This window comes from Paraburkholderia suaedae (assembly GCF_040812055.1).
Lineage (GTDB): Bacteria > Pseudomonadota > Gammaproteobacteria > Burkholderiales > Burkholderiaceae > Paraburkholderia.
Map to the genome: position 1 here is coordinate 169951 of NZ_JBFOAH010000003.1, position 228475 is coordinate 398425.

Annotated in this window: 203 protein-coding genes, 3 tRNA genes and 3 pseudogenes (2 of these 209 running past the window's edge); 96 read left to right on the forward strand and 113 right to left on the reverse strand. The window is 63.1% G+C overall.

The window, feature by feature from the left end; translation table 11 throughout:
• From ABQJ48_RS06260 to hemE, 4 genes are all read right to left on the reverse strand, one after another.
• Window positions 1-468: the 5' portion of a branched-chain amino acid ABC transporter substrate-binding protein gene (locus tag ABQJ48_RS06260; RefSeq protein ID WP_367836737.1), read on the reverse strand. Its footprint begins 681 nt before the window's first position; only the first 468 of its 1149 coding nucleotides appear in the window; its start codon is at window positions 466-468; its stop codon lies beyond the left edge, outside the window.
• A 191-nt stretch (window positions 469-659) separates the two neighbouring features.
• Window positions 660-4589 carry a trifunctional transcriptional regulator/proline dehydrogenase/L-glutamate gamma-semialdehyde dehydrogenase gene (putA, locus tag ABQJ48_RS06265; protein WP_367836738.1) on the reverse strand — a complete coding sequence of 1310 codons (3930 nt, stop codon included), beginning with the start codon at window positions 4587-4589 and terminating at the stop codon, window positions 660-662.
• A gap of 842 nt (window positions 4590-5431) precedes the next feature.
• Window positions 5432-7678: a primosomal protein N' gene (locus ABQJ48_RS06270; RefSeq protein WP_367836740.1), complete on the reverse strand. Its 2247-nt coding sequence runs from the start codon at window positions 7676-7678 to the stop codon at window positions 5432-5434.
• 466 nt (window positions 7679-8144) lie between these two features.
• Complete coding sequence (gene hemE, locus ABQJ48_RS06275) at window positions 8145-9245, reverse strand: uroporphyrinogen decarboxylase (RefSeq protein WP_367836742.1); 1101 nt, start codon at window positions 9243-9245, stop codon at window positions 8145-8147.
• A gap of 218 nt (window positions 9246-9463) precedes the next feature.
• Here hemE and ABQJ48_RS06280 point away from each other — a divergent pair, with 218 nt between their 5' ends.
• A complete protein-coding gene (locus ABQJ48_RS06280; protein WP_367836743.1) occupies window positions 9464-10255 on the forward strand; it encodes a transporter substrate-binding domain-containing protein in 792 nt (263 codons plus the stop codon).
• A 734-nt stretch (window positions 10256-10989) separates the two neighbouring features.
• Here ABQJ48_RS06280 and ABQJ48_RS06285 read toward each other — a convergent pair.
• The 26 genes from ABQJ48_RS06285 to ABQJ48_RS06410 form a co-directional block, all read right to left on the reverse strand.
• Window positions 10990-12720 (reverse strand): AMP-binding protein, encoded by a 1731-nt coding sequence (locus tag ABQJ48_RS06285; protein WP_367836745.1) that lies wholly within the window; start codon window positions 12718-12720, stop codon window positions 10990-10992.
• 234 nt (window positions 12721-12954) lie between these two features.
• The gene (locus tag ABQJ48_RS06290) at window positions 12955-13380 is read right to left on the reverse strand and encodes a F0F1 ATP synthase subunit epsilon (protein WP_367836746.1); all 426 of its coding nucleotides are present in this window, start codon (window positions 13378-13380) and stop codon (window positions 12955-12957) included.
• A gap of 160 nt (window positions 13381-13540) precedes the next feature.
• Window positions 13541-14935 (reverse strand): F0F1 ATP synthase subunit beta, encoded by a 1395-nt coding sequence (gene atpD, locus ABQJ48_RS06295; RefSeq protein ID WP_367836748.1) that lies wholly within the window; start codon window positions 14933-14935, stop codon window positions 13541-13543.
• 114 nt (window positions 14936-15049) lie between these two features.
• The gene (gene atpG, locus ABQJ48_RS06300; RefSeq protein ID WP_367836750.1) at window positions 15050-15934 is read right to left on the reverse strand and encodes a F0F1 ATP synthase subunit gamma; all 885 of its coding nucleotides are present in this window, start codon (window positions 15932-15934) and stop codon (window positions 15050-15052) included.
• Between the two features lie 139 nt (window positions 15935-16073).
• On the reverse strand, window positions 16074-17615 hold the full coding sequence (gene atpA, locus ABQJ48_RS06305; RefSeq protein WP_367836751.1) for a F0F1 ATP synthase subunit alpha: 1542 nt from the start codon (window positions 17613-17615) through the stop codon (window positions 16074-16076).
• Window positions 17616-17672: 57 nt separating this feature from the next.
• A complete protein-coding gene (locus ABQJ48_RS06310; RefSeq protein WP_367836752.1) occupies window positions 17673-18212 on the reverse strand; it encodes a F0F1 ATP synthase subunit delta in 540 nt (179 codons plus the stop codon).
• A 2-nt stretch (window positions 18213-18214) separates the two neighbouring features.
• Window positions 18215-18685 carry a F0F1 ATP synthase subunit B gene (locus tag ABQJ48_RS06315; RefSeq protein WP_367836753.1) on the reverse strand — a complete coding sequence of 157 codons (471 nt, stop codon included), beginning with the start codon at window positions 18683-18685 and terminating at the stop codon, window positions 18215-18217.
• Window positions 18686-18823: 138 nt separating this feature from the next.
• Window positions 18824-19093 carry a F0F1 ATP synthase subunit C gene (atpE, locus tag ABQJ48_RS06320; protein ID WP_007180033.1) on the reverse strand — a complete coding sequence of 90 codons (270 nt, stop codon included), beginning with the start codon at window positions 19091-19093 and terminating at the stop codon, window positions 18824-18826.
• An 82-nt stretch (window positions 19094-19175) separates the two neighbouring features.
• On the reverse strand, window positions 19176-20027 hold the full coding sequence (gene atpB, locus ABQJ48_RS06325; protein ID WP_367836756.1) for a F0F1 ATP synthase subunit A: 852 nt from the start codon (window positions 20025-20027) through the stop codon (window positions 19176-19178).
• Window positions 20028-20189: 162 nt separating this feature from the next.
• Window positions 20190-20732, reverse strand: coding sequence for an ATP synthase subunit I (locus ABQJ48_RS06330; protein ID WP_367836757.1), 543 nt, complete (start codon window positions 20730-20732; stop codon window positions 20190-20192).
• Between the two features lie 709 nt (window positions 20733-21441).
• Window positions 21442-22329, reverse strand: a complete 888-nt coding sequence (locus tag ABQJ48_RS06335) for a ParB/RepB/Spo0J family partition protein (RefSeq protein WP_367836758.1) — start codon at window positions 22327-22329, stop codon at window positions 21442-21444.
• A gap of 18 nt (window positions 22330-22347) precedes the next feature.
• Window positions 22348-23139: a ParA family protein gene (locus ABQJ48_RS06340; RefSeq protein ID WP_367836759.1), complete on the reverse strand. Its 792-nt coding sequence runs from the start codon at window positions 23137-23139 to the stop codon at window positions 22348-22350.
• Window positions 23140-23223: 84 nt separating this feature from the next.
• A complete protein-coding gene (rsmG, locus tag ABQJ48_RS06345) occupies window positions 23224-23907 on the reverse strand; it encodes a 16S rRNA (guanine(527)-N(7))-methyltransferase RsmG (protein ID WP_367836761.1) in 684 nt (227 codons plus the stop codon).
• Window positions 23904-25862, reverse strand: a complete 1959-nt coding sequence (gene mnmG / locus ABQJ48_RS06350) for a tRNA uridine-5-carboxymethylaminomethyl(34) synthesis enzyme MnmG (protein WP_367836763.1) — start codon at window positions 25860-25862, stop codon at window positions 23904-23906. The genes rsmG and mnmG overlap by 4 nt, the downstream gene beginning before the upstream one ends.
• Before the next feature lie 171 nt (window positions 25863-26033).
• On the reverse strand, window positions 26034-26786 hold the full coding sequence (locus ABQJ48_RS06355; protein ID WP_367836765.1) for an ABC transporter ATP-binding protein: 753 nt from the start codon (window positions 26784-26786) through the stop codon (window positions 26034-26036).
• 11 nt (window positions 26787-26797) lie between these two features.
• Window positions 26798-28582, reverse strand: a complete 1785-nt coding sequence (locus tag ABQJ48_RS06360; protein WP_367836766.1) for a branched-chain amino acid ABC transporter ATP-binding protein/permease — start codon at window positions 28580-28582, stop codon at window positions 26798-26800.
• 4 nt (window positions 28583-28586) lie between these two features.
• Window positions 28587-29642, reverse strand: coding sequence for a branched-chain amino acid ABC transporter permease (locus ABQJ48_RS06365; protein WP_367836768.1), 1056 nt, complete (start codon window positions 29640-29642; stop codon window positions 28587-28589).
• Between the two features lie 208 nt (window positions 29643-29850).
• Window positions 29851-31011 carry an ABC transporter substrate-binding protein gene (locus ABQJ48_RS06370; protein WP_367836769.1) on the reverse strand — a complete coding sequence of 387 codons (1161 nt, stop codon included), beginning with the start codon at window positions 31009-31011 and terminating at the stop codon, window positions 29851-29853.
• A 400-nt stretch (window positions 31012-31411) separates the two neighbouring features.
• Window positions 31412-32578 (reverse strand): ABC transporter substrate-binding protein, encoded by a 1167-nt coding sequence (locus ABQJ48_RS06375; RefSeq protein ID WP_367836770.1) that lies wholly within the window; start codon window positions 32576-32578, stop codon window positions 31412-31414.
• Window positions 32579-33099: 521 nt separating this feature from the next.
• Entirely contained in the window at window positions 33100-34071 is a 972-nt protein-coding gene (locus ABQJ48_RS06380) for a branched-chain amino acid ABC transporter permease (RefSeq protein WP_367836771.1), read from the reverse strand.
• Window positions 34071-34955 (reverse strand): branched-chain amino acid ABC transporter permease, encoded by an 885-nt coding sequence (locus ABQJ48_RS06385; RefSeq protein WP_367837009.1) that lies wholly within the window; start codon window positions 34953-34955, stop codon window positions 34071-34073. Before ABQJ48_RS06385 ends, ABQJ48_RS06380 begins: the two co-directional genes overlap by 1 nt.
• A 221-nt stretch (window positions 34956-35176) precedes the next feature.
• Window positions 35177-36391 carry an ABC transporter substrate-binding protein gene (locus ABQJ48_RS06390; protein WP_367836772.1) on the reverse strand — a complete coding sequence of 405 codons (1215 nt, stop codon included), beginning with the start codon at window positions 36389-36391 and terminating at the stop codon, window positions 35177-35179.
• 52 nt (window positions 36392-36443) lie between these two features.
• Window positions 36444-37202, reverse strand: a complete 759-nt coding sequence (locus ABQJ48_RS06395; RefSeq protein ID WP_367836774.1) for an ABC transporter ATP-binding protein — start codon at window positions 37200-37202, stop codon at window positions 36444-36446.
• Complete coding sequence (locus ABQJ48_RS06400; RefSeq protein ID WP_367836775.1) at window positions 37199-37978, reverse strand: ABC transporter ATP-binding protein; 780 nt, start codon at window positions 37976-37978, stop codon at window positions 37199-37201. Before ABQJ48_RS06400 ends, ABQJ48_RS06395 begins: the two co-directional genes overlap by 4 nt.
• Before the next feature lie 286 nt (window positions 37979-38264).
• Entirely contained in the window at window positions 38265-39980 is a 1716-nt protein-coding gene (locus ABQJ48_RS06405) for a GMC family oxidoreductase (RefSeq protein WP_367836777.1), read from the reverse strand.
• 99 nt (window positions 39981-40079) lie between these two features.
• Window positions 40080-41618, reverse strand: a complete 1539-nt coding sequence (locus ABQJ48_RS06410) for a CoA-acylating methylmalonate-semialdehyde dehydrogenase (RefSeq protein ID WP_367836778.1) — start codon at window positions 41616-41618, stop codon at window positions 40080-40082.
• A 141-nt stretch (window positions 41619-41759) separates the two neighbouring features.
• Between ABQJ48_RS06410 and ABQJ48_RS06415 the strand changes: the two genes are divergently transcribed.
• Window positions 41760-42659 carry a LysR family transcriptional regulator gene (locus tag ABQJ48_RS06415; protein WP_367836780.1) on the forward strand — a complete coding sequence of 300 codons (900 nt, stop codon included), beginning with the start codon at window positions 41760-41762 and terminating at the stop codon, window positions 42657-42659.
• Window positions 42660-42952: 293 nt separating this feature from the next.
• On the opposite strand, the gene ABQJ48_RS06420 is transcribed toward ABQJ48_RS06415, so the two are convergent.
• Window positions 42953-43444 carry an Lrp/AsnC family transcriptional regulator gene (locus ABQJ48_RS06420; protein ID WP_367837011.1) on the reverse strand — a complete coding sequence of 164 codons (492 nt, stop codon included), beginning with the start codon at window positions 43442-43444 and terminating at the stop codon, window positions 42953-42955.
• A gap of 281 nt (window positions 43445-43725) precedes the next feature.
• On the opposite strand from ABQJ48_RS06420, the gene ABQJ48_RS06425 reads away from it, so the two are divergent.
• A complete protein-coding gene (locus tag ABQJ48_RS06425) occupies window positions 43726-44016 on the forward strand; it encodes a 4a-hydroxytetrahydrobiopterin dehydratase (RefSeq protein ID WP_367836781.1) in 291 nt (96 codons plus the stop codon).
• 104 nt (window positions 44017-44120) lie between these two features.
• Here the strand turns inward: ABQJ48_RS06425 and ABQJ48_RS06430 are convergent, their stop codons facing one another.
• A complete protein-coding gene (locus tag ABQJ48_RS06430; protein WP_367836783.1) occupies window positions 44121-44345 on the reverse strand; it encodes a DUF3717 domain-containing protein in 225 nt (74 codons plus the stop codon).
• Window positions 44346-44507: 162 nt separating this feature from the next.
• Between ABQJ48_RS06430 and ABQJ48_RS06435 the strand changes: the two genes are divergently transcribed.
• Window positions 44508-45194, forward strand: coding sequence for a response regulator (locus ABQJ48_RS06435; RefSeq protein ID WP_367836784.1), 687 nt, complete (start codon window positions 44508-44510; stop codon window positions 45192-45194).
• A gap of 135 nt (window positions 45195-45329) precedes the next feature.
• Entirely contained in the window at window positions 45330-46835 is a 1506-nt protein-coding gene (locus ABQJ48_RS06440; RefSeq protein ID WP_367836785.1) for a sensor histidine kinase, read from the forward strand.
• A gap of 64 nt (window positions 46836-46899) precedes the next feature.
• Here ABQJ48_RS06440 and ABQJ48_RS06445 read toward each other — a convergent pair whose 3' ends face one another.
• The 7 genes from ABQJ48_RS06445 to mnmC all read right to left on the reverse strand — a co-directional run bounded on the left by ABQJ48_RS06445 (window position 46900) and on the right by mnmC (window position 56068).
• Window positions 46900-47403, reverse strand: a complete 504-nt coding sequence (locus ABQJ48_RS06445; RefSeq protein WP_367836786.1) for an SET domain-containing protein — start codon at window positions 47401-47403, stop codon at window positions 46900-46902.
• A gap of 219 nt (window positions 47404-47622) precedes the next feature.
• Window positions 47623-48735, reverse strand: coding sequence for an NADH:flavin oxidoreductase/NADH oxidase (locus ABQJ48_RS06450; protein ID WP_367836788.1), 1113 nt, complete (start codon window positions 48733-48735; stop codon window positions 47623-47625).
• A gap of 73 nt (window positions 48736-48808) precedes the next feature.
• Window positions 48809-49522, reverse strand: a complete 714-nt coding sequence (locus ABQJ48_RS06455; protein ID WP_367836789.1) for a glutamine amidotransferase — start codon at window positions 49520-49522, stop codon at window positions 48809-48811.
• Window positions 49523-49651: 129 nt separating this feature from the next.
• Entirely contained in the window at window positions 49652-50290 is a 639-nt protein-coding gene (locus ABQJ48_RS06460) for a MarR family winged helix-turn-helix transcriptional regulator (RefSeq protein ID WP_367836790.1), read from the reverse strand.
• Between the two features lie 536 nt (window positions 50291-50826).
• Window positions 50827-51942, reverse strand: coding sequence for a YbdK family carboxylate-amine ligase (locus tag ABQJ48_RS06465; RefSeq protein WP_367836791.1), 1116 nt, complete (start codon window positions 51940-51942; stop codon window positions 50827-50829).
• 112 nt (window positions 51943-52054) lie between these two features.
• Window positions 52055-53260 (reverse strand): cation:proton antiporter, encoded by a 1206-nt coding sequence (locus ABQJ48_RS06470; RefSeq protein ID WP_367836792.1) that lies wholly within the window; start codon window positions 53258-53260, stop codon window positions 52055-52057.
• An 828-nt stretch (window positions 53261-54088) separates the two neighbouring features.
• Entirely contained in the window at window positions 54089-56068 is a 1980-nt protein-coding gene (mnmC, locus tag ABQJ48_RS06475; protein WP_367836793.1) for a bifunctional tRNA (5-methylaminomethyl-2-thiouridine)(34)-methyltransferase MnmC2/FAD-dependent 5-carboxymethylaminomethyl-2-thiouridine(34) oxidoreductase MnmC1, read from the reverse strand.
• 415 nt (window positions 56069-56483) lie between these two features.
• Between mnmC and ABQJ48_RS06480 the strand changes: the two genes are divergently transcribed.
• Window positions 56484-56762 (forward strand): HU family DNA-binding protein, encoded by a 279-nt coding sequence (locus tag ABQJ48_RS06480; RefSeq protein ID WP_006050811.1) that lies wholly within the window; start codon window positions 56484-56486, stop codon window positions 56760-56762.
• Between the two features lie 111 nt (window positions 56763-56873).
• On the opposite strand, the gene ABQJ48_RS06485 is transcribed toward ABQJ48_RS06480, so the two are convergent.
• A complete protein-coding gene (locus tag ABQJ48_RS06485) occupies window positions 56874-58193 on the reverse strand; it encodes a GTP-binding protein (protein WP_367836795.1) in 1320 nt (439 codons plus the stop codon).
• 352 nt (window positions 58194-58545) lie between these two features.
• Complete coding sequence (locus ABQJ48_RS06490) at window positions 58546-58992, reverse strand: lytic transglycosylase domain-containing protein (protein ID WP_367836796.1); 447 nt, start codon at window positions 58990-58992, stop codon at window positions 58546-58548.
• Window positions 58993-59506: 514 nt separating this feature from the next.
• On the opposite strand from ABQJ48_RS06490, the gene gspD reads away from it, so the two are divergent.
• Genes gspD through gspF form a run of 3 tightly spaced genes read left to right on the forward strand, consistent with a single transcriptional unit; the run spans window position 59507 to window position 64633 of the window.
• The gene (gspD, locus tag ABQJ48_RS06495; RefSeq protein WP_367836798.1) at window positions 59507-61897 is read left to right on the forward strand and encodes a type II secretion system secretin GspD; all 2391 of its coding nucleotides are present in this window, start codon (window positions 59507-59509) and stop codon (window positions 61895-61897) included.
• Entirely contained in the window at window positions 61894-63411 is a 1518-nt protein-coding gene (gspE, locus tag ABQJ48_RS06500; RefSeq protein ID WP_367836799.1) for a type II secretion system ATPase GspE, read from the forward strand. The genes gspD and gspE overlap by 4 nt, the downstream gene beginning before the upstream one ends.
• A 4-nt stretch (window positions 63412-63415) precedes the next feature.
• Window positions 63416-64633, forward strand: a complete 1218-nt coding sequence (gene gspF, locus ABQJ48_RS06505) for a type II secretion system inner membrane protein GspF (RefSeq protein ID WP_367836801.1) — start codon at window positions 63416-63418, stop codon at window positions 64631-64633.
• A gap of 125 nt (window positions 64634-64758) precedes the next feature.
• On the opposite strand, the gene ABQJ48_RS06510 is transcribed toward gspF, so the two are convergent.
• The gene (locus ABQJ48_RS06510; RefSeq protein WP_367836802.1) at window positions 64759-65172 is read right to left on the reverse strand and encodes a hypothetical protein; all 414 of its coding nucleotides are present in this window, start codon (window positions 65170-65172) and stop codon (window positions 64759-64761) included.
• Window positions 65173-65329: 157 nt separating this feature from the next.
• Between ABQJ48_RS06510 and gspG the strand changes: the two genes are divergently transcribed.
• The 8 genes from gspG (at window position 65330) to ABQJ48_RS06550 (ending at window position 71588) form a co-directional block, all read left to right on the forward strand.
• Window positions 65330-65794 (forward strand): type II secretion system major pseudopilin GspG, encoded by a 465-nt coding sequence (gene gspG, locus ABQJ48_RS06515; protein WP_367836803.1) that lies wholly within the window; start codon window positions 65330-65332, stop codon window positions 65792-65794.
• 147 nt (window positions 65795-65941) lie between these two features.
• Complete coding sequence (locus tag ABQJ48_RS06520) at window positions 65942-66508, forward strand: GspH/FimT family pseudopilin (RefSeq protein WP_367836804.1); 567 nt, start codon at window positions 65942-65944, stop codon at window positions 66506-66508.
• 1 nt (window position 66509) lies between these two features.
• Complete coding sequence (gspI, locus tag ABQJ48_RS06525) at window positions 66510-66968, forward strand: type II secretion system minor pseudopilin GspI (protein WP_367836805.1); 459 nt, start codon at window positions 66510-66512, stop codon at window positions 66966-66968.
• Window positions 66946-67623: a PulJ/GspJ family protein gene (locus tag ABQJ48_RS06530; protein WP_367836806.1), complete on the forward strand. Its 678-nt coding sequence runs from the start codon at window positions 66946-66948 to the stop codon at window positions 67621-67623. The genes gspI and ABQJ48_RS06530 overlap by 23 nt, the downstream gene beginning before the upstream one ends.
• Window position 67624: 1 nt before the next feature.
• A complete protein-coding gene (gspK, locus tag ABQJ48_RS06535; RefSeq protein WP_473094102.1) occupies window positions 67625-68845 on the forward strand; it encodes a type II secretion system minor pseudopilin GspK in 1221 nt (406 codons plus the stop codon).
• A gap of 28 nt (window positions 68846-68873) precedes the next feature.
• A complete protein-coding gene (gene gspL, locus ABQJ48_RS06540) occupies window positions 68874-70286 on the forward strand; it encodes a type II secretion system protein GspL (RefSeq protein WP_367836808.1) in 1413 nt (470 codons plus the stop codon).
• Window positions 70283-70786: a type II secretion system protein M gene (locus tag ABQJ48_RS06545; protein ID WP_367836810.1), complete on the forward strand. Its 504-nt coding sequence runs from the start codon at window positions 70283-70285 to the stop codon at window positions 70784-70786. Before gspL ends, ABQJ48_RS06545 begins: the two co-directional genes overlap by 4 nt.
• Window positions 70787-70808: 22 nt before the next feature.
• Window positions 70809-71588 (forward strand): type II secretion system protein N, encoded by a 780-nt coding sequence (locus ABQJ48_RS06550; RefSeq protein WP_367836812.1) that lies wholly within the window; start codon window positions 70809-70811, stop codon window positions 71586-71588.
• Window positions 71589-71687: 99 nt separating this feature from the next.
• Here the strand turns inward: ABQJ48_RS06550 and ABQJ48_RS06555 are convergent, their stop codons facing one another.
• Complete coding sequence (locus ABQJ48_RS06555; protein ID WP_367836814.1) at window positions 71688-73262, reverse strand: efflux transporter outer membrane subunit; 1575 nt, start codon at window positions 73260-73262, stop codon at window positions 71688-71690.
• A 204-nt stretch (window positions 73263-73466) separates the two neighbouring features.
• The gene (locus ABQJ48_RS06560; RefSeq protein ID WP_367836815.1) at window positions 73467-73826 is read right to left on the reverse strand and encodes a hypothetical protein; all 360 of its coding nucleotides are present in this window, start codon (window positions 73824-73826) and stop codon (window positions 73467-73469) included.
• On the opposite strand from ABQJ48_RS06560, the gene ABQJ48_RS06565 reads away from it, so the two are divergent.
• Window positions 73825-74013: a hypothetical protein gene (locus ABQJ48_RS06565; RefSeq protein WP_367836816.1), complete on the forward strand. Its 189-nt coding sequence runs from the start codon at window positions 73825-73827 to the stop codon at window positions 74011-74013. The genes ABQJ48_RS06560 and ABQJ48_RS06565 overlap by 2 nt on opposite strands.
• A 493-nt stretch (window positions 74014-74506) precedes the next feature.
• The gene (locus ABQJ48_RS06570) at window positions 74507-76069 is read left to right on the forward strand and encodes a DHA2 family efflux MFS transporter permease subunit (RefSeq protein ID WP_367836817.1); all 1563 of its coding nucleotides are present in this window, start codon (window positions 74507-74509) and stop codon (window positions 76067-76069) included.
• A gap of 79 nt (window positions 76070-76148) precedes the next feature.
• On the opposite strand, the gene ABQJ48_RS06575 is transcribed toward ABQJ48_RS06570, so the two are convergent.
• From ABQJ48_RS06575 to ada, 4 genes are all read right to left on the reverse strand, one after another.
• A complete protein-coding gene (locus ABQJ48_RS06575; protein ID WP_367836818.1) occupies window positions 76149-76661 on the reverse strand; it encodes a hypothetical protein in 513 nt (170 codons plus the stop codon).
• Between the two features lie 201 nt (window positions 76662-76862).
• Window positions 76863-78479, reverse strand: coding sequence for a glutamate--cysteine ligase (gene gshA, locus ABQJ48_RS06580; RefSeq protein WP_367836819.1), 1617 nt, complete (start codon window positions 78477-78479; stop codon window positions 76863-76865).
• A 257-nt stretch (window positions 78480-78736) separates the two neighbouring features.
• Complete coding sequence (locus ABQJ48_RS06585) at window positions 78737-79657, reverse strand: DNA-3-methyladenine glycosylase family protein (protein ID WP_367836820.1); 921 nt, start codon at window positions 79655-79657, stop codon at window positions 78737-78739.
• Window positions 79654-80844: a bifunctional DNA-binding transcriptional regulator/O6-methylguanine-DNA methyltransferase Ada gene (ada, locus tag ABQJ48_RS06590; protein WP_367836822.1), complete on the reverse strand. Its 1191-nt coding sequence runs from the start codon at window positions 80842-80844 to the stop codon at window positions 79654-79656. Before ada ends, ABQJ48_RS06585 begins: the two co-directional genes overlap by 4 nt.
• Before the next feature lie 412 nt (window positions 80845-81256).
• On the opposite strand from ada, the gene ABQJ48_RS06595 reads away from it, so the two are divergent.
• A complete protein-coding gene (locus tag ABQJ48_RS06595; RefSeq protein ID WP_367836823.1) occupies window positions 81257-81682 on the forward strand; it encodes a VOC family protein in 426 nt (141 codons plus the stop codon).
• Between the two features lie 12 nt (window positions 81683-81694).
• Here ABQJ48_RS06595 and ABQJ48_RS06600 read toward each other — a convergent pair whose 3' ends face one another.
• Window positions 81695-82249 (reverse strand): YaeQ family protein, encoded by a 555-nt coding sequence (locus ABQJ48_RS06600; RefSeq protein ID WP_367836824.1) that lies wholly within the window; start codon window positions 82247-82249, stop codon window positions 81695-81697.
• A 141-nt stretch (window positions 82250-82390) separates the two neighbouring features.
• On the reverse strand, window positions 82391-83368 hold the full coding sequence (locus ABQJ48_RS06605; protein ID WP_367836825.1) for a LysR family transcriptional regulator: 978 nt from the start codon (window positions 83366-83368) through the stop codon (window positions 82391-82393).
• 446 nt (window positions 83369-83814) lie between these two features.
• Between ABQJ48_RS06605 and ABQJ48_RS06615 the strand changes: the two are divergent.
• The 3 genes and pseudogenes from ABQJ48_RS06615 (at window position 83815) to ABQJ48_RS06625 (ending at window position 87528) form a co-directional block, all read left to right on the forward strand.
• A pseudogene (locus ABQJ48_RS06615) lies at window positions 83815-84818 on the forward strand (arabinose ABC transporter substrate-binding protein).
• A 100-nt stretch (window positions 84819-84918) separates the two neighbouring features.
• Window positions 84919-86499: an L-arabinose ABC transporter ATP-binding protein AraG gene (araG, locus tag ABQJ48_RS06620; protein ID WP_367836826.1), complete on the forward strand. Its 1581-nt coding sequence runs from the start codon at window positions 84919-84921 to the stop codon at window positions 86497-86499.
• 83 nt (window positions 86500-86582) lie between these two features.
• Window positions 86583-87528: pseudogene (locus tag ABQJ48_RS06625) on the forward strand (ABC transporter permease subunit).
• Window positions 87529-87879: 351 nt separating this feature from the next.
• Here ABQJ48_RS06625 and sap1 read toward each other — a convergent pair.
• Window positions 87880-88218 carry a surface attachment protein Sap1 gene (sap1, locus tag ABQJ48_RS06630; protein WP_367837012.1) on the reverse strand — a complete coding sequence of 113 codons (339 nt, stop codon included), beginning with the start codon at window positions 88216-88218 and terminating at the stop codon, window positions 87880-87882.
• A gap of 583 nt (window positions 88219-88801) precedes the next feature.
• On the opposite strand from sap1, the gene ABQJ48_RS06635 reads away from it, so the two are divergent.
• On the forward strand, window positions 88802-88981 hold the full coding sequence (locus tag ABQJ48_RS06635) for a hypothetical protein (protein WP_367836828.1): 180 nt from the start codon (window positions 88802-88804) through the stop codon (window positions 88979-88981).
• Window positions 88982-89184: 203 nt separating this feature from the next.
• Here ABQJ48_RS06635 and ABQJ48_RS06640 read toward each other — a convergent pair whose 3' ends face one another.
• Window positions 89185-89610, reverse strand: a complete 426-nt coding sequence (locus tag ABQJ48_RS06640) for an HIT family protein (protein WP_367836829.1) — start codon at window positions 89608-89610, stop codon at window positions 89185-89187.
• A 206-nt stretch (window positions 89611-89816) separates the two neighbouring features.
• Between ABQJ48_RS06640 and ABQJ48_RS06645 the strand changes: the two genes are divergently transcribed.
• A complete protein-coding gene (locus ABQJ48_RS06645) occupies window positions 89817-90146 on the forward strand; it encodes an ecotin precursor (RefSeq protein WP_367836830.1) in 330 nt (109 codons plus the stop codon).
• 82 nt (window positions 90147-90228) lie between these two features.
• On the opposite strand, the gene ABQJ48_RS06650 is transcribed toward ABQJ48_RS06645, so the two are convergent.
• The 3 genes from ABQJ48_RS06650 to mnmE form a co-directional block, all read right to left on the reverse strand.
• Window positions 90229-90390 (reverse strand): hypothetical protein, encoded by a 162-nt coding sequence (locus tag ABQJ48_RS06650; protein ID WP_367836831.1) that lies wholly within the window; start codon window positions 90388-90390, stop codon window positions 90229-90231.
• A 245-nt stretch (window positions 90391-90635) separates the two neighbouring features.
• On the reverse strand, window positions 90636-91841 hold the full coding sequence (locus ABQJ48_RS06655) for a tyrosine-type recombinase/integrase (RefSeq protein ID WP_367836832.1): 1206 nt from the start codon (window positions 91839-91841) through the stop codon (window positions 90636-90638).
• Between the two features lie 164 nt (window positions 91842-92005).
• Window positions 92006-93400, reverse strand: a complete 1395-nt coding sequence (gene mnmE, locus ABQJ48_RS06660) for a tRNA uridine-5-carboxymethylaminomethyl(34) synthesis GTPase MnmE (protein WP_367836833.1) — start codon at window positions 93398-93400, stop codon at window positions 92006-92008.
• 367 nt (window positions 93401-93767) lie between these two features.
• Between mnmE and ABQJ48_RS06665 the strand changes: the two genes are divergently transcribed.
• Window positions 93768-94172 carry an XRE family transcriptional regulator gene (locus ABQJ48_RS06665; protein WP_367836834.1) on the forward strand — a complete coding sequence of 135 codons (405 nt, stop codon included), beginning with the start codon at window positions 93768-93770 and terminating at the stop codon, window positions 94170-94172.
• A 145-nt stretch (window positions 94173-94317) separates the two neighbouring features.
• On the opposite strand, the gene yidC is transcribed toward ABQJ48_RS06665, so the two are convergent.
• The 4 genes from yidC to rpmH all read right to left on the reverse strand — a co-directional run bounded on the left by yidC (window position 94318) and on the right by rpmH (window position 96986).
• Window positions 94318-95976: a membrane protein insertase YidC gene (yidC, locus tag ABQJ48_RS06670; RefSeq protein ID WP_367836835.1), complete on the reverse strand. Its 1659-nt coding sequence runs from the start codon at window positions 95974-95976 to the stop codon at window positions 94318-94320.
• A gap of 30 nt (window positions 95977-96006) precedes the next feature.
• Complete coding sequence (yidD, locus tag ABQJ48_RS06675; protein ID WP_367837013.1) at window positions 96007-96237, reverse strand: membrane protein insertion efficiency factor YidD; 231 nt, start codon at window positions 96235-96237, stop codon at window positions 96007-96009.
• 115 nt (window positions 96238-96352) lie between these two features.
• The gene (locus ABQJ48_RS06680; protein WP_473094103.1) at window positions 96353-96832 is read right to left on the reverse strand and encodes a ribonuclease P protein component; all 480 of its coding nucleotides are present in this window, start codon (window positions 96830-96832) and stop codon (window positions 96353-96355) included.
• Window positions 96833-96851: 19 nt separating this feature from the next.
• Window positions 96852-96986, reverse strand: coding sequence for a 50S ribosomal protein L34 (gene rpmH / locus ABQJ48_RS06685; RefSeq protein ID WP_004198824.1), 135 nt, complete (start codon window positions 96984-96986; stop codon window positions 96852-96854).
• 382 nt (window positions 96987-97368) lie between these two features.
• Here rpmH and dnaA point away from each other — a divergent pair, with 382 nt between their 5' ends.
• From dnaA to eutC, 6 genes are all read left to right on the forward strand, one after another.
• Window positions 97369-98946 (forward strand): chromosomal replication initiator protein DnaA, encoded by a 1578-nt coding sequence (gene dnaA, locus ABQJ48_RS06690; RefSeq protein WP_367837014.1) that lies wholly within the window; start codon window positions 97369-97371, stop codon window positions 98944-98946.
• Between the two features lie 220 nt (window positions 98947-99166).
• Window positions 99167-100270, forward strand: coding sequence for a DNA polymerase III subunit beta (gene dnaN / locus ABQJ48_RS06695; protein ID WP_367836850.1), 1104 nt, complete (start codon window positions 99167-99169; stop codon window positions 100268-100270).
• A 113-nt stretch (window positions 100271-100383) separates the two neighbouring features.
• The gene (gene gyrB / locus ABQJ48_RS06700; protein ID WP_367836852.1) at window positions 100384-102855 is read left to right on the forward strand and encodes a DNA topoisomerase (ATP-hydrolyzing) subunit B; all 2472 of its coding nucleotides are present in this window, start codon (window positions 100384-100386) and stop codon (window positions 102853-102855) included.
• A 538-nt stretch (window positions 102856-103393) separates the two neighbouring features.
• Window positions 103394-104797 carry an ethanolamine permease gene (gene eat, locus ABQJ48_RS06705; protein WP_367836853.1) on the forward strand — a complete coding sequence of 468 codons (1404 nt, stop codon included), beginning with the start codon at window positions 103394-103396 and terminating at the stop codon, window positions 104795-104797.
• Window positions 104798-104840: 43 nt separating this feature from the next.
• Window positions 104841-106235, forward strand: coding sequence for an ethanolamine ammonia-lyase subunit EutB (locus tag ABQJ48_RS06710; protein ID WP_367836854.1), 1395 nt, complete (start codon window positions 104841-104843; stop codon window positions 106233-106235).
• On the forward strand, window positions 106232-107035 hold the full coding sequence (gene eutC, locus ABQJ48_RS06715; RefSeq protein ID WP_367836855.1) for an ethanolamine ammonia-lyase subunit EutC: 804 nt from the start codon (window positions 106232-106234) through the stop codon (window positions 107033-107035). The genes ABQJ48_RS06710 and eutC overlap by 4 nt, the downstream gene beginning before the upstream one ends.
• A gap of 30 nt (window positions 107036-107065) precedes the next feature.
• On the opposite strand, the gene ABQJ48_RS06720 is transcribed toward eutC, so the two are convergent.
• Entirely contained in the window at window positions 107066-107377 is a 312-nt protein-coding gene (locus ABQJ48_RS06720; RefSeq protein WP_367836856.1) for a DUF779 domain-containing protein, read from the reverse strand.
• 174 nt (window positions 107378-107551) lie between these two features.
• Here ABQJ48_RS06720 and ABQJ48_RS06725 point away from each other — a divergent pair.
• Window positions 107552-108603: pseudogene (locus ABQJ48_RS06725) on the forward strand (helix-turn-helix domain-containing protein).
• A 32-nt stretch (window positions 108604-108635) separates the two neighbouring features.
• Here ABQJ48_RS06725 and ABQJ48_RS06730 read toward each other — a convergent pair.
• Window positions 108636-111056, reverse strand: coding sequence for a heavy metal translocating P-type ATPase (locus ABQJ48_RS06730; protein WP_367836857.1), 2421 nt, complete (start codon window positions 111054-111056; stop codon window positions 108636-108638).
• A 91-nt stretch (window positions 111057-111147) separates the two neighbouring features.
• Between ABQJ48_RS06730 and cadR the strand changes: the two genes are divergently transcribed.
• The 7 genes from cadR to serC all read left to right on the forward strand — a co-directional run bounded on the left by cadR (window position 111148) and on the right by serC (window position 118397).
• Window positions 111148-111579, forward strand: a complete 432-nt coding sequence (gene cadR, locus ABQJ48_RS06735; protein ID WP_367836858.1) for a Cd(II)/Pb(II)-responsive transcriptional regulator — start codon at window positions 111148-111150, stop codon at window positions 111577-111579.
• A gap of 102 nt (window positions 111580-111681) precedes the next feature.
• Entirely contained in the window at window positions 111682-111882 is a 201-nt protein-coding gene (locus ABQJ48_RS06740; RefSeq protein ID WP_367836859.1) for a hypothetical protein, read from the forward strand.
• A gap of 36 nt (window positions 111883-111918) precedes the next feature.
• Complete coding sequence (gene dbpA / locus ABQJ48_RS06745; protein WP_367836860.1) at window positions 111919-113322, forward strand: ATP-dependent RNA helicase DbpA; 1404 nt, start codon at window positions 111919-111921, stop codon at window positions 113320-113322.
• 331 nt (window positions 113323-113653) lie between these two features.
• Window positions 113654-114808, forward strand: a complete 1155-nt coding sequence (locus ABQJ48_RS06750) for a pyridoxal phosphate-dependent aminotransferase (RefSeq protein WP_367836861.1) — start codon at window positions 113654-113656, stop codon at window positions 114806-114808.
• A gap of 125 nt (window positions 114809-114933) precedes the next feature.
• Window positions 114934-115728, forward strand: a complete 795-nt coding sequence (locus ABQJ48_RS06755; protein ID WP_367836862.1) for an ABC transporter substrate-binding protein — start codon at window positions 114934-114936, stop codon at window positions 115726-115728.
• A 306-nt stretch (window positions 115729-116034) separates the two neighbouring features.
• Window positions 116035-117273, forward strand: coding sequence for an ATP-grasp domain-containing protein (locus ABQJ48_RS06760; RefSeq protein WP_367836863.1), 1239 nt, complete (start codon window positions 116035-116037; stop codon window positions 117271-117273).
• A gap of 29 nt (window positions 117274-117302) precedes the next feature.
• A complete protein-coding gene (gene serC, locus ABQJ48_RS06765) occupies window positions 117303-118397 on the forward strand; it encodes a 3-phosphoserine/phosphohydroxythreonine transaminase (RefSeq protein ID WP_367836864.1) in 1095 nt (364 codons plus the stop codon).
• 332 nt (window positions 118398-118729) lie between these two features.
• Here serC and ABQJ48_RS06770 read toward each other — a convergent pair.
• Window positions 118730-118805 (reverse strand) — tRNA-Lys (locus tag ABQJ48_RS06770).
• Between the two features lie 199 nt (window positions 118806-119004).
• Between ABQJ48_RS06770 and ABQJ48_RS06775 the strand changes: the two genes are divergently transcribed.
• Both ABQJ48_RS06775 and ABQJ48_RS06780 read left to right on the forward strand, forming a co-directional pair.
• Window positions 119005-119409 (forward strand): PaaI family thioesterase, encoded by a 405-nt coding sequence (locus ABQJ48_RS06775; protein WP_367836865.1) that lies wholly within the window; start codon window positions 119005-119007, stop codon window positions 119407-119409.
• 35 nt (window positions 119410-119444) lie between these two features.
• The gene (locus ABQJ48_RS06780; RefSeq protein ID WP_367836866.1) at window positions 119445-120320 is read left to right on the forward strand and encodes a patatin-like phospholipase family protein; all 876 of its coding nucleotides are present in this window, start codon (window positions 119445-119447) and stop codon (window positions 120318-120320) included.
• A 148-nt stretch (window positions 120321-120468) separates the two neighbouring features.
• On the opposite strand, the gene ABQJ48_RS06785 is transcribed toward ABQJ48_RS06780, so the two are convergent.
• Window positions 120469-121482, reverse strand: a complete 1014-nt coding sequence (locus ABQJ48_RS06785) for a D-2-hydroxyacid dehydrogenase family protein (protein WP_367836868.1) — start codon at window positions 121480-121482, stop codon at window positions 120469-120471.
• Between the two features lie 374 nt (window positions 121483-121856).
• Between ABQJ48_RS06785 and ABQJ48_RS06790 the strand changes: the two genes are divergently transcribed.
• Entirely contained in the window at window positions 121857-123713 is a 1857-nt protein-coding gene (locus ABQJ48_RS06790; protein WP_367836869.1) for a phosphoenolpyruvate carboxykinase (GTP), read from the forward strand.
• 336 nt (window positions 123714-124049) lie between these two features.
• Window positions 124050-125153 (forward strand): LysR family transcriptional regulator, encoded by a 1104-nt coding sequence (locus ABQJ48_RS06795; RefSeq protein WP_367836870.1) that lies wholly within the window; start codon window positions 124050-124052, stop codon window positions 125151-125153.
• 150 nt (window positions 125154-125303) lie between these two features.
• On the opposite strand, the gene ABQJ48_RS06800 is transcribed toward ABQJ48_RS06795, so the two are convergent.
• The 3 genes from ABQJ48_RS06800 to dprA form a co-directional block, all read right to left on the reverse strand.
• Window positions 125304-127967: a DNA topoisomerase III gene (locus ABQJ48_RS06800; RefSeq protein ID WP_367836871.1), complete on the reverse strand. Its 2664-nt coding sequence runs from the start codon at window positions 127965-127967 to the stop codon at window positions 125304-125306.
• A 253-nt stretch (window positions 127968-128220) separates the two neighbouring features.
• Window positions 128221-128598 (reverse strand): thioredoxin family protein, encoded by a 378-nt coding sequence (locus ABQJ48_RS06805; RefSeq protein WP_367836872.1) that lies wholly within the window; start codon window positions 128596-128598, stop codon window positions 128221-128223.
• Window positions 128599-128668: 70 nt separating this feature from the next.
• The gene (gene dprA / locus ABQJ48_RS06810; protein WP_367836873.1) at window positions 128669-130066 is read right to left on the reverse strand and encodes a DNA-processing protein DprA; all 1398 of its coding nucleotides are present in this window, start codon (window positions 130064-130066) and stop codon (window positions 128669-128671) included.
• 241 nt (window positions 130067-130307) lie between these two features.
• On the opposite strand from dprA, the gene def reads away from it, so the two are divergent.
• From def to ABQJ48_RS06880, 14 genes are all read left to right on the forward strand, one after another.
• Window positions 130308-130811, forward strand: a complete 504-nt coding sequence (gene def / locus ABQJ48_RS06815; RefSeq protein ID WP_367836874.1) for a peptide deformylase — start codon at window positions 130308-130310, stop codon at window positions 130809-130811.
• 31 nt (window positions 130812-130842) lie between these two features.
• A complete protein-coding gene (gene fmt / locus ABQJ48_RS06820; RefSeq protein WP_367836875.1) occupies window positions 130843-131829 on the forward strand; it encodes a methionyl-tRNA formyltransferase in 987 nt (328 codons plus the stop codon).
• A gap of 110 nt (window positions 131830-131939) precedes the next feature.
• Complete coding sequence (locus ABQJ48_RS06825; RefSeq protein ID WP_367836876.1) at window positions 131940-132581, forward strand: LysE family translocator; 642 nt, start codon at window positions 131940-131942, stop codon at window positions 132579-132581.
• A 105-nt stretch (window positions 132582-132686) separates the two neighbouring features.
• On the forward strand, window positions 132687-133544 hold the full coding sequence (gene htpX, locus ABQJ48_RS06830; RefSeq protein ID WP_367836878.1) for a zinc metalloprotease HtpX: 858 nt from the start codon (window positions 132687-132689) through the stop codon (window positions 133542-133544).
• 345 nt (window positions 133545-133889) lie between these two features.
• Entirely contained in the window at window positions 133890-135329 is a 1440-nt protein-coding gene (gene rsmB, locus ABQJ48_RS06835) for a 16S rRNA (cytosine(967)-C(5))-methyltransferase RsmB (RefSeq protein WP_367836879.1), read from the forward strand.
• On the forward strand, window positions 135326-135925 hold the full coding sequence (locus ABQJ48_RS06840) for a DUF4390 domain-containing protein (RefSeq protein WP_367836880.1): 600 nt from the start codon (window positions 135326-135328) through the stop codon (window positions 135923-135925). The genes rsmB and ABQJ48_RS06840 overlap by 4 nt, the downstream gene beginning before the upstream one ends.
• Window positions 135915-138332: a sensor histidine kinase gene (locus ABQJ48_RS06845; RefSeq protein WP_367836881.1), complete on the forward strand. Its 2418-nt coding sequence runs from the start codon at window positions 135915-135917 to the stop codon at window positions 138330-138332. Before ABQJ48_RS06840 ends, ABQJ48_RS06845 begins: the two co-directional genes overlap by 11 nt.
• Window positions 138333-139022, forward strand: coding sequence for a response regulator transcription factor EsaR (gene esaR, locus ABQJ48_RS06850; protein ID WP_367836882.1), 690 nt, complete (start codon window positions 138333-138335; stop codon window positions 139020-139022).
• 117 nt (window positions 139023-139139) lie between these two features.
• Window positions 139140-139215, forward strand: a tRNA-Phe gene (locus ABQJ48_RS06855).
• 396 nt (window positions 139216-139611) lie between these two features.
• Window positions 139612-140343 carry a 7-cyano-7-deazaguanine synthase QueC gene (gene queC / locus ABQJ48_RS06860; RefSeq protein ID WP_367836883.1) on the forward strand — a complete coding sequence of 244 codons (732 nt, stop codon included), beginning with the start codon at window positions 139612-139614 and terminating at the stop codon, window positions 140341-140343.
• A gap of 74 nt (window positions 140344-140417) precedes the next feature.
• Window positions 140418-141050: a 7-carboxy-7-deazaguanine synthase gene (queE, locus tag ABQJ48_RS06865; RefSeq protein WP_367836884.1), complete on the forward strand. Its 633-nt coding sequence runs from the start codon at window positions 140418-140420 to the stop codon at window positions 141048-141050.
• A gap of 6 nt (window positions 141051-141056) precedes the next feature.
• Window positions 141057-141503, forward strand: coding sequence for a 6-carboxytetrahydropterin synthase QueD (gene queD / locus ABQJ48_RS06870; protein WP_367836885.1), 447 nt, complete (start codon window positions 141057-141059; stop codon window positions 141501-141503).
• Between the two features lie 259 nt (window positions 141504-141762).
• Window positions 141763-142545: an HpcH/HpaI aldolase family protein gene (locus tag ABQJ48_RS06875; protein WP_367836886.1), complete on the forward strand. Its 783-nt coding sequence runs from the start codon at window positions 141763-141765 to the stop codon at window positions 142543-142545.
• On the forward strand, window positions 142542-143255 hold the full coding sequence (locus ABQJ48_RS06880) for a tetratricopeptide repeat protein (protein ID WP_367836887.1): 714 nt from the start codon (window positions 142542-142544) through the stop codon (window positions 143253-143255). Before ABQJ48_RS06875 ends, ABQJ48_RS06880 begins: the two co-directional genes overlap by 4 nt.
• A gap of 105 nt (window positions 143256-143360) precedes the next feature.
• On the opposite strand, the gene rodA is transcribed toward ABQJ48_RS06880, so the two are convergent.
• The 5 genes from rodA to ABQJ48_RS06905 form a co-directional block, all read right to left on the reverse strand.
• Entirely contained in the window at window positions 143361-144509 is a 1149-nt protein-coding gene (gene rodA / locus ABQJ48_RS06885) for a rod shape-determining protein RodA (RefSeq protein ID WP_367836888.1), read from the reverse strand.
• A 10-nt stretch (window positions 144510-144519) separates the two neighbouring features.
• The gene (mrdA, locus tag ABQJ48_RS06890; RefSeq protein ID WP_367836889.1) at window positions 144520-146844 is read right to left on the reverse strand and encodes a penicillin-binding protein 2; all 2325 of its coding nucleotides are present in this window, start codon (window positions 146842-146844) and stop codon (window positions 144520-144522) included.
• 141 nt (window positions 146845-146985) lie between these two features.
• Window positions 146986-147498: a rod shape-determining protein MreD gene (mreD, locus tag ABQJ48_RS06895; RefSeq protein ID WP_367836890.1), complete on the reverse strand. Its 513-nt coding sequence runs from the start codon at window positions 147496-147498 to the stop codon at window positions 146986-146988.
• Window positions 147495-148625, reverse strand: coding sequence for a rod shape-determining protein MreC (gene mreC / locus ABQJ48_RS06900; RefSeq protein ID WP_367836891.1), 1131 nt, complete (start codon window positions 148623-148625; stop codon window positions 147495-147497). Before mreC ends, mreD begins: the two co-directional genes overlap by 4 nt.
• Before the next feature lie 153 nt (window positions 148626-148778).
• Entirely contained in the window at window positions 148779-149822 is a 1044-nt protein-coding gene (locus tag ABQJ48_RS06905) for a rod shape-determining protein (RefSeq protein WP_004189550.1), read from the reverse strand.
• A gap of 377 nt (window positions 149823-150199) precedes the next feature.
• Here ABQJ48_RS06905 and gatC point away from each other — a divergent pair, with 377 nt between their 5' ends.
• The 5 genes from gatC (at window position 150200) to ABQJ48_RS06930 (ending at window position 155427) form a co-directional block, all read left to right on the forward strand.
• Complete coding sequence (gene gatC / locus ABQJ48_RS06910; protein ID WP_367836898.1) at window positions 150200-150499, forward strand: Asp-tRNA(Asn)/Glu-tRNA(Gln) amidotransferase subunit GatC; 300 nt, start codon at window positions 150200-150202, stop codon at window positions 150497-150499.
• A gap of 165 nt (window positions 150500-150664) precedes the next feature.
• On the forward strand, window positions 150665-152152 hold the full coding sequence (gene gatA / locus ABQJ48_RS06915; RefSeq protein ID WP_367836899.1) for an Asp-tRNA(Asn)/Glu-tRNA(Gln) amidotransferase subunit GatA: 1488 nt from the start codon (window positions 150665-150667) through the stop codon (window positions 152150-152152).
• A 5-nt stretch (window positions 152153-152157) separates the two neighbouring features.
• On the forward strand, window positions 152158-153633 hold the full coding sequence (gatB, locus tag ABQJ48_RS06920) for an Asp-tRNA(Asn)/Glu-tRNA(Gln) amidotransferase subunit GatB (RefSeq protein ID WP_367836900.1): 1476 nt from the start codon (window positions 152158-152160) through the stop codon (window positions 153631-153633).
• A gap of 136 nt (window positions 153634-153769) precedes the next feature.
• A complete protein-coding gene (locus ABQJ48_RS06925; RefSeq protein WP_367836901.1) occupies window positions 153770-154609 on the forward strand; it encodes a PPK2 family polyphosphate kinase in 840 nt (279 codons plus the stop codon).
• Window positions 154610-154647: 38 nt separating this feature from the next.
• Entirely contained in the window at window positions 154648-155427 is a 780-nt protein-coding gene (locus ABQJ48_RS06930; RefSeq protein WP_367836902.1) for an exodeoxyribonuclease III, read from the forward strand.
• A 27-nt stretch (window positions 155428-155454) separates the two neighbouring features.
• On the opposite strand, the gene ABQJ48_RS06935 is transcribed toward ABQJ48_RS06930, so the two are convergent.
• The 7 genes from ABQJ48_RS06935 to argB all read right to left on the reverse strand — a co-directional run bounded on the left by ABQJ48_RS06935 (window position 155455) and on the right by argB (window position 162786).
• Entirely contained in the window at window positions 155455-156690 is a 1236-nt protein-coding gene (locus tag ABQJ48_RS06935) for a M48 family metallopeptidase (protein WP_367837015.1), read from the reverse strand.
• Window positions 156691-156713: 23 nt separating this feature from the next.
• Window positions 156714-158108, reverse strand: coding sequence for an AmpG family muropeptide MFS transporter (locus ABQJ48_RS06940; RefSeq protein WP_367836903.1), 1395 nt, complete (start codon window positions 158106-158108; stop codon window positions 156714-156716).
• 14 nt (window positions 158109-158122) lie between these two features.
• Window positions 158123-158731, reverse strand: a complete 609-nt coding sequence (gene metW / locus ABQJ48_RS06945; protein ID WP_367836904.1) for a methionine biosynthesis protein MetW — start codon at window positions 158729-158731, stop codon at window positions 158123-158125.
• The gene (metX, locus tag ABQJ48_RS06950; protein ID WP_367836905.1) at window positions 158728-159873 is read right to left on the reverse strand and encodes a homoserine O-succinyltransferase MetX; all 1146 of its coding nucleotides are present in this window, start codon (window positions 159871-159873) and stop codon (window positions 158728-158730) included. Before metX ends, metW begins: the two co-directional genes overlap by 4 nt.
• Before the next feature lie 289 nt (window positions 159874-160162).
• Complete coding sequence (slmA, locus tag ABQJ48_RS06955) at window positions 160163-160858, reverse strand: nucleoid occlusion factor SlmA (protein ID WP_367836907.1); 696 nt, start codon at window positions 160856-160858, stop codon at window positions 160163-160165.
• A complete protein-coding gene (locus ABQJ48_RS06960) occupies window positions 160825-161628 on the reverse strand; it encodes a pyrimidine 5'-nucleotidase (RefSeq protein ID WP_367836908.1) in 804 nt (267 codons plus the stop codon). Before ABQJ48_RS06960 ends, slmA begins: the two co-directional genes overlap by 34 nt.
• 258 nt (window positions 161629-161886) lie before the next feature.
• The gene (gene argB / locus ABQJ48_RS06965; protein ID WP_007179687.1) at window positions 161887-162786 is read right to left on the reverse strand and encodes an acetylglutamate kinase; all 900 of its coding nucleotides are present in this window, start codon (window positions 162784-162786) and stop codon (window positions 161887-161889) included.
• A 261-nt stretch (window positions 162787-163047) separates the two neighbouring features.
• Between argB and ABQJ48_RS06970 the strand changes: the two genes are divergently transcribed.
• The gene (locus ABQJ48_RS06970; RefSeq protein WP_367836909.1) at window positions 163048-163272 is read left to right on the forward strand and encodes a cysteine-rich CWC family protein; all 225 of its coding nucleotides are present in this window, start codon (window positions 163048-163050) and stop codon (window positions 163270-163272) included.
• 48 nt (window positions 163273-163320) lie between these two features.
• Here the strand turns inward: ABQJ48_RS06970 and ABQJ48_RS06975 are convergent, their stop codons facing one another.
• Entirely contained in the window at window positions 163321-164973 is a 1653-nt protein-coding gene (locus ABQJ48_RS06975) for a tetratricopeptide repeat protein (protein WP_367836910.1), read from the reverse strand.
• A gap of 124 nt (window positions 164974-165097) precedes the next feature.
• On the opposite strand from ABQJ48_RS06975, the gene ABQJ48_RS06980 reads away from it, so the two are divergent.
• Together ABQJ48_RS06980 and ABQJ48_RS06985 are read left to right on the forward strand one after the other, a co-directional pair.
• The gene (locus ABQJ48_RS06980) at window positions 165098-166408 is read left to right on the forward strand and encodes an ATP-binding protein (RefSeq protein WP_367837017.1); all 1311 of its coding nucleotides are present in this window, start codon (window positions 165098-165100) and stop codon (window positions 166406-166408) included.
• On the forward strand, window positions 166405-166947 hold the full coding sequence (locus ABQJ48_RS06985; RefSeq protein ID WP_367836911.1) for a response regulator transcription factor: 543 nt from the start codon (window positions 166405-166407) through the stop codon (window positions 166945-166947). The genes ABQJ48_RS06980 and ABQJ48_RS06985 overlap by 4 nt, the downstream gene beginning before the upstream one ends.
• A gap of 147 nt (window positions 166948-167094) precedes the next feature.
• Here ABQJ48_RS06985 and hslU read toward each other — a convergent pair whose 3' ends face one another.
• The 9 genes from hslU to ABQJ48_RS07030 form a co-directional block, all read right to left on the reverse strand.
• Entirely contained in the window at window positions 167095-168441 is a 1347-nt protein-coding gene (hslU, locus tag ABQJ48_RS06990) for an ATP-dependent protease ATPase subunit HslU (RefSeq protein WP_367836912.1), read from the reverse strand.
• 9 nt (window positions 168442-168450) lie between these two features.
• Window positions 168451-168987, reverse strand: coding sequence for an ATP-dependent protease subunit HslV (hslV, locus tag ABQJ48_RS06995; protein ID WP_367836913.1), 537 nt, complete (start codon window positions 168985-168987; stop codon window positions 168451-168453).
• A gap of 443 nt (window positions 168988-169430) precedes the next feature.
• On the reverse strand, window positions 169431-169850 hold the full coding sequence (gene dksA, locus ABQJ48_RS07000; RefSeq protein ID WP_367836914.1) for an RNA polymerase-binding protein DksA: 420 nt from the start codon (window positions 169848-169850) through the stop codon (window positions 169431-169433).
• A 644-nt stretch (window positions 169851-170494) separates the two neighbouring features.
• Complete coding sequence (locus ABQJ48_RS07005) at window positions 170495-171589, reverse strand: CobW family GTP-binding protein (RefSeq protein WP_367836916.1); 1095 nt, start codon at window positions 171587-171589, stop codon at window positions 170495-170497.
• Between the two features lie 188 nt (window positions 171590-171777).
• Window positions 171778-172980 carry a class I SAM-dependent rRNA methyltransferase gene (locus ABQJ48_RS07010; protein ID WP_367836917.1) on the reverse strand — a complete coding sequence of 401 codons (1203 nt, stop codon included), beginning with the start codon at window positions 172978-172980 and terminating at the stop codon, window positions 171778-171780.
• Between the two features lie 87 nt (window positions 172981-173067).
• Window positions 173068-173991, reverse strand: a complete 924-nt coding sequence (gene xerC, locus ABQJ48_RS07015) for a tyrosine recombinase XerC (RefSeq protein ID WP_367836919.1) — start codon at window positions 173989-173991, stop codon at window positions 173068-173070.
• 44 nt (window positions 173992-174035) lie between these two features.
• Window positions 174036-174758: a DUF484 family protein gene (locus ABQJ48_RS07020; RefSeq protein ID WP_367836921.1), complete on the reverse strand. Its 723-nt coding sequence runs from the start codon at window positions 174756-174758 to the stop codon at window positions 174036-174038.
• Between the two features lie 57 nt (window positions 174759-174815).
• Window positions 174816-175691: a diaminopimelate epimerase gene (dapF, locus tag ABQJ48_RS07025; RefSeq protein WP_367836922.1), complete on the reverse strand. Its 876-nt coding sequence runs from the start codon at window positions 175689-175691 to the stop codon at window positions 174816-174818.
• A gap of 107 nt (window positions 175692-175798) precedes the next feature.
• A complete protein-coding gene (locus ABQJ48_RS07030) occupies window positions 175799-176683 on the reverse strand; it encodes a lipid A biosynthesis lauroyl acyltransferase (RefSeq protein ID WP_367836923.1) in 885 nt (294 codons plus the stop codon).
• Window positions 176684-176960: 277 nt separating this feature from the next.
• Here ABQJ48_RS07030 and metK point away from each other — a divergent pair, with 277 nt between their 5' ends.
• Entirely contained in the window at window positions 176961-178151 is a 1191-nt protein-coding gene (metK, locus tag ABQJ48_RS07035) for a methionine adenosyltransferase (protein WP_367836924.1), read from the forward strand.
• Between the two features lie 198 nt (window positions 178152-178349).
• Here metK and ABQJ48_RS07040 read toward each other — a convergent pair whose 3' ends face one another.
• Window positions 178350-178727, reverse strand: coding sequence for a hypothetical protein (locus ABQJ48_RS07040; protein WP_367836926.1), 378 nt, complete (start codon window positions 178725-178727; stop codon window positions 178350-178352).
• Here ABQJ48_RS07040 and ABQJ48_RS07045 point away from each other — a divergent pair.
• Both ABQJ48_RS07045 and ABQJ48_RS07050 read left to right on the forward strand, forming a co-directional pair.
• Window positions 178726-179169, forward strand: coding sequence for a hypothetical protein (locus tag ABQJ48_RS07045; protein ID WP_367836928.1), 444 nt, complete (start codon window positions 178726-178728; stop codon window positions 179167-179169). The genes ABQJ48_RS07040 and ABQJ48_RS07045 overlap by 2 nt on opposite strands.
• A 19-nt stretch (window positions 179170-179188) precedes the next feature.
• Window positions 179189-179950 carry a phytanoyl-CoA dioxygenase family protein gene (locus tag ABQJ48_RS07050; protein WP_367836930.1) on the forward strand — a complete coding sequence of 254 codons (762 nt, stop codon included), beginning with the start codon at window positions 179189-179191 and terminating at the stop codon, window positions 179948-179950.
• A gap of 122 nt (window positions 179951-180072) precedes the next feature.
• On the opposite strand, the gene ABQJ48_RS07055 is transcribed toward ABQJ48_RS07050, so the two are convergent.
• A complete protein-coding gene (locus ABQJ48_RS07055) occupies window positions 180073-180279 on the reverse strand; it encodes a DUF3185 family protein (RefSeq protein ID WP_367836931.1) in 207 nt (68 codons plus the stop codon).
• A 214-nt stretch (window positions 180280-180493) separates the two neighbouring features.
• Between ABQJ48_RS07055 and mgrA the strand changes: the two genes are divergently transcribed.
• Window positions 180494-181537: an L-glyceraldehyde 3-phosphate reductase gene (mgrA, locus tag ABQJ48_RS07060; RefSeq protein ID WP_367836932.1), complete on the forward strand. Its 1044-nt coding sequence runs from the start codon at window positions 180494-180496 to the stop codon at window positions 181535-181537.
• Window positions 181538-181610: 73 nt separating this feature from the next.
• Here the strand turns inward: mgrA and ABQJ48_RS07065 are convergent, their stop codons facing one another.
• A complete protein-coding gene (locus tag ABQJ48_RS07065) occupies window positions 181611-181793 on the reverse strand; it encodes a hypothetical protein (RefSeq protein ID WP_367836933.1) in 183 nt (60 codons plus the stop codon).
• 280 nt (window positions 181794-182073) lie between these two features.
• Window positions 182074-183354, reverse strand: coding sequence for an MFS transporter (locus ABQJ48_RS07070; protein ID WP_473094104.1), 1281 nt, complete (start codon window positions 183352-183354; stop codon window positions 182074-182076).
• A 495-nt stretch (window positions 183355-183849) separates the two neighbouring features.
• Between ABQJ48_RS07070 and ABQJ48_RS07075 the strand changes: the two genes are divergently transcribed.
• Window positions 183850-184062: a hypothetical protein gene (locus ABQJ48_RS07075; RefSeq protein WP_149668694.1), complete on the forward strand. Its 213-nt coding sequence runs from the start codon at window positions 183850-183852 to the stop codon at window positions 184060-184062.
• A 93-nt stretch (window positions 184063-184155) separates the two neighbouring features.
• Entirely contained in the window at window positions 184156-185184 is a 1029-nt protein-coding gene (locus ABQJ48_RS07080) for a serine/threonine protein kinase (RefSeq protein ID WP_367836934.1), read from the forward strand.
• A gap of 193 nt (window positions 185185-185377) precedes the next feature.
• Here the strand turns inward: ABQJ48_RS07080 and ABQJ48_RS07085 are convergent, their stop codons facing one another.
• The 13 genes from ABQJ48_RS07085 to ABQJ48_RS07145 form a co-directional block, all read right to left on the reverse strand.
• Complete coding sequence (locus tag ABQJ48_RS07085; RefSeq protein WP_367836935.1) at window positions 185378-186400, reverse strand: XdhC family protein; 1023 nt, start codon at window positions 186398-186400, stop codon at window positions 185378-185380.
• A complete protein-coding gene (locus ABQJ48_RS07090; RefSeq protein ID WP_367836936.1) occupies window positions 186373-186993 on the reverse strand; it encodes an SRPBCC family protein in 621 nt (206 codons plus the stop codon). The genes ABQJ48_RS07085 and ABQJ48_RS07090 overlap by 28 nt, the downstream gene beginning before the upstream one ends.
• On the reverse strand, window positions 186984-188246 hold the full coding sequence (locus tag ABQJ48_RS07095) for a vWA domain-containing protein (protein WP_367836938.1): 1263 nt from the start codon (window positions 188244-188246) through the stop codon (window positions 186984-186986). The genes ABQJ48_RS07090 and ABQJ48_RS07095 overlap by 10 nt, the downstream gene beginning before the upstream one ends.
• Window positions 188247-188320: 74 nt before the next feature.
• A complete protein-coding gene (locus ABQJ48_RS07100; protein WP_367836939.1) occupies window positions 188321-189208 on the reverse strand; it encodes an AAA family ATPase in 888 nt (295 codons plus the stop codon).
• 156 nt (window positions 189209-189364) lie between these two features.
• Window positions 189365-190162, reverse strand: coding sequence for an FAD binding domain-containing protein (locus ABQJ48_RS07105; protein WP_367836940.1), 798 nt, complete (start codon window positions 190160-190162; stop codon window positions 189365-189367).
• A gap of 22 nt (window positions 190163-190184) precedes the next feature.
• Entirely contained in the window at window positions 190185-192566 is a 2382-nt protein-coding gene (locus ABQJ48_RS07110; RefSeq protein ID WP_367836941.1) for a xanthine dehydrogenase family protein molybdopterin-binding subunit, read from the reverse strand.
• 10 nt (window positions 192567-192576) lie between these two features.
• Window positions 192577-193101 carry a (2Fe-2S)-binding protein gene (locus ABQJ48_RS07115; RefSeq protein ID WP_367836942.1) on the reverse strand — a complete coding sequence of 175 codons (525 nt, stop codon included), beginning with the start codon at window positions 193099-193101 and terminating at the stop codon, window positions 192577-192579.
• A 561-nt stretch (window positions 193102-193662) separates the two neighbouring features.
• Window positions 193663-195054 (reverse strand): branched-chain amino acid transporter BcaP, encoded by a 1392-nt coding sequence (locus ABQJ48_RS07120; RefSeq protein WP_367836943.1) that lies wholly within the window; start codon window positions 195052-195054, stop codon window positions 193663-193665.
• 316 nt (window positions 195055-195370) lie between these two features.
• A complete protein-coding gene (gene rqpR / locus ABQJ48_RS07125) occupies window positions 195371-196027 on the reverse strand; it encodes a response regulator transcription factor RqpR (protein ID WP_367836944.1) in 657 nt (218 codons plus the stop codon).
• A 10-nt stretch (window positions 196028-196037) separates the two neighbouring features.
• On the reverse strand, window positions 196038-196880 hold the full coding sequence (locus tag ABQJ48_RS07130; protein ID WP_367836945.1) for a sensor histidine kinase: 843 nt from the start codon (window positions 196878-196880) through the stop codon (window positions 196038-196040).
• Between the two features lie 425 nt (window positions 196881-197305).
• Window positions 197306-198076 carry a ferredoxin--NADP reductase gene (locus ABQJ48_RS07135; protein ID WP_367836946.1) on the reverse strand — a complete coding sequence of 257 codons (771 nt, stop codon included), beginning with the start codon at window positions 198074-198076 and terminating at the stop codon, window positions 197306-197308.
• Between the two features lie 734 nt (window positions 198077-198810).
• The gene (locus tag ABQJ48_RS07140; protein ID WP_367836947.1) at window positions 198811-199608 is read right to left on the reverse strand and encodes an endonuclease/exonuclease/phosphatase family protein; all 798 of its coding nucleotides are present in this window, start codon (window positions 199606-199608) and stop codon (window positions 198811-198813) included.
• A 97-nt stretch (window positions 199609-199705) separates the two neighbouring features.
• Window positions 199706-200209: a hypothetical protein gene (locus tag ABQJ48_RS07145; protein ID WP_367836948.1), complete on the reverse strand. Its 504-nt coding sequence runs from the start codon at window positions 200207-200209 to the stop codon at window positions 199706-199708.
• Between the two features lie 265 nt (window positions 200210-200474).
• Between ABQJ48_RS07145 and ABQJ48_RS07150 the strand changes: the two genes are divergently transcribed.
• From ABQJ48_RS07150 to ABQJ48_RS07160, 3 genes are all read left to right on the forward strand, one after another.
• Window positions 200475-201452 (forward strand): AAA family ATPase, encoded by a 978-nt coding sequence (locus tag ABQJ48_RS07150; protein WP_367836949.1) that lies wholly within the window; start codon window positions 200475-200477, stop codon window positions 201450-201452.
• A gap of 449 nt (window positions 201453-201901) precedes the next feature.
• On the forward strand, window positions 201902-203008 hold the full coding sequence (locus ABQJ48_RS07155; protein WP_367836951.1) for an NAD(P)/FAD-dependent oxidoreductase: 1107 nt from the start codon (window positions 201902-201904) through the stop codon (window positions 203006-203008).
• 134 nt (window positions 203009-203142) lie between these two features.
• The gene (locus ABQJ48_RS07160) at window positions 203143-203454 is read left to right on the forward strand and encodes a high-potential iron-sulfur protein (RefSeq protein ID WP_367836952.1); all 312 of its coding nucleotides are present in this window, start codon (window positions 203143-203145) and stop codon (window positions 203452-203454) included.
• Window positions 203455-203515: 61 nt separating this feature from the next.
• On the opposite strand, the gene ABQJ48_RS07165 is transcribed toward ABQJ48_RS07160, so the two are convergent.
• Window positions 203516-205036, reverse strand: a complete 1521-nt coding sequence (locus tag ABQJ48_RS07165; protein WP_367836953.1) for an amidase — start codon at window positions 205034-205036, stop codon at window positions 203516-203518.
• A gap of 250 nt (window positions 205037-205286) precedes the next feature.
• Window positions 205287-205985 (reverse strand): dienelactone hydrolase family protein, encoded by a 699-nt coding sequence (locus tag ABQJ48_RS07170; RefSeq protein WP_367836954.1) that lies wholly within the window; start codon window positions 205983-205985, stop codon window positions 205287-205289.
• 275 nt (window positions 205986-206260) lie between these two features.
• On the opposite strand from ABQJ48_RS07170, the gene ABQJ48_RS07175 reads away from it, so the two are divergent.
• Window positions 206261-207364 (forward strand): NAD(P)H-dependent flavin oxidoreductase, encoded by a 1104-nt coding sequence (locus ABQJ48_RS07175; protein ID WP_367836955.1) that lies wholly within the window; start codon window positions 206261-206263, stop codon window positions 207362-207364.
• Between the two features lie 434 nt (window positions 207365-207798).
• A complete protein-coding gene (locus ABQJ48_RS07180; protein WP_367836956.1) occupies window positions 207799-208944 on the forward strand; it encodes a branched-chain amino acid ABC transporter substrate-binding protein in 1146 nt (381 codons plus the stop codon).
• A 174-nt stretch (window positions 208945-209118) separates the two neighbouring features.
• Here the strand turns inward: ABQJ48_RS07180 and ABQJ48_RS07185 are convergent, their stop codons facing one another.
• The gene (locus tag ABQJ48_RS07185; RefSeq protein WP_367836957.1) at window positions 209119-210333 is read right to left on the reverse strand and encodes an MFS transporter; all 1215 of its coding nucleotides are present in this window, start codon (window positions 210331-210333) and stop codon (window positions 209119-209121) included.
• A gap of 212 nt (window positions 210334-210545) precedes the next feature.
• On the opposite strand from ABQJ48_RS07185, the gene ABQJ48_RS07190 reads away from it, so the two are divergent.
• The 3 genes from ABQJ48_RS07190 to ABQJ48_RS07200 all read left to right on the forward strand — a co-directional run bounded on the left by ABQJ48_RS07190 (window position 210546) and on the right by ABQJ48_RS07200 (window position 213433).
• Window positions 210546-211208, forward strand: coding sequence for a HugZ family pyridoxamine 5'-phosphate oxidase (locus tag ABQJ48_RS07190; protein WP_367836958.1), 663 nt, complete (start codon window positions 210546-210548; stop codon window positions 211206-211208).
• A 383-nt stretch (window positions 211209-211591) separates the two neighbouring features.
• Window positions 211592-211894 carry an H-NS histone family protein gene (locus ABQJ48_RS07195; protein ID WP_367836959.1) on the forward strand — a complete coding sequence of 101 codons (303 nt, stop codon included), beginning with the start codon at window positions 211592-211594 and terminating at the stop codon, window positions 211892-211894.
• Between the two features lie 288 nt (window positions 211895-212182).
• Complete coding sequence (locus ABQJ48_RS07200) at window positions 212183-213433, forward strand: cation diffusion facilitator family transporter (protein ID WP_367836960.1); 1251 nt, start codon at window positions 212183-212185, stop codon at window positions 213431-213433.
• Between the two features lie 74 nt (window positions 213434-213507).
• Here the strand turns inward: ABQJ48_RS07200 and ABQJ48_RS07205 are convergent, their stop codons facing one another.
• The 3 genes from ABQJ48_RS07205 to ABQJ48_RS07215 form a co-directional block, all read right to left on the reverse strand.
• Window positions 213508-213966, reverse strand: a complete 459-nt coding sequence (locus ABQJ48_RS07205; RefSeq protein WP_012431468.1) for an Lrp/AsnC family transcriptional regulator — start codon at window positions 213964-213966, stop codon at window positions 213508-213510.
• Window positions 213967-214083: 117 nt separating this feature from the next.
• Window positions 214084-214686, reverse strand: coding sequence for a 3'-5' exonuclease family protein (locus ABQJ48_RS07210; RefSeq protein ID WP_367836961.1), 603 nt, complete (start codon window positions 214684-214686; stop codon window positions 214084-214086).
• Window positions 214683-215327, reverse strand: a complete 645-nt coding sequence (locus ABQJ48_RS07215) for an MBL fold metallo-hydrolase (protein WP_367836962.1) — start codon at window positions 215325-215327, stop codon at window positions 214683-214685. The genes ABQJ48_RS07210 and ABQJ48_RS07215 overlap by 4 nt, the downstream gene beginning before the upstream one ends.
• A 634-nt stretch (window positions 215328-215961) precedes the next feature.
• Here ABQJ48_RS07215 and ABQJ48_RS07220 point away from each other — a divergent pair.
• Complete coding sequence (locus tag ABQJ48_RS07220; protein ID WP_473094105.1) at window positions 215962-216555, forward strand: septal ring lytic transglycosylase RlpA family protein; 594 nt, start codon at window positions 215962-215964, stop codon at window positions 216553-216555.
• A 108-nt stretch (window positions 216556-216663) separates the two neighbouring features.
• Here ABQJ48_RS07220 and rsmI read toward each other — a convergent pair whose 3' ends face one another.
• Window positions 216664-217542: a 16S rRNA (cytidine(1402)-2'-O)-methyltransferase gene (gene rsmI / locus ABQJ48_RS07225; RefSeq protein WP_367836964.1), complete on the reverse strand. Its 879-nt coding sequence runs from the start codon at window positions 217540-217542 to the stop codon at window positions 216664-216666.
• Window positions 217543-217996: 454 nt separating this feature from the next.
• Between rsmI and ABQJ48_RS07235 the strand changes: the two genes are divergently transcribed.
• The 13 genes from ABQJ48_RS07235 (at window position 217997) to ABQJ48_RS07295 (ending at window position 226579) form a co-directional block, all read left to right on the forward strand.
• Window positions 217997-218443, forward strand: a complete 447-nt coding sequence (locus ABQJ48_RS07235) for a YraN family protein (RefSeq protein WP_473094106.1) — start codon at window positions 217997-217999, stop codon at window positions 218441-218443.
• A gap of 217 nt (window positions 218444-218660) precedes the next feature.
• Window positions 218661-219248, forward strand: coding sequence for a phosphoheptose isomerase (locus tag ABQJ48_RS07240; protein ID WP_367836968.1), 588 nt, complete (start codon window positions 218661-218663; stop codon window positions 219246-219248).
• Between the two features lie 26 nt (window positions 219249-219274).
• Window positions 219275-220066 (forward strand): BON domain-containing protein, encoded by a 792-nt coding sequence (locus tag ABQJ48_RS07245; protein ID WP_367836969.1) that lies wholly within the window; start codon window positions 219275-219277, stop codon window positions 220064-220066.
• Window positions 220063-220413: a c-type cytochrome gene (locus ABQJ48_RS07250; RefSeq protein WP_367836971.1), complete on the forward strand. Its 351-nt coding sequence runs from the start codon at window positions 220063-220065 to the stop codon at window positions 220411-220413. Before ABQJ48_RS07245 ends, ABQJ48_RS07250 begins: the two co-directional genes overlap by 4 nt.
• Window positions 220414-220477: 64 nt before the next feature.
• Window positions 220478-220553, forward strand: a tRNA-Ala gene (locus tag ABQJ48_RS07255).
• Between the two features lie 165 nt (window positions 220554-220718).
• Entirely contained in the window at window positions 220719-221177 is a 459-nt protein-coding gene (locus tag ABQJ48_RS07260; protein WP_367836973.1) for an Arm DNA-binding domain-containing protein, read from the forward strand.
• Between the two features lie 2 nt (window positions 221178-221179).
• Complete coding sequence (locus ABQJ48_RS07265) at window positions 221180-222400, forward strand: tyrosine-type recombinase/integrase (protein ID WP_367836975.1); 1221 nt, start codon at window positions 221180-221182, stop codon at window positions 222398-222400.
• Window positions 222401-222463: 63 nt separating this feature from the next.
• Window positions 222464-223327 carry a hypothetical protein gene (locus ABQJ48_RS07270; RefSeq protein ID WP_367836976.1) on the forward strand — a complete coding sequence of 288 codons (864 nt, stop codon included), beginning with the start codon at window positions 222464-222466 and terminating at the stop codon, window positions 223325-223327.
• Window positions 223328-223499: 172 nt separating this feature from the next.
• Window positions 223500-223757, forward strand: coding sequence for a transcriptional regulator (locus ABQJ48_RS07275; RefSeq protein WP_367836977.1), 258 nt, complete (start codon window positions 223500-223502; stop codon window positions 223755-223757).
• A 4-nt stretch (window positions 223758-223761) separates the two neighbouring features.
• The gene (locus ABQJ48_RS07280) at window positions 223762-224067 is read left to right on the forward strand and encodes a hypothetical protein (RefSeq protein WP_367836978.1); all 306 of its coding nucleotides are present in this window, start codon (window positions 223762-223764) and stop codon (window positions 224065-224067) included.
• A gap of 14 nt (window positions 224068-224081) precedes the next feature.
• A complete protein-coding gene (locus ABQJ48_RS07285) occupies window positions 224082-224990 on the forward strand; it encodes a Rha family transcriptional regulator (protein WP_367836979.1) in 909 nt (302 codons plus the stop codon).
• 160 nt (window positions 224991-225150) lie between these two features.
• Window positions 225151-225942, forward strand: coding sequence for a hypothetical protein (locus ABQJ48_RS07290; protein WP_367836980.1), 792 nt, complete (start codon window positions 225151-225153; stop codon window positions 225940-225942).
• The gene (locus ABQJ48_RS07295; RefSeq protein WP_367836981.1) at window positions 225929-226579 is read left to right on the forward strand and encodes a DUF6475 domain-containing protein; all 651 of its coding nucleotides are present in this window, start codon (window positions 225929-225931) and stop codon (window positions 226577-226579) included. The genes ABQJ48_RS07290 and ABQJ48_RS07295 overlap by 14 nt, the downstream gene beginning before the upstream one ends.
• Window positions 226580-226683: 104 nt before the next feature.
• Here ABQJ48_RS07295 and ABQJ48_RS07300 read toward each other — a convergent pair whose 3' ends face one another.
• Window positions 226684-227208: a hypothetical protein gene (locus tag ABQJ48_RS07300; RefSeq protein WP_367836982.1), complete on the reverse strand. Its 525-nt coding sequence runs from the start codon at window positions 227206-227208 to the stop codon at window positions 226684-226686.
• Between the two features lie 75 nt (window positions 227209-227283).
• Between ABQJ48_RS07300 and ABQJ48_RS07305 the strand changes: the two genes are divergently transcribed.
• Both ABQJ48_RS07305 and ABQJ48_RS07310 read left to right on the forward strand, forming a co-directional pair.
• On the forward strand, window positions 227284-228036 hold the full coding sequence (locus ABQJ48_RS07305; protein WP_367836983.1) for a GIY-YIG nuclease family protein: 753 nt from the start codon (window positions 227284-227286) through the stop codon (window positions 228034-228036).
• A gap of 359 nt (window positions 228037-228395) precedes the next feature.
• Window positions 228396-228475 carry the 5' end (the start) of a hypothetical protein gene (locus ABQJ48_RS07310; protein WP_367836984.1) on the forward strand. The gene runs 322 nt beyond the window's last position, so only the first 80 of its 402 coding nucleotides appear in the window; its start codon is at window positions 228396-228398; its stop codon lies off the right edge, out of view.

Here is a 228475-nt window from a genome sequence, read left to right on the forward strand (position 1 = left end):
CGAGCCTTGCTGCGTGTCGGACGTCATCATGCGGAAAGTGGTTTTGAAGCCCTGCTGCGTGTATTCCGGCGCCGTCGCCATCGCGATTTCCGGGATGCCCGCGTTCGCATAGATGCGCGAAGCAGGAATCGTGGTGCCCGAATTGAAGTGGCCGAGCATGCCCTTGATGCCGTCATCCACCAGCTTTTGCGCGACGGTCGTGCCGGTGCGCGGGTCAGCCTGGTCGTCGGCCGAATCCAACACGAAGCGAACCTGCTTGCCGCCGATCACCGGCTTGCTCGCGTTCATCTCTTCCACAGCCAGCGTGATGCCGTTCTGGAAGTCCTTGCCATAGTGAGCCTGCGCGCCCGTCATCGGACCGGCGAAACCCACCTTCACGTCTTCCGTCGATTGAGCATTGGCCGTCCCCGCCAGCGACATTGCCGCAACCAGTGCTGCGCCTGCCAGCTGTTTCATCTTGTGTTGCATAGCTTCTCCTTGGTACCAGTGTGGATGGAGCAATATCGGGGTCGCCGTATCGCTTCCGTTTTTGCCGCGCGCCCCCAAACCTGTCGCTTCGCGGCAGGCCCCCGATGGCGCAATCCGCATGGGACGTCCTTCGGATGAAAAACCTGGGAGCGGCCCGGCGTTTTCTTGAGAGCGGATCGTGTGAGGTTCGCTCAACCGATCGTCATCAAATTCGCATTGCCGCCTGCTGCTGCCGTATTCACGCTGACCGAGCGTTCCGTCAACAGACGCTCGAGCGCATAATCCTCTTCGCCGCTTTCCAGCGCGCCCGCCGCGACGCCCTGCACCGAGACGATCGGTCCCGGACGCTTCGCGACTTCCTTCACCAGCGCGAGCAGTTCGTCGCCGTCACCTTCGAACAGCACGGCGTCGAACGGCGCGTCGGCGCTCTTCTTCACGCTGGCGTACGACTTCAGCGACGCGGGCAACTGCGACACCAATTGCTCACCCGCCGGGCCTTCGAACAGCGCACGGTTTCCGGTCGCCAGCGCTGCGGCGAACTGCACGCGCGCGCCGCTAGCGGTCGACGCCACACACAGCACCGTGCCGCGCGCGGCCAGCGTGTAGGTATTGCGCTCGCCGGTCGGTCCCGACAACACCGCGGTCGCGCCCGCCGGTACGTGCGACAGATAACCATCGCAGCGCGCGGCCAGTTGCGGCTGACGCTCGGCGATGAGCCAGTCGCGCAGCGCAGTCAATGCGGCGGACGGATTGTCGCTGTTTTCAGCGGCTTGCGGTACATCCGCGATCAAAGCCTTCGCGAGCGACTGCGGCAAACCCGCCGGACGCTTGGCGAGCAAGCGCTGCAGATACAGCGCGCCGCCCGCTTTGGGGCCCGTGCCCGACAGGCCTTCGCCGCCGAACGGCTGCACGCCGACGACCGCGCCGATCACGTTGCGGTTCACGTAGATGTTGCCGACGTGCGCGCGGCTGATCACGTGCCCGATGGTTTCATCGATCCGCGTGTGGATGCCGAGCGTCAGGCCGTAGCCGGTCGCGCGGATCTGTTCGAGCAGCTTGTCGAGCTGGCTGCGGCGGTAACGCACAACGTGCAGCACCGGCCCGAACACCTCGCGCTTCAGTTCGTCGATGCTGTCGAGTTCGATCAGCGTCGGCGGCACGAAGGTGCCCTGCGCGGTGCCTTCCGGCGCCGCCAGTTGCTCGACGTTGCGGCCCTTGTCGCGCATTGCGGCGACGTGCGCGTCGATGCCGCGCTTGGCGTCGAGGTCGATCACCGGGCCGACGTCGATCGACAGGCGGTCCGGATTGCCGAGTGCCAGTTCGCGCATCGCGCCGCGCAGCATTTCGAGCGTGCGGTCCGCGACATCGTCCTGCAGGCAAAGAACGCGCAACGCCGAACAACGTTGACCGGCGGAGTCGAACGACGATTGCAGCACGTCCGCCACCACCTGTTCGGCGAGCGCCGACGAGTCGACGATCATCGCGTTCTGCCCGCCGGTTTCGGCGATCAGCGGAATCGGCTTGCCGTCCGGGTCGAGCCGGTTCGACAAGGTCTTGTTGATCATGCGCGCGACCTCGGTCGAGCCCGTGAACATCACCGCGCGGGTGCGCGGGTCGGCCACCAGTGCGGCGCCGACCGTTTCGCCGTCGCCCGGCAGCAGTTGCACCGCGCCCGCCGGCACGCCCGCTTCGCGCAGAATCCGCACGGCTTGCGCGGCGATGAGCGGGGTTTGTTCGGCGGGCTTCGCAAGCACGGTATTGCCGGCTGCCAGCGCTGCCGCCACCTGGCCCATGAAGATCGCCAGCGGGAAATTCCAGGGGCTGATGCAGACGACCGGCCCGAGCGGACGATGCGTATCGTTCGAGAACTCGTCGCGGATCTGCGTGGAGTAGTAGCGCAGGAAGTCGATCGCCTCGCGGATTTCGGAGACGGCGTTCGCCAGCGATTTACCCGCTTCGCGCACCACCAGTCCCATCAGCGTGTGCATCTGCGCTTCGAGCAGATCGGCTGCGCGGGCGAGGCAATCGGCGCGCGCGTCGACCGGCGTGGCTTGCCAGATCGGCGCGGCGGCCACTGCATGTGCAAGCGCTGCGCTCACATTGTCCGGCGTCGCTTCGACGACCGTGCCGACGAGGTCGCGGTGATCAGCCGGGTTGCGCACGTCGCGCGCATTGCCCGCGGCGACCTCGTTGTCCGCGAGCATCGGCGCAGCGCGCCACGGATGATGCGCGCTCGCCAGCAACGCCGACGACAGCGACGCGAGACGATGCTCGTTGGACAGATCGAGGCCCATGGAATTGAGGCGCTCTGCGCCGAACAGATTGCGCGGCAGCGGAATCTTCGCGTGCGGCGCGCCGAGCGGCACGATCTTCGAGGCTTCGTCGACCGGGTCGGCGATCAGGTCCTTGATCGCGACGTTTTCGTCGGCGATGCGATTCACGAACGACGTGTTCGCGCCGTTTTCCAGCAGACGGCGCACGAGGTAAGCGAGCAGCGTTTCATGCGTGCCGACCGGCGCATAGACGCGGCACGGACGGTTCAGCTTGTCGCGGCCGGTGACTTCCTCGTACAGCGGCTCGCCCATGCCGTGCAGGCACTGGAACTCGTACTGGCCTGGGTAGTAGTTGTTGCCCGCGAGGTGATAGATCGCCGACAGCGTATGCGCGTTGTGCGTGGCGAACTGCGGATAGACCGCGTCGGGCGCGCCGAGCAGTTTCTTCGCGCACGCGAGGTACGACACGTCCGTGTAGATCTTGCGCGTGTAGACCGGATAGCCTTCGAGTCCGTCCACTTGCGCGCGCTTGATTTCGGTGTCCCAGTACGCGCCCTTCACGAGCCGCACCATGATGCGGTGACGGCTGCGGCGCGCCAGATCGATCAGGTAGTCGATCACGAACGGGCAGCGCTTCTGATACGCCTGCACCACGAAGCCGATGCCGTTCCAGCCGGCCAGTTCGGGATCGAAGCACAGTGCTTCGAGCAGATCGAGCGAGATTTCGAGGCGATCTGCCTCTTCCGCGTCGATGTTCAGGCCGATGTCGTAGCGGCGCGCGAGGATCGCGAGCGAGCGCACGCGCGGCAGCAGTTCGCTCATCGTGCGCTCGTATTGCGAGCGCGAGTAGCGCGCATGCAAAGCCGAAAGCTTGATGGAAATGCCGGGGCCTTCGTAGATGCCACGGCCGCCGGCGGCCTTGCCGATCGCGTGGATCGCCTGTTCGTACGACGCGTAGTAGCGCTGCGCATCGGCTTCGGTGGTGGCCGCTTCGCCGAGCATGTCGTACGAGTAGCGGAAGCCGCGTGCTTCGTATTTGCGGCTGTTGGCAAGCGCTTCGGAAATGTTCTCGCCGGTGACGAACTGCTCGCCCATCAGGCGCATGGCCATGTCGACGCCCTTGCGGATCAGCGGTTCACCGCCCTTGCCGATCAGACGGGTGAGCGCCGACGAGAGACCCGTTTCGCTGTTGGTCGTCACCAGCTTGCCGGTGATCATCAAGCCCCACGTGGCGGCGTTGACGAACAGCGACGGCGCCTGGCCGACATGCGACTTCCAGTCGCCCTTGCTGATCTTGTCGCGGATCAGCGCGTCGCGGGTCGCGCGGTCGGGAATGCGCAGCAGCGCTTCGGCGAGGCACATCAGCGCGACGCCTTCCTGGCTCGACAGCGAAAATTCGTGGATCAGCCCTTCCACGCCGCCACCCTTGCTCTTCGAGCGCAGCGTCTCGACCAGCTTGCTGGCCATGGCTTCGACGTCGCCCGCGAGCGCCGCTGGCAAACGCGCCTGGCCGAGCAGGAACGGCACGCACTCCGGTTCGGGTCGGCGGTACGCAGCGGTGATCGCCGCACGCAGTACCGACTGCGGTTGCACATTTTGCGCGAATTCCAGGAACGGGTGCGACGCGCCCTCTTCCTCCTGCTCGAGCGCCGCGCCGTCGGCCAGATCGGCCGAGCCTGTCGCACCCGACAGTTCCGGCGGCAATTGGCCGTGCTCGATACGCTCCAGATACGCGAAGATAGCCTGCTTGATGAGCCAGTGCGGGGTGCGTTCGAGACGGGCGGCGGCATCTTTGAGCCGGGAACGCAGCAGGTCGTCGACCTTGACGCCAAGGGTGGTGCTAGCCATGTTTCCTTCTTCGGAGACCAGACGAATGCCTGGAGAAAGACTAAAAGTGGGCTGAATCGTACGCCTCCAAATTAAAAGGTGCAACCGTGGCGAAGTTACGGTTGCACCTCGCTGCGAGCCTTGTAGGGCGGGGGATTGCGGCTGGTGCGTCGAGGTGCGTAGGGCGGCGGTCGCGATCGGTATTTTCCCTGGCGTGATTCTTTTCGCTTTTGCTCTTATTAAATGAGCCGGCGCGCCGTTAAACAGGCGCAGTCATACGCGGCCTCACGGCACGCACAACAAAGCGATTCGGGGTTTGCGAGGACCGGTGCAATGGAAAAATGGCTCGTTGTATTGGGCATCTGGGGAATGTGCGCGGCCTGTGCGGTGCTGTTCATCCGCGGCGCGACAGGGGCATCGAACAGAACTCCGGCTGACAAGGAATGCGCATCCACGGCGTCGCGCGCATCGGCTGACGATTCGCGCGCTGCGGTGAACGACTGAACGGTTGAGCCTCTGACCGCTCGACTGAGCAGCGCAATTTGTAGCTCCTGCTGCAGCCAACATCGATGCGCGCCGTGCTCCGTTGAGCGTAGACGAGGCGTGCGTGTCGGCGTTCGGCCTGGCACGCGGTGAACGCGCGTGTCGGCGCAGCAGGCACAGCTCGAACTGCGCGGAGACATCGCCGCCCTTGATGCAGCCGGCACGCTCCGCTATCCGCGACGCCTGCACAGGCGGTGGGGGCTTTCTCCGCACCGGCGCCGATCCTGCTATTTAGGCGGGGCGCATCGCAGAACGAAGCGGCCATCCGGCCTATCGAACCGACACGAATGAGGCAGCGCCGCCAGCGCTGCGCACAGCCGTCAAATGTCGAGCGGATCGACTTCCAGGTTCCAGCGCAGCACGCCTTTCAGGCTCCGCAGCAGTGGCTGCCAGGCGCGCAAAGTAGCCTGCAACGCGGCTCGCGATGCACTTTCGATCAGCAACTGCGCCCGATGCACATGCATCACCTTGACGACCGTCAGCGGGACGGCGTCATAGACGCTCACGCGCTCGGCGGCCGGGATGCCGCTTAGCTGCGCACCGGCCTGCTGCAGGAAGGCGAGCGCGGCCTCCAGCGTCCGGCCCTCGGCGCGCAGCAATGCCTGATAGACGAACGGCGGCAGGTGGGCGTCGCGTCGCTCGGCAAGGGTGGAATTGGCGAAGCCGACGTAGTCGTGGCGACCGAGCGCGTGGTACAGCGCGTGGCGCGGATAACGCGTTTGCACGAGCACCTCGCCGGGCAGCCCTGCGCGGCCCGCCCGGCCGCTCACCTGCATCAGTTGCGCAAACAGGCGCTCGCTCGCACGGAAGTCGTGGGAGAACAGCGCCGTGTCGGCATTGAGCACGCCGACGAGCGACACGCGCTGGAAGTCGTGGCCTTTCGCGATCATTTGCGTGCCGACGAGGATATCGACCTCGCCCGCGTGGACATCGGAAAACAGCGCCTGTGCGCTGCCTTTGCGACGCGTGCTGTCGGCGTCGATGCGCAGCACGCGGGCGCCCGGCACCGCGGTCGCGAGCGTTTCTTCGACACGCTGCGTGCCGCGCCCCATTGGCGCAAGATCGACGTTCCCGCATTCGGGGCACGAGCGCGGAATGCGCGACTCCCACCCGCAATGGTGACAGCGCAGCGCGCGCTCCGGCTTGTGCAGCACGACGTAAGCGCTGCAGCGCGGACAACCGGCGACCCAGCCGCACGCATCGCACGCCAGTTGCGGCGCGTAGCCGCGGCGGTTCAGGAATACGAGGCTTTGCTCGCCGCGCTCGACGCGCGCTCTCAACGCGGCCAGCAACGGCCCCGATAGGCCTTCCACCGACGCCCGCCCGCGCCGGCGCTCGTCTTCCAGGTCGATCAGCTTCACGGTCGGCAAAACCGCCGCGGCGACCGCCCGGCGCGACAAGGTGAGCCGCTTGTAGCGCCCCTGATCCGCCTGCCACCAGCTTTCCAGCGACGGCGTCGCCGAGCCGAGCACCACAGGCAAGCCCAGTTGCTTCGCGCGATAGATCGCCAGGTCACGCGCAGAGTACCGCAAGCCTTCCTGCTGCTTGTAGGCCGGATCGTGCTCCTCGTCGACGACGATGATCGCCAGTTTCGGCAGCGACGCCAGCACCGCGAGACGTGTGCCGAGCAGGATGCGCGCGCGCCCGGCGTGCGCGGCAAACCAGTTGCGGGCCCGCTCGCCCTCGGCAAGACCGCTGTGCAGCGTGACGATCGACGTGCCGTCCAGCGCGGCGAAGCGCGCGCGGAAAGCGGCCTCGAATTGCGGCGTCAGATTGATCTCGGGCACGAGTACGAGCGCCTGCGCATCGGGCTTCGTCGAGAGAATTTCGGCGAGCGCGCGCAGATACACCTCCGTTTTGCCGCTGCCCGTCACGCCATGCAGCAGGAACGGCGCGAAACCGTCGGCGTCGCGGATTGCTTCGACGGCGCTCGCCTGTTCGTCGGTGAGCGTGGGCAACGCCGCGGCAGGCGCCGGCGGCGATGTCGGCGTGGCACGCGCCGCACCGGCTTCGATGACGTCGAGCTCCACCCAGCCTCGTTCGCGCCACGCTGCGAGGCTCACAAGCGCTTTGGGATGGAGCGCCCGGGCGTCGGCGGCCAGCAGGAAGTCGGTCCCGGCCAACGCATGCGCCAGACTGCGCAGAGCGCTGGCGCGGCCGGGCAGCGCGTCGGGCAACGCCAGGCGGCCCTCCGGCGTGAGACTGAAGCGCTCCTCGGGCGCGAACAGGCGCGGCCAGCGCGACGCATCGCGCAATGCTTGCGGCAATGCCGGCAGCGCGACTTCGCCCAGACCGCGCTGATAGTAATCCGCGGCGAACGCCGCTAGCTTCAACCATTCGCTCGACAGCGGCGGGCACGCGGCGCAAACGCTGCTCGCCGAGCGGAGCCGGTCGGCAGGCACGTCGCTGTGAGCGGTCACTTCGCAGACGAGTCCCACCACATGCCGCTTGCCGAACGGCACGCTGACAAGCATCCCTGGCGCGACCTCCGCAGGCGCGTCGTAACGATAGTCGAACAGCGTCGACAGCGGATGATCGAGCGCGACGCGGACAAATACTTCGCTCACGCGGGGGAGGTTGACGAACTAGCGGAGGCGAGATAACGCGAAACCGCGATCGACGCGGAGTCGTCGGCCAGCCGCCCGAAGTTAAAGTAAAACTTCAAGAACACCGCTAAGTTTTGGATTCTACTGAACAATTGCGCTGGACCCCGGTGCCCTGTGGATAACTTTGTTGAGAACTTTATTCCGATGGGCCGCAAATGGCGCGCCGGCGCCCTTGTGTGGGCTACCGCACAGTTGCCCTGGAAGCCGTCAAACCCTTGCCGGACAAGGCTTGGCTGCAGTGCGTCGGTCCGGTACAAGGGTCAGGACAGGGGTAAAAGCTCTACCGCGCCGCAGCGTGACAGATGTGCATAAGTCAAGTCTTGACATTTCCGGGACGCCCACTGGGCGCCCCTTGGCCCACAAATTTCTCCTGAGACGGAGAGCCCAGTTTGCCGCAGTGCAAAAGAAAGCTGTAGCAATTACGGCTTCATCGGGGCGCACCTCCGCCGCTGCGAATGGCGCGGCTGTGCCGATGCACTTCGTCGACGAGTTCCGCGACGTTCTCGGGTGGCGTGAACTGCGAAATGCCATGCCCGAGATTAAACACGTGCCCCGGGTGATGGCCGAAGCTGTCGAGCACCGCGCGCGCTTCCATGCGGATGGTAGCAGGCGACGCAAACAGCACCGACGGGTCGATATTGCCTTGGAGGGCGACCTTGCTGCCTACCCGCTCGCGTGCCTTGCGGAGATTCACGGTCCAGTCGAGCCCGACCGCATCGACGCCGCTCTCGGCGATCTCGTCGAGCCACATGCCGCCGCCCTTCGTGAACGTGATCACGGGGACCTTTTCGCCGTCGCGCTCGCGCTTTAGCTGGCTCACCACCTGCCGGATGTAGTGCAGCGAAAAGCGTTGATACACGCCGTCCGCCAGCGCCCCGCCCCACGTGTCGAAAATCATTACGGCTTGCGCGCCGGCTTCGATCTGCGCATTCAGGTAGGCCGCGACCGACCGGGCGTTGATATCCAGAATTCGGTGCATCAGATCCGGGCGCGCATACAGCATCGACTTGACGGTGCGAAAGTCCGCTGAACCGCTTCCTTCGACCATGTAGCAAGCCAGTGTCCAAGGGCTGCCCGAAAAACCGATCAGCGGCACGCGTTGACGCCCCTGCGAGTCCGTGAGCGCAGTGCGGATCTCGCGCACCGCGTCGGTCACGTAACGCAGCGTCGCGTCGATGTCGGGCACCGCGAGGCGCGCGACGTCCTCTTCTGTGCGCACTGGACGCGCGAACTTCGGCCCCTCCCCTGTGGCAAATTCGAGACCCAGGCCCATCGCGTCGGGCACGGTCAGGATGTCGGAGAACAGGATCGCGGCATCGAGCGGGTAGCGCTCAAGCGGCTGCAGGGTGACTTCCGTTGCAAACGCGGGGCTCTTTGCCAGGCCGAGGAAGCTGCCCGCACGACTCCGCGTGGCGTTGTATTCCGGCAAATATCGGCCAGCCTGCCGCATCAGCCAGACCGGCGTGTAGTCAGTCGGCTGGCGCAGGAGCGCGCGCAGGAAAGTGTCGTTCAGGAGTTGATGGGCCACGTTGCGTACGACCGAAGGCAAACTGGCATTTTACCGGAGCCGGCTCGATGTATCGCGCCGGATGCGGCCAATAGCTGTTGTGCCATCCGCTTGCGGATAGCGTTTGAGCAGCCCTGCCCCACGCCGACCTGGCTGAATGGCGGATGTTCAAGCCGGCTTGGGCGGGCTACTATCTCACGGTATTATCAGACAATTACATACAACAGCAAGGAGACTCGATGAACAAGGCAGCACTCGCAATCCTCGGCACGCTCGCCGGCGTTTTGATGCACGCAGGCTCGGCTCACGCGCAGACCACCGCCGCCGCGCCTTCCCGGCTGGACGAAATTATCAGCCGCGGCACGATACGCGCGTGCACGACCGGCGACTACAAACCCTATTCGTTCTATAAGGGCGACGGGCAATTCGAAGGCATCGATATAGACATGACTGAGTCGCTCGCCAAGTCGCTCGGTGTGAAAGCGGAGTTCGTCAAAACGTCGTGGCCCACCCTGATGAACGACTTCGTCGAGAAATGCGATGTCGGGGTGGGCGGTGTATCGCCTACGCTCGAGCGGCAAAAGCGCGCGTTTTTTACGCAGGCTTATATGGTCGACGGCAAAACGCCCATCGTTCGATGCGACGACGTCAGCAAGTATCAGACGGTTGCGCAGATCGACCAGCGGGCGACCCGCGTGATCGTTAATCCGGGCGGTACCAACGAGCGTTTCGCGAAGCAATACTTTCCGCATGCCACGGTCACGGTCTACCCGGACAACGCGACGATCTTCAAGCAGATTCTTGCCGGCAAGGCGGACGTCATGGTCACGGATGCATCGGAAACCTTGTTGCAACAAAAGCTGAATCCGGGTCTTTGCTCGGTGCATCCCGACAAACCGTTCCAGTACGGGGAGAAGGCTTGGCTACTCCCGCGCGGCGATGTCGTGTTCCAGGCGTACGTCGACCAGTGGCTGCATCTCGCGCGAGCCACCGGCGAATATCAGGGAATTTCGGATGAATGGCTTAAATGACGTAAGCCGCGCCGCCTGTTGGTGGGATGTCAGTAGACGCGGGCGGCTTTCGGACGAAATGGTTTGCGACGAATGCGGCGACGTAGAGCGGTTTCGCCCCAGCCGCTCACAAATGGCGAACATTGGAAAGCGAAAGGAAGCTCAGATTCGTCCTTAGAAAGATGCACCGGCAACGATTAGTGCCAGTGACAGAGCACGTTATTCCGGCGCGTACAGCATTCATCATGCACGGAAGAGTACGCGCCAACCATGGGTAAAAGTTACTTTTCAACATTTCCTTATAGCAAAAAATCCCGGCGCGCCTTATCCGACAGGCGTTACAACCTGAAACACTTTGTTACCGCGCGGTCAGATTAATTCGCCCACAATGCCTTCAACGGTTTCAACACGGATGTGGCCGGGTGCGTGGTGTGAGCGGATGCGATGCACTTGCCGATCGGCGTATGCCGAAGCCCTGCGAAGGGGCATCCCTGCTGGGGCCGTAGTCGGCGCAGGGTCGTCGTTTAGTCGGTTCCAACTTTGGTCTCCTCGCGCTAACCCCGTAGCGTGTGGTTTTTAGCGGGCTCCAGGCCCGCTTTTTTTTCGTCCGGTCAAACGTTTGCGTGGCTTGGTCGGGCCATCGACGTCGCCGCGTGTGACGGGCGAATTTGCCAGCGCGTCGGTCCGCACAGTGCATCGCCTCCCTTCTCTCGCGCCGGTCGGCCGGCTTTCGCCTACCCGGCGCTGCAAGGGCGTCACGCCGTCCGGTCTTCCCTCAGGCTCAATTCGGCCATCATTCGTTCGCGCATGACGAACTTCTGTACTTTGCCGGTGACCGTCATCGGTAGTTCATCGACGAAGCGGATGTATTTCGGCACCTTGTAGTGCGCGATCTGCCCTTGGCAGAATTGCTGGATCTCTTCGGCTGTCGCCTGCTCGCCGGCGCGTAGAACGACCCACGCACAGACCTCCTCGCCATACTTCGCGTCCGGCACGCCGAACACCTGCACAGTTTGAATCTTCGGGTGGCGGAACAAAAACTCTTCGATCTCGCGCGGATAGATGTTCTCGCCGCCCCGAATCAACATGTCCTTGAGCCGGCCGACAATATTGCAGTAACCCTCGGCATCCAGTGTCGCGAGATCGCCGGTATGCATCCAGCCATCGACGATGCTCTCACGCGTCTTGGCCTCATCGCCCCAATAACCCTGCATCACCGAGTAACCTCGGGTGCAGAGCTCGCCGGTCTCGCTCACCGGCACGATCGCGCCGAGCGGATCGACGATCTTCACCTCCAGATGTGGCTGGATGCGGCCCACTGTCGTAGTGCGCTTGTCGAGCGGATCGGTGGTCGAACTCTGGAACGACACCGGGCTGGTCTCCGTCATGCCGTAGGCAATGGTGATTTCGCTCAGGTGCATCTTCGAGACAACCTTCTTCATCGTCTCGATCGGGCACGGCGAGCCGGCCATGATACCGGTGCGCAGATTGGAAAAATCGTAGCGGGCAAAGTCGGGATGATCGAGCTCGGCGATGAACATCGTCGGCACCCCGTGCAATGCAGTGCACTTTTCCTCGGCTACCGCGGCAAGAGTCGCGCCCGGGTCGAAGCCCTCGCCGGGGAACACCATGTTCGCGCCGACCGACACGCACGCCAGCACAGACAACACCATTCCGAAACAGTGATACAGCGGGACGGGGATGCACAAGGCGTCCTGCTCCGTGAGCCGCATCGCCATCGCGATGTACCGTGCATTGTTCACGACGTTGCTGTGCGTCAACGTTGCGCCTTTCGGATTGCCGGTCGTGCCGCTGGTGAACTGAATATTGATCGGCTCATGGCAGCTCAGCGTGGCGCCGAGCGCATCGAGCTGCGCGGCGTCGCGGGTTGAACGCCCCCTTTCGATCAGCTCGGAGAAGCTCATCATGCCAGGCGTTTCGGTGTCGCACATGCGAATCACGTAGCGCAAATCCGGTAGCCTGGCGGAGCGCAGCTCGCCTGGGGCTTGGGTGGCAAGTTCCGGCGCGAGCTCCCGCAGCATGTCCATGTACATCGACGTCTTGAAACGCTCCGCGGCGATGATGGCCTTGCAGCCCACCTTGTTGAGCGCGTATTCGAGTTCCGCTAGCCGATACGCGGGATTGATATTGACAAGCACAGCGCCGATGCGCGCGGTTGCAAATTGAGTCAGCAGCCACTCCACGCGGTTCGGCGACCAGATGCCAACGCGCTCGCCCTTCGCAATGCCAAGTGTAAGGAGACCGGCGGCCAATACGTCGACTTCGTCCGCGAATTCCTTCCACGTCCAGCGAATGCGCTGCTCGCGAAATACCACGGCGGGACGATCCGGAAAGCGCTCGACGGTATCACGCAGAAACTGGCCGACCGTTGCTTCGCTCAACGGAATCTCAGTCGACCCGCGCACGTACGAAACGCCGTCTTTAGGTTCGAGGAGGGCACCTTCGCCTGACACTTGCGTTGCCATAGTGTTGTCTCCGTGAGCGGAAGCTCGCTCGATTGAAATAGTTTTGAAATCGATTGTGCCACCGGCACGGGTCCCCGCGGCATCAAGTCTTACCCGCAGCGCATCGCGCAATGCCCGCTGCCGGCCGCCGATCCCTTCGATCTTTCAGTCGCGCTGACGTTTCCGTAAACGTCAAGATGTTGTCAAAAAAAAGCAGCCGCGCGGGCTGCTTTTTCTCCGATACGTACTACCGCCTCATTTCTGACCGCGCAGCTTCCGCAGGCGCTGAATTGCCGCGAGCTGAGCCGTCGCATAGGCCAGTTCCGCTTGCGCGGTTGCGTATTCGAGGTTCGAGCCCGTGTTTTGCAGCGCTTCTTCTGCACGCTTGCGTGCATCGTCGGCCTTCGCTTCGTCGAGATCCTTGCCTCGAATCGCGGTGTCGGCGAGAACCGTCACAGCGCCTGGCTGGATTTCGAGAATGCCGCCCGCGACGAACACGAACTCTTCTTCGCCGTTTTCCGTTTCGATGCGCACGGCACCTGGACGGATCCGCGTGATGAGCGGCGTGTGGCCCGGCAAAATGCCGAGTTCACCCGCTTCGCCCGGCAGCGCAACGAACTTCGCCTGGCCCGAAAAGATCTGCTCTTCCGCGCTGACGACGTCTACTTTAATGGTTGCCATAAGTGTCGACTCCTGTCGACGAGAGTGAGCGCTTTAGCGCTTACTCTCGTCCCATGCAAGGCTGGGTTGAGCGTAGTAAGAGGCGCCGGCGTCGCGATCGGATGCTGTTAAAGCATCCGATAAGCGCGGATTCCGGCGCCCGCTTCGTGACACCCGACCTTTACTGGATCTTCTTGGCCTTTTCGAAGGCTTCGTCGATCGTGCCGACCATGTAAAACGCCTGTTCCGGCAGGTGGTCACACTCTCCTTCAACGATCATCTTGAAGCCACGGATCGTTTCCTTCAGCGGCACGTACTTGCCCGGCGAACCCGTGAACACTTCTGCGACGTGAAACGGCTGCGACAGGAAACGCTGGATCTTACGAGCACGCGCAACCGCCAGCTTGTCTTCTGGCGCCAGTTCGTCCATCCCCAGAATCGCGATAATGTCGCGCAGTTCCTTATAGCGCTGCAGCGTCTGCTGCACGCCGCGCGTGATCGAATAATGCTCTTCGCCGATCACGTTCGGGTCGATCTGACGCGAGGTCGAATCGAGCGGGTCGACCGCCGGGTAGATACCCAGCGAGGCGATGTCGCGCGACAACACGACCGTTGCATCCAGGTGGCCGAAGGTCGTAGCCGGCGACGGGTCGGTCAAGTCGTCCGCAGGGACGTACACGGCCTGAACGGACGTGATCGAGCCGGTCTTGGTCGACGTAATACGCTCTTGCAGCTTGCCCATTTCTTCAGCCAGCGTCGGCTGATAGCCCACCGCCGACGGCATACGGCCGAGCAGTGCCGAAACTTCCGTACCGGCCAGCGTGAAGCGGTAGATGTTGTCGACGAAGAACAGCACGTCGAGGCCTTCGTCACGGAAGTGCTCAGCCATCGTCAAACCGGTCAACGCGACGCGCAGACGGTTGCCCGGCGGCTCGTTCATCTGGCCGTACACCAGCGCGACCTTGTCGAGAACGTTCGAGTCCTTCATTTCGTGATAGAAGTCGTTCCCTTCCCGGGTACGCTCGCCAACACCGGCGAACACGGAGTAACCACCGTGTTCCTTGGCGATGTTGTTGATCAGTTCCATCATGTTCACGGTCTTGCCCACGCCGGCGCCGCCGAACAGACCCACCTTGCCGCCCTTCGCGAACGGGCAGATCAGGTCGATGACCTTGATGCCGGTTTCGAGCAGCTCGGTCGACGGCGACAGTTCGTCGAACGCCGGAGCCTTCTGGTGAATGCCGCGAACCACGTTCGAGTTGATCGGACCGGCTTCGTCGATCGGGCGACCCAGCACGTCCATGATCCGGCCCAGGGTCGGCTTGCCGACCGGCACGCTGATCGGATTGCCCGTGTTCTTTACAACCGTACCGCGACGCAGGCCGTCCGATGCACCCAGACAGATGGTACGGACGACGCCGTCGCCCAGCTGTTGCTGGACTTCGAGGGTCAGTTCCGAACCTTCGAGAATGAGCGCGTCGTAAATCTTCGGCATGTCCGAACGCGGGAATTCCACGTCGATCACCGCGCCGATGCACTGTACGATCTTGCCTTCTACCAAAGCAGTAGTACTCATCGCTTTTCCTTTAGATACTCAATTCTTCACTCGCGCAAAGGCGCAGTTTCGGTGGGCTGCCTGGGCGCGTGCGCCTCACGGGCGCACACGAAGCAGCATGTCTGGCCGTTAGGGTCAGACTGCCGCTGCTCCACCGACGATTTCCGACAGTTCTTTCGTAATCGCGGCCTGACGGCTCTTGTTGTACACGAGCTGCAGTTCGTTGATGACCGTCTTCGCGTTGTCCGAAGCGGCCTTCATCGCGACCATCCGGGCCGACTGCTCCGATGCCATGTTTTCCGCGACGGCCTGATAGACCAGCGCTTCGACATAACGCACCAGCAGTTCGTCCACCACTGCCTGGGCGTCCGGCTCGTAGATGTAGTCCCACTGCGTGGTCGGCGTCGTGCCGTCCTCTTCCGTGGACTCGAACTGGTGCGCCGACAGCGGCAGCAGTTGCTCGATCACCGGCTCCTGCTTCATCGTATTGACGAAGCGGGTGTACGCCAGGTACACCGCCGAAAGCTTGCCCTCGGAGTACAGGTCGAGCTGCACCTTCACCGCGCCGATCAGCTTTTCCAGATGCGGCGTATCGCCCAGATGAATGACGTTCGAGACGACCTTGGCGCGCAGACGGTTCAGAAAACCCAAGCCCTTGGTGCCGATCGCGGTTGCCTCGATCGACTTGCCCTCGCCTTCCAGCTCCTTGAACTTCTGCAGCGACGCACGCAGCACATTGGTATTCATGCCGCCGCACAGACCTTTGTCGGTCGTGACGAGGATGATGCCCGCCGCCTTCGCGCCTTCGTTCGGCACCATGAACGGGTGACGATACTCGGGGTTCGCACGGCTCATGTGCGCAGCGATGTCGCGGACCTTGTCGGCATACGGGCGAGCAGCGCGCATGCGCTCCTGAGCGCGGCGCATCTTCGATGCGGCCACCATCTCCATCGCTTTCGTGATCTTGCGCGTGTTTTGCACGCTCTTGATCTTGCCGCGAATTTCCTTCATTCCAGCCATTGCTTGCTCCTTGTCGGCCCGGGTTAGCGCTTTAGCGCTGACCCGGGTCCCATGCAAAGCGATCGAAGCAGCGCGGGGGCGTTCAACTGCGGCCCGCACCGCTTCAAGGTCCGTTTATGCCTTGCGGATCACTCGCATATCAATAAGCGCCGGACTTCTTGAAGTCTTTGACGGCCGTGTGCAGCAGGCCTTCGTCGTCCTTCGAGAGTTCCTTGGTATCTTCGATGCGCTTGACCAGGTCAGCGTGGCTCGACTTCAGGTATTCGCGCAGGCCCTTTTCGAACGGCAGGACTTGTGGGATTTCAAGATCGTCGAGGTAGCCGTTGTTCGCTGCGAACAGCGAGACGGCCAGTTCCCACACTTGCAGCGGTTGATATTGTGGCTGCTTCAGCAGTTCCGTCACGCGGCGGCCGCGTTCCAGCTGCTTGCGGGTCGCTTCGTCGAGGTCCGATGCGAACTGCGCGAACGCCGCCAATTCCCGGTACTGCGCGAGGTCGGTACGGATACCGCCCGACAGCTTCTTCACGACCTTCGTCTGAGCCGCACCACCCACGCGAGACACCGACACGCCGGCGTTGATGGCCGGGCGGATACCTGCGTTGAAGAGGTCGGTCTCGAGGAAAATCTGGCCGTCGGTAATCGAGATCACGTTCGTGGGAACGAATGCGGTCACGTCGCCTGCTTGCGTTTCGATGACCGGCAGGGCCGTCAGCGACCCGCTCTTGCCCTTCACCTCGCCGTTCGTGAACTTCTCGACGTACTCTTCCGAGACGCGAGCAGCGCGCTCGAGCAGACGCGAGTGCAGATAGAACACGTCGCCGGGGTAAGCTTCGCGGCCCGGCGGACGACGCAGCAGCAGCGAGATCTGACGGTATGCCCAAGCCTGCTTGGTCAAGTCGTCATAAACAATCAGCGCGTCCTGACCGCGGTCGCGGAAGTATTCGCCCATCGAGCAGCCGGCATACGGTGCCAGGTACTGCATCGCAGCCGATTCCGAAGCCGATGCTGCCACGACGATCGTGTACTCGAGCGCGCCGGTTTCTTCCAGCTTGCGCACCACGTTCATGATCGACGAAGCCTTCTGGCCGATCGCGACGTAGATGCAGAACAGGTTCTTGCCTTTCTGGTTGATGATCGCGTCGACTGCGACTGCCGTCTTGCCGCACTGGCGGTCGCCGATGATCAGCTCACGCTGGCCACGACCAATTGGCACCATCGAATCGATCGACTTCAGACCAGTCTGGACCGGTTCCGACACCGACTTGCGCCAGATCACGCCCGGCGCGATCTTTTCGATCGGATCGGTTTTCTTCGCGTTGACCGGACCCTTGCCGTCGATCGGGTTGCCCAATGCGTCGACCACGCGGCCGAGCAGTTCCGGACCCACCGGCACTTCCAGAATGCGGCCCGTCGTCTTGACGATATCGCCTTCCGAAATGTGTTCGTACTCGCCCAGAATCACGGCGCCGACCGAGTCGCGCTCGAGGTTCAGTGCAAGACCGAACGTATTGCCCGGGAATTCGAGCATTTCGCCCTGCATCACTTCCGACAGGCCGTGGATACGCACGATACCGTCGGTGACGGAGATCACGGTGCCCTGGTTGCGAACGTCTGCGCTCGCTTCAAGGCCCTGGATCCGGCTCTTGATCAGCTCGCTGATCTCAGAGGGATTGAGTTGCATTATTCGCTCCTGATAGTCAATTCTGTTGCGTCCAGCCGCTTTGGCGCCGTGGGCGCTTCAGGCCGTCAGAGCCGTCTGCATGCTGGCAAGCCGCGCGCGGACCGAGGTATCGAGCACTTCGTCGCCGACCGTCACGCGCACGCCGCCGATCAGCGACGAGTCGACTTCTACCGTCGGCTTGAGCTTGCGTTTGAACTTGCGTTCGAGGCTTGCGACGAGTTCGTTCAACTGCGCACCTTCGAGCGGGAATGCGCTGACGATCAGCACATCGGCGGCCCCTTCGCGGGCGTTCTTCAACGCTTCGAACTGCGTGGCGATTTCCGGCAGCAATTGCAGGCGATGGTTATCCACCAGCATCTGCACCAGATTCTTCGCTTGCGCGTTGTCCTTGAGTGGCGACTTGACCGCGGCCAGCATCAGTTCGCTGACCTGGGCGCGGCTTACTTTCGGGCTCGAGGCGATCGACAGCACTTCCGGCAGACGCGCAACCTGTGCCAGCTCCTGCACGAGCGTGGACCAGGCGGCGATGTCACCAGCTTCGGCCACGCCAAACAGCGCTTCTGCGTACGGACGGGCGATGGTTGCAAGTTCGGCCATGATCAGAGCTCGGCTTTCAGTTGATTCAGCAGGTCAGCGTGGGCTGCCTGGTCGACTTCGCGCTTGAGAATCTGCTCAGCGCCTCGCACAGCGAGTGCAGCGACCTGGCCGCGCAGCGTTTCGCGCGCCTTTACGACTTGCTGGTCTGCGTCGGCCTTCGCCTGTGCAATGATGCGAGCGGCTTCGGCCTGGGCCTGCGCTTTGATTTCGTCGGCGACTGCGACAGCGCGCTTTTCGGCGTCGGCAATACGTTGCTGACCGTCATTGCGTGCCTGGGCAAGTTCCTGGTCGACGCGCTTGTGAGCTGCTTCCAGTTCTTGCTTACCCTTTTCAGCAGCCGACAAACCGTCAGCGATCTTCTTCGAGCGCTCGTCGATGGCGTTGATCAACGGCGGCCACACGAACTTCATCGTGAACCACGCGAGGATCAGGAACACGACCATTTGCGCAAACAGGGTTGCGTTGAGATTCACGGTGTTTCCTTAAACGTTGCTAGTTCGGAAAGTGAAACGGCAAGGCGCTCATCGATTCTATGTTCGATCAGCGCCCAAGTGCCCGTTCCGCCGTGCGCCTTTACCAGTTATAGCTCAGGCGCAAAGTTCCGAGGAACCTCAGCCTGCCAGCTTCGACAGGAGCGGGTTCGCGAACGCAAACAGCATTGCCACACCAACGCCAATCAGGAACGCCGCATCGATCAGACCAGCCAGCAGGAACATCTTGGTTTGCAGCGGGTTCATCAGTTCCGGCTGACGAGCACAGGCTTCGATGTACTTGCCGCCCATCAGGCCGATACCGATACAGGCGCCGATTGCACCCAGGCCGATGATGATGCCGATACCGATGGCGGTCAGACCCTGGATGTTGGCGATGAAAGCTTGCATGATCACTCCTTTGTGAAAAGTCTTTTTAGAACTGGTTGGAACTGGATTTGAAAAACTACGATTCTTTTGTCGACGGCGCCGGTTAGTGCGTGTCGTGTGCCTGGCCGATGTACACCAGCGTCAGCATCATGAAAATGAACGCCTGCAGCAGAACGATCAGAATGTGGAAGATCGACCACACGCTGCCGGCGATCACGTGGCCGATGAAGCCAAGCACCGTCGTGTCCGCGCCGAAGCTCCAGAGACTGCCGAGCAGGGCAATCAGCAGGAACAGCAGTTCGCCCGCGTACATGTTGCCGAACAGCCGCATGCCGAGCGAGACCGTCTTCGCGACGAACTCGATGATGTTCAGTGCAAGGTTCGGGATCCAGAGCAGCGGATGCGCGCCGAACGGAGCGGACAGCAGTTCATGCACGAAGCCGCCTGCGCCCTTGATCTTGAAGTTGTAGTAAATCATCAGCACGAACACGCCGAGAGCGATGCCGAGCGTGCCGTTCAGGTCGGCGGTCGGCACGATGCGGTGGTGCGGAATGCTTTCGGACAGACCCAGCCAGCCGATCACGTGGCCCGGCAGGTCGACGGGGATAAAGTCCAGCGAGTTCATCAGCGCGACCCACACGAACACGGTCAGCGCGAGCGGTGCGATGAAGGTGCGTGTGCCGTGGATCATCGCCTTCGATTGATCCTCGACCATTTCGACCAGCATTTCGACTGCGCCTTGAAAACGGCCCGGCACGCCGGACGTCGCCTTGCGGGCAGCGAGATGAAGAATGAAGATGGTGGCCAGACCACAAACGATCGACCAGAAAAGAGTGTCCAGATTCCACACATGGATGTCGAAAATCGACGTCTGGTGCGCTGTGGAAAAGTTTTGCAAGTGGTGCGCGATGTACTCGGACGGATCCGTTGCGCGCGTGCCTTCGCTAGCTGCCATATCGTTAAAGCCACCCAAATTGTCGAAAATCGTCTTAGGCCGCGCCCGCGTCGATGCTGTATCGCGGGAGCACGCCGGGTGCGGACCGTGCCACGTCCGCACACCTGTTGCCGGCGCCGGGCGCCAGCCTGAATTTTGTGCTGCTACGGTGTTACTGCTACCTTAGCGCCACGCCAGGGCGATCCAGTAGGTCTTGAGCGCGACAAGGTAGGTCACGAGCAGCGGGACCCAGCGTACGTCGTGATACCAGAAGGCGATGGCTACAAACATCGCGATCGTTGTCCCCATCTTGAGCGCTTCGCCGATCATCCAGCTCATCACTGTCTTGGCGCCGCTCAACGTTCTAAGGCGCGCTGCAAACAACGCACCTGGTATCCAGCAGATTGCCCCACCCAGGAATGCGGACAGCGCAGCTGCCCCCGGCGGCTTATAAAACAACCACCACAACAGCGTAGCACCCAGGGACAAAACCATTTGCGCAGCCACGACTTTGAAAGGCGTAACGCGCGATGGACGGCTCACGCCCGGACCAAACAGCTTTTCGGCTTCAGCCCGCGTGAGCGGAACGATATTGTTATCTTCCTGCTCGGCGTCCCACGCTTCGTATGCAGGTTGCTGACCGGTGGACGCAGCGGAAACAGAGCGTTCAACGCGGTGTCCGTCGCGCGCATTGTGCGGCGCTTGATTCGACGTTTTGACCGCCATTGCAGTGTTCCCAAAGTCCTCGTTCAGCTCGCGAGCTTACGCTGCGATTACGCGGGTGCCGTGCAATTAAATCGGGGCGATTGTAAGCGATAGTTGCAGGCAATTCAAGACTTTAGGCCATTCAATAATGGGCGTGAAAAGCACCACCACCATGCGGGAATACCTGCGCGGCCGCAGAAAAGACGCCAAATGTAAGGCGGCCGGGGGGCGGCCAAACGCGCGCTCGAAACCGGGCCCGTTTGCGTTGACCGCCACGCCGGTTGGACGTCGTAGCGGGCGTCTCGAAAATGCAACAAACCCGGATTCTTCACGTGGGATCCGACGGGTCGAATGCGGACTTGGAGACGGCGTGGCTATGCCGAGCTGCGGCGATGCGCGTCGTTGCAGCGGCTTACGACGAATAGCTTTGCGCAGGGCAGTCGAGTCCGGCGGCATTTCGAAAGGCTGGCTAGTTTTGCGCTCCGCAGGCCATAATCAAACGCCTTGCCTACCAGATTTCACAACATACAACTCTTGGCTGCCCCCTTCGATTTCTAGTTAGGATTCCTATCGAAATTCACTGCGCGCGCAGCTCAATAACAGTTACTCTTCAATTGCACCCAGCACCAAAGCCCGCAAACCCCTAACGCTGGGACTACCCGCAAAGCTTGCGGGCGGTCAACCGCGCCGCCGCAAGCCTATTTAGCGCTGTCAGTGTGCAATTCGCAATCTACGCCGTCGCGTTGCCCCGCAAACGAACGAGGATCCCTTCCAGCGCGTCGAGATCGCCAAAATCGACCAGCACCTGCCCCCTACCCCGTCGACCGAGCTTGATCTTGACAGTCGCCGACAACAGATCCGAAAGCTCTTCTTCGAGCCGCCGCGTGTCGCGCCCGCCGTCCTGATTCGCGCGCGCCTTGACCGCTGGAGCGGCCTTGGTGGTGGCGCCCACGAGCTTTTCGGTCTCGCGCACGGACAGGCGCTTGTTCACGACCTGGTTGGCCAACGCGATCTGCGTCGCGGCGTCGACGGCCAATAATGCACGCGCGTGCCCCATATCCAGATCGCCGGCCAGCAGCATGGTCTGCACCGGAGAAGCCAGGTTCAGTAGGCGCAGCAGGTTCGATACCGCACTGCGCGAACGGCCAACCGACTCCGCCGCCTGTTCGTGCGTAAAATCGAACTCGTCGAGCAAGCGCTGGATTCCCTGCGCTTCTTCCAGCGGGTTCAGATCTTCGCGCTGAATGTTCTCAATCAGCGCCATAGCGGCGGCCGCATGGTCGGGCACGTCCTTCACCAGTACGGGCACTTCCTCTAGCCCCGCAAGGCGCGCCGCCCGAAAGCGCCGCTCGCCGGCGATGATCTCGTATTTGTCGCCCGACACCGGACGCACGAGGATCGGCTGCATCAACCCCTGCGCGCGAATGCTAGCCGCCAGTTCCTGCAACGCGCCTTCGTCCATGCGCGTGCGCGGCTGGTACTTGCCTGCCTGCATCTTGCTGAGCGGCAGCACGTGGGGCGCGCCCTCGATCGTCACCGCCTCGGTGATGTCGGCCGTGCCGCCCAGCAACGCCTCAAGGCCGCGGCCCAGTCCCTTCTTTCTTGCTACTGCGTTCATCGTGATCCCTCGATCCGCTTAGGATGCCTGGGGCGCGTCGTTCAACGCACGCACCCGCTCAATCATTTCCGCGCCGAACTGCACATATGCCTGCGCGCCGCGCGATCCCCGGTCAAACACCACGCCGGGCAAGCCATAGCTGGGCGCCTCGGCCAGACGTACATTGCGTGGGATGACGACGTCGAAAACCTTGTCGCCGAAATGCTCTTTCAGTTGATCGGAAACCTGCTGTTGCAGCGTAATGCGCGGGTCGAACATCACGCGCAGCAAACCGATCACCTTGAGATCCCGGTTCAGGTTGGCGTGCACCTGCTTGATGGTGTTGACCAGATCGGATAAGCCTTCGAGCGCGAAGTACTCGCACTGCATCGGGATCACGACGCCGTGGGCAGCGCACAGCCCATTGAGCGTCAGCAGCGACAAAGCCGGCGGGCAATCGATCAGCACGAAATCGTACTCGCCTTCCACTGCGGCGAGCGCACCCCTCAATTGACGTTCACGGTTGTGTACGCTGACGAGTTCCACCTCCGCGCCCGCGAGTTCTCGGTTCGCCGGTACCACGTCATAATCGACGGCTTCCGGGCGGATGCGGGCGTCGCTCACCGATACGCTGTCCACCAACACTTCGTAGACAGTGTTTGCGCATGCCGCCTTGTCGATGCCGCTGCCCATCGTGGCGTTGCCTTGCGGGTCCAGGTCGATGAGAAGGACTCGCTGTCCCTGCGCTGCCAAGCTCGCTGCCAGATTCACTGCGGTCGTCGTTTTGCCGACGCCGCCCTTCTGGTTCGCAACGCAGAAGATTTTTGCCATCGTTGGTGTGCCCCTTTTGCTGCTTCTGGATGAAGTAAAAATCGTCGATATGGCTGCTTATTGCACGAGGCCGGCTGCGGGGTCTCAGTTGTTGGCGCTTACCACGACCTTGACCAGGTGCCGCTCGGCAGCGAGTGACGGCACGTTCAGGCGGATGACTTCTTCGACGCGCGCGCCTGCCGGCAAGCGGTCGATTTCGCCGTCCGGGCGCATGCCTTTCATCGCCCAGATCGCGCCGTGCTCGGCAACCAGATGACGGGCCAGTGTAACGAAATCGGCGAGTTCTGCGAATGCGCGCGAGACAATTACGTCGAACTTTGCTGGTACTTCGGCGCCCGGCTGCAAAGTCTCGACGCGGCCCGTGACAACCGACAGATTCGTCAGGCCAAGTTCTGCCTTGGCCTGTGCCTGGAACGCAGTCTTCTTCTGAACGATGTCATTCACCGTCACCGTCCATTCAGGCAAAACGATTGCGAGGACGATCCCCGGCAAGCCGCCGCCCGAACCGACGTCCAACACCGACGACGGGCCGCGCGCCGCAAGATGCGGGACGATGGAAAGCGAATCGAGGATGTGCTGCACTAGCATCTGCTGAGGGTCGCGAATCGCGGTCAGATTGTAGACGGCGTTCCACTTCGCCAGCAGCGCAACATAGTCGAGGAGCTTGGCCTGCTGAGCGTCGCTCAGATCGAGACCGAGTTCGCGGACACCGCTTGCCAGCAATGGTGACAACGCCTGTTGAGCGCCTCCCTTCTGGCTGACCGTCATTGCGTCACCGGCGTGCCATCGGTGCCCGGTTCGGCGGGTTTCGTCGAACGGCGGCCCAAGCCGCGCTTCAGATGGACCATTAGCAGCGAAATGGCCGCCGGCGTAATGCCGGAGATACGCGATGCTTGACCAATGGTCTCCGGTCGGAATTGCGTCAGCTTCTGACGCGCTTCAAATGACAGACCTCTGACTTCCGCATAGTCCAATTCCTCGGGTAGACGGGTACTTTCATGCGCCCCGTGCCGCTCGATCTCATCGGCCTGGCGGTCGATATAACCCTGATACTTGATCCCGATCTCGATCTGCTCCTTGATCTGGGCGAGCAACACGTCGTCTTCGGCGAGGGTTTCAGGCGCGCCGCATCCACCGGCTCGCAAACCGCAAACACCGTCGTAGCTAACGCCGGGCCGACGAAGGAGATCGGCGAGGCTATATTCGTGGTCGATCGGCTTGCCGAGCAAAGCCGTCGCTTCATCAGCAGGTAAAGTCTTGGGATTGACCCAAGTCGTGCGAAGGCGCTCTGTTTCACGTGAAACAGCGTCGCGCTTGCGGCTAAACGCATCCCACCGGATATCATCGACCACGCCGAGCTCGCGGCCGACCTCGGTCAAACGCATATCAGCATTGTCTTCGCGCAGGCTGAGACGATACTCGGCCCGGCTCGTGAACATCCGATAGGGTTCAGACACACCGCGCGTCACCAGATCGTCGACTAGCACGCCGAGATACGCCTGGTCGCGACGCGGGCACCACGCTTCCTTGCCCTGGACGTGCAACCCCGCATTAATCCCCGCCAACAGGCCTTGAGCGGCCGCTTCTTCGTAGCCGGTCGTGCCATTGATCTGCCCGGCAAAGAACAACCCGTTGATAACCTTGGTCTCTAGCGAAGCCTTCAGTCCACGCGGATCGAAGTAATCGTATTCGATCGCGTAGCCCGGCCGAAGAATGTGCGCGTGCTCCAAGCCGCGCATCGAACGCACGAGTTCGAGCTGCACATCAAACGGCAGGCTTGTCGAAATCCCATTGGGGTAGAACTCGTTGGTCGTCAGGCCTTCCGGTTCCAGGAAAATCTGATGTGATTCCTTCGACGCGAAACGATGGATCTTGTCCTCGATCGAAGGGCAATAACGCGGCCCTACGCCCTCGATCACGCCCGTGTACATCGGCGACCGATCAAGACCGCCGCGGATGATGTCGTGCGTGCGCCCGTTGGTATGCGTGACCCAGCACGGCACTTGCCGCGGATGCTGGTCGACGCGACCAAGGAACGAGAACACGGGCACCGGATCGAGGTCGCCCGGCTGCTCTTCGAGCTCGGAGAAGTCGATCGTGCGGCCGTCGATACGCGGCGGTGTACCGGTCTTGAGCCGGCCCTGCGGCAGCTTTAATTCCTTCAGGCGGGCGGACAGGGAAATCGCCGCAGGATCGCCCGCGCGGCCGCCGGTGTAGTTGTTCAGGCCCACGTGAATCTTCCCGTCGAGGAAGGTCCCCGCCGTCAAGACGACTGCGCGCGCACGGAAACGAATTCCCACTTGCGTCACTGCCCCGACGACACGGTCGCCTTCCACCATCAGATCGTCGACTGCCTGCTGAAACAGCCACAGGTTGGGTTGATTTTCCAGGCGATGCCGGATCGCCTGCTTGTATAGCAGTCGGTCGGCCTGAGCACGCGTCGCCCGAACGGCGGGCCCTTTCGACGAGTTCAGGATGCGGAACTGGATGCCGCCCTCATCCGTCGCCACCGCCATTGCACCGCCGAGCGCGTCGACTTCCTTGACGAGATGACCTTTGCCAATGCCGCCGATCGACGGATTGCAACTCATCTGGCCGAGAGTTTCGATGTTGTGAGTCAGCAGGAGCGTCGTATTGCCCATGCGCGCGGAAGCCAGCGCGGCCTCCGTGCCGGCATGACCGCCGCCAACGACGATGACGTCAAATTCTGTGGGAAAAAGCATCGCGGATCTCACGCAGGATCTTCGCGTGAGCCTTTCAGAGGAAATGGATGGGCGAATTATAACGGGTTCGGTTTAGGCCCGAATTCCGGCCGACCGCGGAGCCATAAAAAAAACGGTGTGTTTCACGTGAAACACACCGCTTCCATCGAACAACCGGCGAACAAGGGCAGGCTAGGCGACCTTCTTGGCGAGCCCCAGATATGTTTCGATCACGCGAGGATTTTGCGCCAAATCGGCGGCAACGCCTTCCAGCGCCAGTTCGCCCGTTTCGAGCACATAGCCATAATCCGAAATCTGTAATGCCGCGCGCGCATTCTGCTCAATCAGCAACGTCGCGACGCCGGTTTGCCGCAGTGCACTAATAATGTGGAAGATTTCCTTCACGATCAGTGGCGCGAGACCGAGACTGGGCTCGTCCAGCATCAGGAGATCGGGCTTGCCCATCAGCGCGCGGCCTACCGCCAGCATCTGCCTCTCACCTCCGGACAAAGTACCGGCAGCCTGCTTGCGGCGTTCCTTGAGTCGGGGAAACAGCGTGAAGACCGGTTCGAGCTGGTCGAGGAAATTGCGCTCGCCGGCGCGCTTGCGTCGATAGGCGCCGAGAACGAGATTGTCCTCGACCGTCATCGAGGCAAACAGCTCACGCTTTTCGGGCACCAGACACATGCCTCGCGCCACCCGCTTCTCGACCGCCACGGCGCTGACCTCTTCACCGCGATAGACGATCGCACCTTTCGCGTGCCCTGTGGTTGGCAGCGCGCCCATGATCGCGTTCAACAACGTGGACTTGCCAGCGCCGTTCGGCCCGATTACCGAAACGATCTGTCCGGGCCGGACTTTGATCGCCGCGCCGTGTAGCGCCTCGACTTTGCCGTAGCGGACCGACAGACCGTCCACTTCCAGAACCGGCGTGGCAGCATTCATTGTGTTCTCCATCACTCCACCCCGCCCAGATAGGCTTCGAGCACCGCCGGATCCTGCTGAACGTCCAACGGCAAGCCTTCCGCGATTCGGGTTCCAAACTCCATCACCACCAGCCGGTCGGTGAGATTCATCACGAAATCCATGTCGTGTTCGACTAGCAGCACACTCATGCCTTCGGCCTTCAGCCGGCGCAGCAGATCCGCAAGCTGCAGCTTTTCCTGGTAACGCAAGCCGGCTGCCGGTTCGTCGAGCAGCAAGAGCGTCGGATCGCAGCACAATGCGCGGGCGATCTCGAGGATCCGCTGCTGGCCGAGCGCAAGACTGCCTGCTTCGTCGTACATATGGTGCTCGAGCCCGACGCGGCGAATCTGCCGCGCCGCTTCGGCCATCAGGCGCGCCTCTTCCGCGCCGTTCAGGCGCGCGACGCTGCGCCACACGCCCGCGTGTCCGCGCAGATGCGCGCCGATCGCGACGTTCTCCAGCACGGTCATCCCCGGCAACAGTTTGACGTGTTGAAAAGTCCGGCCGATCCCGCGCTTGACGATTTCGCGTGAATTGAGGGAATCGATCCGCTCGCCGCGGAAAGTGATCTCGCCGCTGGTGGCCTGCAACACGCCGGTGACGAGATTGAATGTAGTCGACTTGCCAGCGCCGTTCGGCCCGATCAGGCCGATGATCTGCCCCGCTTTCACCTCGAAGCTGACATCGTTCACGGCAACCAGCCCGCCGAACTGCTTGCGTGCCAGGTTGACGGTCAGGAGATCTTCACCGGCCCGGGGCTTGCTGCGCTGCGGCAACGGTTTCGCATGATCGCTCACGTGAGCGCGCGGCCCGCGCGGGAAAAAACGGGCGACGAACGGCCAGACGCCTTGCCGGGCGTATTGCAGCAGTACCACCATCAGGATGCCGAACACGATCACTTCGAAGTTGCCGTTCTCGCCCAACAGCTTGGGCAACAGCGTTTGCAGATAGTCTTGGAGCAGCGTCAGGATCGCCGCACCGAGGACTGCGCCCCAGACATGCGACACGCCTCCCACCACCGCCATGAACAGAAACTCAATGCCGTGATTCAGACCGAACGGCGTCGGATTCACCGCGCGTTGCAGATGGGCGTAGAGAAAGCCCGAGACGGACGCCAACACGGCGGCATACACGAAGATGACGACACGCATCCAGCCCGTATTGACGCCCATCGCCTCGGCCATCATGCCGCCACCGCGCAGCGCGCGAATCGCCCGACCCGGCCGGCTGTTCAGCAGATTCTGAACAGATACCACCGACCCGAGCACGACCAGCCAGATCAGGTAGTAGATATGGCGGCCCGACTCCAGGTTGATGCCGAAAACGTTCAGCACCGGAATCCCATTGATGCCGTCGTACTTGCCGAGCATTTCGAGATTGCCGAACAGGTAGAACAGCGCCAGCCCCCAGGCGATGGTGCCGAGCGGCAGAAAGTGCCCGGACAGCCGCATCGTCACCAGGCCCAGCATCAGGGCGATCAACGCCGTCAGGACGACACCCGCGATCAGCGCGAGCCACGGCGAGACGCCGTACTGGGTGGTCAGATACGCGGTCGCGTACGCACCGATGCCGACGAATGCTGCCTGCCCGAAGCTCGTCATTCCGCCAATGCCGGTCAGCAGCACGAGGCCGATCGCGACGATCGAATAGAGGCCGATGTAGTTGAGCAGCGTCACCCAGTACTCCGGAACGTGGATGGGCTGCGGCAACACCGGCAGCGCGAACAGCACCACCAGGAACAACCAGAAGAACTTGTTTTGCATGATCCATTTCATTGCGTCACTCCTCTTCCTCTTCGGCGTGCGGGCTGGCAAGACTTCGCCACAGCAGCACGGGGATGATCAGCGTGAACACGATCACTTCTTTGTAAGCGCTCGCCCAAAACGACGAATACGACTCCAGCAGCCCCACCAAAATCGAACCCGCCGCCGCCAGCGGATAGCTGACAAGACCGCCGATAATCGCCCCGACAAAGCCCTTAAGACCGATCAGGAAGCCCGAGTCGTAGTAGATGGTGGTCAGGGGTGCGACGAGGATGCCGCACAGCGCACCGAGCCCCGCAGCCAGCGTGAACGCGAGGCGCCCCGCCTGCGTGGTGCCGATGCCGACGAGCCGCGCACCGAGCCGGTTCACCGAGGTCGCGCGCAAGGCCTTTCCGGAGATCGAGCGGTCGAAGTACAGATACAGCGCGCCAATTAACACGACCGCGGTTCCCAGCACCCACAGGGCTTGCCCGGAGATCGACAGGCTGCCGGCGTTGAACGTCGCGTCGGAAAACGCGGTCGTGCGCGAGCCTTCGGCACCGAACATCACCAGCCCCAGGCCGACCATCGCGAAGTGCACGGCCACGGCCACGATCAGCAGCAGCAGCGTGCTGGCCTCCGCGATCGGCTCATACGCGAGCCGGTAGACGAATGGCCCCATCGGAATCACGATCAGCAGCGTCAGCGCGATTTGCACGATCATCGGCAGCGGCTGAACGGACAGGCCGCGGGTGAGCGCGTAGACCGCAATGGGAAACAGCAGATATTTCCCCACCAGCATGACGAGCGTGCGTGCCGCGTGCCGCCGCCGTTCAGGATGGCGCGCGAGTCCCGCGACTTCCACGACGAAGCACGCCGCCCCCATCGCCATGAGCAGCCAGCAGGTGGCCGGAAATTTCTGTGTCTGCAGCGCGGCGAGCGTCAATGCGCCGTACGAGACAAATTCCCCCTGCGGGATGAAGATCACCCGCGTCACGGAGAACACCAGCACTAGCGCGAGCGCGAGCAGCGCGTAGATCGCGCCGGTGGTAATGCCGTCCTGCGCGAGGATCGCCGCAATTGATAGATCCATACTTCCTCGTCATGAAGCGTCGAAATCGAAAAACGGGAAACGGTCGTGGCGCGGAAATTCGCAGCCGTGCGCCGACCTGCAATGCGCGAAAAGGCAACCGCCGCGCCAGAACGCGGCGCGGCGGTCGTTGCCATTGTCATCGAACAGAATGGCAATTCGGCGTCATGCGCCGCGGATTGCGCGAGAGGCGCGTATTGCTTTTTTATGCTTAGTCGTTCTGCAGCTTCCACTTGCCGTCGACGATCTGCACGATCACGCGTGCGCGCTTGTCGAGGCCATTGTGGTCAGTCGTCGTGGTATTCATGATGCCGTGAGACACCGGCAGTTCCTTGATGTTTTCAAGCGCGCTTCGCAGTGCCACGCGGAACGCTTCGGTGCCCGGCTGAGCAGTCTTCAGCGCGACCGGAATGGCGGCTTGCAGCATCTGGCCGGCATCCCATGCGTGACCGCCAAAGGTCGCCACCGAACCTGCGCCATACGCTTTCTCATAGGCCGCCTTATATGCTTCCGACGACTTCTTCACCGGATTCGACTCCGGCAATTGATCGGCGACGAGAATCGGACCGGCCGGCAGCAATTCGCCTTCGCAGTCCTTGGCGCACACGCGCAGGAAATCGTTATTCGCGACGCCGTGCGTCTGATAGATCTTGCCCTTGTAACCCCGCTCCTTCAGCGTCTTGGCCGGCAACGCCGCGGGCGTGCCCGACCCCGCGATCAATACGGCGTCCGGATTGGCGGCCATCGTCTTAAGCACCTGGCCAGTTACCGAAGCGTCCGTGCGATTGAAGCGCTCGTTCGAGACGATCTTAAGATGGTTCGCGTTGGCAGCGGCGGTAAACACGTTGTTCCAACTGTCGCCGTACGCATCCGAGAAGCCGATAAAACCGACTGTCTTCACGCCGTGATGCGCCATGTAGTCGGCGATCGCGTCAGCCATCAGACTGTCGTTTTGCGGCGGTTTGAAGGCCCATGCGCGCTTCGCGTCCATCGGAGAGATGATTGCGGCCGATGCCGCCAGTGAGATCACCGGCGTCTTGCTTTCGGCTGCGGGGTCGAGCATCGCCAGCGCATTCGGCGTGACCGTCGAACCGATGATCGCGTCGACATGATCTTCGTCGATCAGCTTGTGGGTGTTTTGCACTGCCTTGCCGGTATCGGACGCATCGTCGAGCACGATGTACTGCACCGTCTTGCCGCCGATCTCTTTCGGCAGCAGTGCAATCGTGTTCTTCTCGGGAATCCCGAGCGATGCCGCCGGTCCCGTGGTCGACAACGTCACGCCGATTTTCACCTGCGCGAACGCGGCGCCCGCGCCGCACATCAACGCCATTGCGATGCCGGTGCGTACCCATTGCCTTGTTTTGTTCATTGCGAGTCTCCAAACGCCTTGAAACGCGTATCTATGATCCCGGCTGACGGGCCGGGTGTCCGAATCTGGTTATAGGGCTCAGATGTGCCAAGCATGGTTTTCCCTGCTCGACGCGAATACCTTCGCCGTTTCGTCGGATATCACTCCCCTGCTCACCGCCTGTGTGACGCTGCGATTTCCCACACGAGTGACCTCGTTCACTGCTGCGAACCTGCGCGAATAAACACTAACATGTTAGTAGTATTGCGTTCTGCATCATTGACGGTCAATAGACCTCAGATGAAATGCGGGTTTGTCCTGAAGCGACGAAACCACACTTTTCACGCGACGCGGGCAATAAAAAAGACGCGTCAGTTGCACGCGTCTTTTTTCTATGAGCTTCGAAACGGTTCCTCTTGGCTCAGTCGTCAGACAGCTTCCACTTGCCGCCGACGATCTCCACCATCACACGCGCGCGCTGATCGAGGCCAGCATGGTCGTTTGCGCTCATGTTGAAGATGCCGTGCGACGCGGGCATGTCTCGCGTGGTTTCCAACGCTGCGCGCAGCGCCTCCCGGAACGCGGGCGTGCCGGGCTGGCCTTGCTTCAGCGCGAGCGGAATCGCCCGTTGCAGCAGAAAGCCGGCGTCCCACGCGTGACCACCGAAGGTCGATACCGAGCCAGCGCCGTTGGCGGTTTCGTAAGCGTGCTTATAAGCCAGTGCGCTCTTTTTCACCGGATTCGAATCCGGCAGTTGATCAGCGACCAGCAGCGGGCCAGCCGGCAGATACGTGCCGTCGCAATCCTTGCCGCACACGCGCAGGAAGTCGTTATTCGCGACGCCGTGCGTCTGATAGTACTTGCCCTTGTAGCCGCGCTCCTTGAGCGTTTTCTGCGGCAACGCGGCAGGCGTACCGGCACCTGCGATGAGCACCGCATCCGGGTTCTGCGACATCATCTTCAGCACCTGGCCGGTGACCGATGCGTCGTTGCGCGCAAAGCGTTCGTTGGCGACGATCTTGATCCTGGCGAGATCGGCGGCCTTGCCGAATTCCTTGAACCAGCTCTCGCCGTACGCGTCGGAGAAGCCGATGAACGCGACTGTCTTCACGCCATGACGGGCCATATGCTGCGCGATCGCGGTCGCCATCAGAATGTCGTTTTGCGGTGTCTTGAAGACCCACTTGCGCTTCGCATCCATCGGCTCGACGATGCTGGCCGCGGCGGCCATCGAGATCATCGGCGTGGCGGTTTCAGCGGCGACGTCGGTCATGGCGAGCGAGTTGGGCACGACGGTCGAGCCGATCAACGCATCAACGTGGTCTTCGCTGGTGAGCTTGCGGGCGTTCCTGACCGCCTGGGTCGAATCCGTCGCATCGTCAAGCACGATGTACTCGATCTTTTGACCCGCTACTTCTTTAGGCAGCAGTGCAATCGTGTTCTTTTCCGGAATGCCCAGCGATGCGGCCGGCCCCGTTGCCGACACCGTCACGCCGATCTTGACGTCCGCGAATGCCTGACCGCTCCATGCCGCGGAGGCTGCGATAGCGACTAATGCCGCGCTAATCCAACTCAATGCCGACTTCATCCCACTCCTCGGTCTACCCCGTTATTCGATTGAAATTAAATCCGTGGATTTAAATGCCGACCCAGCGGTCGGTGAATAGCAAGTTTAGCGGACGAAAGCTCCGCGCCGCAAGCGATTTGCGGGGTTGAGCCGAACTGGGATCGTGAAAAGCCGGCAATAAAAAGCCGGCCGAATGAGTGAAAGAAGGAATTGGCGTTTTAGGAAAGCACAAATAAAAAGCGCTGTTGGATATCAATCCAACAGCGCTTTCGTCTGGGCACTGAGTGCCTCATTGTCTCCTCGTTCTCCACCTGCAAATTTCGTGGTGCATCAGAACTGCATGAAGATTAAACGAGCCCCCCTTTGACTACAACTAGCACTTACCCTAGTGGTGCAAAGCGGCACCGATGTGGGGCGCGTGCTCCCGGTTTCCCGGCGTCCGTCATCAAGCAGACGAATGCCGCCGCTTACCTGCAAGCAACCGTCTTTCAAATGACGCAAATTACATCGGACACCGAATCAACTGCCTACGCCTTCGACTGTCAAGCGCGCAGCGGCCGCACCCGCGCGACGATCTCGCCGACAATGCCGCGCCGGAATGCCAGCACGCAAGCTATGAAGATCATGCCCGTCACGATGGTCACCGACTCGCCCAACGAGCGGAACCAGTCGATGCCAGTCGCCCCCGCGAGCGCCCCGCCCAGATCGCCGAGCCGGTCCTCCAGCGCGACGATCAAGGTCGCACCGAGCAATGGCCCAAATAGCGTACCCATCCCGCCGACCAGCGTCATCAGTATCACGAGGCCCGACATGGTCCAGTACGCGTCACCCAGCGTCTCGAAGCCCTGCACCAGCACCTTGAGCGAGCCCGCTAGTCCGGCGAGCCCCGCCGACAGAACGAACGCGAGCAGCTTGAAGCGATCCGTGTCGTAGCCGAGCGATACCGCGCGTGGCTCGTTTTCCTTGATCGCCACCAGCACTTGCCCGAAAGGTGAATGCACGATTCGCACGATCAGTAGAAATGCCAGCACCATCACGGCCAGGACGACGTAGTACAACGCTACATCCGACGACAGATCCAGCAATCCGAACAGCTTGCCGCGCAGCACGCCTTGCAGGCCATCCTCACCGTGCGTGAACGGCGCTTGCAGGAATACGAAGTAGACCATTTGCGCGAGCGCGAGCGTCACCATCGCGAAGTAGATACCCTGGCGGCGAATCGCGAAGAATCCGGCGACCAGCCCCAGCAAGGTCGCGGTCGCGGTGCCGACGAGCACGCCCAGTTCCGGCGAAAAGCCGAGCGTCTGCATCGCATAGCCGGTGACGTAACCGGCCGACGCGAGAAACATCGCGTGACCGAACGACAGCAAGCCGGTATAGCCGATCAGCAGATTGAACGCCGCCGCGAATAACGCGAAGCACAGCACCTTCATGACGAAGAGCGGATAAATGCCCAGCATAGGCACCGCAACAAGCGCGATCAGCAGCAAACCGTAGAGCACTTTTCTCTGCATCATTTTTCCTTGCCGAACAGGCCGGCCGGCCGTACCAGCAACACGAGCGCCATGATCACGAAGACCACGGTGGCCGACGCTTCGGGATAGAACACGCGGGTCAGCCCTTCGATAACACCCAGCATCAGGCCGGTCAGAATCGAGCCCATGATCGAACCCATCCCGCCGATCACGACGACCGCGAACACGGTGATGATCATGGGCTGGCCCATCAGCGGCGACACCTGAATGACCGGCGCGGCCAGCACGCCGGCGAACGCGGCCAGCGCGACGCCGAAGCCGTAAGTCAGCGTGATCATCAGCGGCACGTTGACGCCGAACGCTTCGACCAGCTTCGGATTCTCGGTACCCGCGCGCAGATAAGCGCCGAGGCGCGTCTTTTCTATAACGAACCAGGTCGCGAAGCACACCGCCAGCGACGCGACGACCACCCAAGCACGATAATTCGGCAGGAACATGAAGCCGAGATTGGTCGCGCCCGAGAGCGCCGAAGGCACGTCGTACGGCTGGCCGGACGACCCGTAGATGGAGCGGAACACGCCTTCGACGACGAGCGTGAGCCCGAAGGTCAACAGCAGTCCGTACAGGTGATCGAGCTTGTATAGCCAGCGCAGCATCGAGCGTTCGATTGCGACGCCGAACAGCCCAACGATCAGCGGGGCCAACACCAGCATGACCCAGTACGGCAACCCGAAATACGTCAGCCCCATCCACGCGAGCATGGCACCGAGCATGAACAACGCGCCGTGCGCGAAATTGATCACGTTGAGCAGGCCGAAGATCACCGCTAGCCCGAGACTCAGAATCGCGTAGAACGAGCCGTTCACGAGCCCCAGCAGCAGCTGGCTCAGCATTGCCGGAAGCGGAACGCCAAAGATATCCATTGAAGCCCTTAACCCTGAAGCCATTGCCAAGGTGAGATCGTTCACGAACGACCCGGCCGGCGCGCGACAGGCGGCAAAGACGCCCGTCGCGCGCGGCATGTGAAACGGTCCTCATACGGTTGGCCTTCTGCCTGCCGGCCGGCGCCGCCCCATTGCGCAACCTGCGGCGAAGCACCCACAACCAGACAGTCAGACGGCCCCGAGAGACCCTCAACCCACGCTTATTTCCACAGTGCGCAGCGCGACTCCGCCTTGGTCGTGAACGCCTGCTCGCCCGGAATCGTCGCGGTGATCCTGTAGTAGTCCCACGGCTCTTTGGATTCGGCCGGCGTCTTCACCTGCATCAGGTACATGTCGTGGATCATGCTGCCATCCTGACGGATATAGCCCTTCGCGTAGAAGTCGTCGATCTTCGCCTTCTTCAGTTGCGCCATCACCTTGTCGGCGTCGGTCGAGCCCACCGCCTGGACTGCCTTCAGGTAAGTCATGGTTGCGGAGTAGTCGGCAGCTTGCAGGCTCGACGGCATCTTCTTCATTTTGTCGAAGTAGCGCTGCGCCCATTTGCGCGTGTTGGCGTCCTTGTTCCAGTACCAGCTGTCCGTCAGCACGAGGCCTTGCGTCGTTTCCAGTCCGAGGCTGTGGACGTCGTTGATAAACATCAGCAGCGCGGCCAGCTTCATCGTCTTGGTGATGCCGAATTCCTTGGCGGCCTTGATCGAGTTGATGGTGTCGCCACCGGCGTTGGCGAGGCCCAGGACCTGCGCCTTCGACGCCTGCGCCTGCAACAGGAACGACGAGAAGTCCGACGCCGACAGCGGATGCCGCACGTCGCCCAGCACCTGCCCGCCGTTCGCTTTCACCACGTCTGCCGTGTTCTTCTCGAGTGCCTTGCCGAACGCATAGTCAGCTGTCAGGAAAAACCAGGTCTTGCCGCCCTGTTTGGTCACAGCCGAACCGGTGCCTTTGGCGAGCGCAGTCGTGTCGTACGCATAGTGGACCGTGTACGGCGTGCACTGCTCGTTGGTCAGCGTGTCCGCGCCCGCGCCGATGCTGATGTAGACCTTGTGCTTCTCGCCCGCGACGGTGTTCATCGACAAACCCGTCGCCGAGTTCGTGCCGCCGACCAGCATGTCGACCCCGTCCCGGTCGAACCATTCGCGTGCGCGCGACGCCGCGATGTCCGCCTTGTTCTGGTGATCCGCGTACAGCACCGTGATGGGCTTACCGTTGACCTTGCCGCCAAAGTCGGCGACCGCCATGCGGATCGCTTCGAGGCCGCCCTGCCCGTCGATATCCGCGTACAACCCTGACAGATCGGTGATGAAGCCGATCTTCACCGAATCGTCGGCCGCTTGCGCGCTGCCCATCGTGAAAGCGGCCCCGGCCGCAACCGCGAAACAAAGTGAGGCAAGCCGCGCGAGTGGGTTCTTTTTCATTCGTGTCTCCTGTTTCTTCGCTTGTGATTATCAGAGGCAACCGGGCGCCCGTTCATACGCCCAGCAAGTCATGCAACACCGGCATCTTGCCTTCGAGTTCCTTTGCCTCGAAGTGCTCGACGATCGTGCCGTGCTCCATCACGTAGAAGCGGTCGGCGAGCGGCGCGGCGAAGCGGAAATTCTGTTCGACCATCACGATCGTGTAGCCCCGCGACTTCAGCGTGACGATCATACGCGCGAGCGCCTGCACGATCACGGGCGCCAATCCCTCCGAGATTTCGTCGAGCAGCAGCAGGCTCGCGCCGGTGCGCAAAATCCGCGCGACCGCCAGCATCTGCTGCTCGCCGCCGGAAAGGCGCGTGCCCTGGCTCGCCCGGCGCTCCTGCAGATTCGGAAACATCGAATAGATTTCCTCGAGCGACATCATGTGCGCCTTGTCGCCGATGGGCGGCGGCAGCAGCAGATTTTCCTCGCACGACAGGCTCGAAAAAATGCCGCGCTCTTCGGGGCAATAACCGATGCCGCAATGCGCGATGCGGTGCGTGGGCAGGTCGATCGTTTCGCGTCCGCCGATGCGGATCGAGCCCGTGCGCCGCCCAGTCAGGCCCATGATCGCGCGCAGCGTGGTGGTGCGCCCTGCGCCATTGCGCCCGAGCAGCGTCACGACTTCGCCGCGGTTCACCGTCAGATCGACGCCGTGCAAAATGTGGGATTCGCCGTACCACGCTTGCAACCCTGCGATCTCCAGCGCAGGCGCAGCGCCGCTGGTGCCGCTCACTTCGAGGCCTTCGCGCTCGACAATCGTATTCATGCGTGAGCTCCGGCGAGCGCCGCGTCAGCGCTGCCCATGTAGGCTTGCATCACCAGCGGATTCTTCGACACTTCGGCGTAGCTGCCTTCGGCAAGCACTTCGCCTCGTTGCAGTACGGTGATCGTATCGGAGATGCCCGCGATCACATTCATGTTGTGCTCGACCATCAGTATCGTGCGACCGGTCGATACTTTTTTGATCAATGCGGTCACGCGGTCGACGTCTTCGTGGCCCATGCCTTGCGTCGGCTCGTCCAGCAGCATCAGCTCCGGTTCCATCGCCAGCGTAGTGGCGATTTCAAGCGCGCGTTTGCGGCCATAGGAGAGCTCGACCGTCGGCACGTCGGCGAAATCGGTCAATCCCACCTGAGTGAGCAAGTCCATCGCACGATCATCGAGCTGACGCAGCGTGCGTTCGCTCTTCCAGAAATGAAAAGCGGTGCCGAGCGAACGTTGCAAGCCGATGCGCACGTTCTGCAATGCTGTGAGATGCGGGAAGACAGCGGAGATCTGAAACGAACGGATGATGCCACGGCGCGCAATCTGCGCCGGCCGTTCCTTCGTGATGTCGACGCCGTTGAAGACGATCTGGCCTGCGCTCGGTTCGAGAAACTTGGTGAGCAGGTTGAAGCAGGTGGTCTTGCCTGCCCCATTCGGGCCGATCAGCGCATGAATGGAGCCACGGCGCACGCGCAGGTTGACACCGTTCACGGCAATGAAGCCTTTGAACTCGCGAGTCAGTCCGCGTGTTTCGAGAATCGTATCGCCGAGAATCATGTTCCCTTCCATACGGAGTTAGGCGAAGCATTACATCTTTTCGCGCGAAGCCCTGCGCGACTATTATGACGGCGGCACCCCTTGCCGCTCGTTGCGTGCTGCACCAACCCGGACATCCCATGGCGCGGCACGCAGCATGGCTGCTATTGTCGCGCCAATGATGCACTGCATTCATCGGGATTTGCACTTAGTGGATCACGCGCGTCCGTACCGGTTCGACGGGTGGACGACGCTCAATCGGTCAAGTGGAACGTCTCTTGCGGCTGGCTCGTCGCGCTCGCGCTTGTCACACTGCGGACATCGACGACAGCGCACCGCTTTGCTCCGCCACCCTCGCGCTTAAACGTGCACGGCGATCTTCGCGGATCATCTCGCTCGCGCGCTCGGCGATCATCAGCGTCGGCGAGTTGGTGTTTCCCGACGTAATGTTCGGCATGACCGACGCGTCCACCACACGCAGCCCGTCGACTCCGATAACTCTTAGCCGATTGTCGACCACGGCAGCGGGATCGTCTGTCGTGCCCATGCGGCAAGTGCCGACCGGATGGAAGATGGTGGTGCCGACCAGACCCGCGGCCTGTTGCAGTTCTTCTTCGGATTGATACTGCACGCCCGGCAAAATCTCTTGCGGCCGATAACGCGCGAGCGCCGGTGCCATGGCGATGCGCCGCGTAAGACGTAATGCATTCGCGGCCACGTGGCGGTCATAGTCGGTGGACAGGTAGTTCGGTGCAATCAACGGGGGCGCCGAGGCGTCGGCCGATTCGATGTGGATGCTGCCGCGCGAAGTGGGCCGCAACTGGCACACCGACGCGGTGAACGCATTGAACCGATGCAGCGGCTCACCGAAGCGATCGAGCGAAAGCGGCTGCACGTGATATTCGAGGTCGGGACGCGTGAGCGACGGGTCGTTTGGATCGGACCTGGCGAACGCACCGAGCTGCGAGGGCGCCATCGACATCGGCCCGCTTTGCAACAGCGCATACTGTATGCCAATCATCAGCTTGCCCCACCAGTGTGCGGAGGCCGTATTGAGCGTGCGCACGCCATCGACTTTGTACGCCATGCGCAACTGCAAATGGTCTTGCAGATTTTCGCCGACGCCGCGCAGGTCTTTGACGACCCCGATACCCAGATTGTGCAGACGTGCCCCGTTGCCGATACCGGACAGTTCGAGCAGTTGCGGCGAGTTGACCGCGCCCGAGCTGAGGATGACTTCGCAACGGGCCTTGGCGAGATAGTCGACGTTCTGGCCACGATATTCGACGCCGCTGCAGCGCCGTCCTTCGAACACGACGCGCTGTGTATGCGCACCGGTGATGACAGTCAGATTCGGCCGCTTCAGAGCCGGGCGCAAGAAAGCTTTCGACGCATTCAAGCGAATCCCGCGTTTCTGATTCACGTCGAAGTAGCCGACGCCCGTGTTGTCGCCGCGGTTGAAGTCATCCGTGGCCGGGATGCCGTTCTGCTGCGCGGCTTTCGAAAACTCTTCGAGAATCTTCCATTTCAGCCGTTGCTTTTCGACGCGCCACGGTCCGCCTGCGCCATGCGCATCGTTGGCGCCGGCATGATAGTCTTCGCTGCGTTTGAAGACCGGCAGCACGGCGTTCCATGACCACGATGGATCGTTGGTCACGCGGGCCCATTCGTCGTAATCCTCGCGCTGACCGCGCATATAAATCATGCCGTTGATCGACGAACTGCCGCCCAGCACGCGCCCGCGCGGATACGACAACGCACGGCCGTTCAGCCCCGCTTCCGGCTGCGTCTTGTAGAGCCAGTCCGTCCGCGGATTGCCGATGCAGTACAGGTAGCCGACCGGCACGTGAATCCAGTGGTAATCGTCTTTGCCGCCGGCCTCGAGCAACAGCACGTGGATATCCGGATCTTCGGTCAGCCGGTTGGCGAGCACGCAACCCGCCGTGCCCGCACCGACGATGATGTAGTCGAATTCGCCTTCCAGCCGACGGCCAGCCGTATTCGTATTTTCGGTTTGGCACATGATTCAGTCTCCTAAGCTTTTTTTCGCGAGCCGCATCGTTCTCATGCGGCCGCGCTGCTCTGCTTTATTTGTTCTGTTCGCGCGGGTAGCCGAAGCGGACTACTTGGCGACCGGCATCGTAAATTCGGCCCCCTTCGCGATACTGTCGGGCCAGCGCTGCATGATGCTCTTGTAGCGCGTGTAGAACCGCACGCCTTCCTCGCCGTATGCGTGATGGTCGCCGAATAAGGACTTCTTCCATCCGCCGAACGAATGCCATGCCATCGGCACCGGAATCGGCACGTTGATCCCGACCATGCCGATCTCGATCTGTCGCGAGAACGCCCGTGCAACCCCGCCATCCGATGTGAACAACGACACGCCGTTGGCAAACTCGTTGGCGTTGATCAGGTCGACAGCCGACGCGAAATCCGGCACACGCACGACACACAGTACCGGTCCGAAAATCTCTTCGCGGTAAATCTTCATGTCGGTCGACACATTGTCGAACAGGGTGCCGCCAAGAAAGAAGCCCTTCTCGTTAGCCGTGACCTGATGACCGCGTCCGTCGACCACGAGGTTGGCGCCTGCCGCAACGCCAGCGTCGATATATCCGACCACTTTCTCGCGATGGGCCGCCGTGACCAGCGGTCCCATCTCGGCCGCCGACTCCATGCCGTTGAGTATCTTCAAGCTCTTCACCCGCGGCGTCAGCCGCTCGATCAGCTCGTCGGCAATGTGTCCAACTGCGACCGCCACCGAAATCGCCATGCACCGCTCGCCCGCCGAGCCGTATGCCGCACCGATCAGCGCATCGACGGCCTGGTCGAGATCGGCGTCCGGCATCACTACCAGATGATTCTTTGCCCCGCCCAACGCCTGCACGCGCTTACCGTGCTTCGTGCCTTCCGTATAGATGTACTCGGCGATCGGCGTGGAACCGACAAAAGACAGCGCACTCACTTCGGGATGGACGAGCAGCGCGTCGACCGCCACCTTGTCGCCATGCACGACGTTGAACACGCCGTCGGGCAAGCCGGCTTCCTTCAACAATTCGGCGAGCCGAATCGACGCGGACGGATCGCGCTCCGACGGCTTCAAAACGAACGTATTGCCGCACGCGATCGCGACCGGGAACATCCAGCACGGCACCATCATCGGGAAGTTGAACGGCGTGATGCCGGCGACCACGCCGAGCGGCTGGCGCAGATTCCAGTTGTCGATGCCACCGCCGATCTGATCGGTGAAGTCGGTTTTCAACAGATTGGGAATGCCGCACGCGAACTCGACGACTTCGATGCCGCGCATCACTTCGCCCTTCGCATCCGAGAACACCTTGCCATGCTCGCGGGTAATCAACTCCGCCAGTTCGTCGTGGTGACGGTCGAGCAATTCCTTGAACTTGAACAGCACCCTCGCCCGCTTGATCGGCGCGGTTTCGCTCCATGCGGGAAAGGCGGCCCGGGCGGCGGCGACGGCCGCGTCCACCTCGGCGACGCTCGCGAGCGGCACCCGTGCGCTCACGCTGCCCAACGCCGGATTGAAGACGTCGCCAAGACGCCCGCTCGTGCCCTCGAGCGCCTTGCCGTTGATGAAATGGGTTAGCGCACGTACGCTGGTCGCGCTGCGCTGCGTTTCGTCCTGAAGTGTCTCGCTCATGTCCGTCCTCGTTGCCGTAACTTTTCTGGTTAGATCGCACGCGCGCTTGGAGCGTGCCCAACGGTTAGCCTAAAACGCTTTGGCGCGACAAATCCAATGAGTAATGTTCAACTGGGCCATAAGCCGCGCTAATATCAGAGCATGGATCTCACTTTGCTCCGGGCTTTTGTTACCGTCGCGCGCGAAGGCAATCTCACGCGGGCCGCGGTGCAGCTCCACCTGACCCAACCCGCCGTCAGCCTGCAAATCGAGCACTTGCAGGAGACGCTCGGCGTGACGCTATTCACGAGGACGTCACATGGCCTCTCGCTCACGCGCGACGGCCAGGCGCTGCTGCCGCACGCCGAACGCGCACTGGGCGCGGCGGCCGATGTGCGGCGTGCCGCCCAATCGCTGCGTCACGAGGTTCGCGGACGCTTGCGGATCGGTACGATCCTCGACCCGGCGTTTCTGCGCCTGGGCGGCTTTCTCAAACAGCTGGTCGAGAGCTGGCCACATATTGAAACGGCCTTGCGCCACGGCATGTCGGGCTGGGTGCTGGAGCAGATTCGCGCGGGGGAACTGGATGTCGGGTATTACATCGGCCTTCCGTCGGATGACGAAACCCGCGACGGCAGCGCCTTTTACGCGCTCACGCTCACCCGGTTCCAGTATCGCGTGCTGGCACCGGCCGGCTGGAAAGATCGCGTCAAAGGGGCGCGCGACTGGCGTTCGCTCGCCGCTCTGCCGTGGATCTGGACGCCGCCCGCGTCGGCGCACAACCGGCTTTTGTCGCGCTGTTTCGACGAAGCCGGCGTGAAGCCGATCAAGGTGGCTGAAGTCGATCAGGAGCCGTCGATGCTCGATCTGGTGAAATCGGGAGTCGGCCTCACGCTGGCGCGGGACGCCACGGCGATCGCCGAAGCGCATGCGCACGCGCTGACTATCGTCGAAGGCATTACGGTGCCGACCCAGCTCAGCTTTATCACGCTCGAAGAACGCAAGGACGAACCGGCCATTGCCGCGGCTCTCAAACTGATCGAACAGCAATGGACGACATAAGCCCCGGGCCCGCCGCAAGCGTCGGCGCACCGTGGGCCGTGTACCGTTGCGATATGAGCGGCGCTAATGCCAAGCATGCGCGCCGTAAGCGTGACGGCAACCGGTTGCGGTTTCGGATTCATCAGCCGACGCAGCAGCCGCACTCGCGTCCGCCTGCACACACCGCCGGGCCCGCAGGGACACTGTGACACCCTTTTTTGCTAGATTGGCGGTTCGCGCTCACCAGCCGGCCCCGGCAGAGTCCGCGTTCAACCAGTCACGACAGCAGCCGCGATCACCGACAAGCGGCGACATCAGCCGGCGGCCGCCCCCGGCGACAGGTGGCCGAGCGGCAACGGCCCGTTGCGCTTGAACGTCGTGAGTACGATGTTCGAGCGCACGCTGTCCACGCCGGGCACGCGCATCAGCTTCTTCATGACGAAGGTCGACAGATAGTTGAGATCGGGGGCGACGATGCGCAGCAGGTAATCGGCATCGCCCACCACCGCATGACACTCGAGCACTTCAGACAGTGCGTCGATTTGTTGCTGGAATTGCTCGATGATCGAATCGCCGTGGTGCTTCAGCTTCAAGCTCGTGAAGGCCGTGACGCTAAGCCCGAGCTTCTCGGGGCGCAGTACGACACGGTAACCGTCCACCACGCCGAGCTGTTCCAGCCGCTGCAAGCGGCGTCCGATCTGCGACGGCGACAACGGCACCTGCTCGGCCAGTTGCTGATGCGTGGCCCTGCCAAAGCGTTGCAGCACGTCGAGCAGCGCGAGATCGAAGTGATCGAGTTCAAGCATGTCGGGGGTCCGCATTCGGTCGCCGTGGGATGCGCGATTATTGCATAGGGCCGTGGCGCTGTTACGCCGATGCGCGCTGTCGGACGCTGTAACATTGCACCGTAGCATCGCGTCCGACGATGCGTTAAGCGGAACGGCTGGCTGACAGAATGGGATGTCGGGGGGCCGCAACGACAACTGCGCTACCCCGACAGACGCGGCAGCAGCCTCGCGTGATCCGTGAAAAAATGCTCGAAGGGGCACGCCACCGGCGCGCCAGTGTCGATCGACGAGGTGACACGATGATTCAGAAACTGACTTCCGACGAGCGCGCCGAACGGCTCGCCCTGTTGAACGGCTGGCAAGCCGTGCCCGATCGCGACGCAATCCAGCGCAAGTTGCAGTTCGCCGACTTCAACGAAACCTTCGGCTTCATGACGCGCGTGGCAATCAAGGCGCAGCAAATGGATCACCACCCCGAATGGTTCAACGTGTACAACAAGGTGGAGATCACACTGTCGACGCACGAGGCCAACGGCGTGTCCGCGCGCGACATCGAACTGGCCTCTTTTATCGACAGTATTACCGCGTAATACAAAAATCCATCGCCTTTCGCGCAGGTTTGTCTCACGTGCACTGCACAATCGCGCTGCACTGAAAGGCCAATGGAGGGAACCGTTCGCGCAAACCTTCAGTTCTACAGGCTATTATTAAGGTGCACGTAAGACTCCCACGCAAGCTTGGCCGCCTCGTCCAAACGATCCAGCGATAGGGTCTGCTGACGCTGTACAATCAACAGCGCATACGGCTTGGAGAGTGCGCTTGCCTCCTTGCACAGAACGAGTTCGTCGCCGCTTGAAGGTGAGCGGGCGCGCCAGAAGTTGATCGCGGCTTCCAGTTCGTGAATGGATATATCGGACATGACTTCGTGATGGCCTGGAGGGCGCTTCGAGGCGGCTCGTTGGCTGCTCGGTGGCGCGTTCTCGCCATGCGGCACGGCACACGTAGCGCGCTGCGTGTGCACCAGGCGCCCCGGCGAACCGCTTGCCAAAACGCCTAAACCCATTGTACTTGAGCGAAATCCATGCGACTCCTTCTGATCGAAGATGACCGCCCCATCGCACGCGGCATCCAAAGCAGTCTCGAACAAGCCGGCTTCACGGTCGACATGGTCCACGACGGCATTTTCGCCGAGCAGGCCCTCACGCAAAACCGTCACGAGCTGGTGATTCTCGACCTCGGTCTGCCCGGCATCGACGGCATGACGCTGCTCGCGCGCTTCCGTCAAACGAATCGCCACACGCCGGTGATCATCCTCACGGCGCGCGACGAACTGAATGACCGCGTCCAGGGCCTGAATTCCGGCGCCGACGACTACATGCTCAAGCCGTTCGAACCTGCCGAGCTCGAAGCGCGCATCCGCGCGGTGATGCGCCGCAGCGGTCCGCACGGCGACATGCCGCGTCCGGAAGTGTCGCTCGGCGGTGTGCGACTGTCGGGCGTCGATCGCCGCATCTTCAACGACGACAAGCCGCTGGAACTGTCGCCGCGCGAATTCGCGGTGCTCGAAATGCTGCTGCTGCGTCACGGCCGCGTGGTCAGCAAGGCGCAACTGCAAGACCACCTGACGCATTTCGGCGGCGATCTCGGCGACACCGCAATCGAAGTGTATGTGCACCGGGTGCGTAAGAAGCTCGAGAACTGTCGTGTCGAAATCGTCACGGTGCGCGGTTTTGGTTACCTGTTGCAGGAAATCCGCCAGGCCGCATAATCGTCGTGAAGGCCGCGAACTGCATCGCGGCTGGACGGCGCCGCGCCGGCGCCGCGCACTGAGTGCGCAGTTCGCCGGCATGCGGCGAATTTCACGGCGTGCAGTGCCGTTGCCTTTTTTCCCGCGCCTTCAATCATGCCCCAGCCGGCCGCCACTAGTCTGCGCCGCACGCTGCTGCGGCGTCTCGCTGCACCGCTCTCCCTGCTCGCGTTGATGAGCGGCCTGATCGCTTACTGGCTGGCCTGGCAGTACACCCAGCACGTGGTCGACCGCTCGCTCGCCGACCTCGCCACCGCGATCTCCAAGCAGATTCAGATTGCCGGCCCCGAGGCGCCGGTCACCGTACCGCCGCTCGCCCAGGCCATGTTCTCCGATCCAGTCGAACAACTCGTCTACCGGATCAGTAACGGCGAGACCGAAATCGCCGGCGACCCTACCCTGCCGCTGCAAGGCAGCAGCGTGCGCCGCATGCACTACGCGTACGTGTTCGAGACGCAGCATCAAGGCGTGACGGTACGCGTCGCACAGGTGCGCGTCGATCAGCCGGCCGGCAATCCGATCGTCGTTGAAGTGGGACAGCCGGTGCATCACCGGTTTCGCATTGCTGCTGAATTTCTGGTCGCGATCATGATGCCGCTGCTGCTGTTGCTGCTCGCCGGTTGGGTGATCGTGTGGCGGGTCGTCAATCAGCAGCTCAATCCGTTGACCGATCTCGCGGATTCGCTGAACCGGCAAACGCACACCTCGCTCGAACCAGTGGACGAAACGTATGTACCGGTGGAAATCCGGCCGCTCACGGGCGCGCTCAACGGGCTGCTAGGCCGCCTGAAAACCGCGCTCGACGGGCAGCGCAAGTTCATCGCCGACGCCGCGCATCAGTTGCGCACACCGCTCACGGCCGTCAAGCTGCACGCGGAGCAGGCGGCCGTCGCGCGTGACCCGCAGCAAACGCAGGCCGCCGTGCTGGAACTGCGCGCCGCGGCCGACCGAGCCGTGCGGCTGTCGAATCAACTGCTGTCGCTCGCGCGCGCGGAGCCCAACGAACAGGCGGCCCGCTTCGTCAACGTGGATATGTCCGCACTCGCCTTCGATACCGGCGCGGAATGGGTACCGCGCGCGTTGACGTTTCACGTCGACCTCGGCTTCCAGCGTCTCGACGATCCCGGCAATTATGAGCCGTTGATCGCGCGCGGCAATCCGGTGTTGCTGCATGAAGTGATCGCCAATTTGCTGGATAACGCGCTCAAGTACGTGCCGCCGTCGCGCGTCAATGGCGGCCGCATCACGGTGACGGTCTCGCAAACGGTGATCGACACGCTGCGCATGGCCGAGATCGTGGTGGAAGACAATGGGCCCGGCGTGCCGCGCGCCCAGCAAGCGGACCTCTTCAAGCGTTTCTTTCGCGGCGACGGCCAAAGCGAAGCCGGGGTGGAAACCGGCGCAGGTCTCGGCCTCGCCATCGTCCACGACATCATGGCGCTGCATCGCGGCAGCGTGCACTACGAAGACGCTCCCGAAGGCGGCGCACGTTTTATCGTCCGTATTCCGCTCGTGCCGATCGACGTTCAGAGCGATCCGCCGACGGCTGAACCATCGCGGCCGGCAAAAAAATCGGCGCACTGGGCGCCGGTGGATATGTGACCGTCTAACGACTCAACGGGCTGCAACGCGTTCACTGATGTGAGCCACATTCGCAGCCCGTGTTTCATTTCTTCTTCGCCTTCTTTGCCGGCTTAGCGGGTTTGTCCGCGGCCTTGCCTTTCGCCGGGGGCGCCAGCATCGTGCCACGGCACTTGCGCGCGCCACAGCGGCATTCGTATTCCTTCTTGAGCTTCTGGGTCTGACGTGCGTCGATCACGAGGCCGTAGTCGTAAAAGATCTCTTCGCCTTCCGCAATGTCGCGCAGCGCATGCACGTAGACGTGACCGTCAATTTCTTCCGCTTCACAGTTTGGCGCGCACGAATGATTGATCCAGCGCGCGCTGTTGCCGTTCACCTTGCCGTCGATCACCTTGCCGCTATCGAGCGCGAAGTAGAACGTGTGGTTCGGTTCTGCCGGATTGTGCGGATGGCGGCGCAATGCTTCTTTCCAGGAGATCCGCTCGCCCTTGTACTCGATCAGCCGCTCGCCGGCCGCAATCGGTTCGAGGGCAAACACGCCTTTGCCGTGCACACCCGAACGACGCACGGCGATCCTGCGTGAACTCATTGAATGAATCCTTGTGATGAACTGAAGATGAGGTCAGGCAGCCGCCTGAGATGCCCGCGTCTGGCGCGCTGCGCTTTTTCGAAGCGGATAGCAAACGCGGCGCCCTGCGAGCGCCGCGTCGACTTGCGACGCTCACGCGCCACATCCGGCATCCTACACGTTGAAGGCAGCTTCGTTCAACAGTCAGGAAAGCACGGCGCGCAACGCGCATGGCCGGCTTTAACGTTGTCCGAACGAAATGTCGCCGAACAGTGCTTTCTGTTCGCGCGGTTGCGAGCGCCAGTATTGCGGTGGCGCTTCGACCGTCGCACCGAGCTGCGCCGCTGCGTGCCACGGCCAACGCGGGTTATACAGCAACGCGCGGGCAAGCGCGATCAGATCGGCGTCGCCCGCCTCGATCAGTTGTTCGGCGTGCAGCGGGTCCGTGATCAGACCCACGCCGATGGTGGTGAGCCCCGTGGCGTGCTTGACCGCCTTCGCAAATGGGATCTGATAGCCCGGCTCGAGCGGAATCTTTTGCAGCGGCGACACGCCACCCGACGATACGTCGATCCAGTCGCAGCCGCGCTTCTCCAGTTCGTGCGCGAAAGCGATGGTGTCCTCGAGGGTCCAGCCGCCTTCCACCCAGTCGGTCGCGGAGACGCGCACGCCGACCGGCTTGTCGGCGGGGAACGCGGCGCGCACGATATCGAAAATCTCGAGCGGAAAGCGCATGCGGTTCTGCAGCGAACCGCCGTAGTCGTCGTCGCGTTGATTGGCGATTGGCGAGAGGAACTGATGCAGTAGATAACCATGCGCCGCATGCAGTTCCAATGCATCGACTCCAAGACGCGCAGCCCGGCGCGCCGACGCTGCGAATGCCTGGCGGATGCGGTTCAGTCCAGCCATATCGAGCGCGAGGGGCGGCTCTTCACCCGCCTTGTGCGGCAATGCGGATGGTGCGTGCGGCAGCCAGCCGCCTTGCGATACGGGAATCAGTTGGCCGCCTTCCCACGGCACATGGCTCGATGCCTTGCGCCCGGCGTGCGACAACTGCATCGTCACCTTGATATGTGAATGCTTGCGAATCGCGGCCAGCACCGGCACGAGCGCTGCTTCAGTGACGTCGTCCCACAGACCGAGATCGGCCGGCGTGATGCGCCCATCCGGCTCGACCGAAGTCGCTTCGATGAACAACATGCCGGCGCCCGATAACGCGAGACTGCCCAGATGGATCATGTGCCACGCCGTCGCCTCGCCGCGTTCGGCGGAATACTGGCACATAGGGGACACGACGATACGGTTGGGAAGCGTCACGCTACGCAGCGTGAGCGAAGAAAAAAGCGCGCTCATGGATTACGCCCAGTAAAAGCTCGAGAGCGATCGAGCATAGCACCGTGGGCGGTTTACTGCATGGACCGCCGGGTCAGCAGCGGGCCTCGACCTGATCCAGCCATTCGTTAAACATCCGTCGCGCGGCGGCTTCGAGCGCTGGACCCAGCTGTGCGGTTTCGGCGCGCAAGCGGCGTGCGTCGATGCCCTGCACGACAAGCTCGCCCGCGTTGCCGATCAGCCACGGCTCGAAGCGGTCGCTGCGAATCTCCGGATGACATTGCAACGCCAGCACATGCTTGCCCCATGCAAACGCCTGATTCTCGCAGGCTGGCGTCGACGCAAGGCGGGTCGCGTGCTCGGGAAGATCGAAGGTGTCGCCATGCCAGTGCATCATCGAGGTCTGCGCGCCGTCCAAATGACGCAGCGGCGAAGCGCGACCGGCGTCGGTCAAGCTGAGCGGCGTCCAACCGACTTCGCGGCGGCCTGACGGATAGACCCGCGCCCCCAGCACACGCGCGATCAACTGCGCGCCGAGGCAAATGCCGAGCGTCGGCAAGCCCGCTGCGATGCGTTTCTCGATCAGCGACAGCAGCGGCACGAGGGTGGGGTAAAGCGCGTCGTCGGTGGCACTGATGGGGCCGCCTAGCACGACCATCAGCGAGGCGCCGAGCGGGTTCGGCGCATTGACCCGGGCGAAGCCCACGTCGAGATACCGGACCGGGCACCCGCGTTCGCCGAGCACCATCTCAAGACTGCCCAGATCCTCGAAGTGCACGTGACGAACGGCCAGTACTTCGCGATTCATCGCCCTGCCCCACCTTCAGGTTGACTAAGACTTGCCGCTACCCAGCACCGGCGAATCCCGCGCGCAGCAGCCTATGCCGCCCCGAAGCCGGTTCGGGCAGTGTAGCGGATCGTCCCAGAACAAGCCGCCTTACTGGGCGAAAATCTTCCAGGTCTTTTTCTGGGTGGAGACGTCGGCAGTTTCGTGCACCGAGCAATCGAGCCGCAAATCCGTGTCCGACATGTTCATGTCTAGCAAGGCGCAGCGATGCGGCGTCTTCTTCGGATTCTTGCTCGGCTCGAAATGCGTGCAGCTCAGGCACATGCGGTGCGGCGGAATATGCCCCTGCGCCTCCAGCTGATGCACGGTCTTGAGCAACGTGCGATAGAACAGGGCCTGCTCGTCATCGCGCAATGTGCCGACTGCCTTGGCGAGGAAGTCCGGCCATTGCGCGGCGCGCCTGGCAGCCGTGCGGCCACGCGCCGTCAGGCGGACCGCGAGGGCGCGGCCGTCGTCCAATGCACGGCGCTTTTCGACCAGGCCTTTGGTTTCGAGCGTGCTGACCGCGTCGCTGGTGGTCGCGGCGGTCAAGGCCGTTTCACGGGCGATTTCGCCAAGGCGCATGGGGCCCTTACGTTGCATCAACAAGACCAGAATCTCGCCCTGAGTCGGCGTGAGGCCCGCCCCTTCGGCCCATTCCCAGGCCTGGCTTCGCATCGCCGTGCTCAATCGCAAGAGGCTGTGGGTCACGCGCCCCGTTGCCTGTTCTCCGTATACGCCGTCGCTCATAATCTTCGATTCGTTTATTGGTAGCGTTCGCGCGATGCCGGTGACCTGCTTGCCGGACCTCGCCCGTAGCCTGTGTGGGGTAGCTTCGTCCAACCTTGGGCGAAACCGTTTCTACTATCTCAAAAATTCACCGCCTTGCAAGCCCAAAGTCGGCGAAAACGTCATTCTATGCGAGAGCGGCCAATCGTACAGCTAACTTATTCAACCCGCTCTGTGGATAACCACGGGAAAACAAGTGGACAGCTCCTGCAGCGCTTCCTGCCAGCGTTCACGCCGAGCTCGAAAGTCTCTCATCTAGCCCCCGTTCACTGCCTCCGGCGTGGGGCGAACAGTCTGGCTATAGTGTACGCAGCATGTTGACTTTGCAGGAAATTATTCAGTTGTCCACAGGCTGATGCAATGCTTGTTAACGACTACTACCCTCGTATCGGCAAGCCTTGGGGAGGACCTCCGAGCGTCAATCAAAAAATTTCCATAAAAAAACCCGCTCGACGCGGGTTTCCACAGCTTTGGACTCGTGAAATAGCGCCTAAGGCCTAGGCTCGCCATTGCAGACACTGCTGCCGGACAGCCTCGTGTAAGGACTTTTCTCGCGCGAAAACGCTGCGCAGCCATGTTGCGTCGTTCATCTGCCCGCGAGCAATCGCACCGATTTCGGCCAGTGCGTTGCCCGAACCGAGTGCCTCGGCGTGCGGCGCGATCCGTTGCAGCGTTTCCAGGATGTCCTCGGAAATTGTCTTGCGTTCGCCCGTTTGCGGATTGATACAGGTACCAGCCAGACCAAATCGGCATGCCTCGAAGCGGTTGAACGTGTACACCAGATAGTCATCTTCCTTCGGTGTGATCGGCTTGTCCAGCAACAGGTGCCGGGCCAGCGTCTGGATGTAGCACGCAATTGCCGCGGCGCGGTCCACCGAAAAGGGTGTGTCCATCACGCGAACTTCGATGGTGCCGAAACCCGGCTTCGGGCGGATGTCCCAGTAAAAGTCTTTCATGCTGTTGACCACGCCAGTGTGGACCATCTTCGAGAAATATTCTTCGAAGCTGTCCCACGTCAGCACGAACGGCGCGCGCCCCGACAACGGAAACGCAAACACGGAATTCAGTCGTGCCGAATGAAAACCGGTATCGACACCCTGCACGAACGGCGAGGACGCGGACAACGCGATGAAATGCGGAATGAAGCGCGACATCGAATGCAACAGGTAGAGCGCGCTGTCCGGATCCGGGCAGCCGATGTGCACGTGCTGGCCGAACACCGTGAATTGCTTGGCGAGATAGCCGTACAACTCGGAAAGATACTGAAAGCGCGGCGTATCGACGATCTGCCGCTCGCTCCATTGCTGGAATGCGTGTGTGCCGCCGCCGCACAAGCCGACGTTCAGATGATCGGCCGCCGAGACCAGCGTGTCGCGAATCTTGCGCAAGTCGGTGACAGCTTGCTCGTGCGTCGTACAAATGCCGGTGGACAACTCGATCATGCTTTCGGTGATTTCCGGTGTGATATTGCCGGGAATCTTTTCGTCCTTGATGAGACGCAGCAGATCCGTGCCCGCTTTGGTCAGATCATAATCGTGCGTATTGACGATCTGCATCTCGAGTTCGACGCCGAACGTGAACGGTTTCGAATCGATGAAGGGTTCGAGTGACATAACGTCCCCTGAGTCAGGTCGGCCGCGCAGTTGTCACATGCCCGGCCGTTTTGAAATCGGATGAACTGAATGAGGCGTGGCACACCGGAAGCACGCGGTGTGCGCAGAGCGCCTACTCCTCGCGCCGTTCGCCCACCAGCGCAAGGCTGCGATAGACAAGCCACGGCCCGAGAATCTGCAGTACGAAAATTGAACACATCACTATAGCCCGCAACTGCGGGTCGAAATTCGGATAGAGATTGTAGGTATCGTCGACCAGCAGATAAGCGAGTGCCGACATCGGCGACAAGGACAAACCGAGCGCCATCCCCTGTTTCCAATTCAGGCCGCTCGGCTTCGCGAACGCCATGACGCCAACCAGTTTCGCCACCAGACGCGCAACAATCAGACCCAGCGCCGCGACTCCGCCGAGCGCGATGTGCTTCCACTCGAACGAAGTCAACGTGAGCACGAACAGAATCACGGTCAGCAACCAGCCGGCGGTGCCGAAGTGCTGCGGCCAAAGTTGCGGACGGGCCTCGTGATTCTTCACGATGATGCCGGCGGCCAGCAACGCAAGAATGGTCGACAGCTTGAACAGATGCGCGATCGCGATCGCGAGCAGCACGAGGCCGAACAACGCGACGAACGAATGTTCGTCCTGCATGTTAAGACGCCGATAAAAGAACGTGCAGGTGCGGGCAAGCAGATAAGCGAGGACCAGCGAGCCGACCAGCAGATAAAGCGGCTGCAGTATGGTCGCGAAAACATTGCCGTAGGCTTCCTGGTGCAACCAGCTCGACACTAGCTTTTCGATCACCACCGCATACATGCTGTTTAGCGCGGTCAACGTCAGCAGGCGCTGGGTCACCTGACCCTCCGCGCGCAATTCTGTTTTGAGCTGAATCACCATTGCGGGCGAAGTCGCCATCGCAATCGCGGCCAGCACCGTTGCCACCATCAGCGGCACATTCAGGAACAGCAGCACAGGCAGCACGAACGCGAAGGTGAGCGTGGCTTCGGCGATGCTCGACAGGATGAGCCACGGATTGCGGCGAATCCACCGCAAATCGAGCCGGCTGCCGAGTTCGAACAACAGCAAGCCAAGCGCGACATCGAGCAACGGCCGCGCCGCGTTCGCGGAATCCGCGTCGATCACGCCGAAGCCGGCCGCGCCGGCAATCAGGCCAATGACCGCATAGCCGGAAATACGTGGCAAGCGCCATGCGCGATAGCACAGTTCGCCGCATAGGCCGGCGGCAAGCAGCGCGAGACCAGCCCAAAAGATGGCGTCGGGCGCGAGCGGCCAGGCTGGAAAAAATGAAAACGCCGAATTCATCGTGATGGATGCTCCTTTGCACAACGGCAGACGATACGAACCGGCGCAAGCGCCGGCGAGCGAGTGAGCGTCCCGGACGCTCACTGTCGCAATCGCTTCGCAGGGTCTGCGTTGCGAGTTGTTTGTGATCGGATGATCTGAATGCGCAGCAGGCGCGTGGAACCCGGCACATTCGAGGTGCGGCTGTAGCAACTGGCCCGGTGGAAGAACACCGTCGACCTTGCGTCAGATTCTGGTTGACCGGCGCCGTTCCGTTGCTACCTGCGACGCCGTAGGCGGTACACGACGCGGGAAGAACGGCGATTGTGCCATAGCTTGTTCAGCCTCGACCGAAAAGAGACCATCGTGCCGGCAAAACGGTAAAAACGTACGTTAACTTGCGCACACCAGGAAAAAGCGACCTTTTTGCCCTCGATGCACAGGCGAGTCCGAAACCCGATTGGCGGCTGCGTAGCTGCTTTGCCAACATCGCGGCAAGGGAATTTTAGAGGCGGTTTTCTGGTGATCCCGGCAAGGCGATGCGCTCCAGACTGCCTCGGGCTTTGCTGTTTACAGGTTTACTGTATGTATACGTAGTAACAGTTAACAAGGCGCCGCGGTTTCTGTGGATAACTTCGGTTTACCGAAGCAAATCAGCGGCTTGCCGGCGGCACAACAGTACGCACAGTATGTGCGGGAGCAGCGCATAGAAGAGGGCAACTTTTTGCGATTTTCGACGGCGACAAAGTTACCCCGTTTACGTCCACAGCGGTTCCACACGACTTGCGCCGGTTAACGGCGCGGTTGTCCACAAGTGCCGGTGGATAACCGCGCCGTCCCGGCACCGGGTCAACCGCTGCGGTTAACGACTGTTCCTTGACGCAATGCACGCAGCAGGAAACGCGCAGGATCGATGTCCTCCGCGAGATCGCGCTCGAGCGGCCACGGCTCGCCTTCCAGTTGCGACGCGATCAGTTCGGCGCCCAGCGCGGCCCACACCAGTCCCCGAGAGCCGTACGCGAACGCGCCGTACAGCCCTTCGGCCCGCGGCAGGTCCAGCGGCCAGGCGCCCGACAGCCGCTGTGCGTCGCGAGCGGCCAGCACTTCGTCAGCGAGTTGGCCGATCATCGGCATGCGGTCGCTGGTGACGCAGCGGAACGCGACGCGTCCAGCGAGTTGCGTCGACCGGGACATGTCGGCTACGGTCGAAAACGCCGGCAGCATTCTGGCGACGCGCTCTATGTTTTCCCGATGACCGTCTGGGCGAAGCGCTGCGTCAGGGTCGTCGAGTTCATAGGTGGCTCCGGTTAGCGTTACGCTGTTTGCAAGCGGCACCGCATAACCTTCGCCGATCACCGGCAGTCCGAGCGTCGGCGCAGTTCCCGCTGGCAGCAAGGTCAACTGGCCACGAATGCTGCGCGTGGGTGCGTGCTGTAAGCCTGCGATACGCGCGGCATCGTGAGCACTTGCGACGATGACCACCGGCGCGCGCGCCACGACCCTGTCCGATGTGTCGAACACAGTCCACTGATCGCCAGAGCGTGCGAGCCGCCCGACTTCGACGCCGAAGTGGCGTTCGAGCAGGCTGCCCGCCGCCGCGAACTGCGCGGCGCACAGCGAGGCTGGATCGATCCAGCCGCCGCGTGGAAAGAACCAGCCGCCGCGCGCGAGCGGCATGCCGGCAAGCTTTTGACCGTCGTCCGCCGAGATGGGCGTCACGTAGTCGGACGGATAGCCGAACGCGGCGATTGCGTCGCTGATCGCGCGCGCTTCGTCGTCATCCGCCGCGATTTGCAGCAAGCCCTCGGCGCCGCGCGACGGCCGATGACCGAGCCGTTCCAGTGCGGCCCAGCGCCTGAGCGCATACAGAAAGCCCGCGCGCGTGACACGCGAGGCCACGCTATCGTCGCGCGAGATCATCGGATGGAAGACGCCGGCGGGATTGCCCGACGCATCATGTGCGACCGACGCATGCCGCTCCACCAATGTGACGCGCCAACCGCGCGCGGTGAGCCGCTCGATTGCCGCACAGCCGGCGAGGCCGGCGCCGATCACCACCGCATGTCGTTCAGCGGGCGCGAGCGGCGCGGGCGGCTCATAGCGGCGCACGCGCCAGCGCGGCGCGAAGTGGCCGACCAGCATCGCCCGCTTCCAGCCGAAGCCGTCGACCTTGCGGTACTCAAAACCGCATTGGGTCAGCGCGCGCTTGATGTCGCCGGCGCTGCTGTAGGTGGCGAACGTGGCACCCTCGCCTGCCAGCCGCGCGAGAGCCTTGAAGATGGCCGGGGTCCAAAGCTCGGGGTTTCTCGCCGGCGCGAAACCGTCGAGATAGAACGCATCGGCGCGCAGTCTCAAGGCCGGCAAGCTGTCGACCGCGTCGGCCAGCACCAGCGTGAGAACGACTCGCCCATCTTCGAATTCGAGACGGTGCGTGCCCGGCACGAGCATCGGCCAGGCGCTCGCGAGCGTTTCGGCGAGCGCCGCGATGGTCGGATCGGACAGTGTGGCCGCATAGACGCTGCGTAAATCGGCGAGCGAAAACGGATGCTTCTCGGTCGAAACGAAATGCAGACGCTCGCAGCGCGACGGATCGGCGCGCCACTCGGCCCACGTCACAAGAAAGTTGATACCCAGGCCGAAGCCCGTTTCGAGCACGGTGAAAATGCGGCGGTGTTGCCACCTTTCAGGTAGCGCATTACCGCGCAGAAAAACGTAGCGGGCCTGTTCGAGGCCACCCACCGCGCTGTGATAGATGTCGTCGTAGAGCGGTGAAAACGGCGTGCCGTTGTTGCAAAAGGCGAGCACAGCGGGGATCAGCGGATCGGTCATGCGCGTCGTGAGTTGACGCTCGAAAGAGCGGGTCGAACGTTACCGCCAGCGCGCGCAGGTCGCCGGACGGCGAAAAAGACGCGCCAAACGTTGGCAAAAACCAACGCCAAGCCCCGTCCCTACTGGGTTTCAGCGCTCGGTCGGGGGGCGCCACGCGGCAAAATCGCCGGTTTGCCTGTGATATCGCCCCAGAATCGCCGAATTCTTCCAAACCCTTGTCCTGATTGGGTTTGCGCTGCGCTATCATAGCAAGCGCCGCGAACCGAGCGGCGGCACGGCCGATGGACAGGCACCTGTCCGGCGCCACAGGTCCGGAGGGGGTCCGGCGCCGCAGCTTCTCGACCGCGCGGCTCGCGCACGTATAATCGGCGCGTTCGCGCAGTTCGTATCAACCTAAACTCAGAAAGGAACCTTAATGAACAAACAGGAACTGATCGACGCCGTCGCAGGACAGACGGGCGCCAGCAAGGCTCAAACCGGTGAAACGCTGGACACGTTGCTTGAAGTGATCAAGAAGTCTGTGTCGAAGGGCGATGCGGTCCAGTTGATCGGCTTCGGTAGTTTTGGTTCGGGCAAGCGCGCAGCGCGCACGGGTCGCAACCCGAAGACGGGCGAAACCATCAAGATCCCGGCCGCCAAGACAGTCAAGTTCACGGCAGGCAAGGCGTTCAAAGACGCGGTCAACAAGCGCTAAGCAGATTACTGCAAGGCAGTTGACACCCGCCGACGGCGGGTTTTTTTCGTCTGCACGGGTCTTTTGTGTGGGTGAGGCGCAATGCGTGTGGCGGCATCGTCAACGCGTCGACTAGCCGTGACCATGACCGTCGTGGTCGTGGTGATGATCGTGGTGGTGGTGATCGTGGCTGTGATGCTCGTGCTCATCGTCGTCGAAATCCCAGGCGGGGAACGGGTCGGCGAGCTGCTGCCATGCCTGCGGCCCCTGCGCATATTCGTCGTCGCTCAACAGACACGCGTCGAACTTCGCCTTCCACACAGCAGCGTCAATATTGACGCCGATCAACACCAGCTCCTGACGGCGATCGCCGATGCTTAGATCATCAGGATCGCCGTACCAGTCGGCGGCAATTTCGGCGGCCAGCTCGTCGTCGGCATCCGGCCATTCGCTGGGATCCTGGGCGGCCCACCACATTCCGGCCGGACCGTGTCGGCAAGCGCCGCCCGCCTGCGATAACGAACCTGCGATATCGTTACGCGTGGCGAGCCAGAAAAAGCCTTTGCTTCGCAGCACGCCTTTCCACTCCTCGTGCAACAGCGCCCACAACCGTTCGGGATTAAATGGCCGCCTCGCCCGGTAAATGAAGTTGCCAATGTCCGAGTCGTCCGCTTGGTCCGCTGCGGCGCGATGCGCGTGGCCCTGCTCGTAGTCATGATTGAGCGCCGCGAGCCAGCCCGGCGCGCTCGACGCCTCGTCGAAATCGAAACGCCCGGTATCGAGCACTTGCGCGAGTGGTACGTCGCCATACCGGCTGACCACTTGCAGCGCACGCGGGTTGAGCTGAGCGAGGATGCGTTGCAGGCGCGCGAGTTCGTGGTCGGAGACGAGGTCCGCCTTGTTCACCACCAGTACGTCGCAGAACTCGACCTGCTCGATCAGCAATTCGACGATGGTGCGATCGTCTTCGTCGTTCGCGGCGATGCCGCGTTCGGCGAGCGCGTCCGCCGAACCATAGTCGCGCAGAAAGTTCGACGCATCGACCACGGTCACCATCGTATCGAGCCGCGCGATTTCGGACAGCGAAGCGTCTTCATTGTCCACGAAGCTCAAGGTCTCCGCGATTGCCAGCGGCTCAGCGGCGCCGCTCGATTCGATGACAATCGCGTCGAATCGCTGTTCGCCGGCAAGACGTTTGATCTCGTTGTGCAATCCTTCGTGTAGCGTGCAGCACACGCAGCCGTTGGACAGTTCGATGACGCGCGGTTGGCCAGGCGATGGCTCGGCGGTATCGCGCAAGAGAGATGCATCGGTGTCGACGGCGGCCAGATCGTTGACGATCACAGCCACGCGCAGACCGCCACGATTCGCGAAGATATGGTTGACGAGCGCCGTCTTGCCGGCGCCCACAAAACCGGAAAGGACGGTGATGGGCAGTAGCGGCTGGTTCATCGGAGTACGGAAAGCAAGGGGTTCGGAACGCGAGCCGGGTTGGGGTCGCATGAAGGCGCGAGCTGCCGACGTTCGAGCGTCGTCGGCGCCGCCAAGCTGCATTGTGCATCAGAATGTGCGGCGCTCACGTATCAGGCCGGAGCGGACGGCGTACAGGCAGGGAGTATCGAAGGCGGAATGGAAGCTGAACACGGGCGCCGGAACTGACGAGGAGTACGAACCCCAGCAATTGAAATACGTCTGAATAGCGGCCGTAATTCCGCCAATGTATGAGCCTTAAACGGAGCATCAGACAGGCAAGAGACCTCAGCGCAACCATCGCAATCTGAGCGCGGCAAAAGAGGCGTCGAACTCAGCGCGCAGCCGGCATCAGGTTCCACTTGCGCAAAATTGCTACAATCTGCTGCGAATACTTGTCGCGCAAGACCGGCGTTTCGGAGTGGTAAGCTCCCACCGCCTGCCATGTGTTGCCGTACTTGTTCATCTGGCGGCGCAGATGCCATGCCGCGATGTACACGTTCTTGCACGGCTCCATCAACGTGCCTTGCGAGATACCGTACTGAGCGAGCGTAGGCAGATGGATCGAGTTGATCTGCATCACACCGTAGTCGGTCGAACCGTTGGCGTTCTTGTGCGTGGCGTCCGGCCGATTGTGCGATTCCTGCCATGCGATCGCACGCAGAATCAATGGGTTCACCTTCTGATACCTGGCCGCCTCGTCGAAGCAATCGGCGCGTGCAGACCCTGCTGCAAACAGCAGAGCGAGACCCGCGGCGACGGTAACGAAGGCTCGGTTCATCGGTCGAGACGAATTGGTAGAAGCGCAAGAGTAAAGGTTGGCAATGCAATCATTCGGCCAAATTTCAGCCGCTGACAGCCGCCAAGGCGTGCTGGCCGGGCGTTTGTCGGACATGCGGGAAAACCCGCGCCAGCAAACTCTGAACTGCGGCTCGAACGGCTCGTATCATACCGGCAGTCCGCTCAGCGTCAAGTTGGCCAACCGACATAAGCCGGCAGAAAACGAAGCGCCCCTGCGGTCCGCTGCGCGACCCGCCTGAGCTTTCAGTTGAATAACCAATGCGTGGACTCGCGAGAAAAAGGCATAGACCCGTCTGTTTTGCGATAAATCCGACATAAAAAGCTGTTACTGTTGCTGTCTTTTCGGACTTCGGATAGCGGGTTATTCGGGGCGCGATGCGCCCGCCAGACTGGCCCGCAAACTGACAGGGCGGCTTGACCTTGCGTTCGCGCTGCATGACCGTCGGCGGCAATAGTCGCCGGCATCGATATCACATTCCATGAAAAGAAATTGTATGGCTTTGCGTCGCGTTGCAACGGCGCTGCTGGTGGCTGGCTTGATCAACGCGCACACGGCACACGCACAGGTGACACTGAACTTCGTCAACGCCGACATCGACCAGGTCGCCAAGGCGATCGGCGCGGCAACCGGGAAAACGATCATCGTCGACCCGCGTGTGAAGGGACAGTTGAACCTCGTGTCGGAAAATGCAGTGCCCGAGGAACAGGCGCTGAAGACCTTGCAGTCCGCTTTGCGGATGCAAGGTTTCGCGCTGGTGCAGGATCACGGAGTGCTGAAGGTCGTGCCGGAAGCCGATGCCAAGCTGCAAGGCGTGCCGACCTACGTCGGCAATGCGCCGGTCGCGCGCGGCGACCAGGTCGTCACGCAGGTGTTCGTGCTGAAGAACGAATCGGCGAACAACCTGCTGCCGGTGCTGCGTCCGCTGATCTCGCCGAACAATACCGTGGCCGCTTACCCGGCCAACAATACGATCGTCGTCACGGATTACGCGGACAACGTGCGGCGCATCGCGCAGATCATCGCGGGCGTGGATACGGCGGCGGGCCAGTCGGTTTCCGTCGTGCCGCTGAAAAACGGCAACGCGATCGACATCGCCACGCAGATGGGCAAGATGCTCGACCCCGGCGCCATCGGCAGCACCGACGCGACGCTGAAGGTGTCCATCACGGCCGACCCGCGCACCAACTCGCTGATGATTCGCGCGTCCAACGCCGCGCGTCTGGCCGCGGCGAAGGAACTCGCGAAGCAGCTCGATACGCCGACCACGATGCCCGGCAACATGCACGTCGTCGCGCTGCGCAACGCTGACGCGACGAAGCTTGCCAGGACCTTGCGCGGAATGCTTGGCAAAGGCGGCGACAGTGGCACGTCGTCCGGCACGAACGAAGCCAATTCGTTCAATCAGAGCGGCGGCAGTCTTTCTGGCAGCAACTCGACGGGCGCCTCCGGCACACCGCCCCTGCCGTCGGGTGGGCTGAACGCCAGCTCGATGTCCTCGCCCATGGGCGGCGGCGGCTACGGCGCCAACAGTGGCGCCGCAGGTTCCGGCGGCCTGCTCGGCGGCGACAAGGAAAAGGCGGGCGACGAGAACCAGCCCGGCGGCATGATTCAGGCGGACGCTGCCACCAACTCGCTGATCATCACGGCGGCCGAGCCGGTGTACCGCAACCTGCGCGCGGTGATCGACCAGCTCGACGCGCGGCGCCCGCAGGTCTACATCGAGGCGCTGATCGTCGAGCTGAACTCGAACACGAGCGGCAATCTCGGCATTCAATGGCAGATCGCGAACAACTCGCTGTTTGCCGGCACCAACCTGTCGACCGGTTCGAGCAACAGCATTATCAATTTGACCGCGGCGGCCGCGGCCGCGGGCAGCACGGGAGGTCTTGCCACGGCCCTGGGCGCCTCGGGTCTCCAGCAAGGTCTGAACGTCGGCTGGATTCACAATATTTTCGGCGTGCAGGGGCTCGGTGCGCTGCTGCAGGCGCTGTCGCAGACTGCCGACGCGAACGTGCTGTCCACGCCTAACCTGATTACGCTCGACAACGAAGAAGCGAAGATCGTCGTCGGTACGAACGTGCCGATCCAGACGGGCTCGTACTCGAATCTGACGAGCGGCGCGGCGAACGCGGCGTTCAATACGTTCGACCGCGTCGACGTGGGTCTGACGCTACACGTGAAGCCACAGATCACCGACGGCGGCATCCTCAAGCTGCAGCTTTACACGGAAGACTCGGCCATCGTGAACGGCACGACCAATGCGACCACGAATCCGGCGGGCCCGCAGTTCACCAAGCGCTCCATCCAGTCGACAGTGCTCGCCGATAACGGCGAGATCATCGTGCTCGGCGGCCTCATGCAGGACAACTACCAGGTCAGCAACAGCAAGGTGCCGCTGCTCGGCGACATCCCGTGGATCGGCCAGTTGTTCCGTTCCGAACAGAAGACGCGCGACAAAACCAACCTCATGGTGTTCCTGCGTCCCGTGATCATCAACGACCGCAATACAGCGCAGGCCGTCACCGCGAACCGCTACGACTACATTCAGGGCGTCCAGGGCGCGTATCGTTCGGACAACAACGTAATGAAGGACAAGGACGATCCGGTGGTGCCGCCGATGCCGGCCGGCCCGAGCGAGGGCGCTTCGCCCGCGATGAACCTGTTCGATCTGAACCAGATGCGCCGTCAGCAAATGGCGCCGCAGCAGGTGCCGCAGGCCGCGCCGCAACCGGTGCCGCAACCAGCCCAGCAGCCTGTGCAGCAGATGGCGCCGCAGCCTGCGCAACAGCCCGCGCCACCAATGTCGCCGCAGCCAGCCACCGTCGCTCCGTATCCGTCGATCGGCGCGCCGCCGACCACGGCGTCGCCGGGAGCGCGTCCGTGACGGCGGCGCCCGCGCAAACAGCACATCGCGCGCAGGGCGGCGACGCCGCCGGCGGTGAGCGCGCTGCGCCCTCGCCGCTCGCGGCGCGGCTCGTGCCGTACGGCTTTGCCCGCAGCGGCCAGATCCTGGTCGCTCATCAGCGCCCGGACAGCCTCGAAGTGTGGATCAGCGAGCGCACCAGCGACGCCGCGCTCGCCGAAGTCGCACGCAACTTCGGCGCGGTGTCGGTCGTGCGACTGTCCGCGGACGAACTCGCGCAGGCAATCAACCAGGCCTATGCGCGGCAGGACGGCAGTGCCGCGCAAGTGGTCGGCGAAGTGGAAGGCGAAGTGGACCTGTCGCGTTTGATGCAAGACATCCCCGAAGTCGAGGACCTGCTCGAATCAGAAGACGACGCGCCGATCATCCGCATGATCAACGCGCTGCTCACACAAGCGGCGCGCGAACAGGCTTCGGATATTCACATCGAACCGTTCGAGAATGCTTCCGTGGTGCGCTTCCGGGTCGACGGCACGCTGCGCGACGTGGTTCGGCCGAAGAAGGCGCTGCACGGCGCGCTGATCTCGCGGATCAAGATCATGGCGCAGCTCGACATTGCCGAAAAGCGTCTGCCGCAGGACGGCCGCATTACGTTGCGCGTGGGCGGCCGCCCGGTCGACGTGCGGGTGTCGACGCTGCCGACCGGTCACGGCGAACGCGCGGTGCTGCGTCTGCTGGAAAAAGACGCGTCGCGCCTGAACCTCGAAGCGCTCGGCATGGGGCCGGACACGCTCGGCAAGTTCGATAGGCTGATCGGCAAGCCGCACGGCATCGTGCTGGTGACGGGCCCGACCGGCTCGGGTAAGACCACCACGCTGTACGCGGCGATGTCGCGGCTGGAAACGGCGACCACCAACATCATGACGGTGGAAGACCCGATCGAATACGACCTCTCGGGCATCGGCCAGACGCAGGTCAACGAGCGCATCGGCATGACCTTCGCGCGCGCGCTGCGCTCGATTCTGCGGCAGGACCCGGACATCATCATGATCGGTGAAATCCGCGACCTCGAGACCGCGCAGATCGCGGTGCAGGCGTCGCTGACCGGCCACCTCGTGCTGGCGACACTGCACACGAACGACGCCGCTTCCGCGGTCACGCGTTTGACGGACATGGGCGTCGAGCCGTATCTGCTGGCGTCGTCGTTGCTCGGCGTGCTGGCCCAGCGGCTCGTGCGGCGGCTGTGCCCCGTGTGCCGCGAAGAGCGCACTGAAGCGGACGGCAGCGTGCGCTGGCACCCGGTCGGCTGCGAGCGTTGCGGGCAATCCGGTTACGCGGGACGGCGCGGCGTGTATGAACTGCTGCTGATCGACGACACGATCCGCTCGCTGGTCCACCGCAATGCGGCCGATGCGGAAATTCTCGCGGCCGGCCGCCAGCAGGGTATGCGCACGTTGCGCGAGGATGCGGACCGCTGGCTCGCATCCGGCCTGACGTCGCTCGAAGAAGTGATTCGCGTGACGGGCGGAGCCTAAACGCATGCCGGCATTTCGTTTCGAAGCGATCGACGCGGCGGGCAAGGCCCAAAAGGGTGTGCTCGACGCCGACAGCGCGCGCGGCGCGCGCACCAACCTGCGCTCGCAAGGACTCACGCCGCTCGTCGTCGAACCGGCCGCGTCGCGCACCCGTGGCGAGCGCAATCAACGCCTGTCGTTGGGGCGGCGTTTGTCGCAGCGCGAACAGGCGATTCTCACGCGTCAGCTGGCCAGTCTGCTGATCGCCGGTTTGCCGCTCGACGAAGCGCTCGCCGTCCTCACGGAACAATCGGAGCGCGACTACATCCGCGAGTTGATGGCCTCGATTCGCGCCGAAGTGCTCGGCGGCCACTCGCTCGCCAACGCGCTGACGCAGCATCCGAAAGACTTCCCGGAAATTTACCGCGCGCTGGTGGCCGCCGGCGAGCACACTGGCAAGCTCGGTCTGGTGCTGTCGCGGCTCGCCGACTACATCGAACAAAGCAACGCGCTGAAGCAGAAGATCTTGCTTGCGTTCACGTATCCGACCATCGTCACGATCATTGCATTCGGAATCGTCACGTTTCTGTTGAGCTACGTGGTGCCGCAGGTGGTCAACGTGTTCGCGAGCACCAAGCAGCAACTGCCCATCCTCACCGTGATGATGATGGCCCTGTCCGGCTTCGTGCGGAACTGGTGGTGGGCGATGCTGATCGGTGTGTTCGTGCTGGCCTATCTGGTGCGCTCAATCCTGAAGCAGGCCGGTCCCCGTCTCGCGTTCGACCGCTGGCTGCTGGGCGCGCCGTTGCTCGGCAAACTCGTGCGCGGCTACAACACCGTGCGCTTTGCCAGCACGCTCGGCATTCTGACCGCGGCGGGCGTGCCGATTCTGCGCGCGCTGCAAGCCGCCGCCGAAACGCTCAGCAACAATGCGATGCGGGAGAATATCGATGACGCGATCGTGCGGGTGCGCGAAGGCACCTCGTTATCACGCGCGCTCGGCAACACGAAGACGTTCCCGCCGGTGCTCGTGCACCTGATCCGTTCGGGCGAAGCGACCGGCGACGTGACGACCATGCTCGACCGCGCGGCCGACGGCGAAGCGCGCGAGCTGGAGCGCCGCACCATGTTCCTGACGAGCCTGCTCGAGCCCCTGCTGATTCTGGCGATGGGGGGCGTGGTGCTGGTGATCGTGCTGGCGGTGATGCTGCCGATCATCGAGTTGAACAACCTCGTGCAGTAGTGCGGGGAGAGAAGGAGATGGCGAGCAATCTCTCTGCGACGGCTGCGATGGCCGCCTGACCGGTGAAGGCGTACGAGGCGTCTAACCGGGTTGCCGCGGTGAAAGCAGGAACGCGCGCGGCGACATTAGCGCACATAGATGGTGGGACCGCCCGCGTTAGCGGGCAGAAACACTTCGGAGCGTGCGCCGTTGCGATCGATGATGATCGACCGGGCGCGCACTTCCGACAGTTTGGTGCCTTGCATCAGCGTGCTGCCGAGCGACACCGCATGCGGCGGTTCGCCGCCCACGCTGACGATCGCCGCGGCGCCTTCGCGCAGCGCCAGGATGCCGAATAGATGCACGTCCTGGTTGACATTGCGCGTGAGCTGGCCGCCGAACAGCGCCGCGGCCTGGTCGGTCGAGACCTGCGCGTGCGCGGCGGCGGCGGGCAACGGCGCGCCGGACAGGGTGGTGAGTGTAATGACCCAATAGGTCAGCGTCGCGCAGAATACGGCGAACAATGCGAGCGACAGAAGGCGGATCTGGATAGCGTTCATGCGCATCATTGTACGGACTATTGTGAGAATTGCGTCGGGTTGAAAGCCTTTAACACCATGACATTAAAATGACCGGCCGGGCGTGTTCAATAGCGGCCTGATCGCTGACCAGCGAACCGCGCCCAGTCGAAATTCACCTGAAAAGAGGTAGCAAGCTATGCAACTGTCGACCACTCGCCGCACTGACATCGCGGGTCCGCGCAGCCGTCGCCAGCGCGGTTTCACACTGATCGAAATCATGGTCGTGATTGCGATCCTGGGCATTCTGGCCGCGTTGATCGTGCCGAAAATCATGAGCCGTCCGGACGAAGCGCGCCGCGTCGCCGCCAAGCAGGACATCGGCACGGTGATGCAGGCGCTCAAGCTGTACCGTCTGGACAACGGTCGTTATCCGACTCAGGAGCAGGGGCTGCGAGCGCTGGTCGAAAAGCCGGCAACCGATCCGGTGCCGGCCAACTGGAAGGACGGCGGCTACCTCGAACGTCTGCCCAACGATCCGTGGGGCAATGCGTATCAGTATCTGAATCCGGGTGTGCACGGTGAGGTCGATGTGTTCAGCTATGGCGCGGACGGCAAAGCGGGCGGCGAAGGCAATGATTCCGACGTCGGCTCGTGGCAATAGGCGACGCACGGTCAAGCGGGGCCGCTTAGGTGAGCTCATCATTTCGCGCATGAGCGCTTCGCTGTTGGCGCCGCCCTCGCGCGACGCCCGCGTGTTTTTATCGATGCATCGTTGTTCGATCTTGGCTGATCGTTGGTAGCCGGCACTATGTGTAACTCCGCTTGCAAGTCCCGTGTGGACGCTCCGTGTACGGTTTCGCCGCCGCTCACGGGGTCGGACAGCGCGCGTCGCTTGCGCGATCCGCGTGGCCCTCGCGGCCCGCTCCGCACGGCCGGTTTCACGCTGCTGGAGATGATGGTCGTGCTCGTCATTGCGGGCCTGCTGGTGTCGTTGACCGCGCTGACGATGACGCGCAATCCGCGCACCGATCTGAACGAGGAAGCGCAGCGTCTCGCGCTGCTGTTCGAATCGGCCGGCGATGAAGCGCAGGTGCGCGCGCGGCCGATCGCATGGCAACCGCTCGAAGGCGGCTTCCGTTTCGACCAGCGTACCGAAGACGGCTGGCGTCCGCTGCGCGACGACCTGCTCGGGCCGCGTCAGTGGGAAGGCGGCGTGACTGGCGTGACGATCAGCTACCCGGGTTCGGATTCGCAACCCAGCCGGGTCGTGTTCGGCACCGAGGCGATCGACGTGCCGGTGCAGGTCACGCTGTTTTCGGCGGCCGGGCGGGCGACGATCGTCGGCACCGGCAATGGCCGCTATGAGGTGCACTGAGATGCGTCGTTGCACGACCAGCAACCGTTGCAGCAGCGCGGCCGCAAGCGCGACTGGAAGCAGCGCGGCTCGCCGCGGCGCCGGGCGTACGCCGCGCGGTTTCACGATGATCGAAGTGCTGGTGGCGCTGGCAATCATCGCGGTGGCGCTGGCGGCGTCGTTGCGCGCGGTCGGCAGTCTCGCGAGCGGCGAAGCGGATCTGCACCGGCGTTTGCTGGCCGGCTGGAGCGCCGACAACGCGCTCGCGCAATTGCGTCTGACGCATGCGTGGCCGAACGTCGGCGACACGAGCTTCGATTGCTCGCAGGGCAATTTGCAGTTGACCTGTACCGAGCATGTGACGGGCACGCCGAATCCGGTGTTCCGTCGCGTGGAAGTCATGGTGACGACGCCTGGGCGTTCCGGCAATCTCGCCCAGATGGTCACGGTGGTCGCGAATGAAAGCAACCGCTCGCTCTGAGCGCCGCCGCCGATCCGGCGCGCGCGGTTTCACGCTGATCGAACTGTTGGTCGCGATCGCGATCATGGCGGTGATCGCCGTCCTGTCGTGGCGCGGGCTCGACCAGATCATCCGCGGCCGCGCCACCATCACCAACGCGATGGAAGACGAGCGCGTCTTTGCGCAGTTGTTCGACCAGATGCGCATCGACGCACGCGAGGCTGCGTCCGACGACGAGTCGGGACAGGCGGCCATTTCAGTGTCCGGCAGTCGGCTGCAGATCGTGCGTCAAATGACCTTGCCGGGCACGGCGCCGCGTCTGCAGGTGGTGCGTTACCAGGTGTCCAATGGCCGCGTGATCCGCTACGCGTCGCCGCCGCTCGGCAACGTCGGCGATCTGCAGCGCGCGCTGCGCGGCAGCGAAGGCGAAGGTTGGTCAGCGGTGCCGTTGATGGGCGGTGTCGGTTCGATCTCCGCGCGGCTTTACGTGCCTAAGGTCGGCTGGACCACGCAGATGAAAGACGTGCAAAGCGCGATCACCGAGGCCGACAACAATCTGAAGGTGCCGCAGCTCGGCAATGCACCGCTGCCGCGTTCGGTGGCGGGGCTCGAAGTGAGCGTGGGCGCGCATTCGCTCGCGCGCCCCATCACGCGCGTTTTTCTGATCGGAGAATGAAATGAGATTCTCCCGGTTGTCTGTGCCGCGGGCATCGTGTTCTTCACGGGCGGGCGAGCCGCGAGTGCTTGTCCCCGCCCCTGTCTGTGCCCCGTGTGCTGGTCGCTTGCGTATCCGCGCGAAACCCGTGAACCGTCGGGCAGCTGCCGCCCGGCAGCGCGGTGCGGCCATCATCAGCGCGCTGCTCGTCGTCGCGCTGTCGGCGATTCTCGTGTCGGGCATCCTGTGGCGTCAGCAGGTCCAGATTCGGCGAATCGAAAACCAGCGGCTGCTCTCGCAGGCGCAATGGGTCGCGCGCGGTGCGCTGGACTGGACGCGTCTGATTCTGCGCTCGGAGGGCGATACGTCGGCCGGCATTACCTATCTGGGCGGAATATGGGGTGTGCCGATCGCGAAGACTCGTCTGTCCGATTTCCTCGGCCAGATCGGCGAGGTCAGGGCCGAACAGGGCGCGGCAACCTACCTGTCCGGGTCGATCGAAGATGCGCAGGCCAAATTCAATCTGCGCAATCTGGTGTCGAGCCCCGCGCCCGGCGTGATGCAGTTGAACCTCGAACAGATCGACGCGTATCAACGTTTGCTCGTGTCGCTCGGCGTGAACAGCCAACTCGCGAAGGCCACGGCCGTGCAGGTGCGCAATAGCCTCTCCCGATCGGCGACCCGCTTTCAGACCGTGACGTCCGCCAACGGCGCACCCATTGGTAGCGCGCCGACGCCAGGCGTGCAGGGCGGCGCTACGGGCGGCAGTTTCTCCGACAAGCCGGGCCTCGAAGACGACGATGACAACGCAGCGGGCGCACCGCTGCAAATGACGGGCGTCGACTCGCTGCTCGACATTCCGGGCTATACGCCGGAGATGGTGGCGCGCTTGCGCCCGTTCGTCACCGTGCTACCGACCGTCACGGCCGTCAACATGAACACGGCCTCGGCCGAAGTGATCGCGGCGGTCGTGCCGGGCATGAGCCAGTCGGCCGCACAGGGTTTCGTCGCGAGCCGGCAAACGGTGTTTTTCCACAATGTCGGCGACGTGCAACTGGCGCTGCAGGGCGCGGGTGTGCAATCGGTCTCGATCGATCCCAACGAGCTCGACGTCAACTCCAGCTACTTTTTGATCCACGGCCGCGTGCAGCACGAACGCGCCGAGGTGGACCGCACCACGCTCGTCTATCGCGACGCGATGACTCACACTACGCGTATCGTGCGGGTGCAAGACCAACTATGAACAACGCAATTCCCAGAGAGAGTGGCCTTTGAGCACGCTGATCGTCTTACTGCCGCCGCGTGATCCGGCGGTGCCGTCGCAGGAATGGCAACTGCCGGAGCTGCCGTTCGTCCTGCTCGACAAGTCGGGCCGCACCCAGCGCGCCGGCCGCTCGGCGCTCGCGCTGCTGCCCCGCGCGTCGTCGACGGTGCTGATGGTCGCCGCGCGCGACCTGCTGATGATGCCGGCCAAGCTGCCGCCGCTGCGCGGACCGAAGCTGCGCCAGGCGCTGCCCAATATCGTCGAGGATCAGCTAATCCAGGACCCGCAAACCTGCCACATCGCGGTCGATCCGCAACCGCTCGCGGGCGGGCGGCAGTTGCTGGCGGTCATCGACCGTGGTTGGTTCCGCTTCATCTATGAAGCGTTTTCGACGGCCGGTCATCGCAGCCTGCGCGCTGTCCCAGTCACACGCTGCTTGCCGCAGGCAGCCGCCGTACCCGATGCGCCTGTGGAAGCTGCTGAACCGGTCAGCGCGGGCGAGCCGGTGACAGCCGGCTCGGCCAGCGTAGCGACGGCGCTGTCGCGCGTCACGCCCGCAGTGGCGCCGGACGTCGCCGCCGCAGTGCCGATGGTCGCCGCCGTGCTCGGTGCGGTGCTGCCGACCGCGCCCGCGATGCTGCTGGAAAGCGCGGCCGAAAGCGAGGTGCCGCGCGTCGAAGTGGCGATCGCGCGTGGGGCGCAAGGCGAAGGGCTGGCGGTGCCGGCCACCGCGGTGAACGGGACGCTCGCCGCGCTCGCCGGCGGGGCGCCGGTCTCGCTGTACATGCTGACCGAACTGCCGGGAAGCGAGCCAAGCCTCGCCGCGGCGAGTCCGGCGCGGCTCGCCGCGCACGTCCACGGCGCGAGCCCGCTGCCGTTCGAGCAACTCGCCCGGCGCGCATTGCAATGCCGCTTCGACCTGTGTCAATTCGAGTTCGCGTCGCAGCCATGGCGGCTCGACCGCGCGACGATGCGGCGTCTGCGTCTGCCGGCCCTGCTGGGCATCGGCGCGCTGCTGATTGCGATTATCGGTGCGAACGTGCAGTGGCTGATGCTCGCGCGCGAACGCGACGCGATCAATGCGCATATGACGCAGTTGCTGCTCGAAACCTTCCCCAAAACGACGGTCGTGCTCGACGCACCCGACCAGATGTCGCGCCAGTTGCAGCAGTTGCGCGTGGCGGCGGGAGAACTGTCGCCGGATGACTTCCTCTCGCTCGCCGACGGCCTCGCGCGCTCGCTTCCACCGGTGCCGGTCAACGGCATCGCCGGACTCGACTATCACGACCGGCGGCTCGACGTCACCTTCAAACCCCAAGTCAAGGTCGACGCGGAATTCGCGCAGCGCCTCGCACGCAACGGACTGAGCGGCGCGATCGACAGCAACACCGGCAAGTGGACCATCAGGAACGCACAATGAAAGCTGAACTCGCTCAAACATGGGCCGGCTTCTGGGACCAGCGCACCGAGCGCGAAAAAAATCTCCTGACGTGGGGCGGCGGCGTGCTCGCCGTGGTGATCGCGTGGTCGGTGCTGTGGGCGCCGGCGCAGGAGGGGCGCGCGCATCTGCTTCAATCGCTGCCCAGCCTGCAACGGCAGCTCGCGCAAATGACCGCGCAGGCGAACGAAGCGCGCGCGCTGTCGGCGGCCGTGCAAGGCGTCGCGCCGACTGGCGGCGCACTGAAGGACGCGCTCACCGCATCGCTCAACGATCATGGCCTCACCGCGACGCAGGTGCAGGTGATTGGCAATGCGGTGCAGATCCAGATGAAGAACGCCTCATTCCCGGCGTGGACGGCGTGGGTCGACGATGCGCGCAAGCAGTTCAAAGTGCAGATCGCCGAGGCGCATGTCACGGCGCTCAAGGACGACGGCCAGGTGGATCTGACGGCGTCGCTGCAGCCGTCGACCGCCAAATGAGCGCGTCGTCGCGGGGTGCCGCATGAGTTACTGGACGCGGCGACTGCGCGCCGCGCTGCCCTGGCTACTGGTGGGGGCGATGAGTTCGTCGACGGTCGTGCTCGCGATGGCGCCGGCCGCATGGATCACGCCGCAATTCGCGCGGCAAACCCGCGGCCACGTCAATCTCGTCGATCCGGCCGGCTCCGTCTGGCACGGCTCGGCCACGCTGATGCTGGCCGCCGGCGCAGACATGAGCGCAGCGACGCTCCTGCCCGGACGGATCGAATGGCGCACGGGGTTCTGGCCGCTCTTCACGGGCCGCCTGCGCATGGTCATGCGGCACAGCGAGGCGATGCCCGATCCGATCACAGTCGACGCCACCCTGCGCAGCGCGACCGTCACGCCGGGCACGCTCGCGGTGCCCGCTTCACTGCTGAGCGGGCTGGGCGCGCCGTTCAACACGCTCGATTTGCAGGGCGACGTGCAACTGTCCTGGTCGGAATGGCGCAGCTTCAACAGGCAGGCATTCGGGCAACTGATCTTGACGCTGAACGATGTCAGTTCGCGCATCTCGCTCGTCAAGCCGCTGGGGTCCTACCGCGTGACGTTGCAGGCGCAGGGCACGTCGTCCGTACTCGATCTGACGACGCTCAAAGGCCCGCTGATACTGAGCGGTAGTGGCACAGTGTCGGGCGCTTCGACGTCGTTTTACGGTACCGCGAGCGCCACGCCCGAGGCGCGCGAGAACCTGGCGGGGCTGCTCAACCTGCTGGGTCGGCCGAGCGGTCCGGGCACGGTGGCGCTCAACTTCGTGCGTTGACACGCCGTTTCTAATACGTTGGCGGGACGTGAAAAGAGGCGTGGCCGCGAAAGTGCCCACGCCTTTTTCGCGCCATGCCCGCAAGCAGCGGCGTGCCGCTCATTTGCTCTGAACCTGGTGTTGCGGCGCGGCCCCGCTTTGCGCGACCGGCACGCCGGAAGCGGCCGGCAACGGCGCAGGCGCGGCCACACTGCCTGTTTCGCGATTCATCTGCGACGCATCCCAACCGCCGCCCAGTGCCTTCACCAGGCCCACCGACGAGACCATCCGCTGTCCCGCGATACTCTCGAGCTTCTGTTCGGCGATAAACGCCGTGGTCTGCGCGGTCAGCACGTTCACGAAGCCCACAGTGCCCGCCTTGTACTCGTTCGTGACGATGGCGAGTGCCTGACGAGCCGAATCGACCGCTTGCCGCTGCACGACGATTTCCTGTTCGAGAATGCGCAGCGACGCGAGGTTGTCCTCGACATCCTGGAACGCGGCCAGCACCGTCTGCCGGTAGGCAGCGACGTTCGCGTCGTAAGTGGCGCGGGCCGCCTCGGTCTGCGCCTGGCGCAGACCGGCGTCGAACAGCGTAGCCGCGAGTTGGGGGCCGAGCGTCCAGAAGCGCGACGGCGCGCTCAGCAATTGCGAGAAAACGGAACTTTCAAAGCCGCCGGTCGCGGACAGCGTCAGCGACGGGAAGAACGCCGCGATGGCGACGCCGATCTGCTCGTTCGCTGCCGCAGCCTTGCGTTCCGCCGACGCGATATCCGGCCGACGCTCGAGCAACGCCGACGGCATTTGCGCGGGCACGGCGGGCGGCGTAGCGGTGAGCGGCATCGCCGGCAGCGAGAAGACCGAGGCCGGCACGCCGACCAGCAGCGCGATCGCATGCTCGTCCTGGGCGCGCTGAATGCCGTTCTCGATGGCAGCCGCCTGGGCCGATTGCAACTGCGTTTGCGCCTGAATCACGTCCGAGCGGGCGGCGACACCCGCCGCATACTGGTTTTGCGTGAGTTGCAGCGAGCGCTGATAAGCGTCGACGGTGTCGTCGAGCAGCTTCTGACTCGAATCGAGCGTGCGCAGCGCGAAGTAGGTTTGCGCCAGCGCAGCTTGTGCCGATAGCCGGGCGTTGCCGAGATCGGCGGCCGCGCCCTGCTGGCCGGCTTTCTGTGCGTTGACGGTGCGGGTGACGGAACCCCACAGGTCCGGCTCCCAGCTTGCGTCGAGCTGCAGGTTGAAGCTATTGCCGATGCCGGAGGAGCGGCTCGTCGCGGTCGTCGCGCTACGGCCCGAAGCCGCCCCGGTACCTGAGCGCGTGGCGCCCGCCGCTGCGCCGATGGTCGGGAAATACGCGGCACGCGCCTCGCCGACCAGCGCGCGCGCCTGCCGGTAACTGGCGGCGAACTGGGCGATGGTCTGATTGGCCGCGTTCAGTTGGTTTTCCAGTGCGTCGAGTTGCGGGTCCTTGTAAATGCTCCACCAGTCGCCGCGATCGTTCTGATCGCCCGGCTCGGCGACTTTCCAACCGGGGGCGGCTTCCTTGAATGACGCGGGGATTTCGACCGCGGGCCGCTGATAGTTGGGGCCGACGGCGCAACCGGCCACCAGCGCCGCGCAGGCCACGGTTACCGAAATGGTCAGAGCGCGCGGCGCAAGCGGCCGCACGCGCGAGGTTCGATCAAACTGCATGCAATGAATTCCTTCTGGGCGCCGCGGGGCGGCCGATGGCGTCAGCGTTCGGCCGGGCGAGATCCTGGTCTGCCGGAATATTAGCGTACGGGCCGCTCGGGCCCGGGAATGGAAAGGGTAATGCGGCGGTGCGCGCAGGTGTGTTACTTCGCTAGTCGCGATGGTTACGCGCTGTTACTGACCGGTGCGCGAAGCGCGAAACCGTTAACCCCGCGTGTCGGTGCAGGTCGTTTTGCGGGCGAGCTTTCCGGCCGCTGCCCGGCACGCTGTGTCGCCGCGAGCCTGACACGGGCCTGCGTGAGCGGCAGCATGGTTAGGCGCTGCGGTAATGCCGTCTGCCAAGGCGGACTCGGCAGCCCCTTCGAGGACCGCTGTTTTGTCGCCTTTGCCCCGCCGATGCTCGAACCACGCCAGAATCGCCACGCCCAGCGATCCTCCAGGCAACACGAACAGCCCGGCGAAGAGCGCGAGTTTCCACCAGCGGTGCGGGCCCTGAAAGCTATTCAATGCGGAATCGGTCAATGAGCGGCTCAGGCCGCCAAGCGTGTTTTTGAGGTACAGCATGAGGCAATCCTTGGTTGCACGGCGCGGGCGCGGCGTGCGGGCGATCGGTCAGAACATGTTTTCGGGCGGCGCGGGTGCGCGTAACTCGTTGCCTGAAATAATATTGACTATGCAATTAAATTTCAAGATACTTCGCCGGGCGGTGGCGGCCGTGTTGTTTTTCCGCCCGTCGCACGACGCGGTGTGACGTCACTGCCCGAGCATCTACGGTCCGGTTTATCTCTTGATGTGTTCGAACAGCGGCTGATGGTCCTGCTAGGCGGTCCAAATCTCATGTCGAGCCTCGGCGCGCAGCGACGGCGCTTGTGCGATGTGAAAGCTGAACGCCGCAAGGCCGTGTAATTGACCGGTCGGGGCGCGGCGGCGCTGGGCGAGCAGCTGCGGGCCTTTGCGCGCAAGGCTTGTCACGCTGATTCAGCTGCGGTCGCGTTTCATCGCGAACGACCGAGGCGGTGGAGAAGGCGCGGTTTGCGGATCGTCCTCTGCCACCGCAACCCGCAAGAGAGCTGTTCGAAGAGTTGCCGCAAGAACCGGGCGACCAGTGATCCGGTGGCGCGATCCGAAAGCGCCTTCGTTTGAAAATATCTGTCCGGGTAAAGGTGTTGCAGCGCATCAGCTCGCGCTCCAGGGCGCACGATGAAGCTGCCCCGACAAGCTTTCCCCGGCCCCAGAGGAGAACAATGGACGCCACCGCTTCTACCGCTGCCCTGTCCGCCGCGGAGCCCGCTCCGCTCAAAGGCGCTGCGCTGGCCCTGCTCACCGTCGGCCTCGCCCTCGGTACTTTCATGGAAGTGCTCGACACATCGATTGCGAACGTCGCGGTGCCCACCATTTCCGGCAGCCTCGGCGTCGCGACGAGCCAAGGTACCTGGGTCATCTCGTCGTATTCGGTGGCTTCGGCGATCGCCGTGCCGCTGACTGGCTGGCTCGCGCGACGCGTCGGCGAGGTGCGTCTTTTTTCGCTGTCCGTGCTGCTCTTCACGATTGCGTCGGCGTTGTGCGGCCTGGCACACAACTTCGAGTCGCTGATCGCATTCCGACTCGTGCAGGGACTTGTGTCAGGACCGATGGTCCCGCTCTCGCAGACCATCCTGATGCGCTCGTATCCCATCGAAAAGCGCGGGCTCGCGCTGGGCCTGTGGGCGATGACCGTCATTTGCGCGCCGATCTTCGGACCGGTGATGGGCGGCTATATCACCGATAACTTCACGTGGCCATGGATCTTCTACATCAACGTGCCGATCGGGTTGTTCTCGGCGGTCTGCGCGTACGTGCTGCTGCGCGGCCGCGAGACCGCGACTACGAAACAACGCATCGATGCGGTCGGTCTCGCGCTGCTCGTGATCGGTGTGTCGTGCCTGCAGATGATGCTCGACCTGGGCAAGGATCGTGACTGGTTCAACTCGACTTTCATCGTGACGCTGGCCGTGATCGCGGTGGTGTCGATCGCGTTCCTGCTGGTATGGGAAATGACGGAAAAGGAGCCAGTCGTCGATCTTTCGTTGTTCAAGGACCGCAACTTCGCGCTCGGCGTGCTGATCATTTCGTTTGGCTTCATGGCCTTTTTCGGGTCGGTGGTGATCTTCCCGCTGTGGCTGCAAACCGTGATGGGCTACACCGCCGGACTTGCCGGGCTCGCCACCGCACCGGTGGGACTGCTCGCGCTGTTTCTGTCGCCGATGATCGGCAAGAACATGCACCGGCTCAATCTGCGGATCGTGGCGAGCTTTGCGTTCATCGTGTTCGCGTTCGTGTCCTTCTGGAACTCGACGTTCACGCTCGACGTGCCGTTCAATCACGTGATCTGGCCGCGCCTCGTCCAAGGCATCGGCGTGGCCTGTTTCTTCGTGCCGATGACGACCATCACGCTGTCTAGCGTGCCGGACGAACGGCTTGCCAGCGCCTCGGGCTTGTCGAACTTCTTTCGCACGTTGTCGGGCGCGATTGGGACCGCGATCAGTACGACCTTCTGGGAGAACGACACGATCTACCATCATGCGATGCTCGCCGATTCGGTGAACGTCTATTCGGCGAACACCCATGCCTATACCAGCGCACTGGCGGGCGTCGGTCTGGCCGGCGACGGCATTACCGCGCAACTGAACCAGGTGGTGACATCTCAGGCCTACATGATGGCCACCAACGACTTTTTCCGCATTTCGTGCGCGGCGTTTCTCGTGCTCGCTGTGCTGGTCTGGATCACCAAGCCGCGCAAGGGTGCTGGGCCTTCGTTAGGGCACTGACATTGATCGCGACGCTTCGGCAAAACGACGCTTGCGCGAAGTACATTTGCAGCGCCGCGCGCGTCCGAGTTCTGTACGCCTACTGCGTCATTGCTTCACCATTCGCGGCAGGAATGGATTGTCCCTGCGAAGCGTCGGGATGCATTGCAGAGGGCGTGGGCTGCGGCGGATTCACTTCACTTCGCCGCGCATTTGCCGCATCGCCGCGCACGTACTCCTTGAAGTCAGCGCCCGCTTCCCAGGGATTCGGCTTGCAGCCGAGCGAACCGTCGCAATGCGCCGCAAAGCCGATGGTTGCCGTGCCGTCGGGGTTCACCGTGCGCGTGATCTGATATGCGAGCGCCCGCTTGCCGCCATCCGGGCCGGCGGTCTGGATCAGCGAGTCGGTCGCGGATTCGATCGGGTAAGTCGAGTGGCTTGCCACCCACGTGTGCGCACGCTGCCACCACACATCGCATTCCGCTTTGTTCGAGCAGGTCAACGGTTTGGTCGCGATTTGCATGACGTCCGGATCGACTTGCCCTTGCGTCGAACATCCGGCCGCCGCGATCAAACCCGAACACAGCGCGGCCAACAGACCTCGGTTTCTCACGTTGATACCTCCTTGCCCGGAGCGTGTCATACGAGATTGGACCGCGGCGTAGATGCGGCGTTTCATCCACATCGAAGAATCGTCGGAGCTCGCGGAGAATTTGCCGATTGTTCTTCGCGCACGCATCGCGCGCGCCGTAGACGTTACCTGAAAAAAAGCGGCCGTTCAGGCCGCTGTTTCCTCACATCACGCACTCGCCGTTCAGACGCTGAAGCGATTCAACGTGTACGCGCGATAAGCCGCGACAAACGCGTCGAAGGAACCCACTTCCTCTCGTTCCAGCTTCGCCTGCTCGGCGAGCGACTGCGCCGCGAGTTCGGTGAACGCCCGAGTTTGCTGGGCGTCGAGCGGGCGCGAACGGAAATACGCGGCATGCGCTTCGCTTTGCTCAAGACCAAACGCGAGGAAGCTCTGGTTTTTGTCGCGCATGCTCTGCAGCACACGCGCCGACGGCGTCAGCGACGCGTCCGCAAGCTTCGCGCGTTGAACCGCCACCGCGCGCGCATGTTCATCGCCGCCCCGCAGCGCGTCGAGCGTGGCAGCCGCCGCGTCGATCTTGCTCATCAGGTCGCCGGCCCAATCCAGCATGGCGACCGCGCGGCCGTCGCGCGTCAGTTCCAGGCCCGGCTTGCGGCCTTCCATCGTTACCCGGGCGAAGTTCCGGTTGGCCTCCTCGTACGCATCAGGAGGCAACGGCGCACTGTCGTCGAGTGTGCAGACCAGCAGGTATGCATCGAGAAAACGCGACGTTTCCAGTGAAATGCCACTCGGCTCGAACGGATCGATATCCATGCAGCGCACTTCCACGTATTGCACGCCGCGGGCGGCGAGCGCATGCAGCGGACGCTCCCCCGGATGCGTGACCCGTTTCGGCCGAATCGTCGAGTAATACTCGTTTTCGATTTGCAGCACGTTCGTGTTGATCTGCACCCACTCGCCGTCGCGTTGTGTGCCAATCTGCTCATAGGCGGGGTACGGTTGGCTGACCGCTTTCGCAAGGGCGTCGAGGTAGCCCGGCAATGTGTTGTAGTCGGCATGCAGCGCCGCCTGCGCGGTGGTGTTCGAATAGCCGAGATCGCTCATGCGCAGGCTCGTCGCATACGGACGGTACAGCGTGTCGGCGTCGAATGTTTCGAGCGAGTGTTCGCGATCGCGGAGAAACCGGCGATCCAGCGCCGGCGACGCACCGAACAGATACATCAGCAGCCAATTGGTACGGCGGAAATTGCGGATCAGTGCGAGATAGCGGTCGGATTGGAAATCGACGGCATTCGCGGTAGACCCTGCATCGGCATGCAGCAGCCTCCACACTTCTTCGTTGAGCGAATAGTTGTAGTGGATACCCGCGATGCACTGCATCGTGCGGCCGTAGCGCAGCGCGAGACCAATGCGGTAGACGTACTTGAGTTTGCCGATGTTCGAGCTGCCGTAATGCGCGATTGGAATGCCGTCGTCGGTGTCGGGCAGCAGGCACGGCATCGAGTTGTTCCACAGGATCTCGTCGCCGAGTTCCGCGTAGACAAAGCGATGCAGCGTGTCGAGTTTCTCGAGCGTCTGCGCGACGTCATGCTCGGCCGGCGTGATCAGCTCGAGCAGCGCTTCCGAATAATCGGTGGTCAGCGACGGATGCGTGAGCGCCGAACCGAGCGCGCGCGGATGCGGTGTCAAGGCGAGCTTGCCGTCGTGCGTGACGCGCAGGCTTTCCCTTTCGATGCCGCGCAGCCCACGCGTCAGCGCATCGCGCTGCGGGCCTGAGGTCAGCACGGACAGGCGGTGCAGAAACGCGTCGGTCGTGCGTAGGGGGATCGTGTTTGGCATTGATGCGAGTCGAGCGTTGTCGGCCGCCATGTGCCGCTTCACTGCCAGGCGGCAGCACTGCGCGGTGGACGACGTTCGGCGGAATTTTCGGTAGCGGGCACTTTAACATTTCGCCACAACGGCTGCTTGAGGCCGCTTCGGCGGCCTGTTCCGGCCGCCCATCGCACCGGTTTTGACGATGAATCCACGCGTTGCGCGCACCGTCGTCGCTCGTCCCCGTGGCGCTTCGCGATGGTGCTGCCAGGCTGCGCGCCGCTTCAACCGCCACGCGCGGCGCCGGCGCGGTCCGCGACGTCGTTCCATAGATGCATGGCCGCATAAGCGCGCCACGGACGCCACGTGTCGGTGCGGGCCCGTTGCTGCGTGGGCCGCGTGAGCGACGGATCCCGCGCGCAGATCGACTGCATCAGCACCAGATCCCACGCGGGCCACGCGTCGGCGTCACGCCACGCGCGCATGGCGACATACTCCACCGTCCACGGGCCGATGCCGGGCAGTGCGAGTAACGCGGCGCGCAGGCTGGCCGTGCCCACCGCGTTGCTGTCGAGCGGCACCTCGCCGCTGGCTACGGCACGCGCGAAGCCTTGCAGTGCCGCGACACGTTTGCCAGGCATGCCAATCTGCGCGAGATCGACCGCGGCCAACGCGGCAGGGGTCGGAAAGCGCCAGGCGGTGTTTTCATGCGCATGTCCGTCGATGCGCTCGCCGGCGCGCTGCACCAGCCGTCCGATGATGGTGGTCGCCGCCTTGACGCTGACCTGCTGACCGACGATTGCGCGCACCACCAGCTCGAAGCCCGACCATGCACCCGGCACACGCAGACCTGGACGGGCTTCGACGAGCGGCGCGAGCCACGGGTCCGCGGCGAGATCGGCGCCGATCTTCTTCGGATCGGCATGCAGGTCGAACATTCTTGCGATCGGGACCGCGAGCGCGTCGGCGTGAGCGCTCGCCGGCCCCTCGATGCTCGCGACAATGCAGCGTTTGCGCGGATGCAGGCGCACGCTCAGCGTGCCGCTGTCGCCGGCCCAGTCGATCGCGCGGCGATAGGCGCCGTCTTCCACCACTTCCACGCCGGGGGTCGCGCGCCCACCGAAAAAGCGCAGCACGCGCGGCCAGTCGAAAGGCGGTTTGAACGGCAGTTCGAGGGTTGCGACGTCGTCTTCGAGCGTGCTCACGCGGCGTGGTCCAGTTTGGTGGTGGTGACGGTATCGGCGCGATCATTGTCGGCGGAATCCGGCGTTTGGCGGCTAGATACGTCGAAATTGCGGCTGGCGTGCTGCGCTTCGTTCTCGAGCAACGCGGCCTTGCGCGGCAGACCCCAACGATACCCGGCCAGCGCCCCGCCCTTTTGCAGCACACGATGGCAAGGAATCGCCAGTGCCACCGGATTGGTCGCGCACGCGCTTGCCACCGCTCGCACCGCGCCGGGCGAGCCCACCGCCTCGGCGATCTGCGAATAGCTGCGCGTTTCGCCATACGGTATGCGCCGCAACGCGTCCCAGACACGCTGCCGGAACGCGGTGGCAGCGATGTCCAAAGGCAGATCGAAGTGCTGACGGCTGCCGTGCAGATAGGCGTCGATCTGCGCGATGAACGGGCCAAGTTGCTCCGGATCTTCGAGCAGCTCGGCGTTGACCAACTCGCCGCGCAGTTCGTCGATCATCGATGCCTGGTCGTCGCCAAACCCGATTTTGCAGATGCCTTTGTGCGTGGCCGCGATCAGCACGAAGCCCAGCGGGGTCGGCGCGGTCGCATAGCGCACCGTCAGCCCCGCGCCTTTGCGGCGATACGCCGACGGCACCATGCCCAGTTCGGCCGGCGCGCTGTCGTACATGCGCGACGGCGAGCCGAAGCCCGCGTCGTGCGTCGCGCGCGTCACATCCGCGCCGTTTCGCAGCGCGTCGCGCAACGCGGCGCCCCGCTGCGCGGCCTGGTACTGGCGCGGCGACACGCCCACCACGCGCTTGAACAGGCGCTGAAGATGGAACGGGCTCACGTGCACCGCGTCGCTCAGCTGCGCGAGCGTGAGACGCTGCGCCGGATTCGCGTCCAGCGCGGCGCACGCCCGCCTGACGATTTCCAGCTCGCGCGGCAGGCCGCCAGGCTGGCACCGCTTGCAGTCGCGAAAGCCCGCGGCGCGCGCGGCGGCGGCGTCGGTAAAGAACGCGATGTTCTCGCGACGCGGCTGTCGCGACGCGCACGACGGACGACAGAACACGCCTGTCGTCTTCACCCCATAGAAGAAAGCGCCGTCGGCGCGCGGCTCGCGGTGCGTGACGGCGGCCCAGCGTTCAGCGTCGGAAGTCCAGCGGGTCGTTTCGGGGGCGGTGCTGAGGTCAGTATTGCCGGTAATGGGTTTCATGATGGTCCGGTAAGGCTCGCAGTGTCGATGCTCACCAATGTAGGCCGTATGCCGACACCCTACGCCCCGGTTCTTGCTCTGTCATTGCGCTGATTCGGAGTAGGGAACGGTAGCGCCGGGACGGCCGCCACACGGTCAGCTCGCCCCCACTGCGACATTTTGGCCCGATATCGGGTTTTCCCTTAAAAAGTTATTGCGTCGCATCAAGCTCGTGTGTATATTAGTACCTGTCTCCTCCATGTCTCCTCCTGATATGGATTCAGCCCGCTCCACATAGAGCGGGCTTTTTTTTGCCTGTACGTTTCCGCTGCCCGGCCGCGCAAGCCCGCCCGATGCGGCTGACGGCTGCTTCCCCTTTCTCCTACACTGGCTAATCATCCGCAGTGCGAAAGGGCCAAAAGGGGCGTTTGACATGAAAATCCACATCCGCGAGATCGATCACGTCGTTATCCGCGCGACGAACGTCGAGGCGATGACGCGTTTTTATTGCGACGTGCTGGGGTGCAGCCTCGAAAAGGAGCAGCGCGATCTGGGTTTGACGCAATTGCGCGCCGGCCGCTCGCTCATCGACCTGCTGCAAGTCGGCGCGAAGCTGGACCGTGTCGAAAACGGCACGGCGGGCGCGGGCCGGAATATGGATCACGTCTGTCTGCGCGTGGAGCCGTTCGACGCCGAAGCGCTCAAGCAGCATCTCGCCGGGCACGGCGCGCGGCTGGGCGACGAGGCGTTGCGCTACGGTGCGGACGGCTTTGGGCCGTCGTTGTATCTGTTCGACCCGGAAGGGAACATGGTCGAACTGAAGGGGCCGCCGGAAGCGGCGCGGGTCACGTCGCTGTAGACGAAAGACCCGTCAGGCGTTGGCCGGCGCTTTCAGCACCGTCCAGTCGATCTTGACCGCATCCGCCTCGGCACTGCCGAGCCACGCTTCCCCGTCCTGCACCGTGCATTGCAGGCGCATCGTGCGTTCGGCAAGCGCGCCGAGCGCCGCCGCGACGTCTTCATCGAGCGTCCACACCGTCACGTTGCGCATGCGCTCCACCTTGTTACGCACGCCCTGCCACCAGATGTCCGATGCGCGGCCGCCATAGGCGATCACGATCACGTCGTTGGAGCGGCCGCTCGCTTTCGCGATGCGCCGTTCGTCCGGCTGGCCCACTTCGATCCAGGTTTCGATCGCGCCGGTGAGATCTTTTTGCCACAGGTCCGGTTCGTCCACGTCCGACAAACCTTTGCAGAACTCGAGGCGTTCCTGCGCAAACAGCGCGAAGGCCGCGACGCGCACCATCATCCGGTCGTCGGTTTCCGACGGATGGCGGGCGATCGTCAGCGAGTGGTCGGCGTAATAGTGCCGGTCCATATTGGCGATCTGCAGTTCCGCCTTGTAAATCGTCGATTTCAGAGCCATGCCGTTGCTAAACCAGGCGTTCGCTCCACCGGAGCGAACAGAAAAAGAATCGTCGACGGCGCGTTGCCGTCTTCCGTGCTTGTTGTACATCGCTTCTCTCCCGCGCCGTTTAGCCGGCTACCCTACCAGCGAGAGAAGCATTTACCGCGCCAGCGCCGCCTCGAACACCGTGCCGTAGACCTCTGCGGCGGCTTCGCGCAAGGCATCCAGCACCACGGCAGCCCCGGGCGAAAGCAGATGCGACTGGCGCGTGATGATACCGAATGTGTCCATCCTGCACGGTAAATCTATCGGGACGCGCTTCAGGACACCGTACTGTTGGTATTGACGCGCCACTTCGTCGGGCAGCACGGCCAGCATGTCGCTTTGCAGCAGCAGGCTCGAAATCGCCAGAAAATTGTTGGTATTCACCACGTTTTGTGGCGGATTCAACCCTATCTGCGAAAACATCAGATCGAAGCGATGACGCAGCACGCTACCGGGTGGATGCAGAACCCAGCTCGCGTTGACGATGCCGCGCAGCGTCAAACCCGTCTCATTCTCGAGCGGATGCCCGGGGCGAGCCACCACGCAAAGCGGCTCGTCGGCGAGCGGTTCGTAGCGGATTTCCGCCTTGAACTGGTTTTGCCGTTCCAGCACCCGGCCGATCATGATGTCGAGCTGGCCTTCGGCTAGCCGCGGCAGCATCACGTCCGAGGTTTCCACCTCCGCCCAGATCTGCAATTGCGGATAGCGTTCCTTCACGCTGGCGATCGCGCGCGGCACCATCGTCGCGGCCGCCGCCGCAATCACGCCAATGCGCACCTGGCCCGCGAGACCGGAACGTAACGCCGAAATTTCCTCGTGCGCGTGGCTCAGATTCGACAACACCATGCGCGCATGCCGGATCATCACCTCTCCGTACAAGGTGGCGTGCATGCCATGGGGCGTGCGGTCGAACAGGCTGACCTCCAGCATGTCCTCCAGCTCCTTGAGCAGCCGTGAGGCGGCGGGCTGGGTCATGCCGAGTACGTCGGCGGCCCGGCGCACGTTGCCTTCCTCCTCCATCGCCGCGAGCAGCAGCAGCTGCCGCGTCTTCAGGCGCGCACGGACGAACCAGTTCGAGTAGCTACGCGTCATCGTGTGTCTCCCAGCTTTATTTCTTCGGTGAAAGGCCTTGTTTCGCGCCGCCCGGCGGTTCTGCTCACCCCGCCACCATGATGCCATACCGAAACTGATATCGGGATGACTCAAAAGGGGATTGGAAAGTTATTGGGCTCGCTCATACCACTCGTGGACTTTTCAGAACTCGCATATGACCTCATCCGTCGATGAACCGCGATTCGCTCGTTCCGCTCGTTGCCAGCCCGTTTCGCCATTACATCAATGGCCGATGGGAGACGGGCGCGACCGCGGGCGTGTCGTTCAACCCATCGGACCTGGACGAACCGGTCGGCAAATACGTGTGGGCGGATGTGCGGCAGACGGACACCGCGATCGAAGCGGCCCAAGCGGCGTTTCGCGACTGGTCGCAGGCGTCGGCGCAGCGTCGACACAATTCAGCTTTTCAACCTCAGGAGACACGCATGACCAGCAAGCTTCGCAGTTTGACCCTCACCGCGATGGCCGCCGCCGCCCTCGCCGCCCCGTTCGCCGCGCAACTCTCCGCGCACGCTGACCAGCAGCTCAAAGTCGGCTCTTTGGTGAAGATGCCGGAACAGGCGTGGTTCATCAACGAACGGAAAGCCGCGACCGCGCTCGGTCAGAAGGACGGCTTCTCGGTGGTCAACATCGGCACGCCGGACGGCGAAAAAGTGCTGGCCGCTATCGACACCTCGGCGCCCAAGGCGCCAAGGGCTTCGTGATCTGCGCGCCCGACGTGCGGCTCGGACCGGCAATCCAGGCGCGTGCCAAGCGCTACAACATGAAGTTCGTCACCGTCGACGACCAACTGGTCGATTCCACCGGCAAGCCGCTCGCGAACGTGCCGCACCTGGGCATGTCCGCGTCGAAGATCGGCAACCAGGTCGGTCAGGCGATCAGCGATGAAATGAAACGCCGCGGCTGGAAGCCTGAAGAAGTAGGCGCGCTGCGCATCACGAACTACGAACTGCCGACCGCGAAACTGCGCACTGACGGTGCGACGCAATCGCTGCTGGCCGGCGGCTTCAAGAAGGAAAACATCTTCGACGCCCCGCAAAAGACGACCGATGACGAAGGCGGTTTCAACGCGTCGTCGCCGGTGCTCGCTCAGCATCCGAACATCAAGAAGTGGGTGGTCTTCGCGCTCAACGAGGAAAGCGTGCTGGGCGGCGTGCGCGCCACCGAGCAGCTGCATATTCCGGCGGCGGACGTGATCGGCGTCGGCATCAACGGTGCCGGGGAAGCGTTCGCCGAGTTCCTGAAGAAGGAACCGACCGGCTTCTACGGCACGATCGCCGTGAGCTCGACGAACCACGGTAAGGACAGCACTGAAAACCTCGTCGAGTGGATCAAGGACGGCAAGCAGCCGCCCGCCGATACGCAGACCACCGGCAAGCTGATGGTGCGCAGCAACTGGCAGGAAGTGCGTAAAGAACTCGGCATTTAAGCCGGATTCGAGTCCGCAGGTTCTGGCGGGCCGCCTCGCGGTGACGCGAGACCGGCCCGCGCTGTTGAGCACAGTTGTCCATTTGTTCGAGGTTTTTTCGATGACGTCCTTACCCACCGACGCCCGCGGCGATGCATCGGCGCTGTCGGCGCAAGCGCCCTCGCCTTTGCCTGTGTCCGCCTTGGCCAGCGTCGACGCCGCGTCGTACCTGCAGCTCGACGGCATCTCCGTGCGCTTTCCCGGCGTGCTCGCGCTCGATCAGGTCTCGCTCGAAGTGCGGCGCGGCGAAGTGCATGGCTTGATGGGCGAAAACGGCGCCGGCAAATCGACGCTGCTCAAAGTACTGTCCGGCGTGAATCAACCGGCGGCGGGCACCCTGTCGCTGGATGGCGTTGCCCAGCAATTCACCACGACCAAGGCGGCCATCGCGGCGGGCGTCGCGATCATCTATCAGGAACTGCATCTGGTGCCCGAACTCACCGTTGCGGAAAACCTGATGCTCGGTGCGCTGCCCAATCGTTTCGGTGTACTGGACGAAAAGGCACTGCTCGCCCGCGCGGTACGTGAGCTGGAACGGCTCGGCGAAAAGATCGATTCGTCGCAGCAGGTGAAGAACCTGTCCATCGGGCAGCGGCAGATGATCGAGATCGGCAAGGCGCTGATGCGCGACGCGCGCATGATCGCGTTCGACGAACCGACCAGTTCGCTGTCGTCGCGCCAGACCACGCAATTGTTCCGCATCATCCGCGCGTTGAAGGCCGAAGGCCGCGCGATCATCTACGTGACGCACCGGATGGACGAAGTCCATGAGCTGTGCGATCGCGTCACGGTGTTTCGCGACGGCCGCCGCATCGACACATTCGAAGCGGGCGACGGGCTCGATCGCGATCGGCTGATCGGCTGCATGGTCGGCCGCTCGATCGCCGACGTGTATGGCTACCGTTCGCGCGAACTCGGCGACGTGCAGATCGACGTCAAGGACCTGATGGGACCCGGCTTGCGCGAACCGGCTTCGTTCGCGGCGCGCAAAGGCGAAATCGTCGGCTTCTTCGGGCTGGTCGGCGCAGGCCGTTCCGAGCCGATGAAGCCGATCTACGGCGCGGTCAAGCCGGCCGGTGGCGAGATCACGCTCAAAGGCAAGCGCGTGCGCTTCGCCACGCCGCGCGATGCGGTACGCGCGGGCGTCGCACTATGCCCGGAGGATCGCAAGCAGGAAGGCATCGTGTCGATCGCCTCGGTATCGGACAACCTGAACATCAGTTGCCGCCGCCATTTCAGCCGCTTCAACGTGCTCAACGGCCGCAAGGAAGCGCAGACCGCCCGCGAATTCATCGGCAAGCTCGCGATCAAGACGCGCAACGGCGAGACGCCGATCGGCACATTGTCCGGCGGCAATCAGCAAAAAGTGATTTTGTCGCGCTGGCTCGCGGAAAACATCGACGTGTTCCTGATGGACGAGCCCACGCGCGGCATCGACGTCGGTGCGCGCAGCGAGATTTACGGGCTGCTATACGGACTCGCCGATGCGGGCCGCACGGTCATCGTTGTCTCGAGCGATCTGGCCGAAGTGATCGGCGTCACGGACCGCGTGATCGTGATGAAGGAGGGGCGCATCGTCGGCGATCTGCCGAAGGCGCAGGCCACCCCCGATGCGCTGATCAAGCTCGCGCTGCCGCGCTGAAAGTCCACCTTCATCTGCCCGAGCGAAGCACGCCAAACGAACGCACGCGACTGAATCGCGCCATTGAAACGGAAACACACATCATGAACACACCCTCAACCGATTCCACGACCCCAGCTGTCGCCCCAGCGAGCCTGAGCGCGCGCGCCGCACGCAGCTGGGATTTGATCAACAAGTCCGGCATCGTGATGGTGTTCGTCATCCTGTTCGCAGTGCTGTCGTTCACTGTCCCGGACTTCATCAGCTCGCGCAATATCCAGGGCTTGCTGCTCTCCGTCACGCTGATCGGCTCGATCTCCGTGACCATGATGTTCGTGCTCGCGCTCGGTGAAGTGGATCTGTCGGTGGCGTCGATCGTCGTCCTGGGCGGCGTGCTGGCGGGCGGCGCAGTCGGCCTCGTGAACGGCGTGCTCGTCGCGCGCTACAAGATCAACTCGCTGATCGTCACGCTCGCGATGATGGAAGTCGTGCGCGGCCTTGCGTACATCACGTCGAACGGTGACGCGGTCATGATCTCCGAGGAGCGTTTCTTCGACCTCGGCGGCGGCTCGTTCCTCGGCATTTCCTTTCCGATCTGGAGCAACATCGTCGGTTTCGTGTTGTTCGGTTTCCTGCTGAAGAAAACGGTGTTCGGCAAGAACGTGCTGGCCGTCGGCGGCAATGGCGAGGCGGCCTTGCTGGCGGGCTTGTCCGTCACGCGCATCAAGATCACGGTGTTCGTGTTGCAAGGACTCGTGACCGGCTTCGCGGGTGTGATGCTCGCCTCGCGTATGAGTCTCGGCGACCCGAAGACGTCGGTCGGGCTGGAGCTCGGCGTGATCTCGGGCGTGCGTGCTCGGCGGCGTTTCCCTGACGGGCGGGGTGGCTACGATTTCGGGAGTGCTGGTGGGCGTGCTGATCATGGGCTCCGTGCAGGACGCGATGAGCCTGCTTAACGTGCCGACCTTCTACCAGTACCTGATTCGCGGCGGGATTCTGCTGCTGGCGGTGCTGTTCGACCAGTACCGTCGCAGCAAACGCGTCCACTGACGCGAGCTTCTAACTGACGCGCACGCGTATTTTCGCGGCGCCCCGGTCCCGCGCGATCCGCTTCGAGCGACGCATGATCGTGCTCCGATAGTGGCTGGTTCTTTCTGTTGATTGTTGCTGCGCTTTGCGAGAAGGCGTACTGCCGATGCGGGCTGATAATCCGCATCGGCTTTTTTCCTTTGGCTCAGCCGGAACGCCGCAAGCACGCAGACATGCTAAAGCGGCCCGAGCATTCAATGCTGAGCCGCTAAATTCCACCCACGCCGTTTAACATCGCGGGCTTTCGATCGTCCGAGGATGCGACATAACCGGTCGCTTTCCGGCTCTTTTCCGGAACGCCGCCGTTCGGGCTTATTGCTTGATAAACCGGTCGTTCGCCCAGAGGCCTTGCGTGTCGCTATTGCCGGAATTCACGAATTCGATATCGTGGCCGACCACGCGGACAACTCGAAAATCGGAGTTCGGCGGGGTCGAAACACATTGGAATCCTGAGAAGAATTCCATCATTTTTTGCTGTTCACCGGCTCGCGCGTGCTGGTCGGCGGCGTCGAGTTTGTCTTTCGACAGGCAACCATACGCGTTGGCCTTGAACTGAATAGTTTGCTGCGGAGCGATTACGGCGTCTTGCGCCTGGACGCTCGCGGCACCCAGACTTGCAATCGCGAAAACAAGGGCGAAGCGTGTTTTCATATTGACCTCGGGCTCCAGAACGGACATTCAGGTTAGCTATGTATTTAACTTCAACATTTAGCGCGCATCACTCACTCTAGAAGAACGGGAGAAAACGACAAGCACATCCTGTGTGCGGTCGCAACAGTGGCGAATTGCCGCACCCTCCGGCGTGGCTCCAAAACGTGGATTGCCGAGACAATCGGCCGGCATTGAAGCAAATAAATAAAAGCGACGCGGCTCGGCGAGCTTTAATGATCAAAGCTTTGCGGCATAGATCCGCGTAAACGCGTAGCAGCAATTAAGCGAATCAATACCAAGCAGCCGCTCCGTTGGTGCATTGCACACAAAGTCACGGCAGCGGGTTCATAAGAAATGCGAAGTAACGGGCCACATGCAGGACTTAATCAATGCCAGGTACGCGGGGAAGGTCCACCGCTTTACTCGAAATGCGTTGCTGACAGCGTGGGCCAGGCGACAAAGCAGGGCAAAAAGGCGACGGCAACCCGTCACGCGGTGCCAGAATGTTTATAAACGCCGCGGCGCGAGATGGGCACGTGCGGTGCTCTACAATGAATTCATGCTCCTGCGATCGGAGGGCACCATGATCGAGCACTTGATATTGGGCGCATTCCTCGTCATTCCGCTGCTCATCGTCACCTTTCTTTTTTCCGACGAATTGTGGCAGGAACACCGTCATTTGCACGACGAGCACGCCGTGCCTTCCAGACATCGACGGATTGACTGGCGCCATCCACTGCGTCGTGCGCGGCACCGCCTCTGAACCGCACGAGGTTTGCTCAAGAAGGGCGGTTCGCGCGCCCGAACCGCCACCGAAAAGCCAGCCCGTTGGCTAGGCCAAAAGCGGTTCAGCCATTAATGCCTTGAGCGCAACACGGCAGTCAAAGCCTCGTTACGTGCCGAACCCCGCGGGTTCCAAAGATTTTGCGCAGGGTTAGGGCGCCCCGTTCGATGCGGCCTGCATGGTCAGTCGGCGCGCCAGTGCGCGCGGATGCGCTTGGCAACCGCTTCGAGCGTGTCGGCGTCGGCGACCTCCCGCGCGTGCATCTTTAGCGGCTGACCCTGCCAGCGCGGAATCACGTGGAAATGCACGTGCGGCACAGTCTGTCCGGCCGCCGCGCCATTGAACTGTCCGATGAAAACGCCGTCGGGTCGCAACGCGACGCGCACGGCTATCGCGAGTTTTTGCGTCATGCGCATGCTCGCTACCAGGGACGCTTCGGACAATTCGAATATCTCGGCCACCGGTTCTTTCGGCACGACGAGCAGATGACCATCGGCTTGCGGCATGAGGTCCATGAAGGCCAGCGCCGCGTCGCTTTCGGCCACTTTGATGCAAGGCAGTTCGCCGCGCAGAATCCGTGCGAAGGGATTGTTGGCGTCGTAGGTCATCGCGTGTCCTTTGCTGGTTGCAGGTTCATGTTGCGTCGGGCGGTACTCTCGGTATTGTCCACGACTTCTTTCACCGCGCGCCTGCCGCACGCTTGATGTTTGCGGTGACCGGCAGTTATATCGTAATGTTCCGTTACCACTTGCTGCACCTATTTCTGCCCGTGCCATTCACAATCGCCCCATGCCTTAACGGGCGGGAGATAAACATGAAAAAGATCGCGGTGGCGTTGGTGGTGGCGGGAAGTCTGTGCGCAGCGGGGCAAGCGTCCGCGCACGGTCATGGTGGCGACCTGGTTGGCGCGCTGATCGGCGGGGCGGTGTTGGGCGCGGTGGTGACCTCGGCGTTGAGTCCGGCGCCGGTGGTGGCTTATCAACCGCCTGTCTATGCGCAACCGGTCTATCAACCGGCACCGGTTTATGCGGGACCGCCGCCGGGATACTGCTACGACCAGTACCAGCGCGCATATGTCGCTTGCGGGGCACCGCCGCCGGGGCAGTATGGGTACGCGCAGCCTCAACCGCAAGCGGGGTGGTGACCGTACAGGTTGGCGCGATAACCCGCACCGCGATAAAAAAGGCCGTCGCTCGATGCGACGGCCTTGCCATTTCATGCACCGCTCAGTGCTTGTGATGCAGCCACTCCGCGTAGTGCGTATCGAGCCAGCGTTCGAGTTTCGGCGGCCTCGTATCATGGTGATACCGGGACGCCGCCCAGATAGCAAGGCCGACCACCAGCATTACCGCGGGGCCCATCAAATAAGCGATCAACGATTCAGGCATGGCAACCTCCGCATCGGCATGCATCGATGCTTTAGTTTAGGCGATGCGAATCGGGGAACGAAGGGGGAATGAGGCTTGCGCAACAGGCCTCGTGGGGCGCACAACCTTGCTACTTGAAACCGGGCGGGCAATGCGCGTCTCCTTCACCCGCTGCCGTTCCGGACCGGTCCGGGTCGTCTTGTGTACCAACGGTTCCCTAGGGTGCGACGCGTCGGCCGGGCCGGCCAAAACCCCGCCCATGTCCGTCAGGCCGAACCTGTTGCCGTGTGCCGTGCGACATCAATCTGCGTGTCGACAAAATCCGCCCACCGCTGAACGACTCGCCGCTGCTCCGACTCCGGATCGTGTAGTCCGAGGCGTTCTTCGTCCAGCGCCGAGGCATCATCGACTACTGCATCCCGCTGCGCGGCTGCGCGGACATGCGCCGACGCGGTGCGCCGGAAGTCGTGCAGCACGAAGTGCTCGACCTCGAGCCCGAGCGCTTTGACCGCCTGGTTCAACGTACTTTTGGCAATCGGCCGGTCGTCGCCCTGCACGCTTGCGAATACGAACTGCCGGTTCGCGTTCGTGCGTTGGAGCTCGCGCAGGATCGAAACAGCCTGATGCGCAAGATAGACAACGCGGTCCCGATCGGCGTTCAAACGCGCGGCAGGGATCGTCCAGCGAGCGTGGTCCAAGTCGAATTCCGTCCATGCCGACTCGATCAGATCCGACTTGCGCACCATTGTCAGCACCAGCAGATGCAGCGCCAGCTTGAGCGCCCGGCGAATGCTCGACGCGTCGATTGCGTGCAGCATTGTGCCGATCTCTTCGCCGCCAAGAACCCGGGAGCGGCTCTCAAACGTGGCGATCGAGCGCGCCGGCACGAGCTCGGCCGGATTGCTGCTGGCGAGTTGCCGGGCGATCAGATATGCATAAAGCCGTTTGACCACGTTGCGCGTGTGCAGCGCCATTTTCGGCGAGCCACGGCTTTTGATCCGCTCGCAAATCTTGACAATGTCGTCGGGAGTCACGGCGTTGATCGGTTTGCCGCCGATCGCCGGCAAAACGTCCTTGTCGAGCGCGCGGCGGGTCGTGCGGCGATATTCGGCGGACTTGCCCGCCATGGCCGTGGCGACATAAAGCTCGGCCGCTTCGCGCAGCACGTCCGCTTTGCTTTCGGCCCCGCGGTCGCGCCGCGCGGTGGCAACCGGCGAAATGCCTTGCGCCACCATCTGCGCATATTTCTGCGCCTTGGCCCGCGCAACGCGCAGCGAGATCATCCGGTAGTCGCCGATCGTCGCAAGCGGCTGGCGCTTGCCGTTCAGCGTATAGCGAAAGCGCCAGACCTTCGTGCCGGTCGTCATGACTTCGATCACGAGGCCATTCCCGTCGGCGACGCAATAGCGGGTCGCGCGCGGTTCGAGCGAGCGGATCTGGTGCTCGGTCAGGGGGACGGCTAAGCGGGGCATGCTGGAATCGATGGTGTACGGACAGCAGCGATTCTAAGCCTTGCGTCTCCTGTGTACCGAAGATTCGGGCGATTTCGGGTTCGCAATGGCTGACGAGCCAGGCGGCTCACGCGCAATGAAAGCGCGATGTGGCAAGGCATTTGCACCGCACTGCGGACTCACCTCTACTTGCCGATACAGAATCTGCTGAAAATCACTCCGAGAAGGTCGTCCGAACTGAATTCGCCGGTGATCGCGTTCAGTTGGTCCTGCGCGAGCCGCAGCTCCTCGGCAAACAGATCGAGTGCCTGGGAATTTTGATCCGCGTGTCCCGCCGCCGTCGCCAGATGCTCATGCGCGGCGCGCAACGCAATCAGATGTCGCTCGCGCGCGAGGTAGACGCTTTCCGCACCCGCCTGCCAGCCGGCGATCCGCAACAACTCCTCGCGCAATAGCGCCACCCCGTCGCCGTGTTTCGCCGACAACCGCACCTCGCTGACGTCGAGATCCGGATCGAGCGCCTGCGCCGTGGGCGCGAGTCCAGTCAGGTCGGTTTTGTTCAGCACGCGCACCACGGGCACTCCCGCGGGAAAGCGCGCGGCGATCGTCTGGTCCTCGCTTGTCATGCCGGTGCGTGCGTCGAGCAGGTGCAACACCACGTCCGCCCGCTCGATCTCGCTCCAGGTGCGCTCAATGCCGATTTTTTCCACCTCGTCCTCGGTATCGCGCAAGCCGGCCGTGTCGATCACGTGCAGCGGAATGCCTTCGATCTGGATGGTCTGCGCGACCTTGTCGCGCGTGGTGCCCGCGATCGGCGTGACGATGGCGAGTTCCGCGCCGGCCAGCGCGTTGAGCAGCGACGACTTGCCGACGTTCGGCTGTCCCGCCAGCACCACCGACAAGCCTTCGCGCAGCAACGCGCCCTGTCGCGCTTCACTCAACACCTGCTCGAGGCGCCCGCGAATGCGCGCGAGCTTGCCGCGCGCGTCGGCGGCTTCGAGGAAATCGATCTCTTCTTCCGGGAAGTCGAGCGTCGCCTCAACCAGCATCCGCAGCGTGATCACTTCTTCGACCAGCGCATGGATGTCGCGCGAGAACGCGCCGTCGAGCGAGCGGCCCGCCGAGCGCGCGGCGGCCTCGGTGCTGGCCTCGATCAGATCGGCGACGGCTTCGGCTTGCGCGAGATCCAGCTTGTCGTTCAGGAAGGCGCGGCGGGTGAACTCGCCGGGCTCGGCCAGCCGCAACCCAAACGCGCGGCCGGCGTCGATGCAGCGCTGCAGCAGGAGTTGCATCACGACCGGGCCGCCGTGGCCTTGCAGTTCGAGAACGTGCTCGCCGGTATAGGAATGCGGCGCGGGAAAGTACAGCCCGATACCACGGTCGAGGGCAGCGCCGCTGCTGTCGAGGAACGGGACGTAGCTCGCATGGCGCGGCGCCAGCGTCTGGCCGGTGAGCGCCCGCATGAGCGGGTGCGCCGCTACCTCGCCCGCGCGCCCGCACGAGATGCGCACGACACCGATGCCTCCCCGGCCGGGCGCGGTAGCAATGGCGACGATCGGGTCGGAGTCGGTGTTGAGCATAGGAAGGTGGCAAAAGCGGGCAGACAGGCGGGACAGGGGCGGCGGATGCCGCGCGAGCGCATTGTAACGCGGGCGAATCTTGGGACTGTTTGCAAGCGCCGAGGCTCGAGTTGCTGGCCTTTTTCGGAGCAAATAGGATTTATCTCAAATAAGCTACGATCGCTACTGCCGTATCTTGGAATAAATGGGACAGGATAAGACAGACGGCAGGCGGAGAAACCGGTCAGATAAAGAAAAAACCGAAAAAATCGAATTCCCGTCAACGCTTAGCGGGTGGCGCATCGCAAGCTAAAACTATCTCAAATACGCTAAGCCGAAGCTTGCGTGGTTGTCAACTGGGTGGACGCTGAATTGCACAATCTGGCCCATGCCAACCGATAAAGAAAAAGCCGCCTTCGCCAAACGGCTGAAGGATCTGCTGGAGCCGCTCAAGATTCGCGGCGGGACCAAACTCGCGGAGCAATTCAATCTGCGCTATCGCGGCGAGCGTCCCGTTACACCGCAAACCGCACATAAGTGGCTCACCGGCACCACGATCCCGAAACCGGACAAACTGCGCACGTTAGCCGAATGGCTGAACGTCAACGAGCACTGGCTTCACTATGGACCGCCGCCTGGTTCGAGCAACCGGCCACTTGCGCGCGGCGAGAAATATCCGCCTACGCCGGAGACCATTGAACTGGCCTCGAAGATTGCGTCGCTGATGCCAAAAGACCGCAACCTCGTCGAGGAGATGATCGAGCGCTTCTACGGCGAAGACACGGAAGACTAGTTGGGGCTGAGGCGGAGATTCGAGCGCTCATAGAAAAAGCCGCCGGGTTTGCACCGGGCGGCTTTTTTGTCGCTGCGCTGTCGGCCAGCGTCGGCTTGCGGCAAATGGGAGGCGGGCTCTGCCGCCCGCAGCCTCGAAGAGAGCCTCAGGCCGGCTTCATCTTCGACTTGCCCATCATTCGCGTGATGTAGTACTGCTGTGCGATGGACAGCACGTTGTTCACCACGTAGTACAGCACCAGACCGGCCGGGAAGAAGAAGAACATCACCGAGAACGCGATCGGCATGAACATCATCATCTTGGCCTGAACGGGGTCCGGCGGCGTCGGATTCAGTCTGGTTTGCAGGAACATCGAGACGGCCATCAGGACCGGCAGGATGAAGTACGGGTCCTGCTGCGACAGATCGTGAATCCACAGAATCCACGGCGCGCCGCGCATTTCCACCGACGACAGCAACACCCAGTACAGCGAGATGAACACCGGAATCTGGATCACGACCGGCAGACAGCCGCCGAACGGATTCACCTTCTCGGTTTTGTACAGCTCCATCAGCGCCGCGTTCATCTTTTGCGGATCGCCCTTGAAGCGCTCACGCAGTGCCTGCATGCGCGGCGTGATCGCCTTCATGCGCGCCATCGACTTGTAGCTCGCGGCCGACAGCGGGAAGAAAACGGCCTTGATCAGCAACGTGAGCAACACGATCGACCAGCCCCAGTTGCCGACGTAGCTATGGATCTTCTCGAGCAGCCAGAACAGTGGCTTCGCGATGATCGTGACCCAGCCGTAGTCCTTCACCAGCTCCAGGCCCGGCGCGATGCCTTCGAGCATGCGCTCTTCTTCCGGACCGGCAAACAGGCGCGCCGACACGCTCACCGTCTGGCCGGGCGCGATGGTCGGCAGCGGCTCCTTGGCGCCCACGCGGTACAGCGACGGGTCGATCTTTTCGACGTAGATGTCGCGCTTCACACCCTGCTGCGGAATCCAGGCCGACGCGAAGTAATGCTGAACCATCGCGATCCAGCCGTTGTCGGCCGAGGTCGCGTAGTCCTGCTTGTTCTTGTCGATGTCGCCGAACGTCATCTTCTGGAAGTGATGCTGGTCGGTATAGACAGCCGGCCCGATGAACGTGTGCGAGAAGCGCGGCGTGTCCACCGGCTGGTCGTCACGCACCAGTTCCATGTACAGCGAAGGCGACACGGGCGTCGTACCGACGTTCTGGATCTTCGTCTCGACGCCGATCACGTAGCTGCCGCGTGTGAACGTATAGGTCTTGATGACCCTCACGCCACCCTTTTCCGGCGACTGGAAGCTGAGGCTGAACGACTTTTGGTCGTCCTTGAGTTCCGTCTGCTGATTCGGCATCAGCGTGAAGACGTCGTTGTGGTTCGGGAAATCTCCGCCGAGCAGACCTGTGCGCGCCAGGTATGTGTGATTGCCGGTGCGGTCGAACAGCGTGATCACGAGATCGGGCTGCTTGCCGTCGCCCTGCTTGACGAGCGACAGGCGCGACAATGTGCCGCCGCGGGTGTCGATCTCACCGCTGTAGACGTCGGTGGAGAACTTCACGAGCTGCGATTGCGCGGCACCCGGTGCGTTGGCGGGCGCGGCTGCCTGGGTGGCCGGCAGATCGGCCGGCTGGGTTCCCGGCGTCGTGGTTCCCGGTGCGGCGCTACCGACTGTCTTGGTCGGCGTGGCGCTCGGGAAGAACATCGACGGGCGTCCGTGGTCGCGTTGCCAGTTGTCGAACAGCATGACAGCTGACATGAAAAAGATGACCCATAGGACGGTGCGTTTGATATCCATGCGTTGTCTCAGTGTCGATGGAACGGCGCGTCAGCGCTTTTCAGAAGTGGGAGGCGGGACGAGATCGATGCCGCCCGCGGAAAACGGATGACACCGGCAAAGACGCCTGGCGGCGAGATAAGTCCCGCGCGCGGCGCCATGATACTGGATTGCTTCGCGCGCGTAATCAGAGCAGGAAGGGTAAAAGCGGCACCGGTTGCCGAGCATTGGGCTCACGGCAAGCTTGTAAAAACGCAATAAAGCGATCAGTACCGTTTGCATGGCAGGTGCGGCCGGACGGCGCCGCGCAACGTGAAATACCGGGTGACACCCGTGCAGCACGGCTGCCAAAGCTGCCTGAACTGCCGAAACTCGCATACGGGCGGTCACTTGAGCGTCATTCCGTCTTGGGCGCTTCCGCGGGCGGCGCCTCGCGACGGATAATTTCGCGCGCTGCCTTGTCGAGCAGCGCCTCGATCTCGCCGCGGCACAACGCCTTCAGCGGCGGTGACGAAGCGCTCGGCAAAGCTTTCTTGTCGAAACGCGTGTGCAAACGCAGCAGCACGTCCCAACCGCCGAATTCCGCACGACGCAACCGGAACGCTTCACGCGCAATTCGACGCACCAGATTACGCGTGGCCGCGCGCGGCGCATACTTCTTGCCGATTACGAGGCCTAAACGAGCTTCGTTGCCGGTGGGCCGGCCATAGACCACGAAGTGCGCGGTACGGCGCCACGGGCGCAAACGAAAAACGGATGAAAATTCATCCGTTTTCAGCAGCCTTGCGGCTTTGGGGAAGGCGGCTTGCGCTCGCAACGGAACCGAGCCCTGTTGCTGCGCCCCTGCCGCTCCCGCTTCGCCGCGGGCTTCGGTCACAGCGCGCAATCCGCTCGCCTTAGATGGCGAGGCGCTTGCGGCCCTTCGCGCGGCGTGCGTTGATGACCTTGCGGCCACCTGCGGTCTTCATGCGAACGCGAAAGCCGTGGGTGCGCTTGCGACGGGTGACGGACGGTTGGTAAGTACGTTTCATGTTGCTCTCACTTGATCGAAAAAAAACCGCGCGATCATCGCGGAAAGCGCAATGGCCGGAGGTCTGCTGAATTGGTTTTCGCGGAACCCGCTATTTAAACCGCTTTTCCGTTGGCCGTCAACAGTTTAGCCAGGTTCGACCGCCAGCCCGAGCCGGGCCGCCAGATGATCGGTCCCTGTGGATAACTCCCTTGCGGGTCCGTTTTGGCGTTAGAATCTCGCCTTACTTCCCAAAAATGCTGCACGCCGCTCCGGCTCGCTTGTCCCGCAAACCCTTGTGGCACAGCGCCTGGGGCCGTTACGCCTGGCTGCTCGAGGCCATGTTGCGTGCGCGCGACAGCGGCGGCGGCGACCGCCGTGCACATCATAACGACAGCAACTCGATGAACGATTTCTGGCAACACTGTTCCGCATTGCTGGAGCGCGAGCTCACGCCCCAGCAGTACGTGACGTGGATCAAACCGTTGGCCCCGGTCGCCTTCGACGCCGCTGCGAACACGCTCAGCATCGCTGCGCCGAACCGCTTCAAGCTCGACTGGGTCAAGAGCCAGTTCGCCGGCCGTATTGCGGACATGGCCCGCGAGTTCTGGCACGCGCCGATCGACGTGCAGTTCGTGCTGGATCCGAAGGCGGGCCTGCGCGCCCCGGTGGCGGCGTCGCCGGCGCCGGCGCGTCCGGCTTCGGCCGCGCCAATGGGTACTCATCCTGGGGGCGGCACCGCAGTAGGCGCGGCCGTGGGCGCGGTGCAGGCGGCGCATATGGCGCGCGCCAACCAGGCAATGGCCGCGCAAAACGCGCACGCCCGCGCGGCGGCCGACGATGCCGCCGACCTCGATCTGCCGAGCCTCGACGCCCACGAAGCCGCGGCCGCACGCCGCACCTGGCGTCCGGGCCAGAGCGCGGGCTCGAACAGCAGCGGCGAAAACGACTCGATGTACGAGCGTTCCAAGCTGAACCCGGTTCTGACCTTCGAGAACTTCGTGACCGGTAAGGCCAACCAGCTGGCGCGCGCCGCAGCGATCCAGGTCGCGGACAATCCCGGCATTTCGTACAACCCGCTGTTCCTGTATGGCGGTGTGGGTCTGGGAAAGACTCACCTGATCCACGCGATCGGCAACCAGCTGCTGATGGAGAAGGCCGGCGCGCGGATTCGCTACATTCACGCGGAACAGTATGTGTCCGACGTGGTGAAGGCATACCAGCGCAAGGCGTTCGACGACTTCAAGCGCTACTACCATTCGCTCGACCTGCTGCTGATCGACGATATTCAGTTCTTCTCAGGCAAGTCGCGCACCCAGGAGGAATTCTTCTACGCGTTCGAGGCTCTGGTGGCGAACAAGGCGCAGGTGATCATCACCAGCGATACGTACCCGAAGGAGATTTCCGGGATCGACGACCGTTTGATCTCGCGCTTCGACTCGGGGCTGACGGTCGCGATCGAGCCGCCCGAGCTGGAAATGCGCGTCGCGATTCTGATGCGCAAGGCGCAATCGGAATTCGTCAGCCTGAACGAGGACGTCGCGTTCTTCGTCGCGAAGCACCTGCGCTCCAACGTGCGCGAGCTGGAAGGTGCGCTGCGCAAGATCCTCGCGTATTCGAAGTTCCACGGCCGCGAAGTCACGATCGAAGTCACCAAAGAAGCGCTGAAGGATCTGCTGACGGTGCAGAACCGGCAGATTTCGGTCGAAAACATCCAGAAGACTGCGGCCGATTTCTACAGCATCAAGGTCGCGGACATGTATTCGAAGAAGCGTCCGGCGAACATCGCACGGCCGCGGCAGATCGCGATGTATCTGGCGAAGGAGCTGACGCAGAAGAGCCTGCCGGAAATCGGCGAGCTGTTCGGCGGGCGCGATCACACCACGGTGCTGCATGCAGTGCGCAAAATTGCCGACGAGCGCAGCAAGGACGCGCAACTGAACCACGAATTGCACGTTCTCGAGCAGACGCTGAAGGGCTGAGCGACCGCGACGGAAACATTGACCTGTTTATTTTCCAACTCGCCCCCATTTTAGTGAGGCGGTTCCGTTTTCAGGCACAATACAGGTTTAACCGCCCAGCGGCCGCGGGCGGATTTCACGCCGTGACGGGTGCTGCGCGGCGCCGGCGGGGAGCCACGGCTGCGCGCTGGAACGATTGCCTGGCAAGGCGCGCAGGCCGTTATATCAACGAAGGAACTCTATGCAACTGGTCAAGACCGAACGCGATAACCTCCTCAGGCCGCTGCAAACTGTGAGCGGCATCGTCGAACGCCGCCATACGCTGCCGATCCTCGCCAATTTGCTGATTACCAAGAACGGCCCGGACGTGTCGTTCCTGTCCACGGACCTCGAGTTGCAGATCACCACGCGCGCCGATTTCGGCGTGGGCGGCGATTCGGTGGCGACCACGGTGGCCGCACGCAAGCTCCTCGACATCCTGCGCGCCATGCCCGACGGCCAGGTCACGCTCATGCTGAACGACAAGCGTTTGACCGTGCAATCCGGCAAGAGCCGGTTTGCGCTGCAAACACTCGCCGCCGACGAATTTCCGACGGTCGCGCAAGCTAAAGACTACGGCGCGAGCCTCGTGGTTCCGCAGAAGACGTTTCGCCAGTTGCTCGGCATGGTCCATTTTTCGATGGCCCAGCAGGACATCCGCTATTACCTGAACGGCATGCTGCTGGTCGTGGACGGCGACCAGTTGATGGCAGTCGCAACCGACGGCCACCGTCTGGCGTTTTCGTCGATGAAGATTGAAGGCTCGTTCGCGCGTCAGGAAGTGATCATTCCGCGCAAGACAATTCTGGAGTTGCAGCGCCTGCTGGAAGACATCGACGACACGCTGAAGATCGACATCGCGCAAACGCAGGTCAAGTTCACGTTTGGGCAGGTCGAACTGGTGTCCAAACTGGTGGAAGGCAAATTCCCCGACTTCCAGCGCGTGATTCCGAAGTCGCACAAGAATCAGTTTCTGATCGGTCGCGAAGAACTGCAGCGTTCGCTGCAACGCGCGGCGATCCTGACGTCGGACAAATTCAAGGGCGTGCGCTGCATCATCGAGCCGGGCCAGTTGAAGATCATGTCCACCAACGCCGATCAGGAAGAGGCGCAGGAAGAACTGGAAATCGCGTACGACGGCGACAGCGTCGACATCGGGTTCAACGTCACGTATCTGCTCGACGTGCTCGCGAACCTGAAGGTAGACATGTTGCAAGTGAGCCTGGGCGACGCCAGCTCCAGCGCATTGATCACGATTCCCGAGAACGACGAATTCAAATACGTGGTGATGCCGATGCGCATCTGACGCGTCCAACACCTGGAACACACCAAGGGGCGCAGCGCCCCTTTGGCGTTTTTATGGCGTTTTGAAAAGTCCCGAGCAGCAACCTGGCAGCAACGCAGAACCGGAAAAAATCCATGACTGAAATGAACAATACGCAACCCGACAACAGCTACGGCGCGTCGTCCATTCAGATCCTCGAAGGTCTGGAGGCCGTGCGCAAGCGGCCAGGGATGTACATCGGGGATACATCGGATGGCACCGGTTTGCATCACCTTGTGTTCGAAGTGCTCGACAATTCCATCGACGAGGCATTGGCCGGGCACTGTAACGACATTCAGGTGATCATTCACGCGGACAACTCCATCTCCATCACCGACAACGGCCGCGGCGTGCCGACCGGCCTGAAGATGGACGACAAGCACGACCCCAAGCGCAGCGCCGCGGAGATCGTGATGACCGAGCTGCACGCCGGCGGCAAGTTCGACCAGAACAGCTACAAGGTCTCCGGCGGTCTGCACGGCGTGGGCGTGTCGTGCGTGAACGCGCTGTCCGCGTGGCTGCGCCTCACGGTGCGCCGCGACGGCAAAAAGCACTTCATGGAATTCCACCGTGGCGTGCCGCAGAACCGCGTGATCGAAGAAATCGGCGGCGTGGCGGTATCGCCCATGCCCGTGACCGGCGACACCGAAAACCGCGGCACCGAAGTGCACTTCATGGCCGACGAAACGATCTTCGGCAACGTCGAATATCACTACGACATTCTGGCCAAGCGGATTCGCGAACTGTCGTTCCTGAATAACGGCGTGCGGATTCGCCTGAGCGATCAGCGCTCGGGCAAAGACGAAGATTTCGCGTTCGTCGGTGGCGTGAAGGGTTTTGTCGAGTACATCAACAAGACCAAGAGCGTGCTGCACCCCACCATATTCCACGTGAACGGCGAGAAGGACGGCGTGGGCGTGGAAGTGGCGATGCAGTGGAACGACAGCTACAACGAAAACGTGCTGTGTTTCACCAACAACATCCCGCAGCGCGACGGCGGCACGCACTTGACCGGCTTGCGCGCGGCGATGACGCGCGTATTGAACAAGTACATCGCCGATCACGAAGTCGCGAAGAAAGCGAAGGTCGAGACCTCGGGCGACGACATGCGCGAGGGGCTGTCGTGCGTGCTATCGGTGAAGGTGCCGGAGCCGAAGTTCAGCGCGCAGACCAAGGACAAGCTGGTGTCCTCGGAAGTGCGCGCGCCGGTGGAAGATGTGGTCGCGAAGGCGCTTGAGGAATTCCTGCAGGAAACGCCGAACGACGCGAAGATCATCTGCAGCAAGATCGTCGATGCGGCGCGCGCGCGCGACGCGGCACGCAAGGCGCGCGAGATGACGCGTCGCAAGGGCGTGCTCGACGGCGTCGGTTTGCCTGGGAAGCTCGCCGACTGCCAGGAGAAGGATCCGGCGAAGTCGGAAATTTATATCGTCGAGGGCGACTCGGCAGGCGGCTCGGCAAAGCAGGGCCGTGACCGGAAGTTTCAGGCGATCTTGCCGCTGCGCGGCAAGGTGCTCAACGTCGAGAAAGCGCGCTATGACAAGCTGCTTTCTTCGGAGCAGATCGTGACGCTGATTACCGCTCTCGGATGCGGGATCGGCAAGGAAGACTACAACCTCGACAAGCTGCGCTATCACCGCATCATCATCATGACCGATGCTGACGTCGATGGTGCGCACATTCGGACCTTGTTGTTGACGTTCTTCTATCGGCAGATGCCGGAGATGATCGAGCGTGGGTATATCTACATCGCGCAGCCGCCGTTGTACAAGATCAAGGCAGGCAAGGACGAGCGATATCTGAAAGACGAGTCCGAGGTCAATGCTCACATTCTGAAGCTTGCGCTGCAAGGGTCGGAGCTCGTGCCGTCGGAAAACGCAACGCCGATTACCGGCGATGCGCTGGGCGAACTGGCGCGCGCTTATTTGCTTGCGCAAGCCGTTGTCAATCGTCTGAGCCGGTTATATGACGCGGGGGCGCTGGAGGCGGTGATGGATGGGGTCATTATCGACCTCTCCAACGAAGCGGCGGCTGAGACGTCGGCCAAGGCGCTTGAGGCCAAGCTGCGCGACGACGCGCTCAAGCCCGAAGTGAGGGTCACGACCATGTATGACCCGGCGCGTGAGCTGCGCTCGCTGCGCATCGCACGCACCCATCATGGCAATCAGAAGGTCTCCGTATTCGATGAAGAGTTTCAGTTGACCGCGGACTATCAGCAGCTCGTCAATACGGCGAATACCTTTAAGGGGTTGATCGGCGCTGGCGCGATGATCAAGCGTGGCGAGCGGAGTATGGCTGTCAATGACTTCAAGAGTGCGATGAAGTGGCTTTTGGCTGACGCTGAACGCAACATTTCGAAGCAGCGCTATAAGGGCCTCGGTGAAATGAACCCTGGGCAGCTTTGGGAGACAACCATGGACCCGGCTGTGCGGCGTTTGCTTCGCGTGCAGATCGAGGATGCGATTGCTGCCGACGGCATCTTCACTACGCTGATGGGCGACGATGTTGAGCCGCGTCGCGCTTTCATCGAGTCGAATGCTTTGCGGGCGGGGAATATTGACGTTTGAGGTGTGTCGGTCGAGCTTCCGTCGGGCGGAACGCCAATCGTGAATAGCCTGCGCGTCTGAAAGCGGCCTGAGCGCGCGAGCGCTTGCGCCGCTCACTTGCCGCCGATGAACTGAAAAGGGTTACGAGCTTTGCGCTCGTAACCCTTTTTTGCTTCCGAAGGACCTCGATCGCCAGCAACCTGCCGCGAGCGCGATCCGCGAGCCGAAGGTTATCCACTTCGCCCTCTGGACAACTTTTGTAGAAGTACGCTGGCCACCCCTCAACGAAATCGCCGGTTATCCACAGCCAGGTGCGATCCTTGTTAACTACTACTACGTATACATATATAAAACTTGAAAAGAAAAGGCGCGGACTCAGGACAACAGCAAAATCCCGGGACTCCGTAAGCCGCACACAACCCCATGTAAGCATCCGCTGCTCGCACACCCCACGCCCGCACGAATTGCCGAATTTCGATAACACCTCGATTAATGGCTCACTACCATCGCCTGAAGCCTGTCGGCCCACGCAGCAAACGCCAAATATCAGGAGCGTGCGATGAAATCAGAGTCAAGCAACCAGACCATCGGCAAGGTCATGCATCATGAGCTGAAGCAGACGCTCGGCACATGGCAGCTATGGGGCATCGCAGTCGGCCTCGTCATCTCTGGTGAATATTTCGGCTGGAGCTACGGTTGGGCGAGCGCCGGCACGCTCGGCTTCGTCGTCACGGCTGTTTTCATTGCCGCAATGTATACGACGTTCATCTTCAGTTTCACCGAGCTCACCACGTCGATCCCACACGCAGGCGGCCCGTTCGCCTACGCACGCCAGGCGTTCGGCCCAACCGGCGGTTATCTGGCCGGCGCGGCGACGCTGGTCGAATTCGTGTTCGCGCCACCGGCCATCGCGCTGGCCATCGGCGCCTATCTGCACGTGCAGTTTCCCGGTCTCGAGCCGAAGCACGCGGCCATGTGCGCGTATCTCGTCTTCATGGCTTTGAACATCGTCGGGGTGCAGATCGCCGCGGCCTTCGAGTTGTGTGTGACGCTACTCGCCATCTTCGAACTGCTCGTGTTCATGGGCGTCGTGACGCCGGGCTTTCGCTGGTCGAACTTCATGGCGGGCGGCTGGGCCGGCGCGAACACGTTCAGCATGGGTTCGTTCCACGGCATGTTTGCGGCAATTCCGTTCGCGATCTGGTTTTTCCTCGCGATCGAAGGCGTTGCAATGGCCGCCGAAGAAGCGCGCGACCCCAAGCGGTCCATTCCGATCGCCTACGTCACCGGCATTCTGACGCTGGTCGTGCTGGCGATCGGCGTGATGGTATTTGCCGGCGCGGCGGGCGACTGGACCAAGCTCGCGAACATCAATGACCCGCTGCCCCAAGCGATGAAGTTCATCGTCGGCGAACACAGCGGGTGGATGCATATGCTGGTGTGGCTCGGACTGTTCGGCCTCGTCGCGTCGTTTCACGGCATCATCCTCGGCTACTCGCGACAGATCTTCGCGCTGGCTCGCGCGGGTTATCTGCCGGGGTGGCTGTCCAAAGTGCATCCGCGCTTCAAGACGCCGCATCGCGCGATTCTCGCGGGCGGCGCGGTCGGCATCGCCGCGATTTACAGCGACGAGTTGATCCAGTTCGGCGGTCAGACACTGACGGCAAACATCGTGACGATGTCCGTGTTTGGCGCTATCGTGATGTACATCGTCAGCATGTTGTCGCTGTTCAAGTTGCGCCGCACCGTGCCGGACATGGAACGCCCGTTCCGCGCGCCGCTCTTTCCGTTTTTCCCGGCGTTCGCGCTGATAGCCGCGCTGATCTGTCTGGCGACGATGGTCTACTTCAACTTTCTGGTGGCAGTCGTGTTCGCACTCTTTCTCGCGCTGGGCTACGTCTATTTTCTGTTGACGGGCCATCAACGCGACACGGCGCCGGCGGACGTTTTGCTGGAAGAATGACGGAACGCGCCGCTGCGCGCGCAGTGGCGATGGAGTCGTAAGCATGAGCTACACCGAGTCGATCGGCAGCCGCACATATCGTTTCGCGGATCTGAAAACGCTGCTGGCAAAAGCCAGTCCGTTACGATCCGGCGACCAGCTCGCGGGCATCGCGGCGGCGAGCGAAGAAGAGCGCGTCGCTGCAAAGATGGCGCTCGCGCAGGTGCCGCTGCGTGCGTTCCTGAACGAAGCGTTGATCCCGTACGAAAGCGACGAAGTCACGCGTCTCGTGATCGACGATCACTCGCCGCAGGCGTTTGCCGAGATCGCGCATTTGACGGTCGGCGACTTCCGCAACTGGCTGCTGAGCAGCACGACCGATGCGCATGCGCTCACGCGCATCGGCCCCGGCCTTACGCCGGAAATGGTCGCGTCGGTGTCGAAGCTGATGCGCAATCAGGATCTCATCGTGGCGGCGCGCAAACGTCCGGTGATCACGCGTTTTCGAAACACCGTCGGCTTGCCGGGGCACATGTCGGTGCGGCTGCAACCGAATCATCCGACCGACGACGTCAAAGGCATCGCCGCATCGATGCTCGACGGCCTGATGTACGGCTGCGGCGACGCGATGATCGGCATCAATCCGGCAAGCGACAATCTCGCCGCGATCATGAAGCTGTTGCTGATGATCGATGAGTTCCGCCAGCGCTATCAGGTGCCGACGCAATCGTGCGTGCTCACGCACGTCACGAGCACGCTCGCCGCAATTGAAAAAGGCGCACCGGTCGATCTGGTGTTCCAGTCGATAGCGGGCACGCAGAAAGCGAACGAGGGCTTCGGCATTTCTCTGGCACTGCTGCAGGAAGCATACGAAGCGGGGCTGTCGCTCAAACGCGGCACGGTCGGCAGCAATCTGATGTACTTCGAAACCGGCCAGGGCAGCGCGCTGTCGGCCGACGCGCATTCCGGCGTCGATCAACAGACTTGCGAAGTACGCGCGTACGCGGTGGCGCGCAAGTTCGATCCGTTTCTGGTCAACACGGTAGTGGGGTTCATCGGTCCGGAGTATCTGTACGACGGCAAGCAGATCACACGCGCCGGTCTCGAAGACCACTTCTGCGGCAAGCTGCTCGGCGTGCCGATGGGTTGCGACATCTGCTATACCAATCACGCCGAAGCCGATCAGGACGACATGGACAATCTGCTGACGCTGCTCGGTGTAGCAGGCATCAACTTCATCATGGGCATTCCGGGCGCAGACGACGTGATGCTCAACTATCAGAGCACGTCTTTCCACGACGCGCTGTACGTGCGCGAGGTACTCGGCTTGCGTCGCGCGCCCGAGTTTGAAGAGTGGCTGGAGTCGATGCAGATCACCGACTCGCGCGGCGCACTGCTGAGCGCATCGGCGCAACAACCGCTGCTGCAAGGCGCGCGCGACTGGATGGGCATCGCATGAGCGACTTCCTCGAAAAAGATCCGTGGAACGCGCTGCGCCAGTTCACCCACGCGCGCATTGCATTGGGCCGCGCCGGCAGCAGCTTGCCGACCGCGCCATTGCTCGCGTTCAACCTGTCGCATGCGCAGGCGCGCGACGCCGTGCATCATCCGCTCGATGCCGAGGCGTTGCACGAGCAGTTGCACGCGCAAGGTTTCGCGTCACTGGACGTGCATAGCGCCGCGCCCGATCGCGAGCATTACTTGCGGCGCCCCGACCTCGGGCGGCGTTTATCGGAAGCGAGTCGGGCCGCGCTCACGCAGTGCTCGGCGCAGCCGAGCGACGTGGTATTCGTGATAGGCGATGGTCTGTCGGCGTTCGCCGCATCGAGGCAGGCTATACCGTTGCTGCAAGCCGTCCGCCCGAAGCTCGCGGATTGGACGATCGGCCCTGTGGTGGTCGCGCGTCAGGCGCGCGTCGCGCTCGGCGACGAAATCGGCGAGCTGCTCGGTGCCAGGATCGTGGTGATGCTGATCGGCGAACGGCCAGGTTTGAGTTCACCCGATAGTCTGGGCATCTACATAACGTACGCGCCGAAAGTGGGCTGCAGCGACGCGCAGCGCAACTGCATTTCAAACGTACGCCCCGAAGGATTGGACTATCCGTTGGCCGCGCACAAGTTGCACTACCTGCTCACGCATGCGCGGCGCCTTGGGCTGACCGGCGTCGGCCTGAATGACGAGAGTGATGCGCTGCTGGCAGGCGTGCCGCCCACGCCCGCGGTGAGCGACGAGTCACATACCCCGATGCGACCTGAGTGATCACGCATCGGCCCGCGCCACCGGATGCCTCTACAGCCACGCGCTCTCGTCATCTTCGAAAAGTCTGGAGCGCGTCAAAAAGCGCATGCCGCTCGGGCGCTCTAAAGAAAACATCCCGCCGTTGCCAGGCACCACGTCGATGATCAACTGCGCTTCCGGTACGGAAATTCGGTGGTCAGAAACTGCATCTCTGCGTGATTCATCGTGTGCTCCTCGCATGTTTGAATGGGCCATATTCGGCGAGACGTTTCGCTCGACCGCGACAGCGTAGAGCCAGAAGTGTGCCAATGCATCGGGCTGGTGATCGGTGTCTGTCGGTTGAGCACTGGCGCGCGGCATCACGCGTGACGCTGTTCAGAATAGGGCGATGCGCCGTTGCGTTTGTGAGCAGTGTGTTCAGCGCTGTTCATCAATTGAACAGCAGCAGGTAGACTGCCGCCCATAGGCGGACGAAAAAGACCACGCGGACATTCGGCATGGGACTTGCCTTGTTTTGCGCCATATCCGTTTTCACCGATCCGGTACGACGACGACAATTGCAATGCAGGGCGACAGCCTGACCCATTCGACGCTCACGCCGCAGCCAGGCTTTGCGTGCAGACCCGCATCGCTCACGACGCCGACGAGCAGGCGCGCAACCTTCACGGCTGGCATCAGACCTACGACCAGTTGAGCGCCGGCTGCTTTACCGGCGGATTGACGGAGCTCTGTATGGATCACCTGCAGGTGTTCGTCGAGACGACCAGCCACGCGTTGCGCCAAACGTGCGAAGTGCAGAAGGACACGTACTGGTTCGGTATTCCGAGCTGCCCAGCCGGTTCAAGGCGGATCGACGCGCAGGTAATCTCGGCCGATGCGCTCGCGTTCGGCCGGGCGGCGTCGAATTCGAATTGCTGACCTCGTCGGGCTACGAGATTTTCGGCGTGGTCGTGACGGGCGACGTGCTGCGCCGGTACGTGGCTCAAGTGGAGCGTATCGGCCTCGGCGATCATGTGCCGGATACCGCAGTCGTGCCGATCGGCATGGCACGCAAAGAGCGGCTGTGCGCATCGCTGCGCCGCCTGCTGCACGGCGGCGCGGCGAGCGGCGCCCCGCTGTCTGCCGTCGCGCGCAACAGCTTGCAGGCGTCCGTGCTGGCGTTGTTGTTCGATGTCGGCGCGTTGCCGGCTGCGCAGCCGCTTGCGATGGCGGCGCGGCCGCGCCGTCAGTCGATCGTCTCTGAAGCGCGCGAGTATGTGCTGGCCCATCGCGAGCGTGCGGTCAATGTGCCTGAGTTGTGCAAGCGTCTTCATGTGAGCAGGCGCACGCTGCAATACTGCTTTGAAGACGTGCTCGGCATGGCGCCCGCCAGCTATCTGCGCGCGATCCGCCTAAACGGCGCGCGGCGCGACCTATCCAATGCATCGCGCGATGCGTGCTCCGTGCAGGATGTCGCGGCGGCCTGGGGCTTCTGGCATCTGAGCCAGTTCGCGACCGGTTACCGGAAGCTGTTCGGCATGCGGCCGTCGGAGACATTAAAGGCGGCGGTCGGGCGTCAGTTCGTAGGCGAGCGCGCTATTGCTCACTAGCGGCACGCGGGCAATACGCTAGCGGGCCGCGCTCACTTGCGCAGCAGACGCAAGCCGTTTCCAACCACCAGCAAACTCGCGCCCACATCGGCGAATACGGCCATCCACATCGTGCCGAGCCCCATCAAGGTCAGCACGAGAAATACGCTTTTGAGGCCGAGCGCCAGCGCGATATTCTGCACCAGCACCACGTGCGTCGCCTTGGAGAGGCGGATGAACAGTGGAACCTTGCGCAGGTCGTCGTCCATCAGCGCGACATCGGCGGTTTCGATTGCGGTGTCGGTGCCCATCGCCCCCATTGCGAAGCCGATGTCGGCGCGCGCTAGCGCGGGCGCATCGTTGATGCCGTCGCCGACCATGCCGACCGTCGCACCTTGCGCCGACCATCGCGCGATCACCTCGAGCTTGTCTTGCGGCAACATGTCCCCCAGCGCTTCGTCGACCCCGACCTGCTGCGCGATCGCCGACGCGGTGTGCCGGTCGTCGCCGCTGAGCATTGCCGTGGCGACGCCGAGGCGCCGCAGTTCGGCGATGGCGGCGCGGCTCGTCTGCTTCACCGTATCGGCAACGGCAAAGAGCGCCAGAACGCGTTCGGCGTCCATTAGCATCACGACGGTTTTGCCTTCCCGTTCGAGCGTGTCGAGCCGCGCTTCGAGCGAAGCCGAAGCGCGGCCGAGCTCTTCGGCCAGCCGATGATTGCCGAGCCAATACGGCGAGCCGTCGATCACACCGCGCACGCCACGTCCCGCCAGCGCCTCGAACGAATGAACTGCGAGGGTCGTGACGGCATCGCTTTTGGCTGCTGCCGTAATCGCCATCGATACCGGATGGTCGGAGCGCCCCGCGAGACTCGCCGCAAGCGACCGGCATCGGATTGCGTCGACGCCGCCCGCGACGTCAGCGGCATCAGCGCAGCCGAGCATTTCTAACCCGGTCTGCACGGGTTTGCCGTGCGTGATCGTGCCGGTCTTGTCGAGCGCGAGCCGGCTCAGCTTGCGGCCCTGTTCAAGGTATGCGCCTCCTTTGATCAGAATGCCTTTGCGCGCGGCGGTCGCGAGCCCGCTGACGATGGTCACCGGCGTCGAGATCACGAGTGCGCAGGGACACGCGATCACGAGCATCACGAGGGCCTTGTAGACCCATTCGTGCCACGCTGCGCCGAGCAGCAGCGGCGGCGCTATTCCGACCGCCAGCGCAATAGCGATCACGAACGGCGTGTAGACCCGCGCAAAGCGGTCGACGAAACGTTGCGTCGGGGCTCTGCTGCCTTGCGCTTCTTCCACGGCGTGGATGATGCGCGCGAGCGTCGTGTCGGCGGCCGCAGCCGTGACGCGGTAGTCGAGCGAGCCCGCCTGGTTGATCGTGCCGGCGAACACCGCGTCGCCGATGGTCTTGTCGGCCGGCAGGCTTTCGCCGGTGATCGGCGCCTGATCGACGCTCGAGCGGCCCGCGACGATCTCGCCGTCGAGCGCGATCCGCTCGCCCGGCTTCACGCGCACCAGCGCGCCTGGCTTGATCGCGTCGAGGCTGGTGAGACGCCAGGCACCGTCGCGCTGTTGCACGTTCGCCTGCGGCGGGGCGAGCCGCATCAAATCCCGGATCGCATTGCGAGCGCGGTCGAGCGACTTCGCTTCGATCAATTCCGCGACTGTGAAGAGCACCATCACCATCGCGGCTTCGGGCCACTGGCGCAGGATCAGAGCGCCGGTTACAGCAATGCTCATCAATGCATTGATGTTCAGGGTGCCGCTGCGCAGCGCGAGCCAGCCCTTCCGGTACGTGGTGAGGCCGCAAGAGGCGATCGCGATGATTGCCAGAGCCGCGGACAGCCAGACCGGCGCACCGAGCCAACCGGCGGCGGCTTCTGAACCCGCGGCGGCGACGCCCGCGAGTGCGAGCGGCCACCACGGCTTGGGCGACGCGTGACCGACGTCCCCAGCTGCTGGGTTCGGGGCGGCGTCCGCGAGCTCCGGCGTAAAGTCGAGCGAACGCAGCGCCGCGAGGATGGCTTCGAGGGCAGTCGGCGTATGCACGACGGTCAGCACGCGCTGCATCAGATTGAAGTCGATGCTGCGCACGTCCGGCATGCGATCGAGTTTCTTGCGGATCAGCGCTTCTTCCGTCGGGCAATCCATTTGCATGATGCGGATCGCGGTGCGTGTGTCGGCGCCGACGGCTTCGGATCGGGGCAGGGACTGTGGCACGGGGATAGCGGTCGCACTCGCGCAGCAGCCGGCGCCGGCATGGCCGTGCGCGTAGGCAGAGCCGTGGCCGCCGCAATGGCCGTCCGTCTCGTGCGGACGATCACACTTGTGCTTCTCGTCGCGGCGAGGTCCGCCGCTTTCGTCCTTTGCCGGCGCATGCGGGTGCCCGTGGGCACTGCCGACGTCCTCGCGAGCACAGGCCTTGTCGTGTTCGCAGCGGTCAGCTTCGAGTTGGCTGGCATCGTGCATGGTGGCTTCCTGGGTCGATTTGTGGTCTAGTAAACACCTTGAAGCCACTACAAGGTCAAGGCTAGGCTCAAGGCCGCTATCCGGAGGGCGCATGAAGATCGGCGAATTGGCGAAAATCGCCCATTGCACGACCGAAACCATCCGGTTCTACGAGAAAGAAGCGCTATTGCCCGAAGCGGAGCGCACACAGGCGAATTACCGCAGTTACACGGCGAGGCACGTCGAACGATTGCGCTTCATCCGCAATTGCCGCGCGCTCGACATGACCCACGACGAAATCCGCGCGTTGCTGCGTCTGACAGACGCGCCGGCGAACGGCTGCGGCGGCATCAATGCGCTGATCGACGAGCACATCGCGCACGTCGACAGCCGCATCGAAGAGCTCAAGCAACTGAAAGTGCAACTGACCACGCTGCGCGAGCAATGCCGAGGCGAACAGGCCGTTCAGGACTGCGGGATCGTGCACGGTCTTAGCGAAATGGACGTCAGCGCGCCGCGCGCGCGCCATACGCATCTGGGTTGAAGCGCCCCGGCCGCGGCAATGCGGTGGCGCGGCGGCAACCCATCATGGCCGGGCCTTCGTGCGGCCCGCCAATCAATCATCGAATCCAGTTGGAGAATCAACGTGTTCACCTGTAGAAACAAGACCTGCGAAACGAAGTGGGAAGAGTCGGACGTCGTTATCAAGAACGAAGGGCAAGGGCTGCTGTTCCGTTGTCCGCTGTGCGCAACGCGCAATTACCTGGAACGCTTCGAAGGCGAAGATGGTTCGGTGCTTTACGAGCAGCTCGAAGGCCGTCCCGACCTCGGTCCCATGGCCGGTTGATCTTCCGTCCCCAGTCCAATTGCGAGCCCTCAGCTTATGAACAGTCCCACCACCGCCGGCGCGCCTTTTAGCGAGCTGGCACTGCCGCCCGCGACCCTCACGAACCTGACGCAGCTCGGCTACGTCGAGATGACGCCGATTCAGGCCGCGAGCCTGCCCATCGCACTCGCCGGCCACGATCTGATCGCCCAGGCGAAGACCGGCAGCGGCAAAACCGCTGCATTCGCGCTGGCACTGCTTGCGCGCCTCGACACGCGCAACTTTGCCGTGCAGGCGATGGTGTTGTGCCCGACGCGCGAACTCGCCGATCAGGTCACCCAGGAAATCCGCCGCCTTGCGCGCGCCGAAGAAAACATCAAGGTGCTCACGTTGTGCGGCGGCACGCCGATGCGTCCGCAAACCGCGAGCCTCGAACACGGCGCGCACATCGTGGTAGGTACGCCGGGTCGCATCATGGATCACCTGGAGCGCGGCAGCCTGCCGCTGCAGTCGCTCAACACGCTGGTGCTCGACGAAGCCGACCGCATGCTCGACATGGGCTTCTTCGACGATATCGCGACCGTGGCGAAGCAATGCCCGAAGGAACGGCAAACGCTGCTGTTTTCCGCGACGTACCCCGATGGCATCGTCAAGCTCAGCCAGCAATTCTTGCGTCATCCTAAGGAAGTGAAGCTTGCCGAACGGCACGACAACACCAAGATCCGCCAGCGTTTCTATGAAGTGACCGAAGACGAGCGGCTGCATGCGGTTGGCCTGCTGCTGAATCACTACCGTCCGGTGAGCACGCTCGCGTTCTGCAATACCAAGCAGCAGTGCCGCGATCTGCTCGACGTGCTGCGCGCGCAAGGTTTCCATGCGCTTGCGTTGCACGGCGAACTCGATCAGCGCGAGCGCGACCAGGTGCTGATACAGTTCGCGAACCGCAGCTGCTCGGTGCTGGTGGCGACCGACGTCGCCGCGCGCGGTCTCGACATCGCGCAACTCGAGGCGGTCATCAATGTCGACGTGACGCCGGACCCTGAAGTGCACGTGCACCGCATCGGCCGCACGGGCCGCGCCGATCAGGAAGGCTGGGCGCTGAGCCTCGCGAGCATGAACGAGATGGGCCGCGTCGGCAGTCTCGAACAGGCGCAAAAGCGCGACGTCGAATGGCACAAGCTGTCGGAGCTCACCGCGGCGAGCAAGGAGCCGCTGCTGCCGCCGATGGAAACCCTGCAGATTCTCGGCGGCCGCAAGGAGAAGATCCGGCCCGGCGACGTGCTGGGCGCGCTGACCGGCGAGGCGGGTTTCGCCGGCGCGCAGATCGGCAAGATCAACGTGACCGAGATGTCGACCTATGTGGCGGTGCAGCGCAGCGTCGCACGCGACGCGGTGCGCAAGCTCAGTGCCGGCAAGGTCAAGGGCAAGAAGGTCAAGGTCCGTCTGATGGACGAGGCCTGATGCACGTGGACGGCTGCGCGCGCAGCCGTCCACGTGCATCACATTACGTCATACCTCCGCGGTTTTCCGGATTCCGCAGACTGCCGCGCCCTGTTGCGCTTCGTCCCGTTTTATCCCGCTCACTCCCGTTTTTCCCCGCCAGCCTTGACTGAGCCGGTCCCGCCTGAGCCGGCGCGCTTTCGCGCGTGCCATGACATAAACGCATGCGGCGCATGACAAAGTTTCGATTGTGACGCTTCTTTGGCTGATGCCTAATCACTCCAATGGAAGGATCGCCGCGCTGTCGGCCGTCCGCGAATCCGCAGCCGGATGGAGAAAGGGAGATAGCCTTATGCAGAGCGCCATGCAAGCCCGCTCGAAACTGCCTGATGTAGGCACGACGATATTTACCGTGATCGGCCAACTCGCGGCGCAGCACGATGCGCTGAATCTGTCGCAAGGTGCGCCCAATTTCGCGCCGGACGCGAAACTGATCGAGGGCGTCGCGCAGGCCATGCGCGCCGGCCACAACCAGTACGCACCGATGGCCGGCATCGCCGCGTTGCGCGAAGCGCTGGCGGACAAGGTCGAGACGATGTACGGCGTGCGCTACGACCCGGCCAGCGAAGTCACCGTGATTGCGAGTGCCAGCGAAGGGTTGTACTCGACCATCAGCGCCCTCGTGCATCCGGGCGACGAAGTCATTTACTTCGAGCCTTCATTCGACAGCTACGGTCCGATTGTCCGGCTGCAAGGTGCAACGCCGGTCGCGGTCAAACTGTCGTTGAGCGACTTCCGCGTGAACTGGGACGAGGTCGCCGCGGCGATTACGCCGAAGACGCGCATGATCATCATCAATACGCCGCACAACCCGACCGCGACCGTGTTTGGCGAAGCTGACATCGCGCGGCTGAAGGCGCTCACCCGTAACACCGACATCGTGATCCTCTCGGACGAGGTCTATGAACACGTGGTGTTCGACGGCACGCGGCATCAGAGCATGGCGTGCCACGCCGAACTCGCGGAGCGCAGCGTCATCGTGTCGTCGTTCGGCAAGTCGTATCACGTGACCGGCTGGCGCGTCGGCTATTGCCTGGCACCCGCCGCGCTGATGGACGAGATTCGCAAGGTCCATCAGTTCATGGTGTTTTCCGCCGATACGCCGATGCAGTACGCGTTCGTCGAGGCGCTCGCCAATCGCGAGAGCTATCTTGGCTTGTCCGCGTTCTATCAGAAGAAGCGCGACCTGCTTGCGCACGCATTGCGCGAATCGCGCTTCGAGCTGTTGCCGAGCGAAGGCAGCTTTTTCATGCTCGCCCGCTTTCGCGGCTTCTCCGACGAAAGCGACAGCGATTTCGTGCTGCGACTCATCCGCGATGCGCGCGTGGCGACGATCCCGTTGTCGGCGTTTTATACCGACGGCACGGACTCCGGCTTGATCCGTCTGAGTTTCTCGAAGGACGACGCCACGCTGATCGAAGGCGCGCGGCGGTTGTGCGAGATCTGATCGCGCGCATTGACGGCGGCGCACTGGTGCCGCAATCTTTCAAACTATGTAATCGTCGCGCGTTCGCGCATCAGCGGATCGCGGCGCATGCGTTGCAACTCACGCGAATGGAAAAGGAATCGGTCATGAAGCTACTCAAGCCTTTGATCGCGCTGGCCTGCGCGGTCGCGTCGCTCGCGGCGTCGTCTGCCGCCAACGCGGCGGACACCTCGACGCTGCGTTTCGGAGTCGAAGCACAGTATCCGCCGTTTGAATCGAAAGGCCCGAATGGCCAACTGCAGGGGCTGGATATCGACGTCGGCAATGCCGTTTGCGCGGCTGCGCATATGACGTGCAAGTGGGTCGAGACCTCGTTCGACGGTCTGATTCCCGCGTTGCAGGGCCGCAAGTTCGACGCGATCAACTCAGCGATGAACGCGACCGAACAGCGCCGTCAGGCGATCGATTTCACGACGGTCGTCTATCGCGTGCCGACGCAGTTGATCGCCCGGCGCGACAGCGGTCTGCTGCCCACGCCCGAGTCGTTGAAGGGCAAGCGGGTCGGCGTATTGCAGGCGTCCATCCAGGAAACCTTCGCGAAAACGCATTGGGAGCCCGCCGGCGTAACCGTCGTGCCGTACCAGGATCAGAACCAGGTGTACACGGATATGACGGCGGGCCGTCTCGACGCGACGCTCGTGCTGGCGCCCGCAGGACAAACCGGTTTTCTGTCGAAGCCTGACGGCAAGGACTACGCGTTCGTTGGTCAGCCGGTGCGCGACGACAAGATTCTCGGCAGCGGCATCGCGTATGGGATTCGCAAGGGCGACACGGAGTTGCGCGAGCGCTTGAATGCGGCGATCGCCAAACTGCAGGCCGATGGCACGGTGAAGACGTTGGCTGCGAAGTATCTCGGCAATATCGACGTAAGCGCGAAGTGACTTGTGCGCGGCGCTGGCGCAAGCGCTGTGCCGTTGATGTCCCGCACGGGGGCTTGCGACCGGGCTCCCGACTAGTCGTCACCTCGAAGACCTCCGAATAGAGCACCAATCGCCCCTCTGTTCCCTCGTTTTGGCTCAGCCCCAGGCTCGTATCATTGGTCACACCATAGGGTCAGTGCAGCTTGCCGCGCACATTGCGGATGACAAGGCCCGCTCACCGGAATGACTCGGACGGGACTTCGCTGCCAAGTGCTGCAAGCGCATTCTTTCGCGCCCCGGACGTGACGCCACTGAAACGCGCCATTCATGAACACTGCTCGAACTCAATTGACGGGTGATGCCCGCCATCCGCGGACGCGTCAGCCGTTGGGACTGGCCGCGCTGCTGCGTGAAGCAACTGCTGGAAACGATCTCACACAGTTGGGCGAATTGCTGCTCGAGCACGTCAAGCACCATGATGACCCGTACGCACTGCTCGACTTGTCGCTGGTCCTTCAGTTGAAATACCAGAAGGCGGCCGCTCTTGCGGTTCAGGAGCAAGCGCTTCGAATGACGCGGTGCTACCGGTTAAAGAGCGCACGGACGACGCAGTCTCCGTTGAAGCTGCTGGTACTGAAGGCTCCCGGCGATCTGATGGCGAACACGCCTTTCGAATGTCTGCTAGAAAACGCCGACCTGCAGATAGAAGTCCTGTATGCCGATGCGCAGCCGATGGACGACGCCAGCTTGCCCGAGCACGACCTCATCCTGGTGGCGGCGTGTGCGTCGGATGAAGCCGCAGATGTCCTTGCCCAGATCAAGTCGCTGACGAGCGGGACTGCCTGCCGCGTGCTAAACCGCGCCGAACACATTGAAAAAACCCTGCGCGACGCCGCCTATGCGTTGCTGGGCGCGGCCGCCGGTATCTGCATGGCCCACACGGTGCGGCTGTCCCGCGAGGAGGTCGATCATGCGGCGTCGGGTGCGTTCAACTTGTCAGGGGTGCTCGACGGAAACTATCCGTTCATTATCCGGCCCATCGGGTCGCACGCCGGACAAGGGCTGGCAAAAGTGTCCGACGAACAGGAACTCGGCCGCTATCTCGCTGAGTCAGTCGCGACGCAATACTATGTGGCGCCGTTCGTCGACTACAGCAGCGCCGATGGCTTGTTTCGCAAATACCGGATCGTGATCATCGATCGAAAGCCGTTCCTGTGCCACATGGGCATTTCCAAAGAATGGATGGTCCACTACCCCTATCTGGAAATGGTGGCCCATCCGGAGCGGAGAGAGGAAGAGGCGCGCATGATGGCAACCTTTGACACCGAATTTGCCGTGCGTCACCGCGTGGCCTTTCACAACATCGTCGAATTGACTGGTTTGGACTACGTAGGATTCGATTGCGCGGAAACGAGCGATGGCCGACTGCTCATATTCGAGATCGCGACGGGCATGGTCGTGCACGACATGGACGACCCGAACATTTTCCCCTACAAGGTTCCACAAATTCGTCGGGTCGCTGACGCCTTTCATCAAATGCTGCGTTGCGCGGGCGGGCAAGCATGATCCATCCAACGGCTGGCCTTGGAGGCAAAGTGAAGTCCAATGCACTGAATTTCTCCGGCGGTCCCGGAGCGCTCCCTGAAACGGTGCTGGAGCAGACGCGCATCGCGATCGACGCTTTGCCGGAAACCGGCATTTCCGTTCTCGGCATGAGCCATCGTTCCGACTGGTTCCGTTCGATACTGGAAGAAGCCGAATCGAACTTGCGTATTCTGCTTGGCATATCAAACGACTACGCCATTACCTTCCAGCAGGGAGGCAGTAGTCTGCAGTTCGCGATGGTACCGATGAATTTCGCCGGGCCAGGATTCGCGCCGCCGGAATATGTGACGTCGGGCTACTGGAGCGGCCGTGCAACGTCGGAGGCTGCCAAAGTGACGAAGAGAAAAGTCGCGTGGGACGGCTACGCGACTGGCTATCGTCAATTGCCCGCTCTCGATGAGCTGGATATTTCGAGCTCAGCTGCCTATTTGCACTACGTGTCGAATGAGACCGTGGAAGGTTTGCAATTTCCTGTGTGTGAACAGGCGACGCGAGTACCGCTGATTGCCGACATGTCGTCCGATTTTCTGTCGAAGCCGATTCGGCCAGACGCCTATTCGATGATCTATGCGCATGCCCAGAAGAATCTGGGTCCCGCTGGCGTGACGGTGGCGGTAATCAAGCGCTCGCTTCTGGAACGGATCCCAGGCGGTTTGCCGGCGATCCTCGATTTTCGCACCCACGTGTCGCATGGTTCCAACTACAACACGCCGCCCGTATTCGCGATCTATGTGCTGACGCTGATTACGCGCTGGCTGCGCTTTGATGTCGGCGGTCTGCGCGCGATGCAAGGCATCAATGAAAGGAAGGCGCGGCGGCTATACGAGACGCTGGACGCATTGGACGGAGGCGTGACCATCCACGCGGACCGTCGCTGGCGTTCGCAAATGAACGTGGCCTTCACATTCGGCGATTCGCGGCTCGACGACGAGTTTGTCGCCGCGGCTCGGGAGCAGGGCATCGTTGGACTAGAAGGGCACCGTTCAGTGGGCGGTTTGCGGGCGTCTCTTTACAACGCTGTCACCGAGCAGGCCGTGAATGTGCTGACGAACGCGTTGACGGAATTCAGTTTGCAAAGGGTTTGAGGGTAAGAGGTGTTGGCAGGTTGAATGGCGCGGCTATCTTCAACTTGCCGGTCTGCCGGCGAATGGGACGGGGGACACTTCGGCCGGGTTTGCCTTGAGGCCGACGCGCGACGGCGGAATGACGACCGGTGCCGAACACGGTGGGCTGAAAAGCCCGAATATTCCGGTCCGGCGATGCGGATGTGCATCGAGCGGTTCATCGCGCATGCGTTTGCCGTTGGTCTGTTACAGGTCGAAAGCGGGTTCGCAAGGATGGGTCCACCGCGAATCGCTGGCCAATGCCCAAATGCAAAAAGCCCGGTCAGCTTTCGCTAACCGGGCTTCGGAATACTTGGTGGGGCGTGAGTGACTCGAACACTCGACCTACGGATTAAGAGTCCGCTGCTCTACCAACTGAGCTAACGCCCCAAACAGAAGCGAAATTATGCAGTAACTTTTCGAGCTTGCCAAGCCCCGTTCAGCAGATGTCTTAAAAAATCCGATCGGTCGGCCCCTCGCCACTCCTCGACGGAAGTCCCCCGAAAAGCCACTGCGCGCATCCACCCGGTATCATGTCGCGGACACCTCGCCGCGCGGAGCGTCGCGCAGCTTTTCACCGGGAAACGCCATGGACCACAAAGAGATTGTCGAGTTACTCGAACGCATTCTCGCGCCATGGGTCCGGGCTCTCACGCTGACACCCGTCAAGGCCGACGAAGAAAGCGCGACGCTGCGCCTGCCGTTTTCCGGCGGCCTGCGCCATTCGGGCGGCGTGATCTGCGGCCAGGTGTTCATGGCGGCCGCCGACACCGCAATGGTCGTCGCCATTTCGGCTGCGCTCGGCGGCTTCAAGCCGATGACCACCGTCTCGCTGAACATCAGCTTCATGCGCGCGGTGCGCAAGGGCGACGTGCTGATCACCGCGCGCGTGCTGCGCATGGGCCGCAATCTCGTGTTCGGCGAAGTCGAATTGTTCGACGAAACCGGCAACATGGCCGTCCACGCTACCACGACGTACGCGTTGCTCGATTGAAGCGCGCGGCAGCGGCCGCGGAGGAACCACCCACGATGTTCGATCAGGTCGTATTCGCCGGCGGCGGCAATCGCTGCTGGTGGCAGGCAGGCTTTTGGGATGTGGTGCAGCCCGAATTGCATATCCGTCCGCGCGTGATCACCGGCATTTCGGCCGGCGCCGCTACCGCCTGCATGCTCTATACGCGCGATTCCGCCTGGGCGATGCGCTATTACCAGGAAGCGCTACGTGATAACGCCCGCAACGCATACTGGGGCAATCTGCTACGCGGCGAGTCAGTGTTTCCGCATTACCGGATCTACCGGCAGGCGCTGCTCGACATTTACGGTGAAAAGTTCTCCACGCTGGCCGACGCGCCTGAAATCCGCATCGGCGTGTCACATCTGCCGCGCTGGCTGGGCGCGCGCAGCGCGGTCGCTGCGGGGCTGATCGCATACAACATCGAAAAATACGTGCGCAAGACGCTGCATCCGACGCTCGGGCAGACGCTGGGCTTTCATCCGGAATTTGTGCGCGCACAGGATTGCGCAAGCGTCGAGGACCTCGCAGATCTGATCCTGCAATCGTCGAGTACGCCGCCGTTCACGCCGGTTTTGCGGCGCAACGGTCGGCCGGTGCTTGACGGCGGCATGGTCGACAACGTGCCGGTCAGTGCGCTCGACCCCGACGCGCCCGGCAACGTGCTCGTGATGGTCACGCGCCTCTATCCGCGGCCGCAGATGTTCGTCGTGCCGCACGGTGCTCAGCAACGGCTCTATGTGCAGCCGTCGCGCAAGGTGCCGATTTCGAGTTGGGATTACACCAGCCCTTCACAGATGGTGCATGCGTATAACCTCGGCCGCGCCGACGGCGAGACTTTCCTCGGGCGCATCCCCGGTTTGCTGGAAGCTGGCACGCACGAAGCGCGCTAGAGCGAGTCGCGGCGCGGCTTTCGGGCAAACATGCGCGGCCCGCGAACTCCCTGCACTTGCATTAGCAATCCGGACACCGGCCAAACAAAACACGCGGATCGGCGCTGGCTTGCCCGACTTGATGCGGTCACCAAACCGTCAGCCCAAATTACCGCCGACGCCCACCCTGCAACGCTTCGGGATTGGCCACGCTGGCCGTGTCGCCAGCGTCGAATGCCAGAATGTTCCTGAACGCCGCGGTGAAATACTGCTCATAGCTTTCGCGCTCAACATAGCCGATGTGCGGCGTGCAGATCACGTTCTCCATACGCAGCAGGCTGTATCCCTGCAGGATGGGCTCGCTTTCGTAGACGTCGATCGCCACCATGCCCGGACGGTTGTGCGACAGCGCGTTGACGAGCGCGTTCTCGTCGAGCAGTTCCGCCCGGCTCGTGTTGACGAGCAAGGCGGTGGGCTTCATGCGCATCAGGTCTTCCTGCTTGACGATGCCGCGCGTGTCGTCGTGCAGGCGCAGGTGCAGCGACAGCACGTCACTTTGTTCGAACAGTGCTTCACGGCTCTCGGCTACGTCGTAGCCATCACTGCGAGCGGCTTCGCGTGAATGCTCGCGGCCCCACACCCGCACGTTCATGCCGAACGCCTTGCCATAGCCCGCAACCAGCCGCCCGATCTTGCCGTAACCCCAAATCCCCAGCGTCTGGCCGCGCAACACCTGGCCCAAGCCGAAATTGGGCGGCAGCGCCGACGTCTTCAGCCCGGACTGCTGCCAGGCACCCTGCTTAAGGTTAGCTACGTATTGCGGAATGCGGCGCTGCGCCGCCATGATGAGAGCCCACGTCAACTCTGCCGGCGCGAACGGCGAGCCGCTGCCTTCTAGGACGGCGATTCCCCGCTCGGTACAGGCAGGCAGATCGATGTGGCTGGACACCTTGCCGGTCTGGCTGATCATGCGCAAACGCGGCAATTTGTCGAGCAGTTGCGAGTTGATGCGAGTACGTTCGCGAATCAGGACGAGCGCATCGACTTCCGACAGACGGCTTGCCAGTTGGCCCAAACCGCGGACCGTGTTGTTGAAGACCTTGACTTCGTGGTCGGCCAGCAATTGAAAACAGTCAAGCTTACGAACGGCGTCCTGGTAATCGTCGAGGATGGCAATCTTCATGGTATGTGTCTTGCGACGCACCTTTGCGGTGCGTGATGGAGTGTTATGCTGCCTTTCCCATCATGTGGCTTAGCTCACATGCCGGTGTGCTTGGATGCCTTACCGTAGAAGCTGTCGCGAAGCACGCCAGCGCCACGTATCGGCAAATTGCTCGTTTTTAACAGTTTGTTGCGTGTTGAGGCAAGCCGCTTTACAGACGGTTGCAGAAGCCCCGTCAGCGCGGCGCCTCGCCCGGCAAGCTGGATGGCCCAGGTTGACCTGCGCAATGTCGCGGCGAGGTAACCGGAATCTCGGCGCGATGAATTGACGCCTCTCGCATGCAGTGTCGCCGGGCTTGTACCGTTTTCCCATTGCTTTTAAACGGAGACAAGTCGATGAATCATCCCTCATTCGAAGGACAGGCCGCGATCGAGCCGCCCGCGTGGGTCAGGAACCGCAAACTGATCGACTGGGTTCGCCGCGTCGCCGCGCTGACCAAGCCGGCCAAGGTCGTCTGGTGCGACGGCTCGCAGGAAGAATACGACCGCCTTTGCGCGCAGATGGTCGAAGCCGGCACCCTCACCAAACTCAATCCGGCGAAACGCCCGAATTCTTACCTGGCACTGTCCGATCCATCCGACGTGGCGCGCGTCGAGGACCGTACCTTCATCTGTTCGCAGCGCGCGGAAGACGCCGGCCCTACCAACAACTGGACTGCCCCGGCCGAAATGCGCTCGACGCTCGACGGTCTCTTCGACGGCGCGATGCGCGGCCGCACGATGTACGTCGTGCCGTTTTCGATGGGCCCGCTCGGCTCACCCATCGCGCACATCGGCGTGGAACTGAGCGACAGCCCGTACGTGGCCACCAATATGCGCATCATGACGCGTATGGGCCGCAAGGTCTACGAGGTGCTAGGCGAACATGGCGAGTTCGTGCCATGCGTGCATTCGGTGGGCGCGCCGCTCGCGGCGGGCGAGCAGGATGTGCCATGGCCGTGCAACAAAACCAAGTACATCGTACATTTTCCCGAAGCGCGCGAAATCTGGAGCTACGGTTCGGGCTACGGCGGCAATGCGCTGCTCGGCAAGAAGTGCTTCGCGTTGCGTATCGCGTCGACGATGGGCCGCGCCGAGGGTTGGCTCGCCGAACATATGCTGATTCTCGGTGTGACTTCGCCGCAAGGGCGTAAGCATCATGTCGCGGCGGCTTTCCCGTCGGCGTGCGGCAAGACCAACTTCGCGATGCTGATTCCGCCGGAAGGCCTCAACGGCTGGAAAATTTCGACCATCGGCGACGATATTGCGTGGATCAAGCCGGGCGCGGACGGTCGCCTGTACGCGATCAACCCCGAGGCGGGTTATTTCGGCGTCGCGCCGGGCACGAGCGAGAAAACCAACTACAACGCGATGGCGACGCTCAAGGAAAATGTGATTTTCACGAACGTCGCGCTGACGGACGACGGCGACGTCTGGTGGGAAGGCCTGACCGACGAACCGCCTGCGCACCTGATCGACTGGCAGCGCAGAGAATGGACGCCAGCCATCGCGAAGGAGACCGGGCGCAAAGCGGCGCACCCGAATGCGCGCTTCACTGCGCCGGCCTCCCAATGTCCGTCGATCGACACCGACTGGGAGAATCCGGCAGGCGTCGCGATCGACGCGTTCATCTTCGGCGGCCGCCGCTCGACCACCGTGCCGCTTGTCACGGAAGCACGCAACTGGGTGGAGGGCGTCTACATGGCGGCGACCATGGGCTCCGAAACGACCGCCGCCGCGGCCGGCCAGCAGGGCGTCGTGCGGCGCGACCCATTCGCTATGCTGCCGTTTTGCGGCTACAACATGAGCGACTACTTCGGCCACTGGCTGAAGACGGGCGAGCGTCTGCAAGAAATGAACGCAAAGCTGCCGAAAATCTTTTGCGTCAACTGGTTCCGCAAGGGCCCGGACGGCAAGTTCGTCTGGCCGGGCTTCGGCGAAAACATGCGGGTGTTGAGCTGGATGGTCGGCCGGATCGAAGGCACGGCGCAAGGGGAGGAGCATGCGTTCGGCGTGTCGCCGCACTACGAGGACATCGACTGGAGCGGCCTTGATTTCAGCCGGGAACAATTCCAGCAGGTGATCTCGGTGGACGACGCGGCCTGGCGCGCCGAACTCGCGTTGCATGCCGAGCTCTTTGACACATTGCGGCAAGGCCTGCCGCCAGCGTTGGCGCAGGCAAAACGCACGCTCGAAGGAAAGCTCGCCGCGTAGCATGTGAGCGTTCACTTCTAAGAGAAAGCCGCCTCCGGGCGGCTTTTTATTTGCTCGTCCCACTCACCCGTTCTTGCGGTTTGCGCCATGCCGGGATCGTCCCGCGCGTCTGTTGGTCTCAACGTGCAGAAAAGGTGCATCGCAGCACATTGTTTGTCTTTCCGGAATAATCGGCGATCCCTCCCGGGATTGGCGGTTGGAGTCGCACGAGATTCCGCAATATTTCCGATTTCCGGGCAACTTCTGCACGAATCTGCGAGTCGTAGGAGAATTCCCAGTTCGCTTCACTGGTTTTCCCTAATTGTCAGGAAGCAGTAACACGGCAGGAGTTGTCCTATGGATCATTTGCAGTCGATGCGAGTTTTCGTCAGAGTGGCGGATCTCGGCAGTTTTGCCCGCGCTGCGAGCGCGATGGATATTTCCAACGCGGTCGCCACCCGTCACGTTGCAGACCTCGAAGGCCGTCTCGGTACGCGGTTGCTCAACCGCACAACCCGCAGCTTGTCCCTGACCGAATCCGGGCAGGTCTACCTCGAGCGCGCGCGTCAGATTCTCGACGAACTGGAAGACGTCGAACAAATGGTGGTCGCGCGTAATCACGAACCCGTCGGCACCTTGCGAATCGTCGCGCCCGTCGTGTTCGGTCTGCATAATCTCGCCCCCGTGCTGCAAACATATGCGCAGCGCTATCCGAAAGTCATCCCCGATGTGACGCTGGTGGACCGTCAGGTCGATCTGGTTGAAGAAGGTTTCGACGTCGGGGTGGTGATCGCGCGGCAAATGCGCAGCGCAAGCATCGTCACGCGCCGTCTTACCACCGGCTGCATGACCGTGTGCGCCACGCCCGCGTATCTGGAGAAGCACGGCATGCCGGTGCGTCCCCAGGACCTGCTGGAGCATCCGTGCTTGAGCCTGCCGTCTGAGTACTGGGGTGACGAGCGCGTGTTCACGGGGCCAGAAGGTGAAGTGCGCGTGCGTCCGTCGAACGTGATCGTTGCGAACAACACGGAAATGCTGCGGCAATTCGCGTTGCTCGGCATGGGCATTGCGATTCTGCCGAGCTATCTGATAGGCCGTGACATGACGCGCGGCAGGCTCGTGCGCCTGCTCGGCGATTACCGCTTGCCGCAGGTCGAGATCAACATTGCATATCCGAGTCGCCGTCATTTGCCGGCGAAAGTCCGCACCTTCATCGACCATCTGGTCGAGCATTTCAGTCAAACGCCGAATAGCCTGCTTGGCGAGCAGTGGATCAAGGACGGCCTCGAGCGGCCCGCTGCGTCGGCGGCCTTCGATCCTGCCCGCTCGGCCATGCCGCCGGAAGCGTTCGATGGCGCCGAGCCGCTGTCGCGGTTGCTGGATAGCGAGTTGTCGCCGGTGCCCAAGACGTTGGCAAAGACGACGAACCGTGCGCGGCCAACGGCGTTATCGCCGCTGTAACGGCGCATTGGGCGGGGCGTCAATGCCGTAGCCGACGTTTCCGCACGTCGAAATGAAAAGCGCAATCACATGACGTGATTGCGCTTTTTTATCGACAAATGCGAAGCAGGCGGGCCGGAAAAGAATTGCTCTGCGGCCCGACCAGCCGAATTAAGAGCCGGTTTTGCGAGCTACCGCTTTCTTCGCAGGGGCCTTCTTGGCTGCGGCGGTCCGCGCGGCGGGCGCCTTTTTCGCTGGAACCTTCCTGGCTGCCGGCGCGGCCTTTACCGCCACCGTCGTTTCGCCATCTTCCGGCTCCGCTGCGGCCTGCGCAGCCGACCTGGCCGCCGCGGTCTTCGCGGCAGTTTTAGCCGAAGGCTCCTTCTTCTCGAATTCGAAGCCGATCTTGCCGTCGGTCTGCTTGACCAGGAACGCCTTGAAGTTGCGGCCCGTACGGGAGGACTTGAAGTTGGTGAGCAGATCCGTGCGGCCTTCCTCTAGCAGCTTGGCCATCTGCTCGCGAGCAATCTCCTGCTGCAGGATCACCTTGCCGGAGCGGAAGTCGCACGTTTTCGGATTGGCGACCGAGTTCTCACAGACATAGCTCATGCCATGTTCGAACACGCGGCCGTTGCACTTCGGACACATGCCGACCGGCTGCTGATCGGAGAAGTCAGGCGGCTCGCCGTCTTCGCCGCCCGCATCCTGGCCGAAGTCGAACTCGAGCTTGTAGTTCTTGATCTCGTCGTCGAACGACAGTTTCAGGATTGCCGAGAACGGCCGGCCCATCTTGCTGCGGAAACCCGAGAGCGGTCCGATCGTTTTGTTTTGCAGCAGCTCTTCGACTTCCGGAATCTCAAACTGACGCCCGCCCGGAATCTTCGAAATGGAGAACTCGCATTTGGAGCAGGCAAACCGCCGGTAGTTTTCCTTCACCTGGCCGCCGCAATTCGGGCAGGGCGTCTGCAACGTCGCGTAATCACCCGGGATCGTGTCGGAATCGTACTCCTTTGCGCGCTTGACGATGGTTTGTGTCATGCGGGCGATTTCCTGCATGAACGCGTCGCGCGGCAGGTTGCCGCGTTCCATCTGCGAAAGCTTGTATTCCCACTCGCCCGTCAATTCCGGCGCGGTCAGTTCCTTCACGCCGAGGCCGCGCAAGAGCGTCATCAGCTGGAAAGCCTTGGCGGTCGGAATCAGATCGCGACCTTCGCGGATCAGATACTTTTCGCCGAGCAGACCTTCGATGATGGCGGCCCGCGTGGCTGGCGTGCCGAGACCCTTCGCCGCCATCGCTTCGCGCAACTCGTCGTCTTCGACCAGCTTGCCCGCGCCTTCCATCGCCGACAGCAAAGTCGCTTCGTTGTAGCGTGCGGGCGGCTTCGTCACCAGTTGCTGGGCCGCGATCTTGTCGGTCTTGACCTTCTCATCCTTCTGCACCGGCACCAGGTTCGCGTCTTCGCCGCTGATTTCGCGGCCGTAGACCTGCAGCCAGCCCGGCTCGACCAGCACCTTGCCTTCGGTCTTGAAGTGATGGCCCACCACTTCGGTGATCCGTGTCGTCACGCGGAATTCGGCGGCCGGGAAAAACACCGACAGAAAACGCTTCACGACGAGGTCATAGAGCTTTTGTTCCGGCTCTGACAGATTCTTGGGCGCCTGCAGTGTCGGGATGATTGCAAAGTGGTCGCTGATCTTCGAGTTGTCGAAGATGCGCTTGTTCGGCTTCACCCAGCCCTTGTCGAGCACCTGCTTGGCAAACGGCAGATAGTTGTTGCTCTCCTTGAGCATGCCGAGCGTCTGCTTGACCGTATCCATATAGTCTTCGGGCAACGCGCGAGCGTCGGTCCGGGGATAGGTCAGGACCTTATGCTTTTCATACAGCGCCTGCGCAAGACCCAGCGTGTTCTTCGCCGAAAAGCCGAAGCGGCCGTTGGCCTCGCGCTGCAAGCTGGTCAGGTCGAACAGCGCCGGCGATAGCTGCGTCGACGGTTTCGATTCTTCCGTCACCTTGCCGATCTGACCGCGGCATGCGGCGACGATCGTCTCGGCCGCCGGCAGCGCCCACAGACGCGAGTCGCGCTTTTCCGGATCGAACTCGTCGCGCTTGAACTTCGGATCGAACCACCGGCCTTCGTAAAACCCGGCGGCGCAGACGAACTCCGCTTTCACTTCCCAATAATCGCGCGGCACGAAGCGGCGAATCTTCTCTTCGCGTTCGACGACGATCGACAGCGTCGGGGTTTGCACCCGCCCGACGGTAGTCAGGAAGAAACCGCCGCCCTTGCTGTTGAACGCGGTCATGGCGCGGGTGCCGTTGATGCCGACCAGCCAGTCCGCTTCCGAGCGGCAGCGCGCCGCATCGGCGAGCGGCTGCATTTCTTCGTCGCTGCGCAGGCGCGCGAAGCCATCGCGGATCGCGCCGGCCGTCATGGACTGTAGCCACAGACGCTGCACCGGCTGCTTGGCTTTGGCGTGCTGCGCGATCAGACGAAAGATCAGCTCGCCCTCGCGCCCCGCGTCGCAGGCGTTGATCAGGCGGTCGATGTCTTTGCGCTTGAGCAGCTTGGTCAGCACCTTCAGGCGCGACTCGCTCTTGGCGATCGGATTCAGATCGAAGTGCGGTGGAATGACGGGCAGATTGGCGAAACTCCACTTGCCGCGTTTGACTTCGTAGTCTTCGGGCGCGGCAATTTCCAGCAGGTGACCGACTGCCGAGGAAAGGACGTAGTCGTCGCTTTCGTAGTATTCGTCATGCTTGGTAAAGCCGCCCAAAGCGCGCGCGATGTCGTTCGCGACAGAAGGCTTTTCGGCGATGATCAGTGCTTTGGACATGACTCGATGTGAGGTTGGTAGATGCGGGTTGATGGCCTTGAGTGCGCGAAATTAGCGCGCGACCCTCGTTTGCGACCTTTGCGACCCATTGACGACCGCTTTATAGCACACGGCGCGAAGGCGGCGTGTCAAGTGCCATAAAAGCGCGCCATCATAAGTGCACGCTTTGCGCTGGGGCAAGTTGCGGCGGACACGATGCGCATCACTGCCGACCCGCGTTTGCCGCGTGGCTCGCTCGCCGACGCAACAGCGTTCAGAGGACCGTCAGCGCGGGCCGCAGCTTGGGCGCGCCGGTGATGCCGGGCACGGCCGTCAAGTCCGCCAGCATCCGCTCGACTATGGCCGCCTGCGGCAAAACGGTGCCGAAAAAACGTGTCGTGATGGAGTCTTCAATTAGGATGGTCGGGAAATTCTCGACATCCAGATCGTCGAAGCGGTCAGCGTGGGTCTCGATGTCGATCCATGCGAAGCACATCTCCGGATGCCGGTCGGCCAGTTTGTCGAAGGCTTCCCGATATTCGCGACACGTGCCGCACCACTCCGCGCACAGGCAGGCAACGAACAGCGTTTCGGGTTCATTGACGCGCTCGGCGATCCGGTCTTGGTCGGTGTCGAGATTCAGCGCGGGCATGTGGTGGGTTCCTTGCGTACTTTGTCAGGTGCTTTCGCGCGAATGTAGCATGGGCGATCCGGAACGGTGGTCAACCCTGATCCAGGCGGGGTCGGCTGTGCGTGACCCGCATGAAGCGGCCGCCGGGCAGCACGGTTATCTGGCCGGCAAGTTCCAGCTGCAGCAAGGTGGTTTGTAGGGCTGCTTCCTCCATCTCGGTGCGGGTGGCGAGAATTTCAAGCGTGGTGGGCGAGTGGCCGAGCGCGGCCAGGAGCCGTTGCGCCTCGGAGTTGACCACGTCGGCACCTGATGCGGGCGGCAGCGCTACTGCATCGGCGAAGGCCGTTGTGGCTGCAACTGCCACAGACTCCGAGTGAGTCTCGACACCTGTTCGCGCAGTGCTCGAGTCAACCGCAGCGGCTGACCGTGTGCCTGGTGCGCCCGAGTCCGTTGCAACGGTGCATCCCGCGTGCGCCGCCGGCAAGTTCGGCTGGGCTCCTGATGACGTTCCGACCGCCCCCTCATTCGGCGAACGGTGGCCGTCCCACGCGACGGTTCGCTTCGGCGCTGCGGCACCTCGGACCGCCGTCCCTGTTGCAAAGCCCAGTTCCTCCAACACCTCGTCCGGCGTCTCGACCAGCTTCGCCCCCTGCTTGATGATTCGATGACACCCACGCGACAGCGGCGCGTGGATGGAGCCAGGCAACGCGAAGATATCGCGTCCCATTTCGTTGGCGAGCCGCGCGGTGATCAGCGAACCGGAGCGCATCGCCGCTTCGACGATCACCACACCACTGACGAGCCCCGCGATCAAGCGATTACGCTGCGGGAAATTCTCAGCCCGCGCGGGGGTGCCAAGCGGCCATTCGGAGACGATGGCGCCTTGCACCGCAATCTGCCGCGCCAGAGCATGATGCGCCGCCGGATACACGAGGTCGGCCCCGGTGCCGATTACGGCGACGGTCCCGCCGATGCCTTCCAGGCCGCCCCGATGCGCGGCGCCGTCGATGCCGAGCGCGAGCCCCGACACAATCGTGACCCCCGCTGCCGACAGCTCGCGCGCGAAACGTTCCGCGTCCTCGACGCCCTGCGGCGTCGCGCTGCGGCTGCCCACCAGTGCCACTGCTCTCGTATGCAACCGGTCCAGCCGGCCTTTTACATATAGCAGCGGCGGCGGGTCAGGCATGGTCAGCAGCGCGGACGGGTAGGCGGGGTCGTCGAGCGTCACGACATGGTTGCCGGGCAGCTCGCGCCACGCAATGACGGTGTCGAGCTGGCTGTCGAAATCGTGACCAGTCGGCGCCAGCGCGGCGCGCGCCGCCGCTTCGCCCGCGATTGCCGCTAGCGCCTCGGGCGATTGGCCGAAAATCGCCTCCGGCAGCCCAAAAGCGCCCAGCATCAAGCGCAGCGCCGCGGGCTTCAGCCCCGGCGCGAGCGAGAGCCGCAGCCAGGCGGCGAGTTCCATATCGGTTGTTGGCAAGGTGTGCATTGCGAGTCGCTTCTCCTCAGGGCCAGCGGGCAGCCGGGCACCATGCTAAAATTTTCATCATCCGAAATAACAGCAGCGCCGCGCCCACCCGTGGGGGCGTGCCGTGTAGCGCACGAGGCGCGTTGAATCGAACCGGTTCGACATCATCTATCCTCTGCGTAATGCGACGGGCTCACAACCTGGCCGAACGGCCAACGTGAATCTCCAACGGTCAGCGGCGCGTCAAATCACACTCGAAACCATGGCTTTACTGAATATCCTCAACTACCCGGACAAGCGCCTGCACAAGATTGCGAAGCCGGTGGAAGCGGTCAACGACCGCATCCGCCGACTCGTCGCGGACATGGCAGAGACCATGTACGCAGCACCGGGCGTGGGCCTCGCCGCCACTCAGGTGGACGTGCACGAACGCGTGATCGTGATCGACGTATCCGACACGCACGACCAGTTGCTCGCCCTCATCAATCCCGAAATCGTCTGGTCGAGCGATGAGAGGAAGGTCTCGGAAGAGGGCTGCCTTTCCGTGCCGGGCATCTACGATAACGTCGAGCGAGCGGAGAAAGTCCGCGTGCGCGCGCTGAACCAGAAGGGCGAAACCTTCGAGATGGATTGCGAAGGACTGCTCGCCGTGTGCGTTCAGCACGAGATGGATCACCTGATGGGCCGCGTATTCGTCGAATATCTGTCGTCGCTGAAGCAAACGCGCATCAAGAGCAAGATGAAGAAGCTCGCGCACGCGATGTAATGCGCGTTCACCTCGTCCACCGCCCCCTTTCATGAGTCATTCGTTGCGCGTCATTTTTGCCGGTACGCCCGAGTTCGCGGCGTCCGCGCTGGCCGCGATTCACGGTGCCGGATTTCCGGTGCCGCTCGTGCTGACCCAGCCGGACCGGCCCGCCGGACGCGGCATGAAATTGCAGGCCAGCCCGGTCAAGCGATATGCGCTGGAGCATGGGCTCGCGCTCGCGCAGCCGCCGTCGCTGCGACGCGCCGGCAAGTATCCGGTGGAAGCCGCCGCCGCGATCGATCAACTGCGCGCCACGCCGCACGACGTAATGGTGGTCGCCGCCTACGGACTGATCCTGCCGCAGGAAGTGCTCGATATCCCACCGTTGGGCTGCATCAACATTCACGCGTCGTTGCTGCCGCGCTGGCGCGGTGCGGCGCCGATCCACCGCGCGATCGAAGCGGGCGACGCTGAAACCGGCATCACGCTAATGCAGATGGACGCCGGCCTGGACACCGGCGCGATGATTTCCGAGGCGCGCACGCGCATTTCCGACGACGACACCACCGCCACGTTGCATGACCGTCTCGCGCAGGACGGCGCGAAGCTGATCGTCGAAGCGTTGATCGAACTGGAGCGCAACGGCAAGCTGACGTCCACGCCGCAACCCGCGGAAGGCGTGACCTACGCGGAAAAAATCGGCAAGCACGAAGCCGCGCTCGACTGGCGTCGCCCGGCTGCGGTGCTTGCGCGCCACGTGCGCGCGTTCGACCCGTTTCCCGGCGCGGTTGCCACGCTAGAAGACGGTAGTTCGATCAAAATCTGGGCTTCGCTCACCGCCGATGCCCCAGCCGGCAGCGCACCCGGCACGATCACCGACGTTTCTGCGGAGGGCGTGATCGTTGCATGTGGCGAAGCCGCATTGCGGCTGACGCTACTGCAGAAACCCGGCGGCAAGCGCCTGCCGGTGCGTGACTTCCTGGCCGGTTCATCGCTTGCCGTGGGCCAGCGTTTCAAGCTACCCGAAGCAAAATAACAGTCTGCGAAGGACTCGAACATCCGCCAATCGGCCTAGGTTCGAGTCCTCCGCCGCGACTCGGCCGCGCGTTAAAATCGCGCATGCGACAGCACAGTCTGAGGTCCTCAATGTTCGGCATTACCCATTTCGAATTTTTTGTCGCGGCGGTCTTTCTTCTGAACGTGACGCCCGGTCCCGATACGGCTTATATCGTCGGGCGCAGCGTCGCTCAGGGCCGCGGCGCAGGGTTGATGTCCGCGCTCGGCATCTCGGCCGGTTGCTGTGTGCATTCGCTTGCGTGCGCTTTCGGGCTGACCGCGCTGCTCGCGGCGTCGGCCACGGCCTTTACCGTCATCAAATTTGCCGGCGCGATCTATCTGATCTATCTCGGCACGCGGCTCATCTTTGTCAAACCTGCAACGGCGGCGACGGAGGGCGAATCGCGCGCAGTCGGCGCGCCCAAGTCGCTCAAACAGCTGTTCCTGCAAGGGTTCTGGACCAATGTGCTAAATCCCAAGGTGGTGCTGTTCTTCGTCTCCTTCTTCCCGCAATTCGTGACGACCGGCAGCGATCGCAAAGCGCTCGCGTTTCTGACGCTCGGCGCGGTGTTCGTGGTGATGAGCATGCTGTGGAACAGCTTCGTCGCGTGGATCGCGGGCAGTGTGACGCAGCGCTTTTCGGGCAAGCCTTCGGTGAAAAAGTGGCTGGACCGCGGCGTCGGCGGTGCGTTCGTCGGCTTGGGTATCAAGCTCGCCACTGCATCGAGATGATTGAATTATCCTCGCCTGCCCATATCTAACGTTTAGCTTACAATCAGGCGCCGCGATCGCGCGGCACGGATATGAAGCCCGCGCTTAGGGCAAGGAGTTGCAGACATGTTCAATTGGGTCAAAACCGCGATGTTGATGGCCGCGATCACGGCCCTTTTCATCGTGATCGGTGGGATGATCGGTGGGTCGCGAGGCATGATGATCGCGCTCGTCATCGCCCTTGGAATGAACTTCTTCTCGTACTGGTTTTCGGACAAGATGGTGCTGCGCATGTACAACGCGCAGGAAGTCGACGAAACCAGCGCACCGCAGTTCTACCGCATGGTGCGAGAACTGGCCGCGCGCGCGAACCTGCCGATGCCGCGCGTGTACCTGATCAACGAAGACGCGCCGAACGCTTTTGCCACCGGACGCAACCCGGAGCATGCCGCGCTCGCGGCTACGACCGGTATTCTGCGGGTGCTGTCGGAGCGCGAGATGCGCGGGGTGATGGCGCACGAACTCGCGCACGTGAAGCATCGCGATATTCTGATCTCGACGGTTTCGGCGACCATGGCCGGCGCCATTTCCGCATTGGCTAATTTCGCGATGTTCTTCGGCGGTCGCGATGAAAACGGCCGTCCGGCGAACCCGATTGCCAGCATCGCCGTCGCGCTGCTGGCGCCGATCGCGGGTGCGCTGATCCAGATGGCGATTTCCCGTGCTCGAGAATTCGAAGCCGACCGTGGCGGGGCGCAGATTTCCGGCGATCCGCAGGCGCTGGCTTCGGCGCTCGATAAGATCCATCGCTACGCGAGCGGGATTCCTTTTCCCGTGGCCGAGCAGCATCCAGCTACCGCGCAGATGATGATCATGAATCCGCTGTCGGGCGGCGGCATCGCGAATCTGTTCTCGACTCACCCGGCTACCGAAGAACGTATCGCGCGCTTGATGGAGATGGCGCGCACCGGGCGCTTCGAATAAGCCGGCGCGGTTGCGCCGGGAAAGATGAAGGCGGGTCGCGGACCCGCCTTTTTATTTGGCGCACCGAAACGCGTGTGTCAGTATTGTTTGCCAGAGCTGGCTCGAGAAAAAGCTTCGAGTCGCGACGCAGAATCTTGCGCGATTGCCCACCACGTGACGCCCCCCGGGTCTGCGCCACCTGTCAATCCGTCACTGCGGGTCAGGCAATATTCTGCCCGCCGCCGATTTGTCCACCATCCTGTCACCGGCCCGCCGCGTCTGCGCACGGCGGCAGCCGCCCAGCGCCACGCTACAATGTGCGCTGATTGTGTCGCGCGCACCGCGTGGCCTGCCTTTGCCTCTTTCATGACTTCAAAGCCTTCTTCGCGTTCTGCTTCCCCATCGGCGCGACCGCGCGAATCTCGGTTGTCGACGCTGCATCTGGCTCCGGAATCGCTCGGCTTTGCGCTCGACTGCGCAGCGCAAGCCGTCGGGGCCGTGCGCCTCGGCGCGGCTTTGCCGGCTGCGCTGCAATCTGTGTTCGTGTCCGCGCCTGAGGGCAGCGCCGCCGCCGCACGCGGCGCAGTGCAAGACATCGCCTATCGCACGATGCGGCGTCTGGCCGTCGCCGAATGGCTGATTTCAAAGCTGGTGAAAAAAGCGCCGCCGCCGCACGTCGGTCACGTGCTCGCGTGTTCGCTCGCGCTGCTGGTCGACGACGAAGAGAGCGCCGCCTACTCGTCGTTTACGGTGGTCGATCAGGCGGTGAGCGCGATCGCCGCGCGCCGCGAATTTGCGTTCGCCAAGGGGCTCGTCAACGCGGTGCTGCGACATTTCCTGCGCGAGCGCGAGACGCTGCTGAACGCCGCGCAAGCCGACGAAGTGGCCCGCTGGAACTATCCGGCCTGGTGGATCGACGCGGTAAGACGGGCATGGCCCGACGCCTGGCAGGCGGTGCTTGCATCCGGCAACACGCAAGGTCCGCTGACGTTGCGCGTGAACGTCCGCCGCTCGACGGTCGAGGCCTACTTGCAGGTGCTGGAAGACCATCACGTTCGAGCGAGCAAAGCGGGCGACTACGCGGTTAGGCTCGACACGCCGATGCCGGTGGACCGCATTCCCGGCTTCAACGACGGCGTCGTCTCGGTGCAGGACGCCGGTGCGCAACTGGCCGCGCAACTGCTTGGCGTGCGCGACGGCATGCGTGTGCTCGACGCGTGCGCGGCGCCCGGCGGCAAGACTGGGCACCTGCTCGAACTCGCCAATGTGCAACTCGTCGCGCTCGAAAGCGACGCGTCGCGCGCGCGGCGCATCGGCGAAAACCTGCAGCGGCTGAAGCTCGCTGCGGAAGTGCGGATCGGCGACGCGGGCACCCCGGCGAAGTGGCACGACGACATCGACCAGCCGTTCGACCGCATTCTCGCCGACGTGCCGTGTTCGGCGTCGGGCATCGTGCGGCGTCACCCGGACATCCGCTGGCTGCGCCGCGCGTCGGACATTCCCGCGCTGGTAGCAGAGCAACGCCGCATCCTCGACGCGCTTTGGCCGCTTCTGAAACCAGGCGGCGAGATGCTTTACGTTACGTGTTCGATCTTTCCCGAAGAAGGGGAGTTGCAGGCGCAGTGGTTTGAAAACAAATACCAGGATGCGGTACGATTGGACGCGCCGGGGCAGCTTTTGCCTTCGGTCGCTCGCGCGCCCGCCGATACATCGGCCGGTTCCCCTGCCGGACAACCCGCTGAAGACAGCCCCGGTGCGAACTCAGACCACGACGGATTTTTCTACGCGCGCTTTCAGAAACGGTGACCATCAAACGTTTTTTCCCGCTTCGGCTCGCCGCCGTGCTCTGGGTTGCGCTGGCCGTATGGCTGGCGGTGCCGGGCGCGGCGCACGCTGACTCGATCGCGGTGCAGCGGGCGTCGCTGCAAGCCGACAACAACGGCTGGAGTCTTGACGCGCGTTTCGATTTCGAACTCAACAGCAACCTCGAAGATGCGGTGAACAAAGGCATTCCGCTTTATTTCACCACCGACTTCGAGTTGAGCCGCCCGCGCTGGTATTGGTTCGACGAGCAGCCGGTGAGCGTCTCACAGAGCATCCGCCTGTCGTTCCAGCCGCTCACGCGAGAGTACCGCGTGTCGAGCGTGTCGTCGGGCGGCTTGCAGCTCGGTTTCACTACGCTCAAAGATGCGCTCGCGGTGATCAAGCACGTCACCTCATGGCACGTGATCGACCGCAACCAGGTGCGCGTGGGCGAGACCTATAACGCGTCGGTGCGCATGCAACTCGACATCGCGCTGATGCCCAAGCCGTTCCAGATCGACGCGGTGAACAACCGCGACTGGAACCTCGCTTCCGATTGGAAGCGTTTTACTTTCACGGCGACCGAACGTGCTAAATAGAGTGCGCTCAACCACCAGCGTCGGCAGCATCGTCGTGCGCGTGCTGGTGTCGACGGTCGCGGTCACGGCCGTGTTGCTGCTCGTGCTGCTGGCCGCCGCCAGCGCGAACACCGAATTCTTCGATCGTTACTACCAGTGGCTGTACGCGTCGAATGTCGCTGTTGCGATGATCTTCCTGCTGGTGGTCGCGACGCTCGTCATCATCATCATCGCGCGGCTGCGCACGGGCAAGTTCGGCACACGGCTTCTCGCGAAACTCGCGTTCTTCATGGCGCTCGTTGGCGTGGTGCCGGGCGGGATCATCTACGTGGTCTCGTATCAGTTCGTGTCGCGCAGTATCGAATCGTGGTTCGACGTGAACGTCGAAACTGCGCTCACGTCGGGCCTCAATCTTGGGCGCGGCATGCTCGACGCGTCTCTGTCGGATCTGCAGACGAAGGGACGCCTCATGTCGGAGCAACTAGCCAGCGCGGATGCCGCCGGCACGACGCTCACCCTGCTGCGTCTGCGCGATCAGTTCGGTGTGCAGGACGCGCTCATCGTCGAGCCCACGCGCAGCATGTCCGGCGCGACGCCTGACATGCACGTGGTCGCGCAGGCAACAAGCAATTACGCGACACTCCTGCCGACTGACTTGCCCACGCCGCTGATGATCGATCAGGCGCGTGGCCGCGGCTACGCGGCGATCGAAGGGGAAGTGGACGGCGATGCGAAGGCGCAAGGCGGCAAGGGCGCGCTGCGGCTGCGGGTCGTGCAGCGCATTCCGGATTCGAACGCCGCACTGCTGCAGCCCACCGAACGCTTCCTGCAACTCACGCAGCCGGTGTCGCCCTCGCTCGCGCACAATGCGGACGCGGTGCAGCGCGCCTACCGCGAGTATCAGGAGAAGGCGCTCGGGCGTACCGGTCTGCGCAAGATGTACATCGGCACGCTGACGTTGGCGCTGTTCCTCGCCACCTTCATCGCGATGATGCTGGCGCTCGCACTCGGCAATCAGCTGGCGCGGCCGTTGTTCCTGCTCGCGCAAGGCACCAAGGAAATTACCGAAGGCGACTACACGCCCAAGCGCGAGATCAAATCGCGCGACGAACTGGGCTTTCTCACGCAGTCGTTCAACGCTATGACACGGCAGTTGTCCGAAGCGCGCGCGGCGGTCGAGAACAACCGCATCGCGCTCGAACATTCGAAGGCGTATCTGGAAAGCATTCTGGCGAATTTGACCGCCGGTGTGTTCGTGTTCGATCGCCAGTTCAGATTGACGACTGCGAACCGTGGCGCGGAGCGGATTTTCCGTCAGCCATTCCAGACCGTGCTGGGCTCGTCGCTCGATCAGATCGGTGCGCTCAGCGAGTTCGGCGGCATGGTCCGCAAGGCGTTTGCCGATCGCGAGGCGGCGAGCGGCGACGGTCATGACGATCGCGGTCACTGGCAGCAACAGTTCTCGATCCAGGTGCCCGGCGAAACCGAACCGCTCACCTTGCTAGTACGCGGGGCGCGGCTCGTTTCGGCAACGGACCGCGACGCGGAAGACATGCAGACGTCCGGCTACGTGGTCGTGTTCGACGATATCTCCGACGTCATCTCCGCGCAGCGTTCGATTGCCTGGGGCGAAGTCGCGCGGCGTCTCGCGCACGAGATCAAGAACCCGCTCACCCCGATCCAGCTCTCCGCCGAGCGTCTGCAGATGAAGCTGGCCGACAAGCTCGCGCCATCCGATGCCGACGTATTGAAGCGCGGCGCGACCACCATCGTGAACCAGGTTGCCGCGATGAAGCAGATGGTCGACGACTTCCGCGACTACGCGCGCACGCCGCCGGCCGTGCTCGCCCATCTGCAACTGAACGATCTCGTCAGCGAAGTGCTTACGCTGTACGGTATTGAAGAAGGTAAAGGTGCGATCCAGGTGGAGCTTGCAGAGTTGCCGGCGATTCGCGGCGACGCGACACAATTGCGTCAGGTGATTCACAACCTGCTGCAGAACGCGCAGGATGCGGTAGCCGAGCTCGAGCATCCGCATGTGTTGCTCGAGACGAGGACAGTAGAATACGGAGACCCCGACGCGCAAGGCAAAGTACGCGTCGCGGTGCGTCTGACCGTGTCGGATAACGGACCGGGGTTCCCCGCGCGTATCCTCACACGCGCATTCGAGCCCTACGTAACGACCAAGGCGAAAGGTACGGGCTTGGGCCTTGCGATGGTCAAGAAAATCGTCGACGAACATGGCGCGCGCATCGACATCCGCAATCGCTTGAAAGCGGGCGACGTGATCGAGGGCGCGCAGATTTCGATCCTCTTCCTTCAACTGGCGGACGATGCCGCGGCGGCGGGTGCAGGGCCGCGGCCGGCGCATGGCGGCAGTGCGTCGCAAGGAAAGAAAAAAGCAACAGTGCAGACAAGGGCAGCGTAAATGGCAACCATCCTGGTGGTAGACGATGAAATGGGCATCCGGGAATTGCTCTCGGAGATCCTGAGCGACGAGGGGCATGTCGTGGAGGCCGCTGAAAATGCGCAGGAGGCGCGCGAGTTCCGTTTGCGTCAGGCGCCGGACCTCGTGCTGCTCGACATCTGGATGCCCGACACCGACGGCGTGACCTTGCTCAAGGAGTGGGCCGCGCAAGGGCAGTTGACCATGCCCGTGATCATGATGTCCGGCCACGCGACCATCGACACGGCGGTCGAAGCCACCCGGATCGGTGCGCTCAATTTTCTGGAGAAACCGATCGCGTTGCAGAAGCTGCTGAAGGCTGTCGAGCAGGGACTCGCGCGCGGCAACTCGGCGGCTGTGCCGGGCGGCGCGGCGGCCAAGCCGGTATTGCCGGTGAGCGTATCGGCGGTGGCCTCGGCGGCCGCGTTGCCCATGCTCTCGACCGACGGCATGGGCAGCGGCGCACTGGCCGCGCAAACGGCGTCGATCTCGTTCGATATTCCGCTGCGTGATGCGCGCGACGCGTTCGAGCGCGCGTACTTCGAATATCACCTCGCGCGTGAGAACGGCAGCATGACGCGCGTCGCGGAAAAGACCGGGTTGGAGCGCACGCATCTGTATCGCAAGCTCAAGCAGCTTGGGGTCGACCTGGGCAAGAACAAAGGGGAGTGACAAGGGCGGCGGGTTCGGCTCCGGCTCAGTGAGCCATGCGCCAATCCTGGCTCGGCAAGTTTTTTCGCGAAGGGCTTGCCCGGCTGGTGGCGCTTTGATATTATTTCGTTCTTCGTTGGCCCGGTAGCTCAGTTGGTAGAGCAGCGGATTGAAAATCCGCGTGTCGATGGTTCGATTCCGTCCCAGGCCACCAGGATTCAGCCCCAGGAAATCGCAAGATTCCTGGGGCTTTTCCTTTTCTGTCGGGTACCGGCGGATGTTCGTGGCTTAACCAAGCGAGCATACAGCGGGGCGCGCTCGGCGGCGTTCGGCCTCGCGTGATAAAATCGCGCCAGTTCAAGGACTTGCGCGAAAGACATCAGCTGAGCGTGGCACCTCCGCTGCGCCCGTGTCGGGCGGTTCTGGCCGCCACCCGCACCGAACCCCTCGCCCGACAATTAATCGGTATAAGCGCCCCGCACTCTGCATGCGAAAGGCGCGACCTATACTGCGTTGGGCCGGCAGCAAGCCGGCACGCGTCGCGCCGCATTGCTTGCATGGCGCACCTCGTGCAGCGCGACGCGGTACTCATCATTCACGGAGTTTCACGGTGATCCGCAAAGACGCCAAGCGTAGCGCTCTCGTGCTGTTTTCCGGCGGCCAGGATTCCGCCACGTGCCTCGCCTGGGCGCTCGATCGTTACGAGACTGTCGAAACGCTCGGCTTCGACTACGGTCAGCGGCACCGCGTCGAACTCGAATGCCGCGAAGGGTTTCGCGCGGCCGTTACACGCGCGATTCCCGCGTGGGCCGGCCGCCTCGGCGACGACCACATGATCGACCTGTCGGTGCTCGGCGCGATCAGCGACACCGCGATGACACGCGAGATCGAGATCGAAGCGACGGCCAACGGCTTGCCGAACACGTTCGTGCCGGGCCGCAATCTGATGTTCATGACCATCGCGGCGGCAATCGCCTATCGGCGCGGCTTGCAGGTGTTGGTCGGCGGAATGTGCGAGACGGATTTTTCGGGCTATCCCGATTGCCGCGACGACACCATGAAGGCGTTGCAGGTGGCGCTCAATCTCGGCATGGACAGCCGGCTGCTGCTGGAAACACCGCTGATGTGGCTCGACAAGGCGGACACATGGCGCCTTGCGCACGAGTTGGGCGGCGGCGAGCTGGTCGAACTGGTGCGCGTCGAGACGCATACCTGCTATGTCGGCGAACGTTCAGAATTGCATGCCTGGGGCTTCGGCTGTGGCGAATGCCCGGCATGCCGGTTGCGCAAGCGCGGCTACGAAGCGTATCTGGCCGGAGAGAAGGTTACCGAGCCGGTCTGACGGCGGGCGCGGCGGCATCTGCAAACATCAGCGATCATCTTCACGAATATCAGGAACTCGAGGCAGAAAGCAGCATGACTTACGCGGTCAAGGAAATCTTCTACACGTTGCAGGGCGAGGGCGCGAATGCTGGGCGTCCCGCCGTGTTCTGCCGCTTCGCCGGCTGCAATCTGTGGTCCGGCCGCGAAGAAGATCGGGCCGATGCGGTGTGCCGTTTCTGCGATACTGATTTTGTCGGTACCGATGGCGAGAACGGCGGCAAATACCGCACTACCGAAGAACTGGTGGCGATGATCGCGTCGCTGTGGCCGCAAGGCGAGGGGGAACGCTTCGTCGTCTGCACCGGCGGAGAGCCGATGTTGCAGATCGACCCGCCGCTGGTGGATGCGCTGCATGCAGCGGACTTCGAGATCGCGATCGAAACCAATGGGTCGCTGCCCGTGCTCGACACGATCGACTGGATCTGCGTGAGCCCGAAGGCCGACGCACCGCTCGTCGTCACGCGAGGCAACGAACTGAAGGTCGTGATTCCACAGGACAACCAGCGCTTGTCCGAGTATGCGAAGCTCGACTTCGAGTATTTCCTCGTCCAGCCGATGGACGGCCCGTCGCGCGACATCAACACCAAGCTCGCGATCGACTGGTGCAAACGCCATCCGCAATGGCGCCTGTCGATGCAGACCCACAAGTATCTGAACATTCCCTGATTTGCCGTGCTGACGATTACACGAAAACTCGAATTCGATGCGGGCCACCGCATTCCCGATCACCGCAGCCAGTGCCGTAATCTGCACGGCCATCGCTATGTGCTCGAAATCACGCTGCAAGGCGATCTGGTCGACACCGAGGGCGCGCCCGATCGCGGCATGGTGATGGATTTCGCCGACGTGAAGGCCCTCGCGGTCGAGCATCTGGTCGACAATTGGGATCATGCGTTTCTCGTCTACGAAGGTGACAAGCAGGTGCTCGGCTTTCTCCAGAGCATGGCCGGTCACAAGACGGTGGTCCTGGACCGGATCCCGACCGTGGAAAATCTTGCCGCTGTCGCGTTCGACATCCTCGCGAGTGTGTACGACGCGCACTATGGCGTGAATTTGCGCCTCCACAAGCTGCGTCTTTACGAGACGCCAAATTGCTGGGCTGACGTGGTTCGCGACTAAAATCCCCGGCCGGTAACCCGTGCGGCAGGAAATCGCGTGCGTGGGCGGCCCAACCGGCGCGTTATTGTCCACGGTATGATCGCTTCGATAACCATACGGAGCGAGACATGCCGGTCATCGCATTGCGCCGCAGCAGGCACGCAGGCCGAGACGGCCTCAGTGCCGATCTTTGCGCCATCCTTTGCCTTCCCCACGAGCCGGGTCCGCTCTCTCGCACAGCCACCGGCGACGCGCCCCCTCGCGCTCACGGTGCGCGGCGATGAGCACCTTCACCAATCCGCTCAAGCAACGTCTGAGCGAAACCGATCCGCTGTTCGGCTTGTGGCTGTCGCTCGCGAGCGATGCCGCCGCCGAAGCGCTCGCGCACGCCGGTTTCGACTGGCTGCTGATCGACATGGAGCACGCGCCGAACGATAGCGGCGATGTCGCGTCGCAATTGCGCGCCATCGCCGCCGCGCATCTGCCCACCGAGCCGGTGGTGCGCCTGCCCGCCAGTGAGTCGTGGCTCGTCAAGCGGGTGCTGGATGCGGGCGCCCGCACGCTGATGTTCCCGAACATCGAATCCGCCGCCGACGCCGCGCACGCCGTGCGTCTCACGCAATATCCGAGCGCCGGGGCGCTCGACGGTCAACGCGGCGTCGCCGGCGTGGTGCGCGCGTCGGGCTACGGCATGCGGCGCGATTACGTGCAGACGGCCAACGCGCAGATTGCGAGCATCGTGCAGATCGAGTCGGCCCGCGGCTTGCGGGAGGTCGAAGCGATCGCGGCGACGCCGGGTGTCGATTGCGTGTTTGTCGGACCGGCCGATCTGGCGGCGAGCCTCGGTCACCTCGGCGATTCGAAGCATGCCGACGTGCAGGCGGCCATGGCGCGGATCGTCAGCGCCGCCGACAAGGCCGGCATCGCGGCCGGCATTTTCGCCATGGACGTCGCGAGTGCGAAGCAGCATCGCGATGCCGGATTTCGTTTCATTGCGCTGGCCGCCGACGTCATGTGGATGTTGCGCGCGACTCGCCAGGCGTTGCAGGAGGTCAGGTCATGAAGGGGAAGTTGCAGAAAGTGGTCGTGCGTGCGGCGCTGACCGCGGTGCTGCTGTCGAGCGGCGCGGCCAGTCTGACGGCCTATGGGCAGGACCGGCCGCCCAGGTCGAACGATCCGCAGACGCAAACCGCGGTGGCCGACTACAACGCCGGCAACCTGGGCGCGGCGCTTGCCGAATTTCGCAAGGCGGCCGAGCGCGGCAGCCGGCTCGCGCAGTTCAACTACGCGATGATGCTGCTCAACGGCGAGGGCACCTCGGTGAATGTCGACGAAGGCAAGAAATGGCTGCGCAAGGCCGCCGATGCCAACATGTCGCATGCCCAATACGTGTACGGCAAGATGTACGACGACGGCGAATTTGTCGGCCGCGATCCGGTCGAGGCACACCACTGGTTCCTGAAGGCCGCGCAACAGGGACACGTGCAGGCGGAGCTGGCGCTGGCCAACCAGTTCCTCGATGGACGCGGCACGGAGCGCAACAATCAGCAGGCGTTCGTCTGGTACAAGAAGGCGGCGCAGGGCGGCGACATGACCGCGCAGTACGTGACCGGCTCGTTCTACGAGCGCGGCGGCGACGGCGTGGACAAGAATCTGAACGTGGCGCGCGCCTACTACGCGGCCGCCGCGGCTCAGGGCGACCCGGCAGCGCGGCTCAAGTACCAGCAGCTCAGTGCGCAGTTGCGGGATCAAAAGGAAGTGAAGCCGCAGTAAGCAAAAAAGGGGCGCTCCTGATGACGGTGCGCCCCTCGTGCCTTTCGATGCTTCGTTCGCGCCTGCGCGTGCCGCCTGCCTCGATGTTACCCAACCGCTGCTGCGCTAACTCTGCATCAACCGCTTCTGCCGCCCGACATTCATGATGAGTCCGATCGCGACCCCCAGCGTGGTGAGTGCGGTGCCGCCGTAGCTCATGAAGGGCAGCGGCACGCCCACCACCGGCAAGATCCCGCTGACCATGCCGATATTGACGAACGCGTAGGTGAAGAACGCCATCGTCAGCGATCCGGCCAGCAGGCGCCCGAACAGCGTCGCGCCGTTGGCCGCGATATACAGCCCGCGCGCGATCAGCAGCATGTAGAGGGTGAGCAGCACGACGCCCCCGGCCAGGCCGAACTCTTCGGCGAACACGGCGAAAATGAAGTCGGTATGCTTTTCAGGAATGAACTCCAGATGCGCCTGGGTTCCTTTCAGCCAGCCCTTGCCGAGTGGGCCGCCGGAGCCGATCGCAATGACCGCCTGAATGGTGTGGAAGCCTTTGCCGAGCGGATCGGAGGTCGGATCGAGCAGCGTGCAGATGCGGTGCTTCTGATAGTCGTGCATCAACGGCCATTGCACTTCGGGCTGACAGATCTTGCCCTGGAACGCCGCGATGGAGGCGACCGCGATCACACCCGCAACCAGCACGGGCACGATCAGCTTGAAACTCAGGCCCGCAAAATAAATCACGAAGAGGCCGGCCGCGAACACCAGCACGGCCGTCCCCAGGTCTGGCTGCTTGGCGATCAGAGCGACGGGCACCGCGAGAATCACCAGGCCGACCAGATAGTCGTACCAGCGCATCACGCTTTCGCGGCGCTGGTAGTACCACGCGAGCATCAGCGGCGTGGCAATCTTGAGGATCTCGGACGGCTGGACCACCACGCCGACGTTGATCCAGCGCTTGGCGCCTTTTTTCGTGAGGCCGAACAACGCCACCGCGACCAGTAACGCGATCCCAAACGTATAGAGCGGGACCGCGAAGCGCATCAGCAGGGTGGGCGGCACGTTGGCGAGTGCCCACATCAGCACGAACGTCAGCAGGATGTTGCGCAACTGGTCTTCCACACGCCCCGGGACGTCGAGGCTGGCGCTATACAGCGTGACGATGCCGACGCACAGCAGCAGGAACACGATCAGTGCCAGCGGACGGTCGAAGCCCGCGAACATCCGCTGGATGCGCTCGAGCCAGGCGCGCTTGTCGAATTGCATGCCTATCTCCTTATTCGTCGATGCCGCCGGCGACCGGCTGGCGTCGCGGCGCGGCCTGCATGGCGTCATCGCGTGACGGGGCTGCGGCGCTCGGCGCGGCGTCGCTGGCCGCACGCGGTGTGCGTGGCGCGCCGGATTTGCGCGGCGCTGGCTTTTTCGGGGTGGCGGACGCGGAGGCCGGCGCTGGCGCCGACGCCCCGGTGGCGACCGCACTGGACGCCGTCGCAGGGGCGGATGCCGGATTCGCGGCAGAGACAGCCGAAGCCGCTGTCGCAGAAGCAGCCGCCGCCGAAGCCGCGCCCGGCATCGGCAACGCGGTGAAGCCCGCCGCGATCCTGACCGGCTGCGCCCCTTCCTGCTGCGGCGGCGCGTCGCCGACTTGCGGCGCGGACGCGTCCTGCGTCGCCGACGCCGCAGCCGCGACGGCAGCCGCCTCGGCGCCCGGCTTGGTCTTGCCGACCAGGTAGTAGTCCAGCACCTTGCGCGCGATCGGACCCGCCGACTCCGCGCCCCAGCCGCCGTTTTCGACGATCAGCGCAAGCGCGATCTTCGGCTGCTCGGCGGGCGCAAACGCGATGAAGAGTGCGTGGTCGCGCAGACGCTCGGCGATCGCGTGACCCTTGTAGTTCGCGCCCTGCAGCGAGTAGACCTGCGCCGTGCCGGTTTTGCCGGCTGCCTGGTACTGCGCCCCGATGAACAGTTTGGACGCCGTACCGTTGGTGACGACGCCTTCCATCGCACGCTTGATGATGTCGATGTCCGACTGCTTCACCGCGATCTTGTCGCTGGGTTCGCGCACGACCGCGTGCGTTTCTTTGGTGATCGGGTTTTCGATGTCGCGCACGAGGTGGGGCTTCATCACGATGCCGTTGTTCGCCAGCGTGGCGGTCGCGTGAGCGAGCTGGAGAATGGTGAACGAGTTGTAGCCCTGACCGATGCCGAGGCTGATCGTCTCGCCTTCATACCAGCGTTGCTGCTCGGGCTTGCGGTACGCTTTGCGCTTCCATTCCGTCGACGGCAGGATACCGCGCGCCTCGCCCGAGATGTCGATGCCGGTGATCTGGCCGAACCCCCACGGCTTCATGAAGTTGGCGATGTTATTGACGCCGAGATCGTGCGCGAGCATGTAGAAATACGTGTCGTTCGACACCACGATCGCCCGGTTCATATCGACCCAGCCTTGGCCCGAACGCACGTCGTTGCGAAACGTGTGGCCGCCGAACGTGTATGAGCCCGGATCCTGGAAACCCCAGCCCGGCGTGCGCTTATGCAGCGTGAGCGCGGCGAGCGCCATGAACGGCTTATAGGTCGAGCCGGGCGGATAAGTGCCGTGCAGCGGCCGGTTCAGCAGAGGATGGTCTGGCGAGTTGTTCAGCTCGTCCCAGGTCTGCTGATCGATGCCGTCGACGAAGGAATTCGGATCAAAGCTCGGCGCTGACACGAAGGCGAGCACGTCGCCGGTCGACGGTTCGATCGCGACCAGGGCGCCGCGGCGTCCGGCGAACGCCTGCTCGGCGACTTGCTGCAGACCGATATCGAGCGACAGCACGAGGTTGTTGCCCGGCGTCGCCTGGGTGCGCGACAGGGTGCGTACCGGCCGGCCGCCGGCCGTCACTTCCACTTCCTCGAAACCGGTCTGGCCGTGCAGCTCGGTTTCGTAGCTCTGTTCCACGCCGATCTTGCCGATGTAGTCGGTGCCCTTGTAGTTGTTCGCATCGAGCCGCGGATCGTAGTGGTCCGGATCACTGTCGTTCTGGTCGCTCGCGTCGTCGATGCGGTCCTGGTCACGCTGCGAAATCCGGCCGATGTAGCCGATCACGTGCGCCGCGGTTGGCCCGAGCGGGTACTGGCGGAACAACCGCGCGCGCACTTCGACGCCCGGGAAACGGAAACGCTGCGCGGTGAAGCGCGCGACTTCGTCGTCGGTGAGGCGGGTGCGGATCGGCAGACTTTCGAAGTTCTTCGAGTCTTCCTGCAGCTTCTTGAAACGGCGGCGGTCGCGCGCGTCAATCGACACGACCGTGGCCAGATTGTCGATCACGTTTTCGAGCGAGTCGTTCAGCTTGGACGGCGTGAGTTCGAGCGTGTAGGCCGAGTAGTTCTTCGCGAGCACCACGCCGTTGCGGTCGGTGATGATGCCGCGGTTCGGCACGATCGGCGCGACGGAGATGCGATTTTCATCGGCCTGCAGCGAGTATTTGCTGTAGTGCCAGACCTGCAGGAACAGGAAACGGAAGCCGATCAGCCCGAAGCAGACGAACACAAACAAACCCGCCGCCGCGACGCGCAGGCGGAATTTCGTGAGCTGTTGCTGAGTGTCCTTAAATTCGGTCATGCGATTCTGCAAAAGGCCGGTTGACGGCCGTCAATAGTGTGCGCCCCATCCGGGCCAGGACGGGGGACATGAACATCGCTGCGCGCCGAGCGGGCGGACGAGTTTCAGCGCAGCGGAACGGCCAGCGCGCCCGATGCGGGATCAAATGGGCCGCGTATCGTCCGGATCGGCCGGACGACGCTGCGGCATCAACAACAGCACGCTGGCGATCGGCCACAGCGCGGCTTCGACGAAACCGTCGATCAGGTAACCCCAGCCCGGAAACGCCGCACCCGTCAGCAGACGGATCACGAACGGCACCAGTTGCCCGGCGACCAGCAGCGGCATCACCGCGAAGGCTTGCACGCCGAGCGACATCCATAGCACACGCCGGTGGATCGTGATCGCGCCATACGACAGCAGCGTGTACGCCAGCGCGTGCTCGCCGAGCAGACTGGCGTTGTGCACGTCCATCAGCAAGCCGAGGAAAAATGCGATACCCATGCCGACTTTGCGCGGCTGGTGCACGTTCCAGAACAGCAGCACGAGCGCGACGAAGTCGGGCACCCCGATGAGGCGCCCCCACGGCATCAGGTTCAACAGGAACGCCGCGGCGAGGCTGAACGCAATGAAGTACGGATTGACCGGCTGCAGAATATATTGCGGACGGTTCATGGCTGAACCCCCGGCGCGGCTTGCGGCTTCGCGCTCTTCTCGGAGGTCTTCTTTTCGGCGGTCTTTTTGTCGACGGACTTCTTCTCCGACGCGGCCGGCTTGGCTGCGGCTTTTTCGGCGTTTCTCGCGGCGGCGGGTGGTTCGGCGGCCGGTTTTTGGGCGGCCGCTTTTTCGCCCGGCTTTGCAGTGGGTTTATCCGCCGCGGTTTTACCGTCGGGCTGCTTGCCGCCCTTCTTTTTCGCTTCCTTCGCGACCGTGGCGGCGTCGGGTTCTTCGACCGGACGCGGCGGCACATTGTTCACGTAGTGCAGCACCAGCAACTGCCGCGCCCCGCGCACCGGTGCGACCGGCAGGCAGACCACGTGCGCGAACGCCGTGTCCGCCTGTTTGTCGACCCGCACCACCTTGGCGACCGGCAGTCCCGGCGGGTACACCCCGTCGAGTCCGCTGGTGACGAGTTCGTCGCCGGTCTGCACGTCGGCGCTGATCGGCACGAAGCGCAAGTCGAGCGTGTCACCCTTCGGTGTGCCGTAAATCACGCTGCGCAAGCCTGTGCGCACGATCTGCACCGGCACCGCCTGATCCTTGTCGGTCAGCAGCGTGACTTCGGCCTGCAACGGGAATACACGCGTCACCTGGCCGATCACGCCGTCTTCATTGACGACCGGCGAACCGTCCTGGATGCCCTGCTGTGCACCGCGCCCGATGATGACCTTTTGCGTGAACGGATCGCGCGTGTCGTACTGGATTTCGGCAGGCAACGTTTGCGTGGTGGAGCGCTGCGACAGTTGCAGCAGCGCGCGCAAATGGGCGTTTTCGGCGGCGAGTTCGCCCGCCGTATTGGCTTGCTGCGACAACTGAAGGTCTTTGGTGCGCAGCTTGTCGTTCTCGCTGCGCAGTGTGGTGCTCGTCACGGCCAGGTCGGCCGCGCCCATGAAAATGTCGCGCGGCACGAGGGCCGCGCGTTGCAACGGATAAAGGCCCGCGCCGAGCACGCCGCGAACAATTTCGAGCGTCCGGAAGCGGGCATCGGAGATCAGCAAGGCAATTGCCAGCACGACGAAAAACACGAGCCGCGCGAGCGCGGATGGGCCTTGCTTGAACAGGGGCGGCGGACTGTATTCCATGGTCGGCGCCGGGGGCGTGAGCGGTTGGGTGAGACGGCGGCGCGCGCGCGTCGCGCGTTCAGCGCACGGAGGCTGGTCTGCCCAGCCAACGGCACACCGGCCCGCAAGGGGCCGTGTGCCAGATCCGCGCTGCTGACATGGAAAGGGGCTCGCTTACTCGTACGAGAAGATGCTGCCCAGCTTGTCCATGCGTTCGAGCGCCATGCCCGAGCCGCGCACGACGCAAGTCAGCGGGTCTTCGGCGACGAGCACCGGCAGGCCGGTTTCTTCGGCGAGCAGGCGGTCCAGATCGCGCAAGAGTGCGCCACCGCCTGTGAGCATCATGCCGCGTTCGGCGATGTCCGCGCCGAGTTCCGGCGGCGTTTGTTCCAGCGCGATCTTCACCGACGACACGATCTGGTTCAGCGGATCGGTGAGCGCTTCGAGGATTTCGTTGCTGGAGATCGTGAAGCTGCGCGGGATGCCCTCCGACAGATTGCGGCCCTTCACTTCCATTTCCTTGACTTCCGAACCCGGGAACGCCGAGCCGATTTCCTTCTTGATGGCTTCGGCAGTTTGCTCGCCGATTAGCATGCCGTAGTTTCGGCGGATGTAATTGACGATTGCTTCGTCGAACTTGTCGCCGCCGACGCGCACCGAGCCCTTGTACACGATGCCGCCGAGCGAGATCACGCCGACTTCCGTCGTGCCGCCGCCGATGTCGACGACCATCGAGCCGGTAGCTTCCGATACCGGCAGGCCCGCGCCGATTGCGGCGGCCATCGGTTCTTCGATCAGGTACACCTGCGAGGCGCCCGCGCCGTGCGCGGCTTCCTTGATCGCGCGGCGCTCGACCTGGGTGGAGCCGCACGGCACGCAGATGATGATGCGCGGCGACGGCGAGAACATGCGGGACTCGTGCGCCGTCTTGATGAACTGCTTGATCATCTGCTCGGTGACGGTGAAGTCGGCGATCACGCCGTCTTTCATCGGGCGGATCGCCTCGATGTTGCCGGGCACCTTGCCGAGCATCTGCTTGGCTTCCTTGCCGACTGCCTGAATGGTTTTCTTGCCGTTGGGACCGCCTTCCTGGCGGATCGAAACCACCGACGGTTCATCGAGAACGATTCCCTTGCCACGCATGTAGATGAGCGTGTTGGCGGTGCCAAGGTCAATCGCCAGATCGTTGGAGAAGTAGCTGCGCAAAAAACCGAACATTCAAAATCCTGTCTCGCTGGGGGCCGGGCCTCGCAAGGTTTGCGTAGGGCGGCAGCGGAAAAATAACAGCTTCTACCGGGCGGAAGTTGCGCCACATGAACGTGAAGCTGCGGGGGAGTCTACCGGAGGCCGTTGCCAAGCCAGGGCGGAAATATCCGAACGTTCTTTGGGAATTGTTCAGCGGGGCCTTGGTAAGTCGGTCCGGGTTTGGGTCGAACGCGTAATCATACCTTATAATTTTGGATGTTTTGAAGGAAACGGACGGCACTTTTTTGCCGTCGCCGACCTTTTTCGAACTCGTCCTAATGCGTCGTAACCTGCTGTCGCAGCGTCGTTTTTCTGTACTGCGGCAGTCCACCACAATTTCCGGTGACTGCATGGCCCTGACCCTGACCGATGTAAAGCGCATCGCGCATCTCGCGCGGCTCGAACTAGCCGACGCCGACGCCGAGCACACGCGTGCCCAGCTCAATGATTTTTTCGGCCTCGTCGAGCAAATGCAGGCGGTCGATACCACTGGCATCGAGCCGCTGGCTCATCCGATCGAGCAGATCGAAGACGTCGCGCTGCGTCTGCGTAGCGACGCCGTTACCGAGACGGTCGACCGCGAAGCTTTCCAACGCCCGGCGCCGGCCGTGCAAGACGGCCTGTACCTCGTGCCGAAAGTGATCGAGTAAGACCCGCGCGGCAAGCCCCGGCGCGGCTCGCGAGCCGGCGGCGAGGCGCTGCGCGCACCGCGCGGGTCCGCTGCAGCGGCTTTGCCGGCCAGGTTCGCCGGCGGGCAGCCGAACGCCTCCACGGCAGCGTGACTGCGCTGCCGCGCTTTCCAGGATAAAAACGCAATGCATGAAAAGAGTCTCACCGAACTGCGCGCCGCACTGTCGGCCAAGGAATGCTCCGCAGAGGAACTGGCGCAGTTGTATCTAAAGCGGATTGACGCGGCCAATGGCCTGAACGCGTTCATCCAGGTCGATCACGAGCTGACGCTCGCGCAGGCGAAAGCCGCCGACGCATTGCTCCACACGGGCCATGCCGGCCCGCTGGTCGGCCTGCCGATCGCCCACAAAGACGTGTTCGTCACCCAGGGGTGGCGCTCCACCGCCGGCTCGAAGATGCTGGCGAACTATCAAAGCCCGTTCGATGCCACCGTGGTCGCGCGCTTGCAGAACGCCGGCATGGTGTGCGTGGGCAAGACGAATATGGACGAATTCGCGATGGGCTCCTCCAACGAGAATTCGTACTTCGGCCCGGTGCAGAATCCGTGGGACCGGCAGTCCGTGCCGGGCGGTTCGTCGGGCGGCTCCGCAGCGGCCGTGGCCGCGCGTCTCGCGCCCGCCGCAACCGGCACCGACACCGGCGGCTCGATTCGTCAGCCGGCGTCGTTTTCCGGCATCACCGGCATCAAGCCGACCTATGGCCGCGTGTCGCGTTACGGGATGATTGCGTTCGCGTCGTCGCTGGATCAGGGCGGTCCAATGGCAAAGAGCGCCGCCGATTGCGCGACGCTGCTCAATGCAATGGCCGGCTTCGACGAGCGTGATTCGACCAGCCTGGTGCGCGACGACGAAGACTACGCGCGCTATCTCGGCAAGCCGTGGAAGGAAGACGGCGCGGACAAGCCGCTCGCCGGCTTGCGCATTGGCTTGCCCAAAGAGTATTTCGGCGCGGGTCTGGCCGACGACGTGCGCGCGTCGATCGACGCGGCGCTCAAGCAGTACGAAGCGCTCGGTGCCACGCTCGTCGATGTCTCGCTGCCGAAAACCGAGCTGTCGATCCCGGTGTACTACGTGATCGCTCCGGCCGAGGCTTCGTCGAACCTGTCGCGTTTCGACGGCGTGCGCTTCGGCCATCGCGCCGCTGAATACCGCGATCTGCTCGACATGTACAAGAAGTCGCGCGCCGAAGGCTTCGGCCCGGAAGTGAAGCGCCGGATCATGGTCGGCGCGTACGTGCTGTCGCACGGCTATTACGACGCGTACTACCTGCAGGCGCAGAAGATCCGCCGCATCATCGCGCAGGACTTCCAGGAAGCGTTCACGCAGTGCGACGTCATCATGGGGCCGGTCGCGCCTTCGGTGGCGTGGGATCTCGGCGCGAAGGGCGACGATCCGGTGCAGATGTATCTGGCCGACATCTATACGCTGTCGGTGAGCCTTGCCGGTTTGCCGGGCATGAGCGTGCCGTGCGGGTTCGGCGCGGGCGCGAATGCACGGCGTCCCGTCGGTCTGCAGATCATCGGCAACTATTTCAATGAAGCCCGGATGCTGCAAGTGGCCGACGCGTTCCAGCGCGCGACCGACTGGCACCGCAAAGCACCGGCAGGAGTGTGAGCACCATGGCCAAACAATGGGAAGTCGTGATCGGTCTGGAGACCCACGCGCAACTGTCGACTCGATCGAAAATATTTTCGGGTGCGGCCACGCAATTCGGCGCCGCCCCGAACACGCAGGCCTGCCCCGTCGATCTCGCGCTGCCGGGCACCTTGCCGGTGATGAATCGCGGCGCGGTCGAGCGCGCGATCCAGTTCGGTCTCGCGATCGGCGCGACCGTGGCGCCGCGCAGCATCTTCGCGCGCAAGAATTATTTCTACCCCGATCTGCCGAAGGGCTATCAGATCAGCCAGTACGAAATCCCTGTCGTACAAGGCGGCTCGGTGACCATTCAAGTGCCGGCCAATGAGAAAGCGGGTAAAGAAGCGTACGAGAAAGTCGTCAACCTCACGCGTGCCCACCTCGAGGAAGACGCAGGCAAGTCGCTGCACGAAGACTTCGCGGGCATGACCGGGATCGACCTGAATCGGGCGGGCACGCCGCTGCTCGAAATCGTCACCGAGCCGGAAATGCGCAGCGCGGCCGAAGCGGTGGCCTACGCCAAGACGTTGCACACGCTCGTCACGTGGCTCGGCATTTGCGACGGCAACATGCAGGAAGGCTCGTTCCGTTGCGACGCGAACGTGTCGGTGCGACCGCTCGGTCAGGCGGAATTCGGCACGCGCGCCGAGATCAAGAACCTGAACTCGTTCCGCTTTCTCGAAGAAGCGATCCAGTACGAAGTGCGTCGCCAGATCGAACTGATCGAAGACGGCGGCACGGTGGTGCAGGAAACGCGTCTATACGATCCTGACAAGCGCGAAACGCGCTCGATGCGCAGCAAGGAAGACGCGCACGACTACCGCTATTTCCCCGATCCGGATCTGATGCCGCTCGTGATCGACGCGGCATGGGTCGAACGCGTGAAAGGCGAGATGCCCGAACTGCCGGTCGCGATCCAGCAGCGCTTTGTGTCGCAATACGGCCTCACGCCGTACGACGCCAATGTGTTGACCTCGGGCAAGAGCATGGCCAGCTACTACGAAGCGGTGGTCGGCAAGGTCGGTCCGGCCAACGCGAAGGTCGCGGCGAACTGGCTGATGGGCGAAGTGTCGTCGCAACTGAATCGCGAGGGGTTGGAGTTCGACGCTTCACCGGTTTCGTCCGCGCAACTCGCGCTGCTATTGCAACGCATCGCCGACGGCACCATCTCGAACAAGATCGCGAAGGAAATCTTCCTCGCAATCTGGGAAGAGAAGGCGACCGACGAAGCCGCTGCCGATCGAATCATCGAAGCGAAGGGCCTCAAGCAGATTTCAGATACCGGCGCACTGGAAGCGATCATCGACGAGGTGCTCGCCGCGAATCCGAAGTCGGTCGAGGAATTCCGTGCCGGCAAGGAAAAGGCATTCAACGCGCTGATTGGCCAGGCGATGAAGGCGACCAAGGGCAAGGCCAATCCCGCGCAGGTCAACGAATTGCTAAAGAAGAAGCTGTCGTGAGTTGAAAAAGCGCGGCCAGGGCGGTCGCGCGCGGGGTACCACGGGCTGTTGCCGGAAACGAAAGTGCGGCAACGGCCCGGTTCTTTTTGCTGGCCCGCTCTCGCGACCCCCTTACCTCAGATCACGGAGTGTGAAGATGGCCAAGCAACCCGAACTCGACGATTTCCGCGTGCCGTACTTCGACGACGGCAAGAAAAATTCCAGGTTCTCACTCGAGGACTTCGATCCGGGCGCGAAGCCATTTTCAAGCGGCTCCAAAGACAGGGACCACGATCGACTCGCGGAAATCGGCACGCAGCTCAATACTCTGCAGGAGTGCCTGCACGCGCAGCAAACGCGTCGCGTGTTGCTGGTGCTGCAAGGCATGGACACGAGCGGCAAGGACGGCACGATTCGCGCGGTGTTTCACGACGTCGATCCGCTCGGCTTGCGCATCGTGCCATTCAAGGCGCCGACGCCGATCGAACTCGCGCACGATTTTCTATGGCGCGTCCATGCCCAGGCGCCCGCCGCGGGCGAGCTGACGATCTTCAACCGCAGCCACTACGAAGACCTGCTCGTGCCTACCGTGCGGGGCGAACTGGATGCGCAGGGCTTCGCGCAGCGCTGCTGCCACATCCGCCAGTTTGAAGAGATGCTCGCGTATAGCGGCACGACCATCGTCAAGTGCATGCTGCACATTTCGAAGGACGAGCAGCGTGAGCGTCTGCAAGCGCGTATCGACGATCCCCGCAAACACTGGAAATTCGACTTGTCCGATCTGGATGCGCGCAAACAATGGAACGTCTATCAGGCGGTCTATCGCGATGCGCTCGCGATGACGTCGACCGATTACGCGCCGTGGTACGTGATACCGGCGGACTCGAAGACGCATCGCAACCTGATGGTCGCCGAGCTGTTGCTGCGTGCGCTGCAGGAGCTCAAGCTCGAGTATCCGCCTCCCAAGGAATCGCTAAAGGGTATCAAGGTCGAGTGACTTGCCCGTTAGTCCTCCCAACGAATTGAAGGAACGACATGTTGCGTGTGATTACGGCCAATCTGAACGGCATCCGCTCGGCCGCGAAGAAAGGCTTCTTCGAATGGTTCGGCCAACAGAATGCCGACGTGCTGTGCGTGCAGGAAATCAAATGCTCCCAGGACGACATGACGCCGGAATTCATGGCGCCGCACGATTTCACCGGTTATTTCCAGCACGCAGTAAAGAAGGGCTATAGCGGCGCGGGCGTCTACACGCGCCACGAACCCGACGAAGTGGTGATCGGCTTCGGCAGCGAGGAGTTCGACCCGGAAGGGCGCTATGTCGAGCTGCGTTTCGGCAAGCTGTCGGTGGTTTCGGTGTACGTGCCGTCGGGTTCGAGCGGAGACGAACGTCAGCAGGCCAAGTACCGTTTCATGGACGAGTTCATGCCGCATCTGGCTGAACTGGCCCGGGAGCGAGAAGTGATCCTGTGCGGCGACGTGAACATCGTGCACAAGGAAATCGACATCAAGAACTGGAAGAGCAACCAGAAGAACTCGGGCTGCCTGCCGGAAGAGCGCGCGTGGCTGACCAGACTGTTCGACGAAGTGGGATATGTCGACGTGTTCCGCACGCTGGACCAGCGCCCGGAGCAGTACACATGGTGGAGCAATCGCGGCCAGGCTTATGCGAAGAATGTTGGCTGGCGGATCGACTACCAGATTGCGACGCCGGGCATCGCAAGCAAGGCCAAACGCACCGACGTGTTCCGCGATATCAAGTTCAGCGACCATGCGCCGCTGACGGTCGACTACGATCACGAAGTCAGGAAGTAAGCACTTCCCGGCTGCGCCGCCTGGGCTTCAGTCGGCGGCCGTTTTACGGCGCGGGCGTTCGACGCCCGCGTAATCGGGCAGCGTATCCACGGTCTTGCCGATCGCCTTCGCAAAGAGCGGCAGCATGTCGGGCAGACGCTTGATGATGTCTTGACGGCGGGCCGGCGTGTAGGGGTGCACGAAGATGAAGCCGCGCTCGCGATCGCCGCGCGTCGCTTGTGCGAGTTTGTCCCACAGCGGCACCGCCGCGCGCGGATCGAAGCCCGCGCGTGACGCGACGTCGCTGCCGATCACGTCGGCTTCGGTTTCGTCGGTGCTCTCGTACTTCATTTCGAGCAGACGCGAGCCGACGCCAAGCGGCGCTGCGCCGAGATCGGCCAGCCCGAACAACTGCGAGATCGTGCCGGACGAATCGAGCTGGCTGGCCTGAAGCTGGCCGAGCCTTTCGCGCGCATGCTCGCGCAGCGCGTGCGCTATTTCGTGGCCGATCAGCATGGCGAGTTCGTTGTCGCTCAGACGCAGGCGGTCCAGCAGTCCGCCGTACACGACGATCTTGCCGCCCGGCAGGCAGTACATGCGGATGTCGGTGGAGCGCACCACCGCGACGTCCCACTTCCAGCCCTTGGCCCGCTCATTCCATTTCAACGAGTAAGGAATCATCCGGTCGACGATCGAACGCACCCGGATGACGTGTGTGTCGGTGTCGCCGTACAGGCGCTTCGCATGTTCCGCGCCGTAGGCGATCTGGTTGAACTCTTCGGTGGCTTGGGCCTCGAGCATCGGCGAAGGGATGAGATTGCGGAACACCAGGTAGTCGCCGTAGCGCAACTGCGTGTTCGATGTATTCGGCGAGTACGGCGGCGGGGACGCGGGCGGCGCAGGCGTCGCGGCGGGTGTCTTGGCGGTGACGGGCGGCTGTGGCTGCGGCGCCGCAGCGGGTGGCGTCGCGGCGGGTGTGCTGCCGGGGTTGGGTGTGCCGGTAGGGCTCGCAGAACTAGCGGCGCTGTTGGGCACCACCGCTGTCGCGCTGTCGGCGTTTGCCGCGGACTTTGAACTTGGCGGGGGCGCCGTTCCGATGGCGGTGGCCGGCGCGGTCGCCGTTGCAGGCGCCGATGCGCCGGCCGCCGACGCAGATGCGGCGTGCGCGTTCGACGGCATCGACAAAGCGAGGCTGAGCGCACAGCCGAGCGCGCAAACCGCAAACCGCGCCGCGCGGCTGCCGTTGAAACCGAACCATGGCGCGCGCTTCTCGGAGACGCGCAGCGCGCGAGTGGAGTGTTGGGCTGTCACGGCCGCTCTCTCCACGGCGCGATGCGCAACAGCAGCAGCATGCCGGGCAACGCAAGCGCAGTACACACGATGAAATAGTCGAACCAGCCGATCCGCGCGACCACGTAGCCGCTCGCCGCCGATGCCAAGGTGCGCGGCACAGAAGCGAGACTTGTGAACAACGCGAACTGGGTGGCCGTATAGCGCGGGTCGGTGGTGCTCGCGATGTACGCGGTGAACGCCGCCATCGTCAGGCCGGTGGCGAAGGTTTCGAAGCCGTAGACCAGCGCCAGCGCGACCGACCGTGGCTCCAGTTGTACCGCCCAGTCGATGCCGACCCACGCCAGCAGCTTCGTCGTACCCTCGCTAAGCCCGACGGCGATGTTGTAAATCGCCGCGAGACCGGGCGAGGCCGGGCCGAGATGGGCGAGCCAGGCAAAACCGAGCGTCGATACCATCTGCAGGATGCCGAAGATCCACAGGCCCCGGCCAATGCCGCTCTTCATCAGCCAGACGCCGCCGACGATACCGCCCGCGAGACTCGCGCCGAATGCGGTGGTCTTGGCGATCACGCCGATCTGCGTGCGCGAAAAACCGATGTCGAGAAAGAACGAGGTGGACAGCGTGGTCGCCATCGTGTCACCGAGCTTGTACAGAAAGATGAAGCCGAGCACGAACAGCGCGCCGCGCCAGCCGTCGCGCTCGATGAATTCCTTGAACGGCTGCACGATCGCTTCGCGCAGGTTCTTCGGCGGTGCGCCGTGAACTCTGGGCTCGCTGACCACCAGCGTCATCACCATGCCCGGCAGCATGAACACAGCCGTGACGATGAACACGGTGGCCCACGGCAAATGGTCGGACAGAATCAACGCGAGCGAGCCGGGCACCAGCGCCGCAATCTTGTACGCATTCACATGCACCGCGTTGCCCAGACCCTGCTGCGTATCGCTCAGCAACTCGCGCCGGTATGCGTCGATCACGATGTCCTGGCTCGCGCCGAAAAACGCAACGAGCGCGGTCAATGCCGCAACGGTCCAGATCGACTCGCGCGGCGACACGAAGCCCAAAGCCGCGATCGCGCCGCCCACCAGGATCTGCGTGACGAGCATCCAGCCGCGCCGCCGCCCCGGTCGCCAGCCTGGCAAGCGGGGCACATAGCGGTCCATGAGCGGCGCCCAGATGAATTTCCACGTGTACGGGAACTGGATCAGCGCAAACAGGCCGATTTCCTTCAGGTTGACGCCTTCGGAGCGTAGCCATGCCTGCACCAGATAGACGAGCGTGAAGAGCGGCAAGCCAGACGTAAAGCCGAGAAACACGCAGATCAGCATGCGCGTATTCAGGAACGCGCGCCAGCCGGGATGTTCTTCGTGAGCGGTAAGTGCAGGCGCCTCGTGCGGCGGGTTGGACATGTGGATAACTTGCGTTAGCTTTTCTTGACGCGATAGACCGCAAGACTACCACGCCAGTTCACGCCCCAGCGCACCACCTGTCCGTCGTGCAGCACCACGCGGTCGAGAATTTCGAGGCCGACTTCCGGCGCGAGCGCTTCGAAATCTTCGATGGTCAGCACCCGCACGTTCGGCGTGTTATGCCATTGATACGGCAGCGACCTGGACACCGGCATGCGACCTTGCAGCACCGACAGCCGATGCGCCCAGTAGCCGAAATTCGGAAACGACACGATGCATTGCTTGCCCACTCTCACCGTCTCGCGCAGGATCGCGGCGGTCTGATGAATGGTTTGCAGCGTCTGCGACAGAATCGCGAAATCGAAGCTGCCGTCTTCGAACAGCCGCAGCCCGTCTTCGAGATTTTGCTGGATCACGTTGACGCCGTTTTGCGCCGACGCCAACACCCCCGCGTCGTTGATCTCGATGCCGTAGCCTTGCACGTCGAGCTCTTCGGTCAACAGCGACAGCAGCGAGCCGTCGCCGCAGCCGAGGTCCAGCACGGTGGCGCGCGGTTCGACCCAGCGGGCGATCGCGCGGAAGTCCGGGCGCAGCGCCAGGTAATCGAGTGCTCGCTGGTTCATGCGTTCACCTCGTTCGCAATACGTTCGTAGTAGGCGCGCATCAGGTTGTGATAGCGCGCGTCGTCGAGCAGGAAGGCGTCGTGGCCGTGCGGCGCGTCGATCTCCGCATACGTGACGGTGCGCTTGTGATCGAGCAGCGCTTTGACCAGTTCCAGCGAGCGGGCGGGCGCGAAGCGCCAGTCGGTTGCGAAGCTCGCGATCAGATATTTGGCGGTGGTGTGCGCGAGCGCTGCCGTCAGGTCGCCGTCGAAGGCCTTGGCGGGATCGAAGTAATCCAGCGCGCGGGTGATCAGCAGATAGGTGTTCGCGTCGAAGTAATCGGCGAACTTGTCGCCCTGGTAGCGCAGGTACGACTCGACTTCGAACTCGACGTCGAAGTTGAAGTTGTATGCGTCCAGCGCGCCTTCCGCGCGGCGCAGCGAACGGCCGAATTTCTCGGCCATGTCGTCGTCCGACAGATACGTGATGTGGCCGATCATGCGCGCGACGCGCAGCCCGCGTTTCGGCTTCACACCGTGCGCGTAGTAGTTGCCGCCATGAAAGTCGGGGTCCGAGAGAATCGCCGAGCGCGCGACCTCGTTGAAGGCGATGTTCTGCGCGGACAGCTTCGGAGTGGACGCAACCACGATGCAATGCGCGACACGTTCCGGATACATCATGCTCCACGCGAGCGCCTGCATGCCTCCGAGGCTGCCGCCCATCACCGCGGCGAAACGCGTGATGCCGAACTCATCGGCGACGCGCGCCTGCGCGTTGACCCAGTCTTCCACGGTCACAACGGGAAACGTCGCGCCATACTGAACGCCGGTGGCCGGGTCGACGCTCATCGGCCCAGTCGAGCCGAAGCACGAGCCCAGGTTGTTCACGCCGATCACGAAGAATGTGTCGGTGTCGAGGGGTTTGCCCGGGCCCACCATGTTGTCCCACCAGCCGACATCCTTCGGATTGTCCGCGTACACGCCCGCCACGTGATGCGACGCATTGAGCGCGTGGCACACCAGCACCGCATTGCTGCGCGTGGCATTGAGGGTGCCGTAAGTCTCGACCATCAGGTCGTAAGCGGCGAGCGAACTACCGTTCTGCAACTGCAGCGGCTCGGTGAAATGCATTTTTTGGGGAGCGACGATACCGATCGATTCCATTCATTCCGCCATTTAACAGAAACAGGGCGGCTAGACGGCGTCGGCAAAGCACGGAGACAGACTGTGTGCGCGGCTGACGACCTCTTTAGCCGCATTTATAGTGAACCGCGAGTTTCGCAGCGGCTCGCGCGCCCGCAATCGAGTCAGCAAATCGGCGCGTGATAGGTGTTCAGGTGTTCTGGAATGCGGTTCCCGATGCATGGGGCGCCGCAGTCAGGCGCAAAGTATAGCGGAAAATCCTGCGCCGCAGCGTCGCTGGCAGACCTCCGAGCGTCGCGTTCGGCGCGGACTACTGAAGAATTAGCAGCAGTTGCGCGTCGGCATTTTCGGCGGGCGCACGCGCGAAACCGCTGCGTACGTAACGATGCCAGCGGCCGATGATGTAACTCAGCAGCAAGCTCGCGCGGATCGCGGGATCGTAGCCGGCGGGCAGCGGGACCGTGGCTCGGGCGGCCAGGTCGGCGGGTTCGTCCGCAGCGGCGATCGCTTCGGTCTGCGCCAGCCGCAAGCACTGCTTGAGCGACGCCTCGACGCGCTCCAGCATCTGATTGACGCGCTCGGTCAGCCGTTCGTGCTCGCCGACCAGGGCTTCGCACGTCAGCACCCGGGTCATGCCGGGGTTCTTCGCGGAGAAATTGAGCAGCATCAAGGCGATGCCGCGCGCTTGCAGGACGCCGTTGCTTTCCCTGTCGGCGATCTGGTTGATGAGGCCGAACAGCGTTTGCTCGATGAACTCGATCAGCCCTTCGAACATTTGCGCCTTGCTTGCGAAATGCCGGTACAGCGCGGCTTCCGATACGCCGAGCCGGGCGGCGAGCGCCGCCGTGGTGATCTTTTCGCTTTTCGGCGCTTCGAGCATCGCGGCGAGCGTCTGCAGGATATGCACGCGCCGCTCGCCGGGCTTCAGGCGCTGCGCGCGCTGGGCGGCCGGCGCAGCGGCTTCGGGTTCGGCTAAGGCTTGGTCAGGCTTGTCGATCGGCTGCATGGCTGTCGTCCCGGCTGCTGTCCCTTCCATCGTACCGAGCGGCTGCCCAGTCGTAGCGATTTTAACGAACGAATGCTCCGGTCCACATAGTGCGGCCGGCCGGTGCCCGGCAGACGCGTCGGCACACCGTCCGCGTGCGGCTTGCGCGGCAGATGGCCGGTGATCCACACGGTGCGGATGCCGAGACGCCGATAGTGCTTCAGATGCGAGCGCGTGTCCTCGACAAGGATCACGTCCTCGAGGGACACGTGTGCGTCGCGCATGGCCTTGCGCAACATCGCGTGGTCGGGCTTGGCGCGCCAGCGGCGGCGATCGCGCATGTGCTCGATGGCAATCACCTGCTCGAACAGACGCTCGATGCGCAGTTCGGCGAGCACGGCGCGCGCGTAAGCCTCGGGCGCGTTGGTCAGCACGATTTTGCGGCCCGGCAGCGCCGCGACGAGGCGCGCGATGCCGCGCTCGTGACGGATCATCGAGCCCAGATCGGGGAACGTGTGGACGACCTTCAGGAAGTCGTTTCCGTCGAACGGATGGTGGCGCGTCAGCCCGAGCAGCGCCGCGCCGTAGCGCCGCGTATAGCCGGTGCGCAGACGGTTGGCTTCGTCGATGTCCACTTGCAGCGCGTCGATGATGTACTGCGTCATCCCATGGTTGATCGCCGGGAAGATCGCATGTGACGCGCGGTGCAGCGTGTTGTCGAGATCGAACAGCCAGACCGGCTTGCCATCCGCGATATGCGGACGACGGCGTCGGGAGGTGGGGGTGCGCATGATGAAGGCCGCCCGTTCAGCTGCGCACGACAGCTGCACGCGCCGAACGCGCAGAGTTCACGATGCGGGCGTTTGAAGAAGAGACGAGAGCATGCCGGCGCGACGAGGTAGCATGTGCGGGGCCGCGGTATGCGTTGCCCCGGATGCGGCCATAGGTGCCGCACGCGCGATCAGCGGTGCCAGCAGTGCGATAGGAAACGCACGACACAAACGACGCCCCGTTGCAGCGCGCCGTCGGTGCCAGGCTCGAGGCAGGAATCAATGTGAGCGGATCATCGTGCCGAACGGCTGTTCGGTGAGAATCTCCAGCAGCACCGAGTGCTCGATACGGCCGTCGATAATGTGCACCGAGCGTACACCGCTCTTCGCCGCGTCCAGCGCCGACGAGATTTTCGGCAGCATGCCGCCGGAGATGGTGCCGTCTGCGAACAGGCCGTCGATTTCGCGAGCGGACAGGTCGGTCAGCAGATTGCCTTCCTTGTCCATCACGCCGGGGATGTTGGTCATCATCACGAGCTTTTCGGCATTCAGCACGACAGCGAGCTTGCCCGCCACCAGGTCCGCGTTGATGTTGTACGACAGGCCGTCTTCGCCGAATCCGATCGGCGAGATGACCGGAATGAACGCGTCGTCCTGCAGCGCTTTCACCACGGCCGGGTTGATCGCCTCGACTTCGCCCACCTGGCCGATATCGACGTACTGGCCAGGATTGTCGCGGTCCGGCATCAGCATCTTGCGCGCGTGGATCAGGCCGCCGTCCTTGCCCGTCAGGCCGACCGCGTGCCCGCCGAAGTGATTGATGAGCGTGACGATGTCCTGCTGCACTTCGCCGCCGAGCACCCATTCGACGACTTCCATCGTCTCTTCGTCGGTGACGCGCATGCCCTGGATGAACGTGCCTTGTTTGCCGATCTTCTTGAGTGCCTGGTCGATTTGCGGACCGCCGCCGTGCACGATGACCGGATTGATGCCGACCAGCTTCAGCAGGATCACGTCGCGCGCGAAGCCTTGCTTGAGCCGCTCCTCGGTCATGGCGTTGCCGCCGTACTTGATGACCACGGTTTTACCGTGATACTGGCGAATGTAGGGCAGCGCCTCGGCCAGGATTTCAGCCTTGAGGGTGGGCGCGATCTGCGAAAGGTCGGGAAGCTCGGACATGGCGGCAGGCTCAGGCACGGAACAGTTAAAACAGGCCGAATTGTACAGGACTGACGGGCTGCGACAGGGTTTTCGATCATGGCGCGGGCGGCGCCCGGCATGGACTTTTCGCACGGTGCAACGGGAGCGCTACAGCCCTGATTGGCGATCCAGCTTAACCTGCTCGCGTGAGGCTTGTGAATTAGCCGAACGGACGACTGACGCTGGCTTGCCGGTCGTGGCATCATCTCCTGACCGATGCTTGCGCGACATTTGCCCGCGATGAAACCGTCCGCTTCCCGTTCCCAACGCAGCGCGCGCTGCCCGCGCTGCGGCAACGCATTCGACTGTGCAATGCATGCGCAGTTGTCCGAGTGCTGGTGCCGCGAGATGCCGCCGTTGCCGGCGGACAGGCTCGACCCACGCAGCCGCTGTCTGTGTCCGGAGTGTCTGGCCGCGGAGATTGCCCGGGCGGCGCAGGCGGGACAAGGCGCTGATTTGCGCTGACGTACATGCGGCCCTCGGCATATCGCGCGCGCGGAGCGGCGACATTGACTACGCGTCGCTCAGTCGGGCGGCGCGATGTTGGGCCGCCAGCACGCGCAGGTCATGGGTCATGGCTTGCAGCGCCGGCTTCCATTCGCCGAAGCTGGACTGCCGGTACAGCGTCGCACTCGGATACCAGGGGCTGTCGCTGCGTTCGAGCAGCCAGACCCAGTGCGGATTGACGTCTAGCAGCACCCACGTGCGCTGCCCGAGCGCGCCGCTCAGGTGCGCCACTGACGTGCACACTGTGATGACCAGATCGAGTTCGCTGACAAACGCGGCGGTATGGTCGAAGCTCGCGAAGTCGGCGGTGTAGTCGATTATGGGCAGACCGGCCGCGCGAGCGGCGGCAACGTCGGCTGCCGCGCCCGGTTGCAGGGAATAGAACGCCGCGTCGAGCACGCCGCCCAGGTGTGCGGCATAGCGTTCCCAACCGACGCGCCGGAACGGATTGCGCTGATGGGAAACACTGCCGGTCCATGTCAGCCCGACTTTGAGCCGCGATTCTCCGGCTAGGCGCTTGCGCCACGACTCGCGCGCTGCGGGTTCCGCAATCAGATACGGCGTCTGGGCGGGGATCGTCTCCTCGTGCGTGTCGAAGATCAGCGGCAGGCTGAGTAACGGGATCTCGTAGTCGAATGGCGGCATCGATTGGACGCCGCCGCCCGCCGAGTAATGGTCCACGTGCGAGCCGAGGCTGCGTGCAAGCAGCGCGCCCATAGCCGGGAACGAATTCCAGTGCAGACGGCCGCCCTCGCGGTGCACCCGTTCGGCCAGCAGCGGAATATAGCGGGAGAACTGCAACACATCGCCCATGCCTTGCTCGCCCCACACGAATAGCGTTTTGCCGGCGAGCGGTTCGCCCCGCCACGTCGGTGCGGGCATTGCCGGGCGATTGCCGCCAAGTTCGCGCGAACCGTCCCAGCGTGCTTCATGCAATAACCAGCCGCGCGTGTAATCGCCACGCAGCAGTTGCAGCATGGCGAGATTGGAGCGCATGGCCGGATCTTGCTCAGCCAATCTGCAGGCCGTGGTTGCGGCTTGCTCCGCTTGCTCCCAGCGTTGCGCTTCGCGTAGCGCCAGCGCATAGTTGTTGTGCGTCAACGGACTGAGCGGCGATAACTGCACCGCGCGTGCGCCGGCCTTCAGCGCGTTGGGCAGATCCAGACTCATGCGGTACACGTTGGCGAGATTTGTCCAACTGTCGCCATTGCCCGGGTCGTCGCGCACCGCGCTTTGCAAAAGCGCAAGCTGCTCGTCGAGCTTGCCGCCGGTCAGCATGAGCGCGGCAGCGAGATTGTTGCGTAACAGCGGCAGTGTCGGCTCGATCTCGAGTGCTCGCCGATATGGCGCGATCGCGTCGCGATGCCGATTGGCCATTTGCAGCACGTAACCGAGACGAAAGTGCGGCAGAGCCCGGTGCGGATCGAGTTGGGCAATAATGGCAGCGAGGTCGATAGCGTCGTCATGACGATGCCGTTCGAGCAGCGTAGCGACGAGCGATTCGAGCGAAGCGTCGGCGAGCGGATGCAAACCCGCTGCGGCGGCAAGCCATTTGGCCTCCGTCCGCGCCATGCCGTTCTCACGGGCTGCAGCGGCTTCGCGCAAATAATTGAGAAAAGCTGACGAGGCGTCGACTTCGCGATTGGGAGTGGGCAGCATCGGAGGGCGCCGCGCAAGGCCGTGAACGAGAAGCACCGACCGTGCGACGCTGTCGAAAAGACAGCATGTTATGGCACCAGCGCGGCGAAGTCAGTCGGAGCCGTCCGAAAGGTGAACCAGTGTGATGCATCGTATAACCAACACCGGCCGGGTCAATCTAAGCCATTTGTTCTGGCTGCGCTGCCTTGCCATTATCGGTCAGCTTCTGACGATCGCATTCGTGCAGATCTTCATCGGCGTGCAGCTGCCGTTGCCCGCGATGCTGCTCGTGATCGGCCTCGAAGTGGCCTTCAACGCGCTCACGTGGTGGCGCGTTTGCCAGCAGCGGCCCGAATCCCATATGGAATTGTTCGGCCAGATATGGGTCGATCTCGGCGCGCTGTCCGCGCTGCTGTTTCTGTCCGGCGGCACCACCAATCCTTTCGTTTCGCTCTACCTGCCATCACTGGCAATCGCCGCCGCCGTGTTGCCATGGCATCTGATGGCCTGGCTCGCGGCGTTCGCCGTGGCTTGCTATGCGGTGCTCGGTTTCGATTCCGTGCCGCTGAACCTCGAGAACCCCGCAAACCTGTTTGAATACTATCGTGCCGGCATGTGGGTGAACTTCATGGTGAGCGTGGGGCTGATCGCATGGTTCGTCGCGCGCATGTCACGGGCGCTGCGGCTACGTGACGCAGCGCTCGGAGAAGCCCAGCAGCGCTTGCTTCACGACGAACGCGCCGTCGCGCTCGGCGTGCAGGCCGCCACCGTCGCACACGAAATCGGCACGCCTCTGTCTACAATCGCAATGTTGTCCGAGGAGTTACGCGACGCGGCACGCAGCGACAAAGGGCTCGCGCCGTACAGCGCCGACCTCGAATTGCTCGAACAGCAGATGAGCTTGTGCACGTCCGCGCTCGCACGCCTGCGCAGCCGCGCGTCGACGACGACCAACCGGCAGCCGGTCGATGAATGGCTCGAATCGTTTGCCGAGCAATGGCGCCTGCGTCATCCGCATGTGAGATTCGAGCGCGTCGGCGTGCCACCCGCGGACGTCAGCCTTGACGATACGGTGGCTGTCAGCCAGATCCTCACCATTTTGCTCGACAACGCGGCGCGAGCGAGCCGCGATCACGTGACGCTGTCGTGCTCGCTGGCCTCGCGCGGCGACCAGATCGTGTTTGAAGTCTGCGATGCCGGCCCCGGTATTCCGGCAGGGTTACGCGGCTTGCTCGGTTCCATGCCGGTGGATAGCGCGCAAGGCGGACACGGCGTGGGGCTCTATCTGGCTTTTTCGGCGGCGGCGCGTCTGAACGGTTCGATCGAGTTGACCGATGTCAGCGCGATCGCGCCGCGTGGAACGCGCGCCGTGCTCACGCTCCCATTCGCCGGGCACAAACTTTCCGGCGCGGCTCTTCAGGGCGCCGCGCCAACCAAAACGGAGAAACAGGCATGAGTGAACGGAATTTTCTTGTAATCGACGACGACGAGGTGTTCTCCGGCATCCTCGCTCGCGGTTTGACCCGGCGCGGCTACGCGGTGAGCGAAGCGCACAACGCCGACGAAGCGATCAGGCTGGCGAACCAGCAGAAGTTCAGTGAGATCACGGTGGATTTGCATCTCGGCAACGACTCCGGTCTCACGCTCGTTGCGCCACTGCGCGATTTGCAGCCCGAGGCGCGGATGCTGGTGCTGACCGGCTATGCGAGCATCGCGACGGCAGTGCAAGCGGTAAAGGACGGCGCGGACAATTACCTTGCGAAGCCTGCCAACGTCGAAACGATTTTGTCGGCCCTGCAAAGCGAAGCGAGCGCGCTGCAAGCGGAAGAGGCGATCGAGCATCCGACGCCGTTGTCGGTTGCGCGGTTGGAGTGGGAGCACATCCAGCGTGTGCTCGCGGAACACGGCGGCAATATTTCCGCCACGGCGCGCGCGCTGAACATGCATCGCCGAACATTGCAGCGCAAGCTGGCGAAGCGCCCGGTCAGGCAGTAAGCCCGGTGGGCGTTCGCATGCGTATGCTCGTGTGGTGAAAAGGCGAAAACGGGCTGCCTCGTCAAAAGCAGCCCGTCTTTTACGTCATATTCGATTGACGTCAGGCAATCCGCACGCGATTGACCTGACGCGAGAACAGCACCAACGTCACAGTACGTAACGCGACAGATCCTCGTCTGCGGCCACTTCGTTCAATGCGCGATCCACGTACGCCGCATCGATCTGCACCACGCGGCCCGAATGATTGCCGGCCGAGAACGACACTTCCTCCAGCAGCTTTTCAATCACCGTGTAAAGACGTCGTGCGCCGATGTTTTCGGTCTTCTCATTCACCGAATAAGCGATCTCGGCGAGGCGGCGAATCCCGTCGTCGGCGAATTCCAGATGCACGTCTTCGGTGGCGAGGAGTGCCTGATATTGCTTGACGAGGCTCGCATCGGTCGATACGAGAATCGATTCGAAGTCGTTCACCGACAGCGAGTCGAGTTCCACGCGAATCGGGAAACGGCCCTGCAGTTCGGGGATCAGATCGCTTGGCTTGGCCAGGTGGAACGCACCGCTCGCGATGAACAGAATGTGGTCCGTCTTCACCATCCCGTACTTGGTGTTGATCGTCGTGCCTTCGACGAGCGGCAACAGATCACGCTGTACACCCTGACGGGAGACCTCGCCGCCGCCGGCTTCACTGCGCGACGCAATCTTGTCGATTTCGTCGAGGAACACGATGCCGTTCTGCTCGACGTTCTGCACCGCCTTGGCTTTCACCTCTTCGTCGTTGAGCATCTTGCCGGCTTCTTCATCGGTGAGAACCTTCAGCGCTTCCTTCACCTTCATTTTGCGGCGCATTTTCTTGCCGCCGCCGATGTTCGCGAACATCGAACGGATCTGCTCGGTCATGTCTTCCATGCCCGGCGGCCCCATGATGTCCATGCCCACTTGCGGCTGTTCGACGTCCAGTTCGATTTCCTTGTCGTCGAGCAGGCCCTCGCGCAGACGCTTGCGGAACGTCTGGCGCGTGCTGCTGCCTTCGTCGGCGATGTCGACGGCGCTCGAACTCGCGCCGAAACCGATGGGGCGCGCGCCCGGCAGCAGGATGTCGAGAATCCGGTCTTCGGCCTGATCACAGGCCTTGGTCCGCACTTTGCGCATTTCCGTTTCGCGAGTTTGCTTGACGGAAATTTCCATCAGATCGCGCAGGATACTGTCGACGTCACGGCCGACGTAGCCGACCTCGGTGAACTTGGTGGCTTCGATCTTGATGAACGGCGCGTCGGCGAGCTTGGCCAGACGGCGCGCGATCTCGGTCTTGCCCACACCGGTCGGTCCGATCATCAGAATGTTCTTGGGCGTGATTTCCTGGCGCAGCGGTTCGTCGACCTGCTGACGGCGCCAGCGGTTGCGCAGCGCCACGGCCACGGCTTTTTTCGCACGGCCTTGGCCGATGATGTGTTTGTCGAGTTCCGAGACGATCTCGGCAGGGGTCATGGTGCTCATCGTGGGTCCTTACTCGATCGTCTCGATGACGCGGTTGTGGTTCGTGTAGATGCACATGTCGCCGGCAATCTCCAGCGACTTCTCCACGATTTCGCGCGGCGACAGTTCCGTGTTCTCGGCGAGCGCCTTGGCCGCCGCTTGCGCGTAGGCGCCGCCCGAACCGATCGCGCAGATGCCGCCTTCAGGGTCAAGCACGTCGCCATTACCTGTGATGACGAGCGTGGTGGACGCATCTGCGGCGATCAGCATGGCTTCCAGACGCCGCAGCATGCGGTCGGTGCGCCAGTCTTTCGCGAGTTCGACGGCCGCGCGCGTGAGATTGCCCTGGTGCTTTTCCAGCTTCGCTTCAAAACGGTCGAGCAGCGAGAAGGCGTCGGCAGTTCCGCCGGCGAACCCGACGAGCACCTTGCCGTTGTAGATGCGCCGGACTTTCTTTGCGCCGCCCTTCATGACGATGTTGCCCAGCGTCACCTGGCCGTCGCCACCGAGCGCGACCTTGTCGCCGCGGCGCACGGAGACGATCGTCGTGCCGTGAAATTGCTCCATATGCGTTCCTCTTTGCAAAACGGGTAGGCGCGGCAGCGCGGCGCGCTACCGGACAAATCCTGAAAACGGACGGCGCGCGACGCTCGGATGACGGTGAGCCGGCGCGCTCGTACAGCGTATGTCCGGTTTATTTTAGGGCGTGCGCGGTCATATCAAGACCCGCCAGATGGCATAAGACAAAAAACAGGGGGATGGCTACGGGGCCGCAATGGCTGCCGCGGCGGACCCGCAACCGCGAGGCCCGGGACTGCAGCAGGCAGTGTGTGGAGGCACGATGACAGGCGTCGGAGCGAGTATCGGAAAATAGCGCGCGCCACGCGTGCTCAACCTCGCGGCGCGCGAACCGCGCCGCGCCGTCCACAAGAAAAAAGGCGCACGGTTCACCGTGCGCCTCCCGACGAAGCAGCGTGTCAAGGCGCGGACCGGGGCCGCGCCGCCAGCGATCAGTCGCCGAACAGCTTCTGACGCAATTCGCGGCGCTCCTGCGCTTCAAGCGACAAGGTTGCCGTGGGTCGCGCGAGCAGACGCGGAATACCGATCGGTTCACCGGTTTCCTCGCACCAGCCATAGTCGCCCGAATCGATGCGCGCGAGCGATTGCTGCACTTTCTTCAGCAGCTTGCGCTCGCGGTCGCGCGTGCGCAGTTCGAGCGCATGCTCTTCCTCGATCGTTGCGCGGTCGGCCGGGTCCGGCACGATTACGGTTTCGCGCAGGTTCTCGGTCGTCTGGCCGGCATTGCGGAGGATTTCCGCCTGCAGCTGTTCGAGCTTGTTCCTGAAGAAGGCGAGCTGATCCTCGTTCATGTAATCCTTGTCGCTCATCTTCAGGATTTCGGCTTCGGTCAAGAGTCGTTTCGTCGTCATCTGGCTTACTTCTTCAATGTGAGGCAAAACTGTGCCGTCGTGCCCGCACTTTCGTATTGCCCGCAAAGACGTCTCGAGGACGCAAAGCGCCAAGGCGGGCACGGACGGTGGACTGTCTTGATGCCCAAGCGCCTGGCGCCCACACGGCGGGCGTCGCAACGCCAATGCGGGGCCGAACTCCTCTGGAAACGGATTCTCAAATGCTCCTGAGGTATTGCGCGCCGACAGGCTGGCCTTTCCAGGCTGGCGCCGCCGGATGTGTCGGCGTGATTCCCGGACGAGGTTTTCCGGCGCCGTCTACGGCCCGGCGCGACGCTGCGCTGACCGGGCAATTCGGTGTCATTCTCCAGTGGGCACGTATTGTAACTGAATGGCAATCCGGCACCGCAACTAGCGAAAATCTCCTGCAGCGCACCGATATCCCGAAAATATAGCGCGCGGCCGACCAAAAAGCGATGGTCGTGCACGCTTAATAGGGCAGGGTTTTCACGCGTTTTTCACGCGCTTGACGTTTTCTTACCCTTGCAACTGTGCTTTCAGTATTGGACAGATGATTGACCGGGGCCGCCGCGCCTCGATGCACGCATCATACGCAAGGGCGGCGCGAGGGGCGCACCGCCGCTCATGCCGCGCCGACGCTCAGGTTACGCGAGGCAGGCGTCCAGACCGTCGGTGATGAGGTCCTGCGGCAGTTCGATACCGATGAACACCATCTTGTTGGTCTTCTTCTCGACGGGCTGCCATTTCGCGGCGAGATCGCTGCCCATCATCTGGTGCACGCCCTGAAACACGACCTTGCGATCGACGCCCTTCATATACAGCACGCCCTTATAGCGCAGCAGGCGCTCGCCGTAGATCTGCAAAATGCCGCCGAGGAAATCTTCCAGCTTGTTCGGATCGAACGGGCGGTCGTTGCGGTACACGAACGACTTGATCTTGTCGTCGTGATGCGCGTGATGATGATGCGCATGATCGTGGCCTTCGTGCGCACACTGGCCGTGGTCGTGATCGCAGTCGTCGTGATCGTGGTCCGCGTGGGTGTGGCCATGCTCGTCGTGCGCATGCGCGTGGCTGTGCGCGTGCTCGTCTTCGACGAGGAAGTCCGGATCGATTTCCAGCTTCGAATTCAGGTTGAAGCCGCGCAGATCGAAAATTTCCTTGATGTCGGCTTCGCCAAAATTGACGGTCCTGATCGCGGCCTTCGGGTTCATGTGCAGCAGGCGGTGGCGCAGATCGGCCACGTGCGTTTCGTCGACGAGATCGGCCTTGGTGATGAACAGACGGTCGGCGAAACCCACCTGGCGCTGTACCACTTCGTGCTCGTCCAACTGGTGGTTCGCGTGCTTCGCGTCGACGAGCGTGATGATCGCATCGAGCAGGAATTCGCTGGCAATCTGGTCGTCCATGAAGAACGTCTGCGCGACCGGCCCCGGATTCGCGAGCCCGGTGGTTTCGATCACGACCCGGTCGAAATCCACTTCGCCCGACTGCTTCTTCGCCGCCAGATCGCCCAGCACGCGCGACAGGTCGCCGCGAATGGTGCAGCAGATGCAGCCGTTGCTCATCTGGATGATCTGCTCGCTCGTGTCCTGCACGAGGATTTCGTTGTCGATATTCTCTTCGCCGAACTCGTTTTCGATGACGGCGATCTTCATACCGTGCTTTTCATTCAGGATGCGCTTGAGCAGGGTCGTTTTGCCGCTGCCGAGAAAGCCGGTCAGGATGGTCACTGGAATCATGTTGGTCGCCTGTAGGTCGTGAAACGGTGCGTGATCGGAAGCATAGGGCGGGCGCGGCAGCCGGAGGGCGCGCAGCCCTGTCTAGCCGGTTATTGAAACATATCTGTCAAGCCCGCGCTCAGCGGTGGGCTCGGAGCCGCTGAGCGCGCCCCGCCGGCGTGCAAAAACAACCCCGAAACTATGGGCGATCAGGCGATTTGCAACAGCAGGCCCTTCAGGTATTCGCCTTCGGGAAAGGCCGTGAGCAACGGATGGTCCACACCCGCGCCGAGGCGTTTGAGAATGCGCGCGTCGACGCGCGCGTCGGCAGCCGCGCCGGAGATGATCTTCTGGAACAGCTCGGCGTCGATCGCGCCCGAGCACGAATAGGTGAACAGCAAACCGCCTGGTCGCAGCAGTTTCAGGCCGGTCAGATTGATGTCCTTGTAAGCACGCGACGCGCGGTCCACGTGTTCACGCGAGGGCGCGAATTTCGGCGGATCCAGCACGATCAGGTCGAAGCGCTCGCCTTCGTCATAAAGGCGCCGCAGCGTCTTGAACGCGTCCGCGTCGAGCCATGTGGCGCGCGCGGCGTCGAAGCCGTTGGCCGCCACGTTCTGTTGCGCGAGCGCCAGCGCTTCGCCCGATGAATCGATCGACACGACGCGTTTGGCGCCGCCCTTGAGCGCCGCCAGCGAAAAGCCGCCGGTGTAGCAGAAACAGTTCAGCACGTCGCGATCATGCGCGAGCTGCTGCACCAGCAAGCGGTTGTCACGCTGGTCGACGTAAAAGCCGGTCTTGTGCCCGTTGCGCACGTCGACGTGATAACGCACGCCGTTTTCGCTCGCGATCAGAGCTTCGGAAGGCGGTTCGCCCGCCAGCACGCCGGTGATCTGTTCCAACCCCTCCTTCTGGCGAATCGACACGTCGGAGCGCTCGTAGACATTCGGGCAGCCGGTCGCGCCGACCAGCGCCGCGACGATCGCTTCCTTCCATGCCTCGACGCCCGCCGCCATGAACTGGCAGACGATTTGACTGCGCTGGCCCGCGTCCTCGGCAATGTAATGATCGACGATCAGGCCGGGCAGGCCGTCCGCTTCGCCGAAAATCAGCCGCATTGCGCCGGTGTCGCGCACCATCGTCTGGCGATGCACGAGCGCGCGCTCGACGCGGCGCTTGAAGAATGCGTGGTCGATCGGCTCGGCTTCGTCGAAGCTCCACACGCGCGCACGAATTTGCGAATGCGGGCTGTAGGCGGCCCGGGCAAGGAAGCGGCCGTCGTGCGCGCGGACGAGGACAGTCGCGCCGGGCGCGGGATTGCCGTCGACGCGGTCGATCGCGTTCGCATAGACCCACGGATGACGGCGCAGCAGCGATTTGTCTTTCGACGGTTTCAGGGTAACGGTGTTCATCAGGGTGTCTGCAGAGCATTGGGCCGCGTGGCCACAGGCACGCGGCGATAAAGCGAAACCGGGGACCGGCAGCCGCGCGAAGCGGCGTCAGTTGCGTTTTTTGGCGCGTGGATGCGCCTCGTCGTAGACGCGCGCGAGGTGCTGGAAATCGAGCGCCGTGTAGACCTGCGTGGCGGTGATGCTGGCGTGGCCCAGCAACTCCTGCACCGCGCGCAGATCGCCGCTCGATTGCAATACGTGCGTGGCAAACGAATGGCGCAGCACGTGCGGGTGCACGTTGGCGGGAATGCCGGCGACCAGCGCCGCGCGCTTCACGCGCTCACGCACGGCATTGGGCGACAGGCGATTGCCGCGCGCCGACAGAAACAGCGGATGCGGGTCGTGCTTCACCATCTGGTCGCGCACCGCGAGCCATGCATTCAGCGCACTGATCGCCTTGCTGCCGACCGGCACGACGCGGCGCCGGTTGCCTTTGCCGAGCACTTCCACTTCTGCGGAGTCCAGCTTCAGCCAGCCCGCGGAACGGTGGCCGTCGGTGTCGGTGAAGCGGGCGTCGAGGCCGACCAGCTCAGCCAGACGCAGCCCGGACGAGTAAAACAGTTCGAGCATCGCGTGATCGCGCAGGCCTTCGGGCGATGCGGCAACCGGACTGTCCATCAGGCGCGTGGCGTCGTCGACGGAAAGGGCTTTGGGCAGCGTTCTCGGCTGCTTCGGCGCGCGCACGGTGGCGACCGGATTGGCCGGCAGATCGACGCGCCCGGCGAGCCACCGGTAAAACGCGCGCCACGCCGACAACCGGTGGCTGATCGAACGCGCTGTGAGACCGCCCGCGTGCGCGCGCGCCACGGCGCCGCGGATGTCGACGGCGGTGAGGCTTTCGAGCGGCCGGCCTTTGGCCAGCAGAGTCAGTTGTTCGAGTTCGTGGGTGTAGCCGCGCAACGTATGCGCCGACAGCCGCCGCTCATGTTCGAGATTCGACAGATAGGCAGCAATGGGGTCGGCGGCGGTCACGGTGGGCTTTTGAGCGGCGGGCGGGGCGTGGGCGGCGAGCGCGATCAGCGCGGCAGCAGCCGGCTGAGCGCGGCGCTCGCCAGTGCGCTGATCTGCGTCAGGAAGTCGGTGGCCATGCCGTCGTGGAAGCGGCGCGCGTCGGCCGAGCCCATCACCAGCAGGCCGAAGGTGGCGGCTTCCTCGTTGCCCTCGGGGTCGCGCAGTGCGAGCAGCGCGATCGATTCGGTGACGTGCGCGGGCTCGGACGTCGCGTTGCCGGCCGGGTTCTCGTCGGCCACCGTGCTGACCGACGGCACCAGCCACTGGGCGGCCTCGAAGCCGGTGTTCGCGCCGCAGTATGGCGTGGTGAGGCTGCTCGCGAAAATGCGCACTTCCTCGCCGACATGGCGCGCGAACTCGGCCTGGGCGTAAGGCTCGGCCACGTCCCACACGCGCAGCGCGGCTTGCGGCACGTCGAAGACATCGCGCAGACCGTTGGCGATCGTGCGCGGCAACGCGTACGGATCGCGCTCCGCCATCACGCGGATGGTCCAGCGGTTGAATTTCGACGCGATGCTGTCGTTCTCGTGACCGTAGCGCAGCAGTTCCGCGAGGCGCCGTTCGAGATGCTTGTTCTTGTCGCGCAGCATTTCCATCTGCCGCTCCTGCAGCGACACCGCGGCTTTGCCGTGCGGATTCGCGAGCCGGATGGTCGCGAGCATCTCCGCATGTTCGGCGAAGAATTCTGGGTTGGCGAGCAGGTATTCGGCGACTTCGCGATCGTTCATGGTTTCGGCTAAAGGACTACGGGACGACGCGCGCGAGCGGCGCATCGATCAATGAGTTTAAGCGGTCGGGGCGTCGGCCAGTTCTATCTCGCCTTCGAAGACGGTGACCGCGGGGCCCGCCATCAGGAGCGGCTCGCCTTCGCGCGTGTCGTCCCACAAGATGGTGAGCTTGCCGCCGTGCGTGTGCACCACTACTGGCGCATCCAGCAGCCCGCGCCGGATGCCGGTCGCGACCGCGGCGCAGGCGCCCGTGCCGCAGGCCAGCGTTTCGCCCGCGCCGCGTTCGTAGACGCGCAGCCTGATTTCGCTGCGGCCGACGATCTGCATGAAGCCTGCGTTCACCCGCTGCGGGAAACGCGCGTGGCGCTCGATCACCGGACCTTCTACTAGCACCGGGAAGGCCTCCACATCGTCGACCACCTGCACCGCGTGCGGATTGCCCATCGACACCACCGAGACCCAGCGCGTCGTACCGCTCACGTCGAGCGGCCAGAGCGTGTCCGTGCCTTGGCGGCGGCCTTCGAGGCCCTGGGTGGCGAACGGCACGCGTGCCGGGTCGAATACCGGCGCGCCCATGTCGACCACCACTTCGCCGTTGTCCTGCATGCTCAGCGTGATGATGCCTTTTTGCACTTGCACGCGCACGCTGCGCCGCTCGGTCAGGCCGCTATCGAGCACAAACTTGACGAAGCAGCGCGCGCCATTGCCGCAATGCTCGACCTCGCCGCCGTCGCAGTTGAAGATGCGATAGCGGAAATCGACGCCTTCGAGCGTGGGCTTTTCGACCAGCAGCAATTGATCGGCGCCGACGCCGAAATGCCGGTCTGCGAGCGCGCGCACTTGTGCCGGTGTGAGGTCGACCGGTTGGGTGTAGCCGTCGAGCACGACGAAGTCATTGCCCGCGCCCTGCATCTTGGTGAATTTCAGTTTCATCACGCTATTGTAAGTGACACGCCCATGGGTACGCCGAACGCCGCGCTATTTCCGCGCTGCGACGGTTGTTGCGGCGACTGCTGCTCGCGCTGGCCGCGCGGCTCGGCTCAATACACGCTGGGCTCGCCCGGCGGCCGGGTTTTGAAGCGTTTGTGCACCCAGTAGTACTGCTCGGGGATCAGAGGAATCTGCTCTTCGAGAAACGCGTTCATGCGCCGTGCGTCCGCGTCGTCGTCGCCGGTGGGATAGTGGTCCCACGGCTTGAAGACCCTGAGGCGATAGCCCTTGTAGTTGGGCAGCACTTCGCCAATGAACGGCACCACCTGCGCGCGTCCGACCTTCGCGAGACGTCCCACGGCGGTCAGCGTGCAGGTCGGCACGCCGAAGAACGGCACGAAGGTGGAATTGCGCGCGCCGTAATCCATGTCCGCACCGAGCATCACGGGTTTGCGTTCGCGCAGCCAGCGCAACACGACTCGCGCACTGTCCGCACGGCTTGCCATGTCTGCGCCGAAACGCCCGCGCGCCGCTTTGGCGACCTGTTCGAGTTCGAGGTTCGACATCGGCTGATAGAGCGAGCCGCACTGGCGCTTGAGCGAGTAGTTCAGAAAGATCGAGCCGGCCTCGATGCCGACGAAGTGCAAGCCCAGAAAGAGCGTGGGCGGCAGATCCGGGTCGGTCAGATCGATCGCACTGTCGAGCTGGATCAGCTTTTCCAACTGCCGCGCCGAGCCGAACCACTGTACGCTGCGTTCGATGTAGCTGCGGATCGCGTGACGAAAGTGCTTCTGCGCAACTTCGTTGCGGCGCTCGTCGCTCCACTCGGGGAAGCACAGCTTGAGGTTGATATGGACGATGCGTTTGCGCCGGCTTGGAACCTGATAAAGCAGCCAGCCGAGGCCATCGCCGAGACGGGCGACGAGACCATACGGCAAGAGTGCAAAGAGTTTCAGCAGCCCGATTGCGAGTTGCGCGCCATAGCGGCTCAGCATGCCGCCTCCTGAAAAGGAACGTGGCGCGTGACGGGTTTCAGGAAAGCGGAAAAATTGACGTGACACCGCACTCGTGGACACTCTGTGACAATCAAAGGAAGTCGCTATAATACGGGCTTCGCCGAGTTAATAGACAACTTGCGGGGCGAAGCCAGCCGGTGCGATCCCTACGATCCGCGCCCGCCGGTAAGGTAATCCGCTAAAGCGTCGCCGCTTCAAGGCTCCCGAAGCTGGCTACGTGAAACTCAACCGTAACCACCCAACAGGAGTCTGCAACGTGGCAAACGACTATCTCTTCACTTCCGAATCCGTCTCCGAAGGCCATCCCGACAAAGTTGCGGACCAGATTTCGGACGCCATTCTCGACGCCATCCTGGCGCAGGACAAGTACTCGCGCGTCGCAGCCGAAACACTGTGCAACACGGGTCTCGTCGTGCTGGCCGGTGAAATCACCACCACGGCGAACGTGGACTACATCCAGGTCGCGCGCAACACCATCAAGCGCATCGGCTACGACAACACCGATTACGGCATCGACTACCGCGGCTGCGCGGTGCTCGTCGCGTACGACAAGCAATCCCCGGACATCGCGCAAGGCGTCGATCGCGCGCATGACAACAATCTCGATCAAGGCGCCGGCGACCAGGGACTGATGTTCGGTTACGCATGCGAAGAAACGCCGGAACTCATGCCGCTGCCGATCCACCTGTCGCACCGTCTGGTGGAGCGTCAGGCCAATCTGCGCCGCGACGGCCGCTTGCCGTGGCTGCGTCCGGACGCGAAGTCACAGGTCACCGTGCGTTACGTGGAAGGCAAGCCGCATTCGATCGACACCGTGGTGCTGTCCACGCAGCACTCGCCCGACATCGAGCTTGGCACGCTGCGCGAAGCGGTGATCGAAGAAGTGATCAAGCCGACGCTGCCGGCCGAGCTCATCAAGGGCGACATCAAATTCCTGGTGAACCCGACAGGGCGCTTCGTGATTGGCGGTCCGCAAGGCGATTGCGGTTTGACCGGCCGCAAGATCATCGTGGACACCTACGGCGGCGCTGCGCCGCACGGCGGCGGCGCGTTCTCTGGCAAGGACCCGTCGAAGGTGGACCGCTCGGCGGCTTACGCCGGCCGTTACGTCGCGAAGAATATCGTCGCCGCGGGTCTCGCGTCGCGTTGCCTGATTCAGGTGTCGTACGCCATCGGCGTGGCTCAGCCGACTTCGGTAATGGTCAATACGTTCGGCACGGGCCGCGTCTCGGATGCGACGATCACGCGTCTGGTGCAGGAGCATTTCGACCTGCGTCCGAAGGGCATCATCCAGATGCTCGACCTGCTGCGCCCGGTGTACGAAAAGAGCGCGGCGTATGGTCACTTCGGCCGTGAAGAGCCGGAATTCACGTGGGAATCCACGGACAAGGCTTTGGCGCTCGCCGAAGCGGCGGGCACCGAACCGGTTGCGGCGCTGGCGGAATAACACTGGCCGTTTCGCTGTAGCAAAACCCCCGCCTGGCGCGAGTCCGGCGGGGGTTTTTTATTGCCTTCGCGTTCGCTTCTTCATCGCGCGCAGCGATTCGCGGCATTGGGAAGTGTCAACCGAAGCCGGGGCACGCGCCCGCTTACGAACGACGAACGCGCTGCCATGGCAGCGTAAGCAACGTGTTCGCGAAGCGCCTCAACGGCTTGCAAAAGCGAATGCAAACCAGCCGCTGCTGCTGCTCGTCGACATGCGACGCGGGCGGCGGCTCGGATTCTGTGGCGCGGGCGGCGCAACGACCGCGGGCCGCTTTGCGACGGTCAGCCGCAGCGGGGTCGGCTTGCGCAACAGCGTGCGCAGCGAAAGGCGGCGTGAGCCGCCTTGCACACGCAATGCGGAGAAGAACGTATGAAACCAGGTGCGAATGCCGTCCACTGCTTTGGCATCGCGCCATTGTTCGCCCAGCGCGCGCGTGCGGGTGGCGTGATGACGCAGCGCACGGACGATGTGGCGGCGGGCGGGACGCGCCGCTTTCAGCGCGGCGCGGGTCAGGCGGGTATTCAGAAGAGTGTGCATGGCTTCACAGATAGGCAACGTGTCGCGCGACGGAACGTGCGCCGATAGCAGCACCAAGTGTGCCAATGGTGGTGTCGCAAGGGACGACGCGAAAGCCTGGAATTCGGCAGAAAAAAGCGCGGTTCACGGCCGCGTAGGCCGTGGCGGCCGCAGCGCGACCGGAAAATACAGAAGCGGCGATCAACATGCGTGCAGGCTACACGTGATCCATGACATCAGGAAGTCGGTTTTTACCCTGCGAATCCGGGTTTCTACCCAGTCGACAGCGTCGTTAGCCGAGCCGGTCGGCCCTGTTGCGGTCGATTATCGTGCGTGCTTGCCCATCTGGAGTGCGGGGCGATCGCGTACCGTGCGCGAGTCTCTTGCGCATGACCGCGGCGTTGAAGCAGCCGAATCAGCGCACAACCTGATCGCGCCCGCTTTACAATCGTGCATCGGCTAGTCGACAGTCACGGATCACCATGTCACTTCACTCGAAGAAAGAACAGATTCAAACGTTGCACGAGCAAGGCTTTGTTGTAGTGCCTGGATTGGTGTCGCCCGAGCGCTGCGCGGAACTCAGGCAGATCGCGCAGCAGCAGCTGCACGAAGCGGCGGCGCCGATCGAGTTCGAAGCGGATCTGCAATACCCGGGGGCACCGTCGTCGCGAACCTCGCCGGGCGGTCATACCGTGCGGCGGCTACTCGATGCGTACGGGCGTCATGAGGCCTTCGCGCAGTGGGCCACCGCGCCGGAAATTCGCGGCTGGATGGAGCTGTACTTCGGTGAAGAACCGCGCCTGTCGCGCGCGCATCACAACTGCATGATGACCAAGCACCCCGCGTACGGCAGCTTGACCGGCTGGCATCGCGACGTGCGTTACTGGTCGTTCGAGCGTGACGACCTGGTATCCGTGTGGCTCGCGGTCGGCGACGAAACGGTCGAGAACGGCGCGCTGTGGTTCGTGCCCAAGTCGCACACTGCAGCATTCACCTCCGAGCGTTTCGATCAGGCGAAGTTTTTCCGTTCCGATCTGGAAGAGAACCAGATGTGGATTCGCACGGCAGTGTCGCCCGAACTGAAGGCGGGCGACGTGGTGTTCTTCCACTGCAATACGCTGCATTCGGCCGGCAAGAATCTCAGCGATCAGGTGAAGTTTTCTCTCGTGTACACCTATCACGGCGCGAGCAATGTGCCGTTGCCGGGCACGCGATCGGCCGCGAAGCCTGAGGTGGTTCTTTAGATTTTTGCCTGCGGCGGCGCGGGGCCACGTTCATGATTCGTGTTCATGCACTGAGGCGCCGAGCCCCGTGCAGAACCGCCAGGCAAAACCGGCATCGCGCAAGTTCGCGAACACGCGACCGCTCACCGCTTGCGGCCGGACATCGCTACGCCGGTCAGGCCTGCGAGCGTCGTCACTACGCCTGCCACGATCAGCAGGATCGCCTTGTTGCTCGGCGAACCGGTGAACACGCGAGCGACGTCGCTGCTCACCGAGTTGAACGCCTGTCCGCCGAAATACAACAGCACGACCCCGCCGACAATCAGCGCGATTGAAATCGCCTTCGTCATATAGTCCTCCCTCTGCATTGACCGGCCAAAGTGTAGGTGAGGCGCACGCTATCGTCCATCCCGCATATTGGGCACCTGCAAGCGTCGCGTCGATTGGCTAACATAGCGTTTTGGCCGCGCTTCGACATAAACCTGAAAGCGGCATGCCTCCCGCAACGTGTGATCGTCTCACGCCCGCATCGGCCGGGCCACTTCACCAACAAGGACACTAGCAATGGCTTACGAAGCAGCTTCAGAACGCTATTCGGACATGCAGTACCGCGTCTGCGGCAAGTCGGGTCTCAAACTGCCGGCGCTGTCGCTCGGCCTGTGGCACAACTTCGGCGACACGACGCCGATCTCCACGCAGCGCGACATCCTGCGCACGGCGTTCGACCTGGGCATCACGCACTTCGATCTGGCGAACAATTACGGCCCGCCGTACGGCAGTGCGGAGACAAATTTCGGCCGTCTGTTCAAAGACGATTTCAGGCCGTACCGCGACGAACTGCTGATTTCGTCGAAGGCCGGTTGGGACATGTGGCCGGGCCCGTACGGCCAGGGCGGCGGCTCGCGCAAGTACGTGCTCGCCAGTCTCGACCAGAGCCTGCAACGCATGGGCCTCGACTATGTGGACATCTTCTATTCGCATCGCTTCGATGCCGACACGCCGCTCGAAGAAACCGCCGGCGCGTTGGCGAGCGCCGTGCAGCAAGGCAAGGCGCTGTACATCGGTATTTCGTCGTACTCGGCCGCGAAGACGCTCGAAATGACGAAATTGCTGGCCGAGTACAAGGTGCCGCTATTGATCCATCAGCCCGCGTATAACATGCTCAACCGCTGGATCGAGCGCGAACTGCTGGATACGCTGGAGCAGGTCGGCGCTGGCTCGATCGCTTTCACACCGCTCGCTCAGGGGCTGCTCACCGGCAAGTATCTGAACGGCGTGCCGGCCGACGCGCGCGTCAACAAGCCGGGCGGCGGATCATTGAAGCAGGAGCACTTGAGCGCGCAAAACATCGAGCACGTGCGCAAGCTCAACGAGATCGCGCAGCGTCGCGGCCAGAGCCTTGCGCAAATGGCGCTCGCGTGGGCATTGCGCGATCCGCGCGTGACGTCCGTGCTGATCGGCGCGAGCCGTGCGGAGCAGGTGCGCGAGAACGTCGGCGCGTTGAAGAACCTCGCGTTCTCGAAAGAAGAACTCGCGGAGATCGATCGCTACGCGACCGAAGGCGGAATCAACCTGTGGGAAAAACCGTCGACGGACCAGGCGATCTGATCCGTGTGAGCCACGCCGCGCAGAAGTAAAAGTCGCGAAGCGAAAAGCCGCCCACGAGGCGGCTTTTCGTTCGCTACACCAGCGCGGGCAGACCTTCGACCAGCACGACCGCGACCACCACGCCGAGCAGCGCGCCAAGCACACGCAGCACGTTGTGCCGCAGCTCCGTTTTGCACGGAAGCGCGCCAACAAACAGCGCACCGGCCAGAGCCATCGGGATGACCAGGATGAAATCGCCGATCGTGAAGTAGGTCATATTCGTCTCCTTATGTATTACTCGCTCGAGGCCGGCTCGCCGGGAGAAACCTGGCATGGCTCGCGCCCGCTTTGAGTATAGGAGACAGCGGGATCGACATCGCAGCCCTTCGCGGCTTGGCGGCGGCTTTTCGCAAGCTGCTGAACCCAGCACCGTAAAGGCTGCAGCGGTTGACGCATTGCAGCAAGAAGACCGGGAAAATCGGAGCGTTCGCTTACACTGGCCTTACTCTGGAGCGTTTTTCCATGCCCGTTGGGTCGCGGCCTGCATCGCTTGCGGACTACGCATTCGCCTGGTCGCGCCCGCGCAAACGCATCGCCGCGACCAGCCCGACGACGATCAAGATGCCGACGAGTCCCGCGACGCCATTCCATCCATGACGGGCCCAGACGTGGCCGCCGTACGAACCGATCACGCTCGAACCGATGTAGTACGCGAGCAGATAGAGCGCGGCGGCCTGGCCCTTTGCATCCCTCGCGAGGCGGCCGACCCAGCCGCTTGCCACCGCATGTCCGGCAAAAAAGCCGAAGGTCACGCAGGCGACGCCGGTCACGATCATCGTGAGGGGGTGCAGCATCGTGAGCGCGAGGCCGAGCTCCATCAACAGCAGACTACCGGTCAGCACGCGAGCGCGGCCGAACGTGTCGGCCATGCGCCCCGACCACGGCGACGCGACCACCCCGGTCAGATACACGACGAAGATCGCGCCGATCTCCGTCTGGTTCAGGCGATAAGGCGGCGCGAGCAGACGGTAACCGATGTAGTTGTAGAGCGTAACGAAGCTGCCCATCAACACGAAGCCGAGCAGGAACAGCAGCGGCAATCCCGGCCGTTTGAACTGCCTGAACAGCGCAGTGCGATGATGCGCGAAGCCGAGCCCGCGACGCGGCACGAAGTGACGCGAGGGCGGCAGCAGCGCGCGAAACGCGAGCATCGACAGCAGACCCAGCACACCGATCGTGCCGATCGCCACGCGCCACGAAAACAGATCCGCGACGACGCCGGTGATCACACGCCCGGCCATCCCGCCAATCGCGGTGCCGCCGACGTAGAGACCCATCGCGAGACCGAGTCCATCGGGATGCACTTCCTCGGCGAGATACGCCATCGCGACTGCGGGCACGCCACCGAGCGCGAGGCCTTCGAGCGTGCGCAGCAGGAGCAATTGATGCCAATGCGGTGCGATCGATACGCCGATGGTCAGCAGGGCCGATACCGTGAGCGACAGCGTCATCAGTTTGTGACGGCTCCAGCCTTCGGAGACGAAACCGGCGACGAACACGGCGAGCGCGAGCGCGGCGGTAGTGAGCGACAGCGACAAGCTGCTTTGCGCAGGTGTCACACCGAAGGCGGCGGAAAACGAGGGCAGCAATGGCTGCACGCAATACAGCAACGAGAAGGTTGCGTAACCGGCGAATAGCAACGCGATGCTGGCGCGCCAGTAGGCGCGCGTGCCGCGTTCGAGATATGGAACGTCACCGGCGGTGGAAGGCGGGGAAGCGCCGGGCGAAGTATCAACAGCCGAGGCAGCAGTCTGGCGGGATTGCGGCGGCGGGGTCACGGGCAAATCTCCTTGCGAAATGCGCAATGCTAGCGGAGGTAAAGACACGGCGTGCATTCGCTGGACGGCGCGGTGCTTCGAGCGACGACGGCGTCCAGACCGGCAGCGCGCGTGCACTGATTGCCGCAGCGATGACGAGCAACTGACGGGCCGCGAAGGCACGCGTGCGCGCTGCGCGGATTTGGCCAATCGTGCTGACGATTCACGTTTTCGATACGCCAGCCCGGCAGGGTTTATGATGGTCTGGCTACGACGTTTTACGCGCGCCCCCAGTCGCGCGCAGCGCAATTGAAACCGCATGAAGTGACGCTCAGCAGTCTTCGGTTCACGCTTTTCAAAGCCTCGCAAGACAGGAACAATGACTTGGACCTCTCACGCGTATTACGCGCAGCACACTTGGTGCGTACGCAACGTTAGCGGCGAAGCGGCGCTTTTATGATCACCTCGACCGGCATAAAATCACAAGGCCGGCTACGGGAGAAACGGGGAAATATCATGCAAATCGGTTCCATTGTCCGGTCGGTGCATATCGCCGTGCCGCAAGGCGCGCGCGGAATCGTCATGCGCATTCTTGGCGACATGGCCATGGTCGCGTGGTATGCCGGCGAACCCGGCGTTTCGCCGCACCTGAATACCGAGCCCTTCTTCCTCGAAGACCTGATCGACACCGGCGAGCAGGTGCGTCCGTCGAGTGCACAGATACATTGAAAGCAATTTGATTTCGAGGTGTGCGCCAGTTGTAATCGAGCAAGGTGAACCGTCGCCCTCGTCTTTGATGGCGCCCCGGCGCACAATGCGGACATGAACGACGACACTCTCGACTCACCGGACAGCGCGCGCAGCGCCGTGCCGTTCGCCCGGCTCCAGCCGGAAATCGTGCTCGACGCGCTCGACAGCGTCCTTGGCACCGTCGGCGTACGCACCGACGGTCGCATGCTGCCGCTCAACAGCTACGAAAACCGCGTGTACCAGGTGGGTGTCGAAGACGGGCCGCCGGTGGTCGCGAAGTTCTATCGTCCGCACCGATGGAGCGATGCGGCCATTCTCGAAGAGCATGCGTTCGTCGCCGATCTGGCCGCGCGCGAGATTCCGGCGGTGCCCGCGCGCGCATTCGAAGGCCGCACGCTGCATACCTTCGACGGCTTTCGCTTCTCCATCTTCGAGCGCCGGGGCGGCCGCGCACCGGAGCTCGACAGGCGCGACACGCTCGAATGGCTGGGGCGTTTCATCGGCCGCATTCACGCGGTCGGTCAGACGCTGGACTACAGCGAGCGTCCCACCCTCGACATCCACACGTTCGGCTACGAGCCGCGCGACTTCCTGCTCGCGCAACGATTCATCCCCGACGACGTGCGCGCCGCGTGGGAGACCGCAGTGAATCTCGCGCTCGAAGGCGTCGAGCGAGCGTTCGAGCGCGCCGGCCCAATCCGCATGCTGCGCACGCACGGCGACTGTCATCCGAGCAATGTATTGTGGACGGATGCCGGCCCGCATTTCGTCGACTTCGACGACAGCCGCATGGGTCCGGCGGTGCAGGATCTATGGCTGCTGCTGCCGGGCGAGCGCGTCGAAGCCTCGCGTGCGCTGGCGGATCTGCTCGCCGGCTATGAGGACTTCTGCGACTTCGAGCCTCGCGAACTGTACCTGGTGGAAGCGTTGCGCACGCTACGGCTGATTCACTACCAGGCGTGGCTCGCGCGTCGCTGGGACGATCCGGCGTTTCCGGCGGCGTTCCCGTGGTTCAACACACAGCGCTACTGGGAAGAGCGCATCCTCGAAATGCGCGAGCAGATCGGCGCGATGCAGGAAGGGCCGCTCTGGCCGGTGTGAACGTTGGTGTGGGCTGCCGCACATCGCGGCAGCCGGCGCTCAACGCGCCTGCTTGCTGTGCGGTGAACCGGGTTGAATAAACGCCGGGTGATGGGCGGTTGCGCAGACCGGCTTGATAATCTGCCGATTGACGGCAGCCGCTGAATCAGGTCGCTCGGCGCCCGCCATCGCCTCACAGGCAAATCTTCTTCCGTCAAACGCGACAGGCCGTCCCGTCCGACGCGGCGATTTCCCGCGCCGCCTTCGCGCCTTCGACTTGAAGCAGCGTAGGCAGCGAGACGCCGTTTTTGGCCGCGGTCACTTCGGCGAGAATGGACACGGCGATCTCCGGCGGCGTCCGGCTGCCGATATAAATCCCGACTGGGCCGTGCAGGCGCGCCAGTTCGGTGTCGCTTAGATCGAACTCCTTCAGCCGCTCGCGACGCGCCTGGTTATTCCTTCTCGAACCCAACGCGCCGACATAAAACGCCGGCGTTTTCAGCGCTTCCATCAGCGCCAGATCGTCGAGCTTCGGGTCGTGCGTAAGCGCGATCACCGCGCAGCGCTCGTCGAGCTTCATATCGATGACCGTATCGTCCGGCATGGTCCGCACGATCTTCGTGCCGGGGATGTCCCACTCCTCGGTGTACTCCTCGCGCGGATCGCAGACGGTCACCTGATAGTCGAGCCCCACCGCGATGTGGCAGAGATAGCGCGACAACTGTCCCGCGCCGATCACGAGCATCCGGTAACGCGGGCCGTGGATCGTCAGCAGACGCGCGCCGTCGAAATGCACGCCGTCGGTTGCCTGCGCATCGCACAGTTGCACCGCGCCCGTCGTCATGTCGACTTCCCGTGCGACGAGGCGGCCGTTCTCCACCGCCTTGCACAGTTCGGCAATGCCGCTTTGCGCGGTCAACGGTTCGAGCACCAGTTGGATGGTGCCGCCACAGGGCAGTCCGAAGCGGTGCGCTTCTTCCGCAGTGATGCCGTACTTCACGGCTTCCGGATGCGTCTGCTCGATACCTTTCTGTCGCACGCGGTCGATCAGATCGTCCTCGATACAACCGCCGGATACCGATCCGACCACGAGGCCGTCGTCGCGCACCGCGAGCATTGCGCCTTCGGGACGGGGCGACGAGCCCCATGTCTTGACTACCGTTACCAGTAGCGCACGATGTCCGTCTTCGAGCCAGCGTGCGCTGGACTTCAGGACTTCGAGATCCACGCTGTCCATGATCTTTTCCTCTTCGTTTCGTCGGCGCCCGCCTCGGCGCCGGTAACGTCATTCGATTGCGCGTCGGGCGGCGCCGCTTCGGCGGCGCTTGCGCTTGCGGTGTCCATTGCGTCGTCGCCTGCCTCGGCCGGTGCGCTGTCGCCGATACCGTCTGCGGCGAACTGCGCGCCGAAGCGCTTGAAGAACTCGCCAGCGATTTTACGCGCCGCGCCATCGACGAGCCGCGAGCCGATCTGCGCGAGCTTGCCGCCGACCTGCGCGCTCGCCGTATAGGTGAGCCTGGTCGCCGAGTCGCCGTCGGCTTCCAGCACGACGTGCGCGTTGCCCTTTGCGAAACCCGCTGCGCCGCCCTGGCCTTCGAACACGATGGTGTAGGCGTTTGGCGCGTCGATGTCGGTCAATTGCATGCGCCCCTTGAAGCGCGCCTTGACCGGACCGACCGCAGCGCTCAACGCTACCAGATAAGCGTTCTCGCCATCGGGGTCGATGCTTTCGCAGCCGGGAATGCAGGCGCGCAGAATCTGCGTGTCGTTCAGCGCTTCCCACGTGCGCTGTTGCGCGATGGGTAGCGAGTGGCTTTCGCTCAATTCCATGACGTCGCTCCTGTTGTCGTGGCCGTCAGATCCGGACGCGCCGCGCGCGTGAGTTGCGCGAGGTCGCGGCCGAACGCGGCCAGACTGTCTAGATTATGAACCGGACGATGCGCGTCGACATACGGCAGGATCGCCTGCACGCCGCGCGCCTTCGGAGAAAAGCCGCTGAAACGCAGCAGCGGATTGAGCCATACGATGCGGGGCGCGAAGCGACGCAGGCGCGCCATCTCGGTGTCGAGCACGTCGATTGCTTCATGATCGAGTCCATCGGTGACGAGCAGCACCGTGGCCCTCCCGGTCAGCACGCGCCGCGCCCAGCGGCGGTTGAACTCGGCGAGCGCCGCGCCGATCCGCGTGCCGCCCGACCAGTCGACCACCAGATCGGCAAGCGTCGCGATCGCCACGTCGGGGTCGCGCTCGCGTAGCGCGCGCGTCGCGTTGGTGAGGCGGGTGCCGAACAGGAACACCTGCAAGCGTTCGCGCGACTGCAGCAGCGCGTGACAGAAATACAGCACCGCGCGTGAGTAGCTGCTCATCGAGCCGGAGATGTCGAGCAGCAGGACGAGCGGCGGCTTGCGCTGAACCGCCGCGCGATACTTCCACACTGTCCAGTCGCCGCCTGCGCGCACCGCGTGCCGCGCGCTTGCGCGCAGGTCCGCGTGCGTACCATGCGAGGCGGCCTTCAGACGGCGCGTCGGCTCGGTCGCGAGCGGCAGCCGCTGGCCACGGATCAGATGGCGCAAGGTGCGCCATTCGTCGGCGGAAAGGGTGTCGAAATCGCGATGACGCAGCCGTTCTTCGGCGCTGAACGTGAGACGGGCGCGCAACTCGTGCTGCTCCGTTTCCTGCGGTGTGTTGCGATCCGGTGATGGCGGCACGCGGACCGCGAGCGCATCGGCAAGACGGTTGTTGCGTTTGGGCGGCGGCAGCCCATCGCGGACTTTCGGCAGCAGCAGCGCGCGCAGCTTGCCTTCCCAGTCGGGGTCGCGCCAGAACAGATCGAACGCGGCGTTGAACAGATCGCGTTCGTCGGGAGCGGACACCAGCAGCGCGGCAAGGGCGGCGCGCACGTCGTCGCGGCGGTCGAGGTCGATCCACTGCAACGCGGCGAGTGCGTCGACGGCTTGCGCGGGCGACATCGGCAAGCCCGCGCCGCGCAGCACGCGCACGAAATGGACGACGTTGCGGGCGAGAATGGGCATATCGTCGAGCGACGCGACCGGTGCGACCGGAGTCGTGCTTGAGGTTCGCATCTCTGTCAAACGCGTTTGTGACTCGGGGTCAACTGCGTCGCTGTCCAGCGCGTTCGGTCCGTTTGGCATGCTAACTATCCCGGAGTCGCGAGACACTGCGCGATTTGTGCGGCATCCACGCGCGCCAGATCGTCCTGATACTTGAGCAGCACGCCCAGCGTGTTTTGTACCGATTGCGGGTCGAGTTCCGTCACGGACAATGCTTCCAGCGCACGGCACCAGTCGATTGTCTCGGCGATGCCCGGCGCCTTGAATAGATCCATGCCGCGCAGCCGATGCACGAAATCGACCGCGCGCCGTTGCAATTGGGCCGATGTCTGCGGCGCCCGTGCAGCTACGATCTCCAGTTCGCGGTCGCGCTCGGGATAGCCGATCCATTGATACAGGCAGCGGCGCTTTAACGCATCGTGCACTTCGCGCGTGCGATTCGACGTCATGACGACGAGTGGCGGCTGCGCCGCGCGCACGGTTCCGTACTCGGGAATCGATACCTGGAAGTCGGAAAGCAGTTCCAGCAGGAATGCTTCGAACGGCTCGTCCGCACGATCTATCTCGTCGATCAGCAGCACCCGCCGCGCGTCGGGATGGTTTTCATCGGGCATCAGCGCCTGCAGTAGCGGGCGCTTGAGCAGGAATTCACTGCGATACAGTGTGTCGTTGTCGGGACGCTCGCCGGCGGCTTCGGCAAGCCGCAGCGCCATGATCTGCCTCGGGTAGTCCCACTCGTACAGGGCGCTGGCCGTGTCGAGCCCCTCATAGCATTGCAGCCGCAACATCGTTGTGCCGAGCATACCGGCTGCCGCTTTCGCGAGTTCGGTCTTGCCGACGCCCGGCTCACCTTCGACGAACAACGGCCGCTCCATGCGCAACGCGAGATACAGCGCGCTCGCCAGTTCCCGGCTGGCGAAATAGCGCTGGGCCGCGAGTTGCGCGAGGGTGTCATCGATCGAAGCTGGCTGCATGATGGTCCTGACTGTGCGCGCGCGTGCTTGGCGGTGAAACGTGACGCGCATGGAGCGCGATGCGAACGGGCGCGCGTGGAGCCGCCTGGTTGCCTGTATTGGGGAAGAAGGCTGACGTGCGTCAAGAACACGCCAGCCCGTAGATAGCAAGGATCCCTAAGCGTTAGCCTTGGTTACGGCGCGAGCGGCCAGCACCGGGATCAGATGCGCACGGTACTCGGCGCTCGCATGCATGTCCGTGTTGAGGTTGGCGGATGACACGCTGACCGCGCGCGCCGCGTCCGGCGTGAAATCCGCCGACAGCGCGTTTTCCAGCTCGGGCACGCGAAATACGGAAGGCGCCGCGCCCGTCACCGCGACGCGCACGCCGTTCGCGAATTTGGCAACGAACACGCCGACCAGCGCGAAGTGCGACGCGGGATTGCGGAATTTCTCGTACGCCGCACGCTCGGGCACGGGAAACGTCACAGCGACGATCAACTCGTCGGGCGCCAGCGCGGTCTCGTACATGCCGACGAAGAAGTCGCTTGCCGCGATGCGCCGCCGATCCGTGACGATGGTCGCGTCCAGCCCCAGCGCCGCCGCCGGGTAGCAGGCAGCCGGATCGTTGTTGGCGAGCGAGCCGCCGATCGTGCCGAGCGCGCGCACCTGGCGATCGCCGATATGGGCGGCGAGTTCCGCGAGCGCAGGCAACACGCCCCGCAGTTGCGCGTGATCCGCGACGTCGGCATGACAAACCGCCGCGCCGATCGTCACGGTGTTCGCGTCGACGCTGATCGACTTGAGCGCGGCAATCCGCGTCACGTCGACCAGTTGCGAGGGCTGCGCGAGACGCAGCCGCATGGTGGGCAGCAGGCTTTGACCGCCGGCGAGGAACTTCGCGTCGCTGTCGGCGGCGACGATGGCGGCGGCCGCTTGCGGATCCGTCGCGCGTTGATACTCGAATGAATACATGTCGAATGCTCCGCTCAGGATCTCAGTGGGGTTGCGCGGCCGCGTGAATCGCGGACCACACGCGATGCGGCGTCGCCGGCATTTGCAGATCGGTCACGCCGAGCGGCGCGAGCGCGTCGATGATGGCGTTGATCACCGCGGGCGGAGAGCCGATCGCGCCGGCTTCGCCGCAGCCTTTGACGCCCAGCGGGTTGTGCGTGCACGGCGTTCCCTTCGCGGTTTCGACGGTGAAGTTGGGCAGGTCGGAGGCATGCGGCATCGCATAGTCCATGTACGAGCCGGAAAGCAGCTGGCCACTATCGTTGTCGTACACGCAGCGCTCCAGCATCGCCTGGCCGATACCCTGAGCGAGCCCGCCGTGCACCTGCCCTTCGACGATCATCGGGTTGATCACGTTGCCGAAATCGTCGACCGCGGTGAACTGCTGGATACGGCACACGCCCGTCTCCGGATCGACTTCCACTTCGCAGATATACGCGCCCGACGGATACGTGAAGTTGGTCGGATCGTAGAACGCGCTTTCTTCGAGGCCCGGTTCCAGCACGTCGAGCGGGTAGTTGTGCGGCACATACGCGGCCAGCGAGATTTCGGCGAATCCCTTGGTGCGGTCGGTGCCCGCGACGCGGAACACGCCGTCCTTGAACTCGATGTCCTCGGCCGCGGCTTCGAGCAGGTGCGCGGCGATTTTTTTGGCCTTGGCTTCGATCTTGTCGAGCGCCTTCATGATCGCCGTGCCGCCCACCGCGATCGAGCGCGAGCCGTAGGTGCCCATGCCGAACGCGATGCGGCCCGTGTCGCCGTGCACGATCTCGACGTTCTCCAGCGCAATGCCGAGCCGGTCGGCGACCACTTGCGCGAACGTGGTCTCATGCCCCTGGCCATGACTGTGCGAGCCGGTGAACACGGTCACCGAACCGGTCGGATGCACGCGCACCTGACCGACCTCGAAGAGACCGGCGCGCGCGCCCAGCGCGCCGGCGATGTTCGACGGCGCGAGGCCGCACGCTTCGATATAGCACGAGTAACCGAGGCCGCGCCGCTTGCCGTTCTTTTCGGACTCCTGCCGACGCACAGCGAAGCCTTTGACGTCGGCCAGTTCGAGCGAGCGCGCGAGGATCGTCTCATAGTCGCCGGTGTCGTAGGTGAGTCCGACCGGCGTCGCGTACGGGAACTGGCGGATGAAATTGCGGCGGCGGATTTCCGCGGGATCGATCTGCATCTCGCGCGCCGCCGTTTCGACCAGACGCTCGACCACGTAGGTTGCTTCGGGGCGCCCCGCGCCGCGATAGGCATCCACGGGAACGGTGTTGGTGAAGACCGCTTTCACTTCGGCATAGATGGCGGGCGTCGCGTACTGCCCGGCGAGCAGCGTCGCGTACAGGATGGTCGGCACGCATGACGCGAAAGTCGACAGATACGCGCCCATGTTCGCGGTGGTATGGATGCGCATCGCGAGGAACTTGCCCTGCGCGTCCAACGCGAGTTCGGCTTTCGTCACGTGATCGCGGCCGTGCGCATCGGAGACGAACGCTTCAGAACGTTCGGCAGTCCATTTGACCGGGCGGCGGATCTTCTTCGAGGCCCACGTGAGCGCCACGTCTTCGGCGTACAGAAAGATCTTCGAGCCGAAGCCGCCGCCCACGTCCGGCGCGATCACGCGCAACTTCGATTCCGGCAGCGACAGCACGAACGCGGCCATCAGCAGGCGCTCCACGTGCGGATTCTGATTTGCGACATAGAGCGAGTAGCTGTCGTCCTGCACCGAGTAGCTCGCGTTGACCGCGCGCGGTTCGATGGCGTTCGGGACCAGCCGGTTGTTGACGATGTCGAGCGTAGTGACGTGCGCGGCTTGAGCGAACGCGGCGTCGGTCGCGGCTTTGTCGCCGTGGCCCCAGTTGTAGCAGACGTTGTTGGGCGCTTCGTCGTGAACGGCGGGCTGGCCCGGGTCGTCCGCATGCGCGGTGTCGACCACGGGCGGCAGCACGTCGTAGTCGACCTCGATCAGTTCGACTGCGTCTTTCGCGGCCTTGATCGAATCGGCGATCACGAGCGCGACCTGATCGCCGACGTGGCGCACTTTGGTATGCGCGATGATCGGGTGCGGCGGCTCGTTCATCGGCTTGCCGTCGGTGCTGTGGATCAGCCAGCCGCACGGCAGGCCGCCCACCTTGTCCGCGGCCATGTCCGCGCCGGTGAAGATTCCGACCACACCCGGCGACTGCTTCGCTGCCGTCGTGTCGATGCTGTTGATCTTCGCGTGCGCGTGCGGCGAGCGCAGGAACACCGCGTAGGTTTGCTGCGGCAGGACGATGTCGTCGGTGTACTGGCCGTTGCCGGTCAGGAACCGGTAGTCTTCCTTGCGTTCGACGGAAGCGCCGATGAGGTGGGTGTCGGGTGCGTTCATCGTCGGCTCCTCAGGCGGTGGCCGGCGCGGTGGCCGCTGGGTTCGCATCGGCCGTGGCCGTGCCGGACGACTTCATGCCTTGCGCCCCTTCGAGCACCGCCTTGACGATGTTGTGATAGCCCGTACAGCGGCACAGATTGCCGTCGAACTGGGCGCGCACGTCGTCGCTGGTGAGCTCGGGCTGGCCCGCTACAAGCGAGATGGCACTCATCACCATGCCGGGTGTGCAGAATCCGCACTGCAATCCGTGGCAATGCTTGAACGCGGCTTGCATCGGATGCAGCGCACCGTTTTGCGCTATCCCTTCGATGGTCGTCACGCTGGTGCCATCGGCTTGCACCGCGAGGATGTTGCACGATTTGATCGCGCGGCCGTTCAGATGAACGGTGCATGCGCCGCACTGCGCGGTATCGCAACCGACGTGCGTGCCGGTGAGCCGGAGTTGATCGCGCAGGAACTGGACAAGTAGGGTGCCGGGGTCGACTGAGGCGCTGATGGGCGCGCCGTTCACCGTCAGACTGATGCTGATCGCCATGAAGTGTCTCCATTTGTCGACCGGAGTTTGCGCTTTAGCGCTTACTCCGGTCCCATGCGACTTGTAGCGGTCGACCGGAGTTTGCGCTTTAGCGCTTACTCCGGTCCCATGCGACTTGTAGCGGTCGACCGGAGCTTGCGCGTGGTTGCCTACTCCCGTCTCATGCAAGCCAATTGCTGATGGATGAGACCGGACCTTTGTCTTTTCTTGCCTACAGCTGCCTGCTCGTGGGTCCGATACGGGTGCTGCGGTTTTTATGAGTCTGCCGAAAAGTAAAGCACAAATCGATCGGGCGCGCTATGAGGGGAAGTGTGCTCGCGAGCGAGGCGCAACTAAGCATCGACCTCGCGCGGCGTGAGATGGCGGAAACGGCGGATGTTCTGGGCGATATTAACTAGTGCAACGAAGCACTAACCCATGGCCGTCGACAAAAACGGCCAGCAGATTCGACGAGTGGCCGCGTCGGCGCGCGAAGCGCCGACGCGATGGCTGCATCGTTGAAGGTGTCCACCTGGGACAGATCGCTTTCCGGCAAACAACCGCTCGCCGAGGAAGAGAAGCTCAGTTCGCCAACTTCGAATTGCGGCGCGAATATCCAAAATAGATAACCATGCCGATCAGCAGCCAGACCACGAAGGCCGCCCACGTCACGCCCTGCAGATTGATCATCAGGAACAGACACGACGCCACAGCGAGAACCGGCACCACTGGCACACCGGGGCAGCGAAAGGCCCGCGGCAGGTCCGGATGCGTCTTGCGCAACACCAGCACGGCGATGGACACCATCGAGAAGGCGGCCAGGGTGCCGATGTTGATCAGTTCGGCCAACACATTCAACGGCACCAGCGCGCCGATCAAGCCGAAGAAAATTCCCACCAGCCACGTCGAGAAGAACGGTGTTGCAAACCTCGGATGCAAGCGCGACAGCCGCGCCGGCAACAGGCCGTCGCGCGACATGGCGAAGATCACGCGGGTCTGGCCATACGCCATCACCAGAATCACGGTCAGCATGCCGAGCACGGCGCCGAGGTCGATGAAGCCCGCGACCCACGTCTGCCCCGCCTCCTGCAATGCATACGATACCGGATGCGAAATGTTCGCGAACTTGGCCGACGGCACGATGCCCGTCACCACCGCGGCCACCGCCACGTACAACACCGCGCACACCCCGAGCGACGCGATGATGCCGATCGGCAGATCGCGCTTTGGATCTTTCACTTCTTCCGCCGCGGACGACACCGAATCAAAGCCGATGAACGCGAAGAACATGACCGCCGCCGCGCCGAACACGCCGTTCCAGCCATTGGGCATGAACGGATGCCAATTGGCCGGCGTGACGTGGAACACGCCCACGGCGATCACGAGCAGCACTACGGTCACCTTGATCGCCACCATGATGTTGTTGATTCGCGCGGACTCGCGCACGCCGACGGACAACAGCGCGGTGATCGCCATCATCACGAGGAACGCGGGGAGGTTGAAGAACGTCTCGTGGCCGGGCAGCGCGCCTGGCGCCGCGCTCAGCGCGACGGGCAAGGAGACGCCGAAGCCCGCCAGCAACGATTGCAGATAGCCCGACCAGCCGACCGACACCGCCGAGGTGGCGAGCCCGTATTCGAGCATCAGGTCCCAGCCGATGATCCACGCGGCCAGCTCGCCGAGCGTCGCATAAGAGTACGTGTAGATGGAACCCGCCACTGGAATGGTCGACGCGAACTCGGCGTAGGCTAGTGCAGCGAAGCCGCAGGCAACCGCGGCGATCAGAAACGAGACCATCAGCGCCGGACCCGCCTGCACGGCGCCCGTGCCGGTCAGCACGAAAATGCCGGTGCCGATGATGGCGCCGACACCGAGGAAAGTCAGGTCGAGCGCGCCCAATGCTTTCTTGAGGCCGGCGTTCCGGGCGCTCGCGGCGATCATGTGCTCGACGCTCTTTTTGCGAAACAGGGACATTGGCGGGGATCTCCAGTAGTGCACGCGCGTTGCGCGCCGAATGTCGGGAAAGCGCGCAATTTTAGCGGATGCTCGCTGCCGCCTGATTTTGGGATGACGAGCGCGCGGCCCCAGCGGCGGGCGGAAACTCCCGGCTGAAAGCGCTTCGTATTAGGGGGTTATGCCTAGGAAGCGTTATGGCAGATACGCTTTCGCTCGATTGCGCAAGTACAGAGGAGGGATTCGCTCTCTTGCTGGCTTGCCGGCGACGGCTGGCGGCGAGCCACTCGGCGGGACACGACGCGGGGCGACGACGAAAGCGGGCGGCGAGGCGAGCTCAGCCCGCCATCGCGGGATTCAGATCGATGAGCCGGTTGCTCATCACGTAGAAAGTCAGCTCGGCGTTATTGCGCAGCTTCATTTTCTCGAGCAGCCGCGTGCGGTACACGCTGACCGTCTTCACCGACAACGACAGCGCCGCCGCGATATCCGTGAGCCGTTTGCCCGACGCGAGCATGCACAGCGTTTGATATTCCCGATCGGAGAGCTTTTCGTGCGGCGACTGCTCGCCGTCGAACGATACGTAGTCGGCCAGCGCTTCGGCCATCGCGGGGCTCACGTATTTGCGGCCCGCCGCCACCTGCTGGATCGCGCCGATCATCTGCGCGGCGTCGACCGTTTTCGACAGGTAGCCGGACGCGCCTGCCTTCAGCGCGCGCACCGCGTACTGGTCCTCGCGGTACATCGAGAACATCAGCACGGCCACGCGCGGCGCCTTGCGCTTCAAACGCTTGAGCACTTCGACGCCGTTCATGTCGGGTAGCGAGATGTCCAGCAGCACGACGTCGTAGCCGTGCTGGCCGACTGCGTCGAGGACTTCGCCGCCGTTCTGCGCTTCATGCACTTCGCGCGCCGCGCCGCGGTCGAGCAGCAATTGGCGCACGCCCTGGCGAACCACGGCGTGGTCGTCGGCGATCAGGATGCGCAGGCTCATGACGGCGCGGTCACGATTGCAGTGCGCGCCGTTCGGCGCTGGGCGTCTGCGCGAGCATCGCGTCCCACGCAAAGCGCGCCTGCAACAGCGTTCCGCGTGGCGCGTCGGCGCTACCCGGTGCGCCGGCGCGGCGGGCGCGGATGCGCAGCGCGCCGTCGAAGGCGGCGCACCGCGCTTGCATGCCGCTCAGCCCGAAGTGGCCGTGGCGCGGAGTGCGGGCGTTGGCAGTGAACCCGATGCCGTCGTCGCTGACGAGCAGCGCGAGATGACGCCGGCTTGTCTCGATTCGCACGTCCGCCGATTGGGCGCTCGCATGCCGGGCGACGTTGTTCAGCGCTTCCTGCGCGACGCGGAATACGGCCAGCGCCGCGTCGGCTGGCAGGCGCGCGAGACGCGCGTCGGCTGCGCAGACGAAATCTGTGCGCAACTGGGTGCGAGCGGCGAAGTCGGCTGTCCAGCGCGACAGCGCGCCCGCGAGATCGATTTGCGGAAATGGCGCCTGCAGTTGCGTGATGGCCTCACGGCATGCCGCATACACGGCGTCGAGCGAGCGGTTGGCTACCGCGAGCGCGGCGGCGCATTGCGACGGCGCGTCGGCGGGCAACCAGGTTTCGACGCCCGCCAGCGCGAAGCGCGTCGCGGTCAGTTCGGACCCGACCCCGTCGTGGAGTTCGCGCGCCACATGACGGCGGGCGTCTTCCTGCGCCCGCACGAGTTCCGCCGACAACTTGCGCACCTGCGCGCGCAGCCGCGCAAGCTCGCGTTCGGTCGACCGCGACGGGGCGTCCAACCCGTCACGAGCCACGGATGGAGAAAAGGGGGTGTACAACGGATGGGCGGCCGGCGTATCCATGAGTTGGCCCCTCAGGAAGTCCTGTGCATGGCAAAACGCGTGCACATCAGTGGCGCGAAGAGGGAAGAACGCATGCGAGTCTCAAGCCTCCCGGGTGGTCGTCACGCGTTGCGTAGACGGCAAAACGCTATGGTGCAAAGTAACGAAAGTTACATCCTGTAACACGTAGCCGGCTGGCTAAAGGCGCGTCGCTTTCGCTATTCATGCGCCGCGATGATATCGCAAAAAAAGAAAGACTGCAGTCCAGCCAAGGCTTAGCGCGAACTTTTCACCCAAAGGTTCACGTTCGCAGCGGCTTCCTTTTGTAGGAAGAAAACCGACACCGAACGTCCGCGGCCGCGCGAAATTGTAACGGCCAACAAAAAAAGGAGCCCGGTGGCTCCTTTTTGCTTGGCGGCCCGCGCCGCCCAAAAACGGTACGTCGCTCAGCCGACGAACGCCTTTTCGACCACGTAATGGCCCGGCGCATTATTGCTGCCTTCCTCAAAGCCCAGGTCGTCCAGCAACTTCCGCGTATCACGCAGCATGTGCGGGCTGCCGCACAGCATCACACGGTCGTCGTCCAGCGAAAATCCCGGCACGCCGAGGTCGGCGAACAGCTTTTCGGTTTCGATGAGTTCGGTGATGCGGCCGCGGTTGTGGAATGCTTCGCGCGTGACCGTCGGGTAGTACAGCAGCTTTTCCTGCACCAGTTCGCCGAGGTGCTCGTGCGCGGGCAGATGGTCGGTGATGTATTCCTTATACGCGAGTTCGTCGACGAAACGGCAGGTGTGCGTCAGCACCACGCGCTCGTAGCGGTCGTAAATGTCGGGGTCCTTGATGATCGACATGAACGGCGCGAGGCCAGTGCCGGTGGACAGCAGCCACAGCGTCTTGCCCGGCAGCAGGTTGTCGGCCATCAGGGTGCCGACCGGCTTCTTACCGATCAGAACTTCGTCGCCGACCTTCAGGTGCTGCAGCCGCGATGTGAGCGGGCCGTCCTGCACCTTGATGCTCAGAAATTCGAGGTGCTCTTCGTAGTTCGCACTAGCGAGGCTGTAGGCGCGGATCAGCGGCTTGCCGTCGACTTCGAGGCCCACCATCGTGAACTGGCCGTTCTCGAAACGGAACGACGGATCGCGCGTGCAGGTGAAGCTGAAAAGCGTATCGGTCCAGTGATGGACGCTCAGGACGGTCTGTGAGTTCAGGTTGCTCATGGCTTCTTGGATAGTGCGAAAACAAAGGCGGCCAGTCGTTTAGCCGGCCGGCACGGCAAGGGCGATGCTGCGCTAACCCGTGATTGGCGTCACGCGCAATCCGCCATTTTACCGCGACCGCTGCCGGAAGACGGCGGCGCGTCGGTTGAGCGTGGTGAAGCGGGTTGCCGCACCGGCAAAGTGTGGGCGCCGGCTGTCGGCACGACGGACGCCGCGAACGACGTTGGCGTGGATGCGGCCGCGCTTCAGCAAGGGGTACGGCGATGGGCGAAACCGGCGCGGGGCGGCTGTGATCGGCCGCCCGGCATGGACCGGACCGGCGCGCCGCGGGGGCAACATGCTGGGGATGATACCGAAAGCCGGCGTGCACTGCAGCATTGACCCTGCTAATAAAACTGGCAAGCGCCAGCGGGCGGAAGGGGCTGGGCGGGAAATGCTCGGGTGCGGTGGGTGCCGCGCACTTTGAAGGGCCGCGTCACGTGGATGGCGTGGTTTTGGTACACAGACCCGCTCGTACGCCGACACCGTAGCGATGTGGCGCGCCTACGCAGAGGTGCGGCCGGCCCATCCCGGGCCGCATCACACGGTCGACGCGCGGCATGGCGGCCTGTCGCCCGAGGCGTTCATTCTCGACCATACCGTCGCCACCGCAACGCGCGAGGTAACCACTGCCTGGCCCGAACACTGTCGCTCGACGATGGCCGCCGCGGCGCAATCCAGACCCGCCGCCGCGCTCACTCCACCCGCAAGCGCGCCATGTACGGCAAATGATCCGATAGCCACGCGGTTTCCTGCGTCGGCTGGATCCACTCGATCGGCCGCATACCGCGCACGAACATCTTGTCGAGCGCAAGCGTCGGCGAGAAAGCAGGGAAAGTGCGCCCCGACTCGCCGAGCAGCGTTGCCACTTCGTGCAGGCCATGTTCGCGAAAAAGCGGCACGGAGTCGTTGCGCCAGTCGTTGAAGTCGCCGGCCAGCACCAGCGGACCGTCGGGCGCTTCCTTCTCGATCCAGTGTGCGATCCAGTTCATTTGCCGCAAGCGCGCCGGCCGCGTGAGCGCCAGATGCGCGCACAACAGCGTGACGGAATGACCAGCGAAGGTCGCCCGCGCCACCAGCAAGCCGCGCTTTTCGAAGCGATGCGCGGAAATGTCCCAGCGTCCGCCCAGATCCAGCGGATGCGGGGACAGAATTGCATTGCCGTGCCGCCACGACGGCTTGAACACGTTGGGGCCGAGCGCCACTTCGAGTTCGAGCGCGCGGGCGATCTCCGTGGCCTGGCAGTGCCAGACATCGTTCAGCGGATCGCCGATCGGCGCGCCGAAACTGCTCGCCAGCACAGGCCCCGGCATGCGCCGCGCCATCGCTTCCTGCAAGAAATAGGCGTCGGCGTGAGTCGACTGGACCCAGCGCTGCATGGCCTGCCAGGCCTGAAAGCCGAGCGGTGTGCGACCTTTGTGAAGGTTCCAGCTCACCGCAATGAAATCGTTCGGCGCGAGGTTCTCGCGGATCAATTCTTCTGGGTTTCGCATGCCGCGTTATCCACGTGTTCTGTTTGAAGGCTCCGGTCGCGCGCGTCGATCGGCCGCGGGCATCGCCCATCGGTTCGGGCGTCGCACTCGGCCGTGATCAGTTTGCATTGCTGGGGCTGTCCGCGAGGCTCGCACGCACGCGGTACACCAGGTTCGGATCTTTGTCGATGAGGGTCCAGCTCGCCCATTGACCAGGCGTGAGCATCAGGCCCGGATGGCTCGCGTTCACCTCGCGCGGCTGCGGCGGGAGCTTGCAGCCAATGCTGGTTTGTCGCGCGGCGTCGTCCTCGAGCGTCTGCTGGGTGTCAATGGACAGCGTGATCTCGCTCGCGTCGGCCCGCAGCGGCGAGACCGTCAGCGTGCGCGACAGATCCAGGCTGCCGGCCGGCTGGTCTTTACAGCCGACGTTATGCTGCACCGTCCGGTGATGCGTATCCGTGCGCGCCTGGCCGACGGTGGCGGTGCCGTCGAATGAATCGATCTGCTGTCCGTCGCGCATCACCTGCAACTGCCATTGCACGACGTGCTGTGCCGGCGGTTGTTGCGCGTTCGCGAGCAACGAAATGCCAAGCATCACGGCGACGACACTGGTTTTCCACATAGCAGGATCTCCGGCATTACCTCAACCCGAATAGTCAGAGAGCCATCTTACCCCCAATGACTGCGACGCCTTTCTGACAGTTCGAGCCGGGGCGGGTTCAGCAACAATACGTTGCAGATGCGGTCGACAGGCGCACGAAACAACCGGTGTTAGCAGCACAGCCGCAGGACTGCTGGCTTGCACGCGACAATGCCGTCGCTACACTGGACTTGAAACGGCGCCCACCAGGCGCCGACGCAGCAGGGCCAGCCAAACGGGGTGAGCGATGACGACAGCAATGGTCAAACAGGAAATCGCCGTGGCGTCTTTCAGTCGGGTGTACGACCTCGATCAGGTCGAAACCGCATTGAACGATCTCGGCGAGGGCGCGAACGAGGCGCTACGCGCAACATACGAAAAAATGCTGAAGACCGGCAATATGCGCTTTTGCGTGAAGCCGAACCGGATGCCGTCGATCGACGATCTGATCGACGCGCTACCCAATTTTTCTGTCCCGCTCGACGACATTCGCAAGCAGGTCGCACTGTGCCTGGAAAGCGAAGACCGGCTCGAACTGATGCCGATTCTGCTGCTCGGCGATCCAGGGATCGGCAAGACGCATTTCGCCAAACAGTTGGCACGCCTGCTCGGCACCGCTTACCAATACGTGGCGATGAGTTCTTTGACGGCCGGATGGATTCTGTCGGGCGCGTCGTCGCAGTGGAAGAACTCGAAGCCCGGCAAGGTGTTCGATGCGCTCGTGAACGGCAGCTACGCGAACCCTGTGATCGCCGTCGACGAAATCGACAAGGCCACCGGCGATTCGCAATACGATCCACTCGGCGCACTCTATGCGCTGCTCGAACACGACACCGCACAGAGTTTCATCGACGAATTCGCCGAAATTCCGATCAACGCGGGCAACGTGATCTGGATCGCGACCGCGAACGACGAACGCTCCATTCCCGAACCGATCCTGAACCGGATGAACGTGTACGAGATTCCGCCGCCGGACCGCGACGGTGCACGGCGCATCGCGCAGGCCATTTATGACGAGATCCGCTCGGCGCATAACTGGGGCCTGCGTTTTCCCGAGACGCTCAGCGACGCCGCGCTCGATGCGCTGAAGCTGGCCTCGCCGCGTGAGATGCGTCGCGCGATTTTGAACGGCTTCGGTGCTGCGCGGATCGATGGGCGGGATAGGATCGAAGCCGGCGATATTCGGCTAGACCATGGAACCCGGCGAAAACCGATAGGTTTTTGAGGGGTTTACCCATCTCGCGCCCGCGAAAGCCGTCGTCGGACGGCTCTTCCAGGAAAAAGGCGGCGCGCTCTCGAACCCCAATGAATGCTGCGGCAATTATTGCTGTTGTAGAGATGTCAGGTCGGTTTGGGCTCGCGGAAGACGCCAAGCCGGCGGGCGGGCCGTTCGAGGCTAGCGGGCGTGAGAAGAACCGAGCGCTCCGACCATCGACGGCGTACACTGAGCGAATCTGGCCGCTACTGTTGACCCGTGTTCAGGACCGAATGCCCGCAGTCGTTTCGACGTGCGGGCATTTCTGTCTGTGCGGCGTCGTACCGTGTTGCGTGGCGGTCGCGAAACGGCAGGTGCGTTCGACAACGAGCGGTGTGCGGCACACGAGAGCCGCATGCTGTCTTTCTCTGTATTGCTGAACGAGGTAGCGCGCGGCGATGTCGGCCGCGTCAAGGGACATGGACCAAATCGAATGCGTAGTGATCGGCGCCGGCGTGATCGGCCTCGCGGTGGCGCGCGCGCTGGCGGCGCGCGGGCGCGAGGTGATCGTGCTGGAGGCCGCCGAAGCGATCGGCGTGGGCACGAGCTCGCGCAACAGCGAAGTGATTCACGCGGGCATCTACTATCCGCGCGGTTCGTTGAAAGCCACGCTCTGCGTGCGCGGCCGCGAGATGCTCTACGACTATTGCGCGGAGCACAACGTCCCGCATTCGCGCTGCGGCAAGTTGCTGGTCGCCACCGCGCGCCACCAGATTGCGCAACTCGAAAGCATCATGGCCAAGGGTCGCGACAACGGTGTGCTCGATCTGATGCGTATCAGCGGCGACCAGGCGCAAGCGCTCGAACCGGCGCTCGAATGTGTCGAAGCAGTGTTTTCGCCGCAGACGGGTATCGTCGATAGCCATCAGTTCATGCTGTCGCTGCAGGGCGACGCCGAACGCGATGGCGCCGTGTGCGCGTTTCATGCGCCGGTCGAGGCCATCGACGCGGGCAACGGACGCTTCGTCATTGCGGTGGGGGGCGGTGCGCCGACCACGATCAGCGCCGCGTGCGTGATAAACAGCGCGGGCCTGCATGCGAACGCGCTCGCGCGCAAGATTCGCGGACTCGATGCGCGTCACGTGCCGCCGCTCTACCTCGCGCGGGGCAACTACTTCAGCATCTCGGGGCGCGCGCCGTTCAGCCGCCTCATTTATCCGATGCCCAACGAGGCCGGGCTCGGCGTGCATCTGACGATCGACCTGGGCGGCCAGGCGCGCTTTGGTCCAGACGTCGAATGGGTCGATACGATCAATTACGATGTCGATCCGCGTCGCGCGGACGCGTTTTATGCGGCGATTCGCGCGTACTGGCCCGCGCTGCCCGACAACGCGTTGCAACCCGCGTATGCGGGCATCCGGCCGAAGCTTTCGGGCCCGGGTGAACCCGCCGCCGACTTCGTGATTCAAGGCCCGGCTGCACATGGTGTGCGCGGGCTCGTCAATCTGTTCGGCATTGAGTCGCCGGGCTTGACGGCGTCGCTGGCGATCGCGCAGCGTGTGTGCGAATTGAGCGGGCGCGCTTAACACCGCGAACCTGCGGTCGTACCCGTTCGTTTATCTCTATCATTTGAGGCATCACGGGCGGGCGCTTCATTGCTATGCTTTGGGACCGCTGTCGTTAGAACGGCGAGTCGTTCATATCAACGGAGTCCGTCCCCATGAAATCTTCCCGTCGTACGTTTTTGATCGCGAGTGTCGGTGTGGCGTCCACGTTCGCGCTGTCGCGCCAGGCTTTCGCCGATGCACCGAAAGTCGCCGAAACCGATCCGACCGCGCAAGCGCTCGGCTATAAGGAAGACGCAAGCAAAGTCGACAAAGCGAAGTTCGCCAAATACGCCCCGGGGCAGGCCTGCGGCAATTGCAGCTTCTTCCAGGGCAAGCCGACCGACGCATACGCGGGCTGTCCGATGTTCGCGGGCAAGCAGGTCGCGAACAAGGGTTGGTGTAGCGCGTATAACAAGAAGGCTTGATCGCGCGAGCGCGGCGCGCTCGCGAACCATCGCGTGGCCAGCGCATGCGGCGCCGTTTGGCCTAACTGCGCGCCTTCATTAACGGCGGCCGCTTGTCGAACCACGGGCGCGCGGCTTCCAGTTGCGCCGCCAGCCGCAACAGCGTGGCTTCGCCGCCGTCACGCGCGGCGAATTGCACGCCTACCGGCAGCCCGCGCGCATTCCAGTAAAGCGGTACTGACATCGCCGGCTGGCCGCTCAGGTTGAAGAGCTCCGTGCAGCCCGCCCACGCAAACGCCTTGTTCGATGCTTCCGTCAGCAGCTTCTTCATCAGCGATTCCAGCGGCATTGCGGTGACCGCCCGCATCTGCATGCGCTCGGTCGAAGTGGGCTGCATCTCGCCTATCTTGATCGGCGGCGCGGCAAGCGTCGCGCACAGGATCGCATCATAGCGATGCAGCAGATCGTCCAGGCGTTGGGTGATGCGACGCTGTTCTTCGAGCGCGGCAGGCAGGCCGCTTTCGCCAAGTTTGCGGCCGACATGCGCCATCGCCCACGTCGAAATTTCGAATTCGGTGCGCAGCGGTTTTCGGCCCGTGATGCGCTCGGCGTTCAACACCAGGTCTTCCGCAGTCACCGACCACAGCGTGAGAAACGCGTGGCGGACCGCCCCGAAATCGATCCCGAGGGACACCGGCTCGATGTTATGGCCGAGCGAGCCGGCGAGTTGCGCTGCGTCGTCGAGCGCGGCGCGCGCGTCGGGGGACAGTGTGGGCGCCAGCATCGCCTCCGTCACATAGGCGATGTTCAGCGGCATGCACGGCTCGCGCGTCGCGGCCAGGAAGGTGCCGGGTGCGCCCAGCGCTTGGGCGGCGTTGCCGCCCATAAGATCGAGCAGCACCGCACTGTCGCGCACGCTGCGGGAAATGGCGTGATCGATGCCGAGCTCCCCGGCGCTCGCGGGCGTCGCGCGCGGTACTCGTCCGCGCGACGGTTTGAGGCCGAACAGTCCGCAGCAGGAAGCCGGAATCCGGATCGAGCCGCCGCCGTCCGACGCATGCGCGAGCGGCACGATGCCCGCGGCGACGGCTGCCGCCGCGCCGCCGCTCGAGCCGCCCGGCGTATGGTCGAGATTCCACGGATTGCGGCAGGCACCAAATAGTTCGGGCTCCGTATAAGGCATCTGGCCGAGCTCGGAGGTGCTCGTCTTGGCAAAAATGTTGAGACCGGCGGCCTTCGCCAGCGCGACCACTGGCGCATCCTGGTCGGGAATGAAATGGCGGTAGTGGCGGCTACCCATCGCCATTCGCAGACCGGCGACGGGCGCGCCCAGGTCCTTGATCAGATACGGTACGCCGGCCAGTGCAGCTTGTGCACTGGTGCTTTCCGACCCGTTCGCGCCGTTACTCGCGCGGTTCGCGTCGTCGCGCGACGCGCGCTGACGGGCAGCGTCGTAGTCCTTCAGAACAATCGCATTGATCGCGGGATTGACGGCCTCCGTACGCGAGATCGCGATGTCGAGCAATTCCCGTGCGCTAGCCTGGCCGGTGCGCACCAGTTCGGCGAGGCCGATGGCGTCATGTGCGAGATAGTCTGAATGCACGACGGATGGTCCTCGCTATCGAGTGTGTTCTGCCGGTGGCTTATGGATGGATGCGATCGATTTGCGTCAAGGGGCTTTGCGTCGCCCGGGCTGGTCGTCACGCAAGTCAAAAGACGGCGTATGACAAACACGCCGTCTTTCAACAGAGTAACCGAGTTGAACACGAAGGTGACTCAGGGCGGATTCAAAATCGGCGGTCACCGTGCGTGAATAGAAGCCGTGGGCTGCTGAGTCCCTTTGGAGAGCCGCGTTACAGATGCTCGCCGAGGAACGTCAGCGTGCGGCCATGCGCGAGCGCGGATGCCCGCTGGTTATACGACCCCCGCTCCGAACAATTGAAGCCGTGATCGGCGTTCGGATAAACGTGGAATTCGACGTCGCTGCGACCCGCGAAGCGCTCCTGAACCTGGCCCACGTCCGACAGCGGAATGTGAGCGTCGAGTTCGCCGTAGTGGAACTGCATCGGCACCTTGACCTTCGCGGCCTGGTCGAGCCGATTCTGGATGCCGCCGCCGTAATAAGCGACCGCCCCGTCGACCGAGCCTTGCGCCGCGGCCAGATACGCGAGGAGGCCGCCGAAGCAGTAGCCGATCGCCGCAATCTTGCCGGTGACTTCCGGCATCGCGCGCAAGGCCGCGGCGGCTGCGCCGATGTCGGCCACGGCCTGGTCGACGTTGGTCTTTTGCATGAGTTCGATGCCCTTGTTGCGATCCGCGCCGTCATAGGTCAGTTCGACGCGCGGTTGCACGCGCCAGAACACGTCCGGCGCCAGCGCGACATAGCCGTCTTGCGCATACTGATCCGCGACCGAGCGGATATGCCCGTTCACGCCGAAAATTTCCTGAATGATGATGACGGCCGGACCGTTGCCGCCTTTGGGCAGTGCCAGATAGCCGCCGAAACTGTCGTTGCCGGCGGGAATGTCGATCCATCGGGAAGTCGTGCTCATGTTGTTCTCCGTTGACCCGCGCGATGTCGCGCAAAGTCGGTCTCAATAACCTGCCACAGGGCAAAAGTGCCTGAAGCGGGCGGTTAGTGTGCCATCAAAAGAAACGGCTTGCAGCGAGACCAGGCGCAGCTTCGCGGGCCATGCCGTGCGTCGCCATTCTCGTCGGGCGATTCAAACAATCTCGATAATTCATTTTTCCGCTGGGGCTCGCGCCGGTACAGTCATTTGGGTCGGTTTGGCTTTAGGCGAGCGTATCGCCGCAAAAGGAAACGATCATGACTGAAGACGGTTTTGCGACGCCGTTCGCGCGGCGTTTTGAAATGCGGGTGCCCGTCGTGCAGGCGCCGATGGCCGGCGGCGCCACCCCGCCGGAGATGGTGGCGGCCGTGTCGAATGCGGGCGGGCTCGGTTTCCTGGCGGGCGCGGCGTTGTCGCCGGAAAAGATCGCCAGTGAAGTCGCGGCGGTTCGCACGCTGACCGATCGTCCGTTCGGCGTCAATCTGTTCGTGCTCGAACCCGCCGCGCCGGACGATGCCACCGTGCGTCGCGCGCTCGAAGCGATCGATCCGCTGCGCGCCGATCTCGGTTTGCCGCCCGGACAACCGCTCGCACGCTATGCGCCGGATTTCCGCGCGCAGTTCGAAATGCTGATCGAATTGCGCGTGCCGGTCGCGAGCTTCACGTTCGGACTGCTTTCGACCGACGACGTCGCCCGGCTGCATGCACATGGGCTCTATGTGATCGGCACCGCGACGCACGTTGCCGAAAGCGTCGCGTGGCGCGATGCCGGCGCCGATGCGATCGTCGCACAAGGCGCTGAGGCGGGCGCGCATCGCGGCACTTTCATTGGCGCATTCGAAGACGCGCTAATCGGAACGATCGCGCTCGTGCCGCAGATCGTCGACGCGACCGGTCTGCCGGCGCTTGCCGCCGGCGGCATCATGGACGGCCGCGGCGTCGCCGCCGCACTTGCGCTGGGCGCGCAAGCCGCGGTAATGGGGACGGCCTTTCTCACCTGTCGCGAAAGCGCTGTCCCGCAGGCATGGAAAACCCGTGTGCGCGAGATGGCCGACACGTCGACGTCGGTCACGCGCGCGATCACCGGCCGCCACGCCCGCGGCATCCGCAATCCGTTGATGCAGCGCTTGAGCGACACCATCGACAAGATCGCGCCCTATCCCGTGCAAAATGCTTTGACGCAGGAGCTGCGTCAAACCGCGAGCCGCGCGCAAAACGGCGATTATCTTTCTCTCTGGTCGGGCCAGGGCGCGCCACTCGGCCGTGCACGTCCCGAAGGTCTCGGCGCGGCTGAACTCGTCGCGCAAATCGAACAGGAATGGCATGGCGCGACCGCACGGATCGCTGCTCTCGAACGCTGAACGGGCATCATCGCGGGCGCGTTTGCGAGCCGTTTCAGACGCGCCCGTTATTCAGGCATAAAACCCTTCGAATCGCCTATGGTTTTACCGGCGAAACTGTTGAACCGCGCACTTTGGAATAAAACCTCACCTGGCGGAAACCCGCATCGGTCGGCCCTTTCCAGCGAGTCGATCGAGTCCCGGCCCGCCTAGGTGGGATAAACGCTATTGGTGTTCATCCCACTTTCTTAAAAAAGTCCCACAAATTAATTTGTTCGCCTACACTTGCGCGCAAGTGCGGTTTGCCGTCTGTCACAAACAGTCCGGCAACCGTGCTGGCCAAGTGCATGAACGATGCAACCGGCGTGATCGTCCACGCGACTGAGCGACACGTGTTGGGGAAGCGGGGGCATAGGGCGATTACGTTGTTTTTGGGATCGAAACTGGAGACTTACATGAACATCAAGATTCAAAAGCTGTTGCCGATCAGCGCTGCGGCGATGCTGTTCGCAACGTTGGCAACATCGGCCGCGGCCGACACGGTCGTCAAGATCGGTCACGTCGCGCCGTTGACCGGCGGGATCGCTCACCTGGGGAAGGACAACGAAAACGGCGCGCGCCTGGCGGTTGAAGAAATCAACGCCAAGGGCCTGACGATCGGTGGCCAGAAAATTACGCTGCAACTCGATGCGCAAGACGACGCGGCCGACCCGCGCACGGCAACTCAGGTCGCCCAGAAGCTGGTCGACGACAAGGTCGTTGCAGTCGTCGGTCACCTGAATTCGGGCACGTCGATTCCGGCATCGAAGATCTATAGCGATGCAGGCGTCGTACAGATCTCGCCGTCGGCAACCAACCCGGCCTACACGCAACAAGGTTTCAAGACGACGTACCGCGTCGTCGCAACCGATGCGCAGCAGGGTCCGGCACTGGCCAACTACGCAGCCAAGGGCATGAAAGTGAAGAGCGTCGCGATCGTCGACGACTCGACCGCTTACGGGCAGGGTCTCGCGAACGAATTCGAAAAGACCGCCAAGTCGCTGGGCCTGAACGTGATGTCGCATGACGCGACCAACGACAAGGCCGTTGACTTCCGCGCGATTCTGACGAAGATCAAGGGCGAAAACCCGGATGCGATCATGTACGGCGGCATGGACGCCACCGGCGGCCCGTTCGCGAAGCAAGCCAAGCAGCTCGGCCTGCGCGCCAAGGTGCTGGCAGGTGACGGCGTCTGTACCGACAAGCTGTCGGATCTGGCCGGCGACGCAACCGACAACATCGTCTGCTCGGAAGCCGGTATGGCGCTCGAGAAGATGGCTGGCGGCGCCGCGTTCCTCGCCAAGTACCAAAAGCGTTTCGGTCAGCCGATCCAGATCTACGCTCCGTTCACGTATGACGCTGTGTACATCATCGTCGACGCAATGAAGCGCGCGAACTCCACCGATCCGGCGAAGATCCTCGCAGCGATGCCGGCCACCGACTACAAGGGTGTGATCGGTGAGACCACGTTCGACTCGAAGGGCGACCTTCAACACGGCGTGATCTCGCTGTACAACTACAAGTCGGGCAAGAAGACGCTGCTCGACGTAGTGAAGATGTAAATCCACGTGATCGAGGCCGGCTGATTCGCTGGCTTCGATTCGCAGGTTAAAAAGGCACGCGGGCTGTGAAGCTCGCGTGCCTTTTGTTTGTGGGCGCGGGAACGGCGCAGTGCGAGGCGAGAGCGCCGTACGCTGTGCGCGCCGTGCGCGCCATTCGCCGCGGCGATCCGGAGATCAGATTTTCAAACGCCGCAGCACCTTCGGCCCGACGACGGCGATCAGTGCGGAACACACCGCGACCACCGACAAACCGATGGTCAGATTGGTCAGCTGCGTCACCCCGCCGATGATCACGGGCCCGAGCAGCAGCCCGAAGTACGCCAGCCCCGCCACGTGCGCCAGCCCCTCGGCCGCGTGGATGCCCTTCACGCTGGCCGCCGCCGCGAACAGTACCGGCATCATGTTCGCGAGGCCAAGCCCGATCAGCGCGAAGCCCACGAGCGCAGCCGCGGAATTCGGCAGCAGCAGCGCGTCGACCATGCCGGCGCAGGCAAGCGTCGCGCTGATCATCACGAGCTGCGGCGCGCCGAAGCGGGCGCGCACGGCGTCTCCTCCAAAACGCGCCGCCGCCATGCCGCCGGAGAATGCCGCGTAGGCCGCGCTCGCTAGCGCTGGAGAGGCCCGCACGACGTCACGCATGTAGACCGTGGCCCAGTCGTACATCGCGCCTTCCGCGATCAGCGCGACCAGCGCCATCGTGCCGAGTGCCCAGAGTGCCGGCGAGCGCCAACGGCTCGCGCGCGGGGTGGCGGAGTCTGGGTGCTCGGCGTGCGGCACGTGCGGCAACACGGACGGACAAGCCATTACGAGCACGAGCGCGCTGGCCGCTGCAGCGAGCCCGAGATGCAGCGCCGGCGCCATCCCGCGCGACAGCAACGCCCCGCCGAGCGCCGCGCCGAACATCCCGCCGATACTGAACATGCCGTGCAACGACGACATGATCGGCTTGCCGATCGCCTTCTCGACGGCGCTCGCTTCGGCGTTCATCGCGACGTCGAGCGTGGCCATGCCCGCGCCGAAGAGCGCGAGCACGATCAGCAATATCCAGTACGCCGGCACGACCAGAATCAGCGCTGCGCATGCCGCCATCACGAGGCCGCCCGTCAGGCAGGCGCGGCGCGTGCCGACCCGGGCGATCCACGAAGCGGTGGTCACCATCGCGCCGATCGAACCGCCCGCCACGGCCAGTAGCGCGAACGAGAGCATGGCCGCGTTCAGGTGGAAGCGGTCGCGCACTGTCGGCACATGAACGCCCCAGGACGCGTACATCATGCCCGCGATGAAGAACACGGCCATCGTGGCGAAACGGGCGCGCTGCCGCGCGGTATCGGAAAGGTCGCGATGAGCGGCGGGAAGGACGGCGAATTCGGAGGTTTGGTGATCGGGCACTGAGATCTCGCGGGGGCTAGCGGATGAGAAAGCGCATCGAAAGGGAATTTTCGATTCTAGCGAAGCGTGCTGTCTTATGCTTGGGATGCCAGTGCAGGATACTGACGATTATTCGTTTTGAATGTGACTGGCGGCAGGCCGGGCCGGCGGGTCCTTCACGTCCGTCATGTTCGCCTGGCGCCGTTGACGGCCATCTACCGAGGTACACGCTCTTGAAGATCCCCGCTCACGCTCCGCTGCACCTGCTGCACACTGCGGCGGTCGGCACGCTGGCCACGCACGCGCGCCAGCCGGAAGGCTTTCCTTATCCGTCGATGTTGCCGTTCGCGCCGGACCCGCAGCATCGCCCGACGATTCTGGTAAGCCGGCTCGCCGAGCACACCCACAACCTGCACGCCGACCCGCGCGCGGGTTTTCTGGTGGTCGACGCACCCGAGGGCGACGTGCTCAGGGGTCAACGCGTCACGCTACTGGGCACCTTCGAGCAGGTCGAGCCGACGCCGCAAGTCGTGCAGCGCTATCTGCGCTATCACCCGGATGCGCAGCGGTACCTGGTTCTGGGCGACTTCAGTTTCTGGACGATGCGGCTCGAACGCTTGCGATATATCGGCGGCTTTGGCGCAATGGGATGGCTGGATGGCGCGGAACTCGACCTGTTGCCGCCGCTCGGCTTCGAGGAAGAAAACACGCTCATTGAAGAATTCGCCTGTGCCGACGTCGACCGCGGCGGAATTGAATTGCTCGGCATAGACCGCTATGGCGCGGACCTGAAACGGGATGGCTTGCGCAACCGGTGCATGTTCGACGGCGCCAAGCCGAACAGCGAATGCCTGCGCGCGTCGCTCGAAGCATGTATGCAAGGGCGCGCCAGTTGACTGGATTGCTATCGACGAAACGTGCTCCCTCCATAGTACCCAGCCGGAGGACGCTCGCTAGATTCCAGCGGTCCGCCTTGAAGCTTTCATCGCATGAAACCTTGATGCTTGATGATGATCTGATATTTCGTTTCTCGATTTGATCTTATAAACGCCGCCGCGCGCCGCCTTTGCACCCAAATGCGCAATCAGGTTTGAAAGGTGCCGCCCGGACTTCCTGCTATCGAAATTTCAGAAACACCTTCGAATTAATTTTGTGTCAGCGCTTTTGCGGCCTTTCTATTTTGTGTTAATCTCGCCATCAAATTCCGAGGCATGATCACCTTCAAAGGGCAAGCTGGCTTGAGACCGGCAGTCATTTAATCCAAACCATAAGGGAACCTATGTCTTCCTACAAGGAACTACTCGCGCAGCGCGAGAAGCTCGAAAAGCAGATCGAAGAAGCGAAGTCGCGTGAATACGCAGAAGTGTTGAATGAGATCAAGCAGAAAATGGCCGACTACGGCATCTCGCTCACTGAACTCGGCGGTGGCCGGGCAGCCAAGAACGTGAAAGCCGCTCGTCCGCGCGCCGGCGTTGCGCCGAAGTATCGCGACCCGGAGAGCGGTAGCACCTGGTCCGGCCGTGGCAAGCCGCCGCGCTGGATTGCGGGCCTCGATCGCGAAAAATTCCTGATCGACAAGTGATGCCTGCGGGCAGGCGAATACGCTTGCCGTCTTACAAATCGTGTGAAGGCATTGCGTCGGCGTGCTGAATGGCGCGCTGCCGCAGCCAATGGAAACCGCGTACCGGTCAAGGGCGCGGTTTTTTGTTTGCCGGCGCGGCATTGCGTCGCAGGTGATGGGCTAGTCGAAACGAGAATGCTTTTCGTTCAGATAAGCGGCTGATTTAAAAGGTTTTTTTTGGAGTCTGCGTGCTTGCTTTGAAGTCTGCCGAGTAGAATATAGGGATTGAACTTTCCCTCCAATTCTGAGATGCCTGCTGCCGCAGCCCAATCCGCCGAGAAACACCGCGTCGCGCGCAAAAGCACGCTTGCGAGTATTTGTCTCAATGCTGTGTTGATGACGCTGCAAATAGTGATCGGCATGTTCGCCCATTCGCAGGCACTTGTTGCCGACGGTGTGCATTCGCTTGCCGATCTGGTTTCCGATTTTGTCGTGCTGGTTGCCAATCGGCACAGCGGCGCGAAGCCCGATGCAGATCACAATTATGGACATAGCCGTTATGAAACGGTTGCTTCGTTATTTTTAGGCGCGTTGTTGATTGCAGTTGGCGTCGGTATGTTATGGCGCGCGGGCACGCGGCTCGCTGATCTTCAAAGCATTCCCGCGGTCCACGCGAGCGCGCTCGCCGTTGCCGTGCTGGTTCTGATTTCCAAAGAAAGCCTTTTTCGCTACATGCTGCGCGAAGCGCAGCGCGTGCGCTCCGCCATGCTGATTGCGAACGCATGGCATGCGCGGTCCGATGCGGGGTCGTCCCTGGTGGTGGCGATCGGTGTGGTGGGCAGCCTCGCGGGCGTGCGTCTGCTCGATCCCATCGCGGCGGCGATCGTCGGTTTCATGGTCGCGCGCATGGGCTGGATGTTCGGCTGGGACGCGCTGCAGGATCTGTCCGACCGCGCGCTCGACGAAAGCGCCACCGCCGATGTGCGAGCGCTTTTGCTTGCGACGCACGGCGTGCGGGACGTGCACGAGTTGCGCACGCGCAAGATGGGCGACTTCGCGCTCGTCGACGCGCACATCCTTGTCGATCCGCTCATCTCTGTGTCGGAGGGACACTACATTGCCGAGTCGGCGCGGCTGCGCGTCTTGAGCGACAGCCGCGTCCTCGACGCATTGATCCACGTCGATCCCGAAAACGATGCGGTGGCGCATCCGCCCGTCGACCTGCCGAGCCGGGAACGTGTGGTCGAAGAGGTCAACGCGGCGTTGGCGGGCGGCGCAATCAAAGCCACGGCGGTCAACATTCATTACCTGAGCACTGGGCTCGACGTGCAGATCGTGTTGCCGGCAGGGGCGTGTGGTGGCCAGGGCACCGGCGGCGCGGCGATTCCTGCACAGATCGATCTCGAAGCGCTCAAGCGCCGGCTGGGCGCCCGCAAAGTGGAGGTGCTGCGGGAAGTGGATGCGTCCACGGCACGAACGGGCATCGGTGGGGCGACATCGCCGCCAGGCGGTATGGCAAGCGCTCGCGGCAAAGCCGCGCAACCGCACAGCGCGGCTTGATTTCTCTTTCGGGCTTTAGCGCAGCACGAAACCGCGCCGCAGACGAACGCGCCAGCGCTACGGCGCGGAACGCATCACAGCGGCAATTGCGTATCGAATTTGATTTCCCGCAGTACGACGCTCGTGCGGACCTGCGCCACCGCCGGAATTTTGAAGATGCGTTCGTGCAGGAAGCTGTCGTACGCCTTGATGTCGGGCGCGACGATCTTGAGGATGTAATCGGATTCGCCGGTCGTGCTGTAGCACTCGGTCACTTCGGGGCACGTGGCGATTTCCCGTTCGAACTGCTCGACGCCGCCCTCGGTGTGCCGCGTCAGGTGGATATGCGCGAGCGCGCACACATGCAGTCCGAGCTTTTCCCGATCGAGCAGCGCGGTATAGCGCTGGATCACCCCGGACTGTTCCATGTCCTTGATGCGCCGCCAGCATGGTGTGCTCGATAGACCGACCTGATCGGAAATCTCTTGCACGGAGCGGCGTGCGTCGAGCTGCAGCAGGCGCAGGATCTTTTGTGAGAACGTATCGAGTGTCAACTGCGCCTCCGTTTGCGTCGCCGTATCAACGCATGGTAGAGGGCGCAAAAAAGAAACGCAATGTAAAACGGGCTATGCGAGGGAGATTACCTAATTTGCCGGTTTCCCCGTGATATTTTACCCTGCGTCGTCCCCTTCTTTCCCGACCGCGAGCAGGGCCGCCTGACTCGCGCGCAACTCCTTGAGCATGTTGCAGAAAAGCGCGCCCTGTTCGATCGCGTCGTCGAGTGCGACGTGGGTGTGCGGGTGATCGTCGAACCAGTGTTTAGGAAACCGCGGTTTGATGTTCTTGCGATAGGGCAGGCCAGTCATCGCGAACGCCAGCGTCTTGATGTCGAGCGCCGACCAGGAAAACGGGCAACGGCCGACAAACCGCATCATGTACCAAAACATATGGGTGAAGTCGAAACCGGCGGGCATCGCAACGAACACGGGCTTGCCCGGCAGTGCCTCGACCCAGTCGACGTAGGCCGTCAGCGCGGCCTCGGGATTTTGCAAGTCCTTGCGGCAGGCGGCCCACGCGTCGGGCTGCGTTTTCCACCACGCTTCCTGCACGGGATGCGGCCTCGCGCCCTCGAGCAGCTCCAGGTTGGCGGAGAACGTGGCGATCAGCCGCTTGTCCTCCGTGTACGCGGCGGACGCGAAACTCAGCATGGAATGCGGGCCCGGAATCGGGCCATCCGCTTCGACGTCGGTGCTGACGTAGATTTCGCTGCTCATGCTTGCACCCCGTCGGCCACATAGGGATTGCTACGGCGTTCCGCGCCGAAGGTCGAGGTGGGCCCGTGGCCCGGCACAAAGGTCACGTCGTCGCCGAGCGGCCAGAGCTTTTCGCGGATCGAGCGCAACAGGTCGGCGTGATTGCCGCGCGGAAAATCGGTCCGGCCGATCGAGCCGGCAAACAGCACGTCGCCCACCAGCGCGAGCCGGTGCGCGCGGCTGAAAAACACGATGTGACCGGGCGTGTGCCCAGGGCAGTGATACACCTCTAGCGTTTCGTCGCCGAAGCGCACCGTGTCGCCGTCGTGCAGCCAGCGGTCCGGCTCGAAGGCCTCGGCGGCCGGGAAGCCGAAGCGAGTGCTTTGATCCGGCAGCTTGTCCAGCCAGAAGCGTTCATCGGGGTGAGGTCCTTCTATCGGCACGCCATAGTGCGTGGCGAGCGTCTTGGCACCGGCGCAATGATCGATGTGGCCGTGAGTCAGGAAGACTTTTTCGACCGTGGCTTGTTGGCGCGCGATCTCGCCTTGAATGACGTCCAGGTCGCCGCCGGGATCGACGACGGCCGCCCGTCCGGTCGTCTCGCAAACGAGCAGCGAGCTGTTCTGCTGGAACGGCGTGACAGGGATCAAAGTGACTTTCATAGGTGACGGCGCCGCGGGAAAAACGTTGATTGTACCGGCCCCGCGCCGTCCCTCGCCGAGGCTTGGGAACGCGCGGCAGCGGGTCTTTCGTCTGCCTATTTTTGCGGCAAAGGTGAAAATTCATCAAAGTTTTCAGTTGCTTGCCATCTCAAAATTTTCTTTTGCGTATAATGAGCCCCATGCACAGGCAACTGTGATGTCACGCGGCGATGCGTCCCCATCAAAAATGGGGCCGCGGATCGCCATTCAAGTATGGGCTGTCGGTTTGTCGACGGCCATCAAGCATCGATGCGTTCGATGCACACGTCTTGCCCAGCCAGGCGCCGCGCGCCTGCAACGGACTTAACTGCCGTGACGCTGGGTGGGGCCTACGCCGCCGTTCCTGCGCGCTGAGTCACGCGCGCAAGAACGTGTTTGCCACGTTCGATGGCGGCATGTGGGGTCTGGTCAGGCTGCCGGGGACAGGTTGCGCCAGACGTGAAAATTAACCGTGCGGTAGCGGCTGAGTCAGCCGCATCCGGGCTTCTACGTACTGCGCTCGTCTGCGCGGCGCGTTGTCGTCCATTGCCGCCGGAGTCGCAGGCAACACGCTCAACTTCGCGTGATGCGGCTCGACATTGTGATTGCACGTCTTATGAAAACTCGGTTATCCCGCGGTCTAGGGACTCTTTTTGCCTTTTTTGTGCTGGCCGGCTGCGCCACGCCTCCGGGTGCCAGCGACATCTCCGCGAGCGACGCGCCGCGGAGCCTCAAAACAGCGCAAATCGTCTCTTTCGGACCGCAATCTTACGGTAGCGCGCCGGCCTCGAGCCCGACTACCCAAGCCACTCCATTGGCCGACGCCAAGCCGCTGACGGACGATGGCGGCGAGACGTCGGACTTTCAGCAGACCGGTCGGGCGTCGTGGTACGGGCGGGGCTTTCACGGCCGCCGGACCGCCAATGGCGAACGTTACGACATGCACGCGCTGACGGCGGCGCATCGGACGTTGCCGCTCGGCTCGTATGTGCGCGTGACCAATCCGGCCACGTCGCGCTCGGTCGTCGTGCGTATCAACGACCGTGGCCCGTATGCGCGCGGCCGCGTGATCGACCTCTCGATGGCCGCTGCAAACGCGCTCGACATGCGCCGTTGCGGCACGGCACGCGTGAAGATCGAAGGTTTGACGCAGCAGGAAGCCCGCGCCGAGATGAACGAAACGCTGGCATCCAACTCGACTTCGCGCTAACACACGATCAAGCGCCGCGCGGCACCGCGTCATGCATGTCGCTCTCGCAATAAAACGAAGGGCCGCGCAGTCGAAACTGCCGCGGCCCTTCGTTTGATCCCTCCGCTTCTATTCTTCGTCCGATTTCAGCGCCAACGCGCGCGTGTACAGCGCAGTGCGCGACGCCCCGGTGATGGCCGCCGCCACTTTCGCCGCGCTGCTCACCGTCAACTCTTCCAGCAGGATGCGCAGCAATGCGTCGTGGTCCTGTTCGCCGGCGGCTTGCGCCGACGCGCCTTCCACCACCAGCACGAATTCGCCGCGTTGCCGGTTGGGATCGGCGGCAAGCCACGTTGGCGCTTCGGCCAGGGTGCCGCGATGCAGCGCTTCGTGTAACTTCGTCAATTCCCGCGCGATCAGCAGCGTGCGCTCGCCGCCGAACGCGTCGGCCAGCGCCTGCACCGTTTCGACGATGCGATGAGGCGCTTCGTAGAACACCATCGCGTGCGGATGGCTGACGAGCGACTGCAACGCCGCCGCGCGGGCCTTGGCCTTCGGCGGCAGGAAGCCGAGGAACGAGAACGTCGCGACCCAGTCGCCGGCCGCGCTCAAGGCGGTCGCGAGCGCGCTGGCACCAGGCAGCGGAATGACCGGGAAACCGGCTTCGCGGACTGCGTCGACGAGTTTTCCGCCGGGGTCCGAAATGCCCGGCGTACCCGCATCGGACACGTAGGCGACCCGCTCGCCTGCCTGCAGATGCTCGATCAGTCGCAGCGCCGCGGCTCGCTCGTTGTGCTGGTGCACGGCGACGAGCGGTTTCGAGATGCCGTAGCGTGCGAGCAATTGACCGGTGTTGCGGGTGTCTTCCACGGCGATGCGGTCCACCAGTCCGAGCACATGCAACGCGCGCAGCGTGACGTCGGCGATATTGCCGATCGGCGTAGCCACCACGTACAGCGCGGCGGCGGGGTACTGCTGCCCCTGTGCGAGTTCGGAAAGAGGAGTCATGAGGCGCTAGACGCAAACAGACGGAAATGAGGCCGCCATTGTGCCACGCGGGGTTGCGCAGCCCGGGCGGCGGCCGCGATTGCGGCGGTAGTGGTGCGGATAGCTGATGAGTCGAAGCCAGCGCAGAAGCGCGCGCGGCAGACTGCCATCGGGGCCCTGCACGGCGGTGATAACGACAACTGAGTGGAGGGCGGTGTTGGAGAGGAAAGCAGGAACTGCGTCGGAGACGCAGCCGGAGACAGCGCCGAGAATCGAACACGGCATCGCGCAAACGACGGCGCCAATGCCACCTGTGCTGCCAATGGCGGCGAAAACGGCGCACGAAATCGCGCAGCGGCCGGCGCCGGTAGCTCCTGCACCGCGGACAGCGCCGAGACCCGCGCCGCGGATTGCGCCCGCGACGGCAGCGGTTACAACGTCGCCGCCGATACCGCGAACCGGTGCGTCAAAAAGCATTCCGAAGACAGCGCCATCTACCGCATTCCCAACTGCCCCGACAACCCGTTCCGCCGCGCTCCACAACTTTTCCCGACCCACTGGGTCCAAACTCGTCGGCGCGGCTTTCGAGTTGCGTGCGCGTGAATTTCTGCAGCGCCAACGCTTGCGCTTCGTTGCGCATAACGTCTCATGCCGGGGTGGCGAGATCGACCTGGTGATGCGCGACCGCGACGGCGCACTCGTATTCGTCGAAGTCCGTGCACGCGCGCAGCGTCGCTATGGCGGCGCGGCGGCGAGCATCGGGTGGCACAAGAAGCAGCGCATCGTGCGCGCGGCGCAGCACTATCTGGCAACTCGCAGTGCTGCCTGGCGAGATCAGCCCGCGTGCCGTTTCGACGTGATTGCGTTCGACGGCGGCAGGCTCGTCTGGTTGCGCGACGCGTTTCGCGCCGACGAAGTCTGACGCAATGCGCGGAGAACGGGTGTGAGTACGATAAACTTGCGCTCGCGTGTGAGCCGTCGAGCCACGCCGACAACTCGGGGAAGCCGTGCATTTCACGATGGTTTTGCGTCGACGCACACCTTGTCGGCCGCGCTCATCGGCATGGCGCTACCTTGCCATACGACTTCATAACAGGGCTGCACAGTGCGGTCCATTCGCGGTAGAAGATAGAGACTCGATGTCAGTCGAACGCATTCAACAACACTTCCGCGACAGCGCGGCAGTCAAACTCGAAGCCCTCGAAACCCTGTCGATGCCGATCGCCGCTGCGATCGACACGATGTTCGGCGCACTGGCCAACGGCAATCGCATTCTTGCTTGCGGCAACGGCGGCTCGGCGGCCGATGCGCAGCATTTTGCCGCCGAACTGATCGGCCGCTTCGAGCGCGAGCGCCCGGGCTTGCCGGCAATCGCGCTGAGTACCGACACCTCCGTGCTCACCGCCATCGCCAACGACTACTCGTTCGAGCAGATTTATTCGAAGCAGGTATGGGCGCTCGGGCAACCGGGCGACGTGCTGCTCGCCATTACCACCTCTGGCAATTCCGCGAATGTGCTCGCTGCGGTCGAGGCCGCGCACGAGCGCGAGATGATCGTGATCGCGCTCACCGGCAAGGGCGGCGGACGCATGCACGAAGTATTGAGCGATACCGACATCCACGTTTGCGTGCCCTCGGAGCGCACTGCGCGGATTCAGGAAGTGCACTTGTTGACCATCCATTGTCTATGCGACGGCATCGATGCCATGTTGCTGGGCGAAGACTGAGACCGATTCCGAAGGAGAGCTAGTTGATGAGCGTATTCCGCGTCAAGAAGACACTGGTGAGAACCGTGCTGGTGGTTGGGGTTGCGGCGGGGCTGTCGGCGACATTGCAGGGTTGCTTTCTCGCCGTGGCTGGCGCGGCGGGCGGCGGCGCGCTGATGGCGACCGACCGCCGCACGCTCGGTGCGCAGACCGAAGATCGCGAGTTGCAGGTGAAGGCGCTGTCGCAGCTCAGCCAGAATTTGCCGGATAGCGCGCATGTCAACGTGACGGTGTTCAACCGCCGCGTGTTGCTGACCGGCGAGGTGGCCGGGGAGGCTTCGAAGCAGCGCGCCGAGAACATCGTGCGTGGCTTGAATAACGTCAATACGATCGTCGACGAACTGGCGATCACGCCGGCCAGCTCGTTTTCGTCGCGCACCAACGACACCTATCTTGAAACGCGCGTGAAGACCGCGCTGATCGCCGAGAAGGACATATCGGCCAACAACTTCAAGGTCGTGGCCGAGCGGGGCGCGGTGTATCTGATGGGTCTCGTCACGATGGACGAAGGCAATCGCGGCGCAGATGTCGCGAGCCGGGTACCGGGTGTGGTCAAGGTCGTCAAGGTGTTCCAGTATATTCAGCCGCAGGAAGCTGCGGCGGCTGCGACGGCGGCGGCTACTGCGCCCGTCGCGGCTTCGCAGCCCGATGCAGACCAGCCAACAGTCGGGGCGATTCCGGATTCGTCGGTGAGTGCGCAGCCACTGGAGCAGCAGGCTCCGGCGCCGGTCAGCAACTCGAGCTCGGTGCGTCCGGGTAATCCGAAGGCGGCGCCATGAAGGGTGGGCTCGCGGTCGTGACATTGGCGCTTCTGGTTGGGGTGCTGGCGAGCTTCGTATCGACGGCGGCGTGTGCAGCCGACGCGCAGCGCGGTCTGGCAGTCGCGAATGCCAATGCGTGTATGGGATGTCATGCAGTGGACCGCAAACTGGTCGGTCCGTCGTTTCAGCAGATCGCCGCGAAGTACAAGGGCGATGCGCAGGCGCCGGCGAAACTCGCCCGAAAGGTGAAGGATGGCGGTGCCGGCGTCTGGGGCATGATTCCGATGCCGGCGCATCCGTCGATGAGCGATGCCGATGTGCGAGCGGTGGTGGATTGGGTGCTGGCGGGGGCGCCTGCTAAGTGAGGGTTTGTCACCTTTTGAGGCTTGGCAAATGGGAAAACGGCTGTGCTAGAATTGGTTCCATGTCGGGGGGGTAGCTCAGCTGGGAGAGCGTCGCGTTCGCAATGCGAAGGTCGGGAGTTCGATCCTCCTCCTCTCCACCAACCAGATTCCAATCGACACCAATGTTTTACTAGAAAACCCCGACGGGCCTAGCCCGACGGGGTTTTTTGTTGCAAACTTCTCCAACGTTCCGCCAAGCGCTACAACCCCCATAGTGGGTAAGTCTGGTGGTTGCTCCAAGGTGTCGCAGACCTGTTACCCCAATCATGGCCAAAGCCAATCGGATCCCCGTGTCAGACGCGGCAGTGCGCGCTGCTGTCCCGCTTGAGAAGATCCGGAAGCTTTACGACAGCTTGGGGCTGCTCGTCGAAATCCATCCATCGGGCGGTAAGTACTGGCGGCTCAAGTACCGGTTCGCGGGCAGGGAAAAGCGGCTCGCGCTGGGCGTATTTCCCGACGTAAATGTGCGCGACGCACGCAAGCTCCGCGATGAGGCCCGTCAACTGCTCGCCTCCGGCATCGATCCGGGTGAGGTACGCAAGGAAGAGCGCATCGCACAGCGTGAGGAAGAGGACCGGCGCGAGGCGGCGATGCGCTTCATGTTGGATAGCGACGGAGCTCTGTCGTTCAGGCTGGGCAAGCGCTGCCTGAACCTGACTGCAGCAGAAACAGTTGAGCTTCGTGTGTTTCTGGATGCGACGCGTGCCGTCATTCCGAAAGATTAATCATGGCGCTTACTGATCTGAAGATCCGCTACGCAAAGCCCACCGACAAGCAGCAGAAGCTGTTTGACGAGCGTGGGCTGTATCTGCTCGTTACGCCCGCCGGGGGTAAGTGGTGGCGACTCAAGTACAGGTTTGGGGGTAAGGAGAAGAGCCTATCCATGGGCGTGTATCCCGACGTCGGCTTGAAAGAGGCGCGTGAGCGCCGGGACGCCGCGCGCAAGCTGCTGGCGAACGGGGTTGATCCGGGCATCGAACGCAAAGTACAGCGAGCCGGAGCGGCGGAACGTGCGGCCAACAGCTTTGAAGCCGTCGCTCGTGAGTGGTTCGCGAAGTACGAACCAAGATGGGCAAAGTCCCACGCCGAAAAAGTCATGGGACGCCTTGAGAAGGATGTGTTTCCGTGGCTCGGCGGCCGCCCCATTGCAGAGATTACCGCTCCCGAAGCGCTTGCCGTGCTACGCCGGGTAGAGGCACGCGGAGCGCTCGATACTGCGCACCGTGTCCACCAGAACTGTGGTCAGGTTTTCCGCTACGCGATCGCTACAGGGCGAGCGGAGCGTGATGTCAGTGCAGATCTGCGCGGCGCACTGCCGGCGGCGCGTCATACTCACTTCGCATCCGTTACTGAGCCTTCGGAGGTAGCCGGGCTGCTGCGCGCGCTCGACGCGTTTCAAGGCACGTTCGTTGTTCAGTGCGCATTGCGGCTGGCGCCGCTACTGTTTGTGCGGCCAGGGGAACTCCGCACTGCGGAGTGGGCGCACTTTGATTTCGACAAGGCGCAGTGGCGCTACACGGCTTCAAAAACCAAGACCGAGCATCTGGTACCGCTCGCCACTCAGGCCGTCTCAATCCTGCGCGAGCTTCGCGCGCTTACCGGTCAGCGCAGGTATGTTTTCCCGGGGCGGGATGTCAAAAAGCCGATGAGTGGTGCTGCAGTGAACGCGGCGTTGCGGCGGATGGGATTCGACACGAAGACAGAGATCACGGGCCACGGGTTCCGGGCGATGGCACGGACGATCTTGCACGAGCAACTGCGTTTTCAGAGCGAGGTAATCGAGCACCAGCTTGCGCACAAAGTGTCGGATGCGCTGGGAACAGCTTATAACCGGACGAAGTTCATCGACGATCGGATCAAGATGATGCAGGCGTGGGCGGATTATCTGGACGCGCTCAAGGCGGGTGCCCAGGTTGTTCCGATTGGCACTGGAAAGAATGCCTACTAATTTTTCATACCGCCCCCTAGTCGCCTATCGCGGGACCAGTTCTAGAGGTTGCGTGATAGCGCGATGCTGAAAACCTACTACAAGCTGCGAGACGCAGCTATTTTCTTGTCTGGCGAGCTTTCCTTAAGCCTTGATTCCGACGACGTCCTTGACATGGCGCGCCGCGGTGCATTTCGGCTTTGCTTCTATTTTTCCGGCGATGTACTTGCGGAAGACTTGCTGGCCTTTTTCAATGGACACGCAGTAGCTGGCGGCTTGTCCCGCGTCCACTTCCAAGGATATCTGCAGATCCCGTCCAACGTCTCTTTCGCGGGCACGGCGCCAATCGTGATCGAAAAAGCGGTGCTCTTAGAATGCATCGATTCGGTGCCGCGTATCGAACCCAATGAATTCGGTCCAATGGGCTCGCATCGGTTTGTTCGTTTCGAGGAAGACCAAAGTGTGGGCATTCCGTACACGCAGCGGTACAAAGAGTTTTATCGCTCGGGAAGGTTTTACGTCGACTTAGATGAGGTCCGCATCCCGAGCGCTGATTTGCAGAGCTTTGTAGGTCACGTCCGTGGTGATCAGACGACCGCGGCTGCTCGAAGCGCGCACCACGTGGGCGTGTCACCTATCCCGGGCGGTGACAACGAGATTAGTCTGGGCGGTGCCACCGCAACTATCGAAACCGGCCGCCTCACCCTTGGGGTCAACAACAAGGTCTCTATCGATGCCTATATTGTTCGCCGAGCGTGGGAAATGTACCGCGCGGACGCGTCGCTTACCCGCACGAAGATTGCGAAGAATATCGCTAGTGAACTTAAGGTCGGTGGCTATAGCGGCGAGCGCGGTAACGCACTGAGCGCGGGCACAATCTATAAGGCAATCCCTACAGGTCTAACCGGCGGAAAATCGAGGAACGGCCGCAAGAAGCGAGCGAGTTGAATCGGCGCGCCGATTCAACGTTACGCCGATTCAACGCGCCGATTCAAAAAATCGGTGGAAATCCACGCCGACAAAGGCTTTAGGGGAAATGCATTAATCGTTTGATCGGCGTACACGCCGATTCTGAAATGTAGCCATTGCAAACAACGCCCAGCAGGGCAAAGGAAAAGCAATGGTCGCGAAAGCAGCAAGTGCACAACTCAGCGGTGGCGGGCATCTCTCCCCTTCTGAATCCCTCCCACTCGATGGCTATTCCCGCTGGAATGATCTGAAGCCATTTGTCCCCTTCTGCCGCGAGACGTGGCGCAAGCGCGAGCTTGCGGGGAAAGCGCCGCGCCGCATCCATTTGTCCGCCAGATGCGCGTGCTGGTCGAACCGTGAGTTGCATCGTTTCTTTGCGGACCCGGTGAATTACAAGGTGGAGGGCTGAGCCAATGCGGACTTCCCAGCGATACATCAAAGCGGAGGCGACAGCGCTCCTCGAGAAGATCGGCCGCTTGGCGATTGAGCACCACGTTGCCCAACTGAACACAACGGAAGCGAAGAGCGCGTACTACTTGCAGTGCCGGGAGTTTCTGGACGACCGTAGTCTCGACAGGCTCGCTGATCGCGACGACCCGGCATTCCTCCGCTTCACTCGTAAAACCTACTCGAAGTATCTGGAAGCAAAGGCTGGCGAGTACAACGTGAAGAGGCGCCTGGCGACAGCCATCCGTAACTGTCACTACCCGCAACGCTAACTGGGTGATTCGAAATGAGCTACATCACCCCCAGCAACGGCAATACTCACCCGGTCGTCGGCCGCGGCCGCGCAAACCTGCCTGGCGGCTTGGTCCCTAGCGATCCTGTGCGCCTGCGTGACGGCGAGCCGATCACCGACAGCCTCGCAATTGCCGCCGAGTTCGGCCGCCGTCACGACAATGTGATGCGAACCCTTCGTTCCCTGATCGAGGATGGCACGGTAGGTGCCCTTGATTTTAAGGAGACCTCTTATCTCGATCAGTGGAACCGTTCACAGGGCTGTATCGAACTCACCGAACTCGGCGCAACGATCGCGCTGCCATTCATCGGCGGCAAGAAGGCCCGCCAAGGCCAAGCTCGTTTCGCTCGCGCATTTTTTGCGATGCGCGACCAGCTCCGCGCCTTGCAAGCGGAGACGTCCGCTCCAACACCGGTGACTGAAGCGTCGCCAAAGCTGCATGTCGATCTGATGCTGTTCTCCGCCTTCTGCTCAGCCTTCAGGCCCGCGGAGTCGGCCAAGGCGATGATCATGCGTCAGATCGGACAGCGTTACGGCGCGGACACAAGTTACATCCCGCGCCTGACGGTCGACGCGCCGTTTAGCTCGAGCATCGATTCCAGCGAGCCCACCGCGACCGTCTCGGAGCTTCTGAAACAGCGGGGTGGCAAGATGAGCGCGCGCAAGTTCAACCAACTGCTGGAGAAGGCCGGTTTCCTGCAGAAAAACTACCGCACCACCACCTCGCTTGAAAAGTATTCGGATGGCCGCAAGCCCTTCTGGGCGATCACGGCAAAAGGCCTTGAATTCGGCAAGAACCTCGTTGATCCAGAGTCGCCGCGCGAGACTAAACCGGCTTGGTTCGTAGCGACATTCGGTACGCTTTGCCGCCAGGTGTGGGCAGAGACGAGAGGGCTGATCTGATGAGCTCAGTTTGCGAGAAGCATCCTCCCCGGTGCCAGCCTTGGTTCAATGAGCGGCAATCGCTCGTTGCCGACCGCCTTTCCAGCGGCTCGCGCCAATTTACAAACGGCGCTTTGCCGAGCGCTTACCGGGGGGGCTGAGCATGGCACGATCAAGAAACTTGAAGCCTAGCTTCTTCACGAACGACGTTCTGGCCGAGATCGATCCTCTAGGCCGCATACTGTTTCAAGGCCTGTGGTGCCTCGCCGATCGCGAGGGTCGCCTCGAGGATCGCCCGAAGAAGATCAAGGCGGAACTTTTGCCGTATGACAACTGCGAGGCGGACAGCCTGTTGCAAGAACTGGCTGATCGCGAATTCATTCTGCGATATGAAGCGAGCGGGAAGCGTTTCATTCAGGTGCTGAACTTCGCCAGGCACCAGAACCCACACTGCAAGGAAGCGGCTAGTTCTATCCCTTCACCATTCGAGCACCGTACCGGCACGGTGCAAGTATCGGAAATTCCGGCGGGTGCCAGGCTGATTCCTGATTCCCTTAACCTGATTCCTGATTCCGGATTCCAAGACGAGACGCCAGAGGCTAACCCAACTCCGCCGCTCGAAGAAAAGCAGAACGCTTCTTCTTCCGCAGACCGGTCGGTCGAGATCGCGGTCTACCTGCGCAAGCGAGGCATTAGCGGCGCTAACAGCATGAACCCGAACATAGCGGCGTGGGGCGATGACATCCGGGTAACGAACGAGATTCTGGACGCAGCCCTGTCGATGGTTGCGTCCAGAAAGTTGGACCGGGCGCCAGGGCCGAATTATCTAGCTCCGATTGTTGCGGACCTTTTGAATCCGAGGGCAGCGGGGAAACCGCGTGCTGGCGGCCTGAACAAGCAGGAGTCCCTCGAAGAGCGTAATCGCGCCGTCGCCCAGCAATTTATCGCGGAGATGTCCCATGCAAACCACTGATGCACCGAAGCTAGTTGAACTGGTGAGTGGCGTGTATGCGTTCTACCGGCAAGATTTTTCGAAGTTCGCCGCATCCGTCTGGGTCAACGCTGTGCAGCCGTTCGACTTTGAGGCCGTCGCCGATGCCCTGAATCGCCACTGCGTGAACCCGGACAGCGGGCAGTTCGTGCCGAAGCCGGCGGACATCGTAAAGATGCTGCAGGGATCAACGCAGGATTCAGCCCTCGGCGCCTGGGCGAGGGTCGATCGCGCGGTGCGGTCTTGTGGCACCTACGAGAGCGTCGTGTTCGACGACGCACTGATCCATCGCGTGATCACCGAAATGGGCGGCTGGGTGCTGATCGGTGCCAAAGGCGAAGACGAATGGCCGTACGTGCGCAACGAGTTCGTGAACCGGTATCGCGGTTACAAGATGCGCGGCGAGACGCCCGATTACCTGCCGGTGCTTGTCGGCATCGCCGAAGCGCACAACTGCCGCATGGGGCACGAAAGCGATCCGCCGGTGCTCGTCGGCGACGCAGCGAAGGCTAGGCGCGTGATGTCTGCTGGTGATGATAAGCCGGTGCTCGGTTTTACGCGCATGGCAGTGGCCGATGCGGCACCGCGTCCGGTGTCGATGCTGGCGCCGGTCCCATGATGAGGAACACTGACCCATCGATGTCGCCGGTCAAACTCGCAACGTTGGCGCAAGCCGCGTCGACGCTGTAGTCACGCCCAAAGTTCGCGGAGCTCATCCGCTGCTCACTGCTCGTCTGCTCGCGCACGGACATCTGCTGCCGTTGCGATCGGCAAAGAGATGAAGTCCCGCTCGGACATCTCGCTGAAGGATTGCGGAAAAAGCACGTAAAGCTGCACGATCCACTCCTGGTTGTCTTTCCTAGCCGCGTATGGATGGACGATCTCGCCGTCCGAGCGAAGCCGGTCAAAGCGCAATACGCCGTTGTGCGGATACCTCTGATCGGGGTGTTCAAAGCGTGCTTTCGTCATGCGCATGACGACTTCGTGCGGAAAACCGGGGTGCCCCGACGTGTCGGCCTCGTGAAGCGCCGCGGTGATTGCATCTTCATCGGTAAGATGGCAGTCCTGGATTGCCTTCTCGTCAAACACGACTTCCTTCGCGATATATGGCGGCCCCTTGTACCAGTTCGGGTCATCGTGATCGAGCTGGACCGCGACAATGGTGCGCATGCCGACGTCTGTGCAGCGCCAGCGGAAACCGGCAAGGCCACGGAATTCGAGACCGATGTGGAAGTCTGATCGTTTCATGCTAGGCGCCTTGAAAAGCTCATGCGGGTATTCTAGCCTCAACGCTTGCCGTCGCTTTCCACACGAAGGTGCGCTATGAAAGAAGCCTGCGTCCTCTACTTGCTTATGCACGCCGAGGCGCCTGTTATCAAGATCGGCATCTCACAGGATGTTTTACACCGCTGCGCGACGATCCCGCACAAAATCCGCTTTGGCCGCTCGTTCGTCGCGCGTGGCAAGCGGGACGCCTGTCGTCGGGCGGAACGTATCTTGCACCATATGCTACGCCAGTATCGTGTCGATGGTCTGGACGGGCCTGGCTTCTCTGAGTGGTTCACAGCCAACGCGCTTGAGCAGGCGAAGAACCTGTTCACCACGTTTTGCATTGAGCTTGGAATGACTCTGCTCGAACCGTGCCCCATGCCGACCTCAGCCTCGGGCGCATCGACCTTTGCCCGTTCGCCGGGACCAGTCCTTTCCAATTTGATGCTTCCTGCGAGGGCTCGCAACATAGCTGAGACGACGGCCGCGCTCGGCAAGATTGCGCATGTGTTTGCCGCGGTCCGTCGCGTCCCGACAAGTGATCCCAACGTCGCCACGCTGGCGCGGGCCGGGGAACAGATTGCGCGCGAGCGGGCCGAAGCGGCGCGCTCTTACGCAGCCGGTTGTGACTTGGTCGACCTAATCGACGCAACTGACCTTGCGCTGGGGGGCTTGCATGCAGTGCAGGACACACTTCGCGCTATCGAAGGAATCGGCGATGCTGACGTCGCGCAGCTAGCTCGCCAGGGAGCAGCGATCGCCGCGTCGATGCTCGAGGTTGCGGCTGACTATCCGCGGGTCGATTGAGCCCGGCGCGCCGGGGCCGCCTCCGCTTCATCACAAGATTCCAAACGTCCACAAAGGACGGCGCTAACGATCGATCCACGAGCGTCTAACGTGCTCACATGTCAGTTCAGCAATTCCTCGCCCGGCAGCGGGCCAGTTTCGTTTCCTTGCATAACCTACTAGAGCAGATGACCTCTGCTACGGGATGCGGTTTGCAGCAAGCCGCAAGTGCGCTTTCGATCGTGCTTCGGCAAGCACAGGAATCAGAGCCCGCATGGTGCGTCCTTTCTGAGTCTTGGGGCGTGGTTGAGTTCCGGACGAGAACCAGGAGCGTTCGATGCGCTTCTTGGGGGGAAATAGCGGAAGGGTGGAATGAACGTATGCCGCTGGCGCTCCTTGACGACTTGGACCGCCTGCTCGCTTGGACAGACACAGGGGACGGGCAGCGCTTGCTGGGGGC

What these genes read in the sequence shown, in the direction of transcription:
- ABQJ48_RS07155 (WP_367836951.1), top strand. Translation starts at nt 201,902, where the DNA reads ATGGACCAAATCGAATGCGTAGTGATCGGCGCCGGCGTGATCGGCCTC.
- hslU (WP_367836912.1), bottom strand. Translation starts at nt 168,441, where the DNA reads ATGAGCACCATGACCCCTGCCGAGATCGTCTCGGAACTCGACAAACAC.
- ABQJ48_RS06380 (WP_367836771.1), bottom strand. Translation starts at nt 34,071, where the DNA reads ATGCAGAGAAAAGTGCTCTACGGTTTGCTGCTGATCGCGCTTGTTGCG.
- ABQJ48_RS07020 (WP_367836921.1), bottom strand. Translation starts at nt 174,758, where the DNA reads ATGAACGATCGCGAAGTCGCCGAATACCTGCTCGCCAACCCAGAATTC.
- rsmG (WP_367836761.1), bottom strand. Translation starts at nt 23,907, where the DNA reads ATGACGGTCAGCCAGAAGGGAGGCGCTCAACAGGCGTTGTCACCATTG.
- ABQJ48_RS06880 (WP_367836887.1), top strand. Translation starts at nt 142,542, where the DNA reads ATGAAGGGGAAGTTGCAGAAAGTGGTCGTGCGTGCGGCGCTGACCGCG.
- ABQJ48_RS07090 (WP_367836936.1), bottom strand. Translation starts at nt 186,993, where the DNA reads ATGGAATTGAGCGAAAGCCACTCGCTACCCATCGCGCAACAGCGCACG.
- ABQJ48_RS06555 (WP_367836814.1), bottom strand. Translation starts at nt 73,262, where the DNA reads ATGCAGTTTGATCGAACCTCGCGCGTGCGGCCGCTTGCGCCGCGCGCT.
- rqpR (WP_367836944.1), bottom strand. Translation starts at nt 196,027, where the DNA reads ATGAGCCTGCGCATCCTGATCGCCGACGACCACGCCGTGGTTCGCCAG.
- ABQJ48_RS06655 (WP_367836832.1), bottom strand. Translation starts at nt 91,841, where the DNA reads ATGCCCCGCTTAGCCGTCCCCCTGACCGAGCACCAGATCCGCTCGCTC.
- ABQJ48_RS07305 (WP_367836983.1), top strand. Translation starts at nt 227,284, where the DNA reads ATGAAAGAAGCCTGCGTCCTCTACTTGCTTATGCACGCCGAGGCGCCT.
- dprA (WP_367836873.1), bottom strand. Translation starts at nt 130,066, where the DNA reads ATGCACACCTTGCCAACAACCGATATGGAACTCGCCGCCTGGCTGCGG.
- ABQJ48_RS06375 (WP_367836770.1), bottom strand. Translation starts at nt 32,578, where the DNA reads ATGAAGTCGGCATTGAGTTGGATTAGCGCGGCATTAGTCGCTATCGCA.
- esaR (WP_367836882.1), top strand. Translation starts at nt 138,333, where the DNA reads ATGGCAACCATCCTGGTGGTAGACGATGAAATGGGCATCCGGGAATTG.
- ABQJ48_RS07005 (WP_367836916.1), bottom strand. Translation starts at nt 171,589, where the DNA reads ATGATTCCAGTGACCATCCTGACCGGCTTTCTCGGCAGCGGCAAAACG.
- ABQJ48_RS06665 (WP_367836834.1), top strand. Translation starts at nt 93,768, where the DNA reads ATGCCAACCGATAAAGAAAAAGCCGCCTTCGCCAAACGGCTGAAGGAT.
- ada (WP_367836822.1), bottom strand. Translation starts at nt 80,844, where the DNA reads ATGAAACCCATTACCGGCAATACTGACCTCAGCACCGCCCCCGAAACG.
- gatC (WP_367836898.1), top strand. Translation starts at nt 150,200, where the DNA reads ATGGCCCTGACCCTGACCGATGTAAAGCGCATCGCGCATCTCGCGCGG.
- ABQJ48_RS06960 (WP_367836908.1), bottom strand. Translation starts at nt 161,628, where the DNA reads ATGCGCACCCCCACCTCCCGACGCCGTCGTCCGCATATCGCGGATGGC.
- atpB (WP_367836756.1), bottom strand. Translation starts at nt 20,027, where the DNA reads ATGGCAGCTAGCGAAGGCACGCGCGCAACGGATCCGTCCGAGTACATC.
- ABQJ48_RS06410 (WP_367836778.1), bottom strand. Translation starts at nt 41,618, where the DNA reads ATGAGCGAGACACTTCAGGACGAAACGCAGCGCAGCGCGACCAGCGTA.
- ABQJ48_RS07250 (WP_367836971.1), top strand. Translation starts at nt 220,063, where the DNA reads ATGAAGGGTGGGCTCGCGGTCGTGACATTGGCGCTTCTGGTTGGGGTG.
- ABQJ48_RS07075 (WP_149668694.1), top strand. Translation starts at nt 183,850, where the DNA reads ATGCAAATCGGTTCCATTGTCCGGTCGGTGCATATCGCCGTGCCGCAA.
- ABQJ48_RS06440 (WP_367836785.1), top strand. Translation starts at nt 45,330, where the DNA reads ATGCCCCAGCCGGCCGCCACTAGTCTGCGCCGCACGCTGCTGCGGCGT.
- ABQJ48_RS06355 (WP_367836765.1), bottom strand. Translation starts at nt 26,786, where the DNA reads ATGAATGCTGCCACGCCGGTTCTGGAAGTGGACGGTCTGTCGGTCCGC.
- gspF (WP_367836801.1), top strand. Translation starts at nt 63,416, where the DNA reads ATGCCGGCATTTCGTTTCGAAGCGATCGACGCGGCGGGCAAGGCCCAA.
- ABQJ48_RS06640 (WP_367836829.1), bottom strand. Translation starts at nt 89,610, where the DNA reads ATGACCTACGACGCCAACAATCCCTTCGCACGGATTCTGCGCGGCGAA.
- ABQJ48_RS07150 (WP_367836949.1), top strand. Translation starts at nt 200,475, where the DNA reads ATGACGACAGCAATGGTCAAACAGGAAATCGCCGTGGCGTCTTTCAGT.
- ABQJ48_RS07240 (WP_367836968.1), top strand. Translation starts at nt 218,661, where the DNA reads ATGTCAGTCGAACGCATTCAACAACACTTCCGCGACAGCGCGGCAGTC.
- ABQJ48_RS06330 (WP_367836757.1), bottom strand. Translation starts at nt 20,732, where the DNA reads ATGGCGGTCAAAACGTCGAATCAAGCGCCGCACAATGCGCGCGACGGA.
- ABQJ48_RS07135 (WP_367836946.1), bottom strand. Translation starts at nt 198,076, where the DNA reads ATGAGCAACCTGAACTCACAGACCGTCCTGAGCGTCCATCACTGGACC.
- ABQJ48_RS07045 (WP_367836928.1), top strand. Translation starts at nt 178,726, where the DNA reads ATGGCTTCACAGATAGGCAACGTGTCGCGCGACGGAACGTGCGCCGAT.
- ABQJ48_RS07265 (WP_367836975.1), top strand. Translation starts at nt 221,180, where the DNA reads ATGGCGCTTACTGATCTGAAGATCCGCTACGCAAAGCCCACCGACAAG.
- mreD (WP_367836890.1), bottom strand. Translation starts at nt 147,498, where the DNA reads ATGAACCGTCCGCAATATATTCTGCAGCCGGTCAATCCGTACTTCATT.
- ABQJ48_RS06560 (WP_367836815.1), bottom strand. Translation starts at nt 73,826, where the DNA reads ATGCTGTACCTCAAAAACACGCTTGGCGGCCTGAGCCGCTCATTGACC.
- mreC (WP_367836891.1), bottom strand. Translation starts at nt 148,625, where the DNA reads ATGGAATACAGTCCGCCGCCCCTGTTCAAGCAAGGCCCATCCGCGCTC.
- ABQJ48_RS06480 (WP_006050811.1), top strand. Translation starts at nt 56,484, where the DNA reads ATGAACAAACAGGAACTGATCGACGCCGTCGCAGGACAGACGGGCGCC.
- def (WP_367836874.1), top strand. Translation starts at nt 130,308, where the DNA reads ATGGCTTTACTGAATATCCTCAACTACCCGGACAAGCGCCTGCACAAG.
- mnmC (WP_367836793.1), bottom strand. Translation starts at nt 56,068, where the DNA reads ATGACCGATCCGCTGATCCCCGCTGTGCTCGCCTTTTGCAACAACGGC.
- ABQJ48_RS06875 (WP_367836886.1), top strand. Translation starts at nt 141,763, where the DNA reads ATGAGCACCTTCACCAATCCGCTCAAGCAACGTCTGAGCGAAACCGAT.
- ABQJ48_RS07210 (WP_367836961.1), bottom strand. Translation starts at nt 214,686, where the DNA reads ATGAGCAGCGAAATCTACGTCAGCACCGACGTCGAAGCGGATGGCCCG.
- ABQJ48_RS07040 (WP_367836926.1), bottom strand. Translation starts at nt 178,727, where the DNA reads ATGCACACTCTTCTGAATACCCGCCTGACCCGCGCCGCGCTGAAAGCG.
- cadR (WP_367836858.1), top strand. Translation starts at nt 111,148, where the DNA reads ATGAAGATCGGCGAATTGGCGAAAATCGCCCATTGCACGACCGAAACC.
- ABQJ48_RS06565 (WP_367836816.1), top strand. Translation starts at nt 73,825, where the DNA reads ATGAGGCAATCCTTGGTTGCACGGCGCGGGCGCGGCGTGCGGGCGATC.
- mnmG (WP_367836763.1), bottom strand. Translation starts at nt 25,862, where the DNA reads ATGCTTTTTCCCACAGAATTTGACGTCATCGTCGTTGGCGGCGGTCAT.
- eat (WP_367836853.1), top strand. Translation starts at nt 103,394, where the DNA reads ATGAAATCAGAGTCAAGCAACCAGACCATCGGCAAGGTCATGCATCAT.
- mgrA (WP_367836932.1), top strand. Translation starts at nt 180,494, where the DNA reads ATGGCTTACGAAGCAGCTTCAGAACGCTATTCGGACATGCAGTACCGC.
- fmt (WP_367836875.1), top strand. Translation starts at nt 130,843, where the DNA reads ATGAGTCATTCGTTGCGCGTCATTTTTGCCGGTACGCCCGAGTTCGCG.
- ABQJ48_RS06335 (WP_367836758.1), bottom strand. Translation starts at nt 22,329, where the DNA reads ATGAACGCAGTAGCAAGAAAGAAGGGACTGGGCCGCGGCCTTGAGGCG.
- sap1 (WP_367837012.1), bottom strand. Translation starts at nt 88,218, where the DNA reads ATGAAAACACGCTTCGCCCTTGTTTTCGCGATTGCAAGTCTGGGTGCC.
- ABQJ48_RS06645 (WP_367836830.1), top strand. Translation starts at nt 89,817, where the DNA reads ATGAAAAAGATCGCGGTGGCGTTGGTGGTGGCGGGAAGTCTGTGCGCA.
- ABQJ48_RS06510 (WP_367836802.1), bottom strand. Translation starts at nt 65,172, where the DNA reads ATGAACGCTATCCAGATCCGCCTTCTGTCGCTCGCATTGTTCGCCGTA.
- ABQJ48_RS07130 (WP_367836945.1), bottom strand. Translation starts at nt 196,880, where the DNA reads ATGGATACGCCGGCCGCCCATCCGTTGTACACCCCCTTTTCTCCATCC.
- ABQJ48_RS06600 (WP_367836824.1), bottom strand. Translation starts at nt 82,249, where the DNA reads ATGGCTCTGAAATCGACGATTTACAAGGCGGAACTGCAGATCGCCAAT.
- ABQJ48_RS07285 (WP_367836979.1), top strand. Translation starts at nt 224,082, where the DNA reads ATGAGCTACATCACCCCCAGCAACGGCAATACTCACCCGGTCGTCGGC.
- ABQJ48_RS07145 (WP_367836948.1), bottom strand. Translation starts at nt 200,209, where the DNA reads ATGTGGAAAACCAGTGTCGTCGCCGTGATGCTTGGCATTTCGTTGCTC.
- rodA (WP_367836888.1), bottom strand. Translation starts at nt 144,509, where the DNA reads ATGCAATTCGACAAGCGCGCCTGGCTCGAGCGCATCCAGCGGATGTTC.
- ABQJ48_RS07055 (WP_367836931.1), bottom strand. Translation starts at nt 180,279, where the DNA reads ATGACGAAGGCGATTTCAATCGCGCTGATTGTCGGCGGGGTCGTGCTG.
- ABQJ48_RS07215 (WP_367836962.1), bottom strand. Translation starts at nt 215,327, where the DNA reads ATGAAAGTCACTTTGATCCCTGTCACGCCGTTCCAGCAGAACAGCTCG.
- araG (WP_367836826.1), top strand. Translation starts at nt 84,919, where the DNA reads ATGACGTCCTTACCCACCGACGCCCGCGGCGATGCATCGGCGCTGTCG.
- ABQJ48_RS07080 (WP_367836934.1), top strand. Translation starts at nt 184,156, where the DNA reads ATGAACGACGACACTCTCGACTCACCGGACAGCGCGCGCAGCGCCGTG.
- ABQJ48_RS06805 (WP_367836872.1), bottom strand. Translation starts at nt 128,598, where the DNA reads ATGCCCGCGCTGAATCTCGACACCGACCAAGACCGGATCGCCGAGCGC.
- ABQJ48_RS06985 (WP_367836911.1), top strand. Translation starts at nt 166,405, where the DNA reads ATGAGTGAACGGAATTTTCTTGTAATCGACGACGACGAGGTGTTCTCC.
- ABQJ48_RS06925 (WP_367836901.1), top strand. Translation starts at nt 153,770, where the DNA reads ATGGCCAAGCAACCCGAACTCGACGATTTCCGCGTGCCGTACTTCGAC.
- dnaA (WP_367837014.1), top strand. Translation starts at nt 97,369, where the DNA reads ATGAACGATTTCTGGCAACACTGTTCCGCATTGCTGGAGCGCGAGCTC.
- ABQJ48_RS06570 (WP_367836817.1), top strand. Translation starts at nt 74,507, where the DNA reads ATGGACGCCACCGCTTCTACCGCTGCCCTGTCCGCCGCGGAGCCCGCT.
- ABQJ48_RS07300 (WP_367836982.1), bottom strand. Translation starts at nt 227,208, where the DNA reads ATGAAACGATCAGACTTCCACATCGGTCTCGAATTCCGTGGCCTTGCC.
- gspK (WP_473094102.1), top strand. Translation starts at nt 67,625, where the DNA reads ATGAGATTCTCCCGGTTGTCTGTGCCGCGGGCATCGTGTTCTTCACGG.
- ABQJ48_RS06975 (WP_367836910.1), bottom strand. Translation starts at nt 164,973, where the DNA reads ATGCTGCCCACTCCCAATCGCGAAGTCGACGCCTCGTCAGCTTTTCTC.
- hslV (WP_367836913.1), bottom strand. Translation starts at nt 168,987, where the DNA reads ATGGAGCAATTTCACGGCACGACGATCGTCTCCGTGCGCCGCGGCGAC.
- ABQJ48_RS06360 (WP_367836766.1), bottom strand. Translation starts at nt 28,582, where the DNA reads ATGAAATGGATCATGCAAAACAAGTTCTTCTGGTTGTTCCTGGTGGTG.
- ABQJ48_RS07110 (WP_367836941.1), bottom strand. Translation starts at nt 192,566, where the DNA reads ATGAACGCACCCGACACCCACCTCATCGGCGCTTCCGTCGAACGCAAG.
- ABQJ48_RS06390 (WP_367836772.1), bottom strand. Translation starts at nt 36,391, where the DNA reads ATGAAAAAGAACCCACTCGCGCGGCTTGCCTCACTTTGTTTCGCGGTT.
- gatB (WP_367836900.1), top strand. Translation starts at nt 152,158, where the DNA reads ATGGCCAAACAATGGGAAGTCGTGATCGGTCTGGAGACCCACGCGCAA.
- ABQJ48_RS07050 (WP_367836930.1), top strand. Translation starts at nt 179,189, where the DNA reads ATGTCACTTCACTCGAAGAAAGAACAGATTCAAACGTTGCACGAGCAA.
- ABQJ48_RS06710 (WP_367836854.1), top strand. Translation starts at nt 104,841, where the DNA reads ATGAGCTACACCGAGTCGATCGGCAGCCGCACATATCGTTTCGCGGAT.
- ABQJ48_RS06940 (WP_367836903.1), bottom strand. Translation starts at nt 158,108, where the DNA reads ATGTCCAACCCGCCGCACGAGGCGCCTGCACTTACCGCTCACGAAGAA.
- gatA (WP_367836899.1), top strand. Translation starts at nt 150,665, where the DNA reads ATGCATGAAAAGAGTCTCACCGAACTGCGCGCCGCACTGTCGGCCAAG.
- ABQJ48_RS06550 (WP_367836812.1), top strand. Translation starts at nt 70,809, where the DNA reads ATGAGTTACTGGACGCGGCGACTGCGCGCCGCGCTGCCCTGGCTACTG.
- yidC (WP_367836835.1), bottom strand. Translation starts at nt 95,976, where the DNA reads ATGGATATCAAACGCACCGTCCTATGGGTCATCTTTTTCATGTCAGCT.
- ABQJ48_RS06395 (WP_367836774.1), bottom strand. Translation starts at nt 37,202, where the DNA reads ATGAATACGATTGTCGAGCGCGAAGGCCTCGAAGTGAGCGGCACCAGC.
- ABQJ48_RS06760 (WP_367836863.1), top strand. Translation starts at nt 116,035, where the DNA reads ATGAACACTGCTCGAACTCAATTGACGGGTGATGCCCGCCATCCGCGG.
- ABQJ48_RS06365 (WP_367836768.1), bottom strand. Translation starts at nt 29,642, where the DNA reads ATGGATCTATCAATTGCGGCGATCCTCGCGCAGGACGGCATTACCACC.
- ABQJ48_RS06400 (WP_367836775.1), bottom strand. Translation starts at nt 37,978, where the DNA reads ATGATTCTCGGCGATACGATTCTCGAAACACGCGGACTGACTCGCGAG.
- ABQJ48_RS06650 (WP_367836831.1), bottom strand. Translation starts at nt 90,390, where the DNA reads ATGCCTGAATCGTTGATCGCTTATTTGATGGGCCCCGCGGTAATGCTG.
- ABQJ48_RS06405 (WP_367836777.1), bottom strand. Translation starts at nt 39,980, where the DNA reads ATGTGCCAAACCGAAAATACGAATACGGCTGGCCGTCGGCTGGAAGGC.
- ABQJ48_RS07065 (WP_367836933.1), bottom strand. Translation starts at nt 181,793, where the DNA reads ATGACCTACTTCACGATCGGCGATTTCATCCTGGTCATCCCGATGGCT.
- mrdA (WP_367836889.1), bottom strand. Translation starts at nt 146,844, where the DNA reads ATGACCGAATTTAAGGACACTCAGCAACAGCTCACGAAATTCCGCCTG.
- ABQJ48_RS07295 (WP_367836981.1), top strand. Translation starts at nt 225,929, where the DNA reads ATGCAAACCACTGATGCACCGAAGCTAGTTGAACTGGTGAGTGGCGTG.
- ABQJ48_RS06455 (WP_367836789.1), bottom strand. Translation starts at nt 49,522, where the DNA reads ATGAATCGCGAAGTACTGGCCGTTCGTCACGTGCACTTCGAGGATCTG.
- ABQJ48_RS06485 (WP_367836795.1), bottom strand. Translation starts at nt 58,193, where the DNA reads ATGAACCAGCCGCTACTGCCCATCACCGTCCTTTCCGGTTTTGTGGGC.
- ABQJ48_RS06310 (WP_367836752.1), bottom strand. Translation starts at nt 18,212, where the DNA reads ATGGCCGAACTTGCAACCATCGCCCGTCCGTACGCAGAAGCGCTGTTT.
- ABQJ48_RS06795 (WP_367836870.1), top strand. Translation starts at nt 124,050, where the DNA reads ATGGATCATTTGCAGTCGATGCGAGTTTTCGTCAGAGTGGCGGATCTC.
- ABQJ48_RS06460 (WP_367836790.1), bottom strand. Translation starts at nt 50,290, where the DNA reads ATGAGCGACGGCGTATACGGAGAACAGGCAACGGGGCGCGTGACCCAC.
- ABQJ48_RS07115 (WP_367836942.1), bottom strand. Translation starts at nt 193,101, where the DNA reads ATGGCGATCAGCATCAGTCTGACGGTGAACGGCGCGCCCATCAGCGCC.
- metW (WP_367836904.1), bottom strand. Translation starts at nt 158,731, where the DNA reads ATGAACCAGCGAGCACTCGATTACCTGGCGCTGCGCCCGGACTTCCGC.
- ABQJ48_RS06470 (WP_367836792.1), bottom strand. Translation starts at nt 53,260, where the DNA reads ATGAATTCGGCGTTTTCATTTTTTCCAGCCTGGCCGCTCGCGCCCGAC.
- argB (WP_007179687.1), bottom strand. Translation starts at nt 162,786, where the DNA reads ATGTCCGAGCTTCCCGACCTTTCGCAGATCGCGCCCACCCTCAAGGCT.
- ABQJ48_RS07120 (WP_367836943.1), bottom strand. Translation starts at nt 195,054, where the DNA reads ATGTCCCTGTTTCGCAAAAAGAGCGTCGAGCACATGATCGCCGCGAGC.
- dksA (WP_367836914.1), bottom strand. Translation starts at nt 169,850, where the DNA reads ATGACGACGAAACGACTCTTGACCGAAGCCGAAATCCTGAAGATGAGC.
- ABQJ48_RS07280 (WP_367836978.1), top strand. Translation starts at nt 223,762, where the DNA reads ATGCGGACTTCCCAGCGATACATCAAAGCGGAGGCGACAGCGCTCCTC.
- ABQJ48_RS06825 (WP_367836876.1), top strand. Translation starts at nt 131,940, where the DNA reads ATGTTCGGCATTACCCATTTCGAATTTTTTGTCGCGGCGGTCTTTCTT.
- gspD (WP_367836798.1), top strand. Translation starts at nt 59,507, where the DNA reads ATGGCTTTGCGTCGCGTTGCAACGGCGCTGCTGGTGGCTGGCTTGATC.
- ABQJ48_RS07010 (WP_367836917.1), bottom strand. Translation starts at nt 172,980, where the DNA reads ATGAACACCGTTACCCTGAAACCGTCGAAAGACAAATCGCTGCTGCGC.
- ABQJ48_RS07200 (WP_367836960.1), top strand. Translation starts at nt 212,183, where the DNA reads ATGCCTGCTGCCGCAGCCCAATCCGCCGAGAAACACCGCGTCGCGCGC.
- ABQJ48_RS07220 (WP_473094105.1), top strand. Translation starts at nt 215,962, where the DNA reads ATGAAAACTCGGTTATCCCGCGGTCTAGGGACTCTTTTTGCCTTTTTT.
- ABQJ48_RS06730 (WP_367836857.1), bottom strand. Translation starts at nt 111,056, where the DNA reads ATGCACGATGCCAGCCAACTCGAAGCTGACCGCTGCGAACACGACAAG.
- ABQJ48_RS06520 (WP_367836804.1), top strand. Translation starts at nt 65,942, where the DNA reads ATGTGTAACTCCGCTTGCAAGTCCCGTGTGGACGCTCCGTGTACGGTT.
- ABQJ48_RS06905 (WP_004189550.1), bottom strand. Translation starts at nt 149,822, where the DNA reads ATGTTCGGTTTTTTGCGCAGCTACTTCTCCAACGATCTGGCGATTGAC.
- ABQJ48_RS06340 (WP_367836759.1), bottom strand. Translation starts at nt 23,139, where the DNA reads ATGGCAAAAATCTTCTGCGTTGCGAACCAGAAGGGCGGCGTCGGCAAA.
- ABQJ48_RS06370 (WP_367836769.1), bottom strand. Translation starts at nt 31,011, where the DNA reads ATGAACAAAACAAGGCAATGGGTACGCACCGGCATCGCAATGGCGTTG.
- putA (WP_367836738.1), bottom strand. Translation starts at nt 4,589, where the DNA reads ATGGCTAGCACCACCCTTGGCGTCAAGGTCGACGACCTGCTGCGTTCC.
- ABQJ48_RS07100 (WP_367836939.1), bottom strand. Translation starts at nt 189,208, where the DNA reads ATGCAGCCAGCTTCGATCGATGACACCCTCGCGCAACTCGCGGCCCAG.
- dnaN (WP_367836850.1), top strand. Translation starts at nt 99,167, where the DNA reads ATGCAACTGGTCAAGACCGAACGCGATAACCTCCTCAGGCCGCTGCAA.
- ABQJ48_RS06285 (WP_367836745.1), bottom strand. Translation starts at nt 12,720, where the DNA reads ATGGCAACGCAAGTGTCAGGCGAAGGTGCCCTCCTCGAACCTAAAGAC.
- ABQJ48_RS07175 (WP_367836955.1), top strand. Translation starts at nt 206,261, where the DNA reads ATGACTGAAGACGGTTTTGCGACGCCGTTCGCGCGGCGTTTTGAAATG.
- ABQJ48_RS06750 (WP_367836861.1), top strand. Translation starts at nt 113,654, where the DNA reads ATGCAGAGCGCCATGCAAGCCCGCTCGAAACTGCCTGATGTAGGCACG.
- queE (WP_367836884.1), top strand. Translation starts at nt 140,418, where the DNA reads ATGACTTACGCGGTCAAGGAAATCTTCTACACGTTGCAGGGCGAGGGC.
- ABQJ48_RS07030 (WP_367836923.1), bottom strand. Translation starts at nt 176,683, where the DNA reads ATGCTGAGCCGCTATGGCGCGCAACTCGCAATCGGGCTGCTGAAACTC.
- ABQJ48_RS06635 (WP_367836828.1), top strand. Translation starts at nt 88,802, where the DNA reads ATGATCGAGCACTTGATATTGGGCGCATTCCTCGTCATTCCGCTGCTC.
- htpX (WP_367836878.1), top strand. Translation starts at nt 132,687, where the DNA reads ATGTTCAATTGGGTCAAAACCGCGATGTTGATGGCCGCGATCACGGCC.
- ABQJ48_RS06780 (WP_367836866.1), top strand. Translation starts at nt 119,445, where the DNA reads ATGTTCGATCAGGTCGTATTCGCCGGCGGCGGCAATCGCTGCTGGTGG.
- ABQJ48_RS07270 (WP_367836976.1), top strand. Translation starts at nt 222,464, where the DNA reads ATGCTGAAAACCTACTACAAGCTGCGAGACGCAGCTATTTTCTTGTCT.
- ABQJ48_RS07170 (WP_367836954.1), bottom strand. Translation starts at nt 205,985, where the DNA reads ATGAGCACGACTTCCCGATGGATCGACATTCCCGCCGGCAACGACAGT.
- ABQJ48_RS07275 (WP_367836977.1), top strand. Translation starts at nt 223,500, where the DNA reads ATGGTCGCGAAAGCAGCAAGTGCACAACTCAGCGGTGGCGGGCATCTC.
- ABQJ48_RS07095 (WP_367836938.1), bottom strand. Translation starts at nt 188,246, where the DNA reads ATGCGAACCTCAAGCACGACTCCGGTCGCACCGGTCGCGTCGCTCGAC.
- dapF (WP_367836922.1), bottom strand. Translation starts at nt 175,691, where the DNA reads ATGAAACTGAAATTCACCAAGATGCAGGGCGCGGGCAATGACTTCGTC.
- ABQJ48_RS07180 (WP_367836956.1), top strand. Translation starts at nt 207,799, where the DNA reads ATGAACATCAAGATTCAAAAGCTGTTGCCGATCAGCGCTGCGGCGATG.
- ABQJ48_RS06755 (WP_367836862.1), top strand. Translation starts at nt 114,934, where the DNA reads ATGAAGCTACTCAAGCCTTTGATCGCGCTGGCCTGCGCGGTCGCGTCG.
- rpmH (WP_004198824.1), bottom strand. Translation starts at nt 96,986, where the DNA reads ATGAAACGTACTTACCAACCGTCCGTCACCCGTCGCAAGCGCACCCAC.
- ABQJ48_RS06800 (WP_367836871.1), bottom strand. Translation starts at nt 127,967, where the DNA reads ATGTCCAAAGCACTGATCATCGCCGAAAAGCCTTCTGTCGCGAACGAC.
- ABQJ48_RS06980 (WP_367837017.1), top strand. Translation starts at nt 165,098, where the DNA reads ATGCATCGTATAACCAACACCGGCCGGGTCAATCTAAGCCATTTGTTC.
- ABQJ48_RS06545 (WP_367836810.1), top strand. Translation starts at nt 70,283, where the DNA reads ATGAAAGCTGAACTCGCTCAAACATGGGCCGGCTTCTGGGACCAGCGC.
- dbpA (WP_367836860.1), top strand. Translation starts at nt 111,919, where the DNA reads ATGAACAGTCCCACCACCGCCGGCGCGCCTTTTAGCGAGCTGGCACTG.
- ABQJ48_RS07105 (WP_367836940.1), bottom strand. Translation starts at nt 190,162, where the DNA reads ATGTATTCATTCGAGTATCAACGCGCGACGGATCCGCAAGCGGCCGCC.
- rsmB (WP_367836879.1), top strand. Translation starts at nt 133,890, where the DNA reads ATGACTTCAAAGCCTTCTTCGCGTTCTGCTTCCCCATCGGCGCGACCG.
- eutC (WP_367836855.1), top strand. Translation starts at nt 106,232, where the DNA reads ATGAGCGACTTCCTCGAAAAAGATCCGTGGAACGCGCTGCGCCAGTTC.
- gshA (WP_367836819.1), bottom strand. Translation starts at nt 78,479, where the DNA reads ATGCCAAACACGATCCCCCTACGCACGACCGACGCGTTTCTGCACCGC.
- ABQJ48_RS07085 (WP_367836935.1), bottom strand. Translation starts at nt 186,400, where the DNA reads ATGGACAGCGTGGATCTCGAAGTCCTGAAGTCCAGCGCACGCTGGCTC.
- atpE (WP_007180033.1), bottom strand. Translation starts at nt 19,093, where the DNA reads ATGCAAGCTTTCATCGCCAACATCCAGGGTCTGACCGCCATCGGTATC.
- ABQJ48_RS06605 (WP_367836825.1), bottom strand. Translation starts at nt 83,368, where the DNA reads ATGACGCGTAGCTACTCGAACTGGTTCGTCCGTGCGCGCCTGAAGACG.
- ABQJ48_RS06435 (WP_367836784.1), top strand. Translation starts at nt 44,508, where the DNA reads ATGCGACTCCTTCTGATCGAAGATGACCGCCCCATCGCACGCGGCATC.
- ABQJ48_RS06290 (WP_367836746.1), bottom strand. Translation starts at nt 13,380, where the DNA reads ATGGCAACCATTAAAGTAGACGTCGTCAGCGCGGAAGAGCAGATCTTT.
- ABQJ48_RS06420 (WP_367837011.1), bottom strand. Translation starts at nt 43,444, where the DNA reads ATGCTTGAACTCGATCACTTCGATCTCGCGCTGCTCGACGTGCTGCAA.
- ABQJ48_RS06430 (WP_367836783.1), bottom strand. Translation starts at nt 44,345, where the DNA reads ATGTCCGATATATCCATTCACGAACTGGAAGCCGCGATCAACTTCTGG.
- ABQJ48_RS07245 (WP_367836969.1), top strand. Translation starts at nt 219,275, where the DNA reads ATGAGCGTATTCCGCGTCAAGAAGACACTGGTGAGAACCGTGCTGGTG.
- ABQJ48_RS06280 (WP_367836743.1), top strand. Translation starts at nt 9,464, where the DNA reads ATGAACAAGGCAGCACTCGCAATCCTCGGCACGCTCGCCGGCGTTTTG.
- ABQJ48_RS07195 (WP_367836959.1), top strand. Translation starts at nt 211,592, where the DNA reads ATGTCTTCCTACAAGGAACTACTCGCGCAGCGCGAGAAGCTCGAAAAG.
- ABQJ48_RS06790 (WP_367836869.1), top strand. Translation starts at nt 121,857, where the DNA reads ATGAATCATCCCTCATTCGAAGGACAGGCCGCGATCGAGCCGCCCGCG.
- gyrB (WP_367836852.1), top strand. Translation starts at nt 100,384, where the DNA reads ATGACTGAAATGAACAATACGCAACCCGACAACAGCTACGGCGCGTCG.
- slmA (WP_367836907.1), bottom strand. Translation starts at nt 160,858, where the DNA reads ATGCAGCCGATCGACAAGCCTGACCAAGCCTTAGCCGAACCCGAAGCC.
- atpD (WP_367836748.1), bottom strand. Translation starts at nt 14,935, where the DNA reads ATGAGTACTACTGCTTTGGTAGAAGGCAAGATCGTACAGTGCATCGGC.
- ABQJ48_RS06490 (WP_367836796.1), bottom strand. Translation starts at nt 58,992, where the DNA reads ATGAACCGAGCCTTCGTTACCGTCGCCGCGGGTCTCGCTCTGCTGTTT.
- ABQJ48_RS06775 (WP_367836865.1), top strand. Translation starts at nt 119,005, where the DNA reads ATGGACCACAAAGAGATTGTCGAGTTACTCGAACGCATTCTCGCGCCA.
- ABQJ48_RS06415 (WP_367836780.1), top strand. Translation starts at nt 41,760, where the DNA reads ATGGATCTCACTTTGCTCCGGGCTTTTGTTACCGTCGCGCGCGAAGGC.
- ABQJ48_RS07140 (WP_367836947.1), bottom strand. Translation starts at nt 199,608, where the DNA reads ATGCGAAACCCAGAAGAATTGATCCGCGAGAACCTCGCGCCGAACGAT.
- rsmI (WP_367836964.1), bottom strand. Translation starts at nt 217,542, where the DNA reads ATGACTCCTCTTTCCGAACTCGCACAGGGGCAGCAGTACCCCGCCGCC.
- atpA (WP_367836751.1), bottom strand. Translation starts at nt 17,615, where the DNA reads ATGCAACTCAATCCCTCTGAGATCAGCGAGCTGATCAAGAGCCGGATC.
- gspI (WP_367836805.1), top strand. Translation starts at nt 66,510, where the DNA reads ATGCGTCGTTGCACGACCAGCAACCGTTGCAGCAGCGCGGCCGCAAGC.
- ABQJ48_RS06970 (WP_367836909.1), top strand. Translation starts at nt 163,048, where the DNA reads ATGAAACCGTCCGCTTCCCGTTCCCAACGCAGCGCGCGCTGCCCGCGC.
- ABQJ48_RS06445 (WP_367836786.1), bottom strand. Translation starts at nt 47,403, where the DNA reads ATGAGTTCACGCAGGATCGCCGTGCGTCGTTCGGGTGTGCACGGCAAA.
- ABQJ48_RS06930 (WP_367836902.1), top strand. Translation starts at nt 154,648, where the DNA reads ATGTTGCGTGTGATTACGGCCAATCTGAACGGCATCCGCTCGGCCGCG.
- ABQJ48_RS06785 (WP_367836868.1), bottom strand. Translation starts at nt 121,482, where the DNA reads ATGAAGATTGCCATCCTCGACGATTACCAGGACGCCGTTCGTAAGCTT.
- ABQJ48_RS06530 (WP_367836806.1), top strand. Translation starts at nt 66,946, where the DNA reads ATGAAAGCAACCGCTCGCTCTGAGCGCCGCCGCCGATCCGGCGCGCGC.
- metX (WP_367836905.1), bottom strand. Translation starts at nt 159,873, where the DNA reads ATGGAATCGATCGGTATCGTCGCTCCCCAAAAAATGCATTTCACCGAG.
- ABQJ48_RS06385 (WP_367837009.1), bottom strand. Translation starts at nt 34,955, where the DNA reads ATGGATATCTTTGGCGTTCCGCTTCCGGCAATGCTGAGCCAGCTGCTG.
- gspG (WP_367836803.1), top strand. Translation starts at nt 65,330, where the DNA reads ATGCAACTGTCGACCACTCGCCGCACTGACATCGCGGGTCCGCGCAGC.
- atpG (WP_367836750.1), bottom strand. Translation starts at nt 15,934, where the DNA reads ATGGCTGGAATGAAGGAAATTCGCGGCAAGATCAAGAGCGTGCAAAAC.
- ABQJ48_RS06450 (WP_367836788.1), bottom strand. Translation starts at nt 48,735, where the DNA reads ATGAGCGCGCTTTTTTCTTCGCTCACGCTGCGTAGCGTGACGCTTCCC.
- mnmE (WP_367836833.1), bottom strand. Translation starts at nt 93,400, where the DNA reads ATGCTCAACACCGACTCCGACCCGATCGTCGCCATTGCTACCGCGCCC.
- yidD (WP_367837013.1), bottom strand. Translation starts at nt 96,237, where the DNA reads ATGCAAACGGTACTGATCGCTTTATTGCGTTTTTACAAGCTTGCCGTG.
- ABQJ48_RS06465 (WP_367836791.1), bottom strand. Translation starts at nt 51,942, where the DNA reads ATGTCACTCGAACCCTTCATCGATTCGAAACCGTTCACGTTCGGCGTC.
- ABQJ48_RS07260 (WP_367836973.1), top strand. Translation starts at nt 220,719, where the DNA reads ATGGCCAAAGCCAATCGGATCCCCGTGTCAGACGCGGCAGTGCGCGCT.
- ABQJ48_RS06425 (WP_367836781.1), top strand. Translation starts at nt 43,726, where the DNA reads ATGATTCAGAAACTGACTTCCGACGAGCGCGCCGAACGGCTCGCCCTG.
- ABQJ48_RS06595 (WP_367836823.1), top strand. Translation starts at nt 81,257, where the DNA reads ATGAAAATCCACATCCGCGAGATCGATCACGTCGTTATCCGCGCGACG.
- ABQJ48_RS07160 (WP_367836952.1), top strand. Translation starts at nt 203,143, where the DNA reads ATGAAATCTTCCCGTCGTACGTTTTTGATCGCGAGTGTCGGTGTGGCG.